The sequence below is a fragment of the Vibrio sp. KUL78 genome (assembly GCF_059725505.1).
Genome location: NZ_AP045837.1, coordinates 1,152,090 through 1,382,775, shown reverse-complemented (window position 1 = coordinate 1,382,775; position 230,686 = coordinate 1,152,090). Strand labels below are relative to the sequence as shown.

General features: G+C 46.1%; 187 protein-coding genes, 4 tRNA genes and 10 pseudogenes (2 of these 201 only partly in view). 83 read left to right on the top strand and 118 right to left on the bottom strand.

Going from position 1 to position 230,686, the window contains the following annotated elements; all coding sequences use genetic code 11:
- Positions 1–1,128: the final stretch of a type VI secretion system ATPase TssH gene (tssH, locus tag AC6I8Y_RS06630; RefSeq protein ID WP_498021163.1), read on the top strand. Its footprint begins 1,557 nt before the window's first position; the window shows 1,128 of its 2,685 coding nt (coding positions 1,558–2,685); its start codon lies beyond the left edge, outside the window; its stop codon occupies positions 1,126–1,128.
- Entirely contained in the window at positions 1,115–2,740 is a 1,626-nt protein-coding gene (locus AC6I8Y_RS06625; RefSeq protein ID WP_498021161.1) for a sigma-54-dependent Fis family transcriptional regulator, read from the top strand. The genes tssH and AC6I8Y_RS06625 overlap by 14 nt, the downstream gene beginning before the upstream one ends.
- A gap of 71 nt (positions 2,741–2,811) precedes the next feature.
- Here the strand turns inward: AC6I8Y_RS06625 and AC6I8Y_RS06620 are convergent, their stop codons facing one another.
- The 5 genes from AC6I8Y_RS06620 to AC6I8Y_RS06600 form a co-directional block, all read right to left on the bottom strand.
- A complete protein-coding gene (locus AC6I8Y_RS06620; protein ID WP_498021160.1) occupies positions 2,812–7,488 on the bottom strand; it encodes an OmpA family protein in 4,677 nt (1,558 codons plus the stop codon).
- Positions 7,488–8,567, bottom strand: a complete 1,080-nt coding sequence (locus tag AC6I8Y_RS06615; RefSeq protein ID WP_498021158.1) for a hypothetical protein — start codon at positions 8,565–8,567, stop codon at positions 7,488–7,490. The genes AC6I8Y_RS06620 and AC6I8Y_RS06615 overlap by 1 nt, the downstream gene beginning before the upstream one ends.
- Before the next feature lie 3 nt (positions 8,568–8,570).
- The gene (locus tag AC6I8Y_RS06610; RefSeq protein ID WP_498021156.1) at positions 8,571–10,283 is read right to left on the bottom strand and encodes a hypothetical protein; all 1,713 of its coding nucleotides are present in this window, start codon (positions 10,281–10,283) and stop codon (positions 8,571–8,573) included.
- 922 nt (positions 10,284–11,205) lie between these two features.
- Complete coding sequence (locus tag AC6I8Y_RS06605) at positions 11,206–18,762, bottom strand: tandem large repeat (RefSeq protein WP_498021154.1); 7,557 nt, start codon at positions 18,760–18,762, stop codon at positions 11,206–11,208.
- Positions 18,722–21,760, bottom strand: coding sequence for a hypothetical protein (locus tag AC6I8Y_RS06600; RefSeq protein WP_498021152.1), 3,039 nt, complete (start codon positions 21,758–21,760; stop codon positions 18,722–18,724). The genes AC6I8Y_RS06605 and AC6I8Y_RS06600 overlap by 41 nt, the downstream gene beginning before the upstream one ends.
- Before the next feature lie 505 nt (positions 21,761–22,265).
- On the opposite strand from AC6I8Y_RS06600, the gene AC6I8Y_RS06595 reads away from it, so the two are divergent.
- Positions 22,266–23,051 (top strand): peptidoglycan DD-metalloendopeptidase family protein, encoded by a 786-nt coding sequence (locus AC6I8Y_RS06595; protein WP_498021151.1) that lies wholly within the window; start codon positions 22,266–22,268, stop codon positions 23,049–23,051.
- Positions 23,052–23,188: 137 nt separating this feature from the next.
- Here AC6I8Y_RS06595 and AC6I8Y_RS06590 read toward each other — a convergent pair whose 3' ends face one another.
- The 8 genes from AC6I8Y_RS06590 to AC6I8Y_RS06555 form a co-directional block, all read right to left on the bottom strand.
- Entirely contained in the window at positions 23,189–24,451 is a 1,263-nt protein-coding gene (locus AC6I8Y_RS06590) for a quaternary amine ABC transporter ATP-binding protein (protein ID WP_498021149.1), read from the bottom strand.
- Positions 24,451–25,344, bottom strand: coding sequence for an ABC transporter permease (locus AC6I8Y_RS06585; RefSeq protein ID WP_234493950.1), 894 nt, complete (start codon positions 25,342–25,344; stop codon positions 24,451–24,453). Before AC6I8Y_RS06585 ends, AC6I8Y_RS06590 begins: the two co-directional genes overlap by 1 nt.
- 129 nt (positions 25,345–25,473) lie before the next feature.
- A complete protein-coding gene (locus tag AC6I8Y_RS06580) occupies positions 25,474–26,484 on the bottom strand; it encodes an ABC transporter substrate-binding protein (protein WP_234493951.1) in 1,011 nt (336 codons plus the stop codon).
- Positions 26,468–26,854, bottom strand: a complete 387-nt coding sequence (locus AC6I8Y_RS06575; RefSeq protein WP_498021147.1) for a hypothetical protein — start codon at positions 26,852–26,854, stop codon at positions 26,468–26,470. Before AC6I8Y_RS06575 ends, AC6I8Y_RS06580 begins: the two co-directional genes overlap by 17 nt.
- Positions 26,855–27,396: 542 nt before the next feature.
- Entirely contained in the window at positions 27,397–28,656 is a 1,260-nt protein-coding gene (glpC, locus tag AC6I8Y_RS06570; RefSeq protein WP_394151945.1) for an anaerobic glycerol-3-phosphate dehydrogenase subunit GlpC, read from the bottom strand.
- Entirely contained in the window at positions 28,653–30,014 is a 1,362-nt protein-coding gene (gene glpB / locus AC6I8Y_RS06565; RefSeq protein WP_498021145.1) for a glycerol-3-phosphate dehydrogenase subunit GlpB, read from the bottom strand. Before glpB ends, glpC begins: the two co-directional genes overlap by 4 nt.
- Positions 30,011–31,666: an anaerobic glycerol-3-phosphate dehydrogenase subunit A gene (gene glpA / locus AC6I8Y_RS06560; protein WP_498021143.1), complete on the bottom strand. Its 1,656-nt coding sequence runs from the start codon at positions 31,664–31,666 to the stop codon at positions 30,011–30,013. The genes glpB and glpA overlap by 4 nt, the downstream gene beginning before the upstream one ends.
- Positions 31,667–31,849: 183 nt before the next feature.
- Entirely contained in the window at positions 31,850–32,611 is a 762-nt protein-coding gene (locus tag AC6I8Y_RS06555) for a DeoR/GlpR family transcriptional regulator (RefSeq protein WP_128650176.1), read from the bottom strand.
- Between the two features lie 314 nt (positions 32,612–32,925).
- Between AC6I8Y_RS06555 and AC6I8Y_RS06550 the strand changes: the two genes are divergently transcribed.
- On the top strand, positions 32,926–33,786 hold the full coding sequence (locus AC6I8Y_RS06550; RefSeq protein ID WP_042477327.1) for an MIP/aquaporin family protein: 861 nt from the start codon (positions 32,926–32,928) through the stop codon (positions 33,784–33,786).
- Positions 33,787–33,843: 57 nt separating this feature from the next.
- The gene (gene glpK / locus AC6I8Y_RS06545; protein WP_498021449.1) at positions 33,844–35,367 is read left to right on the top strand and encodes a glycerol kinase GlpK; all 1,524 of its coding nucleotides are present in this window, start codon (positions 33,844–33,846) and stop codon (positions 35,365–35,367) included.
- A 90-nt stretch (positions 35,368–35,457) separates the two neighbouring features.
- Here the strand turns inward: glpK and AC6I8Y_RS06540 are convergent, their stop codons facing one another.
- The 5 genes and pseudogenes from AC6I8Y_RS06540 to AC6I8Y_RS06520 form a co-directional block, all read right to left on the bottom strand.
- Positions 35,458–35,886, bottom strand: coding sequence for a DUF3995 domain-containing protein (locus AC6I8Y_RS06540; protein ID WP_498021140.1), 429 nt, complete (start codon positions 35,884–35,886; stop codon positions 35,458–35,460).
- 168 nt (positions 35,887–36,054) lie between these two features.
- Positions 36,055–37,129, bottom strand: a pseudogene (locus AC6I8Y_RS06535) (lipocalin-like domain-containing protein).
- Positions 37,129–39,643, bottom strand: a pseudogene (locus AC6I8Y_RS06530) (ABC transporter permease). The pseudogenes AC6I8Y_RS06535 and AC6I8Y_RS06530 overlap by 1 nt, the downstream one beginning before the upstream one ends.
- The gene (locus AC6I8Y_RS06525; protein WP_498021138.1) at positions 39,630–40,307 is read right to left on the bottom strand and encodes an ABC transporter ATP-binding protein; all 678 of its coding nucleotides are present in this window, start codon (positions 40,305–40,307) and stop codon (positions 39,630–39,632) included. Before AC6I8Y_RS06525 ends, AC6I8Y_RS06530 begins: the two are co-directional and overlap by 14 nt.
- Positions 40,308–40,565: 258 nt before the next feature.
- Positions 40,566–43,001, bottom strand: a complete 2,436-nt coding sequence (locus tag AC6I8Y_RS06520) for a PAS domain-containing hybrid sensor histidine kinase/response regulator (RefSeq protein ID WP_498021137.1) — start codon at positions 42,999–43,001, stop codon at positions 40,566–40,568.
- 288 nt (positions 43,002–43,289) lie between these two features.
- Here AC6I8Y_RS06520 and AC6I8Y_RS06515 point away from each other — a divergent pair, with 288 nt between their 5' ends.
- From AC6I8Y_RS06515 to AC6I8Y_RS06490, 6 genes and pseudogenes are all read left to right on the top strand, one after another.
- A complete protein-coding gene (locus AC6I8Y_RS06515) occupies positions 43,290–45,482 on the top strand; it encodes an FUSC family protein (RefSeq protein ID WP_498021135.1) in 2,193 nt (730 codons plus the stop codon).
- Between the two features lie 10 nt (positions 45,483–45,492).
- Positions 45,493–47,133: a TolC family protein gene (locus AC6I8Y_RS06510; protein WP_498021133.1), complete on the top strand. Its 1,641-nt coding sequence runs from the start codon at positions 45,493–45,495 to the stop codon at positions 47,131–47,133.
- Positions 47,134–47,337: a DUF1656 domain-containing protein gene (locus AC6I8Y_RS06505; RefSeq protein WP_394151924.1), complete on the top strand. Its 204-nt coding sequence runs from the start codon at positions 47,134–47,136 to the stop codon at positions 47,335–47,337.
- An 11-nt stretch (positions 47,338–47,348) separates the two neighbouring features.
- Positions 47,349–48,228 (top strand): annotated as a pseudogene (locus AC6I8Y_RS06500) (HlyD family secretion protein).
- A gap of 24 nt (positions 48,229–48,252) precedes the next feature.
- Complete coding sequence (locus AC6I8Y_RS06495) at positions 48,253–48,939, top strand: potassium channel family protein (protein ID WP_394151921.1); 687 nt, start codon at positions 48,253–48,255, stop codon at positions 48,937–48,939.
- Complete coding sequence (locus AC6I8Y_RS06490; RefSeq protein ID WP_394151919.1) at positions 48,932–50,059, top strand: AI-2E family transporter; 1,128 nt, start codon at positions 48,932–48,934, stop codon at positions 50,057–50,059. The genes AC6I8Y_RS06495 and AC6I8Y_RS06490 overlap by 8 nt, the downstream gene beginning before the upstream one ends.
- Before the next feature lie 41 nt (positions 50,060–50,100).
- On the opposite strand, the gene AC6I8Y_RS06485 is transcribed toward AC6I8Y_RS06490, so the two are convergent.
- Positions 50,101–51,975: a methyl-accepting chemotaxis protein gene (locus AC6I8Y_RS06485; protein ID WP_498021130.1), complete on the bottom strand. Its 1,875-nt coding sequence runs from the start codon at positions 51,973–51,975 to the stop codon at positions 50,101–50,103.
- A gap of 238 nt (positions 51,976–52,213) precedes the next feature.
- Here AC6I8Y_RS06485 and AC6I8Y_RS06480 point away from each other — a divergent pair.
- Positions 52,214–53,006 (top strand): annotated as a pseudogene (locus AC6I8Y_RS06480) (CLCA_X family protein).
- Positions 53,007–53,021: 15 nt separating this feature from the next.
- Here AC6I8Y_RS06480 and AC6I8Y_RS06475 read toward each other — a convergent pair.
- Positions 53,022–53,699: a glutathione S-transferase gene (locus tag AC6I8Y_RS06475; protein ID WP_498021128.1), complete on the bottom strand. Its 678-nt coding sequence runs from the start codon at positions 53,697–53,699 to the stop codon at positions 53,022–53,024.
- Between the two features lie 404 nt (positions 53,700–54,103).
- On the bottom strand, positions 54,104–54,979 hold the full coding sequence (locus tag AC6I8Y_RS06470) for a LysR family transcriptional regulator (protein ID WP_394151911.1): 876 nt from the start codon (positions 54,977–54,979) through the stop codon (positions 54,104–54,106).
- A gap of 110 nt (positions 54,980–55,089) precedes the next feature.
- Here AC6I8Y_RS06470 and AC6I8Y_RS06465 point away from each other — a divergent pair, with 110 nt between their 5' ends.
- From AC6I8Y_RS06465 to AC6I8Y_RS06455, 3 genes are all read left to right on the top strand, one after another.
- The gene (locus tag AC6I8Y_RS06465; RefSeq protein WP_394151909.1) at positions 55,090–56,415 is read left to right on the top strand and encodes a serine hydrolase domain-containing protein; all 1,326 of its coding nucleotides are present in this window, start codon (positions 55,090–55,092) and stop codon (positions 56,413–56,415) included.
- A gap of 80 nt (positions 56,416–56,495) precedes the next feature.
- Positions 56,496–56,954: a hypothetical protein gene (locus AC6I8Y_RS06460; protein ID WP_498021126.1), complete on the top strand. Its 459-nt coding sequence runs from the start codon at positions 56,496–56,498 to the stop codon at positions 56,952–56,954.
- Positions 56,929–57,111, top strand: coding sequence for a hypothetical protein (locus AC6I8Y_RS06455; protein ID WP_498021124.1), 183 nt, complete (start codon positions 56,929–56,931; stop codon positions 57,109–57,111). Before AC6I8Y_RS06460 ends, AC6I8Y_RS06455 begins: the two co-directional genes overlap by 26 nt.
- Before the next feature lie 70 nt (positions 57,112–57,181).
- On the opposite strand, the gene AC6I8Y_RS06450 is transcribed toward AC6I8Y_RS06455, so the two are convergent.
- From AC6I8Y_RS06450 to AC6I8Y_RS06440, 3 genes are all read right to left on the bottom strand, one after another.
- Complete coding sequence (locus AC6I8Y_RS06450) at positions 57,182–57,607, bottom strand: phosphate-starvation-inducible protein PsiE (RefSeq protein ID WP_394151905.1); 426 nt, start codon at positions 57,605–57,607, stop codon at positions 57,182–57,184.
- Positions 57,608–57,707: 100 nt separating this feature from the next.
- Positions 57,708–58,637, bottom strand: a complete 930-nt coding sequence (locus tag AC6I8Y_RS06445; protein ID WP_498021122.1) for an MBL fold metallo-hydrolase — start codon at positions 58,635–58,637, stop codon at positions 57,708–57,710.
- A 60-nt stretch (positions 58,638–58,697) separates the two neighbouring features.
- A complete protein-coding gene (locus AC6I8Y_RS06440; protein ID WP_498021119.1) occupies positions 58,698–59,060 on the bottom strand; it encodes a MerR family transcriptional regulator in 363 nt (120 codons plus the stop codon).
- Between the two features lie 179 nt (positions 59,061–59,239).
- Between AC6I8Y_RS06440 and AC6I8Y_RS06435 the strand changes: the two genes are divergently transcribed.
- On the top strand, positions 59,240–59,569 hold the full coding sequence (locus AC6I8Y_RS06435) for a hypothetical protein (RefSeq protein WP_042477357.1): 330 nt from the start codon (positions 59,240–59,242) through the stop codon (positions 59,567–59,569).
- A 264-nt stretch (positions 59,570–59,833) separates the two neighbouring features.
- Here the strand turns inward: AC6I8Y_RS06435 and mnhG are convergent, their stop codons facing one another.
- From mnhG to AC6I8Y_RS06365, 14 genes are all read right to left on the bottom strand, one after another.
- Positions 59,834–60,130: a monovalent cation/H(+) antiporter subunit G gene (gene mnhG, locus AC6I8Y_RS06430; RefSeq protein ID WP_128650048.1), complete on the bottom strand. Its 297-nt coding sequence runs from the start codon at positions 60,128–60,130 to the stop codon at positions 59,834–59,836.
- Positions 60,127–60,405 carry a cation:proton antiporter gene (locus AC6I8Y_RS06425; RefSeq protein WP_498021447.1) on the bottom strand — a complete coding sequence of 93 codons (279 nt, stop codon included), beginning with the start codon at positions 60,403–60,405 and terminating at the stop codon, positions 60,127–60,129. Before AC6I8Y_RS06425 ends, mnhG begins: the two co-directional genes overlap by 4 nt.
- A 37-nt stretch (positions 60,406–60,442) precedes the next feature.
- Positions 60,443–60,919 (bottom strand): Na+/H+ antiporter subunit E, encoded by a 477-nt coding sequence (locus tag AC6I8Y_RS06420; protein ID WP_498021117.1) that lies wholly within the window; start codon positions 60,917–60,919, stop codon positions 60,443–60,445.
- The gene (locus AC6I8Y_RS06415; protein ID WP_498021115.1) at positions 60,916–62,421 is read right to left on the bottom strand and encodes a proton-conducting transporter transmembrane domain-containing protein; all 1,506 of its coding nucleotides are present in this window, start codon (positions 62,419–62,421) and stop codon (positions 60,916–60,918) included. Before AC6I8Y_RS06415 ends, AC6I8Y_RS06420 begins: the two co-directional genes overlap by 4 nt.
- Entirely contained in the window at positions 62,421–62,774 is a 354-nt protein-coding gene (locus AC6I8Y_RS06410) for a Na+/H+ antiporter subunit C (RefSeq protein ID WP_042477366.1), read from the bottom strand. The genes AC6I8Y_RS06415 and AC6I8Y_RS06410 overlap by 1 nt, the downstream gene beginning before the upstream one ends.
- The gene (mbhE, locus tag AC6I8Y_RS06405) at positions 62,774–65,404 is read right to left on the bottom strand and encodes a hydrogen gas-evolving membrane-bound hydrogenase subunit E (RefSeq protein WP_498021445.1); all 2,631 of its coding nucleotides are present in this window, start codon (positions 65,402–65,404) and stop codon (positions 62,774–62,776) included. Before mbhE ends, AC6I8Y_RS06410 begins: the two co-directional genes overlap by 1 nt.
- Before the next feature lie 454 nt (positions 65,405–65,858).
- Positions 65,859–66,209 carry a rhodanese-like domain-containing protein gene (locus tag AC6I8Y_RS06400; protein WP_234493979.1) on the bottom strand — a complete coding sequence of 117 codons (351 nt, stop codon included), beginning with the start codon at positions 66,207–66,209 and terminating at the stop codon, positions 65,859–65,861.
- 46 nt (positions 66,210–66,255) lie between these two features.
- Entirely contained in the window at positions 66,256–66,729 is a 474-nt protein-coding gene (locus AC6I8Y_RS06395; protein ID WP_128650052.1) for a response regulator, read from the bottom strand.
- A complete protein-coding gene (locus tag AC6I8Y_RS06390; RefSeq protein WP_498021114.1) occupies positions 66,716–68,041 on the bottom strand; it encodes an ATP-binding protein in 1,326 nt (441 codons plus the stop codon). Before AC6I8Y_RS06390 ends, AC6I8Y_RS06395 begins: the two co-directional genes overlap by 14 nt.
- A gap of 6 nt (positions 68,042–68,047) precedes the next feature.
- Positions 68,048–69,466 (bottom strand): SLC13 family permease, encoded by a 1,419-nt coding sequence (locus AC6I8Y_RS06385; RefSeq protein ID WP_128650053.1) that lies wholly within the window; start codon positions 69,464–69,466, stop codon positions 68,048–68,050.
- Positions 69,467–69,596: 130 nt separating this feature from the next.
- Entirely contained in the window at positions 69,597–70,616 is a 1,020-nt protein-coding gene (locus tag AC6I8Y_RS06380; RefSeq protein WP_498021113.1) for a YcjF family protein, read from the bottom strand.
- Complete coding sequence (locus tag AC6I8Y_RS06375) at positions 70,613–71,986, bottom strand: YcjX family GTP-binding protein (RefSeq protein ID WP_498021112.1); 1,374 nt, start codon at positions 71,984–71,986, stop codon at positions 70,613–70,615. Before AC6I8Y_RS06375 ends, AC6I8Y_RS06380 begins: the two co-directional genes overlap by 4 nt.
- A gap of 118 nt (positions 71,987–72,104) precedes the next feature.
- On the bottom strand, positions 72,105–72,290 hold the full coding sequence (locus AC6I8Y_RS06370; protein WP_042477374.1) for a hypothetical protein: 186 nt from the start codon (positions 72,288–72,290) through the stop codon (positions 72,105–72,107).
- 98 nt (positions 72,291–72,388) lie between these two features.
- Entirely contained in the window at positions 72,389–73,909 is a 1,521-nt protein-coding gene (locus AC6I8Y_RS06365; RefSeq protein WP_498021111.1) for a fumarate hydratase, read from the bottom strand.
- Positions 73,910–74,114: 205 nt separating this feature from the next.
- Between AC6I8Y_RS06365 and pabB the strand changes: the two are divergent.
- A pseudogene (pabB, locus tag AC6I8Y_RS06360) lies at positions 74,115–75,522 on the top strand (aminodeoxychorismate synthase component 1).
- Here pabB and AC6I8Y_RS06355 read toward each other — a convergent pair.
- From AC6I8Y_RS06355 to AC6I8Y_RS06340, 4 genes are all read right to left on the bottom strand, one after another.
- Positions 75,508–77,214: an ATP-binding protein gene (locus AC6I8Y_RS06355; protein ID WP_498021110.1), complete on the bottom strand. Its 1,707-nt coding sequence runs from the start codon at positions 77,212–77,214 to the stop codon at positions 75,508–75,510. The pseudogene pabB and the gene AC6I8Y_RS06355 sit on opposite strands and share 15 nt — an antisense overlap.
- Before the next feature lie 7 nt (positions 77,215–77,221).
- Positions 77,222–77,761 carry a heme NO-binding domain-containing protein gene (locus tag AC6I8Y_RS06350; protein WP_394151876.1) on the bottom strand — a complete coding sequence of 180 codons (540 nt, stop codon included), beginning with the start codon at positions 77,759–77,761 and terminating at the stop codon, positions 77,222–77,224.
- Between the two features lie 170 nt (positions 77,762–77,931).
- Positions 77,932–78,873, bottom strand: coding sequence for a hypothetical protein (locus AC6I8Y_RS06345; RefSeq protein WP_394151875.1), 942 nt, complete (start codon positions 78,871–78,873; stop codon positions 77,932–77,934).
- Between the two features lie 27 nt (positions 78,874–78,900).
- Positions 78,901–80,862 carry a sensor domain-containing phosphodiesterase gene (locus tag AC6I8Y_RS06340; protein WP_394151873.1) on the bottom strand — a complete coding sequence of 654 codons (1,962 nt, stop codon included), beginning with the start codon at positions 80,860–80,862 and terminating at the stop codon, positions 78,901–78,903.
- A 175-nt stretch (positions 80,863–81,037) separates the two neighbouring features.
- Between AC6I8Y_RS06340 and AC6I8Y_RS06335 the strand changes: the two genes are divergently transcribed.
- On the top strand, positions 81,038–81,382 hold the full coding sequence (locus tag AC6I8Y_RS06335) for a hypothetical protein (RefSeq protein WP_394151871.1): 345 nt from the start codon (positions 81,038–81,040) through the stop codon (positions 81,380–81,382).
- A gap of 70 nt (positions 81,383–81,452) precedes the next feature.
- Entirely contained in the window at positions 81,453–81,896 is a 444-nt protein-coding gene (locus AC6I8Y_RS06330) for a hypothetical protein (protein ID WP_394151869.1), read from the top strand.
- A 12-nt stretch (positions 81,897–81,908) separates the two neighbouring features.
- Here AC6I8Y_RS06330 and AC6I8Y_RS06325 read toward each other — a convergent pair whose 3' ends face one another.
- Positions 81,909–82,781 (bottom strand): sigma-70 family RNA polymerase sigma factor, encoded by an 873-nt coding sequence (locus AC6I8Y_RS06325; protein ID WP_394151867.1) that lies wholly within the window; start codon positions 82,779–82,781, stop codon positions 81,909–81,911.
- A gap of 314 nt (positions 82,782–83,095) precedes the next feature.
- On the opposite strand from AC6I8Y_RS06325, the gene AC6I8Y_RS06320 reads away from it, so the two are divergent.
- The 4 genes from AC6I8Y_RS06320 to AC6I8Y_RS06305 all read left to right on the top strand — a co-directional run bounded on the left by AC6I8Y_RS06320 (position 83,096) and on the right by AC6I8Y_RS06305 (position 87,062).
- Positions 83,096–83,431 (top strand): Hpt domain-containing protein, encoded by a 336-nt coding sequence (locus AC6I8Y_RS06320; protein WP_234493993.1) that lies wholly within the window; start codon positions 83,096–83,098, stop codon positions 83,429–83,431.
- 91 nt (positions 83,432–83,522) lie between these two features.
- The gene (locus tag AC6I8Y_RS06315; protein ID WP_498021109.1) at positions 83,523–84,116 is read left to right on the top strand and encodes a CoA pyrophosphatase; all 594 of its coding nucleotides are present in this window, start codon (positions 83,523–83,525) and stop codon (positions 84,114–84,116) included.
- A gap of 229 nt (positions 84,117–84,345) precedes the next feature.
- Positions 84,346–85,596 carry an aromatic amino acid transport family protein gene (locus AC6I8Y_RS06310; protein ID WP_394151862.1) on the top strand — a complete coding sequence of 417 codons (1,251 nt, stop codon included), beginning with the start codon at positions 84,346–84,348 and terminating at the stop codon, positions 85,594–85,596.
- Between the two features lie 104 nt (positions 85,597–85,700).
- Entirely contained in the window at positions 85,701–87,062 is a 1,362-nt protein-coding gene (locus AC6I8Y_RS06305) for an L-serine ammonia-lyase (RefSeq protein ID WP_394151860.1), read from the top strand.
- An 82-nt stretch (positions 87,063–87,144) separates the two neighbouring features.
- On the opposite strand, the gene AC6I8Y_RS06300 is transcribed toward AC6I8Y_RS06305, so the two are convergent.
- Positions 87,145–87,300 (bottom strand): hypothetical protein, encoded by a 156-nt coding sequence (locus tag AC6I8Y_RS06300; protein WP_498020145.1) that lies wholly within the window; start codon positions 87,298–87,300, stop codon positions 87,145–87,147.
- A gap of 58 nt (positions 87,301–87,358) precedes the next feature.
- On the opposite strand from AC6I8Y_RS06300, the gene AC6I8Y_RS06295 reads away from it, so the two are divergent.
- Together AC6I8Y_RS06295 and AC6I8Y_RS06290 are read left to right on the top strand one after the other, a co-directional pair.
- Positions 87,359–87,658, top strand: coding sequence for a helix-turn-helix domain-containing protein (locus AC6I8Y_RS06295; protein ID WP_498020756.1), 300 nt, complete (start codon positions 87,359–87,361; stop codon positions 87,656–87,658).
- Positions 87,544–88,497: an IS3 family transposase gene (locus AC6I8Y_RS06290; protein WP_498021429.1), complete on the top strand. Its 954-nt coding sequence runs from the start codon at positions 87,544–87,546 to the stop codon at positions 88,495–88,497. Before AC6I8Y_RS06295 ends, AC6I8Y_RS06290 begins: the two co-directional genes overlap by 115 nt.
- Positions 88,498–88,564: 67 nt before the next feature.
- Here AC6I8Y_RS06290 and AC6I8Y_RS06285 read toward each other — a convergent pair whose 3' ends face one another.
- From AC6I8Y_RS06285 to AC6I8Y_RS06275, 3 genes are all read right to left on the bottom strand, one after another.
- Positions 88,565–89,698 carry a hypothetical protein gene (locus tag AC6I8Y_RS06285; RefSeq protein ID WP_498021108.1) on the bottom strand — a complete coding sequence of 378 codons (1,134 nt, stop codon included), beginning with the start codon at positions 89,696–89,698 and terminating at the stop codon, positions 88,565–88,567.
- A gap of 4 nt (positions 89,699–89,702) precedes the next feature.
- Entirely contained in the window at positions 89,703–90,695 is a 993-nt protein-coding gene (locus AC6I8Y_RS06280) for a glycosyltransferase family 2 protein (RefSeq protein ID WP_498021107.1), read from the bottom strand.
- A 126-nt stretch (positions 90,696–90,821) separates the two neighbouring features.
- Entirely contained in the window at positions 90,822–91,280 is a 459-nt protein-coding gene (locus AC6I8Y_RS06275; RefSeq protein ID WP_498021106.1) for a hypothetical protein, read from the bottom strand.
- A gap of 302 nt (positions 91,281–91,582) precedes the next feature.
- Between AC6I8Y_RS06275 and AC6I8Y_RS06270 the strand changes: the two genes are divergently transcribed.
- The 3 genes from AC6I8Y_RS06270 to AC6I8Y_RS06260 all read left to right on the top strand — a co-directional run bounded on the left by AC6I8Y_RS06270 (position 91,583) and on the right by AC6I8Y_RS06260 (position 95,224).
- On the top strand, positions 91,583–93,202 hold the full coding sequence (locus AC6I8Y_RS06270; RefSeq protein ID WP_498021105.1) for a methyl-accepting chemotaxis protein: 1,620 nt from the start codon (positions 91,583–91,585) through the stop codon (positions 93,200–93,202).
- Positions 93,203–93,327: 125 nt separating this feature from the next.
- A complete protein-coding gene (asnS, locus tag AC6I8Y_RS06265; protein WP_042498832.1) occupies positions 93,328–94,728 on the top strand; it encodes an asparagine--tRNA ligase in 1,401 nt (466 codons plus the stop codon).
- Between the two features lie 187 nt (positions 94,729–94,915).
- Complete coding sequence (locus tag AC6I8Y_RS06260; protein ID WP_498021104.1) at positions 94,916–95,224, top strand: hypothetical protein; 309 nt, start codon at positions 94,916–94,918, stop codon at positions 95,222–95,224.
- Positions 95,225–95,270: 46 nt separating this feature from the next.
- Here AC6I8Y_RS06260 and AC6I8Y_RS06255 read toward each other — a convergent pair whose 3' ends face one another.
- Positions 95,271–96,956, bottom strand: a complete 1,686-nt coding sequence (locus AC6I8Y_RS06255; protein ID WP_498021102.1) for a polysaccharide lyase family 7 protein — start codon at positions 96,954–96,956, stop codon at positions 95,271–95,273.
- A 544-nt stretch (positions 96,957–97,500) separates the two neighbouring features.
- On the opposite strand from AC6I8Y_RS06255, the gene AC6I8Y_RS06250 reads away from it, so the two are divergent.
- From AC6I8Y_RS06250 to AC6I8Y_RS06240, 3 genes are all read left to right on the top strand, one after another.
- Entirely contained in the window at positions 97,501–98,691 is a 1,191-nt protein-coding gene (locus AC6I8Y_RS06250) for an amino acid aminotransferase (protein WP_234494002.1), read from the top strand.
- A gap of 99 nt (positions 98,692–98,790) precedes the next feature.
- Entirely contained in the window at positions 98,791–100,680 is a 1,890-nt protein-coding gene (locus AC6I8Y_RS06245) for a putative nucleotidyltransferase substrate binding domain-containing protein (protein WP_498021100.1), read from the top strand.
- Between the two features lie 8 nt (positions 100,681–100,688).
- Positions 100,689–101,405, top strand: coding sequence for a 3'-5' exonuclease (locus tag AC6I8Y_RS06240; protein WP_498021443.1), 717 nt, complete (start codon positions 100,689–100,691; stop codon positions 101,403–101,405).
- A 98-nt stretch (positions 101,406–101,503) separates the two neighbouring features.
- On the opposite strand, the pseudogene AC6I8Y_RS06235 reads toward AC6I8Y_RS06240, so the two are convergent.
- Positions 101,504–102,673 (bottom strand): annotated as a pseudogene (locus AC6I8Y_RS06235) (methyl-accepting chemotaxis protein); the annotation flags it as partial.
- A pseudogene (locus AC6I8Y_RS06230) lies at positions 102,659–103,330 on the bottom strand (PDC sensor domain-containing protein); the annotation flags it as partial. The pseudogenes AC6I8Y_RS06230 and AC6I8Y_RS06235, both read right to left, overlap by 15 nt.
- Before the next feature lie 431 nt (positions 103,331–103,761).
- Between AC6I8Y_RS06230 and AC6I8Y_RS06225 the strand changes: the two are divergent.
- Positions 103,762–104,370, top strand: a complete 609-nt coding sequence (locus AC6I8Y_RS06225; protein WP_498021098.1) for a CatB-related O-acetyltransferase — start codon at positions 103,762–103,764, stop codon at positions 104,368–104,370.
- A gap of 42 nt (positions 104,371–104,412) precedes the next feature.
- Here the strand turns inward: AC6I8Y_RS06225 and AC6I8Y_RS06220 are convergent, their stop codons facing one another.
- From AC6I8Y_RS06220 to AC6I8Y_RS06185, 8 genes are all read right to left on the bottom strand, one after another.
- The gene (locus AC6I8Y_RS06220; RefSeq protein ID WP_394151844.1) at positions 104,413–105,984 is read right to left on the bottom strand and encodes a BCCT family transporter; all 1,572 of its coding nucleotides are present in this window, start codon (positions 105,982–105,984) and stop codon (positions 104,413–104,415) included.
- Positions 105,985–106,314: 330 nt separating this feature from the next.
- A complete protein-coding gene (locus AC6I8Y_RS06215) occupies positions 106,315–106,791 on the bottom strand; it encodes a MarR family winged helix-turn-helix transcriptional regulator (protein WP_042477435.1) in 477 nt (158 codons plus the stop codon).
- 190 nt (positions 106,792–106,981) lie between these two features.
- Positions 106,982–107,617, bottom strand: a complete 636-nt coding sequence (locus AC6I8Y_RS06210) for a response regulator transcription factor (RefSeq protein ID WP_128650185.1) — start codon at positions 107,615–107,617, stop codon at positions 106,982–106,984.
- Complete coding sequence (locus AC6I8Y_RS06205; RefSeq protein WP_252014169.1) at positions 107,617–108,966, bottom strand: cache domain-containing protein; 1,350 nt, start codon at positions 108,964–108,966, stop codon at positions 107,617–107,619. Before AC6I8Y_RS06205 ends, AC6I8Y_RS06210 begins: the two co-directional genes overlap by 1 nt.
- A gap of 148 nt (positions 108,967–109,114) precedes the next feature.
- Positions 109,115–110,398 carry a TRAP transporter large permease gene (locus AC6I8Y_RS06200; RefSeq protein ID WP_394151839.1) on the bottom strand — a complete coding sequence of 428 codons (1,284 nt, stop codon included), beginning with the start codon at positions 110,396–110,398 and terminating at the stop codon, positions 109,115–109,117.
- Between the two features lie 10 nt (positions 110,399–110,408).
- Entirely contained in the window at positions 110,409–110,951 is a 543-nt protein-coding gene (locus tag AC6I8Y_RS06195) for a TRAP transporter small permease subunit (protein ID WP_042477437.1), read from the bottom strand.
- 105 nt (positions 110,952–111,056) lie between these two features.
- Positions 111,057–112,151: a TRAP transporter substrate-binding protein gene (locus AC6I8Y_RS06190; protein WP_234494010.1), complete on the bottom strand. Its 1,095-nt coding sequence runs from the start codon at positions 112,149–112,151 to the stop codon at positions 111,057–111,059.
- 390 nt (positions 112,152–112,541) lie between these two features.
- Complete coding sequence (locus tag AC6I8Y_RS06185) at positions 112,542–112,904, bottom strand: MarR family transcriptional regulator (RefSeq protein ID WP_128650186.1); 363 nt, start codon at positions 112,902–112,904, stop codon at positions 112,542–112,544.
- A 210-nt stretch (positions 112,905–113,114) separates the two neighbouring features.
- On the opposite strand from AC6I8Y_RS06185, the gene AC6I8Y_RS06180 reads away from it, so the two are divergent.
- Complete coding sequence (locus AC6I8Y_RS06180) at positions 113,115–113,816, top strand: DUF2982 domain-containing protein (protein ID WP_498021095.1); 702 nt, start codon at positions 113,115–113,117, stop codon at positions 113,814–113,816.
- On the opposite strand, the pseudogene AC6I8Y_RS06175 reads toward AC6I8Y_RS06180, so the two are convergent.
- The 9 genes and pseudogenes from AC6I8Y_RS06175 to AC6I8Y_RS06135 all read right to left on the bottom strand — a co-directional run bounded on the left by AC6I8Y_RS06175 (position 113,808) and on the right by AC6I8Y_RS06135 (position 122,386).
- Positions 113,808–114,462 (bottom strand): annotated as a pseudogene (locus AC6I8Y_RS06175) (MBL fold metallo-hydrolase). The gene AC6I8Y_RS06180 and the pseudogene AC6I8Y_RS06175 sit on opposite strands and share 9 nt — an antisense overlap.
- A 166-nt stretch (positions 114,463–114,628) precedes the next feature.
- Positions 114,629–115,495 (bottom strand): L,D-transpeptidase family protein, encoded by an 867-nt coding sequence (locus tag AC6I8Y_RS06170; RefSeq protein WP_498021094.1) that lies wholly within the window; start codon positions 115,493–115,495, stop codon positions 114,629–114,631.
- A 7-nt stretch (positions 115,496–115,502) separates the two neighbouring features.
- Positions 115,503–116,285: a hypothetical protein gene (locus AC6I8Y_RS06165; RefSeq protein WP_498021093.1), complete on the bottom strand. Its 783-nt coding sequence runs from the start codon at positions 116,283–116,285 to the stop codon at positions 115,503–115,505.
- An 89-nt stretch (positions 116,286–116,374) separates the two neighbouring features.
- Positions 116,375–117,496, bottom strand: coding sequence for a DUF1513 domain-containing protein (locus AC6I8Y_RS06160; protein ID WP_498021092.1), 1,122 nt, complete (start codon positions 117,494–117,496; stop codon positions 116,375–116,377).
- A complete protein-coding gene (locus AC6I8Y_RS06155; protein ID WP_498021442.1) occupies positions 117,477–118,505 on the bottom strand; it encodes an imelysin family protein in 1,029 nt (342 codons plus the stop codon). The genes AC6I8Y_RS06160 and AC6I8Y_RS06155 overlap by 20 nt, the downstream gene beginning before the upstream one ends.
- 13 nt (positions 118,506–118,518) lie before the next feature.
- Positions 118,519–119,916, bottom strand: a complete 1,398-nt coding sequence (locus AC6I8Y_RS06150) for a di-heme oxidoreductase family protein (RefSeq protein ID WP_498021091.1) — start codon at positions 119,914–119,916, stop codon at positions 118,519–118,521.
- A gap of 65 nt (positions 119,917–119,981) precedes the next feature.
- Positions 119,982–121,241, bottom strand: a complete 1,260-nt coding sequence (locus AC6I8Y_RS06145; RefSeq protein ID WP_498021090.1) for an imelysin family protein — start codon at positions 121,239–121,241, stop codon at positions 119,982–119,984.
- 160 nt (positions 121,242–121,401) lie between these two features.
- On the bottom strand, positions 121,402–121,998 hold the full coding sequence (locus AC6I8Y_RS06140; protein WP_234494017.1) for a GTP cyclohydrolase II: 597 nt from the start codon (positions 121,996–121,998) through the stop codon (positions 121,402–121,404).
- Positions 121,999–122,212: 214 nt separating this feature from the next.
- On the bottom strand, positions 122,213–122,386 hold the full coding sequence (locus AC6I8Y_RS06135) for a hypothetical protein (protein WP_234494018.1): 174 nt from the start codon (positions 122,384–122,386) through the stop codon (positions 122,213–122,215).
- A gap of 227 nt (positions 122,387–122,613) precedes the next feature.
- On the opposite strand from AC6I8Y_RS06135, the gene AC6I8Y_RS06130 reads away from it, so the two are divergent.
- Both AC6I8Y_RS06130 and dbpA read left to right on the top strand, forming a co-directional pair.
- Positions 122,614–123,084, top strand: a complete 471-nt coding sequence (locus tag AC6I8Y_RS06130; RefSeq protein ID WP_234494019.1) for a WbuC family cupin fold metalloprotein — start codon at positions 122,614–122,616, stop codon at positions 123,082–123,084.
- A gap of 119 nt (positions 123,085–123,203) precedes the next feature.
- Positions 123,204–124,586 (top strand): ATP-dependent RNA helicase DbpA, encoded by a 1,383-nt coding sequence (gene dbpA, locus AC6I8Y_RS06125; protein WP_498021089.1) that lies wholly within the window; start codon positions 123,204–123,206, stop codon positions 124,584–124,586.
- 35 nt (positions 124,587–124,621) lie between these two features.
- Here the strand turns inward: dbpA and AC6I8Y_RS06120 are convergent, their stop codons facing one another.
- From AC6I8Y_RS06120 to AC6I8Y_RS06095, 6 genes are all read right to left on the bottom strand, one after another.
- The gene (locus AC6I8Y_RS06120; protein WP_498016802.1) at positions 124,622–125,188 is read right to left on the bottom strand and encodes a ferredoxin-type protein NapF; all 567 of its coding nucleotides are present in this window, start codon (positions 125,186–125,188) and stop codon (positions 124,622–124,624) included.
- An 18-nt stretch (positions 125,189–125,206) separates the two neighbouring features.
- A complete protein-coding gene (locus AC6I8Y_RS06115; protein WP_498021088.1) occupies positions 125,207–125,815 on the bottom strand; it encodes a TorD/DmsD family molecular chaperone in 609 nt (202 codons plus the stop codon).
- An 81-nt stretch (positions 125,816–125,896) separates the two neighbouring features.
- The gene (locus AC6I8Y_RS06110) at positions 125,897–126,739 is read right to left on the bottom strand and encodes a DmsC/YnfH family molybdoenzyme membrane anchor subunit (protein ID WP_498021087.1); all 843 of its coding nucleotides are present in this window, start codon (positions 126,737–126,739) and stop codon (positions 125,897–125,899) included.
- Between the two features lies 1 nt (position 126,740).
- Entirely contained in the window at positions 126,741–127,355 is a 615-nt protein-coding gene (locus AC6I8Y_RS06105) for a DMSO/selenate family reductase complex B subunit (RefSeq protein ID WP_042477459.1), read from the bottom strand.
- A 10-nt stretch (positions 127,356–127,365) separates the two neighbouring features.
- Entirely contained in the window at positions 127,366–129,813 is a 2,448-nt protein-coding gene (locus tag AC6I8Y_RS06100; protein ID WP_498021085.1) for a DmsA/YnfE/YnfF family dimethyl sulfoxide reductase, read from the bottom strand.
- A 299-nt stretch (positions 129,814–130,112) separates the two neighbouring features.
- The gene (locus tag AC6I8Y_RS06095) at positions 130,113–130,943 is read right to left on the bottom strand and encodes a LysR family transcriptional regulator (protein ID WP_498021083.1); all 831 of its coding nucleotides are present in this window, start codon (positions 130,941–130,943) and stop codon (positions 130,113–130,115) included.
- Positions 130,944–131,049: 106 nt separating this feature from the next.
- On the opposite strand from AC6I8Y_RS06095, the gene AC6I8Y_RS06090 reads away from it, so the two are divergent.
- Positions 131,050–131,700: a glutathione S-transferase family protein gene (locus AC6I8Y_RS06090; RefSeq protein WP_234494025.1), complete on the top strand. Its 651-nt coding sequence runs from the start codon at positions 131,050–131,052 to the stop codon at positions 131,698–131,700.
- Positions 131,701–131,772: 72 nt separating this feature from the next.
- Here AC6I8Y_RS06090 and AC6I8Y_RS06085 read toward each other — a convergent pair whose 3' ends face one another.
- The gene (locus tag AC6I8Y_RS06085; RefSeq protein WP_252014659.1) at positions 131,773–131,988 is read right to left on the bottom strand and encodes a TIGR02450 family Trp-rich protein; all 216 of its coding nucleotides are present in this window, start codon (positions 131,986–131,988) and stop codon (positions 131,773–131,775) included.
- Positions 131,989–132,185: 197 nt separating this feature from the next.
- Here AC6I8Y_RS06085 and AC6I8Y_RS06080 point away from each other — a divergent pair, with 197 nt between their 5' ends.
- The 6 genes from AC6I8Y_RS06080 to AC6I8Y_RS06055 are packed head-to-tail and all read left to right on the top strand — an operon-like array spanning position 132,186 to position 138,058.
- Positions 132,186–132,860, top strand: coding sequence for an ABC transporter ATP-binding protein (locus AC6I8Y_RS06080; RefSeq protein ID WP_498021082.1), 675 nt, complete (start codon positions 132,186–132,188; stop codon positions 132,858–132,860).
- A 31-nt stretch (positions 132,861–132,891) separates the two neighbouring features.
- Positions 132,892–134,130, top strand: a complete 1,239-nt coding sequence (locus AC6I8Y_RS06075; protein WP_498021081.1) for an ABC transporter permease — start codon at positions 132,892–132,894, stop codon at positions 134,128–134,130.
- On the top strand, positions 134,123–134,914 hold the full coding sequence (locus tag AC6I8Y_RS06070; protein ID WP_498021080.1) for an outer membrane lipoprotein-sorting protein: 792 nt from the start codon (positions 134,123–134,125) through the stop codon (positions 134,912–134,914). The genes AC6I8Y_RS06075 and AC6I8Y_RS06070 overlap by 8 nt, the downstream gene beginning before the upstream one ends.
- Entirely contained in the window at positions 134,911–136,236 is a 1,326-nt protein-coding gene (locus AC6I8Y_RS06065) for a hypothetical protein (RefSeq protein WP_498021079.1), read from the top strand. Before AC6I8Y_RS06070 ends, AC6I8Y_RS06065 begins: the two co-directional genes overlap by 4 nt.
- Complete coding sequence (locus AC6I8Y_RS06060) at positions 136,237–137,280, top strand: sensor histidine kinase (protein ID WP_498021078.1); 1,044 nt, start codon at positions 136,237–136,239, stop codon at positions 137,278–137,280. It begins immediately after the preceding gene.
- Positions 137,281–137,290: 10 nt separating this feature from the next.
- Positions 137,291–138,058 (top strand): LytR/AlgR family response regulator transcription factor, encoded by a 768-nt coding sequence (locus AC6I8Y_RS06055; protein WP_498021077.1) that lies wholly within the window; start codon positions 137,291–137,293, stop codon positions 138,056–138,058.
- Between the two features lie 7 nt (positions 138,059–138,065).
- Here the strand turns inward: AC6I8Y_RS06055 and AC6I8Y_RS06050 are convergent, their stop codons facing one another.
- Entirely contained in the window at positions 138,066–138,950 is an 885-nt protein-coding gene (locus AC6I8Y_RS06050; RefSeq protein WP_498021076.1) for a LysR family transcriptional regulator, read from the bottom strand.
- Between the two features lie 132 nt (positions 138,951–139,082).
- Between AC6I8Y_RS06050 and AC6I8Y_RS06045 the strand changes: the two genes are divergently transcribed.
- Positions 139,083–139,754 carry a type 1 glutamine amidotransferase domain-containing protein gene (locus AC6I8Y_RS06045; protein ID WP_498021075.1) on the top strand — a complete coding sequence of 224 codons (672 nt, stop codon included), beginning with the start codon at positions 139,083–139,085 and terminating at the stop codon, positions 139,752–139,754.
- A 79-nt stretch (positions 139,755–139,833) separates the two neighbouring features.
- Here the strand turns inward: AC6I8Y_RS06045 and AC6I8Y_RS06040 are convergent, their stop codons facing one another.
- The 15 genes from AC6I8Y_RS06040 to uvrY form a co-directional block, all read right to left on the bottom strand.
- Positions 139,834–140,778 carry a DUF3179 domain-containing protein gene (locus AC6I8Y_RS06040; protein WP_498021073.1) on the bottom strand — a complete coding sequence of 315 codons (945 nt, stop codon included), beginning with the start codon at positions 140,776–140,778 and terminating at the stop codon, positions 139,834–139,836.
- Positions 140,779–140,842: 64 nt separating this feature from the next.
- Positions 140,843–141,292 (bottom strand): DUF1499 domain-containing protein, encoded by a 450-nt coding sequence (locus AC6I8Y_RS06035; protein ID WP_052413014.1) that lies wholly within the window; start codon positions 141,290–141,292, stop codon positions 140,843–140,845.
- Positions 141,293–141,426: 134 nt separating this feature from the next.
- Positions 141,427–141,987, bottom strand: coding sequence for a YceB family lipoprotein (locus AC6I8Y_RS06030; RefSeq protein WP_498021071.1), 561 nt, complete (start codon positions 141,985–141,987; stop codon positions 141,427–141,429).
- Positions 141,988–142,114: 127 nt separating this feature from the next.
- Positions 142,115–143,248, bottom strand: coding sequence for a carboxynorspermidine decarboxylase (gene nspC / locus AC6I8Y_RS06025; protein ID WP_498021069.1), 1,134 nt, complete (start codon positions 143,246–143,248; stop codon positions 142,115–142,117).
- 207 nt (positions 143,249–143,455) lie between these two features.
- Positions 143,456–144,700 (bottom strand): carboxynorspermidine synthase, encoded by a 1,245-nt coding sequence (locus AC6I8Y_RS06020; protein WP_498021067.1) that lies wholly within the window; start codon positions 144,698–144,700, stop codon positions 143,456–143,458.
- A 20-nt stretch (positions 144,701–144,720) separates the two neighbouring features.
- Positions 144,721–147,243: a pyridoxal phosphate-dependent class III aminotransferase gene (locus tag AC6I8Y_RS06015; RefSeq protein ID WP_498021065.1), complete on the bottom strand. Its 2,523-nt coding sequence runs from the start codon at positions 147,241–147,243 to the stop codon at positions 144,721–144,723.
- Positions 147,236–147,619, bottom strand: a complete 384-nt coding sequence (locus tag AC6I8Y_RS06010; RefSeq protein WP_498021063.1) for an aminotransferase class III-fold pyridoxal phosphate-dependent enzyme — start codon at positions 147,617–147,619, stop codon at positions 147,236–147,238. Before AC6I8Y_RS06010 ends, AC6I8Y_RS06015 begins: the two co-directional genes overlap by 8 nt.
- A 501-nt stretch (positions 147,620–148,120) precedes the next feature.
- Entirely contained in the window at positions 148,121–148,843 is a 723-nt protein-coding gene (locus AC6I8Y_RS06005) for a riboflavin synthase subunit alpha (protein WP_498021061.1), read from the bottom strand.
- Between the two features lie 132 nt (positions 148,844–148,975).
- Positions 148,976–149,051, bottom strand: a tRNA-Gly gene (locus AC6I8Y_RS06000).
- A gap of 27 nt (positions 149,052–149,078) precedes the next feature.
- A tRNA-Leu gene (locus AC6I8Y_RS05995) sits at positions 149,079–149,165 on the bottom strand.
- 65 nt (positions 149,166–149,230) lie between these two features.
- A tRNA-Gly gene (locus tag AC6I8Y_RS05990) sits at positions 149,231–149,306 on the bottom strand.
- A gap of 18 nt (positions 149,307–149,324) precedes the next feature.
- A tRNA-Cys gene (locus tag AC6I8Y_RS05985) sits at positions 149,325–149,398 on the bottom strand.
- A gap of 356 nt (positions 149,399–149,754) precedes the next feature.
- Positions 149,755–150,309, bottom strand: coding sequence for a CDP-diacylglycerol--glycerol-3-phosphate 3-phosphatidyltransferase (pgsA, locus tag AC6I8Y_RS05980; RefSeq protein ID WP_042499384.1), 555 nt, complete (start codon positions 150,307–150,309; stop codon positions 149,755–149,757).
- 48 nt (positions 150,310–150,357) lie between these two features.
- On the bottom strand, positions 150,358–152,193 hold the full coding sequence (uvrC, locus tag AC6I8Y_RS05975) for an excinuclease ABC subunit UvrC (RefSeq protein WP_498021059.1): 1,836 nt from the start codon (positions 152,191–152,193) through the stop codon (positions 150,358–150,360).
- A 13-nt stretch (positions 152,194–152,206) separates the two neighbouring features.
- Positions 152,207–152,851 carry a UvrY/SirA/GacA family response regulator transcription factor gene (gene uvrY, locus AC6I8Y_RS05970; RefSeq protein WP_006075673.1) on the bottom strand — a complete coding sequence of 215 codons (645 nt, stop codon included), beginning with the start codon at positions 152,849–152,851 and terminating at the stop codon, positions 152,207–152,209.
- Between the two features lie 485 nt (positions 152,852–153,336).
- Between uvrY and AC6I8Y_RS05965 the strand changes: the two genes are divergently transcribed.
- A complete protein-coding gene (locus AC6I8Y_RS05965) occupies positions 153,337–155,715 on the top strand; it encodes a DNA polymerase II (protein ID WP_498021057.1) in 2,379 nt (792 codons plus the stop codon).
- A 61-nt stretch (positions 155,716–155,776) separates the two neighbouring features.
- Here AC6I8Y_RS05965 and AC6I8Y_RS05960 read toward each other — a convergent pair whose 3' ends face one another.
- Complete coding sequence (locus tag AC6I8Y_RS05960; protein ID WP_498021055.1) at positions 155,777–156,544, bottom strand: nucleotidyltransferase domain-containing protein; 768 nt, start codon at positions 156,542–156,544, stop codon at positions 155,777–155,779.
- A 159-nt stretch (positions 156,545–156,703) separates the two neighbouring features.
- Between AC6I8Y_RS05960 and efpL the strand changes: the two genes are divergently transcribed.
- Positions 156,704–157,270, top strand: a complete 567-nt coding sequence (gene efpL / locus AC6I8Y_RS05955) for an elongation factor P-like protein EfpL (protein ID WP_128648540.1) — start codon at positions 156,704–156,706, stop codon at positions 157,268–157,270.
- A 3-nt stretch (positions 157,271–157,273) separates the two neighbouring features.
- A complete protein-coding gene (locus AC6I8Y_RS05950) occupies positions 157,274–157,591 on the top strand; it encodes an HI1450 family dsDNA-mimic protein (protein ID WP_042477477.1) in 318 nt (105 codons plus the stop codon).
- Between the two features lie 50 nt (positions 157,592–157,641).
- Here AC6I8Y_RS05950 and AC6I8Y_RS05945 read toward each other — a convergent pair whose 3' ends face one another.
- From AC6I8Y_RS05945 to AC6I8Y_RS05935, 3 genes are all read right to left on the bottom strand, one after another.
- A complete protein-coding gene (locus tag AC6I8Y_RS05945) occupies positions 157,642–158,175 on the bottom strand; it encodes a phosphatase PAP2 family protein (RefSeq protein ID WP_394152852.1) in 534 nt (177 codons plus the stop codon).
- A gap of 101 nt (positions 158,176–158,276) precedes the next feature.
- Positions 158,277–158,663, bottom strand: a complete 387-nt coding sequence (locus AC6I8Y_RS05940; protein ID WP_042477479.1) for a DUF2750 domain-containing protein — start codon at positions 158,661–158,663, stop codon at positions 158,277–158,279.
- 131 nt (positions 158,664–158,794) lie between these two features.
- Positions 158,795–159,700: a manganese-dependent inorganic pyrophosphatase gene (locus AC6I8Y_RS05935; RefSeq protein ID WP_042477482.1), complete on the bottom strand. Its 906-nt coding sequence runs from the start codon at positions 159,698–159,700 to the stop codon at positions 158,795–158,797.
- Between the two features lie 207 nt (positions 159,701–159,907).
- Between AC6I8Y_RS05935 and AC6I8Y_RS05930 the strand changes: the two genes are divergently transcribed.
- On the top strand, positions 159,908–161,146 hold the full coding sequence (locus AC6I8Y_RS05930) for a putative manganese transporter (protein ID WP_498021053.1): 1,239 nt from the start codon (positions 159,908–159,910) through the stop codon (positions 161,144–161,146).
- A gap of 8 nt (positions 161,147–161,154) precedes the next feature.
- On the opposite strand, the pseudogene AC6I8Y_RS05925 reads toward AC6I8Y_RS05930, so the two are convergent.
- The 4 genes and pseudogenes from AC6I8Y_RS05925 to torE form a co-directional block, all read right to left on the bottom strand.
- Positions 161,155–162,910, bottom strand: a pseudogene (locus tag AC6I8Y_RS05925) (glycoside hydrolase family 36 protein).
- 103 nt (positions 162,911–163,013) lie between these two features.
- On the bottom strand, positions 163,014–165,476 hold the full coding sequence (gene torA, locus AC6I8Y_RS05920; RefSeq protein WP_234494047.1) for a trimethylamine-N-oxide reductase TorA: 2,463 nt from the start codon (positions 165,474–165,476) through the stop codon (positions 163,014–163,016).
- 24 nt (positions 165,477–165,500) lie between these two features.
- The gene (gene torC, locus AC6I8Y_RS05915) at positions 165,501–166,667 is read right to left on the bottom strand and encodes a pentaheme c-type cytochrome TorC (protein ID WP_498021439.1); all 1,167 of its coding nucleotides are present in this window, start codon (positions 166,665–166,667) and stop codon (positions 165,501–165,503) included.
- Between the two features lie 60 nt (positions 166,668–166,727).
- Positions 166,728–166,904, bottom strand: a complete 177-nt coding sequence (gene torE, locus AC6I8Y_RS05910; RefSeq protein WP_042499363.1) for a trimethylamine N-oxide reductase system protein TorE — start codon at positions 166,902–166,904, stop codon at positions 166,728–166,730.
- A 428-nt stretch (positions 166,905–167,332) separates the two neighbouring features.
- On the opposite strand from torE, the gene AC6I8Y_RS05905 reads away from it, so the two are divergent.
- Positions 167,333–168,127, top strand: coding sequence for an ABC transporter permease (locus AC6I8Y_RS05905; RefSeq protein ID WP_498021052.1), 795 nt, complete (start codon positions 167,333–167,335; stop codon positions 168,125–168,127).
- Positions 168,128–168,378: 251 nt separating this feature from the next.
- Positions 168,379–168,534 (top strand): hypothetical protein, encoded by a 156-nt coding sequence (locus AC6I8Y_RS05900; RefSeq protein WP_498021051.1) that lies wholly within the window; start codon positions 168,379–168,381, stop codon positions 168,532–168,534.
- 43 nt (positions 168,535–168,577) lie between these two features.
- On the opposite strand, the gene focA is transcribed toward AC6I8Y_RS05900, so the two are convergent.
- Complete coding sequence (gene focA / locus AC6I8Y_RS05895) at positions 168,578–169,420, bottom strand: formate transporter FocA (protein ID WP_042474480.1); 843 nt, start codon at positions 169,418–169,420, stop codon at positions 168,578–168,580.
- Between the two features lie 232 nt (positions 169,421–169,652).
- A complete protein-coding gene (locus AC6I8Y_RS05890; protein WP_498021050.1) occupies positions 169,653–170,837 on the bottom strand; it encodes a hypothetical protein in 1,185 nt (394 codons plus the stop codon).
- 259 nt (positions 170,838–171,096) lie between these two features.
- Here AC6I8Y_RS05890 and AC6I8Y_RS05885 point away from each other — a divergent pair, with 259 nt between their 5' ends.
- Complete coding sequence (locus AC6I8Y_RS05885) at positions 171,097–171,330, top strand: TIGR02647 family protein (protein ID WP_042474566.1); 234 nt, start codon at positions 171,097–171,099, stop codon at positions 171,328–171,330.
- A 263-nt stretch (positions 171,331–171,593) separates the two neighbouring features.
- Positions 171,594–172,019, top strand: a complete 426-nt coding sequence (locus AC6I8Y_RS05880) for a hypothetical protein (RefSeq protein WP_498021049.1) — start codon at positions 171,594–171,596, stop codon at positions 172,017–172,019.
- Positions 172,020–172,038: 19 nt separating this feature from the next.
- Here the strand turns inward: AC6I8Y_RS05880 and AC6I8Y_RS05875 are convergent, their stop codons facing one another.
- Positions 172,039–172,485, bottom strand: coding sequence for a PACE efflux transporter (locus AC6I8Y_RS05875; protein WP_252014113.1), 447 nt, complete (start codon positions 172,483–172,485; stop codon positions 172,039–172,041).
- A gap of 97 nt (positions 172,486–172,582) precedes the next feature.
- Between AC6I8Y_RS05875 and AC6I8Y_RS05870 the strand changes: the two genes are divergently transcribed.
- Positions 172,583–173,467, top strand: coding sequence for a LysR family transcriptional regulator (locus tag AC6I8Y_RS05870; protein WP_042474468.1), 885 nt, complete (start codon positions 172,583–172,585; stop codon positions 173,465–173,467).
- Between the two features lies 1 nt (position 173,468).
- The gene (locus tag AC6I8Y_RS05865) at positions 173,469–174,311 is read left to right on the top strand and encodes an NAD-dependent epimerase/dehydratase family protein (RefSeq protein ID WP_498021048.1); all 843 of its coding nucleotides are present in this window, start codon (positions 173,469–173,471) and stop codon (positions 174,309–174,311) included.
- Positions 174,312–174,387: 76 nt separating this feature from the next.
- Here the strand turns inward: AC6I8Y_RS05865 and AC6I8Y_RS05860 are convergent, their stop codons facing one another.
- Entirely contained in the window at positions 174,388–174,966 is a 579-nt protein-coding gene (locus tag AC6I8Y_RS05860) for a thymidine kinase (protein WP_042474462.1), read from the bottom strand.
- Between the two features lie 59 nt (positions 174,967–175,025).
- A complete protein-coding gene (gene cysS, locus AC6I8Y_RS05855) occupies positions 175,026–176,408 on the bottom strand; it encodes a cysteine--tRNA ligase (protein WP_498021047.1) in 1,383 nt (460 codons plus the stop codon).
- A gap of 239 nt (positions 176,409–176,647) precedes the next feature.
- Between cysS and AC6I8Y_RS05850 the strand changes: the two genes are divergently transcribed.
- The 4 genes from AC6I8Y_RS05850 to AC6I8Y_RS05835 all read left to right on the top strand — a co-directional run bounded on the left by AC6I8Y_RS05850 (position 176,648) and on the right by AC6I8Y_RS05835 (position 179,748).
- Entirely contained in the window at positions 176,648–177,142 is a 495-nt protein-coding gene (locus tag AC6I8Y_RS05850) for a peptidylprolyl isomerase (protein ID WP_042474457.1), read from the top strand.
- A 39-nt stretch (positions 177,143–177,181) separates the two neighbouring features.
- Positions 177,182–177,913 carry a UDP-2,3-diacylglucosamine diphosphatase gene (lpxH, locus tag AC6I8Y_RS05845; protein ID WP_498021046.1) on the top strand — a complete coding sequence of 244 codons (732 nt, stop codon included), beginning with the start codon at positions 177,182–177,184 and terminating at the stop codon, positions 177,911–177,913.
- Positions 177,914–178,003: 90 nt separating this feature from the next.
- Positions 178,004–179,236 (top strand): EAL and HDOD domain-containing protein, encoded by a 1,233-nt coding sequence (locus AC6I8Y_RS05840; protein WP_252014657.1) that lies wholly within the window; start codon positions 178,004–178,006, stop codon positions 179,234–179,236.
- A gap of 23 nt (positions 179,237–179,259) precedes the next feature.
- Positions 179,260–179,748 (top strand): YchJ family metal-binding protein, encoded by a 489-nt coding sequence (locus AC6I8Y_RS05835; RefSeq protein ID WP_498021044.1) that lies wholly within the window; start codon positions 179,260–179,262, stop codon positions 179,746–179,748.
- A gap of 58 nt (positions 179,749–179,806) precedes the next feature.
- On the opposite strand, the gene AC6I8Y_RS05830 is transcribed toward AC6I8Y_RS05835, so the two are convergent.
- Positions 179,807–180,007, bottom strand: coding sequence for a DUF4250 domain-containing protein (locus AC6I8Y_RS05830; RefSeq protein ID WP_042474451.1), 201 nt, complete (start codon positions 180,005–180,007; stop codon positions 179,807–179,809).
- 77 nt (positions 180,008–180,084) lie between these two features.
- Positions 180,085–180,768, bottom strand: a complete 684-nt coding sequence (locus tag AC6I8Y_RS05825) for an HI_1241 family integral membrane domain (RefSeq protein WP_252014106.1) — start codon at positions 180,766–180,768, stop codon at positions 180,085–180,087.
- Positions 180,769–180,920: 152 nt separating this feature from the next.
- Here AC6I8Y_RS05825 and AC6I8Y_RS05820 point away from each other — a divergent pair, with 152 nt between their 5' ends.
- From AC6I8Y_RS05820 to AC6I8Y_RS05735, 18 genes are all read left to right on the top strand, one after another.
- Positions 180,921–183,215: a YgiQ family radical SAM protein gene (locus AC6I8Y_RS05820; protein ID WP_394152808.1), complete on the top strand. Its 2,295-nt coding sequence runs from the start codon at positions 180,921–180,923 to the stop codon at positions 183,213–183,215.
- 246 nt (positions 183,216–183,461) lie between these two features.
- On the top strand, positions 183,462–185,129 hold the full coding sequence (locus tag AC6I8Y_RS05815) for an asparagine synthase-related protein (RefSeq protein WP_498021041.1): 1,668 nt from the start codon (positions 183,462–183,464) through the stop codon (positions 185,127–185,129).
- Between the two features lie 9 nt (positions 185,130–185,138).
- On the top strand, positions 185,139–186,326 hold the full coding sequence (locus AC6I8Y_RS05810; protein WP_394152804.1) for a glycosyltransferase: 1,188 nt from the start codon (positions 185,139–185,141) through the stop codon (positions 186,324–186,326).
- Positions 186,323–187,741: a lipopolysaccharide biosynthesis protein gene (locus AC6I8Y_RS05805; protein ID WP_498021039.1), complete on the top strand. Its 1,419-nt coding sequence runs from the start codon at positions 186,323–186,325 to the stop codon at positions 187,739–187,741. The genes AC6I8Y_RS05810 and AC6I8Y_RS05805 overlap by 4 nt, the downstream gene beginning before the upstream one ends.
- A gap of 11 nt (positions 187,742–187,752) precedes the next feature.
- Positions 187,753–188,688, top strand: a complete 936-nt coding sequence (locus tag AC6I8Y_RS05800; RefSeq protein WP_498021038.1) for a glycosyltransferase family 2 protein — start codon at positions 187,753–187,755, stop codon at positions 188,686–188,688.
- Positions 188,689–188,960: 272 nt separating this feature from the next.
- On the top strand, positions 188,961–189,293 hold the full coding sequence (locus AC6I8Y_RS05795; protein ID WP_394152798.1) for an STAS domain-containing protein: 333 nt from the start codon (positions 188,961–188,963) through the stop codon (positions 189,291–189,293).
- 47 nt (positions 189,294–189,340) lie between these two features.
- The gene (locus tag AC6I8Y_RS05790; protein WP_394152796.1) at positions 189,341–190,216 is read left to right on the top strand and encodes an OmpA family protein; all 876 of its coding nucleotides are present in this window, start codon (positions 189,341–189,343) and stop codon (positions 190,214–190,216) included.
- Positions 190,217–190,254: 38 nt separating this feature from the next.
- Positions 190,255–192,318 (top strand): SLBB domain-containing protein, encoded by a 2,064-nt coding sequence (locus tag AC6I8Y_RS05785; RefSeq protein WP_394152850.1) that lies wholly within the window; start codon positions 190,255–190,257, stop codon positions 192,316–192,318.
- Entirely contained in the window at positions 192,318–193,034 is a 717-nt protein-coding gene (locus AC6I8Y_RS05780; RefSeq protein ID WP_498021035.1) for a P-loop NTPase family protein, read from the top strand. The genes AC6I8Y_RS05785 and AC6I8Y_RS05780 overlap by 1 nt, the downstream gene beginning before the upstream one ends.
- A 130-nt stretch (positions 193,035–193,164) precedes the next feature.
- On the top strand, positions 193,165–194,676 hold the full coding sequence (locus AC6I8Y_RS05775) for a sigma-54-dependent transcriptional regulator (RefSeq protein WP_394152792.1): 1,512 nt from the start codon (positions 193,165–193,167) through the stop codon (positions 194,674–194,676).
- Positions 194,666–195,715, top strand: coding sequence for a glycosyltransferase family 4 protein (locus AC6I8Y_RS05770; RefSeq protein ID WP_394152791.1), 1,050 nt, complete (start codon positions 194,666–194,668; stop codon positions 195,713–195,715). The genes AC6I8Y_RS05775 and AC6I8Y_RS05770 overlap by 11 nt, the downstream gene beginning before the upstream one ends.
- Before the next feature lie 168 nt (positions 195,716–195,883).
- Entirely contained in the window at positions 195,884–197,293 is a 1,410-nt protein-coding gene (locus AC6I8Y_RS05765; protein WP_498021032.1) for an O-antigen ligase family protein, read from the top strand.
- A 111-nt stretch (positions 197,294–197,404) separates the two neighbouring features.
- Entirely contained in the window at positions 197,405–198,133 is a 729-nt protein-coding gene (locus AC6I8Y_RS05760; protein ID WP_394152787.1) for an acyltransferase, read from the top strand.
- A 12-nt stretch (positions 198,134–198,145) separates the two neighbouring features.
- Complete coding sequence (locus AC6I8Y_RS05755; RefSeq protein ID WP_498021031.1) at positions 198,146–199,267, top strand: glycosyltransferase; 1,122 nt, start codon at positions 198,146–198,148, stop codon at positions 199,265–199,267.
- Positions 199,264–200,691, top strand: coding sequence for a GumC family protein (locus AC6I8Y_RS05750; protein WP_394152783.1), 1,428 nt, complete (start codon positions 199,264–199,266; stop codon positions 200,689–200,691). Before AC6I8Y_RS05755 ends, AC6I8Y_RS05750 begins: the two co-directional genes overlap by 4 nt.
- A gap of 173 nt (positions 200,692–200,864) precedes the next feature.
- Entirely contained in the window at positions 200,865–202,004 is a 1,140-nt protein-coding gene (locus AC6I8Y_RS05745) for a glycosyltransferase (protein ID WP_394152781.1), read from the top strand.
- Between the two features lie 30 nt (positions 202,005–202,034).
- On the top strand, positions 202,035–203,240 hold the full coding sequence (locus AC6I8Y_RS05740) for a glycosyltransferase family 2 protein (RefSeq protein ID WP_498021030.1): 1,206 nt from the start codon (positions 202,035–202,037) through the stop codon (positions 203,238–203,240).
- Positions 203,227–203,868, top strand: a complete 642-nt coding sequence (locus AC6I8Y_RS05735) for a sugar transferase (RefSeq protein ID WP_042474423.1) — start codon at positions 203,227–203,229, stop codon at positions 203,866–203,868. The genes AC6I8Y_RS05740 and AC6I8Y_RS05735 overlap by 14 nt, the downstream gene beginning before the upstream one ends.
- Positions 203,869–203,895: 27 nt before the next feature.
- Here AC6I8Y_RS05735 and arnF read toward each other — a convergent pair whose 3' ends face one another.
- From arnF to arnB, 7 genes are all read right to left on the bottom strand, one after another.
- Positions 203,896–204,321: a 4-amino-4-deoxy-L-arabinose-phosphoundecaprenol flippase subunit ArnF gene (gene arnF, locus AC6I8Y_RS05730; protein ID WP_394152777.1), complete on the bottom strand. Its 426-nt coding sequence runs from the start codon at positions 204,319–204,321 to the stop codon at positions 203,896–203,898.
- Positions 204,321–204,668 carry a DMT family transporter gene (locus tag AC6I8Y_RS05725; protein ID WP_042474416.1) on the bottom strand — a complete coding sequence of 116 codons (348 nt, stop codon included), beginning with the start codon at positions 204,666–204,668 and terminating at the stop codon, positions 204,321–204,323. The genes arnF and AC6I8Y_RS05725 overlap by 1 nt, the downstream gene beginning before the upstream one ends.
- The gene (arnT, locus tag AC6I8Y_RS05720) at positions 204,668–206,320 is read right to left on the bottom strand and encodes a lipid IV(A) 4-amino-4-deoxy-L-arabinosyltransferase (RefSeq protein ID WP_498021027.1); all 1,653 of its coding nucleotides are present in this window, start codon (positions 206,318–206,320) and stop codon (positions 204,668–204,670) included. Before arnT ends, AC6I8Y_RS05725 begins: the two co-directional genes overlap by 1 nt.
- A gap of 241 nt (positions 206,321–206,561) precedes the next feature.
- Positions 206,562–207,476, bottom strand: coding sequence for a 4-deoxy-4-formamido-L-arabinose-phosphoundecaprenol deformylase (arnD, locus tag AC6I8Y_RS05715; RefSeq protein WP_498021025.1), 915 nt, complete (start codon positions 207,474–207,476; stop codon positions 206,562–206,564).
- Complete coding sequence (gene arnA, locus AC6I8Y_RS05710; protein ID WP_234494080.1) at positions 207,476–209,458, bottom strand: bifunctional UDP-4-amino-4-deoxy-L-arabinose formyltransferase/UDP-glucuronic acid oxidase ArnA; 1,983 nt, start codon at positions 209,456–209,458, stop codon at positions 207,476–207,478. Before arnA ends, arnD begins: the two co-directional genes overlap by 1 nt.
- A 24-nt stretch (positions 209,459–209,482) precedes the next feature.
- Positions 209,483–210,481: an undecaprenyl-phosphate 4-deoxy-4-formamido-L-arabinose transferase gene (gene arnC, locus AC6I8Y_RS05705; protein ID WP_498021023.1), complete on the bottom strand. Its 999-nt coding sequence runs from the start codon at positions 210,479–210,481 to the stop codon at positions 209,483–209,485.
- A gap of 3 nt (positions 210,482–210,484) precedes the next feature.
- Positions 210,485–211,645 (bottom strand): UDP-4-amino-4-deoxy-L-arabinose aminotransferase, encoded by a 1,161-nt coding sequence (arnB, locus tag AC6I8Y_RS05700; protein ID WP_252014068.1) that lies wholly within the window; start codon positions 211,643–211,645, stop codon positions 210,485–210,487.
- Between the two features lie 446 nt (positions 211,646–212,091).
- Here arnB and AC6I8Y_RS05695 point away from each other — a divergent pair, with 446 nt between their 5' ends.
- Positions 212,092–213,015, top strand: coding sequence for a pyridoxal-phosphate dependent enzyme (locus tag AC6I8Y_RS05695; RefSeq protein ID WP_498021021.1), 924 nt, complete (start codon positions 212,092–212,094; stop codon positions 213,013–213,015).
- Positions 213,016–213,069: 54 nt separating this feature from the next.
- Here AC6I8Y_RS05695 and AC6I8Y_RS05690 read toward each other — a convergent pair whose 3' ends face one another.
- Complete coding sequence (locus AC6I8Y_RS05690) at positions 213,070–213,852, bottom strand: tetratricopeptide repeat protein (RefSeq protein ID WP_234494084.1); 783 nt, start codon at positions 213,850–213,852, stop codon at positions 213,070–213,072.
- Between the two features lie 296 nt (positions 213,853–214,148).
- Here AC6I8Y_RS05690 and AC6I8Y_RS05685 point away from each other — a divergent pair, with 296 nt between their 5' ends.
- The 3 genes from AC6I8Y_RS05685 to AC6I8Y_RS05675 all read left to right on the top strand — a co-directional run bounded on the left by AC6I8Y_RS05685 (position 214,149) and on the right by AC6I8Y_RS05675 (position 217,060).
- Positions 214,149–214,586: a dCMP deaminase family protein gene (locus AC6I8Y_RS05685; RefSeq protein WP_234494085.1), complete on the top strand. Its 438-nt coding sequence runs from the start codon at positions 214,149–214,151 to the stop codon at positions 214,584–214,586.
- Between the two features lie 120 nt (positions 214,587–214,706).
- On the top strand, positions 214,707–216,053 hold the full coding sequence (locus AC6I8Y_RS05680) for a DUF4397 domain-containing protein (RefSeq protein ID WP_498021019.1): 1,347 nt from the start codon (positions 214,707–214,709) through the stop codon (positions 216,051–216,053).
- A gap of 143 nt (positions 216,054–216,196) precedes the next feature.
- Positions 216,197–217,060, top strand: coding sequence for a TonB-dependent receptor (locus tag AC6I8Y_RS05675; RefSeq protein ID WP_498021017.1), 864 nt, complete (start codon positions 216,197–216,199; stop codon positions 217,058–217,060).
- Between the two features lie 24 nt (positions 217,061–217,084).
- Here AC6I8Y_RS05675 and AC6I8Y_RS05670 read toward each other — a convergent pair whose 3' ends face one another.
- From AC6I8Y_RS05670 to AC6I8Y_RS05660, 3 genes are all read right to left on the bottom strand, one after another.
- On the bottom strand, positions 217,085–219,391 hold the full coding sequence (locus tag AC6I8Y_RS05670; protein WP_498021015.1) for an MMPL family transporter: 2,307 nt from the start codon (positions 219,389–219,391) through the stop codon (positions 217,085–217,087).
- Positions 219,392–219,632: 241 nt separating this feature from the next.
- Complete coding sequence (locus tag AC6I8Y_RS05665) at positions 219,633–220,334, bottom strand: YccT family protein (protein ID WP_498021014.1); 702 nt, start codon at positions 220,332–220,334, stop codon at positions 219,633–219,635.
- Positions 220,335–220,531: 197 nt separating this feature from the next.
- A complete protein-coding gene (locus AC6I8Y_RS05660) occupies positions 220,532–221,479 on the bottom strand; it encodes a porin (RefSeq protein ID WP_498021013.1) in 948 nt (315 codons plus the stop codon).
- A gap of 534 nt (positions 221,480–222,013) precedes the next feature.
- On the opposite strand from AC6I8Y_RS05660, the pseudogene dinG reads away from it, so the two are divergent.
- The 4 genes and pseudogenes from dinG (at position 222,014) to rsmS (ending at position 225,604) form a co-directional block, all read left to right on the top strand.
- A pseudogene (dinG, locus tag AC6I8Y_RS05655) lies at positions 222,014–224,090 on the top strand (ATP-dependent DNA helicase DinG).
- Between the two features lie 15 nt (positions 224,091–224,105).
- Positions 224,106–224,876 (top strand): TSUP family transporter, encoded by a 771-nt coding sequence (locus AC6I8Y_RS05650; protein WP_042474398.1) that lies wholly within the window; start codon positions 224,106–224,108, stop codon positions 224,874–224,876.
- A gap of 162 nt (positions 224,877–225,038) precedes the next feature.
- A complete protein-coding gene (gene priC, locus AC6I8Y_RS05645; RefSeq protein ID WP_498021012.1) occupies positions 225,039–225,446 on the top strand; it encodes a primosomal replication protein PriC in 408 nt (135 codons plus the stop codon).
- Entirely contained in the window at positions 225,446–225,604 is a 159-nt protein-coding gene (gene rsmS / locus AC6I8Y_RS05640) for a pleiotropic regulatory protein RsmS (protein WP_394152752.1), read from the top strand. Before priC ends, rsmS begins: the two co-directional genes overlap by 1 nt.
- A 45-nt stretch (positions 225,605–225,649) precedes the next feature.
- On the opposite strand, the gene pdxY is transcribed toward rsmS, so the two are convergent.
- Both pdxY and mukB read right to left on the bottom strand, forming a co-directional pair.
- On the bottom strand, positions 225,650–226,504 hold the full coding sequence (gene pdxY / locus AC6I8Y_RS05635) for a pyridoxal kinase PdxY (RefSeq protein ID WP_498021011.1): 855 nt from the start codon (positions 226,502–226,504) through the stop codon (positions 225,650–225,652).
- A gap of 167 nt (positions 226,505–226,671) precedes the next feature.
- Positions 226,672–230,686, bottom strand: the 3' portion of a protein-coding gene (gene mukB / locus AC6I8Y_RS05630) for a chromosome partition protein MukB (protein WP_498021010.1). 434 nt of this gene lie beyond the right edge of the window; 4,015 of the gene's 4,449 nt are visible here — the last part of the coding sequence; its start codon lies off the right edge, out of view — the gene reads right to left on this strand; it ends in the stop codon at positions 226,672–226,674.

Here is a 230,686-nt window from a genome sequence, read left to right as displayed (position 1 = left end):
GAGAATACCGATGAGGTCATCAATCCTTACCAAGAAATGGACGAGGAGCAAGTTCGTATAGCGATCGCTGCCTGCCAAGAGCTTCTAGACGCTGTAAGAGATGGCAACCCACTTGTCCATTACGAAGTCGGCCCAGACGAGGTAAGCCACGTGATCTCTGATTGGACAGGTATTCCGATGGGCAAGATGCTGCAAGATGAGGCAGAAACTACATTGTCGCTAAAGCAAAGCCTCAACGACAACATTAAAGGTCAAGAGTTTGCCATTGAGGCGCTTTCTGAGGGTATTCAAACTGCCAAAGCTGGTCTAGGCAACCCAGAAGCACCTACTGGCGTGTTCCTTTTGGTAGGTCCAAGTGGGGTTGGTAAAACCGAAACCGCACGTGCTATCGCCGATCAAATGTTTGGTGGCGAACGCTTTATGACCACAATTAACATGTCAGAGTTTCAAGAAAAGCACACTGTGTCACGTCTAATTGGCTCGCCACCAGGCTACGTAGGTTACGGTGAAGGTGGAATGTTAACCGAAGCAGTGCGTCAAAGACCTTACTCGGTCGTCCTACTTGATGAAGTTGAAAAAGCCGACCCAGAAGTGCTGAATCTGTTTTATCAAGTGTTCGATAAAGGCACGCTTAACGACGGTGAAGGTCGTACAATTGATTTCAAAAACACGCTGATCATCATGACTAGCAACCTTGCTACGCATGAAATCGAATCTCTAGCTCAACAATCAAAGGACATCGATGCGAACATCGTTGCGGAAGCCATCAGACCAACGCTAAATCAGCATTTCAAGCCTGCTCTGCTCGCTCGCATGTCGGTACTGCCATTTATGCCACTCTCGGATGATGCTATGACCGATATTATTCACCATAAACTCGGCAAGGTCTCAAAGCGCCTCAAGAGCCATCATAAATTGTCGCTGTCATACCAAGAGAACTTGGTTGAGTTTGTTTTAGGAAACTGCCGTCTCGCCGAAACTGGCGCACGTAACATTGATGCTGTGATTAACCGCCAATTGCTTCCTCAGCTTTCCACTCAGCTATTGGTTCATGACAAAGACGATGCTCATACCACTATCGCTGTTGACGTCGATGAACAAGGTACACTGTCCTATGAGTTCAGCTAACCATAGCGAGCTGGGCAATGCGTTACTCGCGATCAGTCAGTCATTGGCTGATCGCAATCAGTTGACTCAGACATTAGAAGCCGTGCTTACTGCGGCAAAACAAATGACGATGGCTCGCCATGGCATCATTTATGTTCTTGATCAGACCGGAGAGACCTTGCTACCCACTTGCGCCTACCATAATGACAAGATCGCAAAGGAGCATCCGTGGACGCCTATCGAGATCGATTCCGCGAGCGAGTCCGATCCTTTCAACTTCGCTGTTCACAATGGTGAAGTGGTATTGATTAACGAGCTATATAAGTACAACGGCTACGACTGCGAAAACATCTATCAAGCAGAACAAACTCTCGGTCTCACCAGTCAAAATCTGTTGGCTTGGCCGTTGGTTGATGAATCAGGCAATACAATTGGACTCTTAGTTCTGCTCGATCTCAGTGTGATCGATAATGAAGCGGCTTTGACGGAGTTTTGTCGAATGGCAGCAAGCCACATACGACAAGCAATCTGGTTAGAGCAATATGGTCAAGTGATCGAGAACCTAAGTGACGATAATCAGCTGAAAAAACCGTCAGTGAAACTATCAACAAAGTCTAAACGCAAGTCTTCATCAGAGCCTATCGCAATCAGCAGTGAGATGCTGAGTGTTTTCGAACGTTTAGATAGAGTGCTGTCCCTCCCTGTCGACGTATTACTGAGGGGAGAAACTGGTACGGGTAAAGAGGTCATGGCTAAGTATATCCATGAAAACTCTAATCGCTCTAAGGCTCCACTCGTCGTGCAAAACTGCGCCGCAATACCGGAGCAGCTATTAGAATCAGAGTTATTCGGCCATAAAAAAGGCTCGTTTACTGGTGCAGATAAAGACAAAGTTGGACTCTTTGAAGCTGCCAATGGTGGCACTTTGTTTCTAGACGAAATTGGTGATATGCCAATGTTATTGCAGGCAAAGTTACTGCGTGTACTGCAAGAGCGTAAAGTTCGCCCGGTAGGCGCGAGTAAAGAGATAGAAGTGGACGTGCGCGTCATTGCCGCTACACACTGTAATCTGATGGGGCAAATTCAAGAAGGACGATTCCGAGCGGATTTGTTCTATCGACTCAATGTGTTCCCAATTACGCTTCCTCCATTACGCACAAGGCGAGACGATATACTCCCTCTGGCAGAGCATTTTGTTCAACTAGCCTCCAAAAAGCTTGGGCTGCCCCAGTCTCTATCCATCAGTGCCCATGTTCGAAAACAGTTACTCGACTACCCATATCCAGGAAACGTTCGAGAACTGAAAAACATCATCGAACGCTCGGTACTCCTCTCTGACTTTGAAACCTTATCAACAATTGAATTTGGTGAACAGGTTCCTGAGCAAGTAGTTCAGCAGCCGACTCAGATTACTGAGTCATCTGTGAGCGTATCTACGCCTTCGAGTGAACCATCCATAGAAGACGTCTCTAAGGGGCTTAAAGAAGCCGTGGGAGAATATGAACGCACGGTGATCATTGATTGTCTTCGTGAATGTAATTGGCATACCAAACGTGCAGCTGAGCAGCTGTCACTGCCGTTAAGTACTCTGAATCATAAGATGAAGAAGTATGATATTTCTGCAGCAGGTTAGCATTGGAGTTAGGTTTAAAAACGCTTAGCGACACATTAAAAAAGCGCTCTCATGATGAGAGCGCTTTGTTTTTAGATTTGCTTGAGTGTTAGGCTAGGTGCACCCGTAGAATGAGAATTGTCGTCCATCCATGTTTCTAGCCACTCTTTCCTACCCTCGTCATCTAACGACAGCCAGTAAGAATAAGCGCTTCTGTCCTTAATTTCGCTCTCGGTAGGCTCCTTGACCCAAGGATTGCCATTGTTCATGTCTTTGACTTTGTAAACCATCAGGCTCCCTTCAGGAGTTGGATACGTTCCATCGACCCTAGTTTGTGAAATTGACTCGATTCCAATTCTAATACTACTTTCATGAGCCTTACCATAAGGGCGCAACCCCTTAACTCTTTTCCCAGTAGGCGAAGTATAATTGAGCTCAAATTTCATCAGATAGATGTACTTCTTGTCTTGATTCTTTAGCTTTGACTCATAAAGCGCATTATTATCGTTGATGTGCTGTATCACTCTAGTTCCAAAGTCTTGTAGATGTCCTTCTTTTAGATCATCAACACAAAGGTCGAAGGTATGTCTCTGTTCAATACCGTAGTCCCCTTGTTCGAGATGGATTTGCTCTCCGGTTCGAATGGTACCGTAGTGCTCCATAGTGGTATGGACCACTGGGCCTGACTCAGAGATTTGCATTGTCATTTGGCATTCATGATGAGCGAGCCCCATTGTTTCATAGGCATCTGTCGCAGCATTATCGGATAGAAGCGCAACGTAAATGGCGGCACCTTGCTCCGTTGACCAATCGTAGTCGCCTACCAAACGAACTTGCTTGTTATCATCAAGTAGATACTTTTCACCACCCAACTCTATTTGCGCTACTGAAATAATGTGTCCGTCAAGCAGGTTCGGTGTGCTCTCTTTCGATTCCGCTGAAGTACTGGTTACAAACTCCTCAATCATAAAGTCTTCAGCGGATAATTTCGCTTTATCGCTATGTCGACCATCGAATACAAACTGGCTGTATTCCATATCATCAACACCAAAATAAAGCAGTTTTTGCTTGAGCTTAATGGGTTGTTTGTGGGGGAGCTTAAACTCCATCAAAGCCAATGTAAGGTCAACGCCACCTAAGTTCATCATATATCGCATGTCTCGGTGATGTTGTTGTTCAACCCAAAGCTCGAAGCTCGACTTTCCGCTCCAAATAGAGTCCCAGCCTAAGCCAGCTTTGTCCCAAACTGAAGCGGCATAGAGAGGCTTCAAACCTCGAATCTCATAGTTCCCGAACCAATAGGTCGGGTCAAACTCAATCGCTAGCAACTCCAAATCGTTAACCGTAGAAATGCCCATAGCTTCGCGCTTTGAAGCTCCCATCTCATTAAACGCTTGCTCGTAGTACTCTCTAATCTTGTTGTCAGGATCAGTAAAATCATCAACCGACTTTTTCAAGAACAAAACATCGAATTCCGGACCATGAGCATCAAACAAACCCACTTCAGCGCGATACTTAAGCGTTTGAATAAAGGCAGATTTGTGAGTTGAAAAGTTAGGGTCAACAATTACCTGAACACGCACAGGCGTGATCGGAGAAACGCGAACCAAAGAGTTGTCTTTATTCTCTACTAACCAATCATGGTAGCTCTGCCAACTTCCCTTTTCAGCGTTAAACAACACTACACGGCTGAATCCGATATCCTCTTCATCAAGGTCGACTTTGTTGAGATCAAAATTACTGGCGAATCGAACTAGTTGATCGGTTGTCTCATCATTGAGGTAAAGCTTCGTTTGCACCGGGAATCCGCTGTTGAAAGCGACATTAACTCGCTGAAGATTGAACGAATCTAAACTTCCAACCCCCCAATAACTGTTATATCGATTTTGCTCAATTCGATTGATCCATGACTGAGCCAGCGTATTTGCCGAGTATGACGGCACTTCCCAATCATCTGACATGACGTAATTTGCTATAAAATCATCGACCTTGTATTTCTGCACCATTCCATGATCTATGGTTCCTTTGGCAGACAGGATCGCAAGCAATTCAGTAAGGGAGTTAATCGCATAAGCTCGTAAGATAAATCGTTTTAGAAGCTCTTCTTGCGTTACTTTGGATTCGAGATGTGCTCTAACTTCATCTGCCCGCAAGAACTGCCTTTCAATCTTGTGCTCCTCGCGGTTGTAGGCATTCGCCAACGATTTGTTTAGTCGACTGAGAACACTAAGGTCATGTTTGTTTTTTAATCGGCTTGCAAATTCCTCAAACACTTGTTGCCCGTGTAGGTCATCGACAAATTCCGCTCCGTTGGTAAGCAGCGAGCCCGCTTCCTTCCCAATAAAATACATTGCAGCGTAAGGCGCAGCTGGAGTCAATAATGCTAAGCCGCACATTACATCAATGCTGGACATAATCAGTTCATCACGTTGGTCTTTCTCAGCCACAGCTAGCGCTTGCCACAACTGGTGAAGACTCTCCATCTTCATTAGACCTGAACGACTGATCGGAAGAGTGATCTGGTAGTCGGGAATAATCAAACGAATATCGACGCGGCGATCTATTGCTAGCTCTGAACTGTCTGTTTTATCGCTGGTATCGCGATAGTTCTCTTCGCTTCCGCGTCGCAGTTTCGTTTTGCCATAGGCGTGCTCTGTAACGCGCGACTGAAGTTCAGAATCACCTCTAGTGATCGCGTCACTCACTTTACTCGCGCGATTTCTCGATACCGTCATATTCTGAGCAGCAGACCCTATAACACCAGCAAAACCCTCTACGATAAGCTGGTAGTCCGAGTTTTCTTTTAGAAGGCAGTTCAACTTATCGCAAATGTTTGAGAAGTCCGCGCGAAGGACTCTCATTTGATTACTCTCGGTCGCAGAGTTGAACTGAAAATAAAGACTCACAGCAACACCGCGCTCATCTACTAAAACATTTGCGTCATCGCCCAATATCTCTTGTACATTTTCAGCTTTCTGTTTCCATAGGTCTTCGGTATCTTGTTGTTGGACTAAACTCACTTGCTTGAGGTAGGAGGCTGCCATGTTCTTGAGCTCTGTGATTGCGCCTTCCGTGCTATTCATCGCCTCTTTGTAGCCTTTGTAGCCTTTATAGCCCTCATAAGCATCTGTCGCGGTACCAATAATCCCTAGTCTTTTCTCAAGCGAGCCTCTAAACCATGAACTAGAGAGTCGCCCTACTCCTCGAACCACTTTCTTGTTCGAAGCGACTTCATCACCAAAGTGATAGATACGTTTAAAGTACTTAGTATCCATCACTTTATCGGTAAAGATGAGTCGCGCAGAGTCTTTAAGGGTAATGCCCTTCTGCACCAAAGCTGTCGCATCCCGATATTGCTTGAGCGCATCTTTGGAGGCTGACAGCGCTGCTGCCATGGCTGTGCCTGTCATTACAAAATCAGGCAGTTGTTGCTTATCTGCACTTTCCCAAAGGGCTAAACTTATGGTCTTCGCAACTTCACTGGCCGAGTCGGGTACATTTGGTCCATTCAGTGATACAAAGTCTCCTATGATTGACTCTGCTGTTTTCATTAGCGTTCCAGACAGCGAGATCGCCCCCATTCCGGGTTTGGTTCGATTCTGCTCCACTAAACCTTTGGTAGCGTATTCCGCATAACTTGGAAGCTGTGTGGGGAACTGTTGGATTATGGTCTCTTCTAGCGAGACCATATCGCCGCATACACAAGCGATTTTCCCAAGACCGGGAGAGGGTTTAAAAACTAGTTTTTCGCGGAGTTCGTATTGGTAGAGATTTTGAGGGTCTTCATTTTTGTTCCTAGCAACTCTGCTGACTTTGACATTTGCCTGCTTAACACTTTCAGGTAACTTTAGACCTTCTTTTTTGTGGAATTCCTTGTATTCATCTTCCCAGAACTCTACTCGTATCGTATAGAAACCATCTTTAACCTTGATAGAATCAAGATGAAATAGCGCACATGGAAGGGTACCGTGGCGTTCCGCTCCATTATTTTTGTCGCTAGGTAATGTCGCTACTATTCCTTCCACCCCCTCTAAGTTAGATGAGCTAGTTTCTACACCCTCTTCATCAAGGTGTGATATTAACCGCACTCGTGCTCCAGCATATAGGGGATCGGTAAAAACAACTGAACAAATGGTTACAGTGTGATTCAGAAAACCATATATCGGCTTATGTGGTGTTTTCTGTTTTTCTTCAAGCCACGTATTGTACTCAATCTGCTCATCCGTTAGTGAGGACTCTAGGCTCGATTTATATGCTGGCGCGAGCTGTGAAGGAAGTATTTTAGTTAAAGTAAATTCAGCGCTTTTAACTCGCTCATCTATACTTTCGCACAAGGCCTGTAACTTTCGAGAAACCCTAGCTCTATCTCCACTGTTGTTTTCATTTAAGTCTGCAGAAAACTGAGCTAGAACGTTTAGAGGTGGAAAAGTGAGTTGATAGACTTTATCCTGATCTATCTTTTCAGTTCTAGAACCGTGATTGAGTAAGAGAGGATCAATGTTATCTTCCAAATCAATTACCCTACTCAATCCAACATCTCGCAATCTGCCATTTGAGTCAGATGCCCAAAGGTGTACTTCATCGTCAGACAAGTTATTTAGTAGTAGCGGGGTAAATGGTACAGGTCTAACCTTCCCATTAAGCTGGTCTTCCATCGTCAAATCAGAAGCTAAGTTCCATTTAACAAACGTTTGGCCCGTATAATCACTGACTTCAATGTCATATGGAACGCTCAATAAATATATTTCAGTGTCCAAGGAGTAGGTCATTATCGTCCCTCCTCAAACCAATTCCCACCGTTCGCGAGTCCGTTATAGAGAGCACTTTGTTGTAAGGTTCTTTTTCCGGTTCCGAGAGGACGCCACTTCCAAGCAATTTCACTCTCGGTATCGCGAACATCCATAACCATTGCATGCCGAACCCCAGTAGTAAATCGACCATCAAGTCCTACGATAAATGGCATATACTGCTCTTTAATCTCGACCGTTCTTTTACCTACATCGATAAAAAAAGTATGTTTAGGAGACTTAGCCCACGCAAATTTACCTAACGGGCTTATCGAACGATACTCAGTCCACCAAGTTCCACGATCATCAAAATCAAGGTTTAGCTTTCTATGCCATATAATACCCTCAATTGGCTCATTGTTGTCTTCGCGAAATATACCAACGCCCGCAGTATTGACTACTATACGTTGCCCATCTACGACTACTCCGGTATCCGATAGTACAATATCAACTTTAACTGATTCTCTTGTTTCAACATCCCACTTATACGTCACCAACCCACTGCGTTCACGTGTAATGAAGTACAAATAGCTACTATCTTCAGCCCAAAGCATGCCATAGCCGCCAGTTGCATCAAGATCGTAAGTTTCGCCTGTTTTTAGATCATAAACCGCTTTGCCGACTCCACTATACCCATAGGCAAGATATCGCATATTCGGAGAGCGAACCATTTTCCCTGTGCCCGTCGCGAATTTAATTGGAAACTCGTCGGTTACTAACCTTAAGTCCGTGCCATCGGTCTTCATGCTCCATATCTTGTCGCTACCCTCGTAGTCGTTATACATAGGATCTTTTTCATCGCCCATGTTAGCCCAGTAAAACTGGATGCGAGGTAAGTCATAGGAGCTTGCATCGTTTAAGTCTTCGCGAGGCCATTCTTTCGCTCGGGAGATGAAGTACTTTGGAAACATCTTATGTTGATACTCAAACGTACCAATATTTTCCCCTACTTTACTTGGAGCCATAACGTAGTAGTTATTCTCCCCAATATAAGTACGTCCATCATCACTACAGGCGGAGATGAAGAGGCATGTCATTAATATAATAAGAATGTGTTTCATGATTTAACCTAGCAATTCTGACAAAGGAATAGTGTTATCTATAGTAATTGTGTGTTGCAGACCTTTCCCTGGATCGGCGTGCGCTCCGCGGACTAAGTCGACATGCTCCACCTCAGGAGGTGGAAGATCAAAACAAAGAGTGCGGTAACCCTCTTCGTCTAAAGGAAATGAACGAAAATACGCCCGGCATGACCAGTCGTGTTCTTCATTGCGGATTTCGAAATAATCATCGCTGTGATCAACACTAGGCTCGTGCAGATATCTAATTCTGGGTACAGCAAAAGCCGAAAGCTCAACAGCGGCGATATTACTGTCTTGCTGATTGAGGATGACTGAGGACTTGCGATCCATAACGACGCTCTTCGGAACCGAACGAATGGGCGATACAGCCTGTTCAAAGCTCCGAGCTTGGCTGTAGGTAGAGAGTTCAGATAGAGATATTGAGCCGTTTTTATGGCTTGTTTCTAGCTGCTCGACCTGGGTAAGTGTGAGTTGTTCCAGGCTGTAATGTAGATAGAGTTCCGACTGCACATCTGATTTGATCTTATATGGAACCCAGATATGTGGCATTGGCTTACCTTCCGCATGCCGAACCTCACTATCAAAAGCGGTTTTCGGACTTAGCTGAGTCGTCAATGTCAAAGGATCATGTGTGATGTCGGGAAACTCGATATCAACTTCTTCTGCTGTCAACCCGAATACACGTGCGGTTTCGTCCAAAGCCAGCTTACCCGTAAAGACGGTTTTTCCTTCTTGTACAACATGAAAAGTCTCACCGCCAATGTAACAGCGCGTAATGAGTGTTGAGCCATCGATGTTCACGTGCCTTGTAACGAGTGACGCTTTTTCATCTCGCCTGCGGTAGTAGCTTAAGTCGATATCAGCGAAATAACCATTCGGTTGAATCTCGACCTCTCGCCAAACTTTGTTATCCCAAATAACATAAAGATACCCAAACCCCTTCAAGGTGAATTCTTCGCCGCTTTTGACAACGGGAAGTATCGGGATGAGTACATTATCCCACTCTTCTTTAGATAGTGATTTTTCAACCGGCAAGACATCGTCTGCTAATTTGAGTTTTATTGGGTTTGGTTGACTATGGCATGGGATACAAATGTGCAAACTTCTGCCTTCAGACGAAAGAGCATCAAAAGTGGCTAAGCTTCGATGTACGTTTTCGTGATCCGCTTTGACTGAGGCCATCTTGCTAGTCTGACTATCACTCTCATCTAACATTAAGCACGCGGCATTTCGCGACCACTGCCCTGCAAACTCCACCACTATCTTGTTCTCAGGGTTAGGCTCGGTTGGTTGAAAGTGAAATTGTTTAGCTAAGGCTACGTCATCAGTCACTGCCTTATAGCCGGCTTGACGCACAGAGCCACTCTGGCCATCTGAGAGCGTAGCGATTTTTGCTTGCAACTTAGGGAACGTCGCCAATTGCGCATCAGTTAATGGCGTTTTACGAGTAAGCAGCGAAACGCCTACCCAATTTACACTGAGCAGTTCTTTTCGAATTGCACTAATTAATGCTGTTGATGACTTCTTTGCCGCTGGGGATATTTGACTAGCGAGTTCTTTCGGTAGTCGGTTAAGAATTTCATCTTTATTTCGGATACGTGAAAGCCTCCCTACACACTCTTCCGGTGTAAGGACAAAATCAAGATCACTCGATTTTAATTTTGTGCCGACAACAAATTTGCAATCTGAATGCATTGGTATTCTCCACAACCAACAACTGAACATGGATTGCGGTGATGTTTAAGCTGATAAGGCTTAGTATTACGATTTGGTCACACAATAGTACTAAGTTTATACATGATATTCAATGAGTTATCTTTGATGCTCAATAAGCGTTAATACCCACCATTTTAGTGATTATATCTATGATATACGGATAAAATGGTGATTATTCACGAATAAACTCTGTTATTTACCCTAATTCAAACATCACAGATGTGATCTTACTTCCAATTGAGGGCTTTCATTCTTAACGTTAGTTATTTTATTTTTTACTGCCCGAGTTTAGATTTTTCACACCTCCTTCATTATGGGCTCCCTAATTCTCCTACATGCTATTTTTCAAACTCAACAAAGATAGGTTTTATTGATAATTATGAATTTAAAGAAACAGCTATACTGGGTGCCTTGATATACTTAGTTCAAGCAAAAAAAAGCGCAACCTGAGAGGCTGCGCAAAAAAGGTAGTAACGGGTTACAGAACGCGAGTACGATGTACTCTTATTTGTCACTACCTACCACTTGATAAAAAATGAATAGAATGCAACGGTCCGACCGACTGTTGACAGAGACGTAGCTTACAGATCACCCTCACCCATTGCAACATGTTGAAAATTATCTATTTTTTGTCATTTGAATCATTATTTTCCTATTTACTCTGTTGATTCGACGATTAGATAGGCAAAAGCGAAGAAATCCCCTTTCAAAAGCTCTGTTTAGACCCATCAAGTACATGAAAAATAATTAAAATATTTACCTACTAATATACGAAAGCCAATAATTCGACGTGAACGACATATCCCTGACTCACTTCTAAACAAAAACGCCTCTATTTACTATTGCAAATAGAGGCGCTGTATCGTTTTGTTTCATTGGCTCAGAGAGCGAAAACCTATAGCTATAGGTCTAACCCGCTGTACATCGCATCCACGGCTGCAATATTTTGGTTATTGGTACCCGATACGACTACGGCGTACGTACCAGTTGGCAAGGTGGATAGATCGACACCAGACGTTTGCCACGCCCCATTTTCACCTACTGTTGCAGGTATATCAGTCATGACATCATCCGTACCATTGTTCAACCGTATGGACAGCGAAGCGCTCTGCTCAAAGCCGAGTGCTGTTCCAGTCAAAATGGTGGCGCTTAAGGTTTCGGGAGAAGTCGCTACTGTATCTATCGTAAGCTCTGGTTGAACATTGTAAACGTAGCCAGTGCTATCGATGAGTTTATTGCCAAACTCATCTGTCGCCGTTCCCAGTATTAGTAGCACTTGTGAATCATAGATATCAGCTAGTGAAACTGTCCCTGTCCACTGCTTGGCAGGCCATGTGGTTTCCCAAGTGACTGCTAAGCCATTTACCGTGGTAGATTCAATGCTTGCAACATTGGTGGTGAATCCAACCGACACCGTAGACTCTCCGTTAGATACAACTGGGCTTGGCGTCAGTTCAGGCCCAGTGTCAAGCGCAGGCTGCTCAGTATGAAACAAGATTTGTGGCTGCTCTGCTTTGACGGTGCCATCTGAGCGAGTGAGAATGACGTTCAAGCTGTGTTCTCCAGACAGACCGGACAAGTCCCAATCGCCGGTCGTCCACTGTCCATCACTGTCGACGGTTGCCGTCGTATCCGCAGCGACTGTGCTATCGCCACTTAGGATCTGGACTGTGACTGACGCTCCCTCTTGTACACCTTGAGCACTGCCAGTCACTTGAGCAGTTTGGGCTTGTTCTTTGTTATAGCTACTCTGACTCATTGCAGCGTCAACAAACAAATAGGTGCTAACAGAGTCTGTAAGCTCTGCCATTGCATTCCCAGAACTCACGCTGGTAAAGCCAGAGATAACTACCTCAACCGTTTCCATAAGTTGAACTGTTTTCGGCAATGGATTCACTGTTTCGAGGGTCCAGTTCTTGTTGTTTCCGATCGGCGTTGCTGCAATACCATTAATTGTTGCCGTGCCAGCAGTTACTTTTTCACTAAATACTAGGTTGACGACACCTTTCTTATTAAACTCAATATCGCTGCTCGTCATGCTATTTACAGTCGGTTTAGATTGGTCGAGGGTGAACGATTCTGAGTCAGGTGTAAAACCTTTAGATGCTGAAACGTCAGTGCTAAGACCTACGCTGCCCTCGAATACTAGGTTAACGTCGCCGCTTGGAAACGTAGAGATATCGAATCCACTTACCGACCAAGTTTTGTTGCCATTATCCAACACAACGGACTTTGCCTGAGTCTCGTCACTGCCTACCGCTGACGCCAGTTTCAGTTTAAGTCCGCTAGCATCAGAAATACGTTCGTACGACCCTGAAATCGTCATCGACTTGGCTTGCTCAGCATTCACAGTCGATGGCAAGTTCGTCACTAGCAAGGTTGGTGTAAATGCCAGTGCGTAACTGCTATCACTCGCGCCTTGGTTACCATGCTCATCGGTAAACGAACTTACCGTCAGAGTTGCTTCAGACGCACCGGCAGATGCTGGCATAGACACTGTCCCACTCCAAATAGAACTATCATCAGTATCCTTAGTTAGACTTACGACCTCGCCACCTAAAGTAGCATTCACGCTGTCGATAATGGTGTTGAAGGTCAATTTCACAGAGACGGTTTCGCCGCTCTTAGCATGTTGCTCTTGAGTTGGCGTAATGAACTCAGCGGTCGCTAACGTCGGTACACCCGTGTTAAAAGTGACCGCTTGTTGTGCGTCTGTAGACTCTGCGCCACGATCCAAGGTCGCCTTCATGGTGTAATCGCCAGAGAGTGACGACAAATCCCAATCGCCTGTCGTCCACTGACCATCGCTGCCCACAGTAGCCGTTGTCTTATCGACTTCGATACTGTCACCATTGAGGATCTGTACAGCGACCGATGCTCCTTGTAACACACCATGAGCATTACCTGTCGCCTCAGCAGTCTTTGCTTCAACCTTGTTGTACGTAGCTTTGCTCATCGAGCCGCTAACTACTAATGCCGTATCTACCGCGTCAGTTTTCACCTCCATAACATTGCCAGTGTCTGTGCTACTAAATCCTGAAACAACGATATCAACGCTTTCTTGAAGCTCAATGCCAGTTAGCGGACCAGTCGTTGTTGCAGTCCAAACATTGTTGGAGTTCTGTAAACTCGTTGGCTGACCAGAAATAGTTACTGTGCCTTGTGCGACCTGTTCGCTGAACTCCAGTCGAGCAATACCATTTTTGCCAGCCTCAATTGTAACTGGTGTGGCACTAGTGACTGTCGGCTTGAGCATCGTGAGCGTGAATGATTCATTATCCGGTGCATACCCACCAGTAACCTCGACTCCATTGCCAACGGTCACGGTACCGGAAAACGAGATATTTACTCGCCCTTCAGGGAAGTCAGATACATCTAAATCCGTAACACTCCATGTCCCATCATTATTGAAGGTAATAGCTTTCGTTAACTGACTCGCTGGGTTAGAGGCGGAGGCCACGGTAATGTTGCTATTGCTAGTATCTTTATCGATATATTTGTAAGTGCCCGATATCGTCAGATTGTCAGCGCGATCTTCATAAACATTTCCGACTGTATTTAGAGTCATCTCTGGCGAGTACGGAATACTATGAAGATTGTTCGCGACACCAACATTGTTGTAGACATCTTTGTAGTCTGTGACCGTCAATGTCACTACATCTGCGTTTTCAAGCTCAGGCATAGTTACAGAGCCGCTCCAAGTTTGATCATCAGAATCAGGGACAGCAGACACTAAGAACTCACTAGAACCAAGCTTAGCCTTTACACCACTCACTGGTTTGTCGAACACCATCTCTATATCGACAAACTGATTCTTAACTTGGTGTGTTGGATTGAACGTCACGGCTTCTAGCACAGGCGGTTTTTGGCTTGCCACCGATGCAGTGTCATGGGTTTCATTGTCTGCAGTAACACCTTCTGAATTGCTTCCGCTAACGGTGACAAAAATGCCACCCTCTTGCCAACCCGTCATATCGATGACCTCAGACACCCACTTACCATCGATTTTAATCGTGGCTTGTCGTGTCTCGTCATCTGCAACATTGACCAAAGACTTAACTCTCACTGACAGTGTGTCACCCACCGCAAACCCACGTGCAGAACCTCGGATAACAACCTGGTCGGCTTCATTCGGCGTAATTTCATCATCACCCATCACTGGATCAACCGTTTCAATAAGCGGTTTGACTTTGAAAGCCTTGGACTGCTCAGCACCTTCGTTTCCTGACGGAGTCACATAGCCCGCCAACACTGTAAGCTGCTGCTCTACTTCACCAATATTCAGTGCTGGCGTGACAACCCCAGACCAAACTTCAGCTTCTTCTGTGGCGGCGAAGTTCACTGTTTGATTGCCCAACCGTGCACTCACCTGCTTCACTTTTTCTGAGAAGTTCAATACGACGGTCGTTTCATTATTGTGCTCAACCAACTGACCATCTGTCGTGATTTCAATCCGATCGATGGTTGGTATTGAAGTGCTTAACGCAAACTTGTCTTCACCTGTAGAGGCAGCATCGACACGAGAACTGTTTGTTCCTCGGACGGTGATCGTAATATCGCCATCCTGAAGACCTTTATCAGATAAGTTGATCGTACTGTTCCATTTACCTTCAGATCTGACTGACACCTCAGTCTGAGTGTAAGTTTTACCAGTTTCGTCTTTAAACTCGATGTCTAGCTTATCTTCTAAAGGCGTAAATCGGGTAGACGTACCTGAAATGGTGAAGCTATTGATATTGCTGTTGTTTACGTCACTATCAAAAGATTCAATGGTAATCGTTGGCTGAATCGGCAAACTGTATGTGCTGTTGGTATCGCCCACATTGCCGGCTTTATCTGCAAACCCACTGACGGTCAAAGCGACTGTAGTATCGGAGTCTGCGACATCTGCAAGAACAACTTCACCAGTCCATGTCGATTTGTATTCTCCCTCAGCCCCTAACCATGAAACGTTTTGACGATTTAGTGTGCCTGTCGGTATCGAAACTTCCTCATTGAAATCAACATAAATGGTGACCTTTTTGCCAGGCGTAGCGAAGGTTGGATCGAACCTTACAGCACCTTGCTTAGAGTCGATAACCGGCTTGGTATTATCCATATTGACTGCAAACTTCTTGGTCGCTGTTTTGCCCCAACTATCGATAATACTCACTCCAACATTTAGCCCTTGAGAATTTTTCTCCGACTCCTGAAGATCGTATTCAAAGTAAGTACATTGCCACGTTTCATCGTCACTGCATTGACTCGGTGCAGGGATTCTGAATCCACCACCTGGCGAGTTTGAGCTATAAACGCTTCCACCAACAAGGCCTTGCATCTCAACAACATCAGAGTATTGATAAACTTGATATCTAAACTCTATCGTCAGCTTATCCCCATTTAGGTCAGCGTTAACCGCTGGACTCGTTACCTCTAGATTTAACTCACCCTGAGGGATGACAAGTGTGATTAGTTTCTGTTCTGCGGGAGCATTCCCTACCTTATCCGCTAAGTTACCAAGATAGACTGTCTGCTCTTTTTTCACTGATCCGAAAATATCGAGAAGGTTGGCACTATAGGTACAGGTTACCTTACTGCCATCGTTACTAGGGTCGACACAATCTACTGGAGCGCCCGCAAAACTGAAGTCATCTTGAACCCTCAGTAGTGGCTTGCCATCAACATCACCTGTGGTGTATTCCACACCTGACAGGTCGTCAGAAATAAACAACGGTATATTCAGTCTAAGTGACGTATCGTCTTCGTTACGCCTTACGTTGGTTTGCGTAAGTTGGAACGTCGCACTGTCGTTATCCTGGGCAATTTGAACCAGTGGACCATTCACGTCAATTGAGTTAAACGAGTGTTTCTGGACTTCGGTTGCACCATTCTCTGCTGTGGTACGAGTAATGAGCGTCGCGCCACTTTCGATGGTTTCTGTACCATGAAGAATACAGGAAGGACCGCTTGACGGTGGTGACTCCACGATCGCATAAGGCTGTTCAGTGTCTTGAGGTACGTCTTCTTCAATACGGGGGCGAATCCAGCACTCTAACTGCGTGATTTTGACTTCGGTTCCAGGATCCGCGAAGGTTACTTGTAGCGTTTTAGCAGAATTGTAGGTATCGAAGGACTCGGGCGTTGCCACAGTTAACTTCACACCTTGACGCAGTACCTTTAACGTCTTGCTGATCCTTGTTGTATTTGGGTTCTGCGCAAATCGTGCGGTTGGATAAACGACATTATCTTCTACGGTGAAGTTTACGTCATAGCTTCCATCAAGCTTTGTCATGTCTTTCGATAGAACGGTAGACCACGTGTCATTACCCTCTTCGATAACCGTTAATGGTGTTTCTGTTTGATTGTCGTTATAGGAGTATTTTGCGATGACAGACTTAATGCCACTAGCATCAGTCGCTACTACGCTAAATTTAATATCCTTATTCTCAGTGACATTCCCTTCAATCGGGGTGTCATCCGAATAGACTTCCGTTACCTCTACCTTAGGGGCTTCATTATCGACTTTAACTCTAAACTTCTCACTCCCCGAGTTACCGCGAATATCAACTGCTTCAACGTCTAGAGTTGCTTCTTCTGTGGCTTTAAACGGAATATCACGCAGGGCATCTCCAGTGGGTACCGCTCCATCCCCTATCGGTCTCGATGATCCGGTATAGATCCAGTAACGAATTGAGTTCTTATCAACCCCATCGTCAGTGACCGCATCTATGCTACTGTCATCGTAGTCTCGAGCGTTCAATACCATCGGATAACCCTCTCCGGCAGCATAGTAAAACGACTCTTGATTAAATAGGTTTAAGGTCAAGGATGGGCCTTGGTCATCATAGCGAACTTGTGTCAGTTCAGTTTCTGAAGAGAATCCTTTTTTGTCGGTGGCTTTCAGCACCATGCTGACACGACCATTCGCATTAGGGTCTGTCTTAATCTGGGCTGATTCAGAAGCACTAACCGACATAAAGTGATCATCTTGAGGTTGGCTATTCGGGAACGTCTGTTTTTTAATTGCAGTAAGATCTCCAGCTTCTGATTTTTGGAAAAGCTCCAAAGATTCGACTTCCGAAACATCTTTGACCGATTGCAGATTTACCCTAAAACCAGGACCAATGACATTACCATTCCCGTTGCCCGAAAAGTCGCTAGCCCATGGGCTTTTTACTTTAATCTCAGGACCAACAATATCGACAGAGAATTGATACCAGCCCTCATTACTCGTATTTACTGGGATGGCTGTATCAATAGCCGTGACGTAGAAAAAATGTTTCACTGAACCATTTTTAATGTTGTCGGCAACAAGCTGGACCTGAATTTCCGGCTGGGTTCCTAGCAAACACGCCGCATCAGTATTCTCCTCTCCACATTCCTTTAGTTCTACTTTTGGTAGGCCGTCTTGCTGATACACCACTTTCACTTCACCTAGCGGACTGCCATTGTCTTGGCTAAATAGAGTGGTTGGCTCCCATATGTCATTACCGCCTAACACCGCACTTGAAACCACTTCTTCGACGACAAATGCTGTAGAGTCGATATTGACGGTAAATGCAGGGGCTCCCTCAATGGTTTGATCTACGCGGTTGCCCAAAATATCTTCTGCCACCACATACGCCGTCCACTGACCATCATCGAGCTTGTTAGCTCCCTCTCCGCACGTTAGACATAGCTGCAAAACCAGTTGTCCATCAGAGAACTCTGAGCTCGGGGTGTTGACTACAAAAACACTGTCCCCCTCAAACAAGACAGGGGTAGCACCTTGAACTTTTGGCTCGAAGTATATTTGACGTTTGCTTGTGTCATCTCCCACAACATCCTTTACAACAAAGTTGAGGCTTTTTTGCCTAGTGATATTGATATAGGCATCCTCAGCTTGCCCGTCTGGTAACTTGTAAAGAACATTAGGAAACTCATTATCAACTTTAAATGACGAGATAAACGGGTCATCTGATGGATAGGCATTTTGCTTAGTATCAGAAGCAGATATCTTGAGAGCAAGCTCAGCGATGTTTTCATACATCAGAGAGTTAAAGTTGAAAGCATAAGATTTGTTGTAGCTGTCGCCACTGGGCACAAACGACAAGATCATGTCATTCTCAACAGGGCTATCTGCAACAAACCAAACAGGGGTAAATACAGGCGGTGGGTTATTGCTCACGCCAGATGGGTCCGATATTTGCGCGGTAAAATCAATTTGACCCGCCACAAAGATCTGCTGAGTGACTGGATGTTGATAAAACACGCCGTATTGCTGTTCGGAGTTAGGTAGTACACGAATGTCCGGTGGCGTTGTATCAATACTGCCACCAGCATTTTCAAATACACTAACCGTTGATCCATTGACATCAATCGAAGGATTAGCCGTCGCGATTATATCTGCAAAGCTAAGCGCCAGCTGAGGGCTCAAACCATACTGTTCTACTAAACGTTCATAGTAGGCGCTGGCGAGTTCTTTTGCGATACGTATCATTCGTGATCCTGTTTGAACCAATGTAAATATCCCCCGAACGGCCCACGCCATTTGCTTTACCATCATGAACTAAATCTTGGTAGAACGCAGAAGCATAGCTCGCTGACGTATAACCGACATTGTTTGACGCCATATCAACCAGAGACTCAACAAGGAAGCGATGTTGATATTCATCCCCAGGGAATGTCGGAATGGATACTAAGTCTTCATTAGTCGCATAGCGGGTCGTAATCGGGTCGAACTTGAAAAACGAGTTGGTGACGCCACTACCAATAGCATTGTTCACCTGCTCTAAGTAGCTCAACGCAGCGCTATTAGTATGGTCAGCAGTGCTGTTCCATATGTAGTCAAATAATCCAGTATGGTATGCCGACAACTCGCTAATATAGAGGTCGCTGGCGTTAGTATAATCAAAATAAGCGCCAAAATTTGACTGGCTCAGATCGACTTCACGATACTGATTACTGTCATTGCTCCACTGGTAGTAATAAGCCTTACCTGAAGAAGGGTTAGCTAGCTGAACTTGAAGAAATCTATAGCTGCCTAAGTCGGCACGTAGTTGACAAGTAGCGACATCTAATGTCCCTTCAACAAGCTTGGTAGTACATGTTGAAACTGGGTTACTGTCAAACTTGCCACTGGCATTGAGCCCTTTCAGTTCCACGTTTGCATTCGCAAATGGTGTCACTACATTGAATGTTGGCAAGTCAAAAGTGGTCCGGAAATATATCGTTTTTGGCGTACTGACGTTTTCAGATCGGTCCTTCGTCGTAAGGACGATTTTTTGTTGGCTTCGCTCTGCAACTGATGCGTACTCTGTGCCAAGTAGCTCTTTGACAAATGGTATGTAGTAAGTGACCTTGGAAACTCGACCTTCGCCGTTGTACTCAATTTTTTCGTGTGGAATAGCGTGAGTCGCGACATTGCTTCCGGTGTGACTTTTCTTTTCATCAACGTATTGGAAATCATTATCAGTCGGAGATTTCACGTAATACTTAACCGAGAGTTCCAGGTCTTCTGCCGATGACCCGATTATGCCGTTGTCTGGATCATACTCATCTTGAACCACCACTTTAATGTAAGGAATATAGTTTGCGTGCAGAACCGCTAAAGCGGACTGATTGAAGTCCTCAAAATCAATACCGTCATGGACTTCCATCAAACCAGAGCGTGCGTAGTTAAAATCGACCTTCAGATGATTGCTAGTGGTGCCAATATTACTCTCGTTAAATGTGTTTAGTGAGTAGTCAAAATACTCAACCTCACCTCTGTTATCGTTCGTGTCGATTTTGATGAAAGCCATCTGGGCGCCACTGGCATTAGGATAGCTTAATGTCTGTGTAGGTAGATTGTTGTCTTTACGAACCTCGAAGTTTTCACCACTTTTGTTGTCGTGAGAGTCCGTGACTTCAATTAGAAATCGAGTCGAACTACCGAACTGCGTCGCATCGTATGCCTCATTGAAACTACAGACCTCACCTATCGCGACATAACACTGAATCGAGCGGACATCATCTCCTTGAGTAATGACAACGCTTTTGATGTCACTCTCACTATCTACGATAGTACCCGTCAAAATATAGGTAGTCTCAGAGCTATTGATTGTAGGTGACGAGGTCATGGTGATAACTGGTGCTACGTTATCCCAAGTAAAAGGGATTCTTGCAGACTGCTCATCTGTATGAATATTGCCTAAAACATCATCAGCAGATGCGACAAGCTGAGCCGATTGAATGTATGGCAAGCCATCCGTATCGGCATAACCAAGCCTATCTAGCTCAGTAGTGTCGACGTGCACAATAACTTTAGTGTCACGAGTACCTCGCTTAAACTCGCTTTTATCAAGGGAGCAGTATGGCTCACCACCGCTCTCCAAACAGCTCTTGATAATAGTGCCATCCAGCGTTTCGAGTTCTAAACTCACTGTCACATCATTCACACCAACATCGTCGGATATCGCCAATGTTATTTGGTCCGCGCCAGCGAGCACATTTCCACCTTCCCTTGAGATTTCTGGTGGCGTCTCATCAATGGGTTTCATGTCACGAGGGGCAACGACACCCGAAGTATCTGAACTAGTGCCGAGGATATTTAGCTGGGTAGCAAATTCTTGATAATCTTCCGCAGACGTTCCTGATAGGTTGAGGTCTGGGTTATTAACCACAATCAAGGTGTGCTGTGACAAATCATTTGTGTATATGTCCGCCGTAATATCTACCTGACCAAAGTTCATTTTTTTCGCGACACCATTACCATCCACTTCTTGGCCATCGAGTACTCCATCCGCTCGAATATCGCGATACTGAATGTCAGAGAGATGCATCGATGTGTACAAGGTGCGACTTTCGTCAGATGGGTACTTGTTGATTAGGTCGCCTGAAAACGAAGAATAAGCCGTAAGTAAGGCACCGTATTTATGTCCTGATTGTGCATAGCTACTTTGCCTATAGGTGATGTCGATTGGCTTAATTTCATTGACGTCAAAGCCATACATACTTTCAAAGCGTTCTAAAGCGTCATTAATAGCAGATGATGCGGAAACTCCCGCTTGCACATTGAACTCGGTTAAACCCGACACCATATGTGTCAGCGGAGTCACCATAATAGGTTGCGTTACCCCCTCTTGATAGTTGGCAACACTACTCATTGTAAGACTCTTACCATTGCTGACGGTAATAACTTCAGACGTGATTGGATCTCGATAAGCACCACCAAGTGCCTCAATATAGATAGGCATACTTGCTGACGTCACTTCAACCTCATAGTTACCTAACTGATCGGTGACCGCGGAGCCAAGATTTCGCCCAACCGTACCATCTTTAAACTCCCACACGGTCACCTTTGAACCAGAAACAGGCGCATCAAAAACGACACCATAAACTGTGCCTTTTTTTCTAGAGTTTGGTGAAGCGTCGCTACTATCCCCTCCACCACCACAAGAAGAAATAAATAGAACGAGCAATAAAGATAATAATCGAGAGAAGTAGTGCTTATTCATACAAATCACATTGAATTAAATTTCACGCGATTATATTATTTTTATCAACTTTCTCAATCTGACAAAACGACAGGTAATTAATGCATAAAAACTATATATTTAATTACATTAACCTTGAATATTAACCGTAAGATTAAAATATGCACCACCCTCGCAAAAATATAACTATTTCAAGAAGAAAAAACAGCAAAAATAATTGTAAGTATATTTGATACGCTCACAGCTGCTGTGCATAATACCCTTCAATCATAAGTCAACATCATAATAATTCCAGTAACCTACGTTAGTTATGCTTCAAAATCAGTTACAAACTCTGGCAAAGAGCCTAAGATTCGAGCCTTATGAGAAATGGAATAGCACCAATTCCTTTTTACTCGTTTGTGCATTTTTTGCTATCGCAGTCCCGTTGACAGTGATTAGCACACTAAACCGTAATAATTCATCGAGCACTCCACTCAAAGAGGTTATAAGCTATAGTACATCATATGAGATTCAATCATTTGAAATGCCACCTTCTCCTATCGACAATCATTATACTGGTGAAGTTAAAGGCTCTTTCTTTATATCTGCATTAGAAGCTGGTTTAAGTAGTCAGCAAGTCAATAAGCTTTTCAACAAACTGACTGGTCATTTTGACTTTTTCTCGTCTGTTGAAGAGGGCGGCAGGTTTGTCGTTAGTACCGAGTTGGGTAATAAAAGCTCGTTCACCGGCTTTTTGTATCAGAACCACAGGGGGGACTTTATCGCCATACTGCACAAAAATGGAAGGCTATATAATGCCAAAGCAGAGCCCCTAAACCCTGTATTCTTAACTAACCCAACCTTTTCCAAATACCCAATAAGCTCACACTTTGATCCCTATCGAGTCCATCCAGTAACAAGGCTCACTGTGCCTCATAATGGTACTGATTATATGCTGCCTGTTGGGAGTAGTGTTGTTAGTGTCGGGTCAGGCACTATTGTTGCTGCTCGTTATGACAAATACGCGGGTAACTACATCACGATTCGACATACTGACAATTACCTATCTAGATACTTACATCTGTCTAAGATTCTGGTTTCGGTTGGCGATGAAGTACATGCCGGGCAAAAAATAGCTAAGAGTGGTAACACCGGCAGAACGACGGGAGCACACTTACACTTTGAGCTACTCAAAAATGGGAGGCCTATAGACTTTGTGGAATGGAGTGATAAGAATCGCGGAAGTGCATTTGAAGCTGGACTATCACCAAGCGAAACGCAAGATGTAATCCATACCGCTAAGGGTTTGCTCAACAAGATAAGAAACTGATTTGATCACTCTGCGGTTTACTCTGCATTCGTTCCAAGAGGACAAAAAAAGCGCAAACCATAGGTTTGCGCTTTTCAGTTAACATTCAGTTCGCCAGACTATTGCCTAGACGCTTCGGTCATCATGACCATCTTTGCCTAAGCAGCCCCTTTATCCGACAAGCGCTCATCAACCGTTGCTTCATTGCTCTCTGAAGACTCGCTCGTAGTACTATCACTCAATACCTCTGCAAGCGTCGACTTAGATAAATGGCCTTGTAGGTCACCATTATCATCAACCACAGGAAGTGGATGGTCGCTGTCGAGCGTTTCAGGAATGACTTCTTCAAGCAAAGCATCACTTTGAACAGCTGGAACGTCATCCAACAAGTCTTCCGGTATCTCTTTGTGATAATCGCTTTTGTTTACCTGCTCCAACGTTTCTTGAGTAATGACACCTTGGTATCCATCATCGTTGACGACGTATCCGTAATCTTCAGAAGATTTACGCATCTGGCTAATGGCCTCGCCTAATGTCTCCGCGGTGATACGCAGAACAGGAGGTTGCATGACAGTTTCAACGGTCAGTGCTCGAGCTCGATTCACATCTTTAACAAACGCTTCTACATAATCGTCCGCTGGGTTAAGAAGGATGTCGACGGGCTTGTCTTGCTGCACAACGACACCGTCGCGCAAGATGGCGATACGGTCACCGATACGAAGTGCTTCATCCAAATCATGGGTAATGAAAATGATGGTTTTGTGGAGTTTTTCCTGAAGTTCGATTAGTTGATCTTGCATCTCACTTCGAATCAGCGGATCGAGTGCAGAGAAGGCTTCGTCCATCAGTAGGATCTCAGCATCAGTACACAATGCTCGGGCGAGTCCAACACGCTGTTGTTGTCCGCCAGACAACTGGCTAGGATACTGAGCTTCATAGCCTTCTAGACCAACGGTTTTTATCCAAGACTTTGCAGTGTCTAACCGTTTTGCCTTTTCCATCCCTTGGATTTGCAAACCATAAGCGACGTTATCAATCACGGTTTTGTGCGGAAGTAAGCCAAAGCGCTGGAATACCATTGACATCTTGTGGCGTCGAAACTCACGCAGTTCTTTGTCAGAGAGCTTCATGACATCGGAACCATCAACAATGATCTCTCCTTCACTTGGGTCAATAAGACGGTTGAAGTGTCGAATGAGTGTCGATTTTCCCGAGCCAGATAGTCCCATAATCACAAAGATTTCTCCCGGATAGACGTCTAGGTTAATGTCTTTGAGGCCAAGGGTATGTCCGGTACGCGCTAGGAGGTCATCTTTTGATTCGCCATCCTTCACGGCTTGAAGATAGGACTTATCTTTAGGACCAAATATCTTATACAGATTCTTAATTTGAATCATAGGTTGAGGTTGAGTAGTGCTCATTATTCTCTACCTCCTAAGTGAGCTTGGGTACGTTTTGCATAGCTTTGTGAAACACGGTCAAAAATGATGGCAAGCGCCACAATAGCAAGACCATTAAGTAAACCAAGCGTGAAATATTGGTTGGTAATGGATTTTAGAACTGGCTGACCTAAACCCTTCACACCGATCATCGATGCAATCACGACCATCGCAAGTGCCATCATGATAGTTTGGTTGATACCCGCCATGATGTTAGGCATTGCCAACGGTACCTGCACACCAAAAAGGCGCTGGGCCGGACTAGCGCCATATGCGGTTGCGGCCTCTAGTACTTCTTTATCTACAAGTCGAATCCCTAAATCAGTCAAACGTATGACTGGTGGAATCGCGTAGATCACAACAGCAATGACGCCAGGGATTTTACCGATGCCAAGCAGCATGACGACAGGAATCAAATACACAAACGCTGGCATGGTCTGCATTATGTCAAGTATAGGGGTAATGATGGCTCTGGCTTTTTTGGACTGAGCCATGAGGATCCCGGTGGGTATCCCGAGGGCTATTGCGAGCATGGTTGAGACTAAAATGATGCTCATGGTTCGCATCGTATTGTCCCACATGCCGAAGAAGCCGATAACAAAGAAGGCGATACCAACAGAAGCGCTGAGTTTCCAAGATCGACTCGCGACATAAGCGAGACCAACCAAAATACCAATGATTAGCCACCATGGGCTAGAAAGCAGTAGCTTCTCGAACCAAATCAAAAAGCTTAATAATGGGTCAAATAGAGATTCGATGGTGTCGCCATATTCTCGAGAGAAGTCTCGATAGGCACCATCTAGCGTTTTTCGTATTTCTAGTAGTTGTTTGCGGTCTAACTGAGGTATTTCACTCAACCACGTGGCATTAGACATCTGTTACTCCTTGATTACTTCTGCCAGAAGCAGCGATCAACGCTGCTTAGTGTTCGCATTCAAAAATGGCGAACTTGTATCAATTAATTAAGGGGCTATCCCTCTAGCCCCTTTTACTACCGACTCGGTTTATAGTTCATCTACTGCTTTTTGTACTTTTGCAGCGACATCAGGTGTTAACCATGTAGACCACGTTGACTTGTACTCTTTCATAAAGTGCTCAACAGCGTATTCGCCATCGGCTTGCTCGTCTTCCATCCAAGCCAAAAGACCGTTCATTTGTGCGTTGGTAAACTCACGCTTAGCAAAGTACTCCATCGCCTCTGGAGAGCGCTTGGCGAAGTCCGTTGTCACAACCGTTTCCACGATTGATGGTGGATACATAGTTGCTTTAGGCTCTAGACAAGTTTCTTGAGTGATACACTCTTTAAACATCGTCTCATCAACACCACTACCGAAGTCGACTTTAACCATTTTGTACTTACCTAGAACGGCTGTCGGTGCCCAGTAGTAACCAAACCACGCTTCTTCGCGCTCATAAGCTTTAGCAATTGAGCCTGAAAGACCCGCACCTGACCCTGGATCGATAACTTCAAATCCTTTTTCTTCCATACCTAGTGCAGTGAATAGATTGCCAGCAGAGATTTGGCAGTTCCAACCAGCAGGACAAGAATAAAATGCCGATTTGCTTGGATCTTCTGGGTGCTTAAACATTTTAGCGTTGGCTAACACTCCCTCAATCGTTGCCATTGATGGGTCTTTGGCAACCATATACTCAGGAACCCAAAACCCCTCTTCACCACCATCGGTTAGAGTGGTACCTGCGTATTGAATTTGACCTTCTTTCACGCCCATATCCAGTGCTTCACGCATAGAGTTACTCCAAAACTCTGGCGCAATATCTGGCTGACCTTTGGAGATCATGGAAGCACCCGTTGGTTGAGTATCACCTGGTACGAGCTCAGCGTCGCAATCGAATCCGTGTTGAAGTATGAATTTGTCGACATTCGCGATGAGGGTTGCAGAGTTCCAGTTCATATCCGCAATGGTGACTGCACCACACTCGTCAGCCGAGGCAGTTTGAAGAGAACTTGCAGCGAGAAGAGACGAAAACAATAACGTCCTAGTTAAGTTTTTCATAGTAATTTCCATATTGGTTTTTCAATAAGTGTATGAACAGTGGGTTATTATTACAAATTTCATTTACATTCCGTTTACAACCAAAAGTCTTCGCCTTAACGGCGATGCTTGCGTTGCGCATGATAACTCTGGATGTCAGCACGCCTTTAGCGCTCATGCCTCTATGACAGGTTTCTTCATGGTCGTAGGTAAGGTTAGGTGGAATGTTTTCTGGAACAACAACCTGCACTACTTTGCCATTTTGAAGGCCAATCAGTGCTTTTTGCATTGCGCGTGGGATGAACGGACTCGAAGCCGAAAAAGCCACATCCGTCGATAGAATATTTGGTTCAGAATCGAGAGCACGAGCTAGACTTAAACAACTAGTCATATCGTCCTACTGTTCATCAGAGATCGTTTAAGCGTAAGCATTCCGGTCCGCGTACTCAAATGCAGAAAACGGCGCTCGATTACGTGTGCAACGCTCGTTCTATCAACATCGAGTGCGAGCATCCTTCCTGTGTAATCCCCAAACAATGTGTGCCGTCCCTTAACTTCCAGAATGGGATCCATGTTGAGCTGTCCTTAAAAGCACTTTGTAATGTAACGTTTAGCACTCTAAGTAAACTAGAGCACAAATTCAAGGTATGACATTCTGTTAACAATAAAAAAGCACCTATAAACAGGTGCTTTTGATTGATCATTAAACATCACCAAAATATGGTAAGGCCTTGTTAAAACAAGGAATTATTAGAAAGACCATTCCTAAATCTTGATAAACTGCAAATTATTTTAAGTTTTTGATATCAAACGCAACAATTAGCAACCCCTTGACAAATGAGTGGCAATGCAAATTCCAGCGAAATATTTATTTAGTACACTAACTTTTTGCGTTCAAATCAACATTAAACAAAGCACTAAAACCAACTAACACTAATCGAAATCTAGCGCCTCCACTAGAATCGAAAGAGGATGAACACAGGACAAACGCGTGTTCTCTTCTATCTGCCAGCGACAGGTTTCACAGTCAGAAATCGCATAGTCGGCATCCGACTGATTAATTTGTTCGAATAAGCCTTTACCTATTTCCATAGAAACATCGTAGTTCTCTCGCTTATAACCATACGTACCCGCTAGCCCACAACATTCGCTATCCAACACTTTAACCGTCAGCCCTGGGATCATTTTCAGTAGCTCAATTGTGAATATATGATCGCCACTGCGCTCTAGGTGACACGGGGTGTGATACACAATGGTTTTGTTGACAGGTTTCATCGCTGGAATGTTGCCTTCTCTACATTCACTCAGCATAAAGCGGCTAAATAGATGTATCCGATCCGCGACTTTTTGATTGTCTACATCTAAAACGTGAGGATACTCCTCTTGTAAGGTGAAAGCGCAGGTTGAAGAGGTGGATATGACCGCTTCAGAACGACCTGTCAGGGCTTTCTCGAGATGTTCCACATTGAGTTTGGCATTCTTCTGCGCCTTACTATGAAATCCATTGGCAATCAAAGGCACACCGCAACACTTCTCACGTTCGAGTAACTGTACGCCAATATTCATGGCATTCATGACACGAATAAAGTTATGCCCAACACTGTGGTCATTGTAATTAACATAACAACCGTGAAAGTAGCTCACTTGGCGTCGATATTTGCTCTGGTCTGGCACATGCTTCTTGTACCAAGATCGAAACGTTCCGTGGGAGTATTTGGGTAGCGACTTATGATCATGCACTTGAATCGTATGATGCATGACTTTCTTAACGACCGATTGCTCAGTTAGTTTGTTTATCACCGGCGCAAAAGGTGTCGCCAAAGAACCAAACAAATCAGTATGGCTTAACACGTAGTCGCGTGCGGTAGTCAGGCTAAGCGGCTTACGCCCATGCTCTCTTCGAGCGACTGCGATAATGTCACCAATCCTAACCCCGGACGGACATGCTGTTTCGCAGCGTTTGCAGTTAGTGCAGAGCTTTAGCACATCGTCAAAAAACTCAGGACTTTTTAATCTAAGTCTTTCACCATCTGGGCCGCACTGTTTGGGTCCTGGATATTCTGGATTGGCTTTAGCGACAGGGCAATACACGGTACAGACAGTGCATTTAATGCATTTTTCAAATGATGGCGATTGGTGCTCATCACCACTATTAGTTACAGCAATGAGTTCAGCTGGACGTACTGCGGTCATGCCATCTCTCCTTTTCTCTGCTCACTTATCGCTTCGGGAATGGTGTTTACGGATGATTTTGCAATGACATGTTCAGCGACTTTATATCCAGTGCTGATTGCAACGCCACCCCCACAGCCATGTGCAATCGGATCATAGTGGGGCAAAATAGAGCCAGCACAATAAAGGTTTTCCAACGTTCTACCTGCTTTGGTAGGCTGAAAATGTTGGTTTGTCTCAACGCCAAAGCTTAAGAATGGGTGTGATGATTGTGAGAAAAACTGCTCTGAATACCACTGGTCTCGCGACCCTTGGGTAGCAATATCGAGGTCAAAAATAGGCTCAGTAACCTTGTTGAGACCTGCAACCAAACCTTTGCTGAAGAAACTGCCGGTTGCTAAAACAAAGTACTCGGCATTGATAGGCACTGTCTTAAGTTTTTTGGTATAGATACACGCCAAAAACAGCTGTTCACCAGATGGCCTAAACACACCGCTTGTCACCTCATCACCGACATGTAATGTCCCCCCAGCTTCGATAAACGCGCGTCTTAACGTGTCTTCTATACGAATTCCCAAGAGTGATGGAGGCATGGTTGGCACTTCGTGAAAACGCAGGTGCGTTTCTTGTGCCAACTTATCCATCAAGGTAAGGCCATCTCCATTTCCCAATATAGAAGGCAAGATGACAAGATCGTTGGGAGTAGCAACGTTTCTTAACTGCGAACAAAATTGAGAGAAATGTTGAGGTTGGCGCAGCAGTCTCGATACGTCTATTGAACGAAACTCATGGCAGTTTCGAGATTCTAAACCCGCCGCATCAAGGCCGACTTTGACCACTCTCACCTCGATTCCTTCGAGCTCTGGCATAGAAGCGAGCTTGGCCCTGGCAATCTCAGGTTGAAAGTCACGAAACCCCTCTACAGAGACAAGCACGATGCGCTTGATGCTAGAGAGTTCGGCATAATCAAAGTCTAAAGGAAACACATAAGGTTGTGACAGCCATGTCGCTTTGAGTGAACCTAAACTCGCGATTCGATAATGGTTTTCTAGCGACTGATTATGATTCAGTGGTAATCCATGATTGCCAACAAACTGCTTAAACCATTGCAACGATTCAAGAACGCTTGCTCGACCTATTTTGGAATAAGGATGTTCAGGCATCTGTTGAGTCAAACGATCGATCTCATCGAACGGGGCTCTTACCGCTTTGCCATCGACTGGGGAATGACTAAGCACATCAATTGAACCTGAGGAAAAGTGCATAGCACTTTGTCCATGGCTTACCACGGCGGTCTTCCACCCTTGTTCAAGGAACCGCAATGCGCTGGTGTAACCAGCAACTCCACCGCCGATAACGACAACGTCATAGTTAATCATTGCAACTCCTCCCCAACTGGGCTGCGAGTCGACTCAGTATTAGTGAGCTCATCAGCACCAAATAACCCTTGATAAATCCAGTAGCTAAACTCGGCTTCTCGTAGCGCATCCCCCCACAGAACGGGCTTGGTGCCTTTCCAGCGCTCTTCTAAAAAGTCGGTAAGAATCTCCCCTACCTCGATTCCAGAAAAATTGCCGTACTCTGCCATTAAGCTCGCCGCTCGATAACTACAAAGCTCTCCTTGGCAAGGCCCCATACCTAGCCGAGTTCTCCGTCTAAGGTCGACAAGGTTATGTACATCAAGCGCTTTAATCGCATACTCGATCTCGCCGGCAGTCACCATTTCACATTCGCAAATGACAGATTGGCTTGCTTTGTCGTCAGATAAAAAGCCGAGTGCTCGCTCACCATGGCGATCAATCGCGGACTGATAGACAGGTTTTGCAATGCTTGCTGTGTTTTTCGTCTGTTTAGGAGAGTTAGCCGAGCCTGGCAAGGGAATCGTGTGAGTCGTACAAGGGGTAGTGTTGCCTAGCTTTTGCGCTACGGAATCAGTCGCCATCTCAGCCATTAAGCGGTAAGTCATGAGTTTGCCGCCGGTAATTGTCGTGAAGCCATGCAAGCCATCATGCTGCGTATGATCGACAAGCACGATACCTCGGCTTATGTTGCGACCACTGCTATCTTCACTTAAAGAAACGAGCGGTCTGACTCCCGCATAAGCTCTGAGTACTCGGCTATGACTCATAATCGGCGCAAGCTTGGCACCTTCTTCTAACAAGGTATCGACTTCTTCAGGGGTAACGTGGAGGTTATCGATCTGGTCGTAGTCAATATGTTCCGATGTGGTACCAATAAGCGAAATGGTATCCCCAGGTACGAGAATGTCGGCGTCAGATGGTTTACGGCAGCGGTTGATTACTCGATTGTTAATACGATAATCGAGTATCAGTAGTGACCCTTTTGCTGGAAACATCTTCACACTAAGGTCTGCATATTCGCAGATCGTTTGCCCCCAAATACCCGCAGCGTTAATGACCTCTTGCGCGAAAACCTCAAAGGGTAAATTTGTGCGAGTATTGAGTGCATTGACGCCTATTACGCGATCACCCTCTCGAATCAAAGAGGTCACAATACAGTGACTAAACAAGCGCGCACCGTGCTCTTTAGCATCAAGCACATTGGATGCACAGAGTCGAAAAGGGTCGATCGTACCGTCGGGCACTTGGATAGCACCTAGCATCTTTGGATTCGCATTTGGCTCAAACGCAAGCGCTTCTTTGGTTGTTAAGCGCTTGGTCTCGATTCCGGCAATATCGCACGCAGCAATAAACTCATCCTGAAAGCTCAGTTCATCTTCTGGCAGAGTGATAAAGAGTCCGCCCGTATCTTCAACACAATGAGCGGCTATGGACTTGAGTATTCGATTTTCGGCAATACATTCGGAGGCAGATTCAGGATCAGTGACAGCATATCTGGCGCCTGAGTGCAGCAGTCCATGATTTCTCCCTGTTGTTCCCGATGCGAGATCATCACGCTCAATTAATATGCAGTCGATGCCTCGAAGTGCGCAATCACGCATGATGCCTGAGCCTGTGGCACCGCCCCCTATGATAATGACGTCTGTTTGATAACGAGCTGTTGCCTTCATTGCATTTTACCCACTGAATATACGCACAATTATTGTGGCATTAAAATGCAACCAGTTTCGCGATTTTGCTCACAAATGCTCGTTCGAGCATTTTAATTTACCAATTACTTTCGATTGAAAGTATAAATACAAAAAAACCAGCCATATGGCTGGTCCTATTGACTAAAAACAAGTTATGAAAAACTAGGCAACTTCGATATTTATATCGTTTTCCTTCAGAACATTGCATATTTCTTGGGGCGGTTTCATATCGGTAATGACCAAATCGACTTCTTCAATGCCACCGAGTTTTACCATGGCGTTTCGACCAAACTTACTATGATCAACGCCCAACAAGACGCTTCGGCTGTTTTCGATAATTGCTCGTTTTACACGAACCTCATGGTAATCGAAATCTAACAGCGAACCATCATAGTCGATGCCACTTATGCCAAGAATACCGAAGTCCAATCTGAACTGAGCGACGAAGTCGATGGTTGATTCCCCGGTTACACCACCGTCTTTTCCACGCACTTCACCCCCTGCGAGTATGACTCGAAAGCTTTCTTTGTGCATGAGCATTGAGGCAACGTTTATATTGTTAGTTACAATACGTAAGTCATTGTGTTCATTCAACAAAGCTTTGGCAATCGCTTCAGGCGTCGTGCCAATATCGATGAACAATGTCGCGCCATTCGGTATGTGTTTGACTAGCTGAGCAGCGATCCTTTCTTTCTCTGCCTGACTCGATACCTTCCTGCTCTGATAGGATGAGTTTTCAGAACTCGTCACTATGGTCGCGCCACCGTGGTTACGCTTAATTTTGTTCGCATCCGCTAATTCGTTCAGATCTCTACGAATGGTTTGCGGGCTCACATGAAACTTATCGACCAAGTCTTCAGTACTGACGTACCCGTGTGTCGTCACCAATTCGATGATTTCCTGATGTCGCTTTATCGCTTTCAACCACACTCCCTCGCGCTCAAACTATGTTATTACTTGATTTTACTGTGTCTTGCACATGTTTTAAATAGCGCCAAACCGAAATGTATTCCCTCTTCACTAAACGCTCAATACCCGAGCAAAAATACACATTCAGCTGCATAAAAAACCCTTTAAACGAACATTAAATGTGCTTTAGTTAACATTTATGAACATAATGCGAACATTTTTAACTTTCGTACGCACATTTGAGATCTGACCGAGATTTCCATTTTTTTATTTTGGCTACAATCCTCACCGCATTTGATGGCATATGAATCAAGACCAAGGAAAGAACTATGAGTATAAAAAAAGATCCTGCGTTACTCGGTCAGTGTATCGCGGAGTTTATTGGAACTGGCTTGTTGATATTTTGGGGGGTCGGATGTGTGGCGGCTTTGGTATTAACCGGCGCTGAATTCGGTCAATGGGAAGTCAGTATCGTTTGGGGTTTAGCGGTAGCGCTAGCTGTTTACTGTACGGCGGGTGTGTCCGGAGCACACATTAACCCTGCGGTGACAATTGCGCTCGCAGCGTTCCATGGCTTTGAGAAGCACAAGGTACTGCCTTACATTTTTTCTCAAGTTGCCGGAGCGTTCTGTGCGGCTGCTTTAGTCTACGGCTTGTATAGCAACTTATTTGTCGACTGGGAAGTCGCTAACGGCGTTGCCCGTGATACGCCAGAGGCGCTAGCTACCGCGGGCATCTTTTCCACTTACCCTAATGCGTCACTCTCATTTTTCGGTGCCGCTGCGGTCGAGTTTACGATTACTGCAGTACTGATGTTTGGGATCCTAGCCTTTGGTGACAGCAACAATGGCGGTGAGTCACGAGGTGCAATGGTACCACTTCTCATTGGCTTATTGGTTGCAACTATAGGTGGCTCACTTGGTCCACTAACAGGATTTGCTATGAACCCTGCTCGTGATTTTGGACCAAAGCTGTTCGCTTATTTTGCTGGTTGGGATTACGCGCTAAGCGGCGCTAGAGACATCCCTTACTTTATCGTTCCAATCTTTGCCACCATTGCTGGCGGTCTATTTGGCGGGTGGCTGTACCCGAAAGTGATTGGCGCTTACCTTCCTGCTGCAGGTGGCTGCACTAGCCCAGCTCAATGCGATGACGAAGTGGAGGTGAATGACACCGAAGCTCACGTGTAAACACAACAACTCTATCCCCTACAAATAATGAATAAAAAATGAAAACAGAAGGACACTATTATGACTAAGAAATACATCGTCGCTCTCGATCAAGGGACCACCAGTTCTCGTACCGTTGTTCTCGATCATGATGCAAATATTGTCAGTGTCGCGCAGCGAGAATTTACTCAAATCTATCCAGAAGCAGGCTGGGTTGAACATGATCCACTAGAAATTTACGCGACGCAGAGCTCTACATTAATCGAAGCTCTGGGTCAAAAAGGCATTACCTCCGACGAAGTCGCTGCTATCGGTATCACTAACCAGCGTGAAACGACCATCGTTTGGAACAAAGAGACGGGCGCTCCCGTCTACAACGCTATTGTTTGGCAGTGTCGCCGTACCGCAGAAATCTGTGAAGAACTAAAAGCACGCGATGGTCTTGAAGCTTATATTCGAGAAAACACGGGTCTTGTTCTCGACCCTTACTTCTCAGGCACCAAGGTTAAATGGATTTTAGATAACGTAGAAGGCGCTCGCCAGCAAGCCGAGGAAGGCAAGCTGATGTTTGGTACCGTGGACACTTGGCTAGTTTGGAAGATGACCCAAGGTCGCGTTCATGTCACTGACTACACCAACGCATCAAGAACCATGCTATTTAATATCAATACTCTAGAATGGGACGAACGCATTCTTAAAGAGTTTGATATCCCACTTTCCATGATGCCTAAGGTCAAACCTTCGTCAGAGGTTTACGGTCAAACTAACATTGGTGGTAAAGGTGGCACGCGTATACCTATTGCTGGTATCGCTGGAGATCAACAAGCTGCACTATTTGGTCAAATGTGTGTCGAACCAGGTCAGGCGAAGAACACCTATGGCACGGGCTGTTTCATGCTAATGAATACAGGCAAGGAGAAAATCACCTCTAAGAACTCTTTGTTAACGACCATCGCTTGCGGACCAAAAGGCGAACTTGCTTACGCGTTGGAGGGTTCGGTATTTATGGGCGGCGCTTCTATTCAATGGCTACGCGATGAAATGAAGCTGTTGAATGACGCCAAAGACTCTGAATACTTTGCAAACAAGGTCGAATCCAGCAATGGAGTCTATGTGGTTCCAGCCTTTACTGGTCTTGGTGCACCCTACTGGGATGCTTATGCTCGTGGCACCATCATTGGTATGACTCGAGGCACAGGTGCAAACCACATCATTCGCGCAACGCTTGAGAGTATCGCTTATCAAAGCCGCGATGTGATTGATGCGATGCAAGCCGACTCTGGAATCAAGCTAGCTTCTCTGCGCGTTGATGGTGGCGCAGTCGCGAATAACTTCCTGATGCAGTTCCAAGCGGATCTATTGAACACAGAAGTACAGCGACCTCAAGTTGTTGAGGTTACCGCTCTTGGTGCTGCATATCTTGCAGGTATCGCAGTTGGGTTCTGGAGTGGTTTGGAAGAGGTGTCTGATAAAGCTGAAATCGATAGAACCTTCACACCATCTGATGATGAAGAAAAACGTGAAGCACGTTACAGCGGTTGGAAACGAGCAGTGCAAGGCGTATTGAGCTGGTCTGAGATCGCGCATGCAGACAAGCGCTAAGCAAAGTTAACGCGTTGATCTAATTAGTTAGCTCTCTATATCTCAAGGTAGAGAGCTAATATCACCACTTGCCAAATTGCACTCTATTCATCATTTCATTCCCCATGCAAGATAGAAGTAACCTGCTCCCAAACAAAGACACAGCGGCGAATAAAGCCATGTATCCAATCGAGCGAACTGGCCTTGTTGGTTTTTCTTACTAAAACCAACTAGGTTGAAGTCTCCCACCGCCCTGAGAACAAAAATTGCGCCTACGAATAATGCCATCCACTCAATATAATTTTTGAGTATCTGAGGTGTTGCTATTGCGTCAGTCAAGCTGAGAGACAATAACGCGAAAACAGCAAGAGCGGCTGCAACAAGCAAAGTGATCAACGCACCCGGAGTGAATGCCTTGCTACCTTCGACGACCGGAATCGCTAGATGGACGCCTTTCTTGCCGCCAAAAGCCCAATAAACATGTATCAGTGAGATTGCGAATAGAATGCCAGAAATAGTGAAAGCAATGAGTAAAGGCATTGAGTTTCCTCTAGAAAGTGAATGCGGGATTGACTCTCGTTTTACTCTTCCACTATGCACTTTCCAATATCAACAATAGTTTTACGCTCCTTTACACCCATGTTTGTGTCATGGGCTGCATTCACATAAATATCACTTGAAACTTGCTTGTAGCACTTTAAGCGATGCTTAGTAGCCAGTCAGCTCCATGTATCCGCTACCTTGGTGAGTCCCTTCTATGGTAACGGGTCCTTCCCAATAAGGGACGGTCAAAGGCATTTTCGCCAAAGGATTGAGCGCCTCTATCGTTAAAGCAATCTCAAGGCTGGGTATCTCAAGTTGCCATACTGTAGGATAGTTAGAGCCTTGAATAGAAACAGTATCTAGAGCTTTGAGCGTAAGCTCTTGTGATGATATTGAAATTCCCGAGAGGTCACGCCGCATCAGTTGACCATAGGCATAACTCGCATCGCCAGTCTCACTGTCTCTCAACTGAAATACCACCAAGCTCGTATCATTGCCGAGTCTAAGCGCAAACCAATCCCACCCTTGCTGTGAACCAAGCAGAAACTGCGGGCTCCATTCCCTATCAATCCAACCCTGCCCTGTCACCTTATGTTGTTCACCTTTGAAGGTAATCGTGCCTTCGACATCAATAAAAAGGCTGGCTATAGTAATGTGAAGCAACTGAACCATCCGCGCTTTTGACACTGTAGCCCTGCTCACCCTGAAGTTGAAACGACGATTCACTAACAAGATTAAGCGAGTAACTGAACTCCTCTGTTGCTACGTTCAATGACGCTGGGAACATCTCATCAGAGTTAGAGCGCCATTGCCAATCGTCGAGAAAAACACGAAACGGTGACTTAGCCACCCCTGCCATCTTAGGATGAGCACGAGACCATTTTTCGGCAGCTAAATGATGAGTAGAGTTGGTGATCGCGCTGTGCGCCATGTATAGCTGACTGGTTTCCCAGCCTTGATTAGCAGAGCCATTTGATGCCAGCGCAATGCGAAACTGAGTCCACTGAACGCCAAATGTTTCACCTTCAGACGTGACTATGTTTGCGGTGAAGTACCACCATTCATATCGGTAGTCTTCATGTGCTTGGTGGTCTTCTGGAAAACGGAGTTGCGTTTCAGGTGAGACCTTAGTAAATGCCCCACTGTCTTCTCCCAACCAAGAGCCAAAACCTTGTGGTTGACTCTCCTCACAACCGACTAAGGTCAGCGCTAACAAAGCTACGCTTAATGGTTTCAGCATTACAACACCTCGCTTTGTAGGCTCGACATAGCGGGTTTAGACACTAAGCGCCACAGGGGTAACGCCGTGGCTGCTGATGCGGTAATAATACTCACGAAGCAGAGCATCGCTATATCACTCCAACTCCACACAAATTGCAGACTCCAGCCAAAAGCACGGAGGGTAATGACGTCGGTTAAGACGTAGCCAACTAAAGCGCCAAGCGGTAACGCTAAACAGAGTGTAAAACAGACTAACAGCACCATTTGCATCACGACCATCATCAAAAGCTGGGCGCTTCTAACACCTAACGCATAAAGTCTTGCAATGGCAGCTTTGCGAGCTTCAATCAACATATAACAGGCACTGAACAGCCCAATAACCGCCACCAGTAAAGTCACGCCATTCAACGCTTTGGTTACCGCGAAAGTTTGAGAGAAGATTTGCAATGCGATCGTTTTGATTTCTTGCTGATCATAGAGCTGATTGTCACTCAAGCCAAAGCGCTCGATAAGCTGCTGGCGCATGACATCATTGTCTAGCTCCGTTTGGATCCCTAGACTGGTTGGCACTGATGAAAAACCAGCGTCTCGCCAGAGCGAAGGTGAAATCAAAAGCTCTCCTGTCGGGGAGCCATAGTCGTAGAAAATAGCGCCGATTTGAAGTGGGGTATCCACCACTAATGATAGCTCGGGAACCAGGACTTCATCGCCAAGCGATAAACCGAGCTTCACCGCCATCGGCTCACTGATCGCAACCATCTGGTTTTGGTAAAAGTTCGACCAAAATCCATCAACCATAGACTTCGCAACCATGGTTTGCTCAAGAGTATTGGTGTCTTTTGTACCGAGTTTAGTGGGCAGGCCTTCGATATTAGTATCAGTGTAGCTCTGAGTATAAATAGCAGAGACACCTGGCATTTCACTAAGCGCACCTTGAATCGCTTCCATTTCACTTTGCGCAGGGCTTATATAGATGTCAGCATGAAGTCTCTGCTCAAGCCACTGTTTCAGGGTGTGCTCAAAGCTCACGACTAAGGTATTCATTGCAAGGTTCGCCGTCATCGCAAGCAGCAAAGCCATCATCGCAAGCGACAGTGGAGCAATAAGCTCCTTGAGCTCTGCAACCAGATAGTGTTTCAGGCCCACCGAAAACACCTTTCCCACCCAATGACTGAGTACCAATAAGCCTTTGGGAAGATACAAAGGCGTCGCGATAACAAGCAAACCGAGCCAAAGCATGGTGACTCGAAAATGGTCACTTAACCATAAGCCAATGACAGCAAGAAAAGTCAGTGTCAGAGCTGCAATAAATAAACGAGTCGTATTTTGTGGTGCGGGTAATGCGTAAAATCCACTGTGAATAGAAAGTGGCTGCTGAACACTCCCCTTGAAGTGATGCCAACACGCACCGAGTGCGGCGACTAGCGTGATTAGCAGTGCTTGGAGTAACCAACTCAGATGCCATGTACCGGGTAACAGCGTTGCCCCATAGAGCTGCTCTAAGGTCAGTGCGACGGTTGGATGAAGCCAGTGACTGAGCTGCATTCCCAATACAAACCCAAGCAGTGAGCCCAGTGACACCATAACCGCGATCTCTACCAACAGAGCAGAAAACACAGTGTTCGAGGTCACGCCCGCTTGCTGCAACTGTACCAAGAGTCTGCGTCTTTTGAGTAAGCTGTATTTGACGCCATTGTAGGCAATGAATAGCCCTACAAGAAACGCAAGCATGCTCATAGCGGTTAGATTTAAATGAAAACTATCAGTAAGCGAAGCGAGATCTGAGCTTTGCGTGTTCTCTATCCATTGAGCTTGGCTTCCTATTATCGCCAACCAAACATCGAAGTGTTCACGAGAGGCATCAAACACCGCGATGTAGCTCAACTTCCCTTGTTTTTGCAGCAATCGCTCGGCAAAGCTGATATCCACCAGCATCCGATTTCCCAATTGCCACTCATCGGGAACCGCTAAAAGACGTGTCTCAACATTATCAAGTTGCAAAACACTCGGTTTGCCTAATTGCTCAAAGTGGGCAGAGCTCACCAAAGCGATGGGCTCCCCCATGAGCATGTTCGCTAAGGGTAGATTTCCGTCAAAAAAGAAATACGCCTTGCCTGTGTTCGTGCTCTGAGTCGTTGCTAATCTCTCTCCGGCTCATTGTTGCTGTTACTGCCGCAACAACATCACTGCCCTGCACTGAAAATCGGCGTCCTGTCTCGTCACGCACTCGCCCTTCCAACACCGCTAGAGACTCGCTCATTCCAGCACTGCGCAACGAGAAGTAAAGCTGGCTGTCTATATGCTTTTGACCACTGGGTGGCACTATAAAATACTGGGCCGGTAGACTGAGTTGCTCTGCTGCATCGGAATAACTGCGTTTAGCATTGAGGTTTATCGCCTGTACTGCGACAAACAGCATCACGGCCAACACTATCCCAATGAGAATAGATGCTGCCTGTAAGGGCGCTTGAAAGTAGTGCTTGCTGTATACACGCAGCACAACAAGAAGTTGATGAACACTAGCTTGCTTCATACAGCTGCCCGTGAATAAGCTGCAAACGAGACTGCATAAAGCTTGCGCATTCTGCGCTGTGCGTCACCAAGACAACCGCTGTGTTGCCTTGATTTGTGATAGTGGAAAGTAGCTCCATGACCTCTAAGCCAGATTGCTCGTCGAGGTTCCCTGTCGGCTCATCCGCAAGCAGCAGTTTTGGCTGGCTCGCAAGTGCTCTCGCGATGGCCACTCTTTGTTGCTGCCCTCCAGACAACGCGGCAACATGTCTGTCAAGCAAGCTCGCCAGCCCTAAAGTCTCAACAAGGTAATCACACCAATCATGCCAACCTCTGCCCTCTAATGAGAGTGGAAAGGCGATGTTTTGTCTTACATTGAGTGGAGTCAGTAAGTTGAACTGCTGAAACACCACCCCAAGCTTATGTATCCGAAAATGGCTCCACTGTTTGTCATGCCAGTTTGTGGTGTCTTGTCCTTCGAGATAAAGCTGACCAGCATTTAACGGCTCAAAGCCAGCAATAATATTCATCAAGGTACTTTTACCGCTGCCACTCGCGCCCATCAACGCAGTGCTCGATCCTGCCTCAATCGTTAAATGACAATCATTAAGCACCGAGTGCTCTTCCACACCATCGGTGAACTGCTTGCTTGCGTTGTTGAGTGAAACCAGCAAGTCATTCGCCATACCTTCCCCTTTTATCAAGACGGTCGCTACCTGATACGTAGAAGTTTAGTCGTAAGACCACGTAACTCTATGGTTTTATTTCACTAATTGGATAGGAAGTGTGACATGAAAGACAAATGCTTATCCCTAGTTATTCAGAGAGGCGTTAGGCGAAACCCCTAGCCCTCAAAGCGTCAAGTTTATTGCACTCGTGTAAGCTTGAGCACTGCTTTCGAGCGGCGGCAGTTCGTCAAGGTGTGATGGTAGTGCTTAACGAAATCACGAGATTTTTTTTATCTCTAGTTTATCTAAATAACTCAGCAATGCTTCTTCAAAGTCCTTTTTGACCAAAGGCTTGGCTATGACGGTGTTCACACCGCTATCTAGAAACTCTTGTTTATTCTCACTGATCACATCTGCAGTCCAACCAAAAATGAGAATACTATCACCGTACTTTCTACGGAGTTCTGCGGCGGTGGTTGGTCCATTCATAACAGGCATATGATTGTCTAGTATCACTAGGTTGAACTTAGACGGGTCGAACATCTCTAAACATTCTGCACCGTTAGAACAGCTTTCTACATCAATCGACAAAGACTGACAGAACTTACCCGCAACGATTCGATTTATCGCATTGTCATCAACCAAAAGTACTTTATAAACAGAAAAATCGGCGTTGATTGGCTCAAGGCGAGACAACTGTTCGTTCTGTTCGACAATAGATGAAAGAGGTAGCTTAACCGTGAACGTTGAGCCCACGCTAAGTTGGCTAGATACACTAATCTCTCCGCCCATGAGCAACGTTAGACTTTTCACGATAGAAAGCCCTAACCCAGTGCCGCCAAACTGACGCGTCGTCGACGTCTCTGCTTGCTCGAACTTTTCAAAGACACTATCAATTCGATCGGGTGCGATGCCAATACCGGTATCTTGAACCGTGAGTTCACACTCTCCTTGAAGCGGTGTTGATACCGTTACGGTTATTCTCCCTTTTTGGGTGAACTTTAGCGCATTTCCCACTAAGTTGAGCAATATCTGCCTTAGCCTGACCTGATCGCCAATAAACTGTTTATTTGGATCTGTGTTGTCGACTATCTCGAACAGGAGCCCTTTTTCAGAGCACAAGCTTTGATAGGTATTATTTACTGGAGACAGTATCTCCTGCATCTTAAAATGCGAGTGTTCCAAAACCAACGCTTGATTCTCGATTTTTGAGATATCTAGAATGTCATTCAAGATGGATATCAAATGATTTCCCGAGCTAAGAATTAGCTGAAGCGCTTCCCTATGCCTAGGGTCAGTGATCTCTTTTTCGAGTATTTGAGTGAGACCAAGCACACCATTCATAGGTGTGCGTATTTCATGACTCATCGTGGCAAGAAAGGCTGACTTGGCTTCGTTAGCGGCGTTCGCCTCTTTCGCGGTAGCCATAAGTTTGCTTTCCAGTTTTTTGTATTCAGTCACGTCTCTTTCGATGGCAATAAACCGGTCAATTGCGCCATCTTGATCCGTTATCGGGGTAATATCTATATCAACCCAGTATTCGTTTCCCTCAGAATCATAGTTCAGGATCTCCGCCTTGATTGGTAGGCCTTGCGATAAAGACTTTGCTATCCGAATCACGGTATTGGCATCCGTTTTATCACCTTGTAGAAACTGACCAGGTTTCTTACCTTGAACACTTTCTAAAGCGTACCCTGTCATCTCTTCAAAGGCTCTGTTTACCCATTCAATAGCCCCATGCCTATCGGTAATGACCACGGCATCTCGCGCAGCTTTTACCACGGTCGCAAGTAGTTTGCTTTCTCTTTCTCGTTCAATCAGTTCACTGTTTTTAGTCGCGAGTTCTCTTTGGGATATTTCGAGCTCTCGATGCGGGTTCACAAGAACCTTGTTTCCGGCAAACAGAACAAATAAGAAACTGATACCCATTACCACGGCGATGGCGTCATAGATGTAACTCATAAAGCTATCAGATTGCAGCTTAAGGAAATCGGGATTTATCCCCTGCATCAGCGTCAACCCCGCCGTTGCAATCTGCGTGTTGTTGACCAGCCAGGAATTAAGGTTATTTTGATTAATATAATCCGATACGCTGCCCTGTGTAAGCGCATACCACCGCTCTTTTGGATCAATCAGATCACCAAACAGTTCATCATAATCGACTGGCGTTTCACCAAAAACCATCCCAATAAAGCGACCTTCACTCATTACTGGCATGAAGATCTTAATGCATATATGGTCTGTGTCATTGTGAAGCAGGTAGACGGGAGGTGGCGTAATCAAGTCAGAAGCCTGCTGCTTCATGGAATCAAAAATGCGAATCTCATTGGCACGTGATGGGTGACGAAACTTATCTTCAAAAAGAACCGTTCTATCTTTGTTAAAGACGGCAAACAAAACAGAGCGACTGTCTCCTTCATATCGATGAAGCGTGGCGTCGATATTAACCTCACGCTTGCCTTCTAATAGAGCGATGATGTCATTATTGCTGGAAGCAAGTTTTACGCGCGCTTTTGCATTATCCAAATACTCTTCTACAAACAGCTTGGCTGCTTGTAATTCTAACTTTGTGCCTGAGTTTTGAAGATAATCTATGGCATGTTTAGACTCTCGTCCCAGAATAACGATGGATGCGACAGTAAATACACATATCACGAAAACGGTGTAAATGAATACCAGTGTTCTTCCACTTAGCCCCTTGAGTGTTGGCACTTTAAATCCCTTTTTTAAACCCGCTACTATCAATCTAGGAGGTTTTACGTGGAAATAAAGAACCACCCTCCTAAAAGCCCTCTAATAGTTAACAACTTAGGCAAAGTACCACGTACATAGCACGTACATAGCACGTCAAGTTTTACTGCGTCATTCATCAATGCAAAACAGGCAACTAATCACATCTTAAGGCCTAAGGAATTTTTCTTAATTTTCTTTACCTTACCCTCCTAAGTCTTCATTTAGCGTCTATATTTCTCTATGGGAATCACTCCAAAATCAAGGACGATGAATAGCAAAGCGCGATTTGCCACCAAAGTGGCGCTAAGTCTTACTCTCGCCTATCTCATACCTTTTGCTATGGGATGGCCACAAGCTTCTACTGCGGCAACAACCGTGATGCTTATTGCATCGACGGGGAGTCAGCGTGAGTCATTCGAAAAAGGAACGCTGAGGGTGCTTGGAACTATAGTGGGCGCTGTGGTGGGTCTCATCTTAGTTGGCGCTTTTGCACAAGACCGCTTTCTGTATATGTTTAGCGTGTCTATTGTGGTCTCGTTTATTTTCTATTTCCGAAACGCTTATCAAAGTGACCCCACTCTACTCATGCTCACCGCAGTGATGACCTTGATGATGTCCAACGGCGGCGATGCCGAAGGTGCCTTTCTGTACGGTGTTGATAGAGCGTATATGACGGTATTTGGCGTGGTAACTTATACCTTGGTGGGTGTCTATCTTTTCCCAAGCAAAGCCGAGCAAAACCTATCGGCACTATTAAAAGAGACGCTATCAATTCAGCAGCAAACCTTTACCAAAATCTCGGAATCACTCCCGGGGATGATCAAGCCCGAGACTTCCGCTGCGACAGATGCGTCTTCCAGTGACAATGAAACTGAAGATGAGCCTACCGAAGAAGCGAGCCCCTCGCTTGATGAGCTCATTGAAAAGCTATTTACCGCTCAAAGCACACTTGAACAGCGTTTCAGTGTGGTCAAAAAAGAAAGCAGTGAGATCGCGGCTTATCTTCAAGAATGGAGATTGGTGATTCACCATAGTCAGAAGATAACACAACTACTCGCCACTGCCTCGAATGCGCGTTTTAACCACAATGACACGGAAGATTACCTCTCTGATTTTCCCGTTTTCATTGAACAAATCGATCACCTTTTGCAGCAAAGCCAGCAGTTTTTAGCGTCGCCGGAAACTGGAGAGACCTTCCGATTCAGTGAGAATAAGTTAAAGGCAAATGAAGAAAAACTATCTGGCAGCGACCACCTGACGCGAGCCTCTGTCTTAACGTTAGGCTACCTGCTAAATCGACTCTACGATAATGCCAGCAAACTTGCTGAAACGATAAGCTGTATTGACTCCATCACTAAGACTGTTTCTTTCAAAGAACAACTCGCACCCTCTCAAAGTGCTTTTTTATGGTGGGATGCTGAGAACTTTAAAACAGCCATCAAGGTGTTTGTCACTTATTGGGTCGCAGGTGGGCTTTGGATTGCGTTCAACCCTCCTGGTGGTTATAGCTTTGTTATCTTCTCGACGATTTTTATGGCGGTGCTCTCTTTTATGCCGCTGCACCCCAAAGCACTTGGATTTCTATTTACTTTTGGTTTTCTGTTTGCCATTCCAGCCTATGTGTTTGTCCTGCCGCAGCTAGAGCTCGGTATTGAGTTAGCGCTGTTCTTATTTATCTACACCTTTGTTGGCTTTTATCTGTTTAAAGGGCCTATCACCATCTTCTTTATGCTGGGGATGTTTGTGCTAGGCATAGACAACACCATGACCTATCACTTTGGCATCATTCTAACCATCATGACGCTGTTCTACCTTGTGGTGTTGATGATTGTGTTTTCTCACTACTTCCCGTTTTCCAGCAAAGCAGAACACCTTTTCTTGGCCGTCCGACAGCGACTATTCTTCCACCTCTATCGCTTGCTACTGACAATGCAGAACCTAAAGCCAACTTGGTTGACGCGCATAACGCTCGCGCTGCATCTGAAAACGGCCAATGTGGCGTCCAAAAAGCTTTTGCTGTGGGCAAGTAAGGTCGATGTCAGTTATTTCAACAACAACTCTCAAGAGCAACTAGTTCTCTATGCCAAACGCTGTGGGGTGCTAATGGGACACGCCAACAATCTGGTCGCTGCACAAACAATTCTGAAAAATAACTCATTGATTACTAAGCTTAGAGAGACGCATATCGACACCGTTCTGCCGAGCTTGGTAGAAGTTCATGGCAAGGCGAATCCAGATAGTGGTAACCATTTTGACCACGCTGAGCAAGAGTACACAAAAGCCGAACAAGCACTGGAAGCTTTCTTTGAGTCGCTCGATTTGGACCAGGTAAACAAAAATGACATCGCAGGTTTTTATCTCTTTCTTCACCTAAAAAGAAACCTGTATGAGTCACTTAAAAATGTTGAGGAAGCCAGTCAAGGTATCGATCTGGACAATCTCAAGATGCATCGATTTTAGGGATAAAATAATGATGACTCATCGGCTAATAATAGCCTCTTTCACAACACTGATAATGACTGCCTGCACGACGCTGGGTCCAGAATTTGAGCCAGATAATAACGTCGCGCTACCTCAGTCATGGAGTGACAGTGAAACGGCATCAAGCACGGCATCGACGGCAAACTGGTGGCAGCAGTTTAATGATCCGACACTTGATCAACTTGTCGAACGCGCGGCTAAACAAAATCTCGATGTTGAAGCTGCTGGACTGCGAATTTTGCAAGCGAGAGCTGTTCTTGGGATTGCTGATGGCTTGCGCTATCCACAGGTACAGACTGTTTCGGGTAATCTAGCAAGAGCTTATGTGAGTGAAAGTTCCTTTAATAATGCGGCACTGACTTTCGATGCAGGTTGGGAAATGGATGTCTGGGGTAAATACGCGCGCGGAATCGAAGCCGCCCAAGCCACCTATTACGCATCTATCGCATCCTACAACGACATACTCGTGACCATCACTTCCGAGGTTGCTCGAAACTACATTAACTATCGCTCGTTCCAAGAGCGCATGTTGCTCTCTGAGAGAAATATTGAGATTCAGGAGCGAGTGGTCAATATCACTCGCGTTCAATTCGAGTCAGGTAACGTCACCGAGCTCGATGTCCAACAAGCGCGAAACCAGCTATTTACCACCAAAGCCGCCCTGCCCGCTCTTGAAATAGCCATGCTACAAGCCAGAAACGCACTTGCCGTATTACTTGGCATACTGCCAGAGCAAGTGGACCCTTTGCTAGAAGATGGCATGACGCAAAGGCTTGCGGAGTATGAGCAACGTTTTCGTTCATCGGGGTCAAAGTCGCTGATCTCCGAGGATGAAGATGGCTCAATCGTACCTGAGGCGCCTGCCCTCAACTCAACGATTGACGCCAGTTTGGTTATGAGGCGCCCTGATCTCCAAGTCGCGCAGCTACAAGCTCACGCACAGAGTGCCCAGATTGGTGTTGCTGAAACGGCCCTTTATCCAAGCTTCTCTTTATTTGGCTCTATCGGTATCGATAGTTCGGTGCCGTCAGGTTCCAGCTTTAGCTTCAATGATTCGTTGACGCTAGTCGCCGGTCCTGCGTTTAGTTGGAACATCTTTCAATATGGACGGATAAAGAACAACATTCGTCTTGAAGATGCACGCTTCCAAGAAACGATGACCAACTACAACAAGAAAGTGCTTCAGGCAGTGCAAGAAGTCACTAATGCGATAGAAGCGTATGAACTCTATGTAGAGCAAAAAGCGCTACGGCTACAATCGGTTAACGCCTCAGTTCGAGCATTCAATATCTCCTTAACGCAATATGAGAACGGTCAAATCTCCTTCGAGCGTCTGCTGAACTCTGTCGAAAAAATGACGCGCAGCGAAGATAGCTACGCCCAAATAAAAGGCAATGTCGCCAATCAGGTCGTCGCCCTATACAAATCACTAGGTGGCGGCTGGCAAATTCAATCAGGTCAAGCATTTGTCTCGCCCGATAATGTCCAAAAAATGCAAGATCGCACTGACTGGGGTGCACAATTAGACGAGGAAAACACGGTACTCCTGCCTCTGACCATCAGGACAGGTGCACCCGTCACGACGAATACCAATGAGTCAACCTCCGCCACCAATGAGGAGGGCCAATAAATGCCACATGAACTCGCTTGGGGCGACGTCTATTTCTCCCCCCTGTTACTCGTCGTGTGTATGGCTATTGTTGCCACTTGGATTACTGTCATCATCATGAATAAGACCAAGCTGGCGCGCTTTGTCGCGTTTCCATCACTCACTTTTCTCGCCATCGTCGTGATGTATGTAGTGGCGATCGATCATTTTATTCTCAGGTTTTAGGAGCCGCTTAAATGAAGAAGACGATTATCATCATCCTAAACCTCATTCTCCTTAGTGGAGCCGCTTGGTTTGGATACCAAAAGTATCAAGACTATTTCAACAACCCATGGACCCGCGATGGCCAAGTTCGAGCCAACATTATTAAAGTAGCGCCTCGTGTTTCGGGACCAATAGTCAATGTCGCCATAGTCGATAACCAAAGGGTGAACAAAGGTGACTTACTGTTTGAAATCGACCCAGAAACCTATCAAGTGGCGTTAGCCCAAGCAGAGGTCGCTCTTCAGCAGTCGATTATTAGCTCTAAAGGAAAAAAGATTGAGTACGACCGATTGCTCGATATTCGTAAAAAAAGACAAAGGCGCAGTCTCACATAAAGACCTAATTAGACGAGAGATCTCCTATCAAGAATCGCTTCTCAAAATCAAAGCGTCTGAAGAGAAACTTAAATCGGCTAAGCTCAATCTCAGCTACACAAAAGTTGTCGCCTCTGTAGATGGTTTTGTTTCAAACCTCGACATACGAACCGGCACTCAAGCCGTGGCCAACCAACCCTTAGTCGCGCTTATTGATGAAAACAGCTTCTGGGTTTTCGGCTTCTTTAGAGAAAACCAACTCCCTCAGATACAACCAGGAAGCCAGGCTCGAGTCACTTTAATGTCCCACCCTGACACGCCCATTGACGCGACGGTAGACTCAATTGGTTGGGGCATCGCACCTAAAGATGGCACGGTTGGGTACAACTTGCTGCCAAACGTTAATCCAGTATTCCAGTGGATCCGACTGGCTCAGCGAATTCCAGTTCGAATCTCTCTAAATGAACTTCCAGAAGGCGTGCACCTACGATTTGGGTTATCAGCTTCTATCATGGTAATTGAGGAACAGAACGAATAATGTCATTGAGCAAGGACAGATAAAATGAAAGTGGGAAAACGGCTTGAAAACATCAATGAAGGAAACAACTTCTTCTACTTAACCGTTGCACTCGTCGCTCTACTCATCAGCTCAGGTCTTGCTGAAGTAGTTGGTAGTGGATGGATAGATCGAGTGTTGCAGTTATTTATTATCATGGTCTTTATCGTCTGTTTTGCCAGCCTGCGCTTTGACAAGAACTGGTCGCGACTTTTGAAAACTCTCGCGACATGCTGGGTTATCGCCACCTTAGTGAAGCTGATCTTTGATATTCGTGAGATGGATGTCCTTATGCTCGCTCTCACGTTCAGCTTTTTCTTTGGCACCTTTAAGTCGACAGCGAAACAAGTGCTGTTCCATGGTGAAGTGAATACCAATAAAGTGGTGGGCTCAGTTGCATTATTTCTGCTGCTCGGTCTAATGTGGGCTATCGTTTATTTAATAATCATTGAATATTCACCCAATGCATTTACTGGACTAGAAGCCATCTCATGGGGAGAAAATTTCTCAAACGCAGCCTATTTCAGTTTCGTAACGTTAACAACCTTGGGCTATGGTGATATCAGCCCAATCAGTCCACTGGCACAAGTAGTGGTGTATTTAGAAGCGATCGTCGGCGTATTTTATATGGCCATCGTCGTGTCGAGTTTAGTCAGTGCAAATTTGGAACACAGGGAAAAAAACAATGGATAGACAAACCGAACAACGTCAAAGCAAGCTCTTTGTCAATAATATGGTGGAGTCGGCCATTCGAATCGGCTTACTCGTTCTTTTACTCAGTTTTACCTACGACATTATTAAGCCGTTTATTATCCCAGTGCTTTGGGGGGCTATTATTGCCGTTGCATTGTTACCTTTAACGAAAAAGCTTGAACGTTCGTTAGGAGGTAAACGCGGTCTAGCCTCAACGCTTGTTGCATTGATTGGTATTTCAGTGTTAGTTATTCCGTTTGTATTGGTTTCTGGGTCAATCTATGACGGTGTTGCACATACAACAGAAGTTCTTCAGGGTGGTGAAATAAAGATCCCAGGTCCCACTGCGAAAGTTGCCGAGATACCAATTATTGGCGACAAGCTATATAGCATCTGGAACCTGTTCGCGACCAACCTCGAAAAAGGCATTCAGCAGTTCTTGCCTGAAATAAAAGGCTTCCTCGGCACCATCGCCTCAATTCTAGGCGGCGCACTAACAAGCTTGATCATGTTTATTATTTCACTCGCGATCGCTGGCGGCTTTATGGCGCACGCAGAGAAAATATCGGGGGCACTCGAAACCGTTGCGGTTCGAGCGGTGGGCAAAAAGGCCGAACAGTGGGCGAACCTCATGGCAGCGACGATTCGTAGTGTGTTACTTGGTGTGGTAGGTGTCGCCTTTATCCAATCTGCAATCATCGGCGCGGCGATGTTTGTGTTCCAAGTGCCTGCCGCAGGTTTGCTAACACTAGCGACACTCATTCTATGTATCGCGCAACTTCCAGCCCTACTGATTGTTGCCCCAGTCATTTTCTATGTGTACTCCACAGGCGATGGCACCAGTACAACTATCTTCACGATTTGGGCGCTAGCAGGTGGCCTGTCTGACAACTTCCTCAAACCGATGTTAATGGGACGAGGTGTCGATGTTCCAATGCCAATCATCCTAATTGGCGCGATTGGTGGTATGTTGTTCGCCGGGATCATCGGTTTGTTCTTAGGTGCCATAGTTCTGGCAATTTGGTACGAATTGTTCTTATTCTGGATAAACTACGAATCGCAGAGTGAGCTTTCAGAACAGCCAGAGCAAGCCGAGAGCACTGAGGACTACAGGATATAAACACAAAAAGCGGGGCTAAGAGCCCCGCTTGTTTTTCCTAACTACAATTTGAAGCCTTGTAAAATTCGCTGCTGCTTCTCTATTTCAACTAGCTGTATGTTCATATGACTGTTCGTCTCTTTCGCCTGTACGGTGACCTGCTGGCTAAGTTTACTGATTTGCTGTGTATTTCTACTCACTTCTACGGAGACACTGCTTTGCTCTTCCGCCGCTGTAGCAATCTGCCCGGTACACACTGAGATATTTTCAATATTCTGCTGCACAAGATTAAGTAACTGTGTCGCTGCCCGCGCTGAACTCACTGCATCTTTGACGTTGTTCTCACTAACTCCTATCGCCTTCGACATTGAGCCCGTGGTCAGCAAAAGTTGGTCTATCTTAGTGTGGATTTCTTTGGTTGCCTCTTGAGTTTTTAAAGACAAAAGTCGCACATGATCAGCAACGACCGCAAAGCCTCTGCCTGCCTCACCTGCTCTTGCTGCCTCAATAGTAGCGTTGAGAGCCAACAAGTTGGTTTGGTTGGCAATCTCATTGATCACTTCAAGAATACTGCCAATACTTTTCGTATTCTCTACCAGTTTAGCCGATTGGGTCGAAACTAAATCTACGTTTTCTGATAAGCGCTCGATATTGCTCTCAGTCTCTTTAACGACTTCAACACTATTCAAGACATTGCTCTCCGCATCATTGGCACTCTGAGCAGCGTCTAATGTACTTTGCGCCGTTTCTTCGGCCGCTACTGTCATTTGACCGACTGCCGTAGCTAGACCATTGAGTTCAACCATTTGCTTGTTTACATTATGCTCAGTGTCGTGTGCGGCATTCTTTGTCAGTATCGCCTGGTTTTTTACGACTAAAGATAGCTCCTTAGATGCCGAAATCTGGCTCTGAAGGTTGGTGACAAATTTATTAAAATGGGTTGCTAACTCGGCAAACTCTCTTTCGGTATCCGTTCTTAATCTGTGGGTTAAATCCGCTTTACCGGAAGCCACATTTTTTAAAGCAGCATTTAGCTCCCCCACCGGCCTAAACAAGTGACGCATTACCACGAATAGAACAAGCGTAATAATAATGACTAAGACAGCGGTGAAGGCCAGTATCTTTTTGATAAGTTGAGAAAAGTCAGAGAACGCGAGTTTTTCGTTGACCAAAGCCCCTACGTACCAATCTGAGTCAGAAACTTTCTCTAAGCTCATCAGATAATTAACGTTATCAATCATGACTTCTGAAACACCGCTTTCAACGTCAACATTAGGCGCAAAATCCGTCACATGACGGCCATTAAACGTATCATTCGGATGAGCAATAATGGTTCCATCGCTGGTTACCATGAACATGTAACCCGTGCCGAACAAATCCGTTTGATTCATCAAGCCGACCAACGGTCTGAGTGAAACATCAAACACGGCATTACCAATCAATTGATTGTCGATATCTACCAAAGAGGACGCTACCGATATGATCATTTGTCGAGTCGAAGAGTCGATATAAGGCTTAGTGATGACAATATCACTCGCATTAGTCGCTGCTACATACCAAGGCCGACTCCGAACATCGTAGTTCTTATCTGGCGTCCAGTTATTGTTTGACAGAAGATTACCTGAGCTCTCGTAACCGATTCCAATCGCCTGAAAGCTGCTTTTTAATGCTGGCGCGGTAATAGTTTTGAGCGCCAATTCTGTATTTGTAGCATCGATAACATTGAGTGAATGTATGACAGACTTCACCAACTCGCGTTTGGCGAGCAGCTCATGGGCGATGGTAAAACTGATGCTTTTAGTCAGCTCTTGGATGTTTTGTTCGGTATGCTTTTTAAAGGTTTGATTGGTGAAATAGTAGTTCACACCACCGACTAATGTCACAACAAACGCAAACAGTAGGCTAGATGTGAGAACAACTTTTGATTGAAACTTCATTGATATATTTATAAATAGTTATTATTTGCGAACAATATACCTCTTAAAATCTAACTAATGGTTATATCAATTATAGAGATTGGTTATGAGGAGCAAGGCTCAAATCCGCATCTACATAGACCATCTGCAATGTTTGGTCGTGTGCGCATTCTCCCTCACAGTCGTATGAATTATGTATACTTAGCAGCCTTTTATTCAGGTTGTAACCACTCTACTAGCACCAAAATCGAGGAACACCTTGCAGCTGACCAACTTCAAGTATCGAGCACGAAAAGGTCCCGACTATCGTCACGGAGATCAGGTCTCTTTTTTAGATATCAAAGAGACATTTGGTATCGGCAGTATTCGTGTCGGTAAATGGGTAAACAATGAAGAGAAAGATCTTGCAGCCAACCTTATCTTCGATTCATTGGCGGACCTTGCGTTCTTTTTAGCTCTACCTTCAAAGGCAATCGGTTTACGTGGCAACTTGAACCTTGCATTTGGAACTGGAGGGAGAAAAGGGCGTTCAAGCGCACTATGCGCCAAATCAAAGAGAGCTTGCCTTAGCAAAGAACGCGGGAGCTGGAGCGCTGGCCCACGAATTTTGGCACGCCTATGACCATTACATTGCTGAGAAAGCCTTTGATATAGGTGATCGTTCCGGTCCACAAAAGCGCATTCTATTTGCGAGTGATTGCTGGCTTGCAAATGCGACGCCCTTCCCTCATATCTTGAATGATAGATTGATGAAGGTATTTGATTCAGTACTTCTTAGTAGTGATGGGCAGGATAGACATGACTACGTGTCACGAAGTGTGAAAGCAGACAAAGCGGTTGGAACGCATTACTTTTCACAACCGACCGAAATGATGGCACGTGCGTTCGAGGCAGTGGTAGAGTCTTGTTCAGGCATAGAAAACGCGTATCTAGTCTCTGGTACCACGCACTCCGACAACATTCATATTTACCCTGATGTCGCCCATCGATACATTATCAGCGAGGCACTAAAAGCGTACTTTCACCCACTTGGAGAAGCGCTGAGCCGTTAGATACTGCAACGCTAGCTATTTTTTATAACTGTAACGGCCAAAAATAACGTCCTCACGATGATCGAGCCATAACTCCTGCTTTTCCATTGCCTTTGAAAACATCTGGCTCTGCAGATAATTGTTAAGCCATATACGCAGCTTTGGATAGGGCGCATCCCTAAACCACTGCTTATCAATGCGGGCAAATTTGCGCAAAAACGGCACCAACGCAATATCAACAAGACTCTCTTTCTCTCCGAACAGAAAAGAGTGCTGAGACAATCGTGATTCAAGCAAAGCAAGTTGCACTTCGCAGTCTTTCCTTAGTGATAACATGTTGTTTTCATGGTAACGCTTCGCACATCCAAACGCGTTTAGTGCAGGGTCGAAATCATGCTCAAAGCTTTCGATTGTTGAGAGCATGTGCTGTAGAGCATGACTTTCTTCTGGATACAATAAATTGTCGGGATCGCTCTGTCTCAGCGCCCAAACCATAATGTCTAAACTCTGTTCCAATACTTGCTTGCTATCAGAAAGAACTAAGACTGGGACTGTGCCTTTAGGTGAGGCATTGAGCATCTCTTGGGGCTTGTTGTTCAGTTTAATAGAGCGCAGTCGAACCGCCTGCTGTGCTTTGATAAGGGCAATACGAGCACGAATAGCAAAAGGACAGTTATGAAGAGAATACAACACTGGCAAATTTTGGTTGCTCATTCTCGCTCCTTAGCACATGCGGAATAAAATAGACTAACCATAAAGCTAAGCTTTAAGGACCTTCGACTCAAGTATTTTGAAGCAAACCTAGAATCCTAGTGAATCGACGAGAGAGGTCACTACTATGTCTAGCACTTCAACTAAAAATCAACTGTGTAACCTAGCCAACGCTCTAAAACGATCTCAGTATCTTTTTAATACCCGCTCACTTAGGCATGCGCTCAAAGGCGAAATGAAACCAGTAAAGATCATCAAAGCGGATGCAGAAACAGTAAAAGGACTTACCAGTCATATACTTAACACCACCAATGAATGCTTCAAACGATACAATGGCACAGAAAATAGGCTGATTAACACAGCCTGCATCTCCGCGACTGCCCAATTGGCACAGCTAGAAACCATGGTCAGTCATTTATCTTCATTAGCTGCTCAACCAACCACTGCCCCGCAATGCCCACATTGTCACTCCAAACCAGATCAATAGGCCAAGAGTTACCCTCTGAGCCAAACTCAAAATCAAGCACCACCAGCGCATCTTTCTCTGTATTAGTGTCTAATAGTTGCGCTGGATAAGGAGCAAAACCCACACCTTGAAGTAAACACTGCCGATACTGATAGAAGTTTGTAACATTGATGACAGATGACGAATAGCGGAGCGCCTCTCGATATTCTGGCTTAGTGATAAAACCCTCTCCCATAAGTACCTGAGTGTGGTTTTGTAGATCCGCCACCTCTAAATTACCCTTCAACTTGGCTAAAGGATGATTGTGTGCACATACCAGCTTCCACTCCAGTCGGTCGATAGCAGCAACGTTCATCGCTCTTAGAATCTCTATACTGGACGGCGCGATCATTAAATCAAAGCCTTCATCAAAGCTGGTTAGTGCTTCACTGTCGATAATATTGAGCTCTACCTGCGGATACTTACTGGTGAATGTCTTAAACAGGTCGACATAGCTTGGGTAAAAGCTGTATGGGTGCACCGCCACTGTTATCGCGCTTTCCACACCCAATTTAAGCGTTTCGGCGTAGTGTTCTATCCCAAGAATGCGCGGCAAAACATCCAAACTCTTAAAGTACAAGGCTCGCCCCTGAACTGTGAGTGTTGGCTTCTTGCCACTATGCCTCTCGAACAAGGTAACCTCTAAGTCTTCCTCAAGATTAATAATTGTTTGATTAACCGCACTAATACTCACTCCAAGCTCTCGAGCAGCAGCAGAAAAGCTACCTTTATCTGCAACACTGACAAAGTAGCGCAAACGTTCAGTGGTAATAATCATAAACCTTAAACCCTGCCTTTAACCTTCTTCCAACCATGATTCTAGTACCCAGATTAAAATCACTTCAACTTCTTTAGAAGGTAAATAGTCAACAATTTGAGGTCACTACTATGAAACGTTCAATCATTGCACTTGCGCTTGTTGGGTTATTCTCTGCCTCCTCCTACGCAGAGTCACACGATATCACTCAGGCACTAAAAGAAACGCCTTATGCAACGGCTGCTGAGCTAGGGATTATGGAAGGTTTAGTTGTACCGAAATCAAAGCAGGTCACGAAAGAGAATGCGCTACAGACTCCTCCATACAACCGATGGTCTTATCAACACATGCGTATGTTCTACCCAAGTGCCGATATTCAACCATCTCAATCACCGATTGACCTAGAAAAGGACCTTCAAGATCTATCTCATATCAAAGTCAAAAACAGCGATGGTGTGATGAGATCATTTGCAGACTTTCTTACCGAAACGTGGACTGACAGTCTAATCGTCATCAAAGGCGATAAAATCGTCTCTGAGCATTACCTAAACAACATGACACCAGATACCCCTCACCAAATGATGTCGGTAACTAAGTCCTTTGGCGGGTTGCTGGCATTAATGGCAATTGACGAAGGCAAGTTCAATGAGTACGACCCCGTCACCTTACATGTACCAGAGTTAAAACAAGCCTCCGGCTTTGACGGTGCAACCGTAGCCCAGGTATTGAACATGACGAACTCAATGGACTTCACTGAACACTATGCTGACCCAACATCGGGCATCAGAACCTATGGTGCTGTATTAGGCTGGACAGCAAAAGTAGAGGGAGTCGAGTACCCAGATAACCTCTACAGCTATCTACAAACCCTACAGATAGATCAAGCACACAAGCATGGCGATATCTTTCACTATCAAACGCCTAAAACTGATGTTGTCAATTGGATTACCAACCGCGCTAATGGGCAGACATTTCAACAAGCGCTGGAGCAGCAGTTATGGTCAAAGCTCGGAACATCTGGCGAAACCTATGTTCTTCTCGATGACAATGCCAACCTGGTTGCCGGTGGCGGTTTAAATGCAACGCCGATGAACCTAGCAAAATTTGCAACCATGATGCTCAATGATGGTGAATTCAACGGTGAACAGGTAGTGAGTAAAGGTGTCATTGACCAAATAGCAGCGGGTGGCAACAAAGAAGCCTTCGCCAACGGCCCTGATGTAAGCGAAAACATGCCGGGCGGCGAATGGAGTTACCGTGCTCAGTGGTGGGTCAAACACACACCAGGCGCTGAAGCATTCATGGCTATCGGCATTCATGGTCAATGGATATACATCGACCGAGAACACGACATCGCTATCATCAAGCAATCTTCCGCGCCAGATTCTGTGACGCCAGAACAAGAGGCGTATGACCTAAATGGTCTCTATGCAATCGTCGAAGCGCTATCTAAATAACGCTTTCTGTAATTACCTTTCTCTACCAAGCATTAGAGTGCATTACCGCACTCTAATGCCGACTTTAAGTTGATAGACCTATGATTACGACCAACACACGACTGCTACTGCTGCTAATTCTGGCTCCATGCATTTCGACCGCCGCATCCTTTGGTGGTGCATTCAGTGAGACAGCATCACAAATTAATCTCAGCAATAAAAAGGGCGACCATGTAGTTATTGGGGGCGTTAATTTCTATGAGAGTGGTAAAAAGCGAGCTCGAACACGTTACTTCAATATGCAAGACGGACTAAGCTACACGGGCGATATCATTTTTGACGCCAATTTCACTGTCGCGACAGCGGGCGTAATGTACAACATTTCGTTCGACAGTGGCTGGATTGTTTCTCCAATGTTAGCCGCAGGCTATAACCCTTACAGAGATCCTTCTGCCGTGAAGAGTGAAAACGGCACGGCTATCGCACAACCAGGCTTATTTCTTCAATGGAACCATCAAAAAAGGAAGGTTCTATATGAACCCCAAATCCACCTACTTTAATAAAGATAAGGCTTGGGTTTCTCAGCTTGAGTTAGGTGCGGACATGAATATTGGGAAACAGTTTAGCGCAGGGCTAAAATGGGATTGGACTGATAAGTCAATTCTGACACCAAGTGGAAGCTCTACCTTGTGGCTCAGAACTAATTACACCTTCTAATAACGCGTAACGTTTTAGGGCTGCACTCTTTAAGGTAATAAAGCACCAAGGTCGGCAGCCCCATACAGCCTTACTCATCCGGCTCTTTGGTATTTCTATCGACATAGGGCCAGTAATGATGACCCGCGCGAATAATCAAGGTTGCTGCTGCCAAAATGAATGCGGCGACAGATAACCATACAACGAGCGTAGCATCCATCTCTTTCATTCCTAGCGTGATGTATCGAGCAATTGCCATCATAGCAATGTAGATCGGATAGCGTACGGGTATCTTACCGTTGACCACAAACTGCTGAACCATGGCGAGTACTTCTAGGTAGATAAACATGAGAAGAATATCGGTCAATAGCACTCTTCGCTCGGTGAAGACGTGCATAAACTCTTCGACCATGGCGTAGATGGTCGCCAGTGTAATGGCGACAAGTAGCACCGCTTCCAGTACATGGAATATTTTTAGAAATGGTTTACTAAACGATTTTGGTAATTGAGAAGGCATAACACTTTAGTAAGTTATTGTTAGTTATTGTTAGTTATTGTTAGTTATGTTGTTACTCTAGCACATTTTTATTTCTCCATTGAACCGCTAACGCAACGCATTAGGGAAGCTGATGGCCAAATATCAGCTTGATATCAGGATGCTGTGATGCAAAAGTTTTAATAGTAGCGAGGGTTTCTGCGGCTTGCTGACGTAATTCGCCACTTAGCGCTGCCGGTGCATAGTTATTGTCATAGGCAAAGCCGAAATGGCTGGCGTCACCGACAACAAACTTAATGCCTTGTGTTGTATTGAGTAAGTAGGAAGTATGCCCCTTGGTATGCCCTGGCGTCGATACCGCCCAGACGGCGCCATCTCCAAACACATCAACCACACTTGTAAATGGCGCTATCTTTGAGCCTTTCGTGAAGTCTATGCCGTGCCAATCATAATCCTCAGTAAAGAGCGCAGTATTTGAGAGCCTAGCAATGAAGTCATACTCTTTTTCATCGGCAATGACCGAGGTGCCTGTCGGCAGGTCGCTTATTCCAGAGGAGTGATCCGGGTGAAAATGAGTGACCATTACACCGTTTATTCGACCAACTTTGTGGTTTAGTTGAAGCTCTAAGGACTTCTCCAAGCTGTTTTCAATACCTGAAAGCGAGGCAATGGTCCGCATCAGCCAGTTATAGTTGCCCCCACTATTATTTTTGAACGACTTGGAAAACCCTGCATCGACGAGATACTCGCCATAGACAGGGTGGCGAATCCAGTGACTCAGTACCGGTAGTGCGGTGTAACGTTGCGGATAAGAATCAGGGGCGCCCTGCATTAACAGATTACGGTCCATGACAATTCTACCCACCTGAAGTAGTTTATAGTCGACCATTGCCGCACCTGATAGGGCAGCTTTCCAATCGGTGAACTGAGCTGGCTTGTTTTGCTCTATGGGTTTGATCTCTGCGGGGTAACCTGTAAGCCTGTATACATAGCTTGTCAATGTAACAAGCACAATGGCCAAAAGAGCAAATAGTCCTTTTAAAATCTTCATAATCCCTCTTAACTTGATGATGTTTTTTCGGGAGTATAAAGTTTGACGTATACGTCAGAGTCAACAGCTATTATCAATTCTCTGTTGAACATCCAACTCTAGCTTATTCAGTCTCTCCAATAATCTTTGTTTCTGAACAATCTCTTGTGACAAGGTCACTTTCTTCTCTACAATCACCTTTAAGCTCGCTTTGCAGCGCTCGCCTTTTGGTGCATCGAAAAACTGAATGAGCTCACCGATTTCGGCTAAGGTCAAACCGATCTGCTTACAACGACCTATAAAGAGCATACGCGAATGAGCGTCCTCATTAAAAACTCGATAGCGCCCTTCCCTCTCTTGCGTCGGGAGTAATCCAATTGACTCATAATGACGAAGTGTTCGCTCGCTCACCTCATGTTGTTTTGCAAAAGCGCCTATACGCATAGATCTTTTCTCGGTTGGTTTCATTGCGGATCACTATATTTCTGCTCTGCACCCCTGCTCTATTTGCGCGGTAAAACTGCGATCAAGTTACCATTTATAATGAAAACGTCAGAGAAACCTCGAATAGCAGCAAATATTTCCTAGATTGTTTGCACGTGGCATTTATCGAGACTTTAAACATGAGTGAAAATCAAAGACAACACTATCGCCTAAATTACCCGACGCCTGAGCGGCCAACACTAAATCTGTCCCAGCAGAGCTTTGAGGTGTTACAAATCGCAGAAAGTAGCATAGTCATTTCGACTGCTGAAAATGGGCTCAACAGTGAGTATATATTTCAGGGTGAAATCTCATTCAATGACGGGACTAGTGACACGATCGCTGGCACGATATTAAAAGATAGCGATGAGCAGGCGGTGATTAGTCTGACCGAAACCTTATCGTTTAAAAGGCTTATGTCTGAGCAGCGGAGAATAAAGGTCAAGTATCCCGCCTTTGACTTTAGCTAAATTCGATAAACCGCTAGTGATGCCACGCATAAAAAAAGCAGTATCGAGAAACCTGAAAAGGAGCCTCAGATACTGCTTAAATGACCTCTTAATAGAGGCTTACCGAGTGTTCATTTCCCAACAACTAAAGTGATGAGAAAACAGACACAGGCAACGACTAATAGTGTTAGTTCTTTTCTACGCATAGGCTCTCCTTGGTTAGACAATAATAAAACTGCTAAGTCTCACAGTGAGGTAGAGAGCGCCCCCCTTATTGCGAGACGATTACTTCTTTTTTCGCCACATTTTGTAGCCATTCCAATACATACTTTTGCTCAGCAAATGAGCGGCAACCGGTGCGGTTAGCAAGATAAACAGCATGGTGCCAAGTACACGGGAAACCACGGTAATATCTGGCATCCCAAACGCCACTGCCGCAAGCAGTGCTGTCAGACCCATAGTGTTAGCCTTAGTCGATGCGTGCATTCGGGTGTAGAGATCGGGCATACGCAATACCCCAATGCTCGCCACCAACACAAAAAACGTACCGATACAGAGTAAGAGTCCAGTGATAAACGTCATGACTTATCTCCTTGCTCAAGGCTTTTGTGATTTTCTGAATCGCTCTGTTGCTGATTACGCTTGGCAATAAAGCCTGCAAAAGCGATGGTTCCCAAGAAAGCGACTAAGCCAAGGGTGATCGCCACATCGAGTAGCGATTTTTGACCGCTCGCCAAGGTGTGTACCGCGATAAATCCAACCGTAATAAAAGCGATAAGATCGAGCGCGACCACACGGTCCGCAAGCGTGGGACCTTTAATCAAGCGAATAAAGACCAGCACTAGGCTCAGCAGCATTCCGACGTACGCAAAATTGATACTAAATGACAGCCAACTATCCACGTGTCACCTCCAAAATTCGTTTTTCCATGCCGTTTTTGATTGAGTGAATCACTTCATCGTGGTCGGGTGCGAACATGGCGTGCACCACGAGGTGTTTCTTGTCTTCCGTCACATCCAGGCTTAAGCTGCCTGGTGTCAGTGAAACCATGTTAGCAAGCAAGGTGATCTCAAGATCTGAGGTCACATCAAGCGGGACATAGATGATGTCTGGATCGCTAAGATGCGTCGGCGTGACAACATCCCAGACCACATGAGCCGCAGATACCAGCATCTCGTAGCAGAAGTACAGGAACAGCTTTATAGAAGCACTAAAGCGCTTGAAATAGCTCGACTTAAGTCCAAATGGCTGACTCAACCTAAGAGCGAAGTAACCCACCACGAAACCAGTAACAAAGCTCAAGCCTGTGTATTCACCATTAAGTAGCATCCATGCGCCACCCAAAAACACATTCAGAAAGAAATAGTTCATGCACCACCTCCTAGAACAGCATGGATATAAGCACTAGGGTCAAGAAGCTGTTCCGCCGCCGTAAAGGCAAACTGGAAGAAAGGCTCCGCCGCAAAACCAATTACTAACGTCATAGAGGTCAACACGACAATTGGTGCGTAGTACAAGGCTCTGGTTTTTTTGCAAAGCTTTTCACCTGAAGTCTCCGCTTTTTGCTTTGACGGTTTTGCCTTCCAGAACACTTCGCTCCAGATCTTGGTCATGGAGAAGATAGTTAACAAACCGACGAATAACGCGACAGCTGCAAGCATGTAGTACTCGTTTTGCAGGCTATCTTTGATAACCAAAAACTTACCCCAGAATCCTGACAATGGCGGGAAGCCTGCCAAGGAAAATGCCGGTACTAAGAACAAGAACGCCAGCAATGGTGTCGCTTTGTACATACCACCTAATTCACTCAGCTCACTGGTTTGGTGCTTACGTTCAACAAGACCACCAATGAGGAAAAGATTCGCTTTGACGATAATGTGGTGAACGATATAGAAAATCGCACCTGCGAGGGCAAGCGGGGTATACAAAGCAAGACCCATAACCATATAGCCAATTTGACTGATGATGTGAAAAGAAAGAATCTTCTTCACATTGTATTGGCTTGCCGCCCCCAATACGCCCGTTAGCATGGTCAGTGCTGCCACCCAAATCATGAGCGGTTGCCAGCCACTGTCTGCCAATGGGAATACGAGGGTAAATACACGCATTAACGCATAGATACCAACCTTAGTCAGCAGCGCAGCAAAGAGAGCCACTACACCGCTTGGAATTGTGTGGTAAGACGCCGGAAGCCAGGCAAACAAAGGAAATAGCGCCGACTTAACCGCAAAGCCAAATAGGAACAGCGCCGCTAGCAGAACCTTGGTCTGCGGAGCGATGTCAGCCGCTTTGCTGTGTAAATCTGCCAAACTAAGTGTGCCAGTTGCACCATAAAGTAAGCCGATGGCAAGTAAGAACATGAGCGTCGAGATAAAGTTAAGCATCACATACTTAACCGCACCGTCCACTTGTTGACGATTTGCGTCGAGCACCATCAGACCGAATGATGCAATCAGCATGACTTCAAACCAGACATAAAGATTGAAGATATCTCCGGTCAAGAAGGCACCATATACACCAGCAAGGAGCACATGAATCAGCGAGTGGAACAGACCATAGGACGGTTTCTGTTTCAGATCCGCCATCGCATAGAACACACTCACCACACCAATGATGGCCGTGATAACCACCATCGCCGCGGAAAGAAAATCGGCAACAAATACAATGCCAAATGGCGCAGCCCATTGACCAAACGCCACAGCTTGAGGACCGTTATCCAGAATACCGTTTATTAAGAACACGCTGCCGAGCAAGGTAAACAGCGCACTCGTGCCGCTTATCGCCTCAGCAAGCTTGTGATTGTGTCTCGTAAAGAACACCAAAACGGCGGTCAAAACAGACATGATAACAGGCAAGGTTAACCACATTGACATTACGCCTGCTCCTCAGAATATTTCATTTCATCGATATCCGCTGATTGCGTCTCTTGGTAAGCGCGGTAGAACAGCACCAAAGTAAAGACTAAAAGTCCGAAGCCAATAACGATTGCCGTCAGAATTAATGCCTGTGGCAACGGGTTAGCCGCGTCTACATGCGGTAGAACAGCGTCGCCATCAATGAGCGGTGGGTTGCCTACCGTTAGTCGACCCGCGTTGAAAATGGCCAGGTTGACGGCACTACTCAGTTGTATCAGACCAAACAAGACTCTAAGCAGATGTCTTTCTAGCATCAGATAGATGCCAGATGCGACAAACACACCGACGACAACACTCCATAACATTTCCATTAGTCCATCTCCTCCGTTACATGGAGGATCATTCCCATCACCCCACCAATGACACCTAGGTAAATACCAATATCGAAAATGAGTGGCGTTCCTAGCGGTAATACATCTTTCCACCACAGGCCAGTAAGGAATGGTAGGTTAAACACTAGGCTTATCGCGCCGGCAGTAAAACTAATGAAGACCCCCAGCATAGCGATACTAAACGGCGCGTAATGCAGCCTTTCTCGAACATATTGAGGAGATTCAGCGAACATAAGCAGTGATAAGCCTATTACCGCGATAAGTGCGCCAATAAAACCGCCACCCGGTGAGTTATGGCCACGCATCAATAGATACAGTGAGAACACCAACATTAGAGCTGCAACGATATGAGACGCCGTGCCCAAGATCAGTGACTTCACCTTTGTGGATGGCACACTTCCTGGCTTAAGCAAGCTCACGGCACATAGACCTGCCAGCGCGACGACTAACACTTCACCGAAGGTATCGAACGCTCGGAAGTCAACCAGAATTACATTAACAATATTGCGACCATGACCGCCTGGCACACTCTGTTCGTTGAAGAACTGAGATACCGACATGTCCATTGGCTCAGCCGTGATCGAAAGCAGCACCATAGTGACTGCGACACCAATACTGCCCGCTACCAAGGCGTGGATAGTACGGCGTCCTGTTGAGTGTTGTTTAACCGTCGAGAGCTTAGGCACGTGGCGCATCAGCAGAACGAGGAAGACAACCATTAAGGTTTCGACTAGAAGCTGAGTCTTTGCGACATCCGGCGCGCTATAGATCATGAATACCAAAGTGGTCATGAATCCAATCATACCTAGTGCTGCCACCGCTAAGAACTTGGTTCTTGAGATAATCACTACAAACGATGAGACAATCAGCAGTGCCGCGATAACGACTTCATACAGCTTGATGCCATCTAAACGACCCGCGAATTGACTAAGTGACATTGGGGTATGGCTGATAAGCAGTACCGCTAACGCTCCAAACGACAACAGCCCATAAACGCTCATGCGCTTGGTCTGTAGCATATTAGTTTGCCACTTCGCAAAGCTCACCATGGCTTCAAGCAAGTGATCAAACACTCGGTTTGCACATGGCAATTTTGGTAGCGTACGTTCTAGCAAGGCGGTAAGCGATGGATAAATTTTGTACAGCAGCACACCAAGCAATAAGGTAATGCCACTCAAAATGAGAGGTGTATTAATGCCATGCCACACCTTCACTGGATCCGGATCAGACACAGGCGCAATAGTCGTTACCCCAGGGATAATCACTTGCTCATTCAGCCAGCCCAATCCAGCAACAGTTGCAATCACACTGACAATTGCGAGCATAAACGGTGGGATCCACAGACCTTTGTTGATCTCCACAGGCTTAGCCTTGGTTGGCTCGCCTTGATGACGTGTCGTAAATGGCTTAATGAGTAGCGCCATGACCAAAGTCACGGTCAACGCGTTCACCAGCACCATCAAAAACACAGCCCAGTTGCTCACTTCTAGCCCCGCCTTATACATGTACTCCTTGCTGAGGAATCCAGGTAGTGGAGGAACGCCTGACGTCGATAGAACCGCAATCACCGCGGCAACAAAGCTTATCTTTAATACTGAGCGTAAACCGCGTAGCTGACTGATCTCACGTGTACCTGCCGCTTTATCGACATTACCTACCACCATGAAAAGGCCCGCTTTATAGAGCGCATGAGCGACGATAAGCATCAAGGCTGACTTAAGCGCCAAGTCACTACCAATACCCAACAAGAAGGTCAGTTTTCCAAGCACGACGGTGGTACTGTATGCCAACATCAGCTTAAGGTCGGTCTGCTTGAGTGCCATCAATGCGCACCACAAGGCCGTAAACCCACCCATGATCGTCAGGGTGTAGAACCAGAGTTCAGTCTGTGCATATATCGGAGATACGACGGCCAATAAATAGATACCCGCTTTTACCATAGTGGCAGAGTGCAGATAGGCACTGACTGGAGTTGGCGCCGCCATGGCATTGGGTAGCCAGAAGTGGAATGGGAATTGAGCTGATTTTGTCAGCGCACCCAGCAGAATAAGAACCAGAGAAGGCAAAAACAGTGAATGACTAGAAAGCTCACCGGCCTGCGACAAAATGCCAGTTAGCTCGTAGCTGCCCGCCATAGAACCAAGCAGAATAAGTCCAGCAAGCAGAGCCAAACCACCCGCACTGGTAATTAACAATGACTGCAGTGCATTCTTTCTAGACTTGAGCGCCTCATGGTTAAATCCGATTAAGAGATAAGAGGTTACAGTCGTCAGTTCCCAAAAGACAAACAGCAACAACACGTTGTCACTAAGAACAACACCTAGCATCGCCACCATAAACGCCGTTAAGTAGCAGTGAAAGGCAAATCTTTGTTTATGTTCTCTCAGGTACGCTAGCGCATAAATCTGCACCATAGTCCCTATTCCGCTAATCAAGCAGGCAAACAAAAACGACAGCCCATCGAGTCGAAAACTCAATGCTAGTCCCAAACTTGGGACCCAAGGAAGGCTCCAACGGACGCCTTCAGGGCTGTACAGCGACAACACTGCCGCTAAGATCAGTAACGGAAACAACGCAAAAAGACCGAACCATAGAGATGAGCTTAGCAGCTCCGCCCTAGTTGTTTGGTCTTGTGCTCCGCTATTAATGACGGCTCTCTCGATACTCAAGGTAACACTCACTTCTCTCTAACTATTGTGCAACGTATGCGGGTTTATTTTTCGTCCAGATTAGGCTCCCTGATATAAACATCGGAAAATCCGAACCAAAAACCACATATGCACTATAAAAATCGAAGTCAATTCTATCCTTGAGCCGTTCTAAGGTTCTAGGTAGGAACTGTAAAATTCGATGCAAGAGTTAAATAAAGCGTTTCTTTAGATGAGAAAGTTCGACTATTTGCGCCCAAATATTGCGAATTAGGTAGATTAAATGTCTATTTGTAACGAACTGTCACGAGCAGGCAGTCATATTACATGACTGAGGTAGGAAGGTTACTAACGAGCGTTAAAAAGCCCGAATTTAAGACTGCTATTCGGGCTTGAAGTTCATTGTTTTACAGAATTATTGAGGGGCTTCAATCTTCATCTCATTCAAACCACCAGCGTTATGAAGCGCTGTAAAGCCTTTGGAAGATAGATATTGCAAGGCTTGACCAGAACGATTACCGCTGCGGCAATAAAGCACTATCGGTTGCGACTTGTCGAGATTTCCGATGTATTTATCCAATTCCGAAAGTGGATAGTTTACAGCTTGATCGAGATGGTCCTCATTAAACTCTGCTGGTGTGCGGACATCGATGACCATCGCTCCCTCCTCTATCCACTGCCAACCTTGCTGCGCCCTTTCACTGGCTTGAACAGAGCTAAATGCAAACAAAAGGCTAAGCAGAAAACAGTTAACAAATATCTTCATATTCTCTCCTTGGTAATCACACGAGAAGTCATCGCAAACTTTGAGTTTAGCGCAGCCTTTCCAGTACGATATTTTGATCCAACTCTTCATGATACGGCTGATAGTCGAAGCCACGATCAAAAATATACGCTGTGACCAAGGAGCGCACACAACTGACCAGCTCTTCTGCCTTCCAAGGTTTCTCGAAATAGTGACTCACGCCTGCAGTGTTAATTGCGGTGATGGTGTCTGAGTGTGTCGCTTGTCCAGTAAGCAACACCTTTTTAGTCTCTTTAAAACGACTGTCGCGTGATAGCTCGGTCAAAAGCTCTACACCTGTCATACCTGGCATCACATGATCAGACACAATCACAGCAATGCTTTCACCATCGGCATCAAGGTCTTCAATGAGATCCAGCACTTCTTCACCAGACTCACAGTCTTCAATGTTTAGCCAGCTTGATAAGGGTTCAAGATCTTGAATGACGGCACTGAGTACCTCTCTTTGGTCATCAACACAGATGACGTTAAGCTTCTCCATATGCTTCTCCTACTGGTAACTTGACACGAAAGATAGTGCGAGTCTCATCGCTTTTAACCGCAATGGTCCCCCCTATCTCGCTGACGATTCGTTTTACAATTGATAGTCCTAACCCCAAACCGAATGAGAGACCACCTTTCTTAGTGGTGAAGTTAGGCTGAAAGATTTTTCTGCGTGTTGGCTCATCGATTTCAGGGCCGTTGTTGGCAATCGTGACCAAAATACGCTGATTAACGAACTTAGTTTGAATATTGATATTGGGTGCATCGGTTTGCTGAAGCGCATCACATGCATTCTTTAGGATGTTGCTCCAGATCTGAACATACTCCGTCGACGCACCTTTGATAAGTGGTAGCACAGCGGGCTGCATCCGTACCGAGACTCTTCTTAAATCACTTTGCAGCAGCGCAAGCGCTTTGTTAATTGTATCGTTGATATCTAGAAGCTCATCCGGTTCGCCATCAGTCCGACCCAGCTGTTTTACTGATTTCACGATACCTACAGTGTGCCTAGCGGCAATTTTGAGATCGTGAAGATCTCTACCCATTCCCCAGTACTTTAGGGCTTTAGAGGGGTCAGAAAGCCAAGATTCTGGCACCGCGTTATCACCCAAAGCTCTGGCGAGCTGCTTAGCAATATCTCTATCTAAGCGATAGTCTCGTTGAAAGCGCTTCGCAATTCGGCGAACTTCACTCGATGAGACAGCTTGTCCCTGCATAAGTCCTACATCAAAGTAGCCACTTACTTCAGGGTGAAGCTCTTCAAGCAGTTGAAGCAAGTCTTGCTGCATTCGCTCTGTTTTGCTGTTGACCACACCAATAGCGTTATTGAGCTCATGAGCGATACCTGCGGCAAGCTGGCCAAGGGTTGTCATTTGCTCAGCAGTATGAAGACGCTGCAGTGCTTTTTCTTTTGCTAACGCTTCTTGCTTGGCTCTTCGTTGACGCCGTGAGAGCTCATTCACCATCACGGGCATAAACTGCGCACTCAATGGACCGTATTGCTCAGGCTCGACCGGCTCGGTGTGTTTATCAATCCAAGCAAGCGTTACGTCGGTTTTTGCAATAACGGTTGATGACGCCACCCAAGTACCTGAGAAAAAGCTGTGTACACCAATGAATGCCCCTTGCGAGGCATTAAACAGTTTGGTGAGCTTGCCATCTTGGTCGCTCTCGAAATATCCCTCAAGCTCCCCTTCCAACACATAATAGAGTCGGTCATTGTGCGCCTCTTGACGAAGCACAACTTGCTCGGCATCGAAAGAGACCTGACGGCGCGGCTCTGAAAAATAGTGGCGAACCAATAGATCCATTGGCATTTACCCTATATGTCCTACCGCATGGAGGAGCCATACCAAGACAAAACTTAGCATCACACCAACCACACCCAAAATCACACCCACACGGGCCATCTGACTGCTTTGTACATGCCCCGTTGCGTGTGCAAGTGCGTTTGGCGGCGTACTGATTGGCAAAGACATGCCAAGTGACGCTGCAAAGGTTACCACCAAAATCAATGTCAGTTCACCACCGAGTGGTGTCAGTGATGTCATTGATGTGCCTAGTGCGGCCATAATCGGCATTAACAAGTTTGCCGTCGCTGTATGCGACATAAAGTTAGCCATTAACAGACAAAGGAAAGCAGCACCAAATAGCACCACATAAGGTGAGAATTCATCAAACGGAATACTATGAACGACTAAGCGAGCCAAACCAGTTTTATCCAGCGCTAGACCCAGCGCGATACCACCTGATACCAACCACAGTACATCCCAGGAGATCTTCTTAAGGTCTTCTTTATTAATGATGCCAGTTAACGAGAAGATAGCGACAGGAATCAAGGCAACCGTGTAAGAGTTCATACCATGACTCGACCCCATTAACCACAAGATAATGGTCAGAGCAAAGGTGACGTAAACCATGATGGCTTTTGGCGTTTTGAGGAACTTACCTTTAATCGAGAGCTCAATTTTCTTTTGGTCTGCCGAATAAAGAAAGTTAATCAACATCCACGCTAGCGCCATCATCACAACGACAAACGGTACGCCAAATGCCATCCACTCACCGAAGCTGATGTAGTTATCACCGACCAAGTATTTTAGTGCTATTGCATTAGGCGGCGTGCCAATGGGTGTGCCAATACCGCCAATGTTTGCTGCGACAGGGATACACAAAGCAAAGGCGATGCGTCCAGGGTCTTTAGGTCCAAACACCGCTATCACAGGCGTCAGAATCGATAGCATCATCGCTGTGGTTGCCGTGTTCGACATAAACATCGAGAAAATACCGGTAATCAGCATCAGGCCAAGCATCACAAACCTAGGATCACTGCCAAATGGTTTAAGCAGTACGCGCGCTAAGTTAACGTCTAGGCGATACTTAGTCGCGGCCATCGCAAGAAAGAAACCACCTAAGAACAGCATGATAATCGGACTAGCAAAGGTCGCCATGATTTCGTTGTAATTGAGAAGCTCACCGAAATGCGCTTGCCCTTCTCCTGACCTAAATAGATACATGCCTTTGTTAGAGACCAACAGGAGCTCGAGAACGATAATGACAACAGACGTGGCGTAAATTGGAATTGGCTCGAATACCCAGCAGAGTGCCGCCAATAGGAAGATGGCAATGACGCGTTGCTGAACTATGGTCAATCCTTCGAAAGGGAATGCGGATAACGGTAGAAGTAGTACGATCAAGGGGATCGATATCGGAATGATATACTTCAGATATTTTTGCATGATACTGCTCGTCCTGAGAATAGATTACTGTGAGCAGTATCACGCCACTATGCAGCCAACGACTTAGCGTAGGATCAAAGTTTCCTCATAAATATCATCAAGTTTCTTGGAATGTGATTTGAGTATCAATTTAGCTCAACTTGTTCTTCAGGCTTTCTACGACCGACTTTCTAATAGAACCTAATCTCGGAGTCTGCTCCTGCTTAAACGGTATAGGACGCATTAAGCTGATGGTCTTCAACCCTAGACGAGCCGTCACTAAACCTACACCCAAACCTTGTCCAGCACGAGCCGATAGTTTTTCAGCCAAGTTCATCGACAGTATGTCAGCGCTAGACTCAATGGCTAGTTCACTCGCACCAGCAATAGCAATGTTCACCAACACCAATTTAAACAGCTTTAACCTTGACCAATAACCCAACTCTACACCGTAGATCTCAGAAATATGGTCGATCATGCGAAAGTTTCGCCACGCGATAAGCAGCATATCGGCAATCGCTAACGGGCTGAGAGCGACAAGTATTGCTGCTTCTCCGGAGAGCTTAGATACCGATACCATTGCTTTCTTGTCTTGCTCGGTAAGCACCATAGACTGATACATATCCAGCACTTCAGCATCGCTATGGGCGCTATGCACACTGTTTTGCCAGCGATCAAAGGCTGGGTTTTCAGCAGGTATCTGCGCTTCTTGAGCCAGTTTTTGGCAGAAATTTTCGCCTTTACCCACAGCGTCATTATCCAATAATGCCTGCGCTTCTTCTTGAACCGAAAAATGGCTCTTAAGCTTGCGCAGCTTGAAGAGCTCTTTACCAAACGCGCCGATACCCATAACGGCAACACCAGTGACCAACGCTGACCAGCCCAACGAGAGGTAGTCACCCGTTGTCGCAGCGGTAATGACGTTGTCGATCGCCTGCCACCCCACAAGACCCGCAAACGCCGTTAAGAACGTGGTCGCAATCCAACCTTTCTTACTGCTACCACGTATGGTCTTTTCCAGCTGTTTTTCATCTTCTTGTTCTACCGAGCTTACCTCAACAGGAACAAAGGTTTGCTCAGGTTCAAACAGTTTTTGGCTGTTCATGTCCAAAGTTTGTTCAACGTTGGACAAATCTTCATTAAAGACTTTTCTGTTTTTCACATCACTCATCGAAGTTTGTCTCCAATCAAATACTGCATCGTTTTATCAAGACGAATATGACCACAAGGAGCATCCTGTGCACTTTCAAGAGGTCTAAATGAGGTAAACTCAAAGCCGTTTTGCTGCCAAAATTCAGGTTTTGGCAACCTAGCTGGCACATCACCCGGATACAGGGTTAGCGTTTGGTTTTCGAGCGTGGTGCCTCGCAGCGCAGGCGAGCTATCACCACCATTACCAACAAACCCGGCCTCAGTCGCTTGTATTGAAGCAACACTCATACAGCTCATTTCAATATTTTCAAATGCCGTCTCTTGCCACGCAGGGTGAACCATTTGCTGCAACAAACTCACTAAGTTGCCATGCTGGTTCGGTGTTACGTGGTCGGCCTTAGTCGCGGCAAATAGTATTTTGTCGATCCTCGAGGCAAATAAGCGTCTAAGAAGGTTCGACTGACCGTAGCGAAAGCTCTTCATAATCTGTTGAAGCGCTTGCTTCATGTCATTGAATGCTTCGTCTCCAGCCATTAAAGGCTGTAGACAATCCACCAGTACGATTTGACGATCAAAGGTTGCAAAATGCTCTTTATAGAACTGTTTAACCACCTTAGTTTGATACTCTTCATAGCGACGTTTTAGCATCGCGTAGCCGCTGCCTTTTTCAGGCTTATCCGTCGACGGCTTGCACGGAAAGAACTGCAGAACAGGTGCGCCCGCGAGTTCGCCGGGTAATACGAATCGACCCGGCTGCACCCAATGTAATCCTCGGTCTTTACACGCAAACAGGTACTCAGTGAATGTTTGAGAAATATCCGCGATAACTTTCTCATTGGCTTCTACCGCACCATCAAAACTATCTAGTGCTTCCAGCCATGGTTGTGCACATTCACTTCGAATCCCCGATAGATTGGCAAACTGAAGTTCACTCCACTCTTCGAAAGTAAGATCGAGCAACGGCAAGTCCAGCAGCCACTCCCCTGGGTAATCGATAACATCGATAAAAAGGGTCGACGTCTTACTCAATAAGCGTTTTGCACCTTTAGCTGGCTTGTATTTTACTGCTAGTCGGATTTCGCTGACATCTCGAGTTGGCTGAGGCCATTCAGGTGGCGTCGAGTGCAGTTGCGCCATCGCATCATCATAGGCAAAGCGTGGAACCATTAAATTCGACTGTGGTACTCGCTTCGCGCCGATAAGACGACCGTCCCTCGCACACTCAAGCAGAGGCAAGTTATCATGTGTCGAGGTATGAAGTAGCTGGTTCACCAATGAGGTGATAAATGCTGTTTTGCCCGCCCTAGAAAGACCAGTCACAGCAATTCGAACGTGAGAATCTAGGCTTCGATGCAACAAATCTGAGACTTCTTGACCAATGCGGTTCATTCAACTTACTCCAATACAAATAACGAGGAACAGTGTGCACTATACGAGATTAACCAAATATGAACAAAAAACCCCTGATATTATTCAGGGGCTTAGAGTATTCGGACGCTAAAAAATACTAATCGTCTTCGATGAGTTTGTAGATAACAAACAGAGCAATTTCCAGCAATACGGTCAACACACACGCCATGGTGACGTATTTTTCGTTGAAGATGCTGATCCCGTGTAAAATCAGGTCATAGCCAACAAAGAAACCCACTACTAGTAGTACTGCGATTTGTAATATTTGTATAAATCGAGGCATGTTTGCACTCTCCTTGGTTCTTTTTCTTCAGTATACGCCTGAATTATAGATAAAAAAAAGTGAGTATGTTTTCACACACTCACTTTTTTGAACTCAAACTAGGATGCGCTTTCCGCTTCCGCGATTTTCACTTTCCACGTATCTGGACCGATTTGGTGAGCATTCGCACCACTCGAATCCACCGCGACAGTCACTGGCATGTCTTCGACTTCAAATTCGTAAATCGCTTCCATACCTAAATCTTCAAACGCAACAACTTTCGCCTTCTTGATCGCTTTCGCTACCAAGTATGCAGCGCCGCCTACCGCCATTAGATAAACAGCTTTGTGCTCTTTGATTGACTCAATCGCCGCAGGACCTCGCTCCGCTTTACCAATCATGCCTGTTAGGCCAGTTTCAGACAGCATCATGTCGGTGAACTTATCCATACGCGTCGAGGTTGTTGGACCTGCTGGACCTACTGCTTCATCGCCTACCGCATCTACCGGGCCAACGTAGTAGATAAATTTACCTTTAAAGTCGACACCTTCAGGTAGACCTTCACCGCTTTCTAACATGCCTTGAATACGCTTATGGGCGGCATCACGACCTGTCAGAATTTTACCCGTAAGCAGCAGCGTCTCGCCTGTTTTCCACTCTTGAACATCGTCTTTAGTGATCTCATCAAGGTTAACACGGCGTGTGTTCTCACCCGCTTCCCAAGTAATCTCTGGCCACTCTTCCAGTTTTGGTGGCGTGAGTTCAGCAGGACCAGTGCCATCTAGAGTAAAGTGCACATGACGCGTCGCGGCGCAGTTAGGAATCATACAAACAGGCTTTGATGCTGCGTGCGTTGGTGCTGTTTTGATTTTAACATCAACAACCGTTGTGAGGCCGCCAAGGCCTTGTGCACCGATACCTAGCTTATTCACTCGATTAAAGATGTCTAAACGCAGCTCTTCTTCCGCATTTTGAGGACCACGGTCGATAAGCTCTTGAATGTCGATGTGCTCCATCAGCGATTCTTTTGCCAGTACCGCCGCTTTTTCTGCTGTACCGCCAATGCCGATACCCAGCATACCCGGTGGACACCAACCCGCCCCCATAGTAGGGAGTGTTTTCTCTACCCACTCGGCGATATCGTCAGATGGGTTTAGCATTACCATCTTAGTTTTGTTTTCTGAACCGCCACCTTTCGCTGCGATTTGAATCTCAACCTTGTCACCCGGCACCATGTTGATATGTACGACAGCTGGTGTGTTGTCTTTGGTGTTGATGCGTTTGCCAGCCGGATCTTTCAGTACCGATGCGCGAAGTGGGTTATCTGGGTTGGTGTAACCTTGACGAACGCCCTCATCGATCATCTCTTGCACGGTAAGATCGCTGTCCCACTGAACATTCATACCAATGTTCACGAAACACGTCACGATACCCGTGTCTTGGCAGATAGGTCGGTGACCCTCTGCTGACATACGTGAGTTGATTAAGATCTGCGCGATAGCGTCTTTCGCCGCTTGGCTTTCTTCCTTTTGATAAGCTTTGTCTAGGGCTTGAACAAAATCGAGAGGATGGTAATACGAGATGTATTGCAATGCATCAGCAACGGAGCTGATCACATCTTCTTTACGAATAACCGCCATTGAATACCTCTTATAATTTTAGCTTCCAGGGTGTCGCACTGTTTGGCCTGTCAAACCCTATCCGTTTCTCTCGAAACAACGAGGAAGTGAGTAAGTACTGCGATTGCAGCGCTTAACATCACTCACTTTAACCATAGTTTTATCAGGGCTAAATGTCCGACTTTTTGTTGTGAAAATATGATACTCTTGCTTTCCACTATGCGCCATGAGTGCGACAACGTTTCTGTCACAGTTTAAGCAAATGAACAAAAAAGAAAGCCAATCTATTCAATTCGTTGACCTACCTTACCAACCAGATTTAGCCAAACGATACTTCGCGTCCATCGAGCACCTTCCATGGGCGATGCTCTTAAAGTCTTCGACGCTCGAGCACGAGAATAATCGATTCGATATTTTAGTGGCGAATCCAGTGGCGACTGTGCAAACCTTTGGCGAGCAATCTCAAGTTACAGAAGGCGACCTCGTACGCTCTAATGAAGAAGACCCTTTCACTATTATCGATCAACTGGTGAAAGCGAAAATTGGCACGCAAGAACTAACGACCGACTGGCCTTTTATTGGTGGTGCGGTTGGTTATTTTGCTTATGACCTAGGAAGACGCGTTGAACGCATCCCGACGATTGCCGATCACGATATCAGTGCTCCCGATATGGCTGTAGGCATTTATGATTGGGCGCTACTCGTCGATCATCAAGAACAGAAGGCAGTCGTTGCTGGGGTTAATGTCTATGCTCAACTTGCCTGGCTAAAGAGTCAAAAGCCCAGCGAACGCACGCCGTTTAGGCTGAGTACCGAATGGCAATCAAACATGACGCAAGATGATTACCAACAGCGCTTCAACTCTGTTAAAGAGTACTTAGCGGCCGGCGACAGCTACCAGATTAACCTCGCGCAGCGACACTGCGCAGAGTATCAAGGAAGTGAATGGCATGCCTTTGATGTTCTAGATGAGCACAACCAAGCCCCTTTTTAGTGCATTTATCCGAACAGAAGATACCGCGATTCTCAGTATTTCTCCGGAGCGCTTTTTACAGCTTCATCATCGCGATATCGAAACCAAACCGATCAAAGGGACAAGGCCACGATTCAGTAATGCAGACAAAGACCGTCTCAGTGCCGATGAGTTAGCGAACGCGCCTAAAGATCAGGCGGAGAACTTAATGATCGTCGATCTTCTTCGAAACGACATTGGTCGAGTGGCGAAACCCGGCTCAGTAAAGGTTCCTAAACTGTTCGAGATTGAAAGCTTTCCCGCAGTGCATCATTTAGTAAGTACTGTCGTCGGTGAGCTTGATAATCAATACAGTGCCACAGATTTGCTTCGTGCCTGCTTTCCTGGTGGTTCAATTACAGGCGCGCCTAAAGTTCGCGCGATGGAAATCATTGAAGAGCTCGAGCCTCATAGACGAAGCGTCTACTGTGGCAGTATTGGATACATCAGCGCGCATGGTGTGATGGATACCAGCATTACCATTCGAACGCTGATTGCTACAAAAGGAAAAGTATACGCATGGGCGGGCGGAGGCATTGTTGCTGACAGTGTTTGTGACGATGAATACCAAGAGACCTATCATAAACTTGGCAAAATTCTGCCTATCTTAGATAGCCTCTAAGCCCCAAGAAGGTCCCCACTTCGCCAAAGTCTGAGTAAGGTCTTTGGCGGTATATGGCTTAGAAAGAATATCATCCATACCTACGTCGTAGCAGTTCTGTCGCTCTTCGGACGTAGTCCCTGCGGTTAGCGCTACAATGGGTTTTACATAGCTTGCATCTCGCAAGCGTTTGGTGGCTTCAAAGCCATCCATAACAGGCATTCTGCAGTCCATGAAGATAATATCGTATTCCTGATTGGTCGCATGTTCGACCGCCTCAAGACCATTGACGGCTAAATCGGGAGAGATACCCAATTTGCTGAGCATCTTGGTGATAATAACTTGATTCATCTTTATGTCGTCTACGACCAGGACTTTGAGAGATGACAAATCTAGCTCTGCGGCATTATCCGTCTGCACTTGCTCATTGGCCGCTTGTTGAACCGTCGTCTTAAGCGGCAAAAGAACATGAAATATCGTACCTTTGCCGAGCTCACTTTCAAGTGAGATAGTTCCCCCCATTAGCTCTACCAATCGACGGCAGATGGCAAGACCAAGGCCTGTACCTTCATAGTTTCGCGAACTCGACCTGTCGGCTTGGGTAAACGGCTGAAATAGTTTTTTCTGCGCGGCCGCGCTAATCCCAATGCCCGTATCGGAAACAGAGATATTTAGCCCGTTGTCGCCATTACTGACAACAACATCTACTCTGCCCTTATCGGTGAATTTAATCGCATTACCAATGAGGTTGACAAAGATTTGCGTTACACGCTCGAGATCGCCCTTTATCAGCCTTTGCTCAAAGCCATTAGACTTAATTACAAACCCTATCTGCTTTTCCTGAGCCTTGTGCTCAAAAATGCTTCGCAGGGTAGACTCCAAGCTTTTCCACGTGAAATCTGACTCAATGAGCTCCAGCATTCCTGCATCAATTTTACTGAAGTCTAATAGGTCATTAATGATCGATCGTAACAACTGCCCCGACTGACTGAGGTTGTGATGCAAATCTTTTTGGCTATCACTCAATCCGGTATCAGCAAGGAGTTCAACACTTCCTAGCAAGCCGTTCAGAGGTGTCCGAAGTTCGTGATTGATCATCGCTAAAAACTCACGAGTAGAACGCTCAGATGCCTCGGCTCGCTCCTTAGATTCGACCAAACGGATGTTGATGATTTGACGCGTTATCGAGCTAGAGAGCAACTCGCAAACTAAAGACATCTGACTACTGACAAAATCCATATCAAAGGTAGATTCATCTACGGCCAACTCAAGTTTCCCGATGACATCTTGCTCGAGTTCAATAGGTATGCAGGACCTGGCGATATCGTGTTTTTCTCCCAAGGCGAGATAAGACTTGGTTTGATATTGAGATTTTTTGAGTGTAGGTATCGGCTTGCCTGGTAACTCAATAGAACATGCAACATCATCACTGATTTCAGAGAGTTGATTAACTAACTCTATAACCAGAACATCATCAAGATTTGTGCGCAGGAAGGTACGCCCAAAATGGATTAGGATACGTTCTATTTTTTGCTGAAAATCTAAGCGCAAGAAACTCGCTTCAGAGCGAGCTTCCGTCTGTTTTAATGCAACCTCTAACTGCTGATTGGCATTAAAAAGCTCTAAGCTCTTCTGTTCCAGAAGAGCCTCTGCCGCTTTTCTAGCTGCTATCTCACGCTTCAGCTTTCGTTCTATGGCAGAACTACTAGGCATGTCATCCTCAGGCTAGAGTCAAATTAAAACGGACGACGCTACTATCTTCTGTTTGCGGAGTCATTTTTACTTTCACCGACTCACCAAAATGTTCAGCACAACCTTCAATCAAGCCCAGACAAACATGTGACATGCAACGAGCGCTCTGATAGTCCATTACCATGTCTGTTTCAGTCTCGCTAATAAAGTGAAACTTCGGTGGCTCAGCATCAGAATAGAGTTTCTTCACTTCAACATGAATATAATCCTCTACATGTCGAATAAACTGAAACGTAGACACGCTACTGCCGATACTCGCATTCTCAGGGATCGAGTTAAGTAATGTTTTAAATACGGTTTGCCCAAAGACTTGCTGCAGTGTAGCAGGGTCAATATTGGTCTTTTTACTCAAGTTAACAATGAGTTTGACGAGATCTTTGTGGTCGTAACTGCCAACAGCTGTATAAACCCCCTCATCTCCAGACATCTCCAGAACTTCGTCTAGGACATCCAAACCGAACTTCTCCTCAACCAATTCCATGAACTCGGTAAAGATAATTCCTTTCATTCACTTTCTCCATGCCAGCTAAGTATTCTAAATTGAGGTTACCCTTTAACTTAAAGTTTTAGGACAGTTCTCGACTGATTTCAAATATTGTTAGTTTTCAAACAATAAGTTAGGACTCAATGGAACTGCATAGCCCATAGAAAAAATTAAAACACGCATTATCGTTGAACTTAGTGAATTGAGTCATTATAGGCGCCCCCGCGACCAGACATAGCAGCCTCAGGATTGACTCGAGCGTTAATAGCAACGCAAAGGGCGACATGTTCAACCCCATCGCTAACCAGGTAGGCATAGGCATCGAGTTCACGGGAGCATTGACGGTTTAGATCGACAAACGATCCATCTCCTCTGGGCTCCAAGAATTGTTCGTCTTTAAGCGAGTAGACTCGATCAACAAAGGCTATTGGACTCGCTACATCTGGAATCATCGCTTTGAGTTCACTCTGATGAAAGCAGGCAACTTTGCTGTTTAAGCTCGATCTATCGGTAAAAATGCTATCAAAAATACCAGGCTCAACACACATGCTGGAGTGATGCTCCGACTCCTGTCCTACTTTGCTATATTTGAGCTTTAAATGGCATGCGGTACTATTTTTTCGATGTTCATGTGAAGTTCGTGGATACACTACAAGATAACGACTAGTTCGCTCGCACACATATCCGTTTTCTGACACTGTTGCTGACACAAGTTCCGACAGCCCTACATTTGCATACGAGTCAGAGGCATGTTTCTTTGCTATCGTTACCGGAATCATTACCGTTCCATCGCTCAATATGCTATAGCCCAAAACCTCTGGAGGTCTTACCCCGATAGCTAGCTCTTTAGGAAGTTCTAAAGCTTTCGTCACATCCAAATTACAGCAAGTTTTGAAAGACATATCTCCCAATGTACAGGTCAAAACGAGTTTGTAACTGGAAGCCGGGGTCGAGATGAACGCGTAAAACCCATTGCCAAAGTCTTTAAAAATGCCCTCCGGGTTTTCGCATAGAACTTGCTCGGGAGACAAAGCGTTCGGCTCTGAAAGTTGGCTCTTTAAAAACTCGCGATTAAACAGCAGCGCACCATTAGGTAGGCGTATCAGTAGAGCAGCATCTTGTCCTTCGCTGTCCATGTGAGCTCCAATTAAAACCACAAAAGGTTAATGTGTTCGACCCGAAGCGATAAGCTCTTGTTTCAATTGCTTTGAGCTCATCGGACGATAAAAGTAATAGCCTTGAATGTAATCAACATCGATCAGTTTAAGCGTCTCAAGTTCTCTAGCATGCTCTACCCCTTCAGCCACTACCTTAATGTTGAGATCATGAGAAAGTTGCCTCAGCATGTTAACCGCAAAGAATTTTTGCTTTATTTGGTCGATATCGGTGATGAACTTACGATCTATCTTCAACTCATCAAAATGGAAGTCACTAAAATAGGAAAATGAAGAGTTACCAGTACCAAAGTCATCTACGGCTATTTTCACACCCGATGAGCGAATCTTCTCTAAAAGATTGGAGTTATTGATGTTTTTTTCGAAGTAGGACGTTTCAGTAATCTCAATTGTCACATCTTTGTTTGAAACCGGTGAAGCGTTGATAAACTCATAAAGCTCATCGAGATGAGGTGAATCTGTATCGGCAATTGAACAGTTTAAAGAAAGCGTTAGTTTCTGCGGGACACTCGCATCCAAAACGAGAAACTCCTCAATCGCGCGTTCAGCCACCAGCATATCAATGGTGTTGATCATCTTTAGCTCTTCCGCCAGATGAATCATTTCTTGAACACAATAATCCAATTCGGAGAATTGGAATCGGCACAGCGCTTCTAACTTCACCACTTCGCCTGACTTGGTATCCACTATCGGTTGAAAATGAACATCGATTTGTTTGTTTTGAATCGCTTCTAAGAGCAAACTCTCTAGCTTTTTGCGGCGAATGCTCGCTTGGACGAGCACTTCATCATAGAAGTTGACGCTACTCGATTTTGAATCATGAACAAACATTGCTTGTACAGATTGGGAAATCACCTCATCCATACCGCACTTGTTAAAGCCATGAAGAGCAACACCTATCTGTCCATCAGATATGTCGTTAACTAAGTGGTCTTCTAAATATTTACTAAGCCCAGAGAAGAACTGCTTGATACATAGATTAATGGTAGCGACATCTTCAACATCATTTTCTCGTATTTTCAGTAACACAACAAAAGTGTTTCTACCCAGGTAACCAAAACTATCCGCATCATGGAAAGCTTTTAATGCAGCGAACACTTTCTGACAAGATTCCGCCTCTAGTTCACAGTAAAATCGAGGACGCAAACTTACAACTATGTACTTTCCTCCTTTAGAAGAAAGTCTCCTAGCGTTATTTCGAAACGCGACTTCATCCATCTCGTCTAAATTAGGCGCACTTGTCGAGTTTTGGACTCTGGGGTGTGCAGGCTTTTGGTGTTCGCCTAAAAATGTATAGATGAAGAAGCACTGATCTTTAGCGATTTCCACTTTCTTGATATAAACCATTTCAAGCGTAGAACGAGCATCTTTTGCTTTAGTTATTAGCGCGCCGCGCCATTTCGCTTCACGCTCAATACGCTTCTGAAAAGCCTCAATATGTCGTTTATCACTATGGAAAAGGTCAGCATCACTGATATCCCTTCCTAATAGAGAAATCGAAGATACGCCATGGTCTCGGCACAGTTTCTCGTTGGCAAATAAAACGCGATGCTTTTGATTGGTGACTAGAATCCCTCGAGTTGGGTCATCCAACACGTGCTCCAAAAGTTCGGTGCTGGCTAGGCGTGCTTCAGTATGTGAAAGCACCTCAATACACCCTTTTACGTTGTTGTCTAATATCAAATAGATTTCAAACTTAACGATGATTAGTTCACCTATTGTTGTTTCTAAGGCAATAGGGACAGCGGAAGGCGAACCCGTAAACTGAACGTCTCTTATCAAGGTTAAGATATGGTTCACACTGTCGATAGAGGGTGGATTAATATTAGACTGATTGGCATCGTAACCCAGCACATGTTGCCAAAATGCGCCCTTCGACACTTCGGTAGTGATGTCGTGTAAATGTTCCGACCAGAACAATTTTTCTGCTTCAGCCTGCTTAGATAGCATCTTGCTCTCTCTATTTTAATCAGCCAACAACGTCTTGCTCAAAGTCTCTCTTTTGGGACTTTGTTGCACAGAAGCAAACTAGGAGAATCAAAGCTAAATTCAAGCCATTCTTTTCTTGAATCTTATTTTTTAGTTTCTAGTTTACTGTCATGTGGCTCACCTATGGAGGATTCAAATGGATTACGTCTACGTTGAAAACATCTATGACGATGAATATCGGATTGCACCTCCAATGCACACCAAACTAACCGAAGGGGACATACCAGAAGAAGAATTCGAAATTAGGGAGGTGTTAGAGTGTTGGTATGAGGTGGGCTTTGTCCCTTTTATCGACGCCCAAAACACAAAAGTTAACTTCTGGGAACAAGTAAGCAACTTCAAAAGACTGACTCAAACTCTAGCGGTTTTGATCCGATGTCGAGCATATCAAAGCGCTCTGAGAAGAATCACTTCACAGTGGCGTAAAGATTCACTCGAGTGTCAGTACCTTCATTACTTGTTAGAAAAGCAAACCGCATAGCTAAACGGGAAATAACGAGTCAAGACTCTAATTTTATATTTATCAATAGAGAAGAGCTTTGGCTTATGATATGTTAACTGCGTCATCACTACCCATTTACATTATGTACAAATACGTAAAGAACAAACTGGATTACTCTTATTGTGAAACTCTACCTAAAGGAGTCGAACTGAGTGAGCAAGAAATACCACTCGAAGAGATAGAGATTAGGGAGATGATTGAAGCATGGTACCAAAGTGGTTACTCTCCTCTATTTGGGGAGGATCAAACATTTTGGAATAGCTTTTCACTCGATTCCAAAAGCACGATAAAAGGAGACTGGCTATCCTCTTCAGAGAAAGAAAAACGCAGTCGATTAGAACGCCTTGAATCGACAATCCTAACCGTGCTGCGCAGTCATGTGTATTTTGCGTCTTTTAGACGTGTATTAACGACCTTACCTCAATCCCCAACGCAATCTCGGCTCAACAAGCTGCTGTTAAAAGCCTCAAACGAAGCTCCATTGCAACACTAATTAAAACCGTCGCTAATTACTAACCCAGCCATCAAATCGAAGTCTGTTTTGAAGTTTCGCGACCCCTTCTTGCTGTAACTGTCTGACACGCTCTTTAGAAAGCCCATACATCTCACCAAGACAATCTAAAGTGAGCACTTCTTTTCCAAAAAGTCCAAATCGATGTATCACGATATCTCGATATTTCTCCGGCAGAGATAGCACCACTCTTTCAAGACTCTTCAATAACATCTCATCATGACAAATATCGTACGGCTCAGGTATTGCCTCTGATCGACATGTATCTAAGCTAGTATACTCTTTGTCTACAATATCAACCGATGAACTCGATTCGATGAAACCACTCATGTGAATAAGCTCACTGACGTGTTTTTGCGAGTTTGCAGTCTGCTCGGCGATTTCTTTGACTGAAGGGGCTCTTTTCAGATCAGACACCATGTCATTGGTCTGTCTGGACAAGCGGTTGATCTCTTTGATCACATGAACGGGTAAACGTACAGTGCGTCCAGTATTCATTAATGAAGATTCAATACTCTCACGAATCCACCACACCGCATAAGTACTAAAACGGAAACCTTTTTCAGGTTCAAACTTATCTATCGCTTTGATCAATCCAAGGTTTCCCTCTTCTATGAGATCAAGAATAGTGTGGTTGTTTAAGCCGCGTTTTGTATAGCCTCTTGCAATCTTAACGACAAGACGCAAGTTTGACTCAATAAGTACGTCTCTCGCCGCTTTATCACCGCGACGTGCAAGCGTCGCATAGTGATACTCTTGCTCGGGGGTTAGTAGGTCGATCCCAACAACGTCTTGGATGTACTTTGAGTAAAAGTCGGCCGTGCCGCCGGCAAACTCAGTTTTAGTGTTTTCGATCCTTGCGCTCATGTTCATCTCCATTTTTTTAAGCGCGACCCTAGCCAACTTATTCATTCTATTGTTTCGAGGTGAGTCGCATAGTCAAGAATAGTCACGTTTATGCTATGCATCAAAATTTACTTCATACGCATTACTCAAAAAATGAGCAAATTAGTAGGAAAGTCTTAGATCTCTGGCAAGGTCGAAGATAAAGTTTAGATCTACTGGATCACTGACTTCTCTTTTTTATAATCTATACTAAGGTTGTTAAGTATCTGAGTTTGGTAACGAAATAGGGCAATCTCTTAACCAAGTATCGGCAAACATAATAAAAGGACAGTAGGATGATAGATTTCGACGTACTTCGTAGCTACATGGATAATGACGAGGACATCATCGCAGCCGTATTTATGGCGTTTATGGAAGAACATGAGAATGGCGCAGAGAAAATTCAGTCACTCTACAACGAGCAAAACTGGAGCGAACTCTTTATCACCGCGCATTCGCTCAAAGGCATTCTTGCTAGCTTTGGTGAAGGGAAAGCGGTAGAGAAACTAGAAGCGATTGAAGGAACGACTCGTAATGGTGAGGCACCTCAAGCTGACGATATTCAATTTGTTATTCAGGAACTCGGCGTGATTAAAGGTCAGATTAACGAATACCTTGCCTCTATGGTTTGATTCCTGTTTAGCTCTTCAACCACCAATAAACGCGATAAAGGCTGGAGCTTCGAGATTTTTGTGTCCAAGGTCTAGTAGTAGTGAGTTTTTTATGACCAAAACCGATTTTTTAGCACGCTTTCAGCTTCTTCAGACTAAGGATTATCACAAGGATACAAAACAAAGAACTGCAAGCGTCGATAGACGCTCACTTCGAGAGGCTAGTGTACTGATCGGCTTAGTTGAACGTGAGAGTAGACTTCACGTCATACTGACCAAACGAGCTAGCCACTTGAAGCATCATCCCGGTCAAATAAGCTTCCCCGGGGGAAAAGTCGAATCTACGGACGATAGCCCGGTATTCACTGCTATTCGTGAAACTGAAGAAGAGATCGGTGTATCTCACGAACACCTTTCGATCATTGGTAACCTTCCGAAGCTGGTGACCGTTACCGCTTTTCACGTCACACCCGTGCTAGCTTTTGTCGATGCAAACTACCGGCCTAAAATCGATACCAATGAAGTCGACTATCTTTTTGAGGTCCCTCTTGAGTTTTTAGCTTCTCCTGCGAATCTGTCTTCTGTTGCTTTTCGTATTCAAGGTCAGCGACATCGTGTTTTGTCCATACCTTATAAAGAACATTTTATTTGGGGTGTCACTGCTCAAATCATCGAAAACTTACAAACTCAGCTTTTGTTAAACTAATTACTCTAATTTCAGCCAAACGTTTGCCCTTCTTTCGCATTATTTTTTCTAATCCCTAAACACAGCTCAACTTATCAGTAGCACACAAAAAACGTGACTAAAATAACGAAAACATTCGTGCTACTTATATCCCCATCAAAATCATGACCTAGATCTAGTTTTTACCTGCAATTTACGTGCAATATTGCCGCCGACTTATTTCCTGTTCCCAAAAAATGAGTATTAACCTATGACTACCACAACTACTGCGGCAGCGAGCCGCTCTTCGTCTAAGTGGACCTATAAAGATTTCACTTGGGCCCTTTCTCTCTTCGGTACGGCTGTTGGTGCTGGCGTACTTTTCCTTCCAATCAAAGCAGGTGCTGGCGGTTTCTGGCCATTAGTTATCCTAGCCCTAATTGCAGCACCAATGACGTGGTTTGCGCACAAGAGCTTAGCGCGTTTTGTTCTTTCTGCCAAAAACCCAGATGCGGATATCACGGACACTGTTGAAGAACATTTTGGTAAAGCGGGTGCAAACCTTATTACCTTCGCTTACTTTTTCGCTATTTATCCAATTGTTCTTATCTACGGTGTAGGTATCACAAACACAGTGGACTCATTCCTAGTCAACCAAATGGGCATGGAATCCATTCCTCGTTGGCTACTATCTGGCTGTCTGATTGGTGCAATGACATGTGGCGTTGTGTTCGGTAAAGAGCTCATGCTAAAAGCGACGTCAGCGATGGTTTACCCATTGGTGTTCATCCTATTAGCACTGTCTGTATACCTGATTCCAGACTGGAACACTTCAATGATGAGCGTAAGCCCAGACTGGGGTTCAATGCCTGCTATTATCTGGCTTGCTATCCCTATCATCGTGTTCTCATTTAACCACAGCCCAATCATTTCTCAGTTCTCTAAAGAGCAACGTCGTGTTTACGGTGAGGAAGCAGTTAAGAAGACTGATATGATTACTGGCGGCGCGGCAATGATGCTGATGGGCTTTGTTATGTTCTTCGTATTCTCGGTAGTACTTTCTCTATCTCCAGAGCAGCTTTCTATCGCGCAAGAACAAAACATCTCTGTACTGTCTTACCTTGCAAACGTTCACGAGTCTCCTCTTATTTCTATCCTAGGCCCTGTTGTTGCGTTCGCTGCGATCACTTCAAGCTACTTTGGCCACTTCCTAGGTGCTCACGAAGGTCTTGTAGGTCTTGGTAAATCACGCTCTAAAGCACCTATCGGTAAGATTGAGAAAGCGTCTCTGGTGTTCATCGTAGTGACTACTTGGATCGTTGCAATCATCAACCCAAGCATCCTAGGTATGATTGAAACTATGGGTGCACCAATGATTGCTGCAATCCTATTCTTGATGCCTGTTTACGCAATGAAGAAAGTACCAGCAATGGCGAAGTACAAAACTTCTGCACCTGTACAAATCTTTACAGCAATCTGTGGTGTTGCAGCGATTACTTCGGTAATCTACGGCGCTTTTTAATTGACGCTGTCAATTGAACATCTCGATTAAACCGTATCTCGATACACAATAACGATAATTTAAGCCCCTATCACGTTTAGGGGCTTTTCTAGAGGCAAATCAGTATGATCAGTGTTTTTGATATCTACAAAATTGGTGTTGGTCCTTCAAGCTCACACACCGTTGGTCCGATGAAAGCTGGTAAAGAGTTCATCGACGACCTACGTACAATGGGTAAGCTAAGAGACATCACCAAGATCACTGTAGATGTTTATGGATCACTATCGCTGACAGGGAAAGGTCACCACACAGATATTGCTATCATCATGGGCTTGGCAGGAAACTCGCCAGAGAAAGTCGACATCGACTCAATCCCAGGATTCATAGCTCGCGTTGAAGAAACTGAACGTCTACCGGTTGGTATGCATTGCCATACGGTTTCATTCCCACGCGAAGGCGGAATGAACTTCCATACAACCAACTTGGAGCTGCACGAAAACGGCATGCAGATCCACGCTTGGATCGACGAAGAGTTGGCTTACTCAAAAACTTACTACTCTATCGGTGGTGGTTTTATCGTTGACGAAGAAAACTTTGGCAAAGAAGAAGTCTCTGCACTCAAAGCGCCTTATGAGTTTAACTCAGCTGAAGAGCTCGTTAATCTATGTAAGGACAATGGCCTATCGATTAGTACACTTGTGATGGCAAATGAGCACGCAATCCACTCAGATGAAGAGACGCGCACTTACTTTGCTAACATTTGGCGTACCATGCGTGAGTGTATGGAACGTGGTATGAACACTGAAGGTATTCTGCCAGGTCCACTGCGCGTACCGCGTCGTGCTGCAGCGCTTCGCCAGCAACTTATCACATCAGAGAAAACGACGACTGACCCAATGTCGGTTGTTGACTGGGTTAACATGTTTGCTTTCGCAGTAAACGAAGAAAATGCTGCAGGCGGTCGTGTTGTAACAGCACCAACTAATGGTGCTTGCGGAATTATCCCAGCAGTTCTTGCTTACTACGACAAGTTCATCCAAACCGTGACTGAGAAGGACTACATCCGCTTCTTCGCAGCTTCTGGTGCGATTGGTGGACTGTACAAGCAAAATGCGTCTATCTCTGGCGCTGAAGTCGGCTGCCAAGGTGAAGTTGGTGTTGCATGTTCTATGGCTGCTGCTGGTCTTGCTGAGCTTATGGGCGGTAGCCCAGAGCAGGTGTGTATGGCGGCTGAAATCGCGATGGAACACAACCTAGGCTTGACGTGTGACCCAGTTGCTGGTCAGGTACAGGTACCATGCATCGAACGTAACGGCATTGCTGCAGTAAAAGCGATCAATTCAACTCGCATGGCACTACGCCGAGCTTCGGCTCCTCGCGTATCTCTCGACAAAGTCATCGAAACTATGCTTGAAACCGGCAAAGACATGAACGCTAAATACCGCGAGACTTCTCAAGGTGGTTTGGCAATCAAGGTTGTATGCTAATTGTTGTTAGCCTACTTATTAAAAACCGAAGCCAAGGTGAACTGACCCCCAATAGTTGGACACCAATTATTGGGGGTCTTTTTTATGTCCAAGTACAGCAGAGCATTAAAATGCTCGATAGCAAAACAATATCTACAAGGCGAGAGTTCATCCGGTGAGCTTTCTCGTCTTCATTCCATACCATCACGTCAAATACGTTACTGGGCTCAAGTGCTTGATATTCATGGTGCTCAAGCATTTATGCCTCATGGGTTTGCAAAAAGAACGCACAAACCAAACTGCAAGCCTTAAAACACATGTGGACGAATGGTTGGTCTGTCGGCCACACTAGTGCGGTACTGAATTTTTCGTCTCCTGGCACTCTCTCCGTTTGGCTCAAACAATACGAAAGAGATGGTATCCAGGGGCTTGAGTGTAGCAAAGGACGACCAACAATGAGTAAGCACCCCTTTATTCAAGATAAGCACGATGATGAGAAGACATTGGAAGAACTCAAAGAGGAGTTAGCGTACTTGCGAGCAGAGAACGCTGTCTTAAAAAAGTTAGAGGAGCTGGAACAGGAGAAACGTCGTCGAACACAGAAAAAACGAAAGTAGTTCTAGCTCTTAGAAATCAACATCTACAACAACATCTCTTGCATACCCTTAAGTTAGCGAGAAGTAGCTTCTATTATCACGCGCAGTCGAGCAACGCCGCCGATAGCTATCAAGATGAGAAGCAGTTGATCGAGAAAATATATCATGACCACAAAGGGAGATATGGCTATCGTCGCATTCACCTCGAGTTAAGGAGGCGTAACGTCACTCTTAACCACAAGACAGTCCAACGTCTGATGAGGTTACTTGGCCTAAAATCAACGGTTAGGCCCAAGCGATACAGCTCATACAAGGGAGAGGCAGGAACAACCGCACCAAATGTGCTTGAGCGGGACTTCAATGCAACGAAGCCTGATGAAAAGTGGGTAACGGATGTTACTGAGTTTAAAGTTAAGCAGCAGAAGGTGTACTTATCACCAATCGTCGATCTGTTTACGCAGGAAGTCGTCGCTTATAAGGTTGCAAAAAACGCGTGCTTACCTCTGGTCACAGACATGCTGACAGAGGCAGTTGCGACTTTAGATGAGAACTCAAAGCCAATCGTTCATAGCGATCAAGGGTGGCAATATAGGCATAGGAAATATCAGAAAACTCTCGCTGACAGGGGGTTAACTCAAAGTATGTCGCGAAAAGGAAACTGTTTGGATAATGCGGTGGCAGAGAACTTCTTTGCCTTGCTGAAAACAGAAATGTACCATAATCAGCACTTTGAAGATGCGGATGACTTAATCGAACAAATTGATGAATACATCGAGTATTACAATACAAAGCGCATCAAAGTGAAACTAAAAGGCCTGACTCCGATGGAATATCGAAATCAGGCCTTACAAGCCGCATAACAGAAATGTCCAACTTTATGGGGTCACTTCAAGGCTTCGGTTTTTTGTTTTCTACACTTTTTGTTCTTTAAACAGTGAAAAATACGTTTGAATAGAACCCTATCGCAAAAAACGTTGAGAGCATCGCTCCTGCCAGCAAGGTGGGCATCCGTGCTTTAGGGTATTTGTCCAACAGCAGAATTATTGCAAGATAGGTAGGATACAAGCCGAAGATGTACCTCGGCATAGCGTTAACCCCTGATGAAAGAGGAATTAACAGATTAATAAGCATGAACACAGCTTCCGCGTATCGCTTTTTGGCAAATAGATATCCGTTAAGAGCAAACCCCATCAGCGATACGATGACTAGATAAAGTTTCGCACCACCTGTTTCCACGCCATAAACTAACCACTCAATAGGGTTGCTCACCACCCTACCCCACGCGATCTGAATATGGCCAAATGCGAGTGCATCTCCCATATGGAAGTGCAAATACATCATGTAGGTAAAGAAGCCTAGCGGAATGAGCCAGATAGCTCCGATGACCGACAGAGCGTTATCTTTTAGCCGATAAAAGCTACTTACGCCATACGCTTGCACGCCGAATATCAGCACTGAAAACACCAACATCACACCTAGATTACGCGTAATTGCCGCAAAGAGACCTAACAATCCGACCAACCACCAGTTTTGGCGATAACACGCTATAAACACGCCACTTATCAGAGCGATGTAGAGTGGCTCTGAATATCCAGACAGAGCGTATACCCCGTATGGCGAGAAGCACATAAGCCAGACAGCGACTTCTTGCATCTCTTCACGAATAGAAAGCTGTTTAAGCGCCTTTAGAAAGACGACAATGCTAAATACAAACGTTAGATTTGAAACTAAGATCAACGCTAAGTTGGTATCTCCCACCAGCCAAGACATCCATTTTCCTAAATAGGGAGAGACAGGCATAAATGCCCAATTGGCGGCATTGCCTCCTTTCATGTAAGTCGGCACTAACGCGTAGCCATCGTCGGCGATGCGCTGAAACCACATACAATCAAAACGACAGATTTGCTTCCATAGATCTAAGTTAGCGACTGTCTCTGGATTGTAGGCGTGAGTACCAATTAACCCCGTCCCGTATAACACGGCTCTGCTTACTAATACCGCCACAATAATCAGCATCCACTGCTGCTTGCTGATCTCAAGGCTAGGTTTGTTGTTTTCCATCTTACTAGCCCGCCTTAGAGATTGTGTGCTGTGGTTGTGAAACTGATTGGTATCTTCCATAAACACCCTCTATGAGATAGATGGGGCGCTGTTTTATTTCTCTATATATTCTGCTGACATACCCGCCGATTACACCAAGCGAAATGAGCTGTATTCCGCCCAAAAACAACACCACGCTGATCGTCGATGCGTAGCCGGGTGTCTTAATACCAAAGAACGTCGCTCCGATAATGATCTTCAACATGAAAAGAAACGCTAGACCCGATATACCGCAGCCAACAAAACCCCAAATGCGCAAAGGCCACGCGGTAAAACTAAAAATACCGTCTATGGCAAAATTCCATAGCTTCCAGTAATTGAACTTAGTTTCACCCGCTGCACGCTCCGGCCGCTCAAATTCAACCCCTGTCGAACGAAATGCCGTCCATGCTAATAGGCCTTTCATGAAACGATTACGCTCAGGAAGCTGACGAATAGCATCAATGACCGTTCTATCGATAAGACGAAAATCCCCTGCATTCTCTGGGATCTTAGTTTCAGCGGCGATCCAGTTAAAAAAGCGATAAAAACCACCAGCAGTGATGCGCTTAACCCAAGTATCTTTGGAGCGATCCACTCTTACGCCATACACGGTATCCCAGTCACCTGTCTGCCAAAGATCGAGAAACTTGAGAATCAGTTCGGGTGGGTCTTGCAGGTCCACATCCATGATCACACACGCGTCACCTTGAACATGATCCAGCCCCGCTGTCATTGCAGACTCTTTACCAAAGTTTCTGGCCAAATTGACTAAGCTCACTCGAGAATCAACTACAATAACGGACTCGATAACTCGTTTCGTATCATCGCTGCTGCCATCATTAACAAAGACAATATCTAGCTTATCTTTAATTGAATGAAGGCTCGTATCCAACGCATCCATAAAGGGCAATATCGACTCTTGCTCGTTATAAACGGGAACCAAAATCGACAACGTATAATTATTTATATTTTTCATTGAGCCACCTCGGTTACCGAAATTTGATTGACGTTAAGGCTTGCAGGGGTCTCAAACTGTATTTGGTGTAGTGAGACATCTTTAGAATATTGCGATGCAGGAAGCGTTGCTTCCAACGCATTGAGGTCATGTGGTAGCAACTTCACTTGCTTGTGACCATCGAGGGATAAATATACGGGCTCGGTAATAGAGTGTGTCAACGATAACTTCACGCGAATAGAATGAGTTGGAGCAGCCCCCTAAATTAAAAAATACACTTCCGTTGTGTACTAACTCTCTGCCGTGCTGATCAGGTTTCACGGCCCACCCCTGTCGGCTCAGATAAGGTTGGTTTTCTGAGGTGTCGATGACACCAGATTCTGGCCAAAAGACGTGCGTGTTGTCCTTCGCCCAATAAAGTGTTTGTTTATCGATATAATAGGTTCGATAGGCAGTATTGACTTGCGGGTGCGCGGCTAAATATAGAACCCACAAATAGTACATTGATAATAGCGGAAGCAAGACGAATATCGCTAAACGATAGACGCCTTTACTCGACACCTTTAGGTTGGTCTCTTCTTTAAGATCAAAACGTTGTGCAGACATGTTCAATAACATTTGGTTACATATGTTATTGGTTTTACTCCTTGGTCACTATCGCTCTGTCAATAGAGAGTCAGAAACTGATTAAGTTTCGGTGACCTCCTTATAATCCATTCGCTACAATTCACTCCTGTTATAACTTGGTAATAAAAGCTTCTACTGCAGTTTGGATGATTTCTCATAATTGGTTCAGTTTGCACAAAAAACCATGAGCTTTGCGAGGTTTTGCCACAAAATCACTTCCCCGAAACCCATTCATTAACTTAATATTCACTCTGTCAGCCCATACAATTAACAATATAATTATGCGACTTACAATAACAAATAAACTCCTACTCGCACTTATTCTGGTTTTTGGCACTGTGGTTATCATTTCCACAACCTATCAATACAACCAACAACGTGATCTTATTTACTCCGTCCTTAGTGAACAATTGCATGATAAAGCGAGCAATTATTTTGATAGCTTAAACATGATGATGATCACCGGCACCATGGCTCAGAAAGAGACGCTACGAAATAAAGCACTCGCTCAAGAGAATATTGAGAACGTTCGCGTCCTTCGCGGTGATGCGGTCAGTAAACTCTATGGGACTGGACTCGATAACCAAATAGCCGTCGATGATATCGACCGCCGCGCCCTAAACGGTGAAACCGTATTAGAACCGTTCAAAGCAGAATGGGGAAATGGGCTTGTTGTTGCGCTCCCAATGAAAGCAAGCGCCGATTACCGTGGCACCAACTGTATCGCCTGCCATATGACAGAAGAGGGCAAGGTGCTTGGTGCAATTCGAATTGAATACAATCTTAGCCATGTGAATGGGATGGTGAACAAGCGCACGGCGATTGCCGTCGCTATCATGGCGGCGATCGCGTTCCTTGGTTACCTGTCGACCATTTTTATCGCGCGTCGATTTATTGTTGGACCGGTTCAAACGACATCAAAATTTATGACGCGTGTGAGCGGCAGTAAAGATCTCTCTATCCGTTTATCACAAAAACAAAATGACGAAGTCGGCGATTTAACCAACGATATTAACGCCTTCTTGGATACGGTTTCTGAAAGCCTAATAAAGGTTCAAACCACTGCGCAGACGGTAAGCAGCAATGCCGACAAATTGACGGATATCGCTGAGAACAATGAGTCCACTGCTAAACGTCAGCTCGATGAAACCGCAGCCGTTGAAAGCAATATGCAAATGCTTAAAGAGCAGCAAGCCACGGTCAGTGATGCCACGGAGAGAGCCTCTTTGTTGATGCAAGAAACCTGTGAGCTCACACGAGCCAGCAGTATTGAAGCAAAAGGCGCTAGCGACGATATTGAGCTACTAGTGCAAGACATCACTGAGGTATCCACCCATATCTCCGAACTTAACGCCCAAACAGAGCAAGTCTCCGCCATTCTCTCGACCATCAAAGGCATTGCCGATCAGACCAACCTACTCGCTCTCAATGCCGCCATTGAAGCAGCACGAGCAGGCGAACAGGGTCGTGGATTTGCTGTCGTTGCAGACGAAGTTCGATCACTGGCAAGTCGAACGACTGATGCCACTAACGACATAGAAGAGATCATTGCCAAGTTCCAGCAAGGCAGCAGCTTCTCCGTTGAGGCGGTCAACAAAGTGTCAGACACTGCTCATCAACGCGCCGACGAAGTTCAAGCACTAGCGAGCAAAATGCAGACCGTCGTTTCACAAATAGAATCGACCACAGACCTTGCCAGCCAAGTTCAAGAACAGATCCAGGCAAATCGACAAACCAGCGAAAGCGTCGGTGAAAAAACCGCCATCATCACTCAGCATGCGAATGAAACCTCAAGCAGCGCAACGCAGACACATCAAATCAGCATGGACTTACAACAGCTTTCTCATCAGTTGGAGACATTACTTAATCAATTTATGCTTAATAACCACAATAAAGGTTGAACCATGAAAATTGACAGGTAATATGTGCCTTTGAAAAGAAATTTAGTAGCAACCCAATGAGTTGACTAATTATTGGTCAGTAATCATTGGGTTGTATTGTTACCTCCATGGAGAAGATTAATAACATGACTTACGCGCCTGTAACTGACGTACTAAGCGGTAAGCTAGCTGTTGACAGTGAAGTAACTGTTCGCGGCTGGATCCGTTCGCGTCGTGATTCCAAAGCTGGAATCTCTTTCCTTGCCATCTACGACGGCTCTTGTTTCGACCCGATTCAGGCCGTGGTCCCAAATAATCTAAATAATTACGAAGAAGAAGTTCTAAAACTGACGACTGGTTGTTCAGTAGAAGTAACGGGCAAAATCGTAGAATCTCCAGCAAAAGGTCAAGACTTTGAGCTTGCAGCGACTGACGTTAAGGTTGTTGGTTGGGTTGAAGACGCAGACACTTACCCAATGGCTAAGACTCGTCACTCAATCGAATACCTACGTGAAGTAGCGCACCTTCGTCCGCGTACTAACGTGATTGGTGCGGTTGCGCGTGTTCGTAACTGTCTATCTCAAGCGATCCACCGCTTCTACCACGAGCAAGGTTTCTTCTGGACTTCTGCACCACTTATCACAGCGTCTGACGCTGAAGGCGCTGGCGAAATGTTCCGCGTGTCTACTCTAGACCTAGAAAACCTACCTCGCACTGAAAAAGGCGATGTGGATTTCAACGAAGACTTCTTTGGTAAAGAGACATTCCTAACGGTATCAGGTCAGCTAAACGCAGAAGCTTACGCTTGTGCACTAAGCAAGGTTTACACCTTTGGTCCGACGTTCCGTGCAGAAAACTCAAACACCAGCCGCCACCTAGCGGAATTCTGGATGGTTGAGCCTGAAGTCGCATTCGCAGACCTAGAAGACGTGGCTAAGCTTGCTGAAGACATGCTTAAGTACGTATTTAAGGCAGTACTAGCAGAGCGCCGCGACGACCTTGAGTTCTTCGCTCAACGCATCGACAAGCAAGCGATCACTCGTCTTGAGCAGTTCGTAGATGCTGACTTTGCACAAGTTGACTACACGGACGCAATCCAGATCCTTCTAGATTCTGGTCGTGAGTTCGAATTCCCAGTTGAATGGGGTATCGACATGTCTTCTGAGCACGAACGTTACCTAGCTGAAGAACACTTCAAAGCGCCAGTTATCGTTAAGAACTACCCGAAAGACATCAAGGCATTCTACATGCGCTTGAACGACGATGGTAAAACAGTTGCTGCAATGGACGTACTAGCACCTGGCATCGGTGAAATCATCGGTGGTGCACAGCGTGAAGAGCGTCTAGACATCTTAGATGACCGCATGCGCGCTATGAATATCGATCCAGAGCACATGAACTGGTACCGCGACCTACGTCGTTACGGCACAGTGCCTCACGCTGGCTTCGGTCTTGGTTTTGAGCGTCTAGTGTCTTACGTGACTGGCATGGGCAACGTTCGTGACGTTATCCCATTCCCACGTACTCCACGTAGTGCGAACTTCTAAGCAAAATTGCTGGAAAATCATTTCAAAAGGTCACCTATTTAGGTGGCCTTTTTGTTGGCGTTTCTCCTAGTGTTAGGCCTTCAATACTGAGCGCTTAGTTTTCGTTTTCGAAGCATTTTTTGCATTGGTAAACCAGCAAATCCACACTACATTTAGAGGGTGCATGACCACATATTGAGGTGTCTAAATGGGTAAGTTTACAAAAAACGATATCGAATATTCCGGTGAAAGTAATGGCGTTCATAAGTGGGAGTCTCCCACTGGCCAACCATACTATTGGCACCCAGACTGGTTACATGTAGCTGAAGACGAAACTGGCTTACATTCAAAGCAGACTCTGGATATCAGTAACAGCGAAGAGGCAACGAAAGAACACGCCGCAAGCGCGATTCTCAAACATATAAATGATTGGGCAAAGAACAAATTCGATAACAACCCTGATATAGAAACTCAGGCTATCGAATCTGAACACGACTTAAAAGGCTTCGATGACTAAAAAAACAAAGGCCTGTTTGAGGCCTTTGCTTTTATCGAGTGCTTGATTATTGATGCGAGACCCAAAAGTCATACACAACTACTTCACCATAGTTGTCTGGGTCATCGGTATACGACCCTTCTTTCTCAGGATTACTTTGGGTGTAGTTGCCAATCTTAAAGTAAGCTTCGCCGTAGTCGAGATCCATCAACACAGTACTACTGCCATCTTTCACCAAGTACTGACTTGCGTTGCCCGACGCATAAGCGCTTCCAAGGTTGCCATCTTCACTGTAATAAACGTAGTGCTTACCTTCGATAACCTCGAACATCACTTCATGAATCGTTCCTAACGAGTAGTTCGTTTTAATGGTCAAGTCATCACGTAACACGCCGCCATTGAACGATAAGAATAGATGGGAGCCCTCTAGGCGAAGTACCAAAGAATCATCAATACCGGCTTCTTTGTTTCCGTGGATCTGAGTCGCAACTAGATGATCTTTGACTATCGGAAGATGAGTAATGGCTTGCTTAGCGTAAACCACATGCTTACCAGTCGTTGTCCAATAGATATCCGAACTACCATCAGCCTCTCGTTCTCGAAGCTCTGATCGGATATAGCTTGAGTTAGGCGTTGTACCATTGTTCGAGCGAACTGGTGCTCTAAACACTATGCCGTTACGATCATCATTGACGTAGAAATACTCATTACTCTCTTGATACAACGTCTTGTCTTCTGTGCCATCCGGATAGGTAATCTTCCATTGATTGTAGTTACTCATCAAATCAGATGGATACTCAGCATTGCCGACCGGCTCGCCACCACCAGATCCACTACCTCCATAGATCTCAACTTCGTTGATATTGGTCCATTCAGTACCGGCCGTATTACTAAATGTTTTGATACGTATCTGCTGTGCTGAGATATCAGTGATATCAAAGACTTCGAATCCATCTACGCTACCGCTACTGACATCATCAAACACCTTAGTCCAAGTGCCACTTGTACCTGGACGGGCATAGATTTCAAATGTATATGCTCTTGAGTCCCCTTGCCCCCAAGCAATACCTACTTCAGATACATCACTGGGTTCTTGGAGTTGAATAGTCAGATTCACAGGTGAACCTGACGCAGCCCAACGAGAACTCCACGCTGTGCTGCCATCAATTGCGTTGGTTGCTGGATAACTACCATGACCTGTCCCGTCATCAAAAGCAGTGTCAATTGCGAGCTTGTTGCCTGACGTGCTATCTATGTTGTTCAACACCCACTGTTGATTGACGTTGCTGTCACTGGAATCCCAGAGATAAAGAAGTTGCCCTTCTGCAGCACCACCATTTCCATCAATGGAATAGCCCGTTGCATTCCGCTTTTGAAATCGATATATCTCTGTACCGCTGACAACTTTGATCTTTTGCCAGTGTTGGTTGTAATCGCTCGCATTACAGGTTTGCAAAGTCACTGCTTGTCGCTGCGCACCACCGTCCCCGCCATCCCAACATAAGTTAGTATCTTTCTTTTTGTATGAATAATAACCGTCACCATGATTAATTTGAACCCACTGCTGATTCGTATTAGTCGTGTTAGTTCCCCATAAGTAGAGTTGCTGCCCCTCCTGGGCACCACCGTTACCGTCTATTGAAAAGTCAGTACCATTTTTCTCCATTACGAAAGTAGCAGCGCTGGCAGAAACACTTAAAAACCCAGTAATTACTGTTGCTAACGTCAAAAAACGGAAAGTCTTCGGTCTCATGTCATCTCCTGAATAATATTCCATTATGTAACAAGTTGAGGGACCCAGTTTCCATCCTGTACAACACTAACCACGAAATAGTCCAAGGATCTAGCTGAGTTATTTTTGTATTACAATATCAACATTAGCAGATATATTTATATGCCACTTCGGCATATGTAACAAGATGTGATCTAGCACATCTAATTCGAGCTTGAATTACCTTAAGACGTGACGGAACTAATAGATTCATGACGATTCCGTTTCGTTTTGCAACATAGAGTGTGGCAGCTCTCATGTGAAACCATCGTGATATTAATTTCCATTTCGCTATCCATACACTTTTTCACTTTATCTACTACGAAAGCTCATAAACGTGTGCCCTTTCCATACATAAATACTGAATTACTGCCCTTTTCTGTTTCAAATCAAGATAATTTTTAGTTTTCTTCTTTAATCTGGTTGTCACTGATAGCCTCGAGAGGTATAAATAGGCTGTTGTCACCTAGTAACTGATTCGTTACGAATGGTTTTTCGCCCCCTTCAATTAACATGGATGAAGAATATGTTTGAAAAAGTTGTTGCAGCACCCGCTGACCCTATCCTCGGTCTTACAGAAGAGTTTAAAAAAGACGCTCGCGCTGAGAAGATCAACCTAGGTGTAGGTATCTATAAAAATGAACAAGGTGAGACTCCTGTTCTGGCTACCGTAAAAAAAGCAGAAGCAGCACTTCTAGAAACGGAAAAAACCAAGTCTTATCTGACGATTGAAGGGACGGCTGAGTATGGCCTAGCTGTTCAAAAACTACTATTTGGTGCAGATGCTGAAATCGTCGCTGAAAAACGCGCAAAAACAGCTCAAGCGCCAGGTGGTACTGGCGCACTTCGCGTAGCGGGTGAGTTTATCAAACGCCAACTTGGTGAAGTGAAAATCTGGATCAGCAACCCAACATGGGCAAACCACAACGGCGTATTTAGCGCTGCTGGCATCGAAACAGCACAATACCGTTACTACGATGCACAAACTAAAGACAAAGACTTTGCTGGCATGGTTGCAGACCTTGAGCAAGCGTCTGCTGGTGATATCGTATTGCTTCACGGCTGCTGCCATAACCCAACAGGTATCGACCCAACTGCAGACGAGTGGGAACAACTTGCTAAGCTTGTAGCTGACAAAGGTCTAGTTCCATTATTCGACTTCGCTTACCAAGGTTTTGCAAAGGGTGTTGAAGAAGACGCTCAAGGTCTGCGTACTTTCGCTAAGTACAACAAAGAGATCCTTGTAGCGAGCTCATTCTCTAAAAACTTTGGTTTGTACAATGAGCGTGTGGGTGCGTTTACACTCGTTGCTGAGACAGAAGAGATCGCTACGACGGCTTTCTCTCAAGTGAAGAGCATCATCCGCTCTATCTACTCAAACCCGCCAGCGCACGGCTCTGCGGTTGTTACCTACATTCTAAACGATGCAGCACTGCGCGCAGAATGGGAACAAGAAGTCGCTGAAATGCGCGATCGTATTCAAGAAATGCGTGAGCTATTCGTGGCAACACTGAAAGCAGAAGGCGTAGATGCAGACTTTAGCTTCATCGAGCGCCAAAACGGCATGTTCTCTTTCTCTGGCTTGAGCAAAGAGCAAGTAAATCGCCTGAAAGAAGAGTTTGGTATTTACATCGTAGGTTCAGGTCGCATCAGCGTTGCAGGTATGACTAAGTCGAACATGGGACCACTATGTAAAGGTATCGCTGCGGTACTTTAATCTCCAAATATCAAAATATTAACTCAAAGGTCAGCGCAAGCTGACCTTTTTGGTTTCAGCGTGTAGTATTAACAGATACTCCATTTGATAAGGCTCGTCATGGACGCTGAACTGATTGAAATCCAGAACTTTCTGGCCTCCCATCCCCCTTTCGATGAACTCCCTGAAGAAACGCTGATACACGTCTCACAACAAATAGAGATTGGTTACTATCGCGAAGACACCCCCATCATTCATTTTGGCGATGACATTCAAGACCTTTACATGGTTCGCAGTGGTGTTGTCGAGATTTATCGACGCAAAGGCGAGCTTTATAACCGAATTGATGAAGGCGATTTATTCGGTCAAATGGGTCTTCTAACCAATAACAAGGTGCGCTTCCCCGCCAAAGCGGTTGAAGACACCTTAGTGTACTGCATCCCTGAGGAAGTGTTTCAGGAGCTTTATGATGGCTTCGACTCATTCGCGGACTTTGTTGAAGTCGAAGATACCGTTCGATTGAGACAAACTGTATCGAACAATGAAAACACCAACGACCTGACCACCTCTAAAGCCCGAACGCTACTGACTCGCGATGCACCGACTATTGAACGCAGCAGTACTATTCAAAGCGCTGCTCGCCTCATGGCAGATGAGCAGGTGTCGTCGCTGCTTATTATCGATCCCGAAATCGTAGAGAACGAAGAGGAAGATACGTCCCCAGTTGTCGGTATTATTACTGACCGCGACCTATGTACGCGCGTGCTAGCAGAAAGCTTGGACCCGCAAGATGAAGTCTCTACGGTTATGTCCACGGACGTCATCTCTCTTGACCACAATGCGTATGTGTACGAGGCGATGCTCACCATGCTCCGTTACAATGTGCATCATCTTCCAGTGCTTAAGAACAAGAAACCACTTGGGATTATTGAGACGACCGATATCGTTCGCTATGAGTCTCAAAACTCTCTCTTACTCGTGAGTAGTATCTTCCAGCAGCAGTCTGTTGAAGAACTGAAAGCCCTGTCTGAGCAGATCCGAGATAGCTTCGTTCGTTTGGTTAATGAAGATGCCAATGCCCATATGGTAGGCACTGCTATGTCGGTGATTGGCAGAAGTTTCAAGCAACGTATCATCGAGTTAGCAGAAGAAGAGTTAGGGCAAGCACCTATCCCCTACTGTTTCTTAGCGCTTGGTTCGATGGGACGAGACGAGCAGCTCGTGGTTACAGACCAAGATAACGCGATCATCCTTGATGACAGCTTCGATAAAGAGAAGCACGGTAAATACTTCGAGGCTTTTTCTAAGTTCATCTGTGACGGTCTCGCAGATTGTGGATACACCTACTGTACTGGCGACATCATGGCAACGAACCCTGAGTGGCGAATGACCCGCAAAGAGTGGGAAGCATGCTTTGCCGATTGGATAGACGATCCAAATCCTAAAGCGCTGCTCAATGCCTCTATATTCTTCGACCTAGATGGCGTATACGGAAAACTCAAATGGGCAGAGCAGCTCAATAGCTTTATCGTTAGACGAGCACGACGCAATAACCGTTTCTTGGCCTGCTTAGCTCGCAATGCACTTAATCGCAAACCGCCACTCGGATTCTTTAAAGACTTCGTAATGGAAAAAGATGGACGACATAATAACTCCATCAACCTTAAACGCCGCGGTACTGCGCCTCTTGTTGACCTTATTCGTGTGCATGCACTTGCGGTTGGCTCTCGGTCAACCAACTCGTTTGAACGTCTTGATGACATTCACGAGGCGGGTATCCTTCCCAAAGGACGTGCGCGAGATCTGAAAGACGCACTCGAGTTTATTTCCATGGTGCGCATCGCTCACCAAGCTCAAGACGTCGAGTTAGGCATCGAACCAGACAACAATGTCGAGCCGGAGAATCTATCAGACTTTGAAAGACGGAACTTGAAAGACGCTTTCCAAATTCTGAGTAACGGTCAGAACTTCCTTAAGTTCCGATATCAAGCAAGCAACAACTTTAAGTAGGTCCTATGATAAAAAAACTACTCAAAGTACCAGCGGTGCAATGGAACAATAAGTTTGACGTTCTGAGTGAGCGTTCAAAAGACTCGAGGCTCCAAGCTTTCTATTCGGCAGGATTGCCACATGCAGATACACCGCTGCGTGAGGTGCCTTTCGTGGCACTCGATTTTGAAACAACCGGCTTGAACCCAGAGAAGGATGGCATTTTATCGATTGGTTTAGTGCCTTTCACCCTCTCTCGAATCAAACTTAATCAAGCAGCCCATTGGACCGTCAGACCAAAAGCCAAGCTAGAAGAAGAGTCCGTTGTTATACACGGGATCACGCACAACGACCTCATTGACGCCCCTACCCTCAACGAGATTCTTGAAGATGTGCTCAACGCACTCGCAGGCAAAGTAATTGTTGTCCACTACCGTCCTATCGAGCGCGGATTCTTGAACTGTGCTCTTAAGAAAATGCTTGGCGAAGGCATTGAGTTTCCCGTCGTGGATACCATGCAAATTGAGTCAGACTATCAAGATAAACTGACGGCAGGCCTGCTGAACAAGCTAAAAGGAAAGCGCGCAGACTCTGTTCGCTTGGGTCAGACTCGTCGACGCTATGGACTACCTGATTATCCGCCGCATCATGCACTGATGGATGCCGTAGCAACGGCGGAACTGTTACAGGCTCAAATGGCTAATCACGGGAGTGAAGGAGCTGTGCTGGGAGAATATTGGTTGTAAGGGGAACCAGGTTAGAGTTAAGAGCCTTACCCTGCTCCTCCCCTTAGGAAGAGGAGGCTGGGAGGGGTCTAGCTCTTATCTTGAAAAGCTAATCACCATTAGATTTTAAAGCGACCAATCTCACTCTCGAGCTTCTGAGACAAATCTGATAGTTCCACAGCTTGCTGCGCTGCTTCTTGCGCTTCTTCTGCTAACTCGTCCGATACATCACGAATACCTTGCGTATTGCGAGTGATCTCAGAGGTCACAGACGCTTGCTCTTCAGCTGCTGTAGCGATTTGTGCGGCCATGTCACTGATCTGCTCCACGGCTGCGTGGATTTGTGTCAGGCTTGCGGCTGCGCTGTTCGCGTCATCCACACTGGTTTCCGCCAGACCACGACTATCACCCATGATACCCACTGCTTTCGCTGTCGTCGCTTGCAGGGTCTCAATCGTGCTTTGGATCTCTTGTGTCGACGCATGTGTACGTTGACTCAATACGCGAACTTCATCAGCAACGACTGCAAAACCTCGCCCTTGTTCACCCGCGCGAGCTGCTTCAATCGCTGCATTAAGTGCTAGCAAGTTTGTCTGCTCTGCAATGTCTTGGATGGTTGATAGGATAGTGTTGATGCTATTGCCATGAATCTCAAGCTCTTGAATAACAGACGTTGCCACGTCTACTTCCGCTGCTAGATTCTGAATTGAGCTTTGAGTTTGAGATACTTGACCCGCACCATGCGTACTTGCACCAACCGCTTCTGAGGAATTTGAAGCTGTCATATCGGCATTATTTGCAATCTCTTGAGTCGCAGCAGCCATCTCGTTGATCGCTGTCGCGACCATGTTGATCTCATCTTGCTGGGTTTGAATACGCTGGCTTCTCACGCGAGCATGGGTTGCGGTGTCTTTGGCTTGCTCAGAAAGTGCAACAGATACGTCTTTCAGATGCATGACGGTTTCATGCATGTAGCTTACGAAGGTGTTAAAGTTGCGAGCCAACTGCCCTACTTCATCTTTGCTGCGCGGCTCTAGGCGCTGTGTTAAGTCACCTTCACCCGAAGCAATCTCTTTCAACGCTTTCGATACACGGGCAAGTTCGTTGACAAGGAAACTCATTAGCCACGATGCGATGATTGCGACGAACACCAAGACAATCACAGAGGTAATGATAAGCTGTGTCAGTGCGGTTTTATGACCCGCTAGCTCGGTTTCTTTGTCTAACTCGATCGCAAATACCCAGTTCGTGCCCGGAACCTGAGAAAAGAACATCAGCTTATCTGAGCCACTGAGTGTAACGTCAAGAATGGAGCGATCAGCCACTTTCTGCTGAATTGTTTGGGTATTAAAGTTTTGCCCCAATGCCGTCACAGGCTTAAGAAGCAATGACTTGTTCGGGTGTGCTAGGAATGTGCCATTGGTCAAGTCAATAAGCATTGCGCTCGCATTCTTACCAACGTTAAGACTAATAACATCATCAACCAACTGGTCAATGAGCACATCGGCACCAACGATACCAGCCAGACGACCATTCGTTCTTACTGGTTCAGCGATGGTCACCAACAACGCGTTGGTGATTGCGTCTTGATACGCTTCGGTGATGATTTGCTTGTTCGCTGCTTTTGCATCTTGGTACCAAGGACGAGTTCTAGGGTCATAATCCGCACGATTGCGCTCAGGGTGTGAGCGATGCATTTCACCGCTTGGTGTGCCAAAGAAGATATCATCAAAACCACCAGCAATTCGGGCTTGTTGAAGGTAAGGTACTTTATCTTGCTCACCAGCAAAACCATTGAAGGCACTGGCGATCTTAGTTCGAATATCTACCCAGTTTTTAATGCCTTCCACTGCAGCATAAGAAACATTGTGGGCACGTGCATTAATCGCAGCATTGGTTTGAGAGGATAATTGGTTGGCAGCGAGTATAGTTAAAGCGACTGCCATAAGAACAACTGCGCTTAAGGTCGCAGCAATTAGCTTTTGTCGTAATGATAAGTTCATAAATTATTATTCTGTTATTTATAGGATTGGAGCGCCATTCAGTGTAATTATGAATATTTGAAAGGCGGCTGAATAATATACATATTCGACCACAAAATCGAGAGCCAATATATTGACTTAGTTGAATAAAAACGCGTCACAATATTGACCATTTCAAAGACTAAATCAATGGTTCCAAATATGATTGGTTGATTATTAAGCCGACACAATTATACTCGGCGAAATTACTACTTTCGTGAGACGCCGATATGCAAGTCTGCTGTATTAAACTCGCTCTACCGGTCGTCGTCATCGCATATCTTAAACGACCTTTTATTCACTAGCTGTTCAGTTTGCCTAAACATTCAAATTAAACGCAAATTGGAGACATTAATGTGAATAACAAACATTGGACTCGTTTTGAGCTACTGCATCAAACCGTCAAAAACAAGAATATCCACATCAAAGGTACGCACAGCTACTACAGTGATGCCTATGATGATGGCTTTGAAAGCTCTGTCGTGCGTTACTTGCACCGTCAGCCGCGCTGGGCAGTTGATCAGCTCTACATTGGAGACTATGTCTGTATTGGTGCCGAAGCCGTTATCCTAATGGGAGGCAATCATACGCACCGCGCAGACTGGTTCTCTCTCTATCCCTTTATGGACGTGATCGATGAAGCCTATCAATCTAAAGGTGATACGCACATTCAAGATGGCGTCTGGATAGGTATGAGAGCGATGATTATGCCAGGGGTGACTTTGGGCGAAGGCGCAATTGTCGCCGCAAACAGTGTGGTGACGAAAGATATCCCAGCATACGGGGTTGTTGGTGGTAATCCCGCGAAACTCATCAAGCATCGGTTCGACGATCCAACCATTAAACGTCTTTTAAAGCTTAATATCTATTCTTGGAGCTCAGATAAGTTTGAAGCGCTAAAGCCATTGATATGCGCCTCTGACATCGATGCGCTGGAGAAAGCAAGCCACACCTTCAAAGGATAAAAAAAAGAGCGGTCAATGACCGCTCTTTTTCAAACTGCGCTTTTAGTACTTTTCTGTCTTCATACCCATCAATAGGCTGACACACATCATAAGTAGGATTACCGTGAACGGAAGCGCTGATGAAATTGCGCCCGCTTGCAGTGCTGCTATCGCTTCATTACCACCAATCCAGAGCAAGGCAACAGCAATCGCACCTTCCATAAATGCCCAGAAGACGCGTTGAATAACAGGTGCATCCACTTTGCCACCAGCAGTGATGCTGTCGATAACCAGTGAACCTGAATCTGAAGAAGTGATAAAGAACACCAGTACCAAGATAACCGCAATAATCGAAAGCAGCGTACCCATTGGCAGTACATCGAACATTTCAAACATCGCTAACGGAACATCACGAAGTCCATTCGCACCCAAAGTACCAACTTGGTTGATAACTTGGTCGATAGCCAAACCACCGAATACAGACATCCAGATGATTGTCACGGTAGTAGGCACAATCAGAACCGCAGTAATAAACTCACGTACCGTACGACCTTTCGACACACGCGCGATGAACATACCTACGAATGGTGACCAAGAAATCCACCATGCCCAGTAGAATACCGTCCAACCGTGCATCCACGCTTCGTCTTCACGACCATGCGGGTTACTCAATGGGATAATGTTCTTGAGGTAAGCGAAAAGCGTGTCTGGAATAGCGGCAAATGTCACTGCATAACCGATGATCGCAACGAGGATGAGCAGTAGAAACGCCACGATCATATTAATGTTACTGATAACTTTCACACCACCATCAATACCACGCAGAACTGAAACAACAGCTAGAAGCGTAACAACCGCGATAACAATCACTTGCATCGTCATGCTGGCCTCAATGCCAAACACGTGCTGGATACCACTCGCCGCTTGCTGAGCCCCGAGGCCCAAAGAAGTAGCAAGGCCAAATAAAGTCGCCAGAACCGCCAGAATATCCACTACGTGGCCAGCCCACCCCCACGCTCTATCACCTAAGATTGGATAGAAAATCGAGCGCATTGATAGCGGCAGTCCTTTGTTATAGGCGAAGAATGCGAGAGACAGCGCTACAACACCATAGATAGCCCACGGGTGCAGACCCCAGTGGAACATCACAGCACCCATCGCGAGCTCTTTTGCCTGCTCTGTGTTGGCTTCTACGCCGAGCGGTGTCTCATACCAACCGGTAAAGTAAGCGACTGGCTCAGCCACACTCCAGAACATCAAGCCGATGCCCATACCAGCAGCGAATAGCATGGCAAGCCATGACATAAACGAGTAGTCGGCAACTGCGTCGGTACCACCGAGTCGGATTTTACCAAATGGTGTCACGATCAAAGCTAAGCAGAAGACAACAAAAATGTTGCCTGACCACATAAACAACCAGTCGAACTTATTGATGATGCTCCACTTGATCCCATCAAGTGCGGACTTCGCTGTATCAGCATCTACGATCACGGTCATCACTAGGAGCAACGCGATAAAGCCCGCGCTGATCCCGAACACAGGGTTGTGTACATCAAACCCCCACTTCTGGACATTATCCTGTCCTATGGTGTAGTCAGTACTATCAATACTGTACTTATCAATACCCTTTGTCATTAATCCTCTCTATGACTAAATTGCTTTTAACTCAAAGCATTTAATGTTCTATTTACGGCGATATTGGCGTACAACAATCGCTGAGAACATGCATTAATCTACTTTTCAGGCGCGTACTTTACCAAATTATAAGTGTAATTTCACGGCATGTAAGTTTTATGGCGAAATTTCACACAATCTTAGTCCACTGAAAAATGATTAGTGTTCGAATGAGTATTACTTAAAAGTGTAGATTTGAAGCAATAAAAAAGCGCATACGAACTCGTATGCGCCCAAAATAGATAGCCTTACTTTGATACGTTCAAAAAGTAAGCTTTACGTCAACCAAGCCTAGTTTTTCGATATATTGCTGTCTAGCTGAAGTACAGGTGCAGCGTCGATATCGTCGGCATTCATCATCAGAGAGATACGCTGAATAGATGAGAGCAGTAGCGTTTGCTCCCAACTTTCTAGTGCTTGAAACTTCTGTACAAAGTTATCCTGTAGTGGCGGCGGTGAGCTCTTTAGCACCTCTTCACCTTTCGCGGTCAGCACCGCATGAACTTTTCTTTTATCTTGCTGGCTTCTTACCCGCTGCACATACTCTTGTGCCTCTAATCTATCAATGATGGTTGTTGCGGTGGCCTGACTGATGTTTGTAGAGTTGGAGAGCTCACGAATTGTCACATCACCCATGTCTCGGATGGTGTTCATAAGGATTAACTGTGGTCCCGTTAGGCCACACTCTTTCTTTAGCTTCTTAGAATGCAGGTCGATAGCTCGAATGATTTGACGTAACGCTACTAAGACTTCTTCGTGTTTTTCCAAAACTAATTCCAAACGTTCACTGATATTGGGCGCATTTTATAACAGAAGTTTGCTATTGATGCGTAGGTTATTTGATAAAAATGCGATGGGAGTACATTGCGGGCGCGCTGCCGTAGGCTGAGCACTTGTTGTGATTGCATCGCACTTTACCCCCCTCTAGCTCCCCCTATATTAGGGGGAGAACCAAAGGTTAAGACAAACCATTCTCTAACGCGTATTTCGCGAGCTCTGCGGTAGAGTGAAGATCCAACTTGTGTTTGATGTTCTGACGGTGCGTTTCTACTGTTCGATAAGAAATGTTCAGTAGCTGCGCTATCTTTTTACTGCTGCAACCTTGAGCTACGAGCTTAAGCACACTCTCTTCCCTTCTGCTTAGTGGATTGGACTTCGCCGCGGTTGGTGTGATCTCTTGCGAGAACAGGGTCTGTGTAACAGACTCGCAGAAGTAGGTTGAACCTTGGTGGACTGTTTTTATTGCCTGCACCATCTTCTCAGCGGAGATCTCTTTTAGCATATAGCCTACCGCTCCAGCCTGCATGACTTTCATAATGTACTCGCGATTATCGTGCATGGTAAGCATAAGTACGCGCACAAAAGGCAACTCTGTCTTTAGTAGCTCGGTGGCTTCGATACCGTTCATGATAGGCATGCTCACGTCCATCAATACTACGTCTGGCACCGTTTGCTTTACGACTTCTACTGCTTCTAAGCCGTTGCTTGCTGTTGCTACGACATGAATGTCGGGCTCTCGCTCTAGTCGAGCCATGAACCCCTCGAGCACAACTTGATGATCATCGACAATAACAACTCTGATTTGGTCGCTCATCACACCGCTCCTTCCAAGTTCAATAACACCGTTATCTCTGTTCCTTTTCCGTATTCACTAATAAGCTCAAACTCACCACCGATAAACTCTACCCGCTCTCGCATGTTTCTGAGCCCTATTCCACGGCTATTCATGGCATTACCAACATCGAATCCTATTCCGTCATCAGTAACAATAAGCTGCAAGACATCCCCAAAGCGTTTGAGGAAAACCGTTACGTTGGTGGCATTCGCGTGTTTCTCAATATTATTCAGAGATTCCTGAACTACACGGTAAAGTGTAGTCGCCACTTCAGATTTAAGCTTTGGTGTCTTCGTATCCAGCACCAACTCTGTGTTGGCCATAGAGTAAGTTCTAAAGTCTTGAAGCAAGGTAGTAATCGCCGCTTCAAGACCAATATCATCAAGTGCACTGGGTCTTAAATGATGGGAAATACGACGTACTTCCATGATAGCTTCCGACAGCGATGATTGAGACTGCTTAAGGTGCCCCATCGAACGCTCATCGACATCTCGAGTATCGAGCAACTCCAGATGACACTTACTCGATACCAGCAACTGGTTCACACCATCGTGGAGTTCCCTCGCTAGGTGTTTACGCTCATCCTCCTGAAACATTACCGTTTTATGAGCGAGCTCTTTCAAGTTCTTATCGGCTAGTTTATGTTCATGCCAGTTGATAGCGAGCGTCAAAACAATAATGACAGCAACAGTCACAGCAAAAATAGTGACGATAGAAAACATGGTGGTTTCGATGTTCTTGTCTATTGCTGCACGCAGCACCGCCACTTCTTGTGCCACGTCCTCAATATAAAGCCCGGTGCCAATCATCCACTCCCATTTATCCAGCCATGCGGCGTAGCTGAGCTTTGTCACCGTCTCACCAGTAGACGGTTTTTGCCACAGATACTGGTGAAAGCCTCCTCCTGCTTGAGCTTGGAACAACAAGGCCTCAATCAGATAGTCACCATCTTGGTCTTGGAGTTTAAGTAGATTGCGCCCGACCAATTCAGGAAGAATCGGATGTACTAGATTGGTGCCGTGTTTGTCGTAAGCAAAAAAGTAACCATCGGAGCCATATCGAAGACGGTTAAGCGTCTCTCTGACTTCGTTCTTTGCTTCTTCTTCGGACAAAGTAGGGTCATGATAGGCATGGTCAATCGCATCGAAAGCAAGCTCAACGCTGTCCTTAAGCGCCGACTCTTTGGTTCGAATCAAGCTCTCACGAAAGATACTGATCTCATTCTCACCCAATGCTTTTGCCTGATGAAGGGTTATCCAACTCACACTCGCGGTCACGATTATCAGTGGGATCAAGGTTAGCAGGATGAGCTTGGCTTTTAACGGCATAGAAGTCCTTTACTACGGTCGTCCTGACAATTCTGGTAAGCGCTCACTCAACAAACAAAGCTGCACAAAGTGCAGCTTTTCTTTTTCATTAACATTACCAATGAGTTGCAATGAAATGAATCTCTAGACTGAGCTAACGCAGACCTGATCACATTCCATAGAATTCTGGGAACATGAGGATCGAGGCGAGCACCACTATCTGAATCGCAATGAATGGCATAACGCCGCGATAGATGTCTCTGGTTGTAACCCCATTTGGTGCGACCCCTTTTAGATAGAATAGACTAAAGCCAAATGGCGGCGTCAAGAAGGAGGTCTGCAGGTTCATCGCAATCAAGATCGCAAACCAGGTCATATTGATGCCCATCAGCTCTGCAACAGGTGCAATCATCGGCACGATAATGAAACAGATTTCTACGAAGTCGATAAAGAAACCAAGGATTAAGATCACTACCATAGTAATGATCAAGAAGCCCCACTTCTCACCCGGCAACTCTAGCATCCACTCTTCCACTAGCATATCACCGCCAGTATAGGTAAATGCCATTGAGAACGCTGTCGCACCTAAAAGGATAGCAAAGACCATTGCGGTTACTTTTACTGTCTCTTTCGATGCATCGTAAAGCATGATCCAACTAAACTGTCGATAAACAAGTGACAATACAATCGCGCCAGCGCCACCAAGAGCTGCCGATTCTGTCGGTGTAGCGATACCCGCGAAAATAGAGCCAAGTACGACAACAATCAGAGCAAGCGGAGGAATAATCGCTTTAAGCGCGGTCTTTACTTCTTCCGAGCGAGAAATCGATTCATCACGAGGAATTGGCTGAGCGCTTTCTGGGTTTAACTTAGCAAAAATCAAAATGTAGAGAACGTAAGCACCAACAAGCACAAAGCCAGGCCACAAGGCAGCTTGGAACAAGTCACCAACAGGCACACCCAATACATCACCCAGAAGGATCAAGACAATCGAAGGTGGAATAATCTGACCTAGGGTGCCCGATGCGCAGATCGTGCCGCACGCGAGTCCTTTGTCGTAGTTATACTTAAGCATAACTGGCAAGGAGATAAGCCCCATTGCTACTACGGATGCACCCACAACACCCGTCGAGGCAGCCAGCAGTGCGCCTACCAAAACAGTAGAGATTGCGATACCACCACGCACACCACCAAACAGACGCCCCATAGACTCAAGTAGCTGCTCTGCCAAACGGGTTTTCTGAAGAACGAGCCCCATAAACACGAACAGTGGGACGGCCATCAATACCGTATTCTCCATAATGGATTGAATTCGATAAGGCATAAAGGCGAACATGTCCATGCCTTCCGCCCACACGCCGAAGATGAGTGCTATACCACCGAAGGTGAACGCAACTGGAAAACCGAGAAGTAGCGCGAATAAGGCTACAAAAAACATCACAATACCGATCATGAAAATGTCCTTATTCTTTTGAGTCGGAAGATTTAGCGTACATGAGGTGTGGGTTAAACAGTTTGTTCAACGAGTGGAGAACCAAACCACATCCGGCAATCGCCATGAAGAAGAATGAAAGTGGAATCATCGCTTTGATTACCCAGCGATAAGGTAGACCGCCTGGGTCGCCTGACGTCTCGCCCAGTTCAAAACTCTCTTTTGCGAAATCGATACCGAACCAAGCCACCAGTAGGCAAAATGGGAACAAAAATATAAAGGTGCCTAGAAGGTCAATAATGGCTTGAGCTTTCATCGATAAGCGCTCGTAGAACACATCCACTCGTACATGCCCACCCGCTTTTATCGCGTACGGTACACCAAGTAAGAATACTGCCGAGAACAAATGCCACTCCATTTCTTGGAACGCAATGGATACGTCGTTAAACACGTAGCGCATTACTACGTCATAAACCACGTTCACTAATAAAAGTAAGAAAAGAATACTGGATAACCAACCGAGAACATCGGCTACCTTGTTAAACAGTCTTTCAATGTAAATTAAACTACGCATACAACTTTCCGCCTATCCGCCAAGTTTCGTTAATAGTTATGATTTGGGGCGTATGACTAAGGGTTTGAAAAAAGTGGCGCAGGAGATGCGCCACTTGAAGTGAGACTAGTTGTCGAACTTGTTGAGGTAAGCTTTCGACGCAATGTCTGTCCAAGAACGAACTTGCTCTAGGTAAGCCGCTTGAGAAGCTTGGATTTCTTTCGCCATCTCGTCTTTCTCAGCATGCTCTTTTAGCAGTTTGTCGTTCGCATCACGTAGGGCATCGATAACCTCTTTCGGGAAGTCTTTTACTTTCACGTCTGGGTAATCAGTCTGGATCGTTGCCCAGTTTTTGCCACTCTCGTGCGTTGATTGGATGTACATGTCATAAGCGGCTGTCTTCATAGCAATTTGAAGAATCGCTTTTAGATCGTCAGGCAGCTTGTTCCAAGTACGCTTGTTCACTAAGAACTGAAGCTCTGTCGCTGGCTCATGCCAACCTGTGTAGTAGTAAGGTGCGATTTTGTGGAAGCCCATACGAAGGTCAAGAGAAGGACCTACCCACTCTAGAGCATCAATCGTACGACGCTCTAGTGACGTGTAGAGCTCACCAGAGGCAATGTTTGTCGGCTTAGCGCCTACTTCCGCTAGGATTTCACCTGCGAAACCAGGGATACGCATTTTCAGACCTTGTAGGTCTTCAACACTGTTGATTTCTTTCTGGAACCAACCGCCCATCTGAACGTCAGTGTTACCGCCAGGGAAAGACATTAGGTTGTGTGGTGAGTACACTTTTTCCATTAGCTCCATACCACCGCCGTGATAGAACCAAGCGTACTGTTCAGGTGCCGTCATACCAAAAGGCATAGTCGTAAAGTAGAGGGTATTTGGCACTTTACCTTTCCAGTAGTAAGACGCAGAGTGACCCATGTCGTACTGACCAGATTTCACCATATCAAACACACCAAATGGCGCTTTGTGTTTGTTTGATGAGTCGATGCGGATTTGAAGACGACCATTGGACATCTCTTCGGCCATTTTTGCCATATTCTTTGTGGCATCACCGAAGATAGGGAAGTTTGGCCCCCATGTTTCAGCAAGTTTTAGGCGATAGACTTTGTCATCAGCGTTTGCTGACCCTGCTACAAAAGCTAGGCAAGTCGCTGCTACAATGGCCGTGCTCTTCATGACACGTGATACTGATTTCTTGATTAGACTCATTATTCAGTTCCTTGAGTAGGTTCCTTGTTGAAGCCGCGTATGCGACTCCAAGTTTCACATTCGAGGTAACTATGGATGGAATTCTGAATAACGGGTATTCGTGCGAGCACGCAGTGATAATTAAGTAAATTAGGATGGTTAGACGTTGGTATTACGTAGAACTACGTAGTCTTTTGGACACTTAATATACTTTCTGGTTATTATTCAATCTGTTATTTTTCTGAAACCCAATCTAAAAATGGGTAAATACGTACGCATTTATTATCAGGCAGATATTACAGTATGGCTACTTTTGTGATATCAGTCGCTAACATTTATCGATAAGCGTATCGCTAAGATCAAAAAAACCCCTACACGAGGGGTCTTTTTGAAATTGGGCAAAGTGAACGCTTATAGCGCTTTATAGATCACTTTGTTACCCGCAAGCTGTTCTTTCGCTACTAAGCCTTCTTCAAGAAGTTTCTTTAGAGCGCCAGTTGCCCAAGATGCCGCTTTCGCGTCTTCTTGACCAGCTTCAAGGCCGATGCCTTTCGGGTTGATGCCTTCAGCGTTCTTAACAACGATGTCTAGTACTTGTTGCTGTTTAGGAGTTAGGGCTACATCAACTTTTTTTGTCGCAGTTGCGGTTTCAACTACAGGTGCTTTTGCTACAACAGGCTTTGCTGTTTTTGTTGCAGCGGCTGTGTTCGCAACTACCGCTTTAATACGCTTTTGCAATTTTGATTGCACTTTGCGCTTATGAGCAAGTCTCATCGAGTTTTCTCTCCAATTCACTGCATCGAGGCAGTGGTCAAAATTTGAAGCGCGTTTTATACCAAAATTTTGAATGCTTTTGTAGGGGCTTGACACAAAGTCGAGACAAAAATGCCGTCTTTGGCCATTAATGACTATTATTTAAACAATAAACTTTGTGGTTGTTTTACCAGTATAAAGCCATGTCAGCACTCACTTATGGCAAGCATTATGGATACATTACATCTCAGCAATCATCATTACACATGGGAATCTCCGACGGTTAAGCTGTTCGTTGGAGTGGGCGCGTTAGTCTGCTTTTGCTTCTTATTACTTTCCCCCTCATGGGAACACGCATGGCTATTTATTGCCATTTTCGTCGGTGTGATGGGGTTTGCTTATCTTATGCTTCAAAAAAGCCGCGTTACCTTTACGCTGACCAATACCCACCTACAGCAGCACTTGTTTAAAGGCGGCTGGGTAGTTCAATGGGCGAATGTAGAGCGCATTGGGATCTGTACTCAACATCAAGAAGGCTGGCATAAGCCGCTACCATGGATTGGGATCAGAGTGAAAGAGTACGGTCCGTATCTAAACGCCATTTGTCCACGCATCGCCACTGATATCCTACTTAGCCAGCGAGCCCTGCTCTACATCGGGAATCAACAAACCAACCCGGCACAGGCATTCGAAGACATTGTTTTGGATTCTGAGCCCTTCATTGATGAAGGTGGCGTGGAGTATAGAGGGCTACTTGCCATGCTCGCAAACAGAATGAAGCATCAGCGTGAGTTCTATGGATACGATGTGTTTATTGCAGAAGCGGACTTGGACAGAGCCGGTGAGGACTTTGTGGGACTGGCTCGACGCTATCAAGCAGCGGCGAGCCGTCACGACTTCGCTGAGTCTAAAGACTGCAGGAAGTTAGTATAGTGGCATTTCGTCGGCGACAAACGGGTTTGAAACGCGCTCGCGTCCAAAAGTAGACTCTGGACCGTGACCCGGTACAAACTTAACATCATTACCCAGTGGCCACAGTTTTGTTTTGATCGAATTGATCAACGTCGCGTGGTCACCTTGCGGGAAGTCAGTACGACCGATACTACCGTTAAACAGCACATCACCCACAAAAGCGAGTTGTGCTTCCTCGTTGAATAAGCACACGTGACCTGGAGTATGACCTGGAGTATGAACTACATTCAGTGATTGATTACCAAATGTCACAACGTCCCCTTCGTCCAACCATTGATTCGGTTCAAACGCTTCTGTCAGCGGCCAGCCAAACATTTGACTTTGACCTTCTAGGCCTTGTAGCCAGAAGTTATCTGCTTTATGTGGACCGACAATATCTACTTTCAATGACTCCGCCATCTCTACCGTGCCACCAACATGGTCCAAGTGGCCGTGCGTCAATACCAGCTTCTCTACAGATACACCGAGTTGCTCTACCAACATCAGCAGTTGCTTCACGTCACCACCTGGGTCAATCCACAATACCTTTCATGGTTTCATCGCACCAAACAATTGAACAGTTTTGGGCGAAAGTAGTGACGGGAACAGTTTGATATTTGAGACTCATGATAAACCCTATATTTCTTTGACTAGCGCGACTATGACATTCTCGTCTGTGAATAACAAGTCCCTACTTATTAAGGTGGTTAAAAACAAAAACCATCACCCTACCTAAGGTAAGACAATGGCTTTATAGATCCAGCTCTAAAGGTGTCTGGATATCAGACTAGGAACTATCTGTTGTTTGAAAGCGCGGCGTCTTCCACATTGTTGCGTTTAGCATCGTAGTCATAGACATCACCACGAAAGTGCGCTTTTCCATCAGACAACCATGCGGTTTGATAGATGATATGTACTGGGATGCGCTCTTTGAAGGCGACCGCTTTGTTGGGTCTATTCGACGCCACCTCTTCTAAGCTTTTACCTTGTACCTCAAGCAATACCTGCGCAAACTGATCGGCATGTTCTACCCGCACGCACCCTGAGCTGAAGGCTCTTAGGCTCTCGTTGAAAAGGTGTTTGCTCGGTGTATCGTGCAAGAAAATCGCCTGTGCGTTAGGAGTATTAAATTTATACTGGCCTAAGGCATTCAACTCCCCGGCTTGTTGACGCATTCGGTATGGGAAGCGCTTAGCATTCACTTCTTGCCAATCAATCATCGTTGGGTCGATACGATTCTGATTGGTCCACCCTTCAATAATTTCAAAGCGCTGTGAAAATAGGTAGGTCGGATCCCTTTTCACCTTGGGAATAATGTCTTTAACCATGATTTTCCATGGCACATTCCAGGTAGGGTTGAGTATCAACGAGTCCATTTTGGTCTCAAAGATAGGCGTTTGCCTGCTGGTTTTGCCAACAATCACTCTCGATTCAAAACGTGTTTCTCCTTCATCCCAATACTTAAGTTGGAAACTAGGAACGTTGACTAAGATAATATTCTCGCGCTGCTGAGGCCACAAACGAGAGCGCTCAGAATTCAACGCCAGGATTCTTAGTTTGTCATTAGCAGACTTGTTGAGCCATTCGATCGTGTTAGGGCCAATAATGCCGTCATCATTAAGTCCATAGAGCTGCTGAAATTCTCTAACTGCTAAATCCAAGGTATCGTCAAAAAAGGTTATCTTCCCTTATGTCGGCATAGATCTCTGACGCCTGCAATCTCTCAACCAGATGCAAATACTGCTCGGGTGCTAGTACATCACCTCGTCGCAATAGACCCGCTTGTTCATAAGCAGGAAATTCCACCTGTGACTTGGCTAAAAGGTCAATATAGACATTTTCAAAACCGGGCTGCTGAATCATCGGAGAAGCGAGGCTACGAACATAATCCGTCTCTTGCCCAGATTCAAAAGCCGTTACCATTATGTCTACCTCTGTAGCAGATGGTCTTGGCAAAGAATCTTGCAGGCTGGTTGTAAAGTACCACTCTTTCCCGCTGTCTGCTGCTGAAGCAACATAGCTCATATAGAGAAGGAAAGTATCTGTGGTCAGTCTGTCGTACCGAGATTTGTCTTGTTGTTGGAACGCATCATGCAGCATCTCAACACGCTCTTGGAATATTGGGCTAAACCCCGCTAAACGAACAACGTCTAGCTGAAGATTTACCTGTGCATTGAGCTCTTGATCGCTCCAAAGTTGAATCCGCTGCAGACGAGAATAAAGATACTCCACAAGCTCAGGGTAAAGCAGCTCATCCTGTGGCAGCGTGTCTACGTTACTTGTCGAGTGAGTTTCCTGCTGACTTGATTTGAGAATGGGCTCGATGTGTTTCACCGAATAGGACGTCAGTTCACTTGAATCCGAGACGAGTTGGTCTGGAGCAGCCGTGACAGCCACCGAACTTGAGAGTGCCGAGATCAGAATGCTCGGCATGATTAACCAGTTTCGCATCTACCCACCTCCTAAGACAGAGTCTTTAAGTATGGCAGAAATCACACTTCTAAAAGTGTTAATTTAGTTTAAACCAGTTAGCGTCTCATTTATGTGATTGCGCTCCAATGGTTATCCCATTGAATCCCCGAGACAAAGGTTTGTTTGGCGAGATCTGCATTTATTTTTACTACCCTGCCTATCCCTGAGCTCACATGAAATTCACCGTTTTTTACTACGACTCCAGACGCATCAGGTAACGCATTGATCTCCAGAAGTTCACGCGTTGCTTTATCCCAAATACCATAACAGTTACCTCTTGGGGAGGTCGCTAAAATATGGGATTCAGTGGCAGCGATACTCGCAACATAATGATTAAAGCGAGCCCAATCTTCTGGCTCTCCACCCAATTCAACAAGTGCCTCTCCTTCTCGATGCATCGCGACTAGCGGCACATAGTCATCGGGTTCGCCTCGATATTGTTGACCGCAAAGGACGGTATGCTCCCCGTCATGGGCTAGGTGGCGGATGCTTTTATGTTTATCTTGCAACGATACTTGCTCAAGCAGCTTACCGGATTCTGAGAGATAGCTAAGACTTGGGTTCATCGAATCTAGATTAAGTGGCGAGCGATCTTGGGTATGAACACCACCGACACCAACCACTAACCTTCCATCAGACATGGTGATGATTTCGTGAGGTCCAATTCCAAATCCAGAGAACTCTTCAACCTTACGATAACCATTTTCAACGTCATACACACCCACGATTCCATGACTTGTCGAACGTTCCCCTTCTGTGGCGTAAAGCCAACGACCGTCGTTCGAGTACACACCATGCCCATAGAAATGGCGATCGCTCTGGGCTGGTATTAGGGTATCAATATTCCCTGAAACATAGTTAAAGACCATGGCGTAACTACCAGGACGACGGGCAAACATGACCGCATGCTCTTGGTTTGGCGCAATAGCCACACCATGCCCTCTGTCAGGAAGAGGGATCTGATGCCGAGCTTGGCCAGCCGCTGAATACACCACGACTTCGAACTGTCCTTGCCGACGTATGGCTCCGCCAATTAAGGCCTCAGACTTGTTCAGCGCACCATGGACATCGGTTACCTTTGAACTGTTATTGTTAGCTGCGCAAGCAGCAAGCAAGGAAGGCGCACAGGTCCCTATCGTTAACGCCTTCGTAAAATTGCGCTTTGAAATATCAATCGCCATCGGTCGCATTAAACCCTATTACCACACCTAGTTTAATTGATGCTTCTTCGTTAATGAGATACTTAAGCTGCTCCAACTTATTGAACTGAGCCAGCGCGGTTCTATAGCCCTCTTTGGTCTGTAGCATCTCAAACAGGCTCGATTCTTCTGGCCACGTTTCAAGGGTATCTTCAAACTGATGAACGATGTTGTCGGCAAGCGCGAACTCACCTTTAGCTCTCAAGATGTTATCTAAGCCCTCTCCTTGTGCGAGATACAAAGACTGCATCGCAATAATGTTCTCTTTTAAGTTCGAGAGAGAGCGGTTTGAACGCCATGACTCAGAAAAGTAAGGACGTGGAGAACCTATCTTCGCAAGCGGCCTGGATAGCTTCTTCATGCTGTAGTCGAGCTGATTAGAGAGCATTGCCAAATATTCAGCATGCCAAGCCTTGGTATCCAGTTCAGACCAAGGATTAATCCTCCAAGCCTCTACAATTGTGTTTGAGCGATCAACCAAAGACTCAGTCACTGCTGCGAGTAGAGAGCATTCTTTAATCCCACCTGCACTGATAGTTGATGCGGTGTCATACAATAACCACTCCACTGAGCCTAACCCCTGAACCGTCACACTTTGAGACTGAACAGACGCCATATCCCAAGAGTCGATCTTAGTTGCTGCCACCATCTTTCTACCAGTGGTGTTTTTCTTGTCAGGCCAAAATTGGATGTTCCAGTTTTGCTCTAATGCGTTAGCAGGGCCTCGTTCTTGTCCCTGAAGGTGCATCCAACTTTCCATCCCCTGTCGCCAAGTGGCTTTCACCTGTTCTAAACTACGATTGGCGCGGCAATATTGAACGCTGTCATCGTGTAGCTGTTGCATTGCATCATTAAAGCGTTTAGCAGAAGCAAACTGGATCTCATATACGCTCTGGCTCTCGTGGCTTGTTGATTGTGGTCGACTTTTCTCGATACCTGCTGATGACTGACAGCCTGCGAGTGAAATCACTGCAGCGATGGTGAGTGTTTTTTGATTAATCACAGCCATCTCCTTAAAGCGAGTTCAAGAACGCAAGTAGTGCTTCACGCTCTTTCTTGCTCATCGCCAAAACCTGATTTCTAGCGGCTTCTGCTTCACCGCCATGCCACAAAATCGCTTCCGTAAGGTTGCGAGCACGACCATCATGTAAGAAATAAGTGTGACCATTTACCTCCTGGGTATAGCCAATACCCCAAAGAGGTGGCGTGCGCCAATGTGAACCAGATGCTGCGTACTCTGGACGCCCATCAGCCAGCCCTTCTCCCATATCGTGCAGCAATAAGTCTGTGTACGGGTGAATAGTTTGATTCGACAAAGCAGGTAGATCTGCTCTTTGTGCTGTTTGTATGTTCGTTCTATGACAATTCTCACAGCCTACTTTTTTAAACAGAGCCTCACCTTGCAAAACCTCTGTATTATCGATGTTACGACGCTGGGGTACCGCGAGATGTTGCGTATAGAATTCAACAAAATTTAAGATCTTGTCACTCACCTCAGGATCACCACCACTCAGGCTATCAGTGCACAAATCTTGCTTATCCGTGCAGTTCTCCTCGGTGAACAGGGAACTTGTTAAACCGACATCACCATTGAATGCCGCAGCATTTTGCTGCATAAGGTTTGGTTGTCCTGCCTTCCAGCCAAAGCGACCTAGCGCCATCTCTTTACTGCGCACATCTAAAACATAGTTAGGGATACCTGCTACCGCTGTGCCGTCGTTTGCCTGCTGCTCAGCAAAGTCGAGAATAGTCGCTTCAGGCACCGATTCTAGTAAGCCAAGACCAATCATAGGTGGTGCAACTCGCGCAGACATCATCACGTCAGGGTGCATATCGCCGTATGCCAGTTCGACAATGTCTAGGTTTGGCTTACGAAGCATCACACTCGTACCGTCTTTAAAACTTACGGCAAGTTCATCGTAAGTAATGTGTATTTGACCTTCTGGGTCCATATCAGGAAGCGCAAAATCTTGTAATTGCCCACCATAAGTTGGTTCTGGGATAACACCCGACACTTTCACCGCTTGCTTTTGCTCTTCCGTCGTCGCAGGAATACTCAAACGAACAAGCATAGACACAGCATGCTGGTCATTTTCTTCAGGTGGGTGTCCTCGTCCATCCTTGATATGACAGTTTTGACATCCGTTGGTATTAAACAGTGGACCTAATCCATCTCTAGCATCGGTTGACGCAGGCGCTTGAACCCAAGGGTTTCTGAAAAAGCTGTTTCCGACACTAAAATCTAAGCGCTTACTCATTGGTAAGTTGGCCGCAGGCATCGAATACGCATTGGGTCCGTCTTTCTTAACGGTTGTTTTACCACCAGAGAGGCGGGTTGGTGTTGATTCAGCAGAAACTGAAGTGGCAATTAGGGCTAAAAGCGTAACCCAGATAGTGTTTGATCTAGACATACAGCACTCACAAATAGAACAACAAAGGGGGCAAGCGCCCCCATTTCACTGATTAATTATTATGATTAAAACTCGTGGTCAGCAGTGTCTGGGCTTAGGCTGTCAATGCCTACAATACCTGCTGCACGCTCGATTGACCCCGTTTGCGCGACTAGCGCTACGATAGTTTCATTAACGAGTTTGTTGCCTTGTGGGTTATTTGATGCAATCAGCTGATCAAAGTATTGATTATCTTGCTCTGCAGAAGTGACAAGTTTACGAACTTGGGTACGCGCTATGTCGAACTGCTTTTGGATCTCTTTTGCAGCCGTCTTGTCTTTTTGCTCAACAAGATTGGCGATGCTTGGACCATCTACCAGTGTGCCATCTGCACGAACGTAGGTACCTGTGTATACGTTATAAATACCTTGCTCATTGTAATAGTGAGAATTGTGAGTGTTGTCAGAGAAACAATCGTGCTCATCCTCTGTAGAGTTCGCCTCAAGTGCGACCTTCATGCGCTCACCAGCAAGTTCGCCCAGCGATAGCGACCCCATACCAAAGAGCATCTTACGCAAGCCGTTGTCAGCTTTATCTGCAAGAAGTTCAGTACGATAGTTACCTTTCTCAGACGCAGACCACTGTTTCTCCATCCACTCGAGATCTTGAACTAGAAGTGCTGACGCCGCCTTGAGGTATTCTGCGCGACGCTCACAGTTGCCGTTAGTACAACCTTCTCCGATTACGTAATCAGTATAAGGACGTTCACCCGCACCTGCGTTAGTACCGTTAAGGTCTTGACCCCAAAGTAGGAATTCAATGGCGTGATAGCCTGAAGCAACGTTGGCTTCTGATCCTCCAACTTCATTGAGATCGGCAATGGCTTGAGGTGTGATACTAGACACATCTAACGTCGTTGCGCCAATTTTTAAGGTTTCGTTCGCGACAATATTTGCCTGAGCACCTTCGTTACCCAGTTCGTACTGATAGTCAGCACTAACGTAGTCGATCAAACCTTCATCGAGTGGCCAAGCGTTAAGTTGCCCTTCCCAATCGTCAACGATGGCGTTACCAAATCGAAACACCTCTGTTTGCTGATAAGGAACACGCGATGCAAGCCAAGCTTGTTTCACATCCGCAAGCCCTCTCTCCGAAGGATTCGCTAAAAATGTGTTAATAGATATGTCTAACTCTTTCGCCGTAATACGAGCGTCGGCAAATACTGCATGCGCAAGATCGGCGTAATGTTCAACAACTTGGTCTTTAGTGACTGCAGAAAAAGCAGACGTAGATGTGATGAGAAATGAGGCGGCAATTGCACCCTTCACTGCGGTTGTTACATTCATGAAAGCATCCTTGTTGAGCTTAATTCTTATTATTTAGTGCGAATTGTTATCATTAACACTATCAACCGCGATAATACCTAGTTACAATTTATTTTCAAGGACGAATACAAAAAAACCTCACAAATGTGAGGTTTTCGTTTCAAAGAATTAACAGTCGGTACTAGAGCTCTAAATGATGCTTTCCGTGAGAAACCTTTGCCTTCAGATAATTCTCATTGCCGTCTTTAATATGGGCACTCGTATTAACGACATCTTCGATATTGATGCCGTGTTCACGCAGTTCGCGGATCTTTTTCGGATTATTAGTCACTAATCGAATGGAATAAACGTCCAACGCCTGAAGCATCTGCGCCGCTTCTGTGAAGTCTCGCAGGTCATCGCCAAAACCGAGATGATTGTTCGCTTCGTAGGTATTCATGCCTTCAGACTGAAGCTTGTAGGCATCAAGTTTGTTGTATAAACCAATACCACGACCTTCTTGGCGCAAGTAAAGAATGATTCCACCTTCGCGGCCCATTTTCTGAATAGTTTCCTCTAGTTGTTCCCCACAGTCACAACGCGACGAATGGAAAACGTCCCCAGTTAGACATTCAGAATGCATTCTCACTAATGGTAGTGCTTGGTTCTTATCTGCTGCCTTAAAGATGATAGCAACATGTTCTTTGTCGGTGTTCAAACCGCGAAAAGAGAGCATTTCCGCGTCGATATCACTTTTAGCACCGACTTTTAATTGTATTCTGGCACGTACTTCCGCCATCGTATTTCCTAATAGATTATCTGAGGCTATTAGTGAGCTTATCTCAGCCATAGTCTGTTTCTCCAATATGGGAACTATGGGGGCTATTACTTAACTTTTCAACAATAAGATCACTGTGACAAATGTTATATTATAACATTTTGAATTGAAGTAAAACGAAAAAAGCCCCGAGCATGATACTCAGGGCTTTGAAATTCTTATCTTTTCTTAACTGTTAAGCTTGCTTTTGTTTCCAAACCGCAAGTTGTACCCAAACGTTTTCAAGCTCAGCCAATTCTTCCTCAGTCAACAGGGACATGGTTTTTGATGTGCTCGAAGCACTCGCACCATTAGACGAACGCAGGTGTGCGTAAAAGTCTTTCTTTAACTGGCTGATCACTGCTTCCACTGCTGTTCCACCTTACGTTTGAGTCGCTCCTTTAACTAGGCATCATACCATTCTGATCAGATCGTACAGCTTTTCTCCCCAGCTATGGAACTGCCATCACAGTTTGGAGTAGTTTTTCTGCCAATTTTCTAAATTTTAACACTCCTCGGACGATAGCGAACTTTTTGTACTGAACTTTTTTTGGTCCTCTGTACAATATCAGCAAACTTACCAACGAAGTAAAAGCAATGTTGAAAATCATAAGTAACCAAGACTTTGACACGTTTTCTCAAAACGCAAAAGAAGCACCTCGTAAGCGCAGTCATCATAACTTACACGAGCAGTTAGATGCTGGTGTACAACGCCTATTCATTTCAACGGAACCTGATACCTACATGCGTCCTCACCGTCACAGTGAAGAGCACAAATGGGAGCTGTTTTTGGTACTAAAAGGTCAGCTTGACCTACTCATTTTCGATGATGAGGGCAATGTGACTCAACGCCACAGCCTATCACCAGACACAAACCGAGCGATTGAGATCCCACCGGGTACATGGCATGGCTATGCATGCATGGAATCAGGTACGGTCGGTCTAGAAATTAAAGAAGGCGCCTATATTCCAACGCCTCAAGAAGACTTTGCACCTTGGTCGCCAGCAGAAGGTGAAGACGGTGCTAATGAGTACCGAGATTGGATGCGCACGGCTCTTCCTGCATAATCGACTCGTCTTATAAAGCCACTTTACTGGCTAATGTCCTCAGTCAGTCATGTTTTTGCTGGTAACATCGACCATAATGTTGATAATACTCGCTCCCTAACGCTGACTGAGGATACCTCGTGACCACTCCGGCTTTTTCCACACTAAATCTACCGACTGAATTATTGAGCACATTGGATAGCCTTGGCTATACCAATATGACGCCGATCCAAGCGGACTCTCTACCAAAAATCCTTGATGGTAAAGACATCATCGGTCAAGGCAAAACCGGATCAGGTAAAACAGCTGCATTCTCACTCGGCTTACTCGCTAACCTCAACGTTAAGCGCTTTCGCGTTCAATCCTTGGTGCTCTGCCCAACTCGAGAGCTTGCTGACCAAGTGGCTAAAGAGATCCGCACGCTAGCTCGTGGTATCCACAACATCAAGGTATTGACGCTTTGCGGTGGCATGCCGATGGGCCCTCAAATCGGTTCACTTGAGCACGGCGCACACATCCTCGTCGGTACTCCTGGTCGTATCTTGGATCATCTGGAGAAAGGTCGTATCAATCTTGAAGAACTGAACACCTTGGTGTTAGATGAAGCGGATCGCATGTTGGAAATGGGCTTTAAAGACGCGCTCGACGCTATCATTGGTGAAGCACCACGCGATCGCCAAACACTGCTATTCAGTGCAACCTTCCCCGAGCAAATTCAAGCGATCGCATCAAGCGTGATGAAACAGCCAGAAGTGGTGAAGGTTGAGAGCAAGCACGATCACTCCAGCATCAAGCAGTTCTTCTATCAAACGGAAACGGTCGAAGAGCGCGATAACGCGTTAGAAAACCTTCTGCTGACACATCAACCTGAATCAGCGGTTGTATTCTGTAACACCAAAAAAGAAGTACAAAACGTTGCCGACGAGTTACACCATCGCGGCTTTAGCGTCATTGATATCCACGGTGACCTTGAGCAACGTGACCGTGACCAAGCTTTAGTGCAGTTTGCTAATAAGAGCGTGTCTATCTTAGTTGCAACCGATGTTGCAGCGCGCGGTCTAGACGTCGATAACCTAGACGCGGTTTTCAACTACGAGCTGTCTCGCGACCCAGAAGTTCATGTACACCGCATCGGGCGTACAGGTCGTGCTGGTAACAAAGGTCTGGCGTTTAGCTTCTATAGCGAGAAAGAGTTCTATCGCGTGGCGCGCATTGACGAATATTTGGATATGCCTATCGAGCCAAGCACCTTACCACCAGCATCATCAAATCGTCCTTACCAAGCTAAGATGACAACAATTCAGATCCAAGGTGGTAAGAAACAGAAGCTTCGCCCTGGCGATATCCTGGGCGCGTTAACGGGTGATAAAACTCTATCGGGCAGTCAGATTGGCAAGATCAATATGTTCCCAATGAGCGCTTATGTGGCGGTAGAGTCATCGATTGCCAAGAAAGCACTCGGCAAGATCACCAACGGTAAGATGAAGGGGCGTAACTTCCGCGCTCGTATTATTAAGGCCTAGCCTAAACGGTATGACCTTATAGAGACAATGTGACCTTATAGAGACAGTGTGATGGATGAAAAGGGGCAACCTTGTTTGCAGCGTCCACATCCATCGCACTGCTGCTCATTGACGACAGGCAAGCTGTCATCTTCAAGTTGAATGGCATTTTGTGGGCACGCTTCCTGGCATAGGTAGCAATCGCCAAACAGTGCATTCTGGCAGCTTGGCAAGAAGCTTGGCCGCAATCCATTATCAATGGTGCTGCCATGTAGAGCGCCTGTCGGGCAGCTTTTACTGCACTCTCCGCACTGGCTGCAATACCCGTAGTCCAGCGTTAGCTGTGCTAACTCACCTTCGATGGCAATAACTTGCTCAGGGCATGCCTTTTGACATTCCCCACAACCATCACAGATTTGTTGAAACAGCACCTCTTCTATGGCTTTCGGAGGCCTTGGTACCAGTCGGACAACCTGCTCAGCACTTAACGTCGCGGTAAGCGAATCGCCAGACTCAGTGGGAGTACGAGTCGCGCCATTTGTCAGAGCACGAAACAAACCACGACGGCTGATCGTCTTGTGTTCCATGTAGGCTTTTACGTATTGCTCATCACGACTCATCATCTTTCCTGTCATCTAATGTTAGCGGTATAACTTCACAGCTTTAGGCGTTAGCTCTAAAAGCTCTTGCACTGCCTCACACCATTGAGAAACCAACGACGCAAGCTGTTGATAGCTTTTAGTCCTGGCATGTTCTTGTACCAACTCGAAGTAGCGATAGCACCAAGTGAGTAAGTGTTCGGCAAATAAGGCCTTCACGGTATCAATATCTTGTTGCTGCTCAATCAATTGACTCACCGCAAACAGCATCAAACCAATCTGGTCCTCAGGTTCTCGCATGCCGGTATCGAGCTCGATGTCGTGCTGGCGCAGGAACTGACGGTAAGCAACGGTGCTATCACCGAAGATCACCTCTTCCTTGTCGGTATACACGGAGCCCCAAGGCGGCGCTAACATGACTTCTCCACCCTCGAACAGCAGAAAAAAGTCTTGATTGAGCGAGTCAGGGAGTTCGGTTTGAACGGTATTGCACCAAGCCTGAATATCACTGTCGGCGAGCGCTAAATCTTGCGACAACGCTTGGATCAAGGTTTGGTTGTTACTATCAGTCAGTGGAAAGTACAAAAGTGAGCCGAACACTTTTGCCATGGTTTGCAGGCTTTGAAGATCAATAACGTCTGATTGTGACATGAACTAAGATTACCAAGTTATTCTAAACAATAAAGTTGAGTGTAATAGAGGGCAGGCACAAACGCCTACCCTCCTCACTCATTACATGCCAGCGGTCATGTGAAGACCGAAGAACACGCTGCGACCAATTAGCTCTGCAACCATAACCATCGCAAAACCGATCACCGCGATTGGCATAGAGCGTGATTCAGAGCGCATTGCCCAAACCCAAGCAGCAATACCAGCAAACACCAATACAAAGCGTAGGTTCTGAATTTCTGCCATGTTTGGCACAAGCTCAGCGGCTGATACGATTGCTGAATGAATACTTGGTAGCGAACCCACCATGGAGATCGTCGTCATCACCAGCGCTAGGCCTGCAACAGATGTAACAATCGCCGTGATCTTACCAAGCCTAGGACACTCAAGTTTCGCACCGCGCATCAAAATAAGTGACAGCATCACGCCGCACACCACTGCCGTTAGTGCAAAAGATTGACCGGTAAACGGCGTATCCCAAGTTGGAACAGTGTCAATGATATACACATTGGTCATCGCGTACATAAACACTACGCCAATTACCATTGCCGCCACCAGCAAGCCTTTGCGAATCGCTTCGCTGCCTTTGTCGATAACCGACAGCAACCAGTAGATACCACCCAAGCCAAAGAACATAGAGCCAAAGAGGATCTCGCGTGATAACCACGAGGTACCCACTTGATTCAAAGCGTTAATAGCGCGCATCGGGCTACCTAGGTGCATGGTTGAGGCCATAAAGCCAAGTCCCATAAACACCCAGATAAAGAACATATTACGAGTGATGCCCGTTTTCACGTGCGCATCGGCTTTGCCAAACAGTGTGATTAGACCCATCACGATAAATGCACCGACCGCAGTTTGTGCAAATACAGTGAAGAAAATCAAAGGCCATTCATGCCATCCCATCTTAGACCTCCTTAGGGTTTGCTAGGTGACCAGTCGTGTCATTAGTTGGACGCGCATGACGGTTTGGCTTGATCACAATATTAGGTTTCGTCAATGACGATGACGGAAGCGGCGCCACATCGGCGTTGGTACCATACTTAGCGCGAAGCTCAGCAATTGGACCAAATTCAAGTGCGCGTAGTGGGCAAGAGCCAACACAGATAGGTTCAAACCCTTCTGCTACACGCTCAAAGCAGCCGTCACATTTCGTCATATGGCCCTTTTCTTTGCTGTACTGTGGTGCACCGTATGGGCACGCGTTAGCACAATGTTTACAACCGATACACACCTTTTCATCCACGATAACGAAGCCGTCTTCGCGCTTATGCATTGCACCTGACGGACATACTTTCGCACACGCAGGCTCATCGCAGTGGTTACAGGCAATAGAGGTGTAGTAAGCGAATACGTCCTGACGATAGGTACCATTCTCCTCTACCCAGTTGCCGCCAGCGTACTCGTACACGCGGCGAAAGCTGCGGTCGACACCCAAATCTTTAAAGTCTTTGCAAGACAACTGGCAGGTTTTACAGCCAGTGCACTTACTCGAGTCGATATAAAAACCGTATTGTTTCATGAGTTAGTCCTTACGCCTTCTTAACCAGTTGAACTTCGACAAGGTTGGTGTGTTGTGGGTTACCCTTCGCCAATGGACTTGGCTTTTGGGAGGTCAACACGTTGATTGAACCGTTATGGTCCACCTTATTGCCATCTGGTGCGTACCAAGCGCCCTCACCCAGAGCCACAACACCTGGCATCATTCGTGGGGTGACTTTGGCGTTGATTCGAACTTCGCCACGGTCGTTATAAATCTTGATGCGATCGCCATTTTTGATTCCGCGACGCTCAGCGTCCATTGGGTTGATCCACATCTCTTGTTGAGCTGCTTGCTTAAGCACATCAACGTTTCCGTAGGTTGAGTGGCAGCGCGCTTTAAAGTGGAAACCGGTGAGCTGCAACGGGTATTTATCGCGCATTGGCGAATCCCAGCCCTCAGACGTGCTGACATAGATTGGTAGCGGGTGAATCACATCACCTTCAGGTAGCTCCCATTCCGCTGCCAGTCTTGCTAGCTCTTCAGAATAGATCTCAACCTTGCCAGACGGTGTCGTCAGAGGATTATTCTCAGGATCTTCACGGAATGCTTGGTAAGCAACGTAATGACCATTTGGGTCGCTACGCTTAACAATGCCTTGCTTGCGAACCGTTTCAAAATCCGGCAGAGAAGCATCAAGCTTCAAGGTTTCAGCGTAAAGGTGACGCAGCCAACCTTCCTGGTCGCGGCCTTCAGTGAACTCACGACCCACGCCCATACGCTCGGCAAGGTCAGAACAGATCTGGTAGATGCTGCGTGCTTCAAACTGAGGTTCAATCGCTTTATCTGCAAAGATGAAGTAAGGCATGTTCGCCGCTTTACCATCCATACAGAAGTCCGCCTGCTCTGACGTAGTTAGATCTGGAAGAATAATATCCGCATATTTAGCAGAAGAGGTCATATGGTTATCAATCACCACAATCATCTCACACGCCTTGTCATCTTGAAGGATGTCGTGAGTACGGTTGATGTCTGAGTGCTGGTTGATAATACAGTTACCTGCGTAGTTCCAGATGAACTTAATTGGCACATCTAGCTTATCTTTACCACGTACACCATCTCGAGTTGCCGTCATTTCTGGGCCACGAACAATCGCATCAGTCCAAAGGAACATAGAGATAGAGGTCTTGATTGGGTTTTCAAGCGTAGGGAAACGAACAAACGGAATGTTATAGTCCGACTCACGTGCACCAGAACCACCACCATGGATACCCAGGTTACCAGTCAGCAATGCCAGCATAGCGATGGCGCGAGAGGCAATCTCACCATTTTGAGTACGTTGCAAGCCCCAGCCTTGGTAAATCGCACATGGCTTAGTTGAGCCAATTTCACGCGCTGTCTTAATGATGATATCGACCGGAATACCCGTGATAGGCGCTGCCCATTCCGGCGTTTTCTCAATGCCATCTTCACCTAGACCAAGGATGTATGACTTATAGTCGCTATTCGCTGGTGCCGATGCTGGCAAGGTCTTCTCGTCGTAGCCGACACAGTATTTGTCTAGGAATTCTTGGTCTACCAAGTCTTCTTTGATCATGACATGAGCCATTGCCGCGATAAAAGCAGCATCTGTACCTGGCTTGATCGGGATCCACTGATCCTCATGACCTGCTGCTGTATCGTTATAACGCGGGTCGATCATAATCATGCGCGCATTAGATTTGGCTTTGCTTTCAATCAAGTGGTGAATCAAACCGCCGCCCGACATACGTGTTTCTGCAGGGTTGTTACCGAACTGAACGATAAGCTTACTGTTCTCCGTATCTGAGAACGAGTTACCGTTTGCCCAGCCGCCGTAGGTGTAACTAAGACCTTTAGCAATCTGTGCAGTTGAGTAGTCACCATAGTGATTCAGGTAACCACCCGTTAGGTTCATTAGACGGGCAATCAACGACTTACCCGGAGGCCAAGACTTAGTTACCGTACCGCCCAGTGTGCCCGTACCGTAGTTCAGATAGATCGCTTCGTTGCCGTACTCTTTTTTGATGTGGTCAAGGCTATTAACGATCTCAGTGTAAGCCTCATCCCAAGAGATGCGCTTGAATTTACCTTCACCACGCTTGCCGATGCGCTTCATCGGATACTTTAGGCGGTCAGGATTGTAAACGCGGCGGCGCATAGAACGACCACGCAAACAAGCACGCACTTGCACATCTTTATTGGCGTAATCATCGTTACCTGTGTTGTCGGCATCGACCCACTTAATCTCACCATCCACTACGTGCATACGCAGAGGGCATCGGCTACCACAGTTAACAGTACATGCGCTCCAAACGACCTTTTCATCGCCTGGTGCTGATTTGGTTTCTGCGTGTGCAGATTTGAAGGGGAGAGAGATGGCACTTGTTGCCGCTGCGAGACCGCCGATGGCCGACGAGGATTTGATAAATCCTCGACGCGTCAACGACGGCGCCAATAATTGCTTCAGTTTATTAGTCATATGGACATGCTCGATTATAGTTATGCATCATCACGTCCATGTTACAAACGAAAAGCCGTGCCACAGTTGACTGAAATCAACTCTACTACTTAATAGGTAATTTCTTACAATTTCTTGTCATTTAGTGGAATATTTTTAGAACACTTATTTATAAAAATTAATAATTTATCACCACCTCGAAAAGCAGGTGTTTATATTGATAATTATTCACTGTTAGGAATGCGAATTAATACCAAATTAACGCCTAATTTGTGTGCAAAATTCCCGACCAACTTTCAGTACTTCTCCATTTAATTTGTCTAGACTGAGACACTATTCTGGATGCGCTCGATGAGAGAAGTAGTAATCATTGGGTGAGCTTTTCCTCCCGTAAGTAGTGCAATATCAACATTTGGAAGCGGCGGCATATCTGCTAGTTCAACTACACCCGACCCCATCGAAACTCTGCCCATCACACCAATGCCTAACCCGTCCTTTACCATCCCCCTCTGCGCCGATGCTGTATCGCAACACGCAAGCAACTGGTGTCGTCGACCTTGCTTTGTCAGGGAGTCAATCGCGGCCGCATGATATTTACAATCTGCTTGAAACAAAACCAACGGAAGTACATCGACAGAGAGGTCAAAGTTCTCTGCTGCTATCCATACACCTTGGTCGGAATATAGCCAGTATCCCTCTTCACTATTCGGGGCGCGAGTAACGATGGCTGCGTCTAATTTTCCCTCATCGAGCCACTCTCTCAACACAACACTTGGTTGGCTGAAGACTTGGATGGAACACAAAGGTTCATACTCACGGATCGCACTGATGATCTTCGGAAGCAATGATTCATTGTAGTCTTCAGGGCAGCCGAGTCTCAGCGAGCGCTTATTTTGATAGCGTTTGATTTTGTTTAGGCTGCTGTCGTGAAGCTCTAGGATCTGCTTGGCATCTGCTCTTAAGGTAATACCCACTTCCGTAAGCACCACATTACGTCCTTCTTTCTCAAATAATGGTGCCCCAACTTCAGACTCTAGCTTCTTCATTTGCGCACTGAAGGCAGATTGGGTTCGGTTAATTTGTTTTGCGGCTCTTGTAAAACTTCCAGTTTCAGAGAAGGCAAGAAAGCTTCGCAGTGACTCTATATCCATACTGTCGCTACCTATCGATCCTTTGAATGATACCCATCAAAACTTTGCGTTAGTCCTCCATCAAACCATTGATTATGATAAAAATCAAACAAGCATAGGAGGCAAAATGAAACTGTATATTGGAAATCAAAACTACTCGAGCTGGTCACTCAGAGCATGGCTTATTTTTGCCCAAAATAACCTAGACGTTGAAGTAGAAAAACTCACGCTCTTTACACCGGAGTTTTATCAAACGCTCTCAGAAATCACGCCAACAGCGAAGGTACCCACGCTCGTAGACTCAAACGTCACTACGTGGGATTCTCTGGCTATTCTGGAATATGTCAATGAGCAATATCTCGATGGCCGCTGCTGGCCAGAGTCACCTTCAGAGAGAGCTAAAGCGCGTGCGTTAGCGAGTGAGATGCACTCTGGATTTATGGCGCTTCGTAACGAACTTCCAATGAACTGCCGTGCACGCCGTCACGTTGAGCTCAGCGAATCAGCGCTTGCGGATATCCAAAGAATCGATGCGATGTGGTCAGAGCAAATGAGTCTTTTCCCCGAACAATGGTTATTTGGAGAATGGTCCATCGCAGACGCCATGTACGCCCCCGTGGCACTTAGATTTAGAACCTACGGAGTTAAGCTCAGTGAGCCTGCTCAACGCTATCAAGAGAAGGTGCTATCGAGTGCGGCGATCTTGAGGTGGCTAGCTGAAGCCAGTTCGGAAAGCGATATCGTTGCTGAAGATGAAGCTGGTGTAGAAGTCGAGTAGCTAGCGGAGTGGTTAGTCTTCGTTAACCACTCTAATCCAACACCAACTGATCGGTACATAAAACGTAAGAGCTCACTTCCAGCCTTGTAACCACATTTCTTTATCTTTGAGCTCTCGCCAATCCATATCTAAAGCTCGCTTTGACATAATCGCCTCTAGCTGACAACCGATGACCACGCCCTCTTCATCACGATCCACATCCACCACAATGAAGTGCTTTTCTTTCTGTTTTGGGCTCACTGCGGTCCATTTGCTGTTCAGTAACTTATTGGGATTAAACTTGTTTATCTCTGAGTTCATAAGATTCGATACCAGTTGTTTGTCTCTTCCTATTCCACGCAACTGCCAGGGATTCGATCAGTGACTGAAACCCATTTATCACGGCGACTGACCATTTATCTCCGTTAATCACCGTTTATCGCATTGCGTCACACTGCTTATTAACAATACGTAAATTAAAGACAAACCTATCGCAAGGAGTCGACATGATTACGTTTAACCATCTCAGTAAAAGTTACCCATTAGGACAATCTTCAGTACAAGCACTCAAAGCGCTTTCTGGTGACATTCAAACAGGTGAGATTGTTGCACTTTGTGGACCTTCAGGCTCCGGGAAGAGCACCCTACTTAACATCCTTGGATTACTAGATACACATTACGACGGCGATATTCACTTTGCTGGAAACACCATTAGTAAATGTCCAAAGGCGCTGACACGATTTCGCCGAGAGAACATTGGCTTTGTGTTTCAACGATTCAACCTGATCCCCGTTATGTCAGCATTAGAGAACGTTGCTTATCCGCTAATGCTCAACAAAATGCCTTATTCAAAACGTATGGAGCAAGCCGAGTATTGGCTTGAGCGTGTTGGGCTCAGTCATGTTAAACATCATCGTCCCGACCACCTTTCTGGCGGTCAACAGCAACGAGTCGCTATAGCACGAGCCCTGATCCACAACCCACAACTCGTCATCGCCGATGAGCCGACAGCAAGCTTAGACAGTGAGTCAGCAGCACAAATCGTCGAGTTGATGAAGCAACTGAGCCACGAGCAAGGCACCACTTTTGTCGTAGCCACCCACGATGTTCGAATGTCGAGTCGCTGTGACAGAACTATCCACCTTGTCGATGGGACTTTGTCTTCCCATGCCATCAACTAAAACCAACATCACTCGTCAGTAAGGAAGCACCATGATTCAGTCTCAACTACAAGGTTTCAAAGCCGCCAGCTTGTATCTGGTCAGAAACAAACGCAGGACCCTACTTTCACTCATTATTGTGGCGATTGCTATTTTTTCGATTACGGCTGCTGCAGGGTTTGGGCTATTTACCTATCAAGCGCTAGAGCGTTCAACCGCGAATGACGTCGGACATATCACTATCAGCCAACCGGGTTACTTTGAGAAAGAAGAAGATATGCCACTGCAAAACGGCATCGATGATTACTTGACGCTAAAACGCTTGCTAGAAGGCTCTATCGATAGCAAGGGCATACAGCCAAGAGTCTATTTCTCTGGCTTGATCTCAAACGGTCGCAAGTCTTCAATCTTCGTTGGCAATGGCGTCGAACCGAGCGAATTTGCTCTGCGAGAGGATTTCATTGGCTTGCAGTCTGGCAGTACGTTATCAACCGAAAGCCAAGACGGCATCATGCTGGCAAATGAACTGGCTAACAATCTGTCAGTGGACATTGGCGATTGGGTAACGCTACTTGCGACTACGAGCGACGGCGTACTCAATGCCATGGACTTTGAAGTCGTAGGACTATACTCCACCGGCGTTCCAGAACTCGACAAAAGACAGATTCATATTCGACTATCGAGCGCCCAGTCGTTACTCGCATCGACGAAGGTAAGTGCCGTTTCCGTTTATTTAGACAACACCCGTTTAACCGCACCAGCAATGCAAGCGGTATCAAGTACGCTGAACGACACTAACGCATTTTCAGGCTTACAACTTACGCCATGGTATGAACGCGCGTTCTTCTATCACAAGGTTCGCGGCTTATATAACAGCATCTTCGGCGTGCTTGGCATCGTACTCAGCCTTGTAGTCTTTGTAGCTCTGTTCAACACCATGTCAATGACAGTATCAGAGCGTACCCGCGAAATCGGTGCCTTGTCTGCTATGGGCAGCTATCCACGTGAAATCATCGCCATGTTCGTTCGAGAGTCTATCGTCATTGGCTTGGTAGGCAGCGTTTTGGGCGCCCTACTCGCCTGGGTAACCACGCAACTGCTAAAGGTTGCCGCTATTCAAATGCCACCACCACCAGGGCGCAGCGAAGGCTACCCATTAGAGCTGGTCTTTTCTCAGGATGTCGCGGTCAGCGCGGGTGTCGCCGTCATCATTATTTGTGTATTCGCTGCCTTTATCTCAGCCAGAAAAGGCACTAAACGACCTATCACGGAGGCACTGGCTTATGTTTAATTGGATTAAAAAACCACGCATTGTAGCCGCTTCGCTGTTACTGTTTTCATTCAGCGGCAATGCCGCTACCGATCAGAAAGCGCTTATTGACGCATCAACTTCTGCAGCCGAGATTCTGGTAATGGCAGATAAGTACCGACTTGAAGACGAAGCCGCAAAAGTCGTGACGGAGGTCTCTCTCTTTCAGGACGGACAACTCGATAAAACACGCCAATATGAAGTTTATTTACGCCCTAACCGCGAGTCACTGGTGTTATTTAAATCTCAGGTCGAGCAAGGTCAAAAGATGCTGATGTTAGGCGACAACTACTGGCTTGTGATGCCTAAAAGCCGACGTCCAATTCGCATCACTCCCATGCAGAAACTGCTTGGTGATGCCTCGGTAGGCGACGTATCTACCCTGACTTGGAGTCAGGATTACACTGGGACCATTGTCTCTAATAGCAAGGCTGGCGACATCTCAGACGTTCCAACGCTCCATCTATCACTCACCGCAAAAACGGCGGGCGCAAGTTACCAGTCGATAGACCTATGGGTCGAGAAAGAGAGCGGATTTCCAGTTCGTGCGGATCTTTACCTCACCTCTGGTAAGCTTGCCAAGAAAGCCGTATTCGAATCTGGTGAACGACAAGGTAGCCGACGAGTGGTCACCATGACACTTCTCGATCAAATCCAAGAGAACAAAAAAACCGTCATCAACTATCAGGATGTCGCGCCTTATGAGTTAGCGGATAAATACTACAACCCAGCTTATCTATCAAAGAATAAGCGAGTAGAACTATGAGAACTTCCAGCGTTCCACTTTTCACAATCAAACCGTCGTTTTTGTGTTGTGGCTGGTTAAAGACGACACTTGTAAGTGGCGCGCTGGTGTTATCTTTGCAATGCCAAGCAAGCTCAAACTCGATATGGGATGATTTAGCTGTAGAGACCGACTATCAAGTTAATCTGCAGTCCATAGGTTCAGGTGACAGCGTGTTTGTCCCAAACAGCGGTGATTCAAGTCGTGAGCAAATCAACGCGCTGCTTGATATCAGCGCGCACTATAAGTCCATCAGCGGTAATATCGCACTGCTTGGCACTTCTCTCTATGACAATGGACAAGCCCCTCAACGTCAAGTTGAAGCTGTCATCACGTCCCTTACTTACGAAACCAGTGTGATACTAGGAGGCATCGATTGGGATCTCTTGCTCGGCAAAGCAAGGCTTGATTGGGGAGTCGGCTATGGCTACCGCGTATGGGACATTTTCACCCCGTATCGACGAAACCCCGTTGGTATTCAAGTGGAGGAAGGAGCTGGCACCGTTGCGCTTTCACACTATGGCGTGGAATCGGAGTGGACCTTGATTGCCACTGACTCTAGTTGGACGCAACTCGACACCACAGAGTATGGCAAAGCCAATCAGCAGCAAGGGTTTGGCGGTAAGTACTACCGTTTGATGGGTGACCTAGAGGCACAGGTTATCGCTTACTATGACAATGTTCGGGAAGGGCTTGTAGGTGGCAGCCTAGTTAATGTGTTCAACAATGCTTGGTCAGGTCACAGTTCTCTATCCTATTCGCGCTCCTATCAAGGCTACGGTTTTGAGCCTGGACGCCCTGCGCAGCTCCGTAAACAAAGCCATGCGACGCAGTTTTTGGTAGGAGGCACTTGGTCTCACGCTTCGGGTATCAGCGTTATTGGGGAATACTGGTATGACTCACGCGCTTGGCATAAGGACCAATGGCAGCAGGCGCATGAATACGCGAAACAGAATCCAAGTCCAGTTTCTGCGTCTTATGCTCTTGGCTACACTCAGCAAAATATGGTCCAACACAACATTATGCTGCATAGCCGCTTGGATCCTCTTTTTTGGAATCAGTGGGATTGGAGTAAAGACAGTCGCATATTACAAAATATGAAACCCCGTCTCGACCTTCTCATTGCGCCAGAGGATGGCGGTGTTATTGCCACACAATGGATCGATTTTGAGCTTATCGATACTGGTGACAGTAACCTCAATCTAGAGTTTGCAGCGCGATTCGTGACTGGCGCGTCAAACTCGGTGTATGCAAACCTACCTGATACCTATAACATATTGATTAATCTAAAAGGACGCTTCTAAATGATGATTCCAATATCAGAGAACAGCTGGGCTCGCTCACTATTCATTACGACTCTGTTTTGTGCAGGCATCGCTGTTATCACCGCATCGATCTGGGTGGCCCCCTACTTCGAGAACTTAATGATAAGCCTTGGCTATGGCTACAGTGCAGTGCTCATGTCTTGGCTTATCGAGCGTTTCGTTCCGCAACTGAAAGATAAACGAACCATCTCTCTGGCAATCTCGCTCCTTTTAGCAGTCACGCTTGGCACCGCTCATGCCTACCTGTGGATAAGCAAATACCCTGGATTCGATGTTTGGCAGGGCATTAAACCCATCTTACTGCTTGGCGTCATTTTTACGGCTGTCTGTTTCTACTTCTTCTACATGCAAGAGCAAAAAAATAATCTTCAACAAGCTCTCGAACAGTCAAAACGAGAAAAAGTCGAACAAGAAAAAACGCTGATTGAGTCGGAACTGAAACAACTACAAAGCCAGATAGAGCCACATTTTTTGTTCAATACACTCGCCAATGTCAGTGCCTTGGTGGATCAGGATCCAGCACAAGCAAAACATATGCTGGACAAGCTGACGCAGCTACTCCGAGCATCGATGGCCCGCCATCGAGTCAATCAAGTTTCGGTAAAATCTGAAGTCGACTTAATTGACGCCTATTTATCGATACAGAAAATCCGTTTGAGTTCTCGACTGGATTTTGAGTTCATTATCGCGGATGCGGTGAAGCAACAACTTATCCCGCCCTACCTATTGCAACCATTAGTCGAAAACGCCATTAAACATGGTATTGAGCCCAGCATTGACGGTGGTACAGTGACGATACGAGCACGCTCTGATGCGCAGCAATGTATCCTAGAGGTGATTGATAACGGATTAGGTCTCTCGTTGGACAACACCGCCAGCACAGGTCATGGGATTGGGATTCAGAACGCCAAATCGCGTCTCAGTGCTTTATATCAAGACAGAGCATCACTGAATATCAGTGAAAACCAAACCGGCGGCGTTACCGCAAGAATCAAATTACCATTAGAGCAACCAACACCATAGCGGAGGCCACATGAAAGCACTTATCGCAGATGATGAACCCCTATTGCGATTTCACCTAGACAAGATGTTGGTAGATGTGTGGCCAGAACTTGAGGTAGTGGCTCGATGTGAAAATGGCGAACAAGCCCTTGCCGAGCTTGAGAACGCGTCGATAGATATCGCATTTCTTGATATTCAAATGCCTGGAAAGTCAGGGATAGAGGTAGCGCAGATAATCGCTAAGTCTCATCAAGATTCTTCGACGCCAGCGCCTTTGGTCATTTTCATTACCGCATTTGATCACTATGCAGTGAGTGCGTTCGAAGCCAACGCTATCGACTACCTATTAAAGCCTCTGCAAGAGGATCGCCTCATAGCGGCGTGCAACAAAGCTAAATCACGCCTCAAAGTGAGTGATGAAAGTCCAGACTTAAACGCGATTGTCGCCAATCTAGAAAAGCTTTCGATCAACACAACCCCGCAGTTTGCGAAATGGCTAAAGGGTAGCAAGCAAGACGAGATCCACCTTATCTCTGTTGATGATATTGCCTTCCTCAGGGCAGAAGACAAATACGTTACTCTTGTCACCGCCGACAATCGAGAATACGTGCTACGAAGTACCATCAAAGAACTGGCTACGCAGCTCGACCCCGATAGTTTCTGGCAGATCCATCGCTCAACCATGATTAACCTGCACAAACTCGAGAAAGTGAAAAAGGACCTCACGGGCAAAATGAATGCCTATATTGCCGGGCATAAACTTCCTGTCAGCCGCGCGTTGCAGCACTTGTTTAAGTAGCTTTAGCCTACTCTTGCCAATCCGAGAAGTGTTTGACTAAATAGTCTATCGCCATTCGCGCCCTTACCGGCAAGAAGCGGCGATTTTGATACACAATCCAACTACTCGATCCTTTACCCCAAAATGGTTCGAGAACTGGCTTTAATCTCCCCAATGCGAGTTTGTTTCCAAAGCTACTACGAGGCAGGTAAGCGATCCCTAGGCCTTCTTCACATGCCTGAAGAATGGCGTTCGAGTTATTGCTTCTCCACCGCCCGCTGACCCGAATAGCACTCATCGGCTTGCCCTCTTTTTCGAACTGCCAGTGGTCATTGTTGGCGATGATACAGCTGTGCTGCGCAAGATGATTCGGGTGAGTCGGCTCTCCAAACCGATCTAAATACGTTTGACTTGCAGCTGCCGCCATTGGTCTATCCACCAGCTTTCTGGCGACTAAGCCTGAATCACTTAGGCGACCATAGCGAATAGCAAAGTCGACCCCATCTTCAATGAAATTGACCATCCGAGTATTAAAATCCATCTCAACAGAAAGATCAGGATATTGCTTAGCAAATGTCATCAAAGCGGGAGCAACATAGTTCTCTGCAAATGCGCCTGCCGCACTGACACGCAAGGTACCGCTCAACTCAATCTGCTGAGATGAGAGTCGCTCATTCGCTTGCTGCAAACCAATGACCAGTTCTTTACACTGCTGGTAATAGACCTGCCCAGCGTCAGTCAGGCTAACCATTCGTGTCGAGCGAGCAAGCAGTGCTACCCCTACTCGCTCCTCTAATCTTGAAACTTGGCGGCTCACATGGCTGGTGCTGCAACCAAGCAGCTTGGCCGCAGCGGAAAAACCATGACTCTCTGCCACAGCAACAAACTCGTTAATCCCTTCAAAACTCTCCATTACCACTCCAACCGCCATTATCTTTGCTAAATAGCAATAATGTTTTTCTATTCTAGATGATTATCACTCATTTGATTTGCAATTAATATCAATACGTACAAACAAGAACCCGTCATCTCAAAGGAACTAATTATGAAAAAAGTACTCATCCCAGTGACCAACCACGCCACTCTCGGTGACACTGACCAAGCAAACGGCACCTATGCCCCTGAGCTTACTCACGCTCTAAGTGAAATTCTCGCGGCAGGCTTCGAGTACGATATTGCTTCTATTCAAGGGGGCAAAGCGCCGCTTTATGGAACAGATATTGAGGGTGATACCGTCAATGCCGAGCTTCTGGCGAATGATGACTTTCAAAACCGCATCAACAACACCATCCCTGTTTCTCAGGTGAACGGCGAAGAGTACGATGCCATCTTCTACCCTGGTGGCTTTGGCTTACTGTCAGATCTAGCGACCGATGAGTCGTTCGCAAACATTGCTGCAAAGCACTATGAAAATGGCGGCCTCATCGCGGCAGTCTGTCACGGACCTGGGGCACTACTGCCAATTACACTAAGCTCAGGGGAAAAGCTTCTCGCTTCAAAATCGGTCACAGGGTTCACGCGAGAGGAAGAAATCGACTTTGGCACTATCGACTCGATTCCTTTTTTACTAGAAGAGTCATTGGCTCGTACAGCCAGTCGTTATAACAAGGTGCAGCCATGGCAAGAGCTGGTCATCGTAGATGAGCGCGTGATTACGGGTCAAAACCCAACGAGCGCACACGGTGTTGGTAAAGCACTGGTTGAAAGCCTTAGCTAATCTAAAAAGCTAATCCTAGAAGTTAAGCTCGCAATTATGTCTAAAAGCCCTAAGTAGCCAAACTTAGGGCTTGTTTCTATTACCCGCTAAAGATTTGGGTGTCTGGATAAAACGCATACCAAGCAAACCAAAACAGCAAGGTCGACGCCAATGTCTGACCGTCTTCATCGGTGACCCATGCTGATTGATTTTCGCTATCCCAGTGAATCTGGTATGAGGCGTTATCAAATGAATAATCAAACTGCGCCTTACCTTGCTTCTCGAGCTCACTAAATGGAAAGGCAATAGCACTGCCATCGACCAAAAGTCCCAATACCATCTCTTTTTGGTGGTACGCGCTTGGCGCTTGATTTGCCACAGGAAAATAGACATTGGGGTGTTCTCCATAGCCAGCGTAAGGATCGCGATTATAATCACGTCGATACCCAGTTTCTGTCGAGAGCACTTGGGTATCCGGGTACCTTTGAAGCCAGTTAGACCAACGTGATAATGTCATTGGGATCTGTTTGAGCTTACTGCCAACCTGCGGCCCCGCCACGGCTTCACCATGAATTTGCGACCACAGCGATTCGGTCTCCCTATCGTACATCAACACATCTGAGCTATACAGGAGCCCTGAAACACCAAACTCCAGTTCTCGTTGACCCACACCCTCTGGTTGGCTTTCAAACGCCATGCCGCTGCCACAAAGTGGACAATAACTCACTACGACGCGCTCACCTCCAACGGTATCATTAACTATTTCGTGCCAATTCAAAATGCTCAATGGATAAGCTTTCGCTTCACCGTTGATCACCAAACCAAGTACGATATCTCTTGGTTTCACACTCTGAGCTTTACGCCCTGATTCAAATTTTGGGTCGGTAAGTGCTGGGATACCGTCTCTAGGCGGACCGCCACTTTGGACCAAGTTCAACGGCACGGTTGCATTATCTAGGCTAAATCCATTAAGTGTTTTGGCAACGACTAACGAAGGAGTAAATAGAACTAAGGAAAGGGAAAATAGGGTAAGAATAGAACGCATGTTGCTCTCCTCATCGCAGCCACTTATCAGACAGACCGCTAATGAGGAGAATCACTTTCAGAGATTAGCCATTTGTTTGTCGAAACGCTTGAACAAACTCGTCATAACGTGCTCGGTTGACGCCTGCATCACTGTATCCGGTACGAGATTGAGAACGATAATGCATCACACCATTGTCGGCATCGAAATAGAGCTCTACGTCGTCATGAAAACGCATCAGAGGTGTTGTAAACACCGCATGAACGTAATCGCCGCTATCCGTTACCACCTCGTTGCGTCCCAACGTTTTTAGCGCTGCCAATGCGCGCGCTTTTGCCGTCGCGAGATCATCAAAGGCAATCGGTTGAACCTGTTTTTCTGGGATTTTAGTCTGCGAGGAGACGGCATTAGGTGTGGAAGGCATGCGCGCCAACTGTCCACCATCCACGCCCAAATACGACGGCATACTATTGTTTTTGTAAAACATGTAACCGATGAGAACCAGGGCTAATGTAGTGATAATTTTGCTAATCATGAACCGTCCTTTTGCTGTTGGCTGCGAGAGTTGTCTCTCTATTTTTCCAATTGAATGAATAGATTACACACTATAGTCGATTCTGGTCAAACCAGATCACTTCGTCCTACAAAATCGCTGCCTGAGTCAAAATCCTAGTCAAAGAAATCAATAACCAGCTTGTTGCTCTCAACCGTCACTTTAGGATTCGACGATTTAAGCAGCGACTGCTTAACTGTGCTCTCATCAAGCTGGTACACCGGATAACTCGATACTGCATTACCAATCAAAGATACTGCGGGCTTAATAAGCTGCCTTATTTCTGGCGTCAGTATCGAACCATCCTCATCGAGCCGCTCTAGACGGAGTGACTTTAGAAACACTTCGCCCGTCTCTTTTTTATACTCTGGGATGGCGCTAAACTCGATGTCCAAATCCAAATTCATGTCTGGTTGGCTCATCATTTGGAGCTCCGCTGTGGTGTTGGCATACACCGCAACTCTGTCTTTGTCAGCACGACCAATATTCACTTTTAAGTCGTCGACAGAAATCTTAGCGTAAAGAACATCTTCTATACCGACCGCCTGAACAAGCTTTAGGTTTTGATTTAGATAGTCCGTCATCTCTTGCTCCGTAACGCTGTAACTCACACACCCAGACAGGCTAAGCAAGAGAACAAACAGCCCGAAAAACTTGGCAGAGAACAATGTATTCATCAGAAAAGGCTCCTGGAAAAGAGTGAAGCGCATACCGCATATCTTGTTAAAAGATAGGGGCTTATAAAAAAACAGGCAAGCACTAAGTGCCTGCCTGCTATTTTCAATATTCATGTTCTGCGACGAGCTAACTAACTGACCACTGAGACAGTGAGCGCTTAAAGTCCTCATAGCCAAACTCGTTGAGTTTCTCGATGTTGCCCGATGAACGTTCGCAATAAATTGATGGCATTTTCAATCCGTTGAACCAGTTCAACTTCACCATGGTATAGCCTGCGCTATCCATAATATGTAGCTGCTGACCTACTTTTAGCGGCTCGTCGAAGTTAGCCACACAGAACTGGTCGCCAGCGAGGCAAGAGCAAGATCCAATCACGTATTCATACTCACCTTCTGAGTTAGCTTCCAGAATGGATGCTGGCTCATCGTAGATCAGCGTATCCAAGCGGTGGGCTTCAGTCGCTGAGTTAACAATCGCCGTCTTCTTCTCATTCTCGACAATATCCACCACGGTCACCACAAGATCTGTGGTTTTCGTGATGATGGCTTCACCCGGCTCCAGATACATCTGGACACCGTGTTTTTCAGAGAAGGCTTTTAGAGCAGCACCAAGCTTATCAATATCGTAGCCAGGCCAAGTGAAGAATACGCCGCCACCCATGCTCACCCAATCAAGCTTATCGAGGTGCTCGCCAAACTGCTCAGAAATCGAATCAAGCAAGCTAATAAATGCATCTACATCTTTGTTCTCACAGTTCATATGGAACATGACGCCATCGATACTTTCAAATACCGAAGAGTCGATATGGTCAGCTTGCACACCAAGACGAGAATACTTACGCGCTGGGTTCGCTAGATCTTGCCCTGCGTAGCTCACGCCTGGGTTAAGTCTAAGACCCAATGATGCCTTACCCTCAACAATATGGCGGTAAGCCGCTAACTGAGACTGAGAGTTAAAAATCATCTTGTCACAGATATCCGCCACTTCGCGCACATCGTCTTCGGTGTAACCCACACTGTAAGCGTGCGTCTCTCCACCAAAGGTTTCATGACCAAGCTTTACCTCAAATGGACCACTACTGGTTGAGCCATCTAGATACGGTTTAATGATGTCGAAAACACCCCAAGTTGAAAAACACTTCAATGCGAGAACGAGCTTAACACCTGAGATCTCTTTGAGGTGTTTGGCCTTTTCTAGGTTTTCGATCAGCTTAGATTCGTTGATCATGAAGTATGGGGTTTTGAGTTGAGATTTGTTCATGGTTTGCGTTCCGGGTGATGATTGGGGATTTTAGCAGGTTTTGAGGATTGGTGGTTTTACCCCTCCTAGCCTCCCCTTATTAAGGGGAGGAACAGATGGCTCGCTGACGCGTCGCCTGATCTAAAGCTAGGCGATGCGACGTTAGGAGCTTGCCTGTAGTTCTCCCCCTTGCGAAGGGGGAGTTAGAGGGGGTAAAGCTCTTAAACCCTACTTCAAAACCTGAATATCCGGCCCACCGACTTCCAGCTCTTGAACATGCCAATCCAAACCAATCTCTGGCATTGTCTCCAAGAACGGATCTGGGTCTAGCTGCTCCATGTTGAACACACCAGCATCTGCCCACTTACCGCGGAAGTACTGAAGTGCCGCAGTAATAGCCGGAACACCGGTAGTGTAAGAGATCGCTTGATGCTCAACATCTTCGTAAGCGACTTCGTGGTCAGCGTTGTTGTAGATGAAGACTGAACGCTCTTTACCGTCTTTCTTACCTTGAACCCAAGTACCGATACACGTTTTACCTGTGTAGCCCGGAGCTAGAGAGGTTGGATCTGGTAGCAGTGCTTTAAGCACGTGTAGTGGTTGTACAACCGTTCCGTCGTGCAGAGTTAGCGGGTCTGGGCTCAGTAGACCAATATCGCGCATGCAGTTGAAGTAGTTCAGGTAAGTGTCACCGAAGCCCATCCAGAATTCGATACGTTTTGCAGGAATGAATTCTTGCATTGAACGAACTTCATCGTGCGCCATAGAGTAAACCTTGTGCTTGCCCACTAGCGGGAAATCAAACTCAAGCATGCGTGAGTGACATTCCACTTGCTTCCACTCGCCATTTTCCCAGTAGAAAGAATCGCCTTGGATTTCAAGCATGTTGGTTTCTGGGTCGAAGTTCGTCGCGAACTTCTTACCGTGGTCACCTGCATTTACGTCCATAACATCGATGGTATCTATCTCATCGAACAAATGCTTCACTGCGTAAGCAGCAAACACACTTACTACGCCTGGATCAAAGCCAGCACCTAGGATACCGGTGATACCCGCTTCTTTAAACTTGTCGCGGAAACCCCATTGCCAGTCGTATGCTTGCGGTACTTGCTGACCTTCAGAGCATAGGTCAACAGCGACCGATGTATCTAGGTAAGACACCTTCGCTTGTAGGCACGCTTCCATGATGGTGATGTTCACCCAAGGAGGACCCGCGTTGATCACTAGATCAGGTTTTACTTCGTTGATCAAAGCGACTAGCGCTTCAACATCGTCTGCATTAACAGCGCGAGCTTCTAGCTTTTTAGTTGTATCTTTTAGGTTGTTTTTGCCCTTGATTGACTCAATGATTTTTTCACATTTCGCTACTGTGCGCGAAGCGATAGTGATATCACCTAGTACATCGTTGTTTTGAGCCGCTTTGTGTGCGACTACCCAACCAACACCACCAGCACCAATTTGTAGAATTGCCATTTGTTTGTTTCCTTTTTCTCTTAGTGAGAGTTAGTTAGCTCAAGGGCTAATTGATGAATATTGTTCAGAAGCGTTTCGAAATCCGATAGCTTCAAGCAAGGGTTTAAGATGGTAAATTTCAGTGCCGAGTGGCCGTTTACTACCGTCTCCCCGAGTACCGCAACGCCGCGAGTCAGCGCTTCGATACGAATTGTTTTGTTAAACTGCTCTAGGTCATCAGCATCACTGTTTACCGCTCTGAATAGAACCGTTGATAGCGACGGCTCTGCCAATAGCTCAAACTGCGGATGTGCTTTAACAAGCTTAGCCACTTGCTGAGTTTGATCCATTAGATGATCGTACATGTCACCTAGTGCGTCTGGACCAACGTTTTGCATGGTCATAAAGACCTTCAACGCATCAAAACGCTTGGTCGTCGCGATGGATTTATCGACCAAGTTCGGCAGTTCGTCATGTTCACGATTTAAGTAATCGGCGTGGTGAAGCAGATACTTGAAGTTAGCTCGATCTTTAAGAAGCAGTGAGCCGCAGCTGATTGTTTGGTAGAACAGCTTATGGAAATCGACACTCACTGAATCGGCTTTTTCGATCCCTTGGAGCTTGTCTTTATGACTACTTAGGATCAGCGCGCCACCGTAAGCACTGTCTACGTGGAACCAAAGACCGAACTGGGAAGAAATATCCGCAAGTGTTGCTAAGTCATCGATCGCGCCGTGATCTGTGGTACCCGCAGTGCCAACTAGTGCGAACGGAATTAACCCTTGTTCTTTGAGTGCTGTGATGTCAGCAAGCAAAGCATCTGTTTTTATCGTGCCATTCTCATGAGTCGCCACACAGTGCACGGCTTTTTCACCAAGTCCAAGAAGTGACGCTGACTTCTGAACGGTAAAGTGAGATTTGTCTGAGCAAACAATACGCAGTTTATCGGCGTAGCTTGGCAGACCTAGTTTTTGAATTGAGTGGCCATCAGTGACATCCGCAATGCGATCGCGAGCCAGTAGCAAGCCCATTAAGTTACTTTGCGTACCACCACTGGTGAAAATGCCGTCCGCATCTTCGCCCAGCTCGTATCGCTCACATAGCCAATCTAGAACCTTTTGCTCAACATAAGTCGCCGCAGATGCTTGATCCCAAGAGTCCATCGACTGGTTTAGCGCTGCAATCATCGCCTCTGCTGCCACCGCTGGCATCAAAGGAGGCGTATGCAGATGCGCAATACAATCAGGGTGCTGAGTGAAGATAGAGTGTTCCGCAACCAGCCCAGCGGTTTCATCAACGACGCTTTGTAGGTTGCTGTTTTGACTATCAAGATTTACGTCATTGATAAGTGTTTCGAGCGTTTTCGGATCCAAACCAGAATAGGGTTTGCTCACTTTCTCAAACACTTCTTTCATAGCTTGAGTCGTGTGATTCATCACCTGAGCAAACTCAGTCGCACCTTGCTCACCAGTGTGGATAAAGTGCTTACGCCAGCTAGATTCCTTCGCTTGCTGCTCAGTTTTCTCGCCGCCGCCTGCAACAATGATCGCCTCTTCGATAGTGCGTAGGGCAAAGTCAATCTGCTCAAAGCTGATGATTAGAGGTGGTAAGAAGCGAATAACAGAGCCGTCACGACCGCCCTTTTCAACCATCAAACCGCGCTCCAGCGCTGCACGTTGAATCGCGAGCGTTAGTTCGCCATCAGCGACAGGCTCACCAAACTTGTTGTGCTCACCGGTTGGTTTTACGATCTCAACGCCAAGCATCAGACCTTTACCACGAACTTCGGCAATGCAGTTAACGCGATCTTTGATTTTGTTTAGACCCAATCGCAGATATTCGCCGGCAATGCTTGCATGCTCGACAAGGTTATCTCGCTCGATGATCTCCAGTGCTTTTGCACCCGATACCATGGCTAATTGGTTACCGCGGAATGTGCCCGTATGTTCGCCAGCATTCCATGTATCGACCTTTTTGTTGAATACAAGGATCGACATTGGCAAACCACCGCCAATCGCTTTAGAAAGACAAAGAATATCTGGGCTGATACCGGCTTCTTCGAAGGCAAATCGGTAACCCGTTTTACCCACACCGCACTGAATCTCATCGAGAATCAGTAGAATCTCATGCTCATCACAAATCCTACGCAGCTCTTTGAGCCAAAACGCTGGAGCCGGAATCACACCGCCCTCGCCTTGTACTGGTTCAACGATGATCGCTGCTGGTTTCATGATGCCAGCTTCGTCATCATTAAGAAGCCGCTCAATGTAGCGAATACTCTGCTTGGCACCCGCATCACCACCCAGTCCAAATGGACAACGTAAGCTATACGGGAACGGCATAAAATGCACGTCTGACATGAGACCGGTACGACGCGCTTTAGTGCCAAGGTTACCCATCATGCCCATGGTGCCATTCGTCATGCCGTGATACGCACCGCGGAATGCAAACATGGTGTTACGGCCCGTGGTTTGCTTCGCCAGTTTAATGGCAGCTTCTACTGCATCAGCACCTGAAGGACCACAGAACTGAATCACAGATTCAGTCGCGAACTGTTCAGGCAAAAAAGGCTTTAACGCGTTTGATAAAGCGAGCTTTCGATTCGGTCGTGATATCTAGCGTTTGATACGGTAGACCAGAATCTAGCTGCTCTTTAAGGGCTTGGTTGATCTCCGGATGGTTGTAACCCATCGCCAAGGTACCTGCGCCAGCAAGGCAATCTAAGAAAATTTGACCGCGAGTATCTTCCACCAACGCTCCATAGGCTCGTTTAATGGCAATCGGAAGACGACGTGGGTACGAACGTACTTCTGACTCATGCTCGGCTTGGTCTAGTAATACTTGATCTGGGGTCAGATCGTAGGTGCCTTCAACGTGTGGAACTTGGACCGAAATCGAAGACGCGAATTCTTTAGAATCAAATTCGAATGCTGTACTCATTTATTTGTAACCTGATTTTACGCGCACAGTATTGGCTGTCACGCGAACAACAAAACGAGCCCCATCTGAACAACAGATGTGACGAAGCCCAACGCACTTGCGCTAGGAAAAGAGATCGATTCTGTAAATCAAGGCTCCGTGATACTACGATTTACGCGCAATACACAGTTTGGAAGTACAAAGCTGATTTTTGAGTGAGAGTTAATGAGTTTCAATGTTGGGTTTCCCATTAATATGCCTATCCAGGCACCAGTATCCCGTCTACTGATTATTGGCATAATCAGTACCTACCCTACGTCGTATCACAATCAGCTTGAATGGTTACGACGCGTATCCCCCAGATTCATTCCGAGATTGCGCGGGAAAATAACATAGAACTCATTATCATCGCAACCGTTTTTATCACGTAAAACACGGGTCACTAGTTACGTATTATTGCGCAATATTAAACTGCTGACATAAAAAAACCGCCTCTGCAGAGGCGGCCTATTCGAAAGCTAACTATTGGTCTTTTTTGTCGCTCAGACTTTTGGTGGTTGCATGACCAATTGTGTCTACGTCTACACCATTTTGCTCAAGGAATTTTTCGAACATCGGCAGCAGTGGGCCAAGAGTTTCAGCTATGGTATCCCTCACTGTGTCGACGACGACCTGAGTGCCTCGCTCGATCTCAATATTGACGTCGTCACCAACACCTTTGCCTTCAAACGTCGTCATACGACGAGTTTCTGGAATAAGCCAGACATCAAACCAGCCTTCTTGCTTATCCACCTCTGAAACCGTCAGACTAGCACCATTGATCGCAATATAGCCTTTAGGGAACACATATGGCTTCCACTCTTTTGGCAACTGAAACTTGATTCGGTAGTTATCTTCTTGCTGCTCTACCGATACCAACGGTGTTTTGAAATCAACATGACCAGATAATGGGTGACCGCCAATCTCAGCGCCGTCTTTAGCGGCACGTTCTACGTTGATCATCTGGCCTTGCTCAAAAGAGCTTAGCGTTGTGATATTGAGACTCTGCAACATAACATCAAACGACAAACGCGTGTCCGTTTGTATCTCAGTTACCGTCAAACAGACGCCATCTACAGCGATACTCGCGCCGATTTCAACATCGGTACAAAACCCTTGTTCGAAGTCGATTTCAAAGGTGCGAATGCCGTTTAGGTCTGTAATTTTATCAATAGTGGCGACAGATTGAATAATACCGGTAAACATAGATGCCTCGATTTATCATTAGAGTGCTTATAGTACGGACATCATTGCAAAAAGAATCAGCAAGATAAAGGCTAAAGATGGAAAAGTATTAGAACGAAAAAACCCCAGCATTTCTGCTGGGGTTTTTATGTTTGGAGCGACACACGAGGTTCGAACTCGTGACCTCAACCTTGGCAAGGTTGCGCTCTACCAACTGAGCTAGTGTCGCATTTGTCTTTACAGACTAAATTTGAGATGGTGCCCCGGGCCGGACTTGAACCGGCACAACGCGAACGTCGAGGGATTTTAAATCCCTTGTGTCTACCAATTCCACCACCAGGGCACGCAAAATCCTTTGCGATGGAGACACCATCTTGATACCGCCTTCAAGGCCATATCACTATAATTTGGAGCGACACACGAGGTTCGAACTCGTGACCTCAACCTTGGCAAGGTTGCGCTCTACCAACTGAGCTAGTGTCGCATACTCTCTAAGAGAGAATGGAGGCGCCTCCCGGAGTCGAACCGAGGTCCACGGATTTGCAATCCGCTGCATAGCCACTCTGCCAAGGCGCCTTCTTGTTACTCATGAAGCTTTGCTTTTCGCTTTCGTTTTGAGCAGTTCCTCTTGAGTACGGGAGGCATTTTACGCAATCAGGAAAATGAGTCAACACGTTTTTTGATATTTTGAATCGTTTGACCAAGAAATACCCAAAAAGCGCCAATTTGCTCAATTTTCTAGCAAAAACATGCACATTTAAGACTAGAAAACTTGTCAACTTACCAAAATATGCCTAACCGACAAGCCTAATAGAGCTTACCTATCATCGCATTCGCAAGAGCCATATCAAAGACTACGCCGCGCTAAAATGCAAAAAGGCGAGCTTACTGCTCGCCTTAATATTCAATACTATTATTCGTTGCCGCGCTAACTACTTATCAGCGTTAAGCAAATCGTCTTTTGCCGCTGCGAGATATTGCATCATTGACCAATACGTCAAAACCGTCGCGACATACAGTGCCACATAGCCAACCCAAATCATCCAATCGTCATAACGCCAAATCAGCACCCAGAGCGCAAACATTTGAGAAACGGTTTTGACTTTACCAACCCAAGATACGGCCACGCTCGCGCGTTTGCCAATCTCAGCCATCCACTCACGCAATGCAGAAATAATAATTTCTCGAGCAATCATGGTTACTGCAGGGATGGTGACCCAAATAGAGTGATAATGTTCGGTGATAAGAATAAGTGCAGTTGCCACGAGGACCTTATCGGCAACAGGATCGATGAAAGCGCCAAAACGGGACGTTTGACCAAGCTTTCTCGCTAACATCCCATCGAGCCAGTCAGTGAAGCCTGCCACCCAGAATATCATAGCGGCTGCAAACGGCGCCCAGCTATACGGAAGATAGAAAGCAACGACGAACACGGGGATGAGAAATAATCTCAACAAAGACAGAATGTTAGGGATGTTTAAACGCATATTATTATCGGCTCTATTTTACTGCCTGTTTATGTTGCGGGATTTTCTTTACTGTTTCAATGCTTGATAGATGTTTTCTGCCAAAGAAATGCTAATTCCTGGGACTTTGGCGATTTCTTCTACACTTGCACGTTTGAGTTCTTGCAAACCACCCATGTATTTTAACAAGGCTTGTCTGCGTTTCGGACCGATGCCCTCAATACCTTCTAAAGGACTGGTTCGACGCGCTTTGGCGCGTTTCGCTCTATGTCCAGCAATCGCATGATTATGACTTTCATCACGAATGTGTTGAATTAAGTGCAATGCCGGCGCATCGCTTGGTAAGTTAAACTCTCTACCTTCTGGAGTGATAAGGGTTTCGAGACCGGGTTTACGGGTTACACCCTTGGCGATACCAATCATTAGTGGGCGTTTTGGCCAATCGTCCCAATACTCAGAAACTATGTCCACCGCTCGGTTTAGCTGACCTTTACCACCATCAATAAAAATAATATCTGGAATTTTATCTACATCGATCTGTTTGGAGTAGCGGCGTTCAAGCACTTGTCCCACCGCTGCATAGTCATCGCCACCAGTAATGCCGGTAATGTTGTATCGACGATACTCCTGCTTCACAGGCCCTTCTTGGTTAAACACAACACATGACGCAATGGTGTTCTCACCCATAGTGTGACTGATATCGAAACATTCCATACGGGCGATGTTTTCGATATTCAACGCATCTTGAAGCGCTTTGAAGCGTTGGTTGATGGTCATCTTGTGATTGATCTTTGTCGTGATCGCGGTAAGCGCGTTAGTGTTCGACAGTTTCAGGTAGCGTCCCCTCGCCCCAGTCGGATTGATGTGGAACACGACTTTACGACCCGCAATTTCCGTTAAAGCCTTGGACATGTCATTGACGTCTTCCACCAAGCCATCATTAAGAATGATGCGAGTCGGAATTGTGCGAGACTCAGAATGGTTGAGGTAGTACTGACTCAAGAAGCTGTAAAACACCTCTGACTGCTCAGTATTGTTCGGTATCTTCGGAAAATGACTGCGACTGCCTAAAATCTTGCCTTGTCGAATCATCAAGATGTGAACACACGCCACACCGTTTTCCTGAGCAAAACCCAATACGTCCATATCGTCATCACTGTCTTCAGAAACAAACTGCTGTTCTTGAACACGCCTTATCGCCTGGATCTGATCGCGATACTTAGCCGCTTGCTCAAAGGCAAGGTTACGGCTAGCATCGTCCATTTTCTCCACCAGCATTTGCACCACATTCTTGTCTTTACCTTGTAAAAACAAACGCAGTAAGCCAACCAGTTCCGTATACTCGTCGTCGGAAATAATAGAACTCACACAAGGACCGGCGCAGCGACCAATCTGATACATCAGGCATGGGCGACTTCGGTTAGCATAGACAGAGTCCTCGCACTGTCTAACCGGGAAAATGCGCTGTAACAGGTGAAGTGTTTGTCTTACGGCACCAGAATCTGGATAGGGTCCAAAATACTCCCCTTTTTTGCGCCTTGCTCCGCGATGCATGGATAACCGTGGATGCTTATGACCAGACAAAAAGATGTACGGATAGGATTTATCGTCTCTCAACAGTACGTTGTATTTAGGCAGGTACTGTTTGATATAGTTGTGCTCAAGAATTAACGCTTCCGTTTCGGTATGCGTTACTGTCACGTCTATTTTATTGATGTTACTGACCAACGCGCGCGTTTTTTCACTATCGACACGTTTTCGAAAGTAACTAGAGAGGCGTTTTTTAAGGTCTTTGGCTTTGCCGACGTAAATAACGACTGACTCGGCGTCGTACATACGGTAGACGCCGGGTTGGTTTGTTACGGTTTTGAGGAAGGATGTTGAGTCAAAAATGGGTTCCGACACGCGATGTTCTCAACTACAACGTCTCAGTATCTAGCATTCCATGTCGAATCGCTAAGTGAGTCAGTTCAACATCACCGTTGATATCCAGTTTGCTAAACAAACGGTATCGATAGCTGTTCACGGTTTTCGGGCTCAGGCTCAACTGCTCTGAGATATCCGTTACCTTTTGCCCTTTAGTAATCATCATCATGATTTGAAGTTCACGTTCAGAAAGATCTTTGAACGGGTTCTCTGATGCTGATGAAAACTGGCTTAGCGCCATCTGCTGAGCGATCTCAGGAGAGATGTAACGCTGACCGCTGTTGACTAGACGAATGGCATTCACCATTTCATCAGGCGCAGCGCCCTTGGTCAGGTAACCCGCGGCACCTGCCTGCATAACTTTTGTCGGAAATGGATTTTCCGTATGCACAGTTAACACGATGATCTTAATGTCTGGATTATGGCGAAGGATTTTTTTCGTCGCTTCTAGTCCACCAATGCCAGGCATATTCATGTCCATTAAAATGACGTCAACATGGTTGCTACGACACCATTTTACGGCTTCTTCACCACTGTCAGCTTCCCCTGCTACATTCATTCCACGGACGTCTTCGATAATACGTCGTATCCCTGTGCGAACCAGTTCGTGATCATCTACAAGGAAAACATTAATCAAACTTGTATCTCCACACTTATCTATTGGCTCTGCGACCACTTGAGGTTAGTGGATAGCAGCATGGCTGACTATCATACCTCATGTTACGTTTAAATGCTCCCATACAAATCGTGCACGGGCGCAAAGTTTGCGAAACACATTACGACGAAGATTCGACGTCGTCAATCAGAAAAACTTTAAAATCATTAGGTTACAAATCATACAACCATTAGCTATCTCTAACCTAACCCCCCGATTTATGGGCATAAATCCCCTTTACACCCCTATGAAACATCTAGCACACTATACTCTAGATATTTGCAAAATATCGATATAAATCACTATTCTAGAAACATGGTGTTACCACTAAAGTTTAGCTCATATTGAGGTACTTTGGCTCTGAATAGACCTTTGTTACACTTGCTCATCACTCAGAGCTATTATTGAGTAAATATTTTGCACAAAATTTACTCAGCCACAGCAAACCATGTAGGAATTCGCTTCATTTGGACATTCATCAAGGCTTCTTGTTAACCCGCCAAGCGAGAGACTCTCGTTCAGGCCCACAGATAGAGCTGTGGCTCTCTACCCCACAAGGTCCTGCGCAGGTACTCATAGAAGGGCAGAAGCCCGTATTTTTCGTACCTACCGAGACTAAAGATTTAGTACACCATACGGCTAAAGAAGCCGGTCTCGCGATCACAGTTCATGACGTTGAAATGACAAGCTTCGATGGTCAAACCCTTGCAGCGGTTTATAGCAACTCAATAGCGGCCGCACGTCAGCTCAACGACAAGCTTATTTCACTTGATGTTTTAGTATTAGAGGCGGACATTAAACTCGCTGATCGCTTTCTTATGGAGCGTTTTATTCAGGGCAGCTTAGCCGTTGCTGGGAAGACCGAAGTGGTCAACTCGGGGCTTCCTAATCAATTTTTGAGAATCACCGATGCCAAATGTAAGGCACATGATTATAAACCTGATCTCAACGTAGTTTCTCTCGATATCGAGTGCTCAGAAAAAGGTGTACTTTATTCAATCGGTCTCGACAGTCCAAAAGACAGCAGAGTGATCATGATTGGTGAGCCGCAAGCTTGCGAGACACCGACACAATGGGTCAGTGATGAAAAATCCCTACTGCTGGCCCTCAATGACTGGTTCCAAGCTTTCGACCCGGATGTTGTCGTCGGTTGGAGCGTAATCGACTTTGATTTTAAGCTGCTAAACAAACGTGCCGAGTTCAACAACGTGGTACTGTCACTAGGTAGGAATAACCAGAAAATCTATTTTCGCACCTTACCGTCGAGTCAACAGAGTTTTATCACCATGCCCGGTAGAGTGGTGTTGGATGGGATTGATACGCTAAAAACAGCGACCTATAACTTTCGTTCTTGGTCACTCGAATCTGTATCACGTGAGTTATTGGGCGAAGGCAAAGCAATACATAACGTGCACGACCGCATGGATGAAATAAATTCGATGTTCCGTCGTGATAAACCGTCTCTTGCTAAGTACAACTTGCAAGACTGTGTGCTCGTAAACCGAATCTTTGACCATACTCATTTACTTCAGTTTGCTATCGAGCGCACCAAGCTGACTGGTGTGGAGCTGGACCGGGTCGGAGGCTCAGTCGCGGCGTTCACCAACCTTTATTTACCAAGGTTACACCGTGCTCACTATGCCGCCCCCAACCTTCACCCAGAAAACTGGGTAGCTAGCCCTGGCGGTTATGTCATGGATTCCATTCCCGGCTTGTATGATTCTGTGCTGGTTTTAGATTTCAAAAGCCTCTATCCATCGATTATTCGCTCTTTTCTCATTGACCCTATGGGCCTGATCGAGGGGCTAAAGCAGGAAATCGGCAAAAATAAGGACCAAGCCGTCGCAGGATTTCGAGGTGGTCAATTCCACCGTACACAGCATTTTCTTCCGAATTTAATCCAAGATTTATGGAAAGCGCGCGACGTTGCAAAAATCAACAATGAAAAGGCATTCTCACAAGCCATTAAGATCATAATGAACTCGTTTTACGGCGTTCTGGGTTCCTCTGGCTGCCGCTTTTTTGATACTCGACTCGCCTCCTCTATCACCATGCGTGGTCACGAGATCATGAAAACCACTAAGAAACTGATTGAAGCACAAGGCTACCAGGTGATTTATGGCGATACCGATTCGACGTTTGTCTCTCTAAATGGAGCGTTCACACCTGAAGAAGCCGATAAGGTAGGTAACGACTTGGTCACGTCTATCAATCAATGGTGGACCGAGCACCTAGAGCAGGAATACCAGCTAACCTCAATTCTTGAGTTAGAGTACGAAACCCATTATCAGCGCTTTTTAATGCCAACAATACGTGGCTCAGAGACTGGCTCGAAGAAGCGATATGCCGGCCTTATCGGACAAGGTAGCAACGAAAGGCTTATTTTCAAAGGGCTTGAAAGTGCCAGAACCGACTGGACAGCCTTATCGCAAGAGTTCCAGCAGACACTCTACATGATGGTGTTTAAGCATCAAGATCCGACGGATTACGTTCGTGAGTTTGTCGAATCAACACTAAGAGGCGAGCACGATGAGCAGTTGATTTATCAAAAACGACTTCGTAGAAAGTTGCATGAATATCAAAAGAACGTTCCGCCTCAGGTTCGAGCAGCAAGGATGGCGGATGAGATTAATCAGCAGTTAGGGCGTCCTTTACAGTATCAGAACCGAGGTCGTATTGAATATGTGATTACGGTTAATGGACCTGAACCAAAAGAGTATCAGCGCTCCCCTATCGACTATCAACACTATATTGATAAGCAGCTAAGACCTGTGGCAGAAGCCATCCTGCCATTTATCGGAATGAACTTCGATGATTTAAGTGCGCCTCAAATGGGGTTGTTCTAGCGAAATACCGTGGAGCCGAAGAATAACGAAAGCGACTAATAGCTGGAAGCCTAGGCCTTGCTTAACCTATCTTAAACTCCGTTTTTTGATATTCCTTCACTAGCCATGGTGCAAAGTCATCAAGCAGACCAACAACAGAGCGTTTCGGGATCACTCGCTGCCCTAACAATATTCCAAGACGCTCTATCGTCTGTTGTCGCTCAGGATAATAATCGAGAAACGCTCGACCACTTTCTAGAGGATCGTCCAGCCAACGTTTGGTTCTATGCAATACCAGACCATATGCAGCGCGAAGTAATTTTTTTGCTAACTGTCGCTGCGCGCTCAATTGTGATTGGGCGTCTTCCGTTAGAGCAACTTCTCTTCTCAGAATGGCAGCGCTCTGTTCAATATCCATATTCCACTGTTTGGCAATTTCCCAACTAGGTACATAGTGACCAAAGCACTCGGATAAGTCCTCACCATAAACGTTTGTGCAACATTGCTTGAGCAAAAAGCCCCAGGTGAACAACGCCGACAATGACGCCACCTCGCTGACCAGCGCAGTGCGTACAGCTAGCCCTTTCACAAACGGAAAATCTTTCTGAAATCGCCAATTGATGGAGTTAAACAGTGACTTTTGACCCGCTGCTAACGGTCTGTGCGTGACGAGCACCACATCAAGGTTCGAGACATTGGGGATGGCATTACCATTAGCCACCGACCCGTAGATATAGACACTGTGCAGATTGTCCTTCAAGCCTGATTTTAGGCAAGCGATAAGATCTTCAACAACAGGAACATAAGTGGGCTGAGGGATAAGCTGATTGATTGGCGACTGGATTAGCACGTGGTTACTTTGCAGCGTTGAACATGTCCCTATTCTACGATTGGCGAATTTGGGATTCAACGTTGATTTGTGGCAGGTGAGACACAATTCCCTTCTTGAGCAAACCTAGATTTCGAACGTATAATTGACTGTCTAAACAAAAAACGAAGGAAATATTCCATGCCTAAGGCAAGTGAGCTTAAAAAAGGTTTTGCGATTGAGTCAAATGGCAAAACGTTGCTAATCAAAGATATCGAAGTCACCACTCCGGGTGGCCGTGGCGGCGCTAAGATCTACAAGCTACGTTGTACTGATTTGGCAACAGGCTCTAGAGTTGATGAGCGTTTCAAATCAGATGACACTCTTGAAACGGTAGAAATGAACAAGCGCAACGTAACTTTCTCTTACGTTGACGGCGATGAGTACATCTTCATGGATAACGAAGACTACAGCCAGTTCACATTCAAGCACGATGAAATCGAAGATGATCTACTGTTCATCAACGAAGACACGCAAGGTGTTCAAGTTATTCTAGTGAACGGCAGCGCGGTTGGCCTTGAGCTACCATCGTCTGTAGAGCTAGTGATCGAAGAGACAGACCCTTCAATCAAAGGGGCTTCAGCGTCTGCTCGTACTAAGCCAGCTCGTCTATCAACAGGCCTGACTGTGCAAGTACCTGAGTACATTGCACAGGGTGACCGCGTAGTGATCAACACTGCAGAACGCAAATACATGAACCGAGCGTAAGTTATGTCAGAACTCATTTCATACGATGACGTGATCGAAGCGGCGTACGATATCTTCCTAGAGATGGCGCCTGATAATCTTGAGGCTGCTGACGTAATCTTATTCACTGCACAATTCGATGATCGTGGCGCTGCCGAGATTGTCGAGACGGGCGCTGATTGGGTGGAACATGTTGGTTTTGAGGTTGATGAAAGCTATGCGGAGGTTCGCATTGGCCTAGTAAACGAAGAAGACGATGTGTTGGATGATGTGTTCGCGCGCTTACTTGTGAGCCGTGATCCTGACAATAAGTTCTGCCACATTCTTTGGAAGCGCGATTAGCGTCAAACCAAATCGAACAAAGCCCAGCATCGCTGGGCTTTTTGTTGTCATCACCAAACGTACGTAACAGACATGCCTGCTCCGCGTGAACCCGCATACGGGGTCAAATGAACGTTTTCATCGAGCTTATCGGTAAACAGCCAACCGGTGAACACACCAATTGCAGCACCCGCCGCTACATCACGCCAATAGTGCTTATCCGCTTGAACGCGCCCGACACCGACAAGTGCCGCTACCCCGTATGCGGGAAGGCCTACTTGCCAACCTTGACGAATATGAAGCGTCGTCGCTGCAGCAAAAGCATTGGCGGTATGATTGGAGGGAAAGCTGTTGTTGTCGCTACCATCTGGTCGCGGCGCGTCAATCGTGTATTTGCCAACAAGCCCAACGGCAGAAGCTGAGCCAATACTCAAGCCCGCTTGCCAAACCCCGTCCCAATCGTCTTGATAAGCGGGCAATCCAGCAGCGAGACCCACCAAGCCGTATGCACCTATGTCACTGAAGGTATTCCAAGCATCTTTATTGCTTGCGTGGCTGACCGGAATATAGGTGATAAGAGTGAGAAGCAGAAAAAGACGTGACATAACAAACGGTAAGCAGGGAATGATGAGCAGAGAGTTTACATCATCTTTGTTTTTCTGCATACCGTATGAAATGTCTTATTACGGTTTGAAGCGTGTTTTTGTTAGCGAGCTTTCGCAGACTGTTTCTTTAGTTCAAAATCGAACTCTTCTGGAAACAGCACCACACCCTCTTCATTTTGGTTAGGGAATACCACAACAGCGAGCTCGTCGTCTTCTAGACCGTAAGTCCAACGGCTGTGCCATTTATTGAGTGAAATCGCTTCAGCTTTACAATTATCCCACTCGCCCGTCGCCCACTGCTCTGCCAGCTCTTGATGTGGCCATACTGGGACGCAATCTTCGTCTTCCGTATTGAGCATGACACAACCGTGCTCGTCCGTCAGAATCCAGATTTGACGTTCTTGTACCATGGTTTTCACACTGTACTTCAGTCTTTTCTCTTCATCGTAACGAGAGATTTCATCAATTTGATGTTGTTCTAATGCCATTGCAGCGCGCCTTTTAGTTTATTTGTCACTCTAGAAACTAGTGTTAAGTCTAGAATATCGGAATTAAAAAAACCCCAGCACCAATGACCTTTTGTCATGGTAACTAGGGCTTTGTAAGACTTAGTGAAAAGTTACACTAGCTCGTTTTGTAGCCAAGGCCAGCCTTGCTTCTTACGGCTCAGTGTATTTTCCATCATTAGCATGCCATCTTTTTCATGCTTAACAAGCTTCTCAGCCCACTCACCTTTGTAGATTAGACGAGTTTGAGCTGTTGTGATGTCTGTTAGCATCACAGCTGCGAAAGCAAGACCTTCTTCTTCGCAGCGGCGAGTTAGGTCAGCTTCAAGTGCTTCGATCATACCGTCAACCTGCTCAAGTGTTGCCAGTTCAACCTGACCAACAACCACATCACGGCCGTTGAATGGGTATGCTTTCAGATCTTTCTCTACAAGCTCAGCTGCAGACAGACCTTCGATGTTTGTTTTAGCGATCAATAGATCTTTAATGAACGCGTCTAGGTCTTCAACACCCGCAATTTGTGCAAGTTCAAGAACAGCATCTTTATCTTTTTGAGTACATGTTGGAGATGCGAAACCTACTGTGTCAGACAGGATTGCAGACATCATTAGCACTGCTAGTGGGCGAGTGATTTCAGCTTGCTCCATCTTGAACAGGTTAAATAGGATTGTACAAGTACAACCTACAGGCCAAATCCAAGCTTCAAGAGGGTTAACTGTCATCACGTCGCCAAGACGGTGATGGTCAACAATACCTAGGATTTCTGCTTCGTTGATATCGTCCGGCGCTTGCGCTAGATCGGTGTAGTCTACTAGCCACACTTTTTCACCAGCAACGCTTGTGCGTAGTTCTGGTTGGTCAACGCCTGCTGTTGCAAGAATGTGTTGCGTCTCACGGTTAATCTCGCCTTGACGAACTGGCTTCGCTTCAAGACCACGAGCCTTTAGAAGTTCTGCAGCAACAAGTGCACCACAAATGCTATCACTATCTGGGTTTTTATGACCGACAACTAAAATCATTTTGCTTCCTAACTAATTCTGATCATTCAGGCGAGATCGCCTGTATTACTCTCACAGGGGCGATACTTTACCTGATTTTCGCGATTTGTCATCGGTTGATGTGAGATTGAGCCGATTCTTTCATCACCCAGACTCGTAAATGTTATTGAGAATTATTTTCATAAAGATATAATTGATAACTGATCTCATTTACACCTGGTGTCACTTATGTATCTGGCAAAAACACTTGGCTTTAAAGATGGTTTGTCCATCGACCAATTTGCACCTAAGTACAAACGGCTATTGTTGCCGATAGCACTCACAGTGCTGTTGCTCAATAGTGCGACTCGTGACGTCACTATGAATGCCTTAGCGGATGCATTCTGGGCCGTATCCTGTTACGTTGCCTTCACCCTTGTTGTCTACCATCAAGTCGCACGGATGATCTCGAGCAAAAATCGAGTTGTCGAGTTGTATCATCAGTCTCCCACCTACCAGGTTTTGTTTTCATCAGCATTAGGGGCTTTGCCTGGTTGTGGTGGTGCCATCATTGTCACTACCCAATTTGTGGCAGGGCGTGTTGGGTTTGGCTCCGTCGTCGCCGTATTAACGGCAACGATGGGTGATGCAGCGTTCTTGTTACTCGCCAGTCAACCTAGTATTGGGTTTGGAATGATGGCATTAGGTGTTGTTGTCGGTTCTATAACAGGGCTGATAATCAATCGTCTTCATTCTGAAGACTTCTTGCGTCCGAGCTCTGAAGGTAAAATCAGTTCAATGTTAAGCTCGGTCACCCCCTCGGCAAACTGCGGATGTGACACTTCTCGTAGTGGTAGTAATCCTTTACAGAGGAAGGTCATTAACCTCCAAGGGCTATTCTGGTCATGGTTAATCGTGCCAGCCATGTTCATCGCCTTTGCCATATCTTTTCAAATCGATATCAATACGGTAATCGGAGTTCCAGAAGGCACCATTGAGTGGACAGGCGCGATACTAGCGGTAGTGATGATGTTTCTTTGGGCGTTTACAAAAGAGATTAAGGATTACCAAAGTACGGTCGCAGAGGATAATAAAGCCTCGACATCGCACCCAATGCAAAAAGCCGCTCAAGACACCCACTTTGTTAGTGCATGGGTTATTGTTGCCTTTCTAACGTTTGAGTTGTCGGTTCATTTTGCCCATATAGACCTGGGCACTGCTTTATCTGGATATGGCGTTTATATGCCATTTATTGGGATGCTAGTTGGTCTGCTGCCAGGTTGTGGACCTCAAATTTTGGTGACTAGCCTTTACCTGACCGGAGCAATGCCCTTATCTGCACAAATCTCCAATGCCCTTTCAAATGACGGTGATGCCTTATTCCCAGCGATTGTTCTGGCGCCAAAGGCAGCGCTGGTAGCGACGTTCTATTCTGCTTTACCAGCACTGATTGCAGGCTACGGATACTACTGGCTGTTCGAAATCTAACTCAGTTTCTAGTCGTCAGACAGATGAACGATCGACACAATCGCTCGGCTACTTAGTCCTCGATTTACGGGGACTATTTGAATCTGCATCGGATCATCATTGAGCTTTTCTCCTGTCCAGAAATCGTACCAATCACTTGGAAACTCTGTCGTTAGCGTGTACTCATTGACATCATCATCGTAGTGGAACAAGCAATGCAGTCTTCTTTCTTCTGACAACTTGAGTGTTGAATGATTAAGTGACAATGAGGTAAATACAGAGGCGTTATTGGTCTGCTTTTGCCTTGCGACTAAGCGCATTAACGTCTCTTGTGCAAAAGGTGTCAGCTCTGGTAGTGGATCTCCCGATAGCAACAGTCCACCTGAGGCCAGCAGCACATCACGGTGGAACTCATACGCTTGGCGGTCGGTACCTTGATTCGGTAAAGACGTAAAGGTGGCACAGTCAGGGTCAATCAACCAAAGGCGTTGATGCTGCCAACTGCGATAAAACGTTTCTTTCGCTATCTGCTCGAAACGATGAATATTGCGCTCTACATCATCGGAGACGCGCATGGCATCAACAAGCCCCAAGGATGGCCACATAGGCGCGTTACAGCCAAGCACTATGGCATCGCCTGCACCTTCGTTGATCGCAGCCATACCCAAGCGATACGCTTCGACTCCTGTCGCACCGCGCTGATATCGAGACCCCTTTAGCGTCCCCCAATAGTTGGCATCGAGTTTAAATAACTCTACCCCCCACTCTTCGCGCATTATTTTTACTACCTTGGTGAGATGCGCCTGAACCTCTGGATGCGTCGCATCCAAAATATACCAAGGGGTACAGCGCCAGCCTCCATAGGTAACATCCTCAGCTTTAAGTAACTCACCAGATGGATGTCTTAAAAACCAATCGGGATGATCTCTAAAGATGTCCGACTCCGCCTGAGCAATAAAGGGAGCCATCCAAATCGCAGGTTTTTTTGCCCTGCTCTCTAATGCTGGTTATCACTGATTGAACACCACCTTCAAATTTGTCTGAAGGCGATAGCCAATCACCCATAAAGGCTTGGTATCCGTCATCAAGCAGCACCCACTCAAGGTCAGTCATCTGTTCACTCATAACACGGGTGTTGTCGATGACGTTCTGCTTGGTCACCTCGGCATAATAGGCATACCAAGAGCACCAGCCAATTGGACTGTTTTGACTCACCCCTTGCTTAGCCGGGTGGTGATTCGCTATACAATCTGCATATTGCGCATAGATAGTCTCTAAGCTGTTACCATGAATCACAACTAGAGACTCTAGCGCATTACTCTCCCAGTGTTGTGGTTCACTGTCCTCACCATCGAGGCAGGCAACCACATCTAGGCTGTGACCATTTTGCTCAACCTCAAAAAAACCAGCGAAGCGATGGCATGAGGTAAAGCCATAAAGCTGAAAGCCAGTCGACTGCTCTATCACTAGGTAGTTGTAAAATCGCTGCGGTGCATCCACCGGATAAATTCTATAGCTTTCATTATTATCTGGGCAGCGTCCAACATCGACCAGTGCGCCGACTTTACCCGTGGTTTGACACAGCATTTGAAAGCCATCACCCAATAGCTGTGCACTGGCCTCAATCTGATTTTCAAATCGCACGAGAGGCGTTCGAGTAGGTAAAGATTGGATAAGAACGCTTTGATAATGGAACGTCAGTTCCTTGCCATCAAGGCGCACCTCAATATGTGGGTTTATTGCTAGAGCATCAAGCTCTGGAGAGACAGGAATATACTCGGTCATTATTACTCAATCTTTTTGTCCTATACATATTGAGTATATTGTTAGGTAAAAAAAAACCCATCGTTACCGATGGGTTTTGTGTTCTAGTTGGCACTTCGAGACGTTATACGACCTCGATTGGACCACCAAACGCAGTAACTGGCGGCACCTTACCAGTGAACTTCTCGAAGTCCACCAAGCAAGTGTTCGCAGATGTTGCCTGTGCTAGCTCAGAAGATGGGATATCTTGCGTAAGCGTGTTTGGATCGCCGTAAGTATCCAGCGCGCCAATCTTCTCGTTTAGCGGGCCATACCAAGCACCTTCCTCGATACGAACCACACCCGCAGCATAACTATCGGTCACAACCGCACCAGCCAGTAGCTGACCACGATCGTTGAACACGCGAACTAGATCACCATCTTTAATACCCTTGGATTTCGCATCTTCAGGGTTAATGTAGATAGGCTCACGACCCTGAACCGCGTATGTTGCACGGAATTCTTCCGACTCACACATTTGTGAGTGTAGGCGCTTGTCCGGGTGGCAAGATTGTAGCCAGTATGGGTGTTTGTCAGAACCTGGACCACCGTGTGAACGCTCAGACTTTTCAAACCACATTGGGTGTTCTTGGCAATGCTCGTAGTTCATGTTGCCGATAGTACGGCTAGTGATCTCAATAAAGCCAGAAGGTGTACCTAGTGCGTTGATCTCTGGATCTTCACGGAAGTCAGCGTGACGTACCCAAGGTTTACCTGTACCGAAGTCTAGGAAGCCTTTTTCCCAGAACTCTTCAAATTCCGGAAGATCGAACTTACCTTTGTTCGCTTCTTTACAGTTGTTGTAAAGCGTTTTAACCCACTCCATCTCGTTCATGCCACGAGTGTAGTCGTCAGAACGGCCCCAGCGAGCGGTTAGCTCTGTCATGATGTCGAAGTCTGTCTTCGACTGGAACAATGGGTCAACTAGCTTGTGCATCGCAATCAGGCCGCGGCCTGAGTATGCACCATAGCCATCAATATCGTTGCGCTCAAACTGAGTACATGCAGGCAGCACGATATCCGCAAAGCGACAGGTTGCCGTCCAAGCGAAGTCGATAGACACAACCGTGTGAAGGTTACGGAACGCTTTCTTCATACGGTTACGGTCTTGGTGGTGATGCCAAGGGTTGTTACCACTGAACACCATCATCTTCACGTCAGGAAGCGTTACCACAGAACCGTTTGAGTTGATCTTCTTACCCGGCTCAAGCAGCGCATCCACCCAACGAGCTACTGGGATTACACGGCTGTAACCGTTGAAATCTTGGTTCGTATGCTTAGGCGTCTGTCCTTGATCGATGTTCAACGGGAATGAGCCAGGAGCTGCGAATCCAGTTGACGGTACACCGATACCTGAGTAGTGATGACCATATGACACCCCGCCACCAGGTAGACCAATTTGACCGATCATTGCAGCAAGTACCGCACCCATCCAATATGGCTGTTCGCCATGCTCTTGGCGTTGGATACACCAGCCAAACAAGATCTGTGTACGACCTTTAACCAGCATGCGAGCGAATTCGCGGATCTTGTCAGCAGACACGCCACAAATTTCAGCTGCCCATTCTGGCGTTTTCTCAACTTTGTCTTTAGTTTCACCTTGAACGTACTTGATGAAATCATCGAAACCTAGGCAATAAGTATCGATAAATTCTTTGTCGTGAAGATCTTCGTTATACAGTACGTGTGCCATACCTAGCATGAATGCTACGTCTGACTGTGGGTTCACATAAAGATGTTCGTTGCCTAGGTAGCGCTGTGTTTTGTTCTTCACAGGGTCTACAGAGATAACGTTGATTTCTTTTTTAGCGACCTTCTCTTTTAGCTGCTCTAGATACGCGAATGACTCGTGCGTTTCACATGTCCAGCCAACCTGAAGGTTCTTCACAGGGTCGTTTGCCCAGAGAATGATGTTGTCACTGTTCTCTAGGATCAGTTCCCAAGACGTGCCTTGTGCATATACTTCGGTTGAACCCAAAACATACGGAAGGATTGTTTGACCAGCACCTGTTGAGTAGTCACCCACTTTCTTCACAGAGTAGCCGTGTAAGCCCATAGCGCGTTGCATATGGTTGTTACAGCTATGCATTTGACCGGTTTGGCGCCAACCTGTTTGACCTGTATGAAGGGCCCATGGACCGTAGTCTTTCTGAACACGCTCTAGCTCACGGTAGAACAAATCTAATGCTTCGTCCCAAGTCACACGCACGAAACGGTTGTTACCACGAGTCTCAGCCGCGTACTTGTGCTTTTTCAGCCAGTCTAGGCGAACCATTGGATAACGAACGCGTGAAGGGCTGTAGATAATACCTTTAATGCCATCCAACATGTCTGTTGGGTATTTATCAACTTCTAGCGGTTTGATTTCTTGAACCTTACCACCCCAAACTCGGGCGCGAAACGCGCCCCAGTGTGAGCCAGATACCTTCCAGGTGCCATCGGTTTCAGCGGCGCTTGCAGATGCTGACGCCAACAGGCTAGGACCGATTAGTGTTGCTGCACTCGACCCTGCAACGCCTTTAAGGAAGCTTCTTCTTGTAATTGCCATTTTATAACTCCAATTGACGTCTTATTAGTGGTGACCTTCAGCGTAATCTGAAGAGTGCTTCTGTAGATACTTAAGAACTAAGGCTTCTGTATCTGTATCGAAGTTAACGAATGCGATCATACCGTCTAGCATGCCTACCCAGCCGTTTGCACTAAAGTGCGCCACATCAGGCTGTGTGTGGCAAGTAGAACAGTTCGTTACATACGCTTCACCTGCTGCGCTCCAAATTGGAGTGAAGTCAGTAACCATAGATTCTTGTTTCATCCATAGGTCAACCGCCACTTCTTCCCAAGGCAAACCTGTTAGCTCGTCTTCTTTCTTCTCACCAACGGTTACGTCAGCGCTTTGAGAAACTTCACGAGTAAGGATTGCAGTCGAAATGTTTTGACCAAACTCTTCTTGGATAACGCGACCAAAGCCTTTCGCTTTGCGCCAACCGTCAATCTCAACTTTGATCATGTCGCCTTTCACATCCAAGATTTCTACTTTACTCGCAGGGCTCAATAGACCTGCTTCCGTAGTGCCTGTTTCATCTGTGTATAGAGGCAAGTGACGAATAGAAACAACCGAGTTACCTTTTGAGTAAGAAGTGCTGTTTGCTACTTGCTCTAGGTCGCCAACGATACCACTCGCTGCTGCCATGTCTTTTGGTAGGTTGTGTGCGATGCCTTTGTGGCAGTCAACACAGCTTTGGTCACGCTCTGCCGCTGATTTCATCTGAATACGTGCGGTTGGTGACATTAATTCGAAGTCCATCGAGTCATAGTTATGACAGTTTTTACACTCTAGAGATTGGTTCGCAGAGAAACGATCCCATTCGTGACGCGCTAGCTCTAGGCGACGCGCTTCAAATTTCTCAGGTGTATCTAGATCGCCGAAAACTTGCGCGAACACTTCTTTCGAAGCTTGCATTTTACGAGCAATTTTATCGGTCCAGTTGTGGGGTACGTGACAGTCTGGGCACGTTGCACGCACGCCAGAGTGGTTTTTCCAGTGAACCGTCTCTTGCAGTTCTACGTATACGTTGTCACGCATCGTGTGACAGCTAATACAAAACTCTTCGGTGTTGGTTGCTTCTAGCGCAGTGTTAAAACCACCCCAGAACACGATACCCGCAATGAAGCCACCAGCGGTCAACACACCTAGGCTGATATGAACAGCCGGGCGAGTGATAGTGCGCCAAAGTTTAATAAAAAAAGGATTTCATGACTAACTCTCTTGAAACTTGCTGATTGAATGTCGATTACGGGATTAGCCGTGTACACCAGGAGGACCAAACACGAACATTTGGAGCATCCAAACAATAAATCCGTAGCCACCCACGATAGCCACACTCAACAGAGGGAAGAATACGGCACAGATGAAGAAAAACGATTTCCACTCCATCCCGTGCTTTTCCGCACTTTCTACTTTGTTAACATCACTCATACATTTGCCTATTTTGTATGTTGTCCAGTACGCGAACATTCCGCTAGGAACGCTCAATTATTTAAAACATCTATGGGAAAATGCTAAACCATACCAATAGTAAGGTTCAATCAATTCCGCTCGCCCACCCCTTGTTATTCAACAGTTTTTTGAGTTCATCCAGACTTGTATTCAATTAAAAATCGATGTGTAAATTTATGAACAGATATGAAAAATTAATACTGTTGCCAATGTGTAACTATAGTCACTTTATCGCAACATTACTTGCTTGTAGCACATGTAATTCACATGCAATTGCAAACCGTAGACTTAAGGTTGAAACCAGAAATGTTATATATTTGTTGCATTTAGCATCTATGAATTGCGTGATTGAAAGGGAAAATTTAAGTACACTTTCTCTACCCATTTAGTAGAGGTCAGGGCTTTTCATGCAAGACGTCGTCGACATCACTTGGTGGCAAATATTGCTGTTTGCCACAACGTTAGTTATCCCATTTTCCATTAATCACTACTACAAACTGGGGATTGGCAAAGACGCGAGTGTGGGCTTGATTAGAATGACCGTTCAACTGGCTTTAGTCGGGCTCTATCTAGAATATCTTTTCTATTTGAATAGCTTAGTCGTAAACCTGCTCTGGCTCGCAGTCATGATATTAGTCGGGGCCAATGCTATCGCCACGAAGTCGAAGCTACCGAGAAAACCCATTGTTGGCTTTGTTGTCGTCGGATTAGTAATCGGGTTGCTCCCTGTTCTAGCACTACTTTGTTTGGTTACAGTACAACCAGACCCATTTTACAGTGCACAGTATGCGATTCCCCTTTCTGGTATGTTATTGGGAAATAGCTTGGGCGGTAATATCGTCGCCTTGCAAAACTTCTACAGCACGCTTGAGAGTCGCTGGAGTGAGTATCAGGCCGCCATTTCGCTAGGTGCTCCCATACCTATGGCAACCTTACCTTTCATTCGTTTGTCGCTTCAAAAATCTCTAGCACCAATCCTCGCCACCATGGCAACAACCGGGTTAGTTTCACTGCCAGGAATGATGACTGGTCAAATATTAGGCGGAGCAAGTCCCGTTGTTGCGATCAAATATCAGCTCGTGATCATGGTGGCTATCTGGGTAATGATGAGCATCTCAATTACAGTGTGCCTAAACCTCGTCGTACACCGTGGCTTTGAACCGAGCGGAAAGCCCAAAATTCGCCCGCTTGATCAGTCATAACAGGGGCTTGATCATGGTTACACACTAACTTTAAACCAGGTTATCCACAGGATATGTGGATAACCAAGTAGTTGAGTTTAGTATTATTTGTTTGTATTTCGGGAATTTGATCCTCAAGATCAAGGTTATCTGAGTGCATCGTCATAAGATTGTCACGCTAAGCGGTTAAATTACCAACAACTGAGATGCGCAGTAACGGTATGTTCACCGATACTCGCAAACGACTATCACGTCACATCAAGGAAGCAAGTATGTTAGAAATGACGCAAGAGCAGGAAGATGTTGGTCGTAATTGGCTAATCAGTACCCCCGACGCACTGACAGAATCTGGTGAGCGAGTTGGCGATATTATCCCGACCGAGATTTGGTGCGAAGGGTCAACACCACTGACAACGGATTGGCGATAGTAAAAAAGGGCGACAACGCCCTTTTTTAAATGGTTTCCAAAGGTTAATCGCGCAAGTAGATAAGCCAGTAAAGCATTCCGACAAATATACCGCCACCAATGATGTTTCCTAGTGTCACAGGGATCAGGTTATTCACCACGAATCCTATCAAGTTGAGGTCGGCAAACTCTGCTGGCGTCGAGCCGATAGACTGCCAAAACTCTGGCGAAGCAAGATTCTTAATGCCAATGGCCATTGGTACTTGGAACATGTTCGCAATACAGTGCTCAAAACCAGCAGAAACGAACATGGCAACGGGCAAAACCATAACAATAATCTTATCCGTCAGCGTGCGACCACTGAACGTCATCCACACCGCCACACAAACCAATACGTTACACATGATGCCTAACGCAACTGCCTGCCAGAAATCATGGTGCAGTTTATGTTGTGCGATATGCATGGTATTTAGACCCACTTGCCCACCATCAAACATATACTGCTTTGCAGTAAGCATGATACCTACCAAGAACAGCGCACCAAGCATATTGCCCAGATAAACCACCAGCCAGTTTTTAAACAGCGAACCCCAAGTAATTTTGCCGCTAGCTCGCGCAACTAGAGTAAGGACCGAACTGGTGAAAAGCTCGCCACCTGTGATTATAACGAGTACCAGACCTAAGCTAAAAGCAAGTCCACCCAGGAACCGAGTAATGCCCCAAGGTAAATCGCCTGCGCCTGTGGTAATTGTGGTATAGAAAATAAACGCGATACCAATGTGCAAACCGGCGGTAATAGCCAGTAAAAAAGATTTCATTGGATCTTTTGTCGCTTTGCCTACGCCCGCTTCTGCCGCGCGCTCCGCCATTTGAGGTGGCAACAACGCGTCAAATTGATTGATTTCCATCTTGCTCTTACATATCTGGTTACAATTAGAATTGGGCGCGGATAATCACTCCGATCAATCAATAAATCAAGCGTTATTTTCAGGCTAAATGTTATTTCCCATAATTGAGCTGTTTCACTCACCGAGGAGTGAAAGAAATGCGCTTCACGCCCTCGTTCTTCACTTGCGTAAAGCAAAAAAAAGCGCCGCTATCGCGACGCTTTCTAGGAGGCTATTTATACGGGGTGGCCGCCTATTCAGCTTTTTCTTGCAAAGCTGAAACGAGCTTTTTCAGCGCTTCAATTTCTGCTCGGTTCTCAGCCGCCGTATTTTGAGCAGCTTTAGCTTTCTCAGAAGGCACTGAGCCATCTGATTGCTGTTGCTGCAACAAGGCAATTTGCTGCTTCAACAAGGCATTTTCTTTCTTTAGTGCCTCGGTGTTATCGGCTGCCCTCAATCGCTCAACATCGTGCGCGATTCGATTTGATTGCGCAGAGAGAGACTGATCGCGATAATCATTGCCTTTTGCAGCAGATGATATCCGATACATTCGAGATTCGGCTTCCAGTACAAATGGTTCGTATTGAGACTTCTCAACATTAATCAGCTTGGTCACCTCTTGTACCACAGACTCTAGACGACGGAACTGAAACTGGATACGGTCCACTTGTTCATCGATTTCAGTAAATGCGCGGGGAGACTGAGTAACAAACTCGGCGAGCTCATTAATACCCTGCTCAACGTACCCATAACTGACAGGAGCAAGAATGTTATACTTCGCACTCGCTAACTTTGCGAGTTGTTCTTGCAACGGTTTCACGTATTTCGCATCAATAACTCGAATCTCGAGCGCTTTTGCGTTCACTAAGAATCGGTCTTGAGCGCTCGAGGCATGTTCGACCTCTGATACGACCAAATGCTCAAACAGGCGCTGATAATCACGATTCATGGTATTCATTGCATGTTTAAAATAGCGGCTTGCCTCAATACTGTTCAAGTAAGCCATTTCTGTCATCGCAGGCGCCAACAACTCGTCCGCTTGCTTCTTCAAGCCTTGGATCGCTTTGTAGTTGTATTCGACTGAATTGATACGATCGCGGAATCCTACCGCATAGGTCTCGCTCGAAAATACTGAATGCTTTGCATCGATCTGATTGGGATCTTTTCTTATTTCAACGAAAAGGGCATGTGCACTTTTCCACGACGACATCATCTCGCGATAGTTTTCCGGTGCGTACACTCTTAGCGACTCAGCACCTTCAAGTGCTTTCGCCCAATAATCAAACGTCGCAGATAATTGTTCATATTCCTTACCACGAGTCTGTTGTAATTCCTCTGGGCTCAGATTTGCCCTAGCGTCGTTTACACTAGGAGTACTTGCACACGAGGCAACACCTAGTGCACACAGCAATACAACCATTGATTTGCGTGTAGACATCTACTCTCCTAAACAGGGACGACTATCCCTTACACTTGCTCGTCAACCAACGACCAGCAAAACATATCACTATATTCAAATTGCGTCGTAAAGAACATGTCAACAAGGTCTAACTGGTTATAATTCATTCACTTAGTAGTAAAATATTACGATTCATTACCAGAAGGCGGCGCAAGCTAACACTTTATTCAATCTGCGATTGTCATTAGTGCAAAACAGCACTATGTTGATTGAAGAATCTCAACCAAGAGGCAAATCTATGAAATTCACGCCAGACCATCTCGCCGAGATGAACCTATTACTGCAATTCGATATCAGCAGTGCGGCAACGGGAATTAAAGTTCACCATGACGCGAGTGAAGACATGCAAAAAGCAGTCCAAAGACTCTATGACAAAGGACTATGCACATTGCCTGATGGTGGATACTTGACGGATGAAGGGATTGAAGTAGCAGAGTGCGCTGATAAGATTTTACGAGTGCTAAGCTCATAGATAGTTAACCATAGACATAGAAGAGTGGTAGCGGCGACCCGTTGCCACTTTTCATCGGATTCAACGTACCTTGCCTCCTTCCCGACTCGTTGCGCCAACCGCTGACATACCTCCTCTTAGACACTGCCAATTACTAATTACAGAATTACGCAGTAAATAACCTGTAACATCCTGTTTTAAAATAGTATCTTCTAGTTTGTTACTTATGTATCTACTATAGAAAAAGTAACATAGGTGTCAGTAAATCGTTCGAGGAAGATAAGATGGACAACAATCAATATAATCGTGAAACACTGACTGCTGGTTACTGGGTCTTACATAACTTTCACTACGGACATGTCGCAGAGGCGCGATGTAACCTTGACCTTGTCAAGAGTATTTCAATCCACAAAACGCCGAGTGCCGATCTTATTAACGTCTCACTCGACTTTGTCGCAGAACTTGTCAAAGACGCGAACTGCATCGAGATGACCTTTGCTGATGGCAAGCAAATCAATCTATCTGATTATATCGATTATCAATGTAATCGCGGGCTGACCCAACTGGTGCGCTGTCTAATCCCCGTTGAGTATGCATCATCTTTGTTGAATGAAACTGGATTTACCATTCGCGTTGAAGGCAATGAAAGCCACATCGATACCAACAATGCGACGAACATCATCGACAACGCCATTCGTTACGCGCATTAATGATCGCATTGCCCGCCAACTAGTTTGTCGGGCATTTCTTATCTCTTTGCCACCATGATACGCAGCGTCTGTAAGGGGTCCATTTGTCGTATGCCCAGTTGAAGGCAGCCGTAAAAAAGAAGAAAAACACCAAAAAGCCCGCTTCGATAATCAGTGCAGTCAACAAAGAAACCTGTAACAACCAAGCTATTGCTGGGATTGTAAAAATGATCAATCCCCCCTCAAAACCGAGTGCATGACCGACTCTTGTCATCATGCTGCGTTCACTGCGCTCTCCGGGTACCAACCGATCAAACAGTACGTTATACACGTAGTTCCAGATAACGGTAAAAACACTCATCCCAACACCAATGATCATCATTTGTAGGGATTTTGTCCCTGTCGCAATGGAGGCAACAGGAATAATGATAGAAAGTGCAGTTAATTCAAACAGTACTGCATGGAAAAGCCTTTCTTTTACACTCATATACTTAACACCTAATTCAGTATTTAGGACTAGCAATTAGTGCATTATCAATTAAGCTTAAGTTCATAGAAAGTTAGGTCACATCAGGATAACTGATATGTTAAGTGTTGAACAAATCGAAGCCTTTATCACCACAGTTGAGGCCGGCTCATTTTCTGGTGCAGCTCGTAAACTTGGCAAAGTACAATCCGCCGTTAGCCAAAATATTATGAACCTTGAGATCGATTGTGGAGTGGAGTTATTCGATCGTCGAGGTCGATATCCTGTGTTAACGGAAGAAGGAGAAAAGCTGTTACCTTATGCCAAGGCTGCCATGGTACAACATAATCGGCTAACCGAGCGCGTCGACAGTCTCACTCTAAAAGACATACAACCTATAGTACTCACTATTGATGAAGGTATTCCTTTTGACCGCGTCACACCCATCATCCGTACTTTATCTGAGGAGTTCCCCAGGCTTGAGCTAGAGGTTCTCTTTGCCTCAAGTAACGACGCGATAGAGATGGTACAAACTGGGAGGGCGACATCGGCACTGGTCCACGAAGACTTATCTATACCCTTCTCGCTCGACTTTGAGAGCATCGGCTCTATGCAATTTGATATCTATGTTGCGACCGACCACCCTCTCGCTAAGACGGTAGCTCCTCACTTGGAGATACTCAGCCTCCACCGACAGCTTTGTATTAGCTCAAGGAACTCAAAATCAAGTAATGTACAACAAGCACTGAGCCCAGATATTTGGTATTCAGACAGCTATCAAATGCTCCTAGAGTGGTGCATTGCTGGGTTTGGTTGGACTTATATACCGAGTTACCTGGCAAAAAGTGCCATTGAGCAAGGAAAAATTATCCCAGTCCCTGTAGAGTTTGAGAAGGTATCAGCAATCATTAACGTCAGCATTATTCAACACTCAAGTAAGAGTAAGGATCTTGGTCATCGCAGATTAAGAGAACTACTCAAGCAAAATTTCCAGGAGGGCTAGCATGAATCAGAATAAAGTACTAATTGTTGGCGCAGGCTGGTTAGGACTTCCACTCGCCAAATCACTCATCAATAAAGGCTATAACGTTACCGCTACACGCACGACAGCTGAAGGCGTCAATGAACTGGAACAAGCTGACTTAAACGCAATTGCGCTAAACCTTTCAGAGCTCAGCAGCGAAGACAAACAGCTTGCGGTCACCAATCAACTTATCAATCTTGATGTCGAAACCATCATCGGTTGTTTCCCGCCCGGATTTCGCACAGGTGGCGGAGCCTTGTACGCTTCTCAATGGGAGACACTCTGCAACATGGCCAAGAGTGCAGGCGTCAAAAAGCTAGTCATGGTCAGTTCGACCTCTGTGTACCCAGATCGCGCTGAGATAATGACCGAGGATATGGCTCGTCTTCCGACTGCGAAAGGCAGAGATGACTTTAGCGCCAAAGCTATCATCATGTTGACCGCAGAAGAATATGTCCGCAACTCCACACTCGATTATGCGATTGTTCGTTGCAGTGGCTTGTTTGGTCCTAACAGACACCCTTCAAGATTTGCATCCAAACTCAAGAGCGTGAGCGACCAAGCAACAGCAAACATGCTGCATCTAGACGATGCCATTGGATCAGTGGTGTTTGCGCTAGAACATATCGACGCAAGCGTCGTCAATGCCACAACTCCACGCTCTTGTGACAAAGTCACTTTCTATCGAGCTGCGTTGAGAGCGGCAGGACTCGACACGTCTCTCAACTTGGTCAACTCGGTACCTGATAAAACGATTTCCAGCGACAAACTACAAAGTCTTGGCTACCACTTTAAGTACCAAAGTACCTTAGACGCCCTTTGATTGCAGTGTCCTAATACGTTTTTGCAGATAAGAAAAAGGAGCCTATCACCGGCTCCCTTTCAATTACTGTGGAAAGTTACTTACCAAGCGCTTCTTTATAGTGCTGACGGCAAACAGAGACATATTTATCGTTGCCACCAATCGCAACCTGATCACCTTCGGCGATAGCTTTACCGTGCTCGTCAGTTCGAATCACCATGTTGGCCTTGCGACCGCAGTGACAAATGGTTTTAAGCTCAATTAATTTATCCGCCCAAGCAAGAAGGTGTTTGCTACCTTCAAATAACTCGCCCAAAAAGTCAGTTCTCAAGCCGTAGCAAAGCACTGGGATGTTGAGTTTGTCGACCACTTCGGTAAGCTGATACACCTGTTCTTTACTTAGGAACTGGCATTCGTCAACCAAGATACAATGTCTTGGGGTCTCTGCATTAATAGCGGCGATTTCATCAAACAGGTTTGAATCCGATTTAAACAGTTGCGCTTCGGATTGCAAACCAATACGAGAGCTCACTTTACCGACGCCGTAGCGATCATCTAGTGCTGCTGTATAAATAAGTGGCGTCATGCCGCGCTCTTGATAGTTAAACGAAGATTGAAGAAGTGTTGTCGATTTACCCGCATTCATCGCCGAGTAATAGAAGTACATCTGAGCCAAAGTGTTACACCAAATCTGAAACTAAAAAGAAGCCCTTGCAAGCAAGGGCTAGATAACAATTATTTACGACGCCAAGTCGTGCCTTCTGGGCCATCTTCAAGGATGATACCCAACTCGTTCAGTTTGTCGCGAGCCAGATCGGCATTCGCCCAATCTTTAGAAGCACGAGAGTCATTACGTAGTTTGATCAACGCTTCGATCTCAGCCACTTCATCGTCATTACCCGCATCGCCTTTCAGGAAAGACTCAGGGTCTTGGTGGAGGATACCGATCACATCAGCCAGCTCACGCATTAGCGCACCAAGTTGACTTGCTTCTGCCAGATCAACCGTCTTCAGGCGGTTAATTTCACGAGCCATGTCGAACAGCACTGAGTACGCTTCTGGGGTATTGAAGTCATCGTTCATTGCGGTCGTAAAGCGAGTCACATATTCTTCACCGCCTGTAGGCTCAGCCTTTGTATCAAGGCCGCGTAGCGACGTGTACAGACGCTCTAGTGCTGAGCGCGCTTGGTTTAGGTTGTCTTCACTGTAGTTAAGCTGGCTGCGGTAATGGCCAGACATTAGGAAGTAACGAACCGTCTCTGCATCGTAGTGACCTAGCACGTCGCGAATTGTGAAGAAGTTGCCTAGCGACTTAGACATTTTTTCTTTGTCGACCATCACCATGCCACTGTGCATCCAAGTGTTCACGTACTGAGTATCGTGTGCACAGCATGACTGAGCAATTTCGTTTTCGTGGTGCGGGAACTGAAGATCCGAACCGCCGCCATGAATATCGAAGTGGTCACCAAGAATAGAAGAGTTCATCGCTGAACACTCGATATGCCAACCTGGACGACCAGCGCCCCATGGTGATTCCCAAGTAGGCTCACCTGGCTTAGACATTTTCCAAAGCACGAAGTCAAGCGGGCTGCGTTTCGCGCTTTCAACGTCTACGCGAGCACCAGCTTGCAGTTGGTCAAGATCCTGCTTAGATAGCTTGCCATACTCGTCAAACTTACCCACTTCAAACATGACATCGCCATTGCTCGCCACGTAAGCAAAACCACGCTCGATCAACTTTTCAACCAATGCGATGATCTCTGAGATAAATTCTGTTGCGCGAGGTTCAACGTCTGGGCGCTTCATGTTCAGTGCATCGAAATCAGCGTGCATTTCACCGATAAGGCGCTCTGTCAGTGAATCACATGACTCACCGTTTTCGTTTGCACGTTTGATAATTTTGTCATCGATATCGGTAATGTTGCGCACGAACGTGAGATCATAACCTACGTAACGAAGGTAACGAGATACCACGTCGAAAGAAACAAATGTACGACCATGACCGATGTGACAGAGATCGTAAATAGTGACCCCACAGACATACATGCCGACTTTACCAGCATGAATAGGTTTGAATTCCTCTTTTTGTCGCGTCAGTGTGTTGTATATTTTTAACATGATCTCTATCTGAACTATTACGTTTAAAATGTATCGGCGATTATAACCATAAAGCTTCACAGAATGGAGCGATTAAGCGAAGAAATCTTAGGTTTTCGAGGGAGTTTTTTGCCAACTTAGACCAGACTGAACAAAAAGCATTCCTTTTATTCGCGATATACGTGTTTCAACTATTGCTTGTACAGTGAGTTAGGCTAGAATCATGGCTTCAAACATAAAAACACGAATAGGTATTCATCATGATCACCCTTCACACTAATTTCGGCGACATCAAGATTCAATTGAACGAAGAGAAAGCACCTGAAACAAGTGCAAACTTCCTACAATACTGCCGCGATGGTTTCTACGACAACACGCTATTCCACCGTGTTATCGACGGTTTCATGATCCAAGGTGGTGGCATGACGTCTGGTCTTAAAGAGAAGGCAACTCGTGCTCCAATCAAAAACGAAGCGAACAACGGTCTTAGCAACAAAGTGGGTACTTTGGCTATGGCGCGTACTATGGAACCGCACTCAGCGAGCTCTCAGTTCTTCATTAACGTAAACGACAACACTTTCCTAGACTTCCGCTCAGAGAGCCTGGACGGTTGGGGTTACTGTGTATTTGCTGAAGTTGTTGAAGGCATGGACATCGTTAACAAGATTAAAGGTGTGAGCACTGGTTCAATGGGCATGCACCAAGATGTTCCTCTTGAAGAAGTGATCATCACTGGCTCTACGATTCACGAGTAATCGTTATAAGGGAGGGCTCGCCCTCCCTTTTAGTAAATTATGACAACACTATTCATTTCTGACTTACACCTCTCGCCTCAGTTACCTCAAACAACGGAATGCTTTGTCAACTTCATGCGCAATGAAGCGGTACACGCTGACGCCTTGTATGTGCTTGGCGACTTATTTGAATTCTGGATTGGTGATGATGACCCCTCTGATTTCGCAGCGACAATCAAACAAGAATTTCGTCGACTAACGGACAAAGGTGTTCCTACCTACTTCATTCAAGGTAACCGAGACTTTCTCCTAAGTCATCGTTTCTGCAAAGAGACAGGAATGACGCTGCTCGATGAGCATACAGTGATTGACTTGTACGGTAAAAAAGCCGTGATCTTGCATGGTGATACCCTGTGCACAGACGATATCAAGTACCAGAAATTTCGAGCTAAGGTTCATATGCCTTGGTTGCAATGGATATTTAATCGCCTTCCATTCTTTACAAGACGACGTATTGTTAATAAGATCCAGGGCGATATTCGTGAGGTCAAGACCACCAAGTCGCTTGATATTATGGATGTAAATCAAGATGAAGTGATTTCCTTGATGAACACCACCGAGACAGACTTGATGATACATGGGCACACCCATAGACCTGGCACACACCATTTTGATGCCAACGGTCAGGCAATGACACGAATAGTTTTGGGGGATTGGTATGAACAAGGCTCTGTCTTAGTCTGCGAGCCCCAATCACAACGCTTAGAGACACGTTTTTTCAACAAACCATGAACTAACGCTCGAAAATTCGATAGTTTCATAGTCAAACAAAGCAATTAAACGTTACTATGTGTGAACGTTTTTGAGATACCGATGCAGAATTTGAAATACTCATACATCGCTAGACAGCCTATTCTGGATAGCGACCAAAAAACTGTTGGCTATGAGCTGCTATTTAGGGATGGGCCCAATAACACCTTCCCAGATATCGACCCAGAACTCGCGACAAATAGACTCCTGTCTGAACACTTCCTTGCTACACATTACAGTACGATAGGCGATAAATTAGGCTTTGTTAACTTCCCTTATCAAAGCTTGGTTAACATGGTCCCGACGCTGTTTCCCAAGGATAATCTTGTCATCGAAATTCTCGAAAGCTGTGAGCCTACCGCTGAGTTACTTTCTGCTATCAAAAAAATGTCTCAAGCAGGGTATACCATCGCACTCGACGATTTTGTGCCAAAGAAAGAGTGGCTGCCATTCTTGCCGTACACATCGATCATAAAGATCGACATCCAACAGTATTCGCTGAAGAAGGCACAAACACTGATTGAAAGGCTCAAGCCACACGACATCATTTTCTTAGCAGAAAAAGTAGAGACGTACGAAGAGTTCGAGCTTGCAAAAGAAGTCGGATTTAATCAGTTCCAGGGCTACTTTTTCAGTCGACCGCAATTAATCCGCCGCAAACAGATCAAACCTTCTTTCTTGACTGTGGTTCAACTGTGTAAGGAAATTGCTAACTCAGATATCAATTATGATGAGCTTGAGCGTTTGATTTCATTAGACGTAACCTTGTCATATAAACTGCTGACGTTTGTGAATGCATCGTACCTCATCCGCTCTGAGATCAAATCTTTCAAGCAAGCGCTCGTCTACTTAGGTGAAGAGCGTTTACGAAAGTTTATTTCACTGGTTGCGATTACTTCTACGCAAGATGACAAGCCTGACAGCTTATATAGTTTGTCGATTCAACGTGCGCGTTTCTGCGAACTACTGCTAAAAGACATCAATAGCAATATTGATGAGGGGTTAGGCTTTCTAACCGGCATGTTCTCGCTGCTCGATTCGTTATTTGATCAGCCGCTAGCAGAGTTAGTTGAAAAGATGCCTATCGACAACCTGGTGAAAGCAGCGCTCGTTACTAAGCAAGGCACTCTAGGTAATATCCTATCGCTAGTAAAAGCGTATGAGAGCGCTGACTGGACGACGGTTATCGCACTGAGAGATAAGCTCGAGATCAGTGACGATAAGCTTGCTCGATACTACGATGACGCCATTAAGTGGACTGAAGACTTACTCGCTATCGAGTCAGAATACAATACGCACCTATAAACTCATTTGATTCTAGACCTACCATGAAGCCATGTTACTGTGGCAGCAACTTGAATTATCAAGAATGCTGCCAACCTATACACAACGATGTCACTCTTGCCAAAAAGCCAGAGCAACTCATGCGCGCTCGCTATAGCGCTCACATTACCAAGAATGTTGATTTTGTCGTCGCTACCTACCACCCTAACTGTCACGCCGAACAAGACCGACAAGCCATCGCGGATTCGGTCAACAGTGACTGGGCAAGACTCGAAGTCATTAACAGCGAAGATGGACTTCACGAGAACGAAGGCTATGTGAGCTTCCGCGCCTTCCTGCGTGAAAACGGCATGGAGTACTGTCTTGCAGAGCGTTCTCGTTTCCTGTTTGAAAACGGACAGTGGTTTTATGTCGATGGGGAGATCGACGACTCCATACCCCCGAAGCAGCTGACCGCTGAATCCAGCAAGGTGGGTAGAAATGACCCTTGCCCCTGCGGAAGCGGCAAGAAGCACAAAAAGTGCTGCGGTTGAGTACAGTCGTTAATTGAAAAAGGTCGCTCATTGCGACCTTTTTTAGTGGTATCTGGTTTTAGCGCTCGTAAGCTTTAAATTGATTGGTGAGAGGATCATATTGGTAGCCCAACATATCGAGTTTACCGACCACGCCTTCTACATCCATTTCATACATGCTCACCAACTCTTCAAACGAGTCACATTCTAAACGCAACTTTTCGTTGACGATACCAAGCAAAATAATACTGTCAAAACGGCTCGCATTACTTAGATCCATAATCGTACTCCATAAAAAAAGCTAGCCTTTAAAGACTAGCTGTTAATTACGGAATAGAAAGTGATTTGGTTTGCAAATTAGGCAAGCCAATAAAGCTGTAGCAAACCTACATTGGTGACCATTAAGCTCAAGAAGGCCACCACTAGCTGACCTTTCGCTGGTGCACTGTGTTTAATGATATGCCAACTCCAAATCACCACACCTAGCATTAACATCACTAATGAACTGATCACGGCAGGCGTGTACTCAGCGACAATGTTCGGCTCCCATTGATAGGCATTAAATACAAAGCTCAGGGCGAGCAGCATAGCAAAAACCACGCCCGCAACTGGCAGAATTCGGTGAAACGCCTGAAGACGAGTTTTGGCGATGGTCAACAATAGGTGTGAAAATGCTGTGCCTAATAGTAACCCCGCACAAGCTAGCGATAATGACTGCGCTAAATTGGGCTGCTGGACCACTATAATGGCGGCAAACGAGCCCGCCAAACCATTGGCTAAATGTAAAACCCAAAACGGCCCCTGCTGACGCGTCTTGCCAGTCTGAACCTTGGAGTAAAAATAAAAAATAGCAAACACCACCAAAAACGCTTCGACTTTAAGTGACGCAATCGCCAGCCAAAGTATGCCAATGGCAGGAAGAAGCTTGTGGATACGTCCTCTTTGACCCGGACAAATATCGCCCTTTGCTAAAATAAGGGTAAGGACAAGCATCGCAACCGCTAAGGCAGGAGCGAGAAGAGTCAAAACTGCTGTAATCATGGATGTGGTGTCATTGCAAAAAACATTGGCGCTGATGATATATCAGCTCAAGAAGGAATGCTATCCAGTCGTAATACCCACAATTTGTTTGGGCTTTGAAGTCACTAGAATTGAAGTATATAATGCCCGCCTCCAAAACCAGAGGTCAAAATATGCACAACGACGTTAACCCAATCCATGAGCACAAAAAATACTGGGCTGAATGCTTCGGTACCGCTCCTTTTTTGCCAACCAGCAGAAAAGAGATGGACTCCCTTGGATGGGATAGCTGTGACATCATCATCGTTACAGGTGATGCTTATGTTGACCACCCGAGTTTTGGTATGGCTATCATTGGTCGACTGCTTGAAGCGCAAGGCTTTCGTGTTGGTATTATTGCCCAGCCAGATTGGAGCAATAAAAACGACTTCATGACGCTAGGGAAACCAAATTTGTTCTTCGGGATCACCGCGGGCAACATGGACTCAATGATCAACCGTTACACCGCTGATCGCAAATTGCGTCACGACGATGCTTACACCCCTAACAATGAAGGTGGTAAACGTCCCGACCGCGCGACTCTCGTCTATTCTCAGCGTTGCCGCGAAGCCTACAAAGGTACACCTATTGTTCTTGGTGGTATTGAGGCGAGCCTTCGCCGCATCGCCCACTATGACTACTGGTCAGATAAAGTTCGTCGTTCTGTACTGTTTGATGCCAAAGCAGACATTCTGCTATTCGGTAATGCAGAGCGAGCACTGGTCGAAGTCGCACATCGCCTCGCAGACGGTGAAGATATCAGCACTATGACAGATATTCGCGGTACTGCCGTCAATCTGCCAGCGGCACCTGAACACTACCGCGTCATCGACTCATCTCGCATCGAGAAGCCGGGTAAAGCGTTTGTTCCGCAAAACCCTTATGAGGTCGAGTCGAACTGCGACACCAACAAAACCGAGTCTGCACCAGAAGCGAAGCCAATCACCATTCGTCCTTCACGACACGATGCTGCGACTACCGCGGTGCGCTTACCTCCGTTCGAGAAGCTGAACAACGACAGAATTCTTTATGCTCACGCAAGCCGCGTGATGCACCTTGAGACTAACCCTTATTCTGGGCGAGCGCTGATCCAGCGTCATGGTGACCGTGAGCTTTGGGTAAACCAAGCGCCGATTCCTCTTAGTACTGAGGAGATGGACTATGTATTTGGTCTGCCATATGCGCGTGTGCCGCACCCTATGTACGGTAAAGCAAAAATTCCAGCTTACGACATGATCAAGACCTCGGTGAACATTATGCGAGGTTGTTTTGGTGGCTGCTCGTTCTGTTCTATTACTGAGCACGAAGGTCGTATTATTCAAAACCGTTCGCAAGAGTCGATCATTGGCGAGCTAGAAGAGATCCGTGACAAGGTACCTGGTTTTACAGGTACAATTTCCGACTTGGGCGGACCAACGGCAAACATGTATCGTCTCGGTTGTTCAGATCCAAAAGCAGAAGCCAATTGCCGCCGACCTTCTTGTGTGTTCCCAGGTATCTGTAACAAGCTCAATACCGACCACAAACATACCATCGACCTTTACCGCGCTGCACGTAAAGTAAAAGGCGTGAAGAAGGTCATGATCGCCTCTGGCGTTCGCTACGATCTTGCGATCGAGTCACCAGAGTATGTTCGCGAGTTGGTCACTCACCATGTCGGTGGCTATTTGAAGATTGCTCCTGAGCATACAGAGAAAGGTCCACTCGATTTGATGATGAAGCCAGGTATGGGTACCTACGATCGCTTCAAAGAGATGTTCGAGAAATACAGTGCTGAAGCTGGCAAGAAACAGTACTTGATCCCTTACTTCATATCCGCTCACCCGGGTACAGAAGATGAGGACATGCTCAATCTTGCGTTGTGGTTAAAGAAGAATAACTTTGAGTGCGACCAGGTTCAGAACTTCTATCCATCACCAATGTGTAATGCGACCTCGATGTATTACTCTGAGACCAACCCGCTCAAGCGCGTAAAATATAAAAAACGCGAAGACTTACCGGTTGCTAAAGGTGATCGTCAACGTAGGCTACACAAAGCGCTACTGCGCTATCATGATCCCGACAACTGGCCACTTATCCGCGAAGCGCTCGTTAACATGGGCAAGCAATACCTTATCGGTGACAAGCCGGGCTGCCTCGTACCTGCAGAAGATCTTGATGCACGCACGCCTGCGCAAAGACGCAAATCCGGTCGTCATGGCGCAAATCGTTTTGCGACTAAGCACACTAAGGGACAACCGGATATCCGAACCGACGGTCAGCGCCGCAAGAAACCAGGCCAGCGCTCCGCAGGTGGTCAGAGTCAAGGCCCTGGAAAACAAGGTAACGGTAAACCAAACAGCAAACCAAATGGTCAACAAAGATCAGGCGGAAAGCCAGCTGGCAAACCAAACGGTAAAGGCGCACCTAAACGCCGCGCGCGTGCCTAACCTAACGCCTGCGATTCCGACATTTAGCGAATGGTAGTTTCATAAAAGAGAGTCACTTGTGGCTCTCTTTTTTTTCCGCTCTCAACCCTATCTCTATGCCAATTCTCAATCTGATTTTGATTGTCAAAATGATAAAACACCATTACCACTTCAAGAAAGAAACATAACTTACTGTATTTATTGAATTTAAATTTGGGCACGGCTGTTGCAATACAGAGGTATCAATAAAACTTCTGAGGCAGGGTTATGGCACATTATCTAATTACAATTCCTAAAGCGACCAATCAATCAGTGAGCGTGACTAACACCGCCAATGATGGCGAGCTGGATAGTGCGACCATTTGGGACCTTGGCCATAAAACCGTGATTTGTTGGGGCGACCCAGCAAGTGCTGCCAGTGATGCAGACATCATCGCTGATGTGAGTCTAAACCGCAGCCAATCTTATTGGGGTCGCAGTTGGATTGTTGTCGATAACGATGAGCAAACTGTACAAGCATGCACAGATCGTCTTGGCATCTTCCCAGTTTGGGTTGGCGAACATCAACACAGCACTGCACTTTATACCAGTCGTCAAGCGCTTAGCACCTTTACGCAGCACCAACCCAAAACGTCGAGCGCTCAACGCACGTTAGTGGCGTTCGGCCAGTTGTTTGATGAGCAAACATTATGGGAAGAGATCCGCTGCCTCAATGGGGACACAAACGTCAACATAGATTCAGAGTGCATCAACGTCGAATCTCGTCAAGATACCCCGATTTTAGGTAACGACATCACCCGTTTTGATGATGCATTGGAAGCTTTTGTCGAAGCCGTTCGCGAAGCGTTTCACTGCGGCAGTGAGCCAATGGTGTCATTAAGTGGCGGGCTCGACTCTCGCCTGATTCTGTCTGCAGCCACTGCACTTGGCAAACAGCCAACAACGCTAACCTATGGCTCACCTCTCTCTAGTGACCATCAAATTGCCAAAACTCTTGCCGAGTGTGCAGGGCTTCGTTTGATTACTGGAAACGAGTTCGCGACACCCACTGACCCTAGCACCATTCAACGCGTCGCAGATCTTGGCAATGGTGAAGTCCCTCTTCATCATGCCCATTCGATTCTTGATTCTTCACTATTGGCACAAACCTCTGGGCGCATGATTCTAACTGGCACCGGTGCTGAAGTAGCAAGAGCGTTCTACTACGACCGTGGTTTTCCCGGCTTTAGTATTTTTGGTCAAGGCATGGTAGGTCACACATCACTGATGGAGCGGGCTAAGCGTTACATTCGAGAGGAATATTCGAAATCAGCCACACCCTTTTTCAACTATGCGCCTCAATACAAAGAAGCCATGCTCAGTGACCTAAATAGAATCATTGAACGCTACGCTCATCAATTTGATACACCAGCACGTTTTTTGGACAACTTCTACCTGCAAAATCGAGTGGTTCGCTTTGTCGCTTGCGGGCAGCAAATGTTAGATTCGCACTACCTTCGCAGTCATCCATTTCTCAACAAAGATGCGCTGTATCAGATTGCTCACTTACCAGTGCGCTATAAACTCGCTAGTCGCTTCCATCGAAAAGCGATACAGAAACTGTCTCCAAAGCTTGCCAATATTCGCTGGGACAAAACAGATCAGCCGCTTAGCCAGGGATTGCCACTGAGCTATCGCTACCCTGCATTAACAAGCCGCTTAGGCATGGAGAACTGGGGCAAAAACAGCACACCGATGTACAACTATAGCGAGCTAGCAAAGCACTTGTCTCGCGGCACTATCGAACGCAGCTTGCGTCAGATGAATTGCCTGAACAACATCAAAGATGACCAGACATGGCAACGTGTTCAGCAGCATTTACCGACTCTTGGCTTTAGCGCGGTTTGGTCACCATCGAAGCCGCTAACCGCTATTCAGTCCATCACTGGCGCATAGGAGCAAGCAATGAAGACTCTAGGTTACGTACTCAGCGATTTCCCTGTTCTGTCAGAAACCTTCGTCGGTACAGAGATACGTGCGATGGAAGCACTGGGGTATCAAGTGAAACCCTTTGCCTTCAACATCCATCAAAATGGTGGTCAGCCTGTTGATAAGCCACTGCTAGATAAGGCTGTTTCGCTTTCTAACATTAGCAATTTTTCTGCTCTTGCCATTTGGCTTCGTAACCCATTCAGAAGCGTCAAAGCTCTGTCATTCATTGTTCGTCAAAATGGCCTTCCAAAAAAATCACTGATACGCAGTGCAGGACAACTCGCACGAGTGGCAATAGAGAATGACTGTGACCACCTTCATGCTCATTTTGCTCTGCATACCGCGGCGACAGCGATTGCAGCAAGCAAGCTTTCAGGTTGCCAAGTCTCTTTCGTCGGCCACGGTTACGATGTTTATGCGCGCCCGGCCGACTTGGCTCTTAAGCTCGAATCTTCCAGCTTTTCAGTCTGCGTTTGTGAAGATATGTGTGACCAATTTCTAGAGCTTGCACCCAACCATCCAGTGCATTTAGTTGAATGTGGGATCGAGCTTAACCGCTACCCATTTCATCCCCGCCAACATCACAATGGGCGGTTACTTTTTGTTGGCCGCCTAACAGAGAAAAAAGGGCTGGTTGATCTTCTTCAAGCCATCGCGTTACTTCCAGATGACGAGCGTCCCATGTTGGATCTTGTCGGTGATGGTGAACAGAAATCCCTGCTTGTTGCGCTAGCCAATCAGTTGGGCATTGCTGAGCAAGTACACTTTCTTGGTAGCCGTCCCTCAGAATGGATTATTGATAACGCCTCACACTACTTGGCACTTTGCACCCCTTTTTGTGAAGCGCGTGACGGCGATCGAGACACAGGGCCAGTTGTCGTAAAAGAAGCGATGGCTCTCGGGCTGCCGGTGATTTGTAGTAACTTCATGGGCTGCAAGGAAATGATCGTTGAAGGTACCGGACTGTTAGTACCACCAAAAGATCCCCAAAGTTTGGCGGCCGCCATCGTCAAAACGTATTCACTGACCACCTCGCAGCGAATGAACCAGTTAGACAAAGCGCGAACTCGTGTGACTCGACTATACAGTGCTCGCAGCTCAGCTAAAAAACTGGCCACCGCCATTGAAGGCAACTACCAGTTACAAGGAGCAACACTATGAGCCCCGCTATCCAACAGTCGCTTTACTACGCCGCAGGGCTAGTTTTGATGAAAGGCGTATCGTTTATCATGCTGCCGATTGTTGCTGGGGCGCTGTCTACCACAGACTACGGTCAGCTTGATCTATGGCTGTCCATATTAAACGTCGGTGGCATTATTCTTGGTTTTGGTTTGATAGAAGCGCTTTACAAGCTAGCTGGAGAGGCAAAAGGCAGCGCGTTTGACACGTTAAACAGCACCGCCACAATTCAACAGCTCATAATCGCCGTCATGGCACTCATCGCTGCCGTACCAATTGGTCTTTTTGTGCTGTCCACATGGACACAAATCAGCAGCACAGATTTCATTTTGGTCACGTTGACCCTGATTATCAGCTGTACCATCAACATGCCGCTAACCTGGCTAAGATTAATCGACAATGCTCGCTTGTTCTTTTTTCTAACAAGTAGCAAAGCTGTGATTCAAGCCATTTTAACCTTTGCTTTCTTACATTACGGTTTAGGATTAACTGGCGTATTGCTCTCCGGTCTACTCTCGTCTCTGTACCTAGCAACCCTTCTGTTAGTTAAACAATGGTGTTCACTTTCGTTTAGCTGGGATGCCCAAATAGCAAAGCAAATGAGGCACTATGGGCTACCTCTTATCTTCTCTGGGTCGCTACTATTTGTCGCAGCAGGTGCTGAGCGCTGGATCTTGGCGGCGTCGGTTGGACTAGAATCATTAGCTCAATACGCTATCGCAATGCAGTTCGCTCTCATTGTTGCCTTTCTGTGTGAACCTCTCACTCTATGGTGGTTTCCAAAACGCTTTCAAATACTCAATGAACAAAACGGCGAAGCAAAAACCGTACGTATCGCCGAGACCCTTTGCCACACCACTATTTGGTTCGCGATGAGTATCGCACTATTCGCACCTGTGATTATCGAAAACTGGTTCCCAGCACGCTATCACGAAGCCTCACAATGGATTCCTTGGCTAGCACTGGGCATCGCTTTTAAGCAAATATCCCATACCTTGACCACAGGTTGCTACATAGAAAAACAACCTAAAATTGTTCTAAAAATCAATACTATTATGGCAATCGCAGCGCTTACTGTGTTTACCCTGTCAAGCTGGCTATTTGGGATCCAAGGCGTTGTGTTTGCCTTTGTTGCGCTCTATGCACTACGTGCCTATCTGTTTGACCGCGCCAGCCAAAAGCGCCTGGTGTTGAATCATCACTACATACAACTTGCTGTTCACCTAGCTTGGGTAACCGGCTTTATTGCTCTAAACCAATTGTCACCAATCTATCTGATAGCAGGCTGGCTAGTACAAACCATCCTATTCAGCTTTTGGCTGATACAAAACTGGCGACCTACAGCGAAACAAGCCGACAACGCCATCCACACTGATACGTGCGCTAAACGTTTATAAGGAATTCCAACATGACTTCACATTCAACCCCAACCGTCAGTATTGTCATTCCAAACTTCAACTGTTTGGCATACCTTCCTCAGTGCTTACAAAGCATCGAGCAGCAGACTTATACCCATTACGAAATCCTGTTCGTTGACGATGGTTCCACGGACGGTTCACGTGAGTACTTGACTGATTTATGTAATACCCATCCACATATCTCACTCATTCTAAGTGAGCGTGGAGGGCCTGGCGCCGCTCGCAATCTTGGTGTATCGCAAGCTAAAGGTGAATGGATAGCATTTTTAGATGCTGATGATCTATGGACACACAGTAAACTCGCCGAACAGGTGGCTTTTATGAGTGAGCACCCCAACTGCGTACTTAGCTTTACCAATTACGAGCACATCAATGAAGCGAACGAGTTCATCATTCCATGTTTTCAATACTGGCCCGAGTTTCAACGCCATATTGAATCGCAATCTGCCACTACCGGCTATCAAATGTTAAACCATGCAACCGCAATGCTTTTCAAAGAGAACATCGTCGGTACTTCTTCGGTCATGTGTCGCCGTGATGCTTACCTTCAAGTACAAGGGTTTGACTGTGAATTGCCAAGTGCCAGTGATTGGGATCTGTGGTTAAAGTTAAGTGAGATTGGTGACGTGTCGTTTACCAACGAAATTCGCATGCACTACCTGATGCGCCAAGGCAGCGTCTCTTCGAATGTTCCAAAACGTATTGAAGCAATGAAGACGATTGCTCAGCGTCATGTCAGCTTTGCTCAAGCCCAATGCTCTAAAGCGAAGCGCTTTATTGATGAGCGTTTGATGGACGCCTACTGTGAGTATGCTTCGCAGCACAAAGGTTATTTCCATCGTACAGCAAAACATGTGCAAACCTTCGTCACCTACCCTAGCGTTCGCCGCTTCAAGGCCATGGTGAAAACGGCCATTATCTATTAGCAGAATCTAGCTCTGCCACTCGCTAGTGGTGGAGCTAGATTGTAATTATTCCACATCACCTCACTAAGGCTATCCATTTACCGCCTTCCGCTACATTTTTCCTTTCTCACCCTGCTATTTCTATTTTCAATTTGAGAATCACATCTTCAATTTGAAAAACACACCGCCACAAAACAACAAACCATTGAAATATAACAACTAAATTATTGGCACACTCCATGCAATCTATTAGATGTAGAAACAATTTGGCCATTCAGGACGAGGACAAGACCATGGAACTACTAAAAGCAGAAAGCAACACTCAAACCCTTCAAGTAAAAGTTTTAGGCGATTTTGATGCTCGAGGCAGCCGATCGGCTCAAGCTCAAATTGATGACATCATTCACAATGATGGACACAGAGAAGTGGAAATCGACCTAGAACAAGTGCACTTTATGGATTCTTCCGGCATCGGTGCTATTGTTTATTTGTATAAGCGACTGGTTGAACGTGAACGAAAAATGCGTCTGGAGAATGTCACAGGTCAGCCCCTGCAAATCATCAAGTTACTTCGAATTGGCCAGGCGATTCCGGTCAACACTCACGCCAGTAACGAGTACTTGTAGCCTCATAATATTAGACTAAAGAGTTGGCAAAAATAGGTGGTCACTACATGGATGTAAACACGGGTATAAAACGAGCATTAACCTGTATCTCGGCAAGTCTTCTGGTTGCATGTACCAGTTATCCTGATAATGGAACCGGAGGCACTGCCGAACAATATGTAGGGTCTGACTTTTCCCCTGTCATGCCTGAGGAACCACTCGGACCGGAACACGGACTCCGCTTCGACTGGAAGCTGACCAAACTCCACTTAGATTCACTGATACAAGAGGGCGCTCAGTGGTGTTTTCCCGCTGCCGTGTTGCAGGCACAAGAGAAGCAAAATCGAATCGCGCGAGAGCTTGAAGGTGGCTTGTGGATTGATGCAGCCAATGACATCGTTATCCAACGAAAAAAATTGAACGACCTAGAGCTACGACTAGACTACGTATTGAGTCAAGCAACCTGTGCGCCACCAGCGAAAGGGGCGGCATTTGACGACCAAATGGCTGTCGTCAAACGTATTTACAACTTACTGAACGTCGATAATCAGTTTGCCTATGACTCTATAGAAGTTAACCCTAAGTATATGGGTCACTTGGCAGAGGCAGCAAACATCTTAAAACAGCATCCGAATATTCGATTGTCGGTCACAGGCCACGCAGATGCGACCGGGACCAAAGAATACAACGAACGAATTGCCAAAGGACGCGCGCAACAAGTAAAACGCTACCTAACGATCTTTGGATTAGCGCCGAATCGAATCGACACACATTCTTTAGGCGAAGAGCTGCCTTTGTATGAAGGAAACACACCAGGCATCATGCTCACCAACCGACGCGTTAGCGTTGATGTCATTGCTGATAACTATAGCGCTGCAGAAAGTTATAGCGCCACCGAAAGTAGCCATACTGGATATGGAGCTGCTGACAAGGGAGCACAATAATGAAGCTTCTCAATACCCTGGCGACACTGCTATTGGCAATGATCGTGGTTGCGCTCAGTCCAGCTACGTTCGCTGACGAAAAAAACGTCCAGGTTGGCGACCTTATTCAAGTTGACCTACCTGGAGAGTCTAGCCTTAACCGAGCATTTCAAGTCGACAAACGCGGTCGCATTAATCTTCCTGAAGTTGGGCAGGTCTTCGTCGCCGGATTTGATGAGACGCAGCTTGAATCTGTCGTGGTGGACGCCCTTAGTAGCGTCTTTCGCGATACAAGCAATGTCAAAGTATTCATCGCCGAGCGCCAGATATTAATTTCCGTACAGGGTTATGTTGAGGCACCGGGGGAGTACACCATTCCTCATAACTCGAACGTGCAAATGGCATTGCAGGCCGCTGGAGGCTTGAGAGCCGGTGCACAACTCAACAAAATGATTCACCGCCGCGGAGCAGAGCGCAGTGAGTTTGACTACAAACAGTTTCTTGATACCGGTGATGACAGCGACTTACCTACACTAGAGTCCTTAGACATACTTTTCGTTCCTGCTTCCCCCCTTGTCGGGAACGTCGAGCAAGAATTTGATGCTGCTAAACTTGCGGACTCTGGAGACAGCGCCGATTCACGCCAAGCGATCAAGGTGTTTGGTGAAGTTAATGCGCCAGGCTCTTTCTCTTATAAAGCCAATACAGACCTTGTCGACGTGCTGATGCGCGCAGGCGGTGTAACTCGCTATGCCAGTGTTGAGCAAATCCGAGTTATCAGTAACAACTCCCCTATTCTGTTTAACCTCAAACGCTACTTGGATAGTGGTGACACATCGCTGCTACCACCATTACAGCCAGGTGCAACTATATTTGTTCCCAAGCAAGAAGAGGAAATTAAATCCGGTTCTAACACCGTTTATGTCATGGGTGAAGTAGCAGCCCCTGGTGCGTTCGAGGGCAAGCCGGGAGCGACGTTTATGGATATCCTTGCCAATGCTGGCGGTCCAACACGTTTCGCTGAGTCTCGCCAAATGCGAGTGATTAAGTCCGACGGCTCTATCATTCCCTTCGATTTGACCGCTTATACCGAAGGGCTCAGTAAATCTGAAGCACCACTGATTGAAGCAGGTGACGCGATTTTTGTACCAGAGAAAACCGATATCAACGAAAAATCGTGGCTCAAGATATCACCAGATCGCGCGGTCAATGTTATCGGTGAGGTAGTCAGACCCGGTCGTATAGAATGGTCAGATGAAATGGATCTGATGGATCTGTTGGCCCACGTTGGTGGCCCAAAAGGGCGAGCAGACACTTCTAAGATCGAAGTGGCAAACGGTGGGAAAACCGTGGTGTTCAACTTAGACGAGTTTATCAAAAAGGGCGCTCCTCAATCAGAATTACCCTATATCGCAGCTGGCGCCGTTGTCAGAGTGCACGACCTTCCACAAGATCCATCCGACAACAAAGCTCAGTGGGTAAGACAAAGCTCTGATGCATCCATCTACGTATTTGGTCAGGTCAATGCTCCAGGACGCTATCGCTTTACCAATGAGATGCATTTCCTAGATATTCTCTCCGCTGCAGATGGGCCAACTAAAGATGCAGATATTCACAATATTCGCGTCACCCATCGCGATAAGCCTTATGCAAAAGTCAGTAAGCTCAACTTGTCGACTTACTTTGAGACAGGTGATGAGTCCATTTTGCCTCTAGTGAAGCCAGGTGACACCATCTATGTTCCAGAGAAAAACAAAAACTGGCTCGACAAACCCAAAGAAAAAACAGTGCGCGTACTCGGTGCAGTGAAAAGCCCCGGTCGTTATGTTTTTAATGACAACATGACTATCTTGGATATCTTAGCTCAAGCTGGCGGGCCAGATGAACGCGCGTATGTCAGTAAGATAAGTATCGTGAATATGTCATGCTGCCAAGGGCAAGCTCGTTCATTTGATTTGGTTGAGTTTAGTAAAACAGCAGACATCCGAATGCTACCTGTACTTCGCGCTGGTGACACCGTTTATGTCCCCGATCGCCGCAATAGTTTTGCTGAACAAGCTCGCCTGGGTCTGACCGATATTTTCCGAATCGTTTCAACCATAGCTATTATCGGAGCGCTGTAATGACTATACCTGCCACTCATGCTGAGATTGAAGAGCTGTATCTAAATGCTGAGTTAAAGCAGTGCCGCTCTATTTGCCTTACCGCTTGCAACAGCGGCGAAGGCACAACGACTATAGCAAAAGCGTTGACTGAGCGTTACCTGCTGGCGGGGTATAAAACTCTTTTGGTCGATCTCAATATGTTTAGGCCGAGCTTGGTTCCAATCGACTTCGATATTCCACCAGAGAACGCTGAGTCCTCTGCTCAATTACTTCAGGATCAAGAAAGTGATGCCTCATCGCCCAAAGTATTTCTTGGAGTAAGCGTACCGAACGACCCTAAAACACGTTTGCGGTTTAAAGACCCAATTCAGCTTCGAAAGCAAACCGAGTGCTGGCTTGAAGACTATGACCGTATTGTGTTCGACACCTCACCGATTTTAAACGTCAATCACAATAATATACCGGCTCAGGTTGTCGCTAATGCCTGTGATGGCACTTTTCTCGTTGTACTGAGCGGTGTCACCATGACCAACCAAGTCATGGAGGCCACGCAAATATTGAGTGATGCTACATCAGTTCAACTGCTTGGTTCCGTTCTCAACTATAGAGACCAACCTTCTCTTGCCAGTGAAATCTGCCGTGAAATAGACCGCTTGAGTTGGCTACCCAATCGCTTTACCAATTGGATGAAAACCAAAGTGCGCAACAATCGCTTCTTATCTCAGTCTATTTAAATCGTCATTTTGAGATATACACAGGCAAGTTGTTATTATTCAGTACCTTAACACGCAAATCTTTGTTGCAAATTGACAAACTGTACTATCCTTAGAAGAACAACGTCTAATCAAACAAAGGATTGTAAGTATGACACCTAAGGTACTCTTGGTAGAGGACTCCTCTTCTCTTGCCGTTCTCTACAAGCAATACTTAAAAAATGAACCTTTCGACTTGCTGCATGCTGCGACTGGCGGTGAAGCAAAACGCATACTTGAACGTACGATCCCTTCGCTAATTATCCTTGATCTTCAACTTCCAGATATGCAAGGCGACGAGATTTTGGAATGGCTTGAGGAGAAAAACATTAGCATTCCCGTAGTGGTGGTTACCGCTCACGGCAGTGTCGACACTGCGGTAAAGCTAATCCAAAAAGGCGCCAAAGACTTCCTCGAAAAACCCATACGCGCTGACAGGTTAAAGACGTCTATCCAAATCCACCTCAAGCAAGCTGAACTCGAAACCATGCTGGATGATATTCAGCAAAAAATGGATCGCGAACGCTTCCACGATTTTATTGGTGCCAGCATCCCAATGCAGGGCGTGTATAAAATCATAGATGCGGTGTCCGACACCAACGCCAGCGTATTCATTATTGGTGAAAGTGGTACAGGTAAAGAGGTTTGTGCCAATGCCATTCACAATGAAAGTAACCGCAAAGACAAAGCATTTGTTGCCATCAACTGTGGTGCCATTCCAAAAGACCTTATGGAAAGCGAAGTGTTTGGTCATGTAAAAGGGGCATTCACTGGCGCAGCAACTGACCGTAAAGGCGCCGCCTCGCTCGCCGATGGCGGCACGCTGTTCTTGGATGAACTTTGCGAGATGGATTTGGAAATGCAGAAAAAACTGCTGCGTTTTCTTCAAACGGGCACCTTTACACCTTTAGGTGCCACCAAAGAGCAAAAAGTAGACGTACGCATTATCTGCGCGACCAACCGAGATCCATTATTAGAGGTTCAAGAAGGCCGCTTTAGAGAAGACCTTTACTATCGCGTGCACGTTGTTCCCATTCATATGCCACCGCTGCGAGAACGCGACCGTGACATCGTCACACTAGCCGAACATTTCCTACGTATCTATTCCAAGCAAGATGGACGCAAGTTTGAAACCATAGCGAAAGACGCGCAACGCTATCTGAAACGCTACCCTTGGCCGGGCAACGTGCGTCAGCTGCAAAATATTATCCGCAATATTGTGGTACTTAATGATGAAAAGTCTCTCGGAGTATCACATCTACCGCCCGAAGTCATGGCTTCAACTGCCACTAAATCATCGGCCTCGCAGGCATCTAATAACCGTCTTTCTGTTGTACAGCAGACCAGCCCAGCGCCTAGTCCGATAGTAGAAGCCGCCCCTGAAATGACCACTACTTCTATGCCAATGGAGAGCCCAGCTAGTCACACCTCGCCAAACGCAGAACCAAGCAACTCTCAAGGGGTCACCATCCGTCCAATGTGGCAAATAGAACGGGAGACCATTCAGCAAGCCATTGACTATTGCGATGGTAATGTACTCAATGCTGCGGTGTTACTAGAGCTCAGCCCCTCCACCGTATATCGCAAAAAACAAGCATGGGAAGCCGAAGACAGTGCCTCTTAATCCGGTGATTTGGTTACTGCTCGATAGCCGCTCATTTGGCGGCATAGAGACCCATGTCTTGGAGCTCGCTAAGGGATTGCGCGCTCACAACTACCAGGTAAAGGTGGTATTTTCCAACGAATACCACCCAACTCCGCCGCTAGAAACGGCGCTAAGCCAAAATTCAATTCCTACCATGGCCCTGAGCCGTGAGTATCCCAACACTCACCCACTGTTACGTCTTAAAGAGGCGATTTCTAGCGCTGATCAACACAATCAACGCCCAGCAGTCATTCATACGCATGGTTATAAAGGCAGCCTTTTAGCGCGGGTCACTCGCCTTATTGGCTTCACCAACTCAATTCGTATTGTTTCAAGCTTTCACGCTGGAGAAACGCCAAAAGGTCGCGTCAAACTTTATGATGCTCTCGATAGGTTCAGTGCTTTCCTTAGCGAGCAACGTATCTGCGTCAGTCGCACTATTCAATCGAAGCTTCCTTACAAAAGCATACTGGTAAAAAACTTTGTTCCCAAAGCGCCGCTTGTTTCACTTGCGTCGCGCAGTGTCGCATTTGTCGGCAGGTTAAGTGAAGAAAAAGGCCCAGATACCTTTATTGAAATAGCCACCCATTTTCCAAACCAGGATTTTCATATCTATGGTTCAGGACCAATGGAAGCGCTGTTAAAAGAGATTGCTCCGCCAAATGTGCAGTTTCACGGGCACCAATCCAATATGAATGAGGTTTGGCAAAGCATCGACCTTCTTCTGATCACGTCTCGATATGAAGGGTTACCGATGGCAGCACTAGAAGCGATGTCTAGAGGAATACCAGTCATAAGCTTCGAGCTAGGTGAGCTTCCTAGTGTTATTGATACCGGTAGCAATGGCTGGATCACCTCATCTCCCGAAGACATGAGAGCCACACTAAACACTTGGTTTTCGCTTTCAGACGCAAAACGCTCGCAAATCAAGTATCACGCCCAGCAAACCATTGAACTCAATTACTCTACCGATGTGGTCATACCGACGATGCTCGGGGTATACGGACTCAAAGCGTAAATCTCGCCGCTCAATTTGATTCCCAAAATGAGAAACACTCTGTTTCTTTAATTAAGACTTAATCTACTCCCTCTAGAGAGCCCACTGCACAAGGCCTCCGGCATATTTCCATGTTTGGCACTCTATTTGCCTAGTTAGTCATTATCGACGACCACGTGCTAGGTAATTATGACTCAATCATCCGCCACATCTTCAATCGACCAGGCTAAACACAGCAAACATATTGTGCTGAGTTTGGTTTTGTGTGGTTTGGTTGGGGCAGCATGGGTGTTGGCACCACACCCTGTGATAGGCCTGGTGGTCGCACTGTTACCAATTGGTATTTTGGTGGTACTTAGCCAAACTTTTTGGCTGGTGACTCTATTTATCGTATTTTCGTTCTTCCGAATACACGAAGTCTTCCCGGTACTTTATCCGCTTAAGATCCCTTTGATGCTCTCAGCAGGCGCCTTGGCTGCGCTTATTTGGCATACCGTGTTTAGCCAGAAACTGAGGCTCTATTGGCACCCCACCTACTTTTGGTTACTGGTGTTTTGGGGACTGGTTATCGTCGGTATCCCGTTTGCGTCGAATAAAGGGGTAGCCATCTCCATGTTCACCGGCAACTACGTAAAAATCATCATTATGACGCTTGCAGTAACTTGGCTGATCACCTCATCAAAAGAGCTGTCTCGATTTTCTTTCGCCATTGTTATCGCCGGGCTCATTGTCGGCTGTAAAGCGCTATCAAACTCGATTAACGGCATTGGTTTGGTTGAAGGCTCACGAGTCACCATAGGACGTAGCTTTGGTTCTATGCTAGGCGATCCAAATGATTTAGCACTGGTGCTGATGTTTCCATTAGCCTTTACCGTTGCGACCGCCACTACCCGTGGTGTCGGCATACCAATGCGATTGCTCGCAGCCGCCACTTCCATCGTTCTATTTTTTGCGGTTCTTGCCACGCAAAGTCGAGGAGGCCTGCTAGGCTCGCTCGCTGTTTTCGGCGTGTTTGGTTGGCGATTTATCCAGTCGAAAGTGTTGTTCTTTTCACTCGGCTTTTTTGGCGCGGTGGTACTCTACGCCGTAGCCGGTATTTCAAGCCGATCCTCAGGGGGCGCTGCCGAGTCGGGTATCGATGAGTCAGCAATGGGACGCGTTTATGCTTGGGAAGCGGCGTTTAAAATGGCCGTAGATAATCCCCTACTCGGGGTTGGGCTAGATAACTTCTATTACAATTACTTCTTTTACAGCCCCCATTGGGATGGACTAAACCATGCCGTGCACAGTACCTGGTTCGGCGTGCTTGCAGAGTCCGGTTTTCTCGGCCTAACCGTCTTTTTGCTGTTTATCACCAGTTTGATTAAGTGTGCGAGGCAAACGCTTAGAAATCTGGATAGCAGTGACGACATTCCTCCTTACCTTCGCTCAATGGCCATGGCCGTTTATAGCGGGCTTGTTGGGACCTTTGTATCAGGCACCTTCTTAACACAAGGGTTCGTATGGCCCATTTATATCCTCGCTGCACTCACTATTGCTGTCTCACAAATCGCTTCTCAATTTGAGAAAAACAGAGACTCGCGCGCAGAACTAAAGTAATTAACTGTTTTTATTATAAAAAATTATTGGCTCAGTTCTTGAATTGAACAAAGTACACAGTTGAAACTAGCGACGTCTCGCTGGTTCAGGGAAAGAACAAGGAACATGATTATGGCTACAGCAACTTCATTTGATTTCAAAACTTGGCTTCGAAGCCACCCGAATCCTAAAATGCGTCGCCTGTTTGCCATGTTGAAACGAGCGCGTGCAGCAGGGATCCCAACACCAAGAATTTACAACAAGATAATGTATCGTCTCATCACCGTATTAAAAGGCGGCTTCGATACGCTAACTCGACTTTTCATTTACACGCCAGCATTTAAGGGACGCCTTGCTAGCTGCGGACATTCACTCTATCTCTACAGCGGTCTTCCTTTGGTGACCGGCCCACTAAAAATAGAGCTTGGCAACGAATGCCGTGTATCCGGTCACACCACCTTGAGTGGCCGCACGACGCCTCATCCAGACCCATCGGTCACTCCAACCCTAAAGGTTGGCAGTAATGTTGATATCGGATGGCAAGTGTCTATTGCTGTAGCAGGGAGAGTGGAAATTCAAGACAACGTGCGTATTGCGGGTCGCTGTCAGCTATTTGGTTATTCAGGGCACCCTTTGAATGCCGAGCAGCGCGCTCTAGGAGCTCCAGATGAAGATCATAGATTGGGAGACATTGTTTTAGAACAAGATGTATGGCTAGCAACAGGGGTCACCGTTCAGCCCGGCGTAACGATTGGTAGAGGGACTATCGTCGCCGCGGGGAGCGTAGTAACACACGATCTACCAGCTAACGTTATCGCTGCTGGCTCACCTGCCAAAGCGGTCAAAGAAATCACCCAATAAGAGGATAGAGTAATGCGAGATCTGATTGTTTTCGGTGAAGATTATGGAGCCCTACCTTCCAGTACTCAGCACTTGATAAAGCGCTTAGCGAGCAAAAGAAAAGTGCTATGGGTCAATTCTATTGGTCTCAGACAGCCGCGCCTAACGAAAAATGATATGAGACGCGCGCTCGGCAAAGTGCTTGGTAAAGGTAAAGCGAGCCAGTTTCAACCTACACGCATCGATAAGCCCGCTAGCATGACCATCGCTAATATCCACACCTTGCCTGCACCACGTGCTGCATGGAGCCGCAAACTAGCAGCGAAAGCGATGGCGCACCAGCTCAAACCGATGATCGATAAACTACAGCTTAACGATCCTATTGTTTGGACATCACTGCCTACCGCATCCGATGTCTGTGCGCTCCTTGGACAGCGTTCTATTGTCTATTACTGTGGCGATGACTTTGGTGCACTGGCCGGCGTGGATCACGACACCGTTCTCGAGCATGAAAGTGGATTAGTCGATCAGGCTGATTTAGTGATCACCGCCAGCGAAAAACTATGCTCAAAATTTCCAAGCCATAAAACCCGCTTGCTAAGTCATGGCGTAGATAGCGAGCAATTCTCTACTCCAGCCAAGCGCGCGCTAGATTTACCCAATCGAGGCAGACCAATTGCTGGGTTTTACGGCAGTTTGTCAAATTGGCTCGACTATGAACTACTCAATCAAACCATTGCTGCATTACCAGACTGGGACTTTGTCTTTATCGGTCAAATTGAGCTTGGTTCGCTGCCAATTACTGCGGCAGATAACGTATTTTATCTCGGAGCAAAGCCTCATCAGGAGCTACCAAGCTACAGTCAACACTGGACGGTTAGCCTGCTACCATTCGTACTCAATGAGCAAATCAAGGCCTGTAATCCGCTAAAGCTGAAAGAATACCTAGCTGCGAGAACGCCCGTGGTTAGTACCGACTTTCCAGCTCTCACGGGTTATCGCGAACACGTAAATGTGGTTAGCAATGTCGATGACATGGTGGTCACGCTCAAGCGCATTGCCAACGAGAGCCAAACCCTACCCAAGGGTTTGGTCGATTGCGATTGCTGGGATAATAGAGCAAGCACACTTGAGTTGTATTTGGAGGCACTATGAGCGAGCTTAAGATACGTCTTTTGGTGATGCTGACAGCGGCTTGGCGTCGCCGTTACGCGATTGTCATCCCTATTCTAGTGATGCCCGTCATAGCTTACGCGGTTGGCGCGATGACGCCGCCTAAATACAAATCTCACACCAGCATGTTGATTCAAGAAACGGCGAAAATGAACCCGTTCCTTGAAGATATTGCGGTATCCACCATGCTCAAAGAACGTTTATCAGCGCTAAAAACCCTACTCAACAGTCGTCATGTCTTGCTCTCGGTCGCAAGCGATTTGAATCTTATCAACGATTCCATGAGTCCCTACGAGCAAGATCAAGTCATTGCTAAGATATCCTCGAACTTAGCGGTCAGTCAGCTAGGTAAAGACTTTATCAAAATCGAACACTCTGCCTCTTCACCCGATGGTATGAAAGCGTTACTTGAGTCAGTCAGCGTACACTTTATTGAAGAGCTGCTTGCCCCTGAGCGGTCATCGATACGCGATTCAAGCGAGTTCCTAACCATTCATATTGAGAAACGCAAGCAAGCTTTAGAGAAGGCGGAGCAAGCATTGGCAGAGTATTACAATGCGCACTCGGCTGCCACGCCTGAAATGCAAAGTGAGAATTTAAGCCGCTTGGCTAAACTCAAACAAAAGCTTGCAGAAAAGCAGGCTGAGCTAGCAGGCATTGAGAAAAGCCTCGGTACCTTAGATCAGCAGCTTTCAAAGACAAACCCTATTGTTGGTCGTTTAGAAGAACAAATCATTGAAATCCGTAGTGAATTGACGCTGCTGAAAGCCAAATACACCACCTCTCATAGCGCCGTACAGGCCAAGCTACGTGAACTGCAAAGATTAGAGCAAGAGCGTTCAGTATTACTAAGCAGTGAACAAACTGGATTGGATTCCGATCAGCTATGGGACATTGCCAGCGCAGCAGGTACCGGCAGCAGTAGCCGCGAATTTCAACCACTATTGATTACCCAGCTTCAAAATCTCCAAATAGTGCGCGGACGATACGAGTCGTTGAAACAAGAAACCTCAAGCCTGGAGTCAATGATTGCCGAACTGACCGCCAATGCTAAAAACTATGGTAGCAACGCCAAGCAGCTATTGCGTCTGCAACGTGACGTCACGCTAAAGCGAGAACTGTATGATGAACTGGTAGAGCGCTACGAAATGGCGGAGCTTACTGGCTCACTGGGTATATTCGAGCAGAATAAACGCGTAAAAGTGATTGACCTGCCCTACACTCCCAGCAGTTCAACCAATTTGCCATCTATTGTTTTTGCGATATTGGGGGTCATTGCAGGAATCGCGCTTGGGATTGGCACCGCGATATTCCTCGAGCTATTTGATACGACCATTCGTCGTCGCCAGCAGCTCGAAGACGCCAAGCTACCGGTTATCACCGCTATTCCCAAAATCAGTTTCTAGATTTGCTATTTTGCATGTCATTTCGAGAAATGGCATGCAACCTTTCCTAACCCTCTGTTTTAAAGAACATTAAATTCTTGGCACACTAAGTGCAATTCTCCTAGTAAATAGCGCTGCCATCGTTAATTTGCAACACGACGAGAACGGCGAATGATGTAAGTAAGGAGACGAGAATGATGGCAATTCAGCGTAATCAATCCACAAAGAAGCTATCCATAAAGAATCAAGGCAGAAAAGCAACACTGACCACAGTGCATGTTGTTCAACATTTAGCGCCAGGCGGCCTTGAAACCATGGTCATTGAGCTCCTAAAGCAAACCCCCGCTCACGAGCGCTGCTACATCATCAGCTTGGAAGGTACTCAGCAACAAGCCATTCAACACTGGCCTATTTTAAGACACTTCCAGTCGCAGTTGGTGTTCTTAGACAAAGCAGAAGGGTTTCAACTATCGCTGATTAAACAGCTCAGCGCTGAGCTAAAACGCCTAAGTGCCGACGTGGTTCATACTCATCACATTGGCCCACTGCTGTATGGTGGTATCGCAGCAAGAATGGCACGCATCACAACTTGCATTCATACCGAGCACGACATGTGGCACCTGCAAAACACCAAGCGTCGCCATGTTGAAACACTGGCGCTAAAACTAGTGAACCCTATATTGGTTGCAGACGCAGACGAAGTGAGCAAACAGTTGAATGAGCTGTTTCCATTTACAGAATCAAAGGTGATTAAAAATGGTATCGACTGCAACCGCTTTGTCCCTGCCAACCAAGCTGCTGCGAGACGTATTCTAGGACTACCAGCACACACTCTACTTATTGGTACTGCAGGACGATTAGTTCCCGTTAAATCTCATACAACGCTGATTAAAGCGGTATCACGACTACCTGAGAACACGCACTTAGCGATTGCTGGCGCAGGGCCATTAGAGCAAGAGTTAAAACAGCTTTGCCAACATCTAAACATTGGCCATCGCGTTCACTTTTTGGGATTAGTGAGCGATATGCCAAGTTTTTATCAATCACTGGATTTATTCTGCTTACCATCAAGCTGTGAAGGATTTCCACTGTCCCCACTTGAAGCTCAGGCGTGCAATATCCCTGTCGTGGTAACCGATGTAGGTGCAGCGCGAGAAACCTTGTGCCCTCTCTCTGGGCTTACGACCAAATCCAAACGCGTATTTTCACTATTGGCCACACTCGAAAAAGCCATTGCGACTCGTCACTTATTTACACCGAGAGATTTTGTGGTCGAGCATAACGATGTTCGCACCATGAGCCAAGCTTACCGCGCACTCGCGGTTAAGGCATAAATGATGACTGACGCTACTCAAGGAATAGATATGCAAACACTACTTATCAGCTTGTTTTGGACTAGTGCTTTTTTTATTGTCTACCACCACGCTATGTACCCTTTACTACTGAAGTGGTGGGCATCACGTCACCCGCTACCTAAAGCCAAACGAGTATCTCTCTATCAGCTAGACAACAATGCAGCTTTACCATCGATCACTATCGTCATCCCTGCTTACAATGAAGGTAAATGGATAGCCGATAAGATCCGAAACTGTGCTGTACTCGACTACCCTCGCGACAAGCTAGAAGTCATCATTATTAACGACGGCAGCACTGACAATACTATTCATGTGGCGGAAGAAACCATTCAAGAAGCTATCTGCTGCGATACTCTATTTAAGATCATCGACAATGCGGATAACCAAGGGAAGGTGTTCCGACTTAATCAACACTTGTCGGCGATAGAAACTGACATCACGTGCATCTCCGATGTATCAGCGTTGATCTCTATTGATGCTCTCAAGCTCGCAGCGCATCATTTTCAGGACAAAAATGTCGGTGTGGTTAACTCGACTTATCAACTCCTAGAGCAAGATGAGCGTGGTGAGTCACTATACTGGCGCTACCAGAATCAAGTGAAATACAGCGAGTCAACTCTGGGCTCTACGATCGGTGCTCATGGTGCGCTCTACTTCATCAGAGCAAACTTATTTGAAGCCCTGCCTTACAACACCATCAACGACGATTTCATTATTCCAATGAACATTGTTCGACTTGGCTATCGAGCTGTGTACGAACCGCATATGAACGCCATTGAAATGGAAAGCAGCGGCACTAGCCAAGACTTCAAACGCCGACTTCGTATCTCTGCTGGGAATATGCAGCAAATTATCGCCTTACTGCCGCTATTTTCCCCTCAGCACAAAGGCACGGCACTCACATTCTTTTCAGGAAAAGGACTAAGAGTGCTAACCCCCTACTTGATGATCATATGCATGATTACATCAGCTATATTGGCGCCGAGCAGTACACTATTTACCAGCTTTCTATTACTACAAGTTTCGCTCTATGGCTCAGTAGCAATTAGCGTACTTATCCCAAAACTACAATCCATTAAACTAGTACGAGCATTTACTTACCTCATCGTTGGACACACTGCAAACTTAATCGGTGGCCTTCGCTATCTAATCGGCTTAGAAAACGGTGTATGGAAACGTCTACCACAACAGGAGAATGAACATGAAAAAGGTTAATATGGAAAAAACCCTGATTCGTACCTCAAAGCGTATCTTTGACTTGGTCGGTGCGAGTGTAGGCATGCTCATTCTAGGTATCTTCTTTATCCCAGTGGCGTTAGCGATAAAGCTAACATCAAAAGGTCCAATTTTTTATCAGCAGCTTCGCGTTGGTAAATGGAGTCCAACAAAAATGGACTTTATCCACGTGCTTAAATTTAGAACCATGTACATCGATGCAGAGTCACGTACAGGTGCTACCTGGGCAACAGAAAACGACCCTCGCATTACGCCAGTTGGTCGCTTTTTACGCAAGACGCGACTTGATGAGCTACCGCAGTTTATTAACGTACTTCGCGGAGACATGTCATTGATAGGCCCACGCCCTGAGCGCCCGGACTTCTATCAAAGACTAGAAAACGATATTCCATTTTTTGTTGAGCGCACATACGATGTGCTTCCCGGTATCACAGGGCTTGCTCAAGTTAATCAAGGTTATGACACCTGTATTGAGGATGTGCGTAGTAAAGTTGGATTTGACCACAGCTACGCGCTATCACTGTCGTCATTCAAATCATGGTTAATGACCGATATCCACATCGTGTTTCGCACGCTGAAAATTATGGTGGATGGCAGAGGTCGCTAACCAATCGTTAAATAGGAAAAATCCAGCCTAATCGCTGGATTTTTTTGCAGTAAATATAAGCGCAAGTCCGACAAGAATACACGCTATACCTGATAACTTAGTTAAGCTAAATGGTTCATCTAGCCAAGGCAAGGTAACAGCGAGCACATAAACCAATACATAGCTTAAGCTTAGCAATGGATAGGCGACGCCCAGTGGTAAATGCTTCAATGCCATTACCCAACATGCCATGGATAATGCGTAGCAGCCTAACCCCAAGGCAACACACAATAATGCAGGCCACGCATTGGAAAGCAGCGATATCACATCCAGTGTATATAGGAGCGGCTCAATGAACTCCCATTTTTTCGACAGATTGCCCATCCCCCATTTCATGGCCAGTTGAGCAACTGAAATCAAACAAACACTAAGAAGCGCAACGGGAAGACCTGCCTTAATATCTTTCAACATCATTAGTGAGCGCCTCCCAGTATGCCAACACCCACCATAATCATCATCACACCTAGCCATTGCTTCGGGACAATAACTTCGCCAAAGGCAAACTTAGAAACCAATAGCATGATGACAAAATTAACACTGAGTAAAGGATACGCCACTGACACATCCCATTGCGTTAGCACACCAAGCCAGGTCAGCGCACTTGTGCCTAAAAAGCCAATGCCCAAGATCATAGGGAAACTCAACAGCTTGCTAATGGCACTCAGCTCTGGGTTTTCTTCAAAATACATTGCAGCCCGCTTTTGCCAATATTGGCTAAGCGAGCTAGCAAGTACAGAAATGATGTACAAAAGGACGGTCATTACTCAGCCGAAACTTGATTGAAGATCAGGGCATGGTAGCGCCCACGATCGACGTGTTCATCTGCAACAGGGAAATCTTCTGGTAATGGTGGCAAGTTTCTAAAGTGAAGCAGTACTGGTGCTGTTTTTTGCTTCTCTTTAATAAACGCACTAATGTTTTCAAACGGTATCCAGCGATGGTTAGCATCATCGTAGTTCAAACCGTAATCAACCTCACCCATACCCTTAGTTAGGTAGACGTCAGTGCGCTTCAAGTACCAGTTCAATGCCGACATCGTGTCAGGGTAATCAGCAATCAACACCATCTCGTCTGTGACTTTTGGAGCAAGCTCTTCCATAAAGCGAGCTGGCATTTTTGAATCGATCGTGCTGTTTGGTACCACTGTTGAGAACAGTGCAAATAGCGCCAGCGGCGACACCATGTAAGCCATGAACTTGTGCTCAAATGCACTTGCTTTCGCTGCGTAAAATGCACATGCCGCCCAAAACCCAAGAATAAACAGTGCAATCCAAGGGCGGTAAGACTCAGTCTCATCCAATGGCAGCTTACCCATAAAGAACATAACCATCAGCGTCACTGCTACGAGAGCAAAAAAGGCACCATTGATTAACGAGCCAATCGTCAGACCTTTCGCCTTGCTGTTATAGGCTTTGATAATACCGTGTGTAAGCAAAATCGCGATTGGAGCCATACATGGAAGGATGTAAGTCGCTAATTTACCGCTCGCATAAGAAAACAATAGGAAAGGCATGACTGCCCACCAAATCGAATAGCGAATAAGTGGCTTACTAAACTCACCCTTAAGTTGTACGAGTGCTGACGGTGCCCAGAAAACCCAAGGTAACGTGCCCAAGAAAAGGAATGGGATGTAATACCAAGCCGGCGCAGCATGTTGAGCGTCTTCTGCAGAGAAGCGGTGGATGTGCTCTTCCCAGAAGAAGTAATTCCAGTAATCTGGTTCCGCCGCGTGAATCGCTAAAGACCAAGGTAAGCAAGTGATAAATGCCACCAGCATTACCCACCAACCCCAGCGAAGGATCTCTAAGAACTGTTTCTGCATAATCATGTAGGGAACAACGACTATCACAGGCAATGCTAAGGCTAAGAAGCCTTTTGTGAGAACCGCACAACCACAGAAAAAGCCCGCTAAGCCATAGTAAAGCCAACGCTGTTTGGTGGTCGTCGACTCCGTTGCAAAGAAGAAGGCGGCATAACAAGCTGTCAACCAAAACGCCAGCATGCCATCAAGTACGCTATAAGTACCGATCGCTGCGACCATGAACATGCTCAAGAATACGCCCGCAGTAAGCCAACCTTGTCTGCGATCGGTCATACGACTAACCAAAGAGACAAGGAATAAAGCACCACCTAAGGATGCAAGTGCAGAGGCGATTCTGACTGCAAAGTTGGTGTCACCGAAAAGCACCTGTGCTATCGCGTTAAACCAATAGCCCATGATCGGTTTTTCGAAATAACGAAGATCATTAAATGTAGGTACTATCCAGTTACCTGACTCGACCATCTCGCGCGAGATCTCACCGTAACGCAGTTCATCTGGCGACCATAGCGGACGCAAATCTAGCGGGAGTATGTACAGTGCAATAAAAAACAGCGGTACCCATACCGCCCAATTAATTCGTGATTGTTGCATTCTTCATCCAGTTGAATAAAAGCCCATGCATTCATGGGCTCTGATTGATGGCACGTGATAGCGTTGTTGTGCGATTTCTTCGCGCGCTGTTTTACCCCTCCCAGCCTCCCCTTATCAAGGGGAGGAGCAAAATCTACAGGCTTTGCCTGTCGAGTTCTCCCCCTTGATAACGGGTCGCGTAGCCGGGGGAGTTAGAGGGGGTAAAACAGCGCACGCGAACCTAAACCCAACTCACCGATAACTAAAGCCCCATGCGCTCCACAAAAGACGCTTGGTGCGTTAGCCACCCTTCTCGCCCTTCCATCTCGATGTTTTTAATCGAATCTTTAGGAAGTGGTGTTTCCGCTTCATTAAGCAGATCTATCATCGGCACGAATTCTATATTTTGTTGCTTAGCTCTGACAATCAATTCTTCAAACATATCAGCACAAACAATACCTTCCACCTCTGCATGGATGGTATACACATTCAGACCATCACGCTTGATGAGCTTAAGAATCGCGTCGTTATAGTTACTGTTATCGACACCATCTTGACCGACTAACTCATCGTAAGTTGGAAGTGTTACAGGAATTTGCGGAGCCATTCCCTCACCCGGAGAGAAGATATGATCGCCGCGGCAATCACTATTATATTTGAAAGGAAATGCGTCTTTTTCTACCAGTGTTTGATCGGTACAACGCCAACCGGCTACCGCACTGCAAGGTAAGTCACGACCAGTGATCTCCTTGAGCATTGAATAACCTTTTGTGATTTCACCACGCAGCTGTTCGGCCGTCATAGTGTCAGTTTTCATCTGCCACTTATGATGATCCCAAGCATGAAGTCCGATTTCATGACCTGCCGTGTCGGTCGCCTCGATAACGTGGCGCAGTTTCTTACCGATCACTGGACCTGGCCAGATCGTTCCACGAATAAGGATATCGTAACCATATAAGCTGGCGGCTTTTGAGCGAAGCATCTTCTTCAAAAATGCAGGACGCAAAAGGCGCCAAATATGGCGCCCCATGTTATCAGGTCCAACAGTAAAGAAGAATGAAGCCTTCACTCCGTGCTTCTCGAAAATCTCGAGTAGCTTAGGTACACCTAACTTGGTACCTCGGAAAGTGTCTACATCGATACGAAGACCGACTTTAGTGACTTCATTCTGTTCCATTACTTCTCTTCTGCTACTGCACCTTTAAGGAAGAAATCTAGTGTCTCTTCGATGGTATCGTTCATGTGAACTTTTGGTTCCCAATCAAGCAGCTTCTTCGCGTTTGCGATGCTTGGTTTACGGTGTTGAACGTCTTGATAGCCGTCACCGTAGAACGCTTTACTCTCAACTAGGTTGTAGCCAGCGAATGGAGGGAACTGATCACGAAGTGGGTGGTTCTCAAACTTCTCTACCAGCGTCTCAGCAAGCTCTTTGATACTTGCTTCGTTTTCTGGCGCACCAATGTTGATGATTTGACCGTCACACAGACCTTCTTTGTTTTCTATGATGCGGAATAGCGCTTCGATCGCTTCAGAGATGTCAGTGAAACAACGCTTCTGCTCACCACCGTCGATAAGCTTGATCGGCGTACCTTCAACTAGGTTTAGGATAAGCTGAGTGATCGCACGGCTCGAACCGATACGCGCAGAGTTTAGGCTGTCTAGACGTGGACCCATCCAGTTGAACGGACGGAATAGCGTAAACTTAAGACCGTCTTTCTTACCGTAAGCCCAGATCACGCGGTCTAGTAGTTGCTTAGATACTGAGTAGATCCAGCGCTGACGGTTGATTGGACCAACAATCAGTGGCGAGGTATCTTCATTGAACTCAGAGTCTGTAGACATGCCGTAAACTTCAGACGTTGACGGGAAGATAATGCGCTTGTTGTATTTCACACATGCACGAACGATCTTCAGGTTCTCTTCGAAGTCCAACTCAAATACGCGAAGTGGGTTACGCGTGTATTCGATAGGCGTTGCGATTGCCACTAGCGGAAGAATGATGTCACACTTCTTAACGTGGTATTCGATCCACTCGTTGTGGATAGTGATATCACCTTCAACGAAGTGGAAATCAGGGTGGCTTAGGTGCTCTTCGATCTGGTTCGAGTTCATGTCCATTGCATACACTTCGTAACCACCGTCGTCTAGAAGACGCTTAGTTAGGTGAGTACCGATGAAGCCGTTTGCACCAAGGATAAGTACCTTTTGACGCTTCTTAGCGTTAATAAGTGCACTTGCTTGAGGACCAAAACGCATGCCTTCAACAAGGTGAAGTTCTGCCGCTAGCTGCTCACCACCTAGGTAAAGACCGTTTTCAGCCTCACCAGACTTAACGATCAATGAGCCTTGAGCACAAGCGATGGTTAGTGGAGATGTAGCAACGATAGTACCTGGAGTCACATCGTACGTTTTATCACTCGCTTCCGCACCCCAGATGATAAGTTTGCGCTCACCTAGGAAAGTGAATGCACCTGGGAATGGTTCAGTCACAGCACGTACTAGGTTAAATACGGTGCGAGAATCATTTGACCACTTAATTTCACCGTCAGCTGGCGTGCGGCGACCGAAGTAAGTCGCTTTGCTTTCGTCTTGAGCCGTTGCAGTGAACGAACCATCAACGATAGTTGGCAGCACTTTGCTTAGAAGATCGCTTGAAGCCGCGTTCATGCGCTTATGCAGTGTTTCTGCAGTATCTTCATCAGTGATAGCGATCTTTTCTTGACCAACGATATCACCCGCATCCGCTTTCTGAACCATTTTGTGTAGCGTTACACCAGTCTCAGTTTCGCCGTTTACTAGTGCCCAGTTGATTGGAGCGCGACCGCGGTAAGTTGGAAGCAGAGAACCGTGAAGGTTAAAGCCACCTTTAGGTGCAATATCCAGCACTTCTTGGCTGATCATGTTGCGATAGTAGAATGAGAACAGAGCATCTGGCTTCATTGCGCGGATCTTGTCTACCCATAGTGGGTGGTTTACGTCTTCTGGAGCGTAAACTGGAATACCGTTTTTCGCTGCTAGCTTAGCTACAGATTCAAAAAACACATTCTCGTTGCTGTCATCAACATGGGTGAATACTGCTTCGATCTCAACACCTGCGTCTAGCAAGCTGCGAACACCAGTACAACCGATATTGTGGTAGGCAAACACTACTACTTTCATGGAATATTCCTCTGGATATAAATCTTATTCTTTATTCTTTGATTCATCAGTCTCACGTGCTTTTTGAGTGGCTTCACCCACCAAAACATCTTGCACGTAAAAACGCGGGCGGGCTCTAACGTCAGAGTAAATACGCCCTATGTACTCGCCTAGTAGTCCTAGACCTACAAACTGCGCGCCCACAAATACAAATAGGATGGCAAATAGAGTAAACAAACCGTCACCTGCCCACTCAGAACCGAACATAATGCGCATCAGCATTAGGATAATACCAAATGCGATACCTGCCGCAGCGATACCACCACCGACGATGCTCAATAGACGCAACGGTGCCGTAGTCATACTGGTGATCAAGTCAAACATTAGGCTAATAAGCTTCATAAAGCTATATTTCGACTCGCCGTCCGCGCGCTCATCATGGTGAACGTCAATCTCAGTTGTGTGACGAGAAAAACCATTTGCCAAAACAGGGATAAACGTACTGCGCTCGTGACATTCAAGCATGGCGTCAACAACATGGCGACGATACGCTCGCAGCATACAGCCGTAGTCGTTCATTTCAACACCGGTAGAACGCTTAACTAGCTTATTGATAAGCTTTGAAGGATAGCGACGAAGCGCGCTATCTTGGCGATTCTTACGCACGGTGCCGACTGAATCGAACCCTTCTTCAGCTTTAGCGACTAGATTCGGGATCTCTTCTGGTGGGTTTTGCAGATCCGCGTCTAGAGTGATAATGAGGTCACCACGAACTTGTTCGAAACCCGCCATAATCGCATTATGCTGACCATAGTTGCGGTTAAGGATAACGCCAACCACATGGCTACCTTCTTTCGATGATGCTTGTTCAATGATTTCTGCACTGCGATCACGGCTACCGTCATCAACGAGAATAAGCTCATAGTCTTTACGTAGGCTATCACCAGCTTTCGTCGTGCGGTCAATCAGTTCTTGCAGGCAGTTTTCTTCGTTGTATACCGGTATTACGATAGACACGAAGTTAATGGCTTCATTGTGTTTCATGGTTTATCCAATTATCTCTGACACGGCACTCACTACACGCTCTACGTCGTCCTGAGTCATATCAGGGAAGAGCGGCAACGAGCAAATTTGATTACTGTTACGTTCTGTATTCTGAAGGTTTGGGTTCATCGCCCCAAATAGTTCCGCATAGTTTTCGCGGTAATATTTTTGTGTGTGGCACGCTTTGAAATGGATACCGGCGCCGATGCCCTTCTCTTTCAAAGCAGCAATAAGGTCATCACGCGTTAGCCCCGCTACCGCAGGATCAACACGGACGATCATTAGATGCCAACAGTGTTTGTGGTCATGTGAAGCCAGACCTAGCGGCGTAACCCCCTTGATCGACTCAAGTTTGCTACGATAAGAGAGCGCAATTTCTGTACGCTTTGCCGTGATCGCTTCAATACGATCCATTTGCCCAAGCGCCAAAACAGCACAAATATCAGGCATGTTGTATTTGAAACCAGGCTCGACAACTTCTGCTTGTGGCGCTCGACCTTGCGTTTCTCGGTCAAAAGCGTCAACACCCAAGCCATGAAACTTGAGACGGCGAACTTTGTCAGCCAATTCAGCATCATGTGTGGTTAGAATACCACCCTCGGCTGTGGTTACGTTCTTGATAGCGTGAGTTGAGAACAAGCAAGTACCGCGCTCACCAATTGGCTTCCCTTTATACTCTGTCCCTAAAGCGTGGGCAGCGTCTTCAACGACCGGAATGCCATACTTCTCACCCAAGGCATAGATTGGATCAAGATCAAGGGCAGCTCCCGCGTAATGAACAGGAATAATCAGCTTAGTCTTGTCATTGATTAGGGGCTCAATCTTATCTGCGTCCGTCATCAAGGTATCGGCATCAACGTCAACAAATACTGGCTTCGCGCCAACCAAGGTGATCATGTTGACCGTCGACACCCATGTAAGTGACGGTGTAATTACCTCATCGCCAGGCCCAATACCCATAGCTAGCAAGACCAAGTGCATACCCGCCGTCGCACTGCTGAGCGCGACACTATGTGGTGCGCCTGTATGCTGGGAGATTTTGGCTTCTAGTTCTGCGTTTTTTGGTCCGGTGGTTATCCAACCTGAACGAAGCACATCGACTACAGACTGGATGTCTTGCTCGTCGACAGCAGGTCGACATAACGGAAGAAAGGACTGGCTCATTTTTTAAACTCACAGTTAGTTCGTGATGTTAAGCACGAAAAATTGACAATAAAGTTTACTAGGGCGTTCAACGAATTAAAAGGCTTGATATCTATTTCCCACACAAAACATAGACACTCTGTACACATTTACCGCAAACATTTCTTGGCTGAATTAATATTTACTCATTTTTAGTAAAAAAATAGTGCCAAATGGGCTCTTCGTCTAAAAATGTCAATTAACTCGACAAAAGAGTGGCTTTTTAGCAGCAAAAAACATCGCAAATTACGCAACGTCAACTTTGTGTCAATTTCCCTAGCCCGCTCTACCGACCGCTAGCATGATGGCATAGCAAAGCATTCGACTATGTAACGGTTTGTCGTGAGTTCGTTTGTATCTATCTACTTCAGAGAGTAAACTCTCGCTCCTTTCTTGCCATAACTGACATACCAACAAAGGTAGCGCCCGTGAAACTCAATGACAGCCCAGTAACAGAGCATCACTTTCAAGGTCATCACTTCTACCTAAAAAGGGACGATTTGCTCCACGGTCACTTTAACGGCAACAAAGCCAGAAAGTTTATGACTACTTTGCTTCAACCGTTAGAAGGCAAAACCAGGTTAATTGGTTGGGGTTCAGCTCAAGCCAACTCGCTTACTTCTCTTGCTGCACTTGCGAAAATTAAAGGGCTGAAACTGACATTTTATGTCGACCACAAACCGAGTTGGTTAGACGCGAAACCCATGGGTAATTACCGAACAGCATTGGAGTTAGGTGCAGAGGTTATCTCATTGCAAGAGACCATTGGGCCTAACGCACCACACCCATCAGAGTTTGTCATTAAAGAGCATGGCGATGACCCAGATTGTTTGATAATTCCGGAGGGAGGTCACTTCGAGCAAGCAAAAGAGGGAGTCACTCAACTCGCCAATGAAATTTTATCTTGGTCTCGATTTGAGAAAGGGCGCAATATAAAGGTCGCGCTCCCTTCGGGCACTGGAACGACGGCACTTTACTTAAGTCAGGTTCTTAAGCCACAAGGCATAGAGGTACTGACCTGCCCTTGTGTTTCAGGTAAAGATTACTTGCTTAAACAGTTTACGGCGCTTGGTGAAACCGACGATCTACCTACTATTTTAGAGCTCGACACTAAGCATCACTTTGGCAAACTTTACAAACAAGATTATGAGATATGGCAAGCTTTGCAGGAAGAAACCCATATTGAATTCGATCTTCTCTATGACCCCATGATGTGGCGTTGCCTGCTTCCTTGGTTGGAGGCCAATCCAGATACCACAATTCTGTACGTCCATCAGGGCGGGCTCTTGGGAAATGAGACTATGTTGGCTCGTTACCGTCGCAAATACTGTGATCAGCAGATCGATTGGTAGTAGCAACAAAAAAGGAAGCTCGAGGCTTCCTTTGTAGTACTTGGGTACTATTGATCATTGATGCGAGGTGTATTGCTCAAGATATGACTCTGCTTTTGTTTTCGCTTCAGCAAGTTGACTTGCAGAAAGCTTCATCGCTAGGTCATCACGCAGTTTTTCCGCGGTAGTATAACCGTTTGTAGAGGCAACTGACGCCCACGCATACGCTTCTACGTTATCAAGCTCAACGCCCTCACCCAGAGAATATTTAAACGCTAGGTTTCTTTGACCATAAGCGTAACCATTTTCCGCTGAGCGACGGTACCATTTGACCGCTTCGTCATCATTTTTTTCGATACCGAGTCCTTTAGCGTACATAACCCCAAGGCTATTTTGCGCGACATCAAAACCTTTCTCGGCCGCCAAACGGTAGTACTCAACTGCTTTCTCGTTACTCTTAGGAACGCCGCGTCCCCACTTGTACATCCCAGCTAAGTAATATTGCGCTTTTACGTGACCCTGTGCCGATGCTTTTTCAAACCAAGCGGCAGCTTCTTTTGCGCTATAAGCAACACCATGACCGTTGTCATACATCATGCCAAGCTTGTACATCGCTGTTTCACTGCCTTTCTTAGCGGCTTTGTGATACCACTCGACAGCTTTCACGTCATCTTCTTCTAAGCCATTACCCGTAGCTAAACGATCTCCGAGCTCAATTTGAGCATAAATATCGCCACGCTTCGCTTCTGTAGTGACTTCCTTGTTGCTTCGCTTTGAATAATCCTGGACAAATGCAAAGCTCGTTGCACTAAAACACAGACCACATAGTGAAACCGCTAACAGTGTTTTCCGCATCATCTTTTCCCATCCTTAAAGAATTCGTCAAATTCTGCCATATGATGATTAATGTTCTCAGCAAAATATGAATAATTGTCGATACTCTGACAAAGAATTTCGTTCAAGTCACAAAAACATTAGTATTTGCGTACATTATAGCCAATAAGTAGCACGTTATTTTTTAAAGCAACAGTGGCTAGAAACCAATGTTTACTTACTGTAATCGTTTGCAAATACTTCTCGTTTTAGAGTGTGTTATTTTGTAGACTTGCAGTATCGTACTGAGAATTAATCAAGCATCTAGAATTGGAGATATTATGGCGTCTAAATGGGCAAAACGATTCATTCAAATGGCAGAATTGGTCGGCTCATGGAGTAAGGATCCATCAACACAAGTTGGTGCCGTCATTACCAAGCAAAATCGTATCGTGTCGGTTGGCTTCAACGGCTATCCACACGGTATCTCTGATAGCGCAGAAGTGGATGAGAGAGAAACTAAATATCTGAAAACGCTGCATGCTGAAGAAAATGCTATTTTGTTCGCAAAGCGAGACCTCGACGGCTGTGAAATCTGGGTCACACACTTTCCATGCCCAAACTGCGCAGCGAAAATCATTCAAACTGGTATTTCAGTTGTCCATTGCCCAGCTCAAACCGAAGATTTTTTATCTCGTTGGGGTGAAAAAATTTCCCTTAGCCAAGATATGTTTGATCAGGCGGGAGTAGAAGTAGACTGGCTTCCAATAGAAAACTAATGTTGTGTAACGTGTGCAACACGATGCTTTACCAAAAGTTTATTTTTAACTGACTTATGAACTAATCCAAATTTCCTGCCGTAAGTCTCTTTGCGAATAACATGAGCATAGAGGCTTACCATGAATATTATTAAAACATCAGTTATCGCAGCCGCAGCAATCACTATTGTCGGCTGTGGCAGCGATTCCGACTCTACACCCACCACGCAAGTTCGCGTGACACATGCCAGTTCTGACGCACCTTTGGTCAACATAAAGGCTAATGGCGCAATATTGAGTGGCCTTAGCAACGTGGATTACCAACAAGGCAGTGGGCTAATTACCGTTGATGCCGGCACGTACGACTTAGCCATTGATGCTATCGGTGCGGACGACAGTACCGCCGAAGAACTTTCAGCGCCGGGCACTAATCTCTCACCAGATATGCAATACGACATTTTTGCAGTAAACAACACCGCGTCACTGCAAGCCGTTGTACTTTCCAGAAGCGGTATTAAGCCTGACGGAAGCTCTGTGCGCATAGACGTGCTTCATGCCCACCCTTCAGTAGGTGCTGTCGACATCCATCTAACCACTGACGCGAGCATCAGCGCAAGCTCGGTAGCAGTAGCGGGATTGGCATTTGCTATAGATTCTGCAGATTTACCAGTTACCGTTCCAGCTGACACGTACCGAATCAGAATCACTCCAGCGGGCCAAAGCACTGACGCTGATGTTGTATTCGACAGTGGTGACCTAGACCTAGCAGGTGGCTCTGATCTCATGGTCACAGCTGTGCCAAACGTAGTCACAAGCGGAACAGGTGAATCGCCAGTCGACCTATTAGTCGCCGACGGCAACTCAGTTGCGGTAGTGAGAGACGCAGATGGTAAAGCTGTTGTAAGAGCGGGTCACGCTATTCAAGATGCTCCTGCGGTAGACATCGTTGCCAACGGTGCGACTGTTACTGGATTAACTAATCTTACTTACGAAAATGTAGCGAGTGTTGAGCTGGCACCAGGCACCGTGGACGTTGGTGTTACTGTAGCGGGAACAACTACGCCCGAAGTTATCTCAGTACCAGGTGCGACATTTAGCGCGGGAAGCGAAACGACGATTTTTGCCGTGGGCCGATTGGATGACTCATCACAAGAGGCTCTAGTCATCGAAGACGACCTTCGCGGCGTCGCGACCTACGCCAAAATACGTGTAGTGCACGCTAACCCAACCGCGGCTGCAGCTACCGTAGACATTCATGCGGTAGCCGACGGCGGTACCTTCTCGGCAAGTACCGTAGTACTTAGCGGTGTTACTTTTAAAGACACAGCTGTGCTCAAAGTACCTGCGGGCACTTACGACTTAGCCGTTGCTGAAGCAGGGACAACCAACATTTTGCTGCAAAACACTAATGTTCCAGCGGTTGCGAATGGCAATGTGGTCACTGCATTTGCTACTGAAGACTCTATTGCCTTGAACATCGATAAATAGGCTTCGTCATTTAGAGAAAGGTCGTGGGAAGGTCCGCGACCTTTTTGTATTTAAAACTTCTTTTCAATCAGACTTTGCTCATCTACAATCCGCCAACCTATAATTGTGATGTATATCACCAACCCTTTGGAAAGCGCATCCTTATGACATTCAATGCCAAAACACCGTTTAAAGTAATTTCTTTGGCAACATTATTTTTCTCTAGCTGTGCAGCAGCTATTGAACTTCCTTTATTTAAAAAAGAAGCGGAAGAGCGTGGTTATACACTACCAGAAGCCGTAGGCCTCAGCCTTGGGTATATGAATGTCTCTCAAGGGATTAATGTGAATTCGATAGCACTGACTGGTTTACCAAGCTTCATAAAGGATCTCAACATTAAAACAGAGGGTGGTTACCAAGAAAGTGAAGTCTTAACCCTCAAAGCAGACGTGTGGGTCCTGCCGTTTCTAAACTTCTATGCTATTGGCGGTAAACTGAACGGTTACTCTGAAACAACCATTAAATCCGCAAGCGGAAAACTTTTTGGGGTACCCATAGACATTGACAATATCGATGCCCCATTCCGATTGGATCTAGATGGCTACACCTATGGTGCCGGTACGGTCATTGCGGGTGGGTATGAGAGTTTCTTTGCATTGGTTGACGCGAGCTATACGAAAACTAACCTTACGGTAATTGACGGTGAGATCGACTCTATCGTCGTGTCTCCAAGAATCGGTTGGGATTTTTCTCGAAATACAGATTGGCCGCTTCGTGCGTGGGTCGGCGCTCAATACCAAAATATCGAACAAACACTGAGTGGTAATGTCAAAGACCTACCGCTCGGTTCACTGGGCGATCTGGCTCTGCTAGACGATGCGAGATTTACTGTAAATCAGAGCCTCGCAAACAATTGGAACAGCCTTGTTGGCGCACAATACGAATTCACACCAAACTGGGTATTGATAAGTGAGCTAGGTTTCGGACAAAGAAAGAGCTTCTTTATCACTCTCGATGCCCGATTCTAGACACTAGCTACTGATTTAAGCCCATCACTCGATGGGCTTTTTCTTAGTCACTTCTAGCAATAATGGCAATAGTACTAGGCTGAAAACCAATATGCTGCTCAATGCGATCGTAAGGACCAAACCTATAGAGTGCATGCCTTGATGCTCCGCTACAATCAGCGCACCAAAGGTCGCTAGCGTCGTCAAGCAACTTACCAGTGAGGCTTTTGGCGTCGAGGTATTAAAGAATGCGTCTAAAGTTCTTACCGAGCGGAATCGCTTAACAATATGAATGCCATTGTCCACCCCTAAACCAAAGATCAGGGGGATCACGATAATGTTAGCCATGTTCATTGAAAGATTGAGCCAGTGCATCAAGCCAAGCGTTGTCAATGAAGCCAGCCCTAACGGAATAAAGATAAGAATGACATCTCGCTTCTTATCGACGGTCCAAATCAAAATAAGTGCAATAGCAAATACCGACATCATGATTGCCGCTTGAAATGCACCCGTGATAATTCCGCCAACTTCTTGTTCTGCCACGGCTCTACCTGTGGCGTTAGGTGCTATTTGCTTACTCTCTTTAATAAAGGTTTCTAGCGCTTTCACATTGGTCATGTCTTCTTTAGGTGAAATGACGACCAACCATTCTCCTTGCTCACTGATATAGCGCTCGCGGAATTCAACAGGCAAAGAATCTATAGTGACTTGATCCTGATGAGTTAAAGCAGTCAAACTCTTTGAAAGATCCCCAAATAGGTTTGACGTGGTTTCCGTTGGATCAATTGTGGCTGAGAGCTGAGAGCTTCCAATCCAATTGTTCTCTTTCGCTTGCTGCAAAAACTGCTCGTAGCTCATTGGAGCAACGGTAACTGGCTCATTGAAAATGGCTTGGATTTGCGCCGTTCTCTTTTCCAACTCATTCGGCATAAAATCACTAGCGATAACCACAGAAGCGATAGACGGTTGCATCGCCAAACGCGCTTTCCACTCTTGAGCTTGTTTTTGGTCTTTTGCAATGGCAAACAATTGGTAGCTTGAGCCTAGCCCTTCTTGTTGCAGTTGATTCAGCGCCAATACAGATTCTGAGTTAGGGTTTTTCAAAACCAGGGTCGAGAAATCAAACTTAAACTGAGTCGCGCCGTAGCCCATCACCAAAGTAAGTGCGACGACAAGAGTAAAAATCAGGCTTTTGAATCTAGTGAGCTGGGAGCCAAACCAAGCAAACCTATGTGTATCGGTTTGATGACGAACCGTAGGGTAACCAAACAAGGTAAAGAAAAGTGGAATAGCAACGAAAGTCGCAATAAGCCCTAAGATCATTCCAAGTGCTGAAACTATCCCCAGTTCGCCCAACCCTGTGTAAGCGGTAGGATAAAAGCTAAGGAAACCCAGAGCAGAAGATAGTGCGCATAAAGAAAGAGGACGAATCGAGTGCGCTATTGCGTGTCGCATCCCGACTTCATTGCTTTCACCTTTGACTCTAATCTCTTGAATATGAAGACACAGATGAATAGAAAAATCGACTGCAAGACCAATAAACATGACCATAAACACGATGGAGATCGTGTTGTAATGACCTATCACCAGAAGACCTGCGGCAAAAGTCCACGCTAAGCCAACAAGCACCGTCAAATAACAAGCAATGATGACTCGCAGAGAACGAATACCAATCGCGAGAATAAGGATAAGTCCTAACAGAGATGCAGTGCCAGCCACCGTGATGCTGTTATTGGCATCTGCAATTTCATCGAAGTCGAGTGCTGCCTGCCCCGTCACCTTTACGTTAATACTGGCTGGCAGATCAGCTTGTTTTATGCTGGAAGCGATCGAATTCATGATAGCGCGATTCGGTTCTGTTGCCGTAGAGTCCGCATCAGCTACTAAGGTAATGGCATACGCGGACGGCAAGGTCACATCTTGTTGGAAGAAACTCGGCCAATCAACACTATTATCCTCTGTCGCTTTTAATAGCGGATTTAGATTTGGACTTTCGCTTTCTGCTAACAAGGCAAAGTACAGCTCTAAGCTGTTTGCTTGCGCAGCAACAGCAGCTGGCCTTACTGTTTCTTCTATGGATTGCTTAACCTGCTCAAACTCTTGTTGAGATAAAAAACCAAGCGCATGCTCTTCAAACCAAGGCAATATTTGTGGTGCAAAGACATGATGAACCAAGGACTGATCGTTCAACGCTTTAGCAATGTCAGAAACAGAAGATTTCAGAACGGCTGGATCGGCGCCAGTGACCAGCAACGTCACGTTACCGGAATCAGGGAAGGTTTGATTGAGATGGTCGAGTTCATCAACCCAGGTTCCCTGCTGCTCAACGAGTGACGAAAGATCAGCATTCATTTTGAAATGCTGTTGTCCGTACCAAACAGAGATTGCGGTTAGTGCTGAGACCAGAAGTAGAACAAATTTAGGAAAGCGCTGGATAAGTGAGAATAGTCGTTCCACAGAATTTAAAATTACAACGATACAATAGGATAATCATAACCTACTTATTCGAGATAGATAGTTAGTTTCCTGTCATTTCAAATATAAAAAAGGGGCTAATAGCCCCTAAGTGATGATGATAGATAAGAGTCAATGATTACTCTTGATCAATCATCCATTTGCGAAATTCTTTGCGCTCAGCTTTTGATGCCTTTAGATACCAGGCTTTTAGCTGCTCCACGTTGTTTTGATTAGCAACGGCTTCTGGTGCTATTTTACTTGTTGCTTCTACTTTTGGCGCTTCAATTTTTGGCGTCTCAGAAACCACTGCGGTTGTTGTTACTGCAGCTGTGGTTGCAACTGCGGCATTAGCCTGTGCAACTTCCCCACCAGAGAAAGTGATGCCACGTTGCTCATTATGCTTAGCGACTAACTCTCCAACGTTGGAATAAGGAAGGAATCCATCACGGCCTTGTAATTTCTCTTGAGTGTATTGGAGTGTATTGCCGTCTTGGGTGATACGCCACTCTGGTGTAGCAGTACGAAATGCAGCCTCTGCTTCTTGCTTACTACGTGCGACAGGGTGATTTACCTTCACTTCGTCGCCGGTGACATTAATATCGATCACGTACGGCGCGGAAGTGTAAACCGTCTGGCTGCTACCTCTTCCTACTTTCTTGTCCATTCTCAGAACAACTTGGGTTTTGCCTTCTTCAATGGTGTTAGCCGACGTTTTGCTCTCAGCTTCTTGACCATTAATGTAAAGTAAAGAAACTCCTTTCATTGGAACCAGAGTCGCGGCGCTCGCAGACAATGTAAAACCAACTGTTAATAATGCAGCTACGATAGACCTCTTCACTACGGTCACTCCTTTATTATATTTTTTGATGTTTCCCTGCTTGGGAGCAATATCATGCCATATCGAGGCGGTTACCCAAACATTTACATTAAGAAAATGAAGACTCTATCAAGCAAATACCAGCGCGTTAACAGAGTTTTGTTGCAACAAAAAAGCCACCCGTAGGTGGCTTTAGCAATATCTTGATCTAACTTAGATTAGAACTCAGACTTCATACCGATTGCGAAACCAAGTTGAGAGTTGTCTGCGTCTGTACCACCAAGCTCAGCATATACTGTAGTAGAAGGTGCGATGCCGTAACCTGCGTTTAGGTAGTATGTGTTTTCAGCGTCAGCGTTGTCGCCGTCTAGACGAGTGTAACCAACTGCAAATTTCCACGCGTCAAGAGAGTAAGTTGCATCTAGAGCAAATGCATCACCTTTAACGTCTGTACCTGGGTTAGCAATGTCACCTTTAACATTGTAGTAACCAGCTGCAAGGCCGATGTTTTCGAAACCGTTGTAGCGAAGTTCTGCAGCGTATAGGTTTTCATCAGCTTCTACAGTGCCGTCATCAGCTTTAAGAATACCAGTGAAACCAGTAACGTCGAAATCAGCTACACGGAAACCAATTTTACCGTCGAACCAAGTACCGTCTTTACCGATAACGTTAGTTGAACCGTTTTTATCTTGTGCTAGAGCTGCAGAAAGGTACCAAGTGCCTTTGTCTACGTCGTAACGAATTGCTTCGTCAATACCAAACTTAGAACCGTTTTGGAAGAAACCAGCTGTACCGAATTGGTAGTCGTTACCGATACCAGCGTCATCAAGAACTGTGTCTAGACGACCAATTTTTAGAGAGCCAGCCATTGCACTGTAGAAACCTACATATACGTTGCCAGCTTCAGCTGCACCAGCGTTGTCGCCAGAGAATTCCCAGTAACCACCAACTTGTAGGTCATCGTTTACTGCGTAACGTACGTCGAAACCAAAATCTGCGTCTTGGATTTCTTGTTGAGTAACAGCACCTTCAGCTGTGTCACGTAGGTAAACTACTTCTACGTCACCTGTTAGGTTAACAGTTGCGCGGTCTTGGTTATAAATTTCGATTGCTTGTGCAGAACCAGCCGAAGCTAGGACCGCTAGAGCTACTAGAGTCTTTTTCATGATAATCCACTGCCTTTTCTTAGATGGGAATTCCTTTTCGGTTCCCTTTTTTAATATATGTGACGTCTAAATCTTCCAGAAGAACGACAACCTTTTGTCCTTTGGTTGACTTAGCGTCTTTAAATCTCGGAACCAAGAATGCAAAAGTTCTCAGTAGTTGTCAAACACTCTAAATAAAAATAACAAAAGAATATAAATCAAACAAAAACAATAGCTTACAAAACTCTCAGTGACAAAGCGCAAGTTTTTTGAACACCTTTCGATTGCAACTTACACACCGTTTTTGGTGCACCAACTTATATAAGACTCCAAAAACTGCGACCAATAACACTATTTATCAGAACAATAATCTAGCAACATATATTTTTTGGAGTTTTATATTTTTTAGACACCAAAAAATATAGCCCCTTATGAAAGTTCACTCGATTTTTGTGATTTTGATCTAAATACCAGCTGTAAGTTTGAGACTACTTGCCCATATTTTTCGCCGCTCGAAGTGTGGTACACTCCCCGCTCGTCTACATAGGGCTTATCATGCTGACCAGTAAAATCCAAAAATCCATTCGCCAAAGCTATCAAAACCTGCAAACTCAATTAGATAACTTCGTTCCTAGGCGAGCTCAGAACTATCTAGTTTCAGAAATCGCTAAAACACTCTGTGGTCAATATCACAAGTCCACACGCATGATCGTTGCTGAGGCAGGAACTGGGATCGGTAAAAGCCTTTCGTATTTAATGGCAACCATTCCTGTCGCGGTCCAAAACAACCGCAAAGTCGTCATTTCTACTGCGACGGTGGCACTTCAGGAGCAGTTGCTTAATAAAGATCTACCGCTGTTCAGACGGATTACCGATCAAAACTTCTCTTTTATCATTGCTAAAGGTCGCCAACGTTATTGCTGTGCCGAAAAACTTGCCGTGGCTTGTGGTGCTGACGGCGGTCAAATGGCGATGTTTGAAACCAAACCCAAAGCATCTGACATTGCTCAGCTACAACTTATGTATGAAAAACTGGCGCAAGGTAAATGGGATGGTGACAGAGATTCATGGCCTAAACCTATCGATGATGCCATCTGGCAAACCATTGTGAGCGAAAAACACAGTTGCAATAACAGTCTTCCAGCACACCGCGGCTGTCCTTTTTCTAAAGCACGTTCAGAGCTCGATAAAAATGATGTGATTATTGCCAACCACAGTTTAGTCATGGCAGACGCCGACCTAGGTGGCGGAGTAATTCTCCCAGAGCCCGAAAACACCATCTTTATATTCGATGAAGCGCATCACCTTCCGCATGTTGCGAGAGATCACGCTTCTGCATCCGCAACTCTCAAAGGTGCAGGCAGTTGGTTAGAGCGACTTAATCAGTCGGCTAGCAAGTTTTCAGGAATGGCAGATGAGAAGCGAGTCAGCCGTTTTCGCAATGAGCTGCAAGATGCGATACAGCAGTTAATACCGCTTTTAGGCGAAGTGAACACCTATTGTGGCGGACTTCCATTTGAAGAAGATAGCTGTCGATTCGAGAACGGCGAGCTTCCTAATTGGTTAGAAGAGCAAGCAAAGGTGCTCAAGCAATACTCGCAAAAAGGCGCTCAAGCGTCGGCTAAAATCGCGGATCTAATATCAGAGAGACTAAAAGATGGAGAGATAGGTGCCAAACTTGCAGAGCCAGCGTTGGCAGAGCTCGGCTTTTATATTCAACGATTTGATAATCTTGCTGCCGTGTGGCGCTTGATGGCCGAACCACAAAAAGAGAAAGGCGCACCACTCGCGCGCTGGATTGAGAAAAGTAAAGAGCGTGAAGGCGACCACCTCGTGAGCGTGGCGCCACTTGAGGTCGGTTGGCAATTAGATCAGCAGCTTTGGTCTCGCTGTGTGGGAGCTGTGCTGGTGTCTGCGACCATGCGTGCTCTCAACTCTTTCTCTTTCTTCTGCCATCAGGCTGGAATCAGCCAAAAGGACGAAGACGGTGTTCAGTTCCTGGCGCTTGCATCTCCGTTTAACTACGCGGAACAGGCTGAGCTTATCGTCCCCAAAATGAAGAATGAACCACAAGCTCCTCAGTTTACCGAGGAGCTTGTGGAAAAAATTCCAAGCATTATCGAAGATGGTAAAAGCAACCTCATTCTTTTCTCGTCTTATTGGCAAATGAATAAAGTCGCGGATGAGTTACGAGCAAAATTTGCGCTTAAAGGCTGGCACTTGCAGATTCAAGGTGAAAAATCACGCTCAGAAATCCTAAATAAACATAAAACCCTCACTCAATGCGGAAAAACCAGCGTTCTTTTTTGGGACAGGCAGTTTTTCTGAAGGGTTAGATCTGCCCGGTGAACTGCTAGAGAACTTGGTGATCACTAAGATACCTTTCGCAGTGCCTACGTCGCCGATCGAACAAGCACATGCTGAGTATATAGAGAGTAAAGGTGGCAACGCTTTTCTCCAGATTACAGTTCCAGAAGCGAGCAAAAAGCTGATACAATCGGCGGGCCGTTTGCTGAGGAAAGAAAGGGACTGTGGAACTCTCTATATTCTAGATAGGCGAATCGTCACTAAAAGGTATGGCAAATCTTTGCTTGATTCCCTACCCCCATTTAAAAGAAAAATAGAATACTAAGGGTCATTCGTCTCGATGGAATTTATCGAACCAAGTATGTTGGTTATTTTGGCTATCGTCGCCTTTGCTGCTGGCTTTATTGATGCCGTTGCTGGCGGTGGCGGTATGCTGACTGTGCCTGCCCTATTGTCATTGGGTCTTCCTCCACATATCGCATTAGGTACCAATAAACTCGCTGCAACCTTCGCTTCGTCGACTGCAGCGTTCACCTATTACCGTAAACGACTCTTTAAGCCAGAATGTTGGCGTCGAGCTTTTGTCGCTACTCTGTTTGGTGCCACGCTTGGGACCGTCGTTGTTGACATGATCAGTACCGAGTGGCTTGAAAAAGTTCTTCCCCTTGTCATCTTAGCGGCGGCACTTTACACCGTTTTTCATCGCGCTCCTCAAGGCGAGAGCAGTAAGGTCAACGTCGGCTGCCCTAAGTTCAATCGTAAACAGTACCTTCAGGGCTTGTCTCTGGGTTTCTATGATGGTGTTGCCGGTCCTGGTACCGGCGCGTTTTGGACCGTTAGCTCAATGGCTCTGTATCGTCTCAACATCTTGTTCGCCTCCGGCTTGTCAAAGGCGATGAACTTTACCAGTAATTTTACCTCGCTAGTGACATTTGCGATTCTCGGTCATATCAACTGGGTACTTGGTTTAACCATGGGTGTATGTCTCATGGCCGGTGCTTATATAGGCGCGCACTCCGCAATACGATTTGGTGCTAAGTTTATAAGACCAATATTTGTTACTGTTGTGAGCATTCTTGCCATCAAGCTTGCTTACGATGCTTGGTTGTAAATCTGGCTGTCGTTATAGTTTGAATATAGAAACGGCCCGTAACACCAACGAGAAACCCGCTATCAATGAAGCTCAATCAACTCAAGTTAAGATTACAGACGCTAAAAGAAGCGGCTAAGGCCTTTGATGCTTCTAGTCGGCAGACAAAAGTCAGACAATTTGATGAACACCTCTTTCAATCAAGCGGCTTTTTTGACTCTGCCGTGCGTTATCGAAGCCGAATCACTACTCAATAAGATCGTCACTTTAAGTCAGAATTCATGTAGTCAAAGCACATCAGAGGCTCTGGTCGAAAAGTTTTCATGTCAGCTCGAAGCGCTAGAAAGAGTTCTCGCGAAGGTGCCTAACCGTGAAGCAGATAGTATCGAGCAGCAATCATTGGCAGAATTGAAAGCATCGCTTGCTCAGCATAAAGTTTGGGAACAAAAACTCTGTAAGCTGGTTCGCGACAAAGAACAAAACCAACACGACGAGCAATCACTTATCGAGACCGAACAAAGGCTGCAGCGCTGCCGCAGCGCAATGAACCAGATTCAATACAAGATCAATCAAAGGATGAAATTTATCTAATGTCGAATGAAACGGGCTTAGACAGTGCGCCAGAGGAAATCAAACTCGCTGTGGATCTGATCTTCTTACTTGAGAGCAATGAGATCGATCCAAAAGTCGCCTTAGAGGCACTTGAAATTGTCAAAGGCGATCTCCTAAAGAAGATCGAGAGCGAGTAAAGCTCAAAGTAAAAACCGAAGCACGTTCGCTTCGGTTTTTCTTTATTAGACCTTAGTGATTGGAAAACACTCTGTTGGTTCCACCAACTCTTCCTGCGCTGCAATGGTTTGCAGCTCCCACTCATGTCTTTGTTGTGTTTCCTTGAGTACGGCGTAACTCGCATTATTGGCATGCTCAAATGCTTGCTCAGCCAACCAACCTTTTAGAAGACCTGCGGTAAATAGCGCGGAAATCAGATCCCCTACTCCCACCGGTTGCTTAGCAAACTTAAGGTGGGGACGCTGCGCAATATGACACCCAGACTCGGTTGCCAACATCATAGTAAACTTGTCATTAGAAACACTATGTAGATGTTTTACCAACACCATTTTCGGTCCACGTGACAAAGCCTTTTGGCAGGCCACTACGGCACTTTCTAAGTCTGTGATTTCCATATTAGTAAACTGAGCCAACTCGAATTGATTAGGTACAATCACATCCGCGCTTGGCATCACATCGTTGACCAAATATTCGGTCGTCCCCTGAGGGACTATACAACCTTTCTCTGGGTCGCCCATAACAGGATCACACACATAAATCGCGTCAGGATTTTGAGCTTTGACTTGGCGCACCGCATCGAGAACTGCAAGACATTGATCCGCACTTCCCTGATAACCCGACAGTAGCGCTTGGCAGTTTTTAAGCTGCTCGATATTGGCGATGCCTGAGATAAGCTCAGATATGTCATCTGCTGAAAAAGCCTTCCCCTTCCAGCCCTGCTGATACTGTGTATGGTTCGAGAATTGAACCGTGTGAATAGGCCAAACCTCAAACCCCATTCGTTGCATTGGGAAAACGGCCGAACTGTTGCCTGCATGTCCGTATACGACATGAGACTGGATTGAGATGATACCTTTCATGAATGCTCCTCACAGCACGATAAATTATTCTGATTACCCTTTAAATATGGGGTGGGTCTGACTCACAGACAAGTTTCAGATTAAAAAGTAGTTGAGTACTACAGAATCAAAAAATCCGATATTGGAAACCAACATCGGATTTTGCTTAGTGATTAAGAATTTGAGAACTAGACCGTTGCTTGTTCGACGAGCTGCTCAGCTTCTTCCAATCGCTTGTTCTCTCCAAAGCCTCGCAAACCAACCACGTGTACATGTTCATGGTCTTTAAATACCTTACGCACAAGCTTATAGGTGGTACCTTTTTCTGGGCTGATATTCTCAGGTGCCGCAATCAATAACTGCATACCCTGGCGGTCACATAGCTCGAATAAGGTCGCGATCGACTTGGCATCCAGACGCGCAGCCTCATCGAGGAACAGTAGACGACATGGAAGAATGTCTTTGCTTCGCAGACGGCGAGACTCTTCTTCCCAGCTCTGTACTACCATCAATAAAATTGACTGACCAGTACCGATCGCTTCACCTGTCGATAGCGCGCCAGATTCCGCTTGCAGCCAGCCGTCAGAGCCACGGTTTACTTCAACGCTTAGCTCTAGGTAGTTGCGGTAATCAAGCAGCTCTTCACCCAATACTTGTGGCGAGCGCTGACCCATATCGATATGCGGGTTGACGCGTTGGAATAACTTAGCCATCGCTTCCGAGAAGGTGTAGCGCGAAGTCTCAAACAAATCTTTATGCTCACCCGTTAGCGCCACCAGCAACTGCTCATGACTTTCACGGATCTTCACATTCAGACGAACGCCCTTAACCTGACCAAAGTGAATATTCGACAAGCCTTGGTTAAGCATACGAATACGGTTTTGCTCACGCTGAATCGTCTTCTTGATGATGCTCGACACCGACTCTGAGCTGATCGCGAGGCGGTTTTCACGTTGAGTGAGCTCTTCTGTTAGACGTGCGAGCTCCACTTCCATCTCTTCAATCGCTTCGACCGGATCGTCAGTACGAATGATGTCTTGACGAATACGCTCACGAAGATGCTGATAAACGGCAATATAGAACAGAACCTTACGCTCTGGCTTCGAGGTATCTTCGGACTGACGAAGTGAGTCGCGAAGATCTTCGTTATCTGCCACGGCAAGACGCAATGCACCCAAAGACTTATCCGACATAGAGCGAAGCTCACCCGCGCTCATGTATGCTAATTCGCGTTTATGAAGGCGACGTTCAACATCGTTCGCTTTCGCTAGACGAAGTACGCTACACCACCCCGCTTTCGCGGCAACCACATAGGTGCGCAGCTCAATGTATTCTTTCTGAACCTTCTTAAGACGCTTAGCCAGACCTTTCATCTCAAGCTCTGTCGACGTCATCGTCTTCTCATACTCAGACTTGCGAGTGCGAGAGGTTTGCAGTGCTAAGTGCAGCTCATCACGACGCTTCTCAGCACGCTCTAGCGCTAACTCATCAGGGACAATACCGTACTCTTGAAGCTCGGCTTTGAACTCTTGAACGGTCTCTAACTTAGCTTGGTGCGAGCTCTTAAGTGACGCCAATACTTGGTTGTACTGGTTGGCTTGCTCTTGAACCTGCTTAAGTCCTTCACGAAGACGTGCGCGGGTTGCTTCCGCTTGCACCAGTTTCGCTTTTAGCTGCTCGCTCAATTCACTACTTTGGTTAAGCATCTCCATTGAATCAGCATACGCAAAGTAAGGACGACGCTCAGCAAGATCCGCAACAGCAAAGATCTGCGCTTTTAGCGTTTGCAATGCTTTATCGGCATTTTGATATTGGCTAGTCAGCGCATCAAATTGCTCTGGATCGCTGTCTAGAACATTGACTACCGCAGCCAGTTTTTCTACTGCGGCACCGTGTTGCTGAATGTAGCTCTTGGCACCGTTGAGATCTTCAATTTGAGCTTGAAGCTCTTGATGACGCTCAACCAGAGTCTCATCAAATAGAACGTTAGCGCTAATTGATAGACGATCTAGCAAGGTCACACACTGCTTAGATTTCGACAGCTGCGCACTGGCTTGTTGCTCACGCTGTTTGGTGTCATTTAGCTCGCGCGCTACCTGACTGCGAAGCTCGCGCAGGCGCGCTAGTTCCACTTCAGGATCCGCTTCAAACGCTAGCTGCATGTGCTCTGCAGCGAACGCATTGAACGCTTGGTACAAGCGCTGCAGTTTTTGTGCATCAAACGCCGCTTTCGCGTGCTTTTCTACCGTTTCTTCACGTTGCTCACGAAGCAGCTCTAAACGCTGTTCACGTGCCGCACGACCAAACAGAGGGATCTTAGGGAAACGGGAGTAGCGCAATTGACGCTCATTCAACTGAACGCAGACTGCACCATCAAGCTCATCGGCATCAAAAGAGCTGTCATCAAAGGCATCGATATCGCCCTCAATGATATAAAGATCTTCTGGACAATCATCCAGCTCAACCAGCTTTTCTTTGATGCCGTCTAGGTTTGATACCACGATGGCATGACGTGCAGGACCATACATTGCACTAAAGTAAGGCGCATCATCGATGGTGATATCGTCATAAATTTCAGACAGCAGAACGCCGCCAAGCGTATCGGCAAGACCTTTTAAGCGAGGATCGTTTGAACCGCCAGGAGAGGCCAAACGCTCAATCTCTAGCTCGAGTTCTTCACGGCGTTTCGCCAGCGAGTCGCGTTCGAAAGAGGTCTTACGCTCATTGTCGTTCGTCGCTTGCATTGAACTGATCACATCTGCGCGATCCACCAGCTCCATGCCACTTTGCTCACGAAGATCTTCAAGCGCATTAAAAGACTTGATCCATTTCGGCGCGTAGCTCTCTAGCTTACTGATCTCAGACACAAACTCTTGTTCGCGCTGCTTGATTTCACCAGATGCCTCACGAAGAGCTTCAAGCTGCTGCTCGCATTCAAGTACACGCTCACGTTGGCTCTCCGCTTCCATTTCTAGATCAGCTTCGCTATCCACACGGATACCGGCCTCACCTAGATCGTTTGCAAGCTTCTGCGCTTGCTGCTGACGCTCAATGTTTTTCTCGAGCTCACGATATTGGGCGCGAAGCTGAGATTCGTTTTTCAGTAGCTGACGATGCTCATCCGCTTGCTTGATTGCCGCTTTCGCAACTTGGCTTGCTTCACTGCGCGCAACATCACCGGTAATCTGCTTGACCAGCGATAGCGCTTGCTCAAACTGCTGCGCCGCGGCCGATGACATATCAAGGCGATGTTTCAGCTCAAGAAGTTCGGTTGTGCTTTGTGATTCTTGCGATTTTAGTTGGCTCAGCATTTCTGCCGCACCATCTTGATTCAATGATTCGTTTTCAAGCAAGTTACGCGCTTTCTCAAGGGCTTGTACCGCTTGTTGATATTGAAGTGCGCGAGTCTGCTGTACATCCAGCGCTTGCTGGTAATCAGCAAGCTGAGTCTTGAGGCTATCCACCTCTTCTTCAGCAAATGTCGCCTGCTCTTCAGCGGCAAGCTTACGCTCACTCGCTTCTTCCACAACCATCATCTGCTCTTCAAGACGCTCGTTTAGCTCTTCAAGATCTTCTTGGTAGCGCTCAATCTTCTCTTGCTGACGCAGCGCGTTTTGTACCAATAACAAGTGATCTTGCGCTGCTTGATGATCTTGCTCTAGACCTGATTCATTCTCAACCAACAGCGTCAGTTCTTGCTGAACTTTGTTAAGTAGTTCGTTTTGCGCGATAAGTGTTTGACGAGAGCCAAACAGCTCGCCACGAAGCTTCATCGTAGTTTCAAGCTTGTTGCGGCGTTCATTAGCATGACGCATGTAGTCGGCGGCCACGTAATTGGTAGACTCTGTGATCAGGTGTTTGAACAGATCACGGTCAGCTTGAGTCGTTTTGATGGCTTCTAGCGTTAAGCGGTTTTCACGCAGTGCAGATTCCATATCTTGGAACGCTTTCTTCACGCCGCCGTTCTGTGGCAGAAGGTAGTCACGAAGTGAACGAGTAATCGCACTCGAGATACCACCGTAAAGCGACGCTTCAATCAGGCGATAGAACTTAGAGCGATCGCTGCTGTTACGCAGCTTCTTCGGCAATACGCCAAACTCGAACATCTGCGCATGATAATCAACGATCGAGTTGAAGGCTTTAAAATGGACGCCTTCCATTGCGCTGACCGACTCTTTTACTTCATTGATTTGACGTACGCGT

Excerpts from the sequence above, each read along its gene's own strand:
- AC6I8Y_RS06030 (WP_498021071.1), bottom strand. The coding sequence starts at position 141,987 with ATGAATACATTGTTCTCTGCCAAGTTTTTCGGGCTGTTTGTTCTCTTG.
- AC6I8Y_RS06110 (WP_498021087.1), bottom strand. The coding sequence starts at position 126,739 with ATGGGATGGCATGAATGGCCTTTGATTTTCTTCACTGTATTTGCACAA.
- AC6I8Y_RS06065 (WP_498021079.1), top strand. The coding sequence starts at position 134,911 with ATGAGAACTTCCAGCGTTCCACTTTTCACAATCAAACCGTCGTTTTTG.
- AC6I8Y_RS05880 (WP_498021049.1), top strand. The coding sequence starts at position 171,594 with ATGGACAACAATCAATATAATCGTGAAACACTGACTGCTGGTTACTGG.
- AC6I8Y_RS05650 (WP_042474398.1), top strand. The coding sequence starts at position 224,106 with ATGGAATTTATCGAACCAAGTATGTTGGTTATTTTGGCTATCGTCGCC.
- AC6I8Y_RS06450 (WP_394151905.1), bottom strand. The coding sequence starts at position 57,607 with ATGCCTTCTCAATTACCAAAATCGTTTAGTAAACCATTTCTAAAAATA.
- AC6I8Y_RS06400 (WP_234493979.1), bottom strand. The coding sequence starts at position 66,209 with ATGAAGATATTTGTTAACTGTTTTCTGCTTAGCCTTTTGTTTGCATTT.
- AC6I8Y_RS06010 (WP_498021063.1), bottom strand. The coding sequence starts at position 147,619 with ATGAGTACAGCATTCGAATTTGATTCTAAAGAATTCGCGTCTTCGATT.
- AC6I8Y_RS06370 (WP_042477374.1), bottom strand. The coding sequence starts at position 72,290 with ATGCCTCGATTTATACAAATATTACAAATCGCAGTACTACTAGTAGTG.
- AC6I8Y_RS06300 (WP_498020145.1), bottom strand. The coding sequence starts at position 87,300 with ATGCTTGAGCACCATGAATATCAAGCACTTGAGCCCAGTAACGTATTT.
- pdxY (WP_498021011.1), bottom strand. The coding sequence starts at position 226,504 with ATGAAAGGTATCATCTCAATCCAGTCTCATGTCGTATACGGACATGCA.
- rsmS (WP_394152752.1), top strand. The coding sequence starts at position 225,446 with ATGTCGAATGAAACGGGCTTAGACAGTGCGCCAGAGGAAATCAAACTC.
- AC6I8Y_RS05875 (WP_252014113.1), bottom strand. The coding sequence starts at position 172,485 with ATGAGTGTAAAAGAAAGGCTTTTCCATGCAGTACTGTTTGAATTAACT.
- AC6I8Y_RS06335 (WP_394151871.1), top strand. The coding sequence starts at position 81,038 with ATGGATTACGTCTACGTTGAAAACATCTATGACGATGAATATCGGATT.
- arnD (WP_498021025.1), bottom strand. The coding sequence starts at position 207,476 with ATGGAACAGAATGAAGTCACTAAAGTCGGTCTTCGTATCGATGTAGAC.
- AC6I8Y_RS06260 (WP_498021104.1), top strand. The coding sequence starts at position 94,916 with ATGGGTAAGTTTACAAAAAACGATATCGAATATTCCGGTGAAAGTAAT.
- AC6I8Y_RS06165 (WP_498021093.1), bottom strand. The coding sequence starts at position 116,285 with ATGCGAAACTGGTTAATCATGCCGAGCATTCTGATCTCGGCACTCTCA.
- AC6I8Y_RS06350 (WP_394151876.1), bottom strand. The coding sequence starts at position 77,761 with ATGAAAGGAATTATCTTTACCGAGTTCATGGAATTGGTTGAGGAGAAG.
- cysS (WP_498021047.1), bottom strand. The coding sequence starts at position 176,408 with ATGTTAAAAATATACAACACACTGACGCGACAAAAAGAGGAATTCAAA.
- AC6I8Y_RS05830 (WP_042474451.1), bottom strand. The coding sequence starts at position 180,007 with ATGGATCTAAGTAATGCGAGCCGTTTTGACAGTATTATTTTGCTTGGT.
- AC6I8Y_RS05680 (WP_498021019.1), top strand. The coding sequence starts at position 214,707 with ATGAATATTATTAAAACATCAGTTATCGCAGCCGCAGCAATCACTATT.
- AC6I8Y_RS06385 (WP_128650053.1), bottom strand. The coding sequence starts at position 69,466 with ATGCAAAAATATCTGAAGTATATCATTCCGATATCGATCCCCTTGATC.
- AC6I8Y_RS06415 (WP_498021115.1), bottom strand. The coding sequence starts at position 62,421 with ATGTCAATGTGGTTAACCTTGCCTGTTATCATGTCTGTTTTGACCGCC.
- AC6I8Y_RS06445 (WP_498021122.1), bottom strand. The coding sequence starts at position 58,637 with ATGAAGATTTTAAAAGGACTATTTGCTCTTTTGGCCATTGTGCTTGTT.
- AC6I8Y_RS06280 (WP_498021107.1), bottom strand. The coding sequence starts at position 90,695 with ATGAAAAATATAAATAATTATACGTTGTCGATTTTGGTTCCCGTTTAT.
- AC6I8Y_RS06595 (WP_498021151.1), top strand. The coding sequence starts at position 22,266 with ATGCCACCTTCTCCTATCGACAATCATTATACTGGTGAAGTTAAAGGC.
- AC6I8Y_RS06105 (WP_042477459.1), bottom strand. The coding sequence starts at position 127,355 with ATGAAACAATACGGTTTTTATATCGACTCGAGTAAGTGCACTGGCTGT.
- torA (WP_234494047.1), bottom strand. The coding sequence starts at position 165,476 with ATGGCAATTACAAGAAGAAGCTTCCTTAAAGGCGTTGCAGGGTCGAGT.
- AC6I8Y_RS05850 (WP_042474457.1), top strand. The coding sequence starts at position 176,648 with ATGATCACCCTTCACACTAATTTCGGCGACATCAAGATTCAATTGAAC.
- AC6I8Y_RS05950 (WP_042477477.1), top strand. The coding sequence starts at position 157,274 with ATGTCAGAACTCATTTCATACGATGACGTGATCGAAGCGGCGTACGAT.
- AC6I8Y_RS06045 (WP_498021075.1), top strand. The coding sequence starts at position 139,083 with ATGAAAAAAGTACTCATCCCAGTGACCAACCACGCCACTCTCGGTGAC.
- AC6I8Y_RS05805 (WP_498021039.1), top strand. The coding sequence starts at position 186,323 with ATGAGCCCCGCTATCCAACAGTCGCTTTACTACGCCGCAGGGCTAGTT.
- AC6I8Y_RS06625 (WP_498021161.1), top strand. The coding sequence starts at position 1,115 with ATGAGTTCAGCTAACCATAGCGAGCTGGGCAATGCGTTACTCGCGATC.
- AC6I8Y_RS05900 (WP_498021051.1), top strand. The coding sequence starts at position 168,379 with ATGTTAGAAATGACGCAAGAGCAGGAAGATGTTGGTCGTAATTGGCTA.
- AC6I8Y_RS06425 (WP_498021447.1), bottom strand. The coding sequence starts at position 60,405 with ATGCTGCTGAGCCTAGTGCTGGTCTTTATTCGCTTGATTAAAGGTCCC.
- AC6I8Y_RS06055 (WP_498021077.1), top strand. The coding sequence starts at position 137,291 with ATGAAAGCACTTATCGCAGATGATGAACCCCTATTGCGATTTCACCTA.
- AC6I8Y_RS06140 (WP_234494017.1), bottom strand. The coding sequence starts at position 121,998 with ATGGCGGAAGTACGTGCCAGAATACAATTAAAAGTCGGTGCTAAAAGT.
- AC6I8Y_RS06475 (WP_498021128.1), bottom strand. The coding sequence starts at position 53,699 with ATGAGCAACCAAAATTTGCCAGTGTTGTATTCTCTTCATAACTGTCCT.
- AC6I8Y_RS06190 (WP_234494010.1), bottom strand. The coding sequence starts at position 112,151 with ATGAGTCTAATCAAGAAATCAGTATCACGTGTCATGAAGAGCACGGCC.
- AC6I8Y_RS06005 (WP_498021061.1), bottom strand. The coding sequence starts at position 148,843 with ATGTTTACCGGTATTATTCAATCTGTCGCCACTATTGATAAAATTACA.
- AC6I8Y_RS06275 (WP_498021106.1), bottom strand. The coding sequence starts at position 91,280 with ATGTCTGCACAACGTTTTGATCTTAAAGAAGAGACCAACCTAAAGGTG.
- AC6I8Y_RS05760 (WP_394152787.1), top strand. The coding sequence starts at position 197,405 with ATGGCTACAGCAACTTCATTTGATTTCAAAACTTGGCTTCGAAGCCAC.
- mnhG (WP_128650048.1), bottom strand. The coding sequence starts at position 60,130 with ATGACGTTTATCACTGGACTCTTACTCTGTATCGGTACGTTTTTTGTG.
- AC6I8Y_RS06600 (WP_498021152.1), bottom strand. The coding sequence starts at position 21,760 with ATGAATAAGCACTACTTCTCTCGATTATTATCTTTATTGCTCGTTCTA.
- AC6I8Y_RS05835 (WP_498021044.1), top strand. The coding sequence starts at position 179,260 with ATGAAGCCATGTTACTGTGGCAGCAACTTGAATTATCAAGAATGCTGC.
- AC6I8Y_RS05815 (WP_498021041.1), top strand. The coding sequence starts at position 183,462 with ATGGCACATTATCTAATTACAATTCCTAAAGCGACCAATCAATCAGTG.
- AC6I8Y_RS06470 (WP_394151911.1), bottom strand. The coding sequence starts at position 54,979 with ATGATTATTACCACTGAACGTTTGCGCTACTTTGTCAGTGTTGCAGAT.
- AC6I8Y_RS06345 (WP_394151875.1), bottom strand. The coding sequence starts at position 78,873 with ATGGACAGCGAAGGACAAGATGCTGCTCTACTGATACGCCTACCTAAT.
- AC6I8Y_RS06320 (WP_234493993.1), top strand. The coding sequence starts at position 83,096 with ATGATAGATTTCGACGTACTTCGTAGCTACATGGATAATGACGAGGAC.
- AC6I8Y_RS06610 (WP_498021156.1), bottom strand. The coding sequence starts at position 10,283 with ATGCATTCAGATTGCAAATTTGTTGTCGGCACAAAATTAAAATCGAGT.
- AC6I8Y_RS05890 (WP_498021050.1), bottom strand. The coding sequence starts at position 170,837 with ATGTCTACACGCAAATCAATGGTTGTATTGCTGTGTGCACTAGGTGTT.
- AC6I8Y_RS06330 (WP_394151869.1), top strand. The coding sequence starts at position 81,453 with ATGTTAACTGCGTCATCACTACCCATTTACATTATGTACAAATACGTA.
- AC6I8Y_RS06020 (WP_498021067.1), bottom strand. The coding sequence starts at position 144,700 with ATGGCAATTCTACAAATTGGTGCTGGTGGTGTTGGTTGGGTAGTCGCA.
- AC6I8Y_RS06440 (WP_498021119.1), bottom strand. The coding sequence starts at position 59,060 with ATGCGTATAGGCGCTTTTGCAAAACAACATGAGGTGAGCGAGCGAACA.
- AC6I8Y_RS06035 (WP_052413014.1), bottom strand. The coding sequence starts at position 141,292 with ATGATTAGCAAAATTATCACTACATTAGCCCTGGTTCTCATCGGTTAC.
- priC (WP_498021012.1), top strand. The coding sequence starts at position 225,039 with ATGAACACCTCTTTCAATCAAGCGGCTTTTTTGACTCTGCCGTGCGTT.
- AC6I8Y_RS06465 (WP_394151909.1), top strand. The coding sequence starts at position 55,090 with ATGAAACGTTCAATCATTGCACTTGCGCTTGTTGGGTTATTCTCTGCC.
- AC6I8Y_RS05785 (WP_394152850.1), top strand. The coding sequence starts at position 190,255 with ATGATCGTGGTTGCGCTCAGTCCAGCTACGTTCGCTGACGAAAAAAAC.
- pgsA (WP_042499384.1), bottom strand. The coding sequence starts at position 150,309 with ATGCGTTTAAACATCCCTAACATTCTGTCTTTGTTGAGATTATTTCTC.
- AC6I8Y_RS05820 (WP_394152808.1), top strand. The coding sequence starts at position 180,921 with ATGCACAACGACGTTAACCCAATCCATGAGCACAAAAAATACTGGGCT.
- AC6I8Y_RS05750 (WP_394152783.1), top strand. The coding sequence starts at position 199,264 with ATGAGCGAGCTTAAGATACGTCTTTTGGTGATGCTGACAGCGGCTTGG.
- AC6I8Y_RS06340 (WP_394151873.1), bottom strand. The coding sequence starts at position 80,862 with ATGCTATCTAAGCAGGCTGAAGCAGAAAAATTGTTCTGGTCGGAACAT.
- AC6I8Y_RS06305 (WP_394151860.1), top strand. The coding sequence starts at position 85,701 with ATGATCAGTGTTTTTGATATCTACAAAATTGGTGTTGGTCCTTCAAGC.
- AC6I8Y_RS05825 (WP_252014106.1), bottom strand. The coding sequence starts at position 180,768 with ATGATTACAGCAGTTTTGACTCTTCTCGCTCCTGCCTTAGCGGTTGCG.
- AC6I8Y_RS06270 (WP_498021105.1), top strand. The coding sequence starts at position 91,583 with ATGCGACTTACAATAACAAATAAACTCCTACTCGCACTTATTCTGGTT.
- AC6I8Y_RS06180 (WP_498021095.1), top strand. The coding sequence starts at position 113,115 with ATGGATACATTACATCTCAGCAATCATCATTACACATGGGAATCTCCG.
- AC6I8Y_RS06185 (WP_128650186.1), bottom strand. The coding sequence starts at position 112,904 with ATGAGACTTGCTCATAAGCGCAAAGTGCAATCAAAATTGCAAAAGCGT.
- AC6I8Y_RS06095 (WP_498021083.1), bottom strand. The coding sequence starts at position 130,943 with ATGGATATAGAGTCACTGCGAAGCTTTCTTGCCTTCTCTGAAACTGGA.
- AC6I8Y_RS06525 (WP_498021138.1), bottom strand. The coding sequence starts at position 40,307 with ATGGCGAATGACTTGCTGGTTTCACTCAACAACGCAAGCAAGCAGTTC.
- AC6I8Y_RS06420 (WP_498021117.1), bottom strand. The coding sequence starts at position 60,919 with ATGAACTATTTCTTTCTGAATGTGTTTTTGGGTGGCGCATGGATGCTA.
- AC6I8Y_RS06100 (WP_498021085.1), bottom strand. The coding sequence starts at position 129,813 with ATGACTAATAAACTGAAGCAATTATTGGCGCCGTCGTTGACGCGTCGA.
- AC6I8Y_RS05775 (WP_394152792.1), top strand. The coding sequence starts at position 193,165 with ATGACACCTAAGGTACTCTTGGTAGAGGACTCCTCTTCTCTTGCCGTT.
- AC6I8Y_RS06550 (WP_042477327.1), top strand. The coding sequence starts at position 32,926 with ATGAGTATAAAAAAAGATCCTGCGTTACTCGGTCAGTGTATCGCGGAG.
- AC6I8Y_RS05675 (WP_498021017.1), top strand. The coding sequence starts at position 216,197 with ATGACATTCAATGCCAAAACACCGTTTAAAGTAATTTCTTTGGCAACA.
- AC6I8Y_RS05660 (WP_498021013.1), bottom strand. The coding sequence starts at position 221,479 with ATGAAAAAGACTCTAGTAGCTCTAGCGGTCCTAGCTTCGGCTGGTTCT.
- AC6I8Y_RS06245 (WP_498021100.1), top strand. The coding sequence starts at position 98,791 with ATGGACGCTGAACTGATTGAAATCCAGAACTTTCTGGCCTCCCATCCC.
- AC6I8Y_RS06390 (WP_498021114.1), bottom strand. The coding sequence starts at position 68,041 with ATGGATCTATTGGTTCGCCACTATTTTTCAGAGCCGCGCCGTCAGGTC.
- AC6I8Y_RS05865 (WP_498021048.1), top strand. The coding sequence starts at position 173,469 with ATGAATCAGAATAAAGTACTAATTGTTGGCGCAGGCTGGTTAGGACTT.
- AC6I8Y_RS05670 (WP_498021015.1), bottom strand. The coding sequence starts at position 219,391 with ATGAATGCTGATCTTTCGTCACTCGTTGAGCAGCAGGGAACCTGGGTT.
- AC6I8Y_RS06365 (WP_498021111.1), bottom strand. The coding sequence starts at position 73,909 with ATGGCGGTTATTCGTAAAGAAGATGTGATCAGCTCCGTTGCTGATGCA.
- AC6I8Y_RS06605 (WP_498021154.1), bottom strand. The coding sequence starts at position 18,762 with ATGATACGTATCGCAAAAGAACTCGCCAGCGCCTACTATGAACGTTTA.
- AC6I8Y_RS05810 (WP_394152804.1), top strand. The coding sequence starts at position 185,139 with ATGAAGACTCTAGGTTACGTACTCAGCGATTTCCCTGTTCTGTCAGAA.
- AC6I8Y_RS06455 (WP_498021124.1), top strand. The coding sequence starts at position 56,929 with ATGAACCCCAAATCCACCTACTTTAATAAAGATAAGGCTTGGGTTTCT.
- AC6I8Y_RS06070 (WP_498021080.1), top strand. The coding sequence starts at position 134,123 with ATGTTTAATTGGATTAAAAAACCACGCATTGTAGCCGCTTCGCTGTTA.
- AC6I8Y_RS06505 (WP_394151924.1), top strand. The coding sequence starts at position 47,134 with ATGCCACATGAACTCGCTTGGGGCGACGTCTATTTCTCCCCCCTGTTA.
- AC6I8Y_RS05765 (WP_498021032.1), top strand. The coding sequence starts at position 195,884 with ATGACTCAATCATCCGCCACATCTTCAATCGACCAGGCTAAACACAGC.
- AC6I8Y_RS06285 (WP_498021108.1), bottom strand. The coding sequence starts at position 89,698 with ATGGAAAACAACAAACCTAGCCTTGAGATCAGCAAGCAGCAGTGGATG.
- AC6I8Y_RS06060 (WP_498021078.1), top strand. The coding sequence starts at position 136,237 with ATGATGATTCCAATATCAGAGAACAGCTGGGCTCGCTCACTATTCATT.
- AC6I8Y_RS06615 (WP_498021158.1), bottom strand. The coding sequence starts at position 8,567 with ATGAAACACATTCTTATTATATTAATGACATGCCTCTTCATCTCCGCC.
- AC6I8Y_RS06585 (WP_234493950.1), bottom strand. The coding sequence starts at position 25,344 with ATGTCTAATGCCACGTGGTTGAGTGAAATACCTCAGTTAGACCGCAAA.
- AC6I8Y_RS06395 (WP_128650052.1), bottom strand. The coding sequence starts at position 66,729 with ATGGAGAAGCTTAACGTCATCTGTGTTGATGACCAAAGAGAGGTACTC.
- AC6I8Y_RS06080 (WP_498021082.1), top strand. The coding sequence starts at position 132,186 with ATGATTACGTTTAACCATCTCAGTAAAAGTTACCCATTAGGACAATCT.
- AC6I8Y_RS06495 (WP_394151921.1), top strand. The coding sequence starts at position 48,253 with ATGAAAGTGGGAAAACGGCTTGAAAACATCAATGAAGGAAACAACTTC.
- AC6I8Y_RS05725 (WP_042474416.1), bottom strand. The coding sequence starts at position 204,668 with ATGACCGTCCTTTTGTACATCATTTCTGTACTTGCTAGCTCGCTTAGC.
- AC6I8Y_RS06195 (WP_042477437.1), bottom strand. The coding sequence starts at position 110,951 with ATGCGTAGTTTAATTTACATTGAAAGACTGTTTAACAAGGTAGCCGAT.
- glpB (WP_498021145.1), bottom strand. The coding sequence starts at position 30,014 with ATGATTAACTATGACGTTGTCGTTATCGGCGGTGGAGTTGCTGGTTAC.
- AC6I8Y_RS05800 (WP_498021038.1), top strand. The coding sequence starts at position 187,753 with ATGACTTCACATTCAACCCCAACCGTCAGTATTGTCATTCCAAACTTC.
- focA (WP_042474480.1), bottom strand. The coding sequence starts at position 169,420 with ATGGAAATCAATCAATTTGACGCGTTGTTGCCACCTCAAATGGCGGAG.
- AC6I8Y_RS05795 (WP_394152798.1), top strand. The coding sequence starts at position 188,961 with ATGGAACTACTAAAAGCAGAAAGCAACACTCAAACCCTTCAAGTAAAA.
- AC6I8Y_RS05735 (WP_042474423.1), top strand. The coding sequence starts at position 203,227 with ATGAAAAAGGTTAATATGGAAAAAACCCTGATTCGTACCTCAAAGCGT.
- AC6I8Y_RS06295 (WP_498020756.1), top strand. The coding sequence starts at position 87,359 with ATGTGGACGAATGGTTGGTCTGTCGGCCACACTAGTGCGGTACTGAAT.
- AC6I8Y_RS05690 (WP_234494084.1), bottom strand. The coding sequence starts at position 213,852 with ATGATGCGGAAAACACTGTTAGCGGTTTCACTATGTGGTCTGTGTTTT.
- AC6I8Y_RS06460 (WP_498021126.1), top strand. The coding sequence starts at position 56,496 with ATGATTACGACCAACACACGACTGCTACTGCTGCTAATTCTGGCTCCA.
- nspC (WP_498021069.1), bottom strand. The coding sequence starts at position 143,248 with ATGAACAAATCTCAACTCAAAACCCCATACTTCATGATCAACGAATCT.
- arnB (WP_252014068.1), bottom strand. The coding sequence starts at position 211,645 with ATGAGCCAGTCCTTTCTTCCGTTATGTCGACCTGCTGTCGACGAGCAA.
- AC6I8Y_RS06325 (WP_394151867.1), bottom strand. The coding sequence starts at position 82,781 with ATGAGCGCAAGGATCGAAAACACTAAAACTGAGTTTGCCGGCGGCACG.
- AC6I8Y_RS06315 (WP_498021109.1), top strand. The coding sequence starts at position 83,523 with ATGACCAAAACCGATTTTTTAGCACGCTTTCAGCTTCTTCAGACTAAG.
- AC6I8Y_RS06590 (WP_498021149.1), bottom strand. The coding sequence starts at position 24,451 with ATGAGCACTACTCAACCTCAACCTATGATTCAAATTAAGAATCTGTAT.
- glpA (WP_498021143.1), bottom strand. The coding sequence starts at position 31,666 with ATGAAGGCAACAGCTCGTTATCAAACAGACGTCATTATCATAGGGGGC.
- AC6I8Y_RS06075 (WP_498021081.1), top strand. The coding sequence starts at position 132,892 with ATGATTCAGTCTCAACTACAAGGTTTCAAAGCCGCCAGCTTGTATCTG.
- AC6I8Y_RS06310 (WP_394151862.1), top strand. The coding sequence starts at position 84,346 with ATGACTACCACAACTACTGCGGCAGCGAGCCGCTCTTCGTCTAAGTGG.
- AC6I8Y_RS06620 (WP_498021160.1), bottom strand. The coding sequence starts at position 7,488 with ATGACCTACTCCTTGGACACTGAAATATATTTATTGAGCGTTCCATAT.
- AC6I8Y_RS06090 (WP_234494025.1), top strand. The coding sequence starts at position 131,050 with ATGAAACTGTATATTGGAAATCAAAACTACTCGAGCTGGTCACTCAGA.
- AC6I8Y_RS06380 (WP_498021113.1), bottom strand. The coding sequence starts at position 70,616 with ATGAGTGATGTGAAAAACAGAAAAGTCTTTAATGAAGATTTGTCCAAC.
- torE (WP_042499363.1), bottom strand. The coding sequence starts at position 166,904 with ATGAGTGATGTTAACAAAGTAGAAAGTGCGGAAAAGCACGGGATGGAG.
- AC6I8Y_RS06160 (WP_498021092.1), bottom strand. The coding sequence starts at position 117,496 with ATGCGACCGATGGCGATTGATATTTCAAAGCGCAATTTTACGAAGGCG.
- asnS (WP_042498832.1), top strand. The coding sequence starts at position 93,328 with ATGACTTACGCGCCTGTAACTGACGTACTAAGCGGTAAGCTAGCTGTT.
- AC6I8Y_RS06210 (WP_128650185.1), bottom strand. The coding sequence starts at position 107,617 with ATGAGCGACCAAATCAGAGTTGTTATTGTCGATGATCATCAAGTTGTG.
- AC6I8Y_RS05905 (WP_498021052.1), top strand. The coding sequence starts at position 167,333 with ATGCAAGACGTCGTCGACATCACTTGGTGGCAAATATTGCTGTTTGCC.
- AC6I8Y_RS06120 (WP_498016802.1), bottom strand. The coding sequence starts at position 125,188 with ATGATGAGTCGTGATGAGCAATACGTAAAAGCCTACATGGAACACAAG.
- AC6I8Y_RS06115 (WP_498021088.1), bottom strand. The coding sequence starts at position 125,815 with ATGTCACAATCAGACGTTATTGATCTTCAAAGCCTGCAAACCATGGCA.
- AC6I8Y_RS05685 (WP_234494085.1), top strand. The coding sequence starts at position 214,149 with ATGGCGTCTAAATGGGCAAAACGATTCATTCAAATGGCAGAATTGGTC.
- AC6I8Y_RS06540 (WP_498021140.1), bottom strand. The coding sequence starts at position 35,886 with ATGCCTTTACTCATTGCTTTCACTATTTCTGGCATTCTATTCGCAATC.
- arnT (WP_498021027.1), bottom strand. The coding sequence starts at position 206,320 with ATGCAACAATCACGAATTAATTGGGCGGTATGGGTACCGCTGTTTTTT.
- AC6I8Y_RS06205 (WP_252014169.1), bottom strand. The coding sequence starts at position 108,966 with ATGCCGTTAAAAGCCAAGCTCATCCTGCTAACCTTGATCCCACTGATA.
- AC6I8Y_RS06150 (WP_498021091.1), bottom strand. The coding sequence starts at position 119,916 with ATGTCTAGATCAAACACTATCTGGGTTACGCTTTTAGCCCTAATTGCC.
- AC6I8Y_RS05740 (WP_498021030.1), top strand. The coding sequence starts at position 202,035 with ATGCAAACACTACTTATCAGCTTGTTTTGGACTAGTGCTTTTTTTATT.
- AC6I8Y_RS05945 (WP_394152852.1), bottom strand. The coding sequence starts at position 158,175 with ATGTCACGTCTTTTTCTGCTTCTCACTCTTATCACCTATATTCCGGTC.
- AC6I8Y_RS06145 (WP_498021090.1), bottom strand. The coding sequence starts at position 121,241 with ATGAATGTAACAACCGCAGTGAAGGGTGCAATTGCCGCCTCATTTCTC.
- AC6I8Y_RS06355 (WP_498021110.1), bottom strand. The coding sequence starts at position 77,214 with ATGCCTAGTAGTTCTGCCATAGAACGAAAGCTGAAGCGTGAGATAGCA.
- arnA (WP_234494080.1), bottom strand. The coding sequence starts at position 209,458 with ATGAAAGTAGTAGTGTTTGCCTACCACAATATCGGTTGTACTGGTGTT.
- AC6I8Y_RS06575 (WP_498021147.1), bottom strand. The coding sequence starts at position 26,854 with ATGACTAGTTGTTTAAGTCTAGCTCGTGCTCTCGATTCTGAACCAAAT.
- AC6I8Y_RS06200 (WP_394151839.1), bottom strand. The coding sequence starts at position 110,398 with ATGATCGGTATTGTGATGTTTTTTGTAGCCTTATTCGCGCTACTTCTC.
- AC6I8Y_RS06375 (WP_498021112.1), bottom strand. The coding sequence starts at position 71,986 with ATGAACCGCATTGGTCAAGAAGTCTCAGATTTGTTGCATCGAAGCCTA.
- AC6I8Y_RS06515 (WP_498021135.1), top strand. The coding sequence starts at position 43,290 with ATGAATAGCAAAGCGCGATTTGCCACCAAAGTGGCGCTAAGTCTTACT.
- AC6I8Y_RS06435 (WP_042477357.1), top strand. The coding sequence starts at position 59,240 with ATGAGTGAAAATCAAAGACAACACTATCGCCTAAATTACCCGACGCCT.
- AC6I8Y_RS05790 (WP_394152796.1), top strand. The coding sequence starts at position 189,341 with ATGGATGTAAACACGGGTATAAAACGAGCATTAACCTGTATCTCGGCA.
- AC6I8Y_RS06255 (WP_498021102.1), bottom strand. The coding sequence starts at position 96,956 with ATGAGACCGAAGACTTTCCGTTTTTTGACGTTAGCAACAGTAATTACT.
- AC6I8Y_RS06050 (WP_498021076.1), bottom strand. The coding sequence starts at position 138,950 with ATGGAGAGTTTTGAAGGGATTAACGAGTTTGTTGCTGTGGCAGAGAGT.
- AC6I8Y_RS05755 (WP_498021031.1), top strand. The coding sequence starts at position 198,146 with ATGCGAGATCTGATTGTTTTCGGTGAAGATTATGGAGCCCTACCTTCC.
- AC6I8Y_RS06250 (WP_234494002.1), top strand. The coding sequence starts at position 97,501 with ATGTTTGAAAAAGTTGTTGCAGCACCCGCTGACCCTATCCTCGGTCTT.
- AC6I8Y_RS06130 (WP_234494019.1), top strand. The coding sequence starts at position 122,614 with ATGTTGAAAATCATAAGTAACCAAGACTTTGACACGTTTTCTCAAAAC.
- arnC (WP_498021023.1), bottom strand. The coding sequence starts at position 210,481 with ATGAAACACAATGAAGCCATTAACTTCGTGTCTATCGTAATACCGGTA.
- AC6I8Y_RS05935 (WP_042477482.1), bottom strand. The coding sequence starts at position 159,700 with ATGATTTTAGTTGTCGGTCATAAAAACCCAGATAGTGATAGCATTTGT.
- AC6I8Y_RS05870 (WP_042474468.1), top strand. The coding sequence starts at position 172,583 with ATGTTAAGTGTTGAACAAATCGAAGCCTTTATCACCACAGTTGAGGCC.
- AC6I8Y_RS06410 (WP_042477366.1), bottom strand. The coding sequence starts at position 62,774 with ATGGAAATGTTATGGAGTGTTGTCGTCGGTGTGTTTGTCGCATCTGGC.
- AC6I8Y_RS05930 (WP_498021053.1), top strand. The coding sequence starts at position 159,908 with ATGTATCTGGCAAAAACACTTGGCTTTAAAGATGGTTTGTCCATCGAC.
- lpxH (WP_498021046.1), top strand. The coding sequence starts at position 177,182 with ATGACAACACTATTCATTTCTGACTTACACCTCTCGCCTCAGTTACCT.
- AC6I8Y_RS05780 (WP_498021035.1), top strand. The coding sequence starts at position 192,318 with ATGACTATACCTGCCACTCATGCTGAGATTGAAGAGCTGTATCTAAAT.
- AC6I8Y_RS06580 (WP_234493951.1), bottom strand. The coding sequence starts at position 26,484 with ATGAAAAACTTAACTAGGACGTTATTGTTTTCGTCTCTTCTCGCTGCA.
- AC6I8Y_RS06485 (WP_498021130.1), bottom strand. The coding sequence starts at position 51,975 with ATGAAGTTTCAATCAAAAGTTGTTCTCACATCTAGCCTACTGTTTGCG.
- efpL (WP_128648540.1), top strand. The coding sequence starts at position 156,704 with ATGCCTAAGGCAAGTGAGCTTAAAAAAGGTTTTGCGATTGAGTCAAAT.
- AC6I8Y_RS06510 (WP_498021133.1), top strand. The coding sequence starts at position 45,493 with ATGATGACTCATCGGCTAATAATAGCCTCTTTCACAACACTGATAATG.
- AC6I8Y_RS06490 (WP_394151919.1), top strand. The coding sequence starts at position 48,932 with ATGGATAGACAAACCGAACAACGTCAAAGCAAGCTCTTTGTCAATAAT.
- glpC (WP_394151945.1), bottom strand. The coding sequence starts at position 28,656 with ATGACCGCAGTACGTCCAGCTGAACTCATTGCTGTAACTAATAGTGGT.
- AC6I8Y_RS06040 (WP_498021073.1), bottom strand. The coding sequence starts at position 140,778 with ATGCGTTCTATTCTTACCCTATTTTCCCTTTCCTTAGTTCTATTTACT.
- AC6I8Y_RS05745 (WP_394152781.1), top strand. The coding sequence starts at position 200,865 with ATGATGGCAATTCAGCGTAATCAATCCACAAAGAAGCTATCCATAAAG.
- AC6I8Y_RS06220 (WP_394151844.1), bottom strand. The coding sequence starts at position 105,984 with ATGACAAAGGGTATTGATAAGTACAGTATTGATAGTACTGACTACACC.
- AC6I8Y_RS05940 (WP_042477479.1), bottom strand. The coding sequence starts at position 158,663 with ATGGCATTAGAACAACATCAAATTGATGAAATCTCTCGTTACGATGAA.
- AC6I8Y_RS05885 (WP_042474566.1), top strand. The coding sequence starts at position 171,097 with ATGAAATTCACGCCAGACCATCTCGCCGAGATGAACCTATTACTGCAA.
- arnF (WP_394152777.1), bottom strand. The coding sequence starts at position 204,321 with ATGATGTTGAAAGATATTAAGGCAGGTCTTCCCGTTGCGCTTCTTAGT.